Origin of the sequence: Flavobacterium litorale, assembly GCF_019613795.1 — a bacterium.
Taxonomy (GTDB): Bacteria; Bacteroidota; Bacteroidia; order Flavobacteriales; family Flavobacteriaceae; genus Flavobacterium; species Flavobacterium litorale.
This window is the reverse complement of the sequence record NZ_CP080429.1, coordinates 738,873-969,558: the sequence shown is the minus strand read 5'-3', so window position 1 is coordinate 969,558 and position 230,686 is coordinate 738,873. Positions and strand designations below refer to the sequence as shown.

At 39.3% G+C, this 230,686-nt stretch carries 222 protein-coding genes and 1 tRNA gene (1 of these 223 running past the window's edge); 94 read left to right on the top strand and 129 right to left on the bottom strand.

All coding sequences use genetic code 11. The features are described 5' to 3' along the window. Window positions 1-138, bottom strand: the beginning of a protein-coding gene (locus K1I41_RS04345; protein WP_220641461.1) for a sensor histidine kinase. 1,143 nt of this gene lie to the left of the window's left edge; the window shows 138 of its 1,281 coding nt (coding positions 1-138); the start codon lies at window positions 136-138; its stop codon lies beyond the left edge, outside the window. Between the two features lie 184 nt (window positions 139-322). On the opposite strand from K1I41_RS04345, the gene K1I41_RS04340 reads away from it, so the two are divergent. The 7 genes from K1I41_RS04340 to K1I41_RS04310 all read left to right on the top strand — a co-directional run bounded on the left by K1I41_RS04340 (window position 323) and on the right by K1I41_RS04310 (window position 6,421). Continuing rightward, entirely contained in the window at window positions 323-787 is a 465-nt protein-coding gene (locus tag K1I41_RS04340) for a DUF1573 domain-containing protein (RefSeq protein WP_220641460.1), read from the top strand. Between the two features lie 131 nt (window positions 788-918). Continuing rightward, window positions 919-1,398, top strand: coding sequence for a hypothetical protein (locus K1I41_RS04335; RefSeq protein WP_220641459.1), 480 nt, complete (start codon window positions 919-921; stop codon window positions 1,396-1,398). Further along, window positions 1,388-1,588, top strand: coding sequence for a helix-turn-helix transcriptional regulator (locus K1I41_RS04330; RefSeq protein WP_220641458.1), 201 nt, complete (start codon window positions 1,388-1,390; stop codon window positions 1,586-1,588). Before K1I41_RS04335 ends, K1I41_RS04330 begins: the two co-directional genes overlap by 11 nt. 65 nt (window positions 1,589-1,653) lie before the next feature. Next, window positions 1,654-2,127 carry a methylated-DNA--[protein]-cysteine S-methyltransferase gene (locus K1I41_RS04325; RefSeq protein ID WP_220641457.1) on the top strand — a complete coding sequence of 158 codons (474 nt, stop codon included), beginning with the start codon at window positions 1,654-1,656 and terminating at the stop codon, window positions 2,125-2,127. Window positions 2,128-2,519: 392 nt separating this feature from the next. Then, complete coding sequence (locus K1I41_RS04320) at window positions 2,520-3,710, top strand: serine hydrolase domain-containing protein (RefSeq protein WP_220641456.1); 1,191 nt, start codon at window positions 2,520-2,522, stop codon at window positions 3,708-3,710. Window positions 3,711-3,737: 27 nt separating this feature from the next. Further along, on the top strand, window positions 3,738-4,451 hold the full coding sequence (locus K1I41_RS04315; protein WP_220641455.1) for a 3'-5' exonuclease: 714 nt from the start codon (window positions 3,738-3,740) through the stop codon (window positions 4,449-4,451). Between the two features lie 287 nt (window positions 4,452-4,738). Next, the gene (locus tag K1I41_RS04310) at window positions 4,739-6,421 is read left to right on the top strand and encodes an ABC transporter ATP-binding protein (protein WP_220641454.1); all 1,683 of its coding nucleotides are present in this window, start codon (window positions 4,739-4,741) and stop codon (window positions 6,419-6,421) included. 149 nt (window positions 6,422-6,570) lie between these two features. Here the strand turns inward: K1I41_RS04310 and K1I41_RS04305 are convergent, their stop codons facing one another. The 11 genes from K1I41_RS04305 to K1I41_RS04255 all read right to left on the bottom strand — a co-directional run bounded on the left by K1I41_RS04305 (window position 6,571) and on the right by K1I41_RS04255 (window position 16,679). After that, window positions 6,571-7,227, bottom strand: a complete 657-nt coding sequence (locus tag K1I41_RS04305) for a 3-oxoacid CoA-transferase subunit B (RefSeq protein ID WP_220641453.1) — start codon at window positions 7,225-7,227, stop codon at window positions 6,571-6,573. 48 nt (window positions 7,228-7,275) lie between these two features. Beyond that, window positions 7,276-7,623: a four helix bundle protein gene (locus tag K1I41_RS04300; protein ID WP_220641452.1), complete on the bottom strand. Its 348-nt coding sequence runs from the start codon at window positions 7,621-7,623 to the stop codon at window positions 7,276-7,278. A gap of 37 nt (window positions 7,624-7,660) precedes the next feature. Next, window positions 7,661-8,359, bottom strand: coding sequence for a CoA transferase subunit A (locus tag K1I41_RS04295; protein WP_220641451.1), 699 nt, complete (start codon window positions 8,357-8,359; stop codon window positions 7,661-7,663). 66 nt (window positions 8,360-8,425) lie between these two features. After that, the gene (locus K1I41_RS04290) at window positions 8,426-10,741 is read right to left on the bottom strand and encodes a penicillin-binding protein 1A (protein ID WP_220641450.1); all 2,316 of its coding nucleotides are present in this window, start codon (window positions 10,739-10,741) and stop codon (window positions 8,426-8,428) included. Window positions 10,742-10,746: 5 nt separating this feature from the next. Next, complete coding sequence (locus K1I41_RS04285; protein WP_220641449.1) at window positions 10,747-11,238, bottom strand: gliding motility lipoprotein GldH; 492 nt, start codon at window positions 11,236-11,238, stop codon at window positions 10,747-10,749. Further along, on the bottom strand, window positions 11,222-12,571 hold the full coding sequence (locus K1I41_RS04280) for a PSP1 domain-containing protein (RefSeq protein ID WP_220641448.1): 1,350 nt from the start codon (window positions 12,569-12,571) through the stop codon (window positions 11,222-11,224). Before K1I41_RS04280 ends, K1I41_RS04285 begins: the two co-directional genes overlap by 17 nt. Window positions 12,572-12,813: 242 nt before the next feature. Beyond that, complete coding sequence (trhO, locus tag K1I41_RS04275; RefSeq protein WP_220641447.1) at window positions 12,814-14,169, bottom strand: oxygen-dependent tRNA uridine(34) hydroxylase TrhO; 1,356 nt, start codon at window positions 14,167-14,169, stop codon at window positions 12,814-12,816. Between the two features lie 108 nt (window positions 14,170-14,277). Next, window positions 14,278-14,634, bottom strand: coding sequence for a helix-turn-helix domain-containing protein (locus K1I41_RS04270; RefSeq protein WP_220641446.1), 357 nt, complete (start codon window positions 14,632-14,634; stop codon window positions 14,278-14,280). 6 nt (window positions 14,635-14,640) lie between these two features. After that, entirely contained in the window at window positions 14,641-14,934 is a 294-nt protein-coding gene (locus K1I41_RS04265; protein ID WP_220641445.1) for a type II toxin-antitoxin system HigB family toxin, read from the bottom strand. Between the two features lie 140 nt (window positions 14,935-15,074). Then, window positions 15,075-16,154 (bottom strand): hypothetical protein, encoded by a 1,080-nt coding sequence (locus K1I41_RS04260; protein ID WP_220641444.1) that lies wholly within the window; start codon window positions 16,152-16,154, stop codon window positions 15,075-15,077. 3 nt (window positions 16,155-16,157) lie between these two features. Beyond that, window positions 16,158-16,679 (bottom strand): DUF4365 domain-containing protein, encoded by a 522-nt coding sequence (locus K1I41_RS04255; RefSeq protein WP_220641443.1) that lies wholly within the window; start codon window positions 16,677-16,679, stop codon window positions 16,158-16,160. Window positions 16,680-16,840: 161 nt separating this feature from the next. On the opposite strand from K1I41_RS04255, the gene recA reads away from it, so the two are divergent. From recA to K1I41_RS04235, 4 genes are all read left to right on the top strand, one after another. Next, window positions 16,841-17,845: a recombinase RecA gene (gene recA, locus K1I41_RS04250; RefSeq protein ID WP_220641442.1), complete on the top strand. Its 1,005-nt coding sequence runs from the start codon at window positions 16,841-16,843 to the stop codon at window positions 17,843-17,845. A gap of 109 nt (window positions 17,846-17,954) precedes the next feature. Continuing rightward, on the top strand, window positions 17,955-18,386 hold the full coding sequence (locus tag K1I41_RS04245; protein WP_220641441.1) for a hypothetical protein: 432 nt from the start codon (window positions 17,955-17,957) through the stop codon (window positions 18,384-18,386). Between the two features lie 20 nt (window positions 18,387-18,406). Continuing rightward, entirely contained in the window at window positions 18,407-18,952 is a 546-nt protein-coding gene (locus K1I41_RS04240; RefSeq protein WP_220641810.1) for an RNA polymerase sigma factor, read from the top strand. After that, entirely contained in the window at window positions 18,949-20,658 is a 1,710-nt protein-coding gene (locus tag K1I41_RS04235) for a hypothetical protein (RefSeq protein WP_220641440.1), read from the top strand. Before K1I41_RS04240 ends, K1I41_RS04235 begins: the two co-directional genes overlap by 4 nt. An 84-nt stretch (window positions 20,659-20,742) precedes the next feature. On the opposite strand, the gene K1I41_RS04230 is transcribed toward K1I41_RS04235, so the two are convergent. Next, window positions 20,743-21,489: a lysophospholipid acyltransferase family protein gene (locus K1I41_RS04230; protein WP_220641439.1), complete on the bottom strand. Its 747-nt coding sequence runs from the start codon at window positions 21,487-21,489 to the stop codon at window positions 20,743-20,745. 73 nt (window positions 21,490-21,562) lie between these two features. Here K1I41_RS04230 and trpS point away from each other — a divergent pair, with 73 nt between their 5' ends. After that, the gene (trpS, locus tag K1I41_RS04225) at window positions 21,563-22,534 is read left to right on the top strand and encodes a tryptophan--tRNA ligase (protein ID WP_220641438.1); all 972 of its coding nucleotides are present in this window, start codon (window positions 21,563-21,565) and stop codon (window positions 22,532-22,534) included. Between the two features lie 52 nt (window positions 22,535-22,586). Here trpS and dprA read toward each other — a convergent pair whose 3' ends face one another. Further along, a complete protein-coding gene (dprA, locus tag K1I41_RS04220; RefSeq protein WP_220641437.1) occupies window positions 22,587-23,690 on the bottom strand; it encodes a DNA-processing protein DprA in 1,104 nt (367 codons plus the stop codon). Between the two features lie 99 nt (window positions 23,691-23,789). Between dprA and K1I41_RS04215 the strand changes: the two genes are divergently transcribed. Both K1I41_RS04215 and K1I41_RS04210 read left to right on the top strand, forming a co-directional pair. Next, window positions 23,790-24,731, top strand: coding sequence for an HU domain-containing protein (locus K1I41_RS04215; RefSeq protein ID WP_220641436.1), 942 nt, complete (start codon window positions 23,790-23,792; stop codon window positions 24,729-24,731). 62 nt (window positions 24,732-24,793) lie between these two features. Further along, window positions 24,794-25,306, top strand: a complete 513-nt coding sequence (locus tag K1I41_RS04210) for an acyl-CoA thioesterase (protein ID WP_220641435.1) — start codon at window positions 24,794-24,796, stop codon at window positions 25,304-25,306. A 57-nt stretch (window positions 25,307-25,363) separates the two neighbouring features. Here the strand turns inward: K1I41_RS04210 and K1I41_RS04205 are convergent, their stop codons facing one another. The 22 genes from K1I41_RS04205 to K1I41_RS04100 form a co-directional block, all read right to left on the bottom strand. Beyond that, the gene (locus K1I41_RS04205; RefSeq protein WP_220641434.1) at window positions 25,364-26,092 is read right to left on the bottom strand and encodes a hypothetical protein; all 729 of its coding nucleotides are present in this window, start codon (window positions 26,090-26,092) and stop codon (window positions 25,364-25,366) included. 119 nt (window positions 26,093-26,211) lie between these two features. Continuing rightward, window positions 26,212-27,456 (bottom strand): murein hydrolase activator EnvC family protein, encoded by a 1,245-nt coding sequence (locus tag K1I41_RS04200; protein WP_220641433.1) that lies wholly within the window; start codon window positions 27,454-27,456, stop codon window positions 26,212-26,214. Between the two features lie 14 nt (window positions 27,457-27,470). Continuing rightward, the gene (lolB1, locus tag K1I41_RS04195) at window positions 27,471-28,250 is read right to left on the bottom strand and encodes a lipoprotein insertase outer membrane protein LolB1 (RefSeq protein WP_220641432.1); all 780 of its coding nucleotides are present in this window, start codon (window positions 28,248-28,250) and stop codon (window positions 27,471-27,473) included. Continuing rightward, complete coding sequence (locus K1I41_RS04190; protein ID WP_220641431.1) at window positions 28,247-29,611, bottom strand: tetratricopeptide repeat protein; 1,365 nt, start codon at window positions 29,609-29,611, stop codon at window positions 28,247-28,249. The genes lolB1 and K1I41_RS04190 overlap by 4 nt, the downstream gene beginning before the upstream one ends. 5 nt (window positions 29,612-29,616) lie before the next feature. Then, a complete protein-coding gene (locus K1I41_RS04185; protein WP_220641430.1) occupies window positions 29,617-30,627 on the bottom strand; it encodes a sugar phosphate nucleotidyltransferase in 1,011 nt (336 codons plus the stop codon). Window positions 30,628-30,669: 42 nt separating this feature from the next. Continuing rightward, window positions 30,670-31,104 (bottom strand): dUTP diphosphatase, encoded by a 435-nt coding sequence (gene dut, locus K1I41_RS04180; RefSeq protein ID WP_220641429.1) that lies wholly within the window; start codon window positions 31,102-31,104, stop codon window positions 30,670-30,672. A 70-nt stretch (window positions 31,105-31,174) separates the two neighbouring features. After that, window positions 31,175-32,632 (bottom strand): lipopolysaccharide biosynthesis protein, encoded by a 1,458-nt coding sequence (locus tag K1I41_RS04175; protein WP_220641428.1) that lies wholly within the window; start codon window positions 32,630-32,632, stop codon window positions 31,175-31,177. A 72-nt stretch (window positions 32,633-32,704) separates the two neighbouring features. Continuing rightward, on the bottom strand, window positions 32,705-33,202 hold the full coding sequence (locus tag K1I41_RS04170; RefSeq protein ID WP_220641427.1) for a hypothetical protein: 498 nt from the start codon (window positions 33,200-33,202) through the stop codon (window positions 32,705-32,707). A gap of 181 nt (window positions 33,203-33,383) precedes the next feature. Next, window positions 33,384-34,247, bottom strand: a complete 864-nt coding sequence (gene atpG, locus K1I41_RS04165) for an ATP synthase F1 subunit gamma (protein WP_220641426.1) — start codon at window positions 34,245-34,247, stop codon at window positions 33,384-33,386. Window positions 34,248-34,329: 82 nt separating this feature from the next. Continuing rightward, window positions 34,330-35,904: a F0F1 ATP synthase subunit alpha gene (gene atpA / locus K1I41_RS04160; protein ID WP_220641425.1), complete on the bottom strand. Its 1,575-nt coding sequence runs from the start codon at window positions 35,902-35,904 to the stop codon at window positions 34,330-34,332. A gap of 40 nt (window positions 35,905-35,944) precedes the next feature. Continuing rightward, window positions 35,945-36,478 carry an ATP synthase F1 subunit delta gene (gene atpH / locus K1I41_RS04155; protein WP_220641424.1) on the bottom strand — a complete coding sequence of 178 codons (534 nt, stop codon included), beginning with the start codon at window positions 36,476-36,478 and terminating at the stop codon, window positions 35,945-35,947. 7 nt (window positions 36,479-36,485) lie between these two features. Next, complete coding sequence (locus tag K1I41_RS04150; protein WP_220641423.1) at window positions 36,486-36,986, bottom strand: F0F1 ATP synthase subunit B; 501 nt, start codon at window positions 36,984-36,986, stop codon at window positions 36,486-36,488. A gap of 87 nt (window positions 36,987-37,073) precedes the next feature. Next, complete coding sequence (gene atpE, locus K1I41_RS04145; protein WP_099085034.1) at window positions 37,074-37,271, bottom strand: ATP synthase F0 subunit C; 198 nt, start codon at window positions 37,269-37,271, stop codon at window positions 37,074-37,076. Between the two features lie 31 nt (window positions 37,272-37,302). After that, window positions 37,303-38,433 (bottom strand): F0F1 ATP synthase subunit A, encoded by a 1,131-nt coding sequence (atpB, locus tag K1I41_RS04140; RefSeq protein ID WP_220641422.1) that lies wholly within the window; start codon window positions 38,431-38,433, stop codon window positions 37,303-37,305. Window positions 38,434-38,552: 119 nt separating this feature from the next. Further along, window positions 38,553-38,942, bottom strand: a complete 390-nt coding sequence (locus K1I41_RS04135; RefSeq protein ID WP_220641421.1) for a DUF6168 family protein — start codon at window positions 38,940-38,942, stop codon at window positions 38,553-38,555. Window positions 38,943-38,944: 2 nt separating this feature from the next. Next, window positions 38,945-39,166, bottom strand: a complete 222-nt coding sequence (locus tag K1I41_RS04130) for an AtpZ/AtpI family protein (protein ID WP_220641420.1) — start codon at window positions 39,164-39,166, stop codon at window positions 38,945-38,947. Continuing rightward, window positions 39,147-39,545, bottom strand: a complete 399-nt coding sequence (locus K1I41_RS04125; protein WP_220641419.1) for a bactofilin family protein — start codon at window positions 39,543-39,545, stop codon at window positions 39,147-39,149. The genes K1I41_RS04130 and K1I41_RS04125 overlap by 20 nt, the downstream gene beginning before the upstream one ends. 16 nt (window positions 39,546-39,561) lie before the next feature. Beyond that, entirely contained in the window at window positions 39,562-42,231 is a 2,670-nt protein-coding gene (porW, locus tag K1I41_RS04120; protein ID WP_220641418.1) for a type IX secretion system periplasmic lipoprotein PorW/SprE, read from the bottom strand. Window positions 42,232-42,378: 147 nt separating this feature from the next. After that, window positions 42,379-43,077, bottom strand: a complete 699-nt coding sequence (locus K1I41_RS04115) for an ABC transporter ATP-binding protein (protein WP_220641417.1) — start codon at window positions 43,075-43,077, stop codon at window positions 42,379-42,381. Window positions 43,078-43,089: 12 nt separating this feature from the next. Next, window positions 43,090-44,565 carry a DUF5687 family protein gene (locus K1I41_RS04110; RefSeq protein WP_220641416.1) on the bottom strand — a complete coding sequence of 492 codons (1,476 nt, stop codon included), beginning with the start codon at window positions 44,563-44,565 and terminating at the stop codon, window positions 43,090-43,092. Window positions 44,566-44,737: 172 nt separating this feature from the next. Then, window positions 44,738-45,352 (bottom strand): hypothetical protein, encoded by a 615-nt coding sequence (locus tag K1I41_RS04105; RefSeq protein ID WP_220641415.1) that lies wholly within the window; start codon window positions 45,350-45,352, stop codon window positions 44,738-44,740. Window positions 45,353-45,355: 3 nt separating this feature from the next. After that, entirely contained in the window at window positions 45,356-45,703 is a 348-nt protein-coding gene (locus tag K1I41_RS04100) for a PadR family transcriptional regulator (RefSeq protein WP_220641414.1), read from the bottom strand. Window positions 45,704-45,847: 144 nt separating this feature from the next. On the opposite strand from K1I41_RS04100, the gene K1I41_RS04095 reads away from it, so the two are divergent. Next, the gene (locus tag K1I41_RS04095) at window positions 45,848-46,900 is read left to right on the top strand and encodes a ferredoxin--NADP reductase (RefSeq protein ID WP_220641413.1); all 1,053 of its coding nucleotides are present in this window, start codon (window positions 45,848-45,850) and stop codon (window positions 46,898-46,900) included. 74 nt (window positions 46,901-46,974) lie between these two features. Here K1I41_RS04095 and K1I41_RS04090 read toward each other — a convergent pair whose 3' ends face one another. Both K1I41_RS04090 and K1I41_RS04085 read right to left on the bottom strand, forming a co-directional pair. After that, the gene (locus K1I41_RS04090; protein WP_255566965.1) at window positions 46,975-48,015 is read right to left on the bottom strand and encodes a glycosyltransferase family 9 protein; all 1,041 of its coding nucleotides are present in this window, start codon (window positions 48,013-48,015) and stop codon (window positions 46,975-46,977) included. A gap of 4 nt (window positions 48,016-48,019) precedes the next feature. After that, complete coding sequence (locus tag K1I41_RS04085) at window positions 48,020-48,625, bottom strand: DUF4254 domain-containing protein (RefSeq protein WP_220641412.1); 606 nt, start codon at window positions 48,623-48,625, stop codon at window positions 48,020-48,022. A 66-nt stretch (window positions 48,626-48,691) separates the two neighbouring features. Between K1I41_RS04085 and upp the strand changes: the two genes are divergently transcribed. After that, on the top strand, window positions 48,692-49,345 hold the full coding sequence (upp, locus tag K1I41_RS04080) for a uracil phosphoribosyltransferase (protein ID WP_220641411.1): 654 nt from the start codon (window positions 48,692-48,694) through the stop codon (window positions 49,343-49,345). Here the strand turns inward: upp and K1I41_RS04075 are convergent. Next, complete coding sequence (locus K1I41_RS04075; RefSeq protein ID WP_220641410.1) at window positions 49,340-50,278, bottom strand: DUF6427 family protein; 939 nt, start codon at window positions 50,276-50,278, stop codon at window positions 49,340-49,342. The two genes, upp and K1I41_RS04075, sit on opposite strands and share 6 nt — an antisense overlap. 50 nt (window positions 50,279-50,328) lie before the next feature. Between K1I41_RS04075 and K1I41_RS04070 the strand changes: the two genes are divergently transcribed. Next, on the top strand, window positions 50,329-50,559 hold the full coding sequence (locus tag K1I41_RS04070) for a DUF6341 family protein (RefSeq protein WP_220641409.1): 231 nt from the start codon (window positions 50,329-50,331) through the stop codon (window positions 50,557-50,559). On the opposite strand, the gene purD is transcribed toward K1I41_RS04070, so the two are convergent. The 6 genes from purD to K1I41_RS04040 form a co-directional block, all read right to left on the bottom strand. Next, entirely contained in the window at window positions 50,554-51,828 is a 1,275-nt protein-coding gene (purD, locus tag K1I41_RS04065) for a phosphoribosylamine--glycine ligase (protein WP_220641408.1), read from the bottom strand. The genes K1I41_RS04070 and purD overlap by 6 nt on opposite strands. 29 nt (window positions 51,829-51,857) lie before the next feature. Then, window positions 51,858-53,225 (bottom strand): undecaprenyl-phosphate glucose phosphotransferase, encoded by a 1,368-nt coding sequence (locus K1I41_RS04060; protein WP_220641407.1) that lies wholly within the window; start codon window positions 53,223-53,225, stop codon window positions 51,858-51,860. 1 nt (window position 53,226) lies between these two features. After that, entirely contained in the window at window positions 53,227-54,210 is a 984-nt protein-coding gene (locus tag K1I41_RS04055) for a UDP-glucuronic acid decarboxylase family protein (RefSeq protein ID WP_220641406.1), read from the bottom strand. A 2-nt stretch (window positions 54,211-54,212) separates the two neighbouring features. Next, window positions 54,213-55,454, bottom strand: coding sequence for an O-antigen ligase family protein (locus K1I41_RS04050; protein ID WP_220641405.1), 1,242 nt, complete (start codon window positions 55,452-55,454; stop codon window positions 54,213-54,215). A gap of 4 nt (window positions 55,455-55,458) precedes the next feature. Beyond that, on the bottom strand, window positions 55,459-56,571 hold the full coding sequence (locus tag K1I41_RS04045; protein WP_220641404.1) for a DUF1972 domain-containing protein: 1,113 nt from the start codon (window positions 56,569-56,571) through the stop codon (window positions 55,459-55,461). A 140-nt stretch (window positions 56,572-56,711) separates the two neighbouring features. After that, window positions 56,712-57,818, bottom strand: coding sequence for a glycosyltransferase family 4 protein (locus K1I41_RS04040; protein WP_220641403.1), 1,107 nt, complete (start codon window positions 57,816-57,818; stop codon window positions 56,712-56,714). Between the two features lie 82 nt (window positions 57,819-57,900). Here K1I41_RS04040 and wecB point away from each other — a divergent pair, with 82 nt between their 5' ends. Next, a complete protein-coding gene (gene wecB / locus K1I41_RS04035; RefSeq protein WP_220641402.1) occupies window positions 57,901-59,016 on the top strand; it encodes a non-hydrolyzing UDP-N-acetylglucosamine 2-epimerase in 1,116 nt (371 codons plus the stop codon). On the opposite strand, the gene K1I41_RS04030 is transcribed toward wecB, so the two are convergent. The 18 genes from K1I41_RS04030 to K1I41_RS03945 all read right to left on the bottom strand — a co-directional run bounded on the left by K1I41_RS04030 (window position 58,991) and on the right by K1I41_RS03945 (window position 76,955). After that, window positions 58,991-60,250, bottom strand: coding sequence for an O-antigen ligase family protein (locus K1I41_RS04030; protein WP_220641401.1), 1,260 nt, complete (start codon window positions 60,248-60,250; stop codon window positions 58,991-58,993). The genes wecB and K1I41_RS04030 overlap by 26 nt on opposite strands. A 37-nt stretch (window positions 60,251-60,287) precedes the next feature. Further along, window positions 60,288-61,100: a glycosyltransferase family 2 protein gene (locus K1I41_RS04025; protein ID WP_220641400.1), complete on the bottom strand. Its 813-nt coding sequence runs from the start codon at window positions 61,098-61,100 to the stop codon at window positions 60,288-60,290. Between the two features lie 13 nt (window positions 61,101-61,113). Next, on the bottom strand, window positions 61,114-61,929 hold the full coding sequence (locus K1I41_RS04020) for an FkbM family methyltransferase (RefSeq protein ID WP_220641399.1): 816 nt from the start codon (window positions 61,927-61,929) through the stop codon (window positions 61,114-61,116). A gap of 160 nt (window positions 61,930-62,089) precedes the next feature. Next, window positions 62,090-62,647 (bottom strand): hypothetical protein, encoded by a 558-nt coding sequence (locus tag K1I41_RS04015; protein WP_220641398.1) that lies wholly within the window; start codon window positions 62,645-62,647, stop codon window positions 62,090-62,092. 12 nt (window positions 62,648-62,659) lie between these two features. Beyond that, window positions 62,660-63,394 carry a glycosyltransferase family 2 protein gene (locus K1I41_RS04010; RefSeq protein WP_220641397.1) on the bottom strand — a complete coding sequence of 245 codons (735 nt, stop codon included), beginning with the start codon at window positions 63,392-63,394 and terminating at the stop codon, window positions 62,660-62,662. Next, the gene (locus K1I41_RS04005; RefSeq protein ID WP_220641396.1) at window positions 63,394-64,128 is read right to left on the bottom strand and encodes an FkbM family methyltransferase; all 735 of its coding nucleotides are present in this window, start codon (window positions 64,126-64,128) and stop codon (window positions 63,394-63,396) included. Before K1I41_RS04005 ends, K1I41_RS04010 begins: the two co-directional genes overlap by 1 nt. A 10-nt stretch (window positions 64,129-64,138) precedes the next feature. Next, a complete protein-coding gene (locus tag K1I41_RS04000) occupies window positions 64,139-65,197 on the bottom strand; it encodes an NAD-dependent epimerase/dehydratase family protein (protein ID WP_220641395.1) in 1,059 nt (352 codons plus the stop codon). A gap of 1 nt (window position 65,198) precedes the next feature. Then, window positions 65,199-67,136 (bottom strand): hypothetical protein, encoded by a 1,938-nt coding sequence (locus tag K1I41_RS03995; RefSeq protein ID WP_220641394.1) that lies wholly within the window; start codon window positions 67,134-67,136, stop codon window positions 65,199-65,201. Continuing rightward, a complete protein-coding gene (locus K1I41_RS03990) occupies window positions 67,136-68,197 on the bottom strand; it encodes an NAD-dependent epimerase/dehydratase family protein (RefSeq protein ID WP_220641393.1) in 1,062 nt (353 codons plus the stop codon). The genes K1I41_RS03995 and K1I41_RS03990 overlap by 1 nt, the downstream gene beginning before the upstream one ends. Then, window positions 68,197-69,045: a dTDP-4-dehydrorhamnose reductase gene (gene rfbD / locus K1I41_RS03985; protein ID WP_220641392.1), complete on the bottom strand. Its 849-nt coding sequence runs from the start codon at window positions 69,043-69,045 to the stop codon at window positions 68,197-68,199. Before rfbD ends, K1I41_RS03990 begins: the two co-directional genes overlap by 1 nt. Then, the gene (gene rfbC / locus K1I41_RS03980; RefSeq protein ID WP_220641391.1) at window positions 69,039-69,590 is read right to left on the bottom strand and encodes a dTDP-4-dehydrorhamnose 3,5-epimerase; all 552 of its coding nucleotides are present in this window, start codon (window positions 69,588-69,590) and stop codon (window positions 69,039-69,041) included. Before rfbC ends, rfbD begins: the two co-directional genes overlap by 7 nt. A gap of 2 nt (window positions 69,591-69,592) precedes the next feature. Continuing rightward, on the bottom strand, window positions 69,593-70,453 hold the full coding sequence (rfbA, locus tag K1I41_RS03975) for a glucose-1-phosphate thymidylyltransferase RfbA (RefSeq protein ID WP_220641390.1): 861 nt from the start codon (window positions 70,451-70,453) through the stop codon (window positions 69,593-69,595). 1 nt (window position 70,454) lies between these two features. Further along, window positions 70,455-71,471 (bottom strand): dTDP-glucose 4,6-dehydratase, encoded by a 1,017-nt coding sequence (gene rfbB / locus K1I41_RS03970; RefSeq protein WP_220641389.1) that lies wholly within the window; start codon window positions 71,469-71,471, stop codon window positions 70,455-70,457. Then, window positions 71,464-72,456: a patatin-like phospholipase domain-containing protein gene (locus K1I41_RS03965; RefSeq protein WP_220641388.1), complete on the bottom strand. Its 993-nt coding sequence runs from the start codon at window positions 72,454-72,456 to the stop codon at window positions 71,464-71,466. The genes rfbB and K1I41_RS03965 overlap by 8 nt, the downstream gene beginning before the upstream one ends. A gap of 5 nt (window positions 72,457-72,461) precedes the next feature. Continuing rightward, complete coding sequence (locus K1I41_RS03960; RefSeq protein WP_220641387.1) at window positions 72,462-74,147, bottom strand: DUF6909 family protein; 1,686 nt, start codon at window positions 74,145-74,147, stop codon at window positions 72,462-72,464. Window positions 74,148-74,240: 93 nt separating this feature from the next. Next, on the bottom strand, window positions 74,241-75,722 hold the full coding sequence (locus K1I41_RS03955) for a GH3 family acyl-acid amido synthetase (RefSeq protein ID WP_220641386.1): 1,482 nt from the start codon (window positions 75,720-75,722) through the stop codon (window positions 74,241-74,243). A gap of 12 nt (window positions 75,723-75,734) precedes the next feature. Then, complete coding sequence (locus K1I41_RS03950) at window positions 75,735-76,085, bottom strand: SdpI family protein (RefSeq protein WP_220641385.1); 351 nt, start codon at window positions 76,083-76,085, stop codon at window positions 75,735-75,737. Continuing rightward, window positions 76,086-76,955 (bottom strand): M23 family metallopeptidase, encoded by an 870-nt coding sequence (locus tag K1I41_RS03945; RefSeq protein WP_220641384.1) that lies wholly within the window; start codon window positions 76,953-76,955, stop codon window positions 76,086-76,088. It abuts the gene before it with no gap. Between the two features lie 187 nt (window positions 76,956-77,142). Here K1I41_RS03945 and K1I41_RS03940 point away from each other — a divergent pair, with 187 nt between their 5' ends. Further along, entirely contained in the window at window positions 77,143-77,355 is a 213-nt protein-coding gene (locus K1I41_RS03940) for a twin-arginine translocase TatA/TatE family subunit (RefSeq protein WP_309508899.1), read from the top strand. A gap of 261 nt (window positions 77,356-77,616) precedes the next feature. Here K1I41_RS03940 and K1I41_RS03935 read toward each other — a convergent pair whose 3' ends face one another. Further along, a complete protein-coding gene (locus K1I41_RS03935) occupies window positions 77,617-79,740 on the bottom strand; it encodes a Tex family protein (RefSeq protein ID WP_220641383.1) in 2,124 nt (707 codons plus the stop codon). A 111-nt stretch (window positions 79,741-79,851) separates the two neighbouring features. Between K1I41_RS03935 and K1I41_RS03930 the strand changes: the two genes are divergently transcribed. From K1I41_RS03930 to K1I41_RS03920, 3 genes are all read left to right on the top strand, one after another. After that, the gene (locus K1I41_RS03930; protein WP_220641382.1) at window positions 79,852-80,592 is read left to right on the top strand and encodes a hypothetical protein; all 741 of its coding nucleotides are present in this window, start codon (window positions 79,852-79,854) and stop codon (window positions 80,590-80,592) included. Window positions 80,593-80,766: 174 nt separating this feature from the next. Then, the gene (locus K1I41_RS03925; protein ID WP_220641381.1) at window positions 80,767-81,000 is read left to right on the top strand and encodes a hypothetical protein; all 234 of its coding nucleotides are present in this window, start codon (window positions 80,767-80,769) and stop codon (window positions 80,998-81,000) included. Continuing rightward, window positions 81,000-81,317 (top strand): type II toxin-antitoxin system RelE/ParE family toxin, encoded by a 318-nt coding sequence (locus K1I41_RS03920; RefSeq protein ID WP_220641380.1) that lies wholly within the window; start codon window positions 81,000-81,002, stop codon window positions 81,315-81,317. Before K1I41_RS03925 ends, K1I41_RS03920 begins: the two co-directional genes overlap by 1 nt. Before the next feature lie 50 nt (window positions 81,318-81,367). Here K1I41_RS03920 and rpiB read toward each other — a convergent pair whose 3' ends face one another. Continuing rightward, complete coding sequence (gene rpiB, locus K1I41_RS03915; RefSeq protein ID WP_220641379.1) at window positions 81,368-81,799, bottom strand: ribose 5-phosphate isomerase B; 432 nt, start codon at window positions 81,797-81,799, stop codon at window positions 81,368-81,370. Window positions 81,800-82,425: 626 nt separating this feature from the next. Then, window positions 82,426-82,665 carry a putative signal transducing protein gene (locus K1I41_RS03910; protein WP_220641378.1) on the bottom strand — a complete coding sequence of 80 codons (240 nt, stop codon included), beginning with the start codon at window positions 82,663-82,665 and terminating at the stop codon, window positions 82,426-82,428. A gap of 140 nt (window positions 82,666-82,805) precedes the next feature. Between K1I41_RS03910 and rnr the strand changes: the two genes are divergently transcribed. The 4 genes from rnr to K1I41_RS03890 all read left to right on the top strand — a co-directional run bounded on the left by rnr (window position 82,806) and on the right by K1I41_RS03890 (window position 87,332). Further along, window positions 82,806-84,995: a ribonuclease R gene (gene rnr / locus K1I41_RS03905; RefSeq protein WP_220641377.1), complete on the top strand. Its 2,190-nt coding sequence runs from the start codon at window positions 82,806-82,808 to the stop codon at window positions 84,993-84,995. A gap of 120 nt (window positions 84,996-85,115) precedes the next feature. Beyond that, on the top strand, window positions 85,116-85,787 hold the full coding sequence (locus K1I41_RS03900) for a head GIN domain-containing protein (protein ID WP_220641376.1): 672 nt from the start codon (window positions 85,116-85,118) through the stop codon (window positions 85,785-85,787). A gap of 131 nt (window positions 85,788-85,918) precedes the next feature. Continuing rightward, on the top strand, window positions 85,919-86,593 hold the full coding sequence (locus tag K1I41_RS03895) for a head GIN domain-containing protein (protein ID WP_220641375.1): 675 nt from the start codon (window positions 85,919-85,921) through the stop codon (window positions 86,591-86,593). Window positions 86,594-86,651: 58 nt separating this feature from the next. After that, window positions 86,652-87,332: a LysE family translocator gene (locus K1I41_RS03890; RefSeq protein WP_220641374.1), complete on the top strand. Its 681-nt coding sequence runs from the start codon at window positions 86,652-86,654 to the stop codon at window positions 87,330-87,332. A 62-nt stretch (window positions 87,333-87,394) separates the two neighbouring features. Here the strand turns inward: K1I41_RS03890 and K1I41_RS03885 are convergent. Next, a tRNA-Cys gene (locus tag K1I41_RS03885) sits at window positions 87,395-87,465 on the bottom strand. A gap of 74 nt (window positions 87,466-87,539) precedes the next feature. Then, complete coding sequence (gene folB / locus K1I41_RS03880) at window positions 87,540-87,899, bottom strand: dihydroneopterin aldolase (protein ID WP_220641807.1); 360 nt, start codon at window positions 87,897-87,899, stop codon at window positions 87,540-87,542. Between the two features lie 134 nt (window positions 87,900-88,033). Here folB and K1I41_RS03875 point away from each other — a divergent pair, with 134 nt between their 5' ends. The 4 genes from K1I41_RS03875 (at window position 88,034) to K1I41_RS03860 (ending at window position 91,009) form a co-directional block, all read left to right on the top strand. Next, entirely contained in the window at window positions 88,034-89,716 is a 1,683-nt protein-coding gene (locus K1I41_RS03875) for a glutamine--tRNA ligase/YqeY domain fusion protein (protein ID WP_220641373.1), read from the top strand. Between the two features lie 314 nt (window positions 89,717-90,030). Then, window positions 90,031-90,396 (top strand): YtxH domain-containing protein, encoded by a 366-nt coding sequence (locus tag K1I41_RS03870; RefSeq protein WP_220641372.1) that lies wholly within the window; start codon window positions 90,031-90,033, stop codon window positions 90,394-90,396. Window positions 90,397-90,404: 8 nt separating this feature from the next. Further along, on the top strand, window positions 90,405-90,761 hold the full coding sequence (locus K1I41_RS03865) for a competence protein (RefSeq protein WP_220641371.1): 357 nt from the start codon (window positions 90,405-90,407) through the stop codon (window positions 90,759-90,761). 5 nt (window positions 90,762-90,766) lie between these two features. After that, window positions 90,767-91,009, top strand: a complete 243-nt coding sequence (locus tag K1I41_RS03860; protein WP_220641370.1) for a DUF6327 family protein — start codon at window positions 90,767-90,769, stop codon at window positions 91,007-91,009. Window positions 91,010-91,040: 31 nt separating this feature from the next. Here K1I41_RS03860 and K1I41_RS03855 read toward each other — a convergent pair whose 3' ends face one another. Together K1I41_RS03855 and gltX are read right to left on the bottom strand one after the other, a co-directional pair. Then, on the bottom strand, window positions 91,041-92,060 hold the full coding sequence (locus tag K1I41_RS03855; protein WP_220641369.1) for an SPFH domain-containing protein: 1,020 nt from the start codon (window positions 92,058-92,060) through the stop codon (window positions 91,041-91,043). A gap of 146 nt (window positions 92,061-92,206) precedes the next feature. Beyond that, window positions 92,207-93,718, bottom strand: a complete 1,512-nt coding sequence (gltX, locus tag K1I41_RS03850) for a glutamate--tRNA ligase (protein WP_220641368.1) — start codon at window positions 93,716-93,718, stop codon at window positions 92,207-92,209. Window positions 93,719-93,919: 201 nt separating this feature from the next. Here gltX and K1I41_RS03845 point away from each other — a divergent pair, with 201 nt between their 5' ends. The 6 genes from K1I41_RS03845 (at window position 93,920) to K1I41_RS03820 (ending at window position 101,835) form a co-directional block, all read left to right on the top strand. Next, on the top strand, window positions 93,920-97,231 hold the full coding sequence (locus K1I41_RS03845) for a coiled-coil domain-containing protein (RefSeq protein WP_220641367.1): 3,312 nt from the start codon (window positions 93,920-93,922) through the stop codon (window positions 97,229-97,231). Continuing rightward, window positions 97,224-97,643, top strand: coding sequence for an rRNA maturation RNase YbeY (gene ybeY, locus K1I41_RS03840; RefSeq protein WP_220641366.1), 420 nt, complete (start codon window positions 97,224-97,226; stop codon window positions 97,641-97,643). The genes K1I41_RS03845 and ybeY overlap by 8 nt, the downstream gene beginning before the upstream one ends. 110 nt (window positions 97,644-97,753) lie before the next feature. Then, the gene (gene mnmG, locus K1I41_RS03835) at window positions 97,754-99,625 is read left to right on the top strand and encodes a tRNA uridine-5-carboxymethylaminomethyl(34) synthesis enzyme MnmG (RefSeq protein WP_220641365.1); all 1,872 of its coding nucleotides are present in this window, start codon (window positions 97,754-97,756) and stop codon (window positions 99,623-99,625) included. Then, complete coding sequence (locus K1I41_RS03830; RefSeq protein WP_220641364.1) at window positions 99,622-100,143, top strand: hypothetical protein; 522 nt, start codon at window positions 99,622-99,624, stop codon at window positions 100,141-100,143. The genes mnmG and K1I41_RS03830 overlap by 4 nt, the downstream gene beginning before the upstream one ends. Then, complete coding sequence (locus tag K1I41_RS03825) at window positions 100,144-101,004, top strand: class I SAM-dependent methyltransferase (RefSeq protein ID WP_220641363.1); 861 nt, start codon at window positions 100,144-100,146, stop codon at window positions 101,002-101,004. A gap of 240 nt (window positions 101,005-101,244) precedes the next feature. Further along, the gene (locus tag K1I41_RS03820) at window positions 101,245-101,835 is read left to right on the top strand and encodes an OmpH/Skp family outer membrane protein (RefSeq protein ID WP_220641362.1); all 591 of its coding nucleotides are present in this window, start codon (window positions 101,245-101,247) and stop codon (window positions 101,833-101,835) included. A 54-nt stretch (window positions 101,836-101,889) separates the two neighbouring features. Here K1I41_RS03820 and K1I41_RS03815 read toward each other — a convergent pair whose 3' ends face one another. Then, entirely contained in the window at window positions 101,890-102,819 is a 930-nt protein-coding gene (locus K1I41_RS03815; protein ID WP_220641361.1) for a LysR family transcriptional regulator, read from the bottom strand. Between the two features lie 96 nt (window positions 102,820-102,915). Here K1I41_RS03815 and K1I41_RS03810 point away from each other — a divergent pair, with 96 nt between their 5' ends. Beyond that, entirely contained in the window at window positions 102,916-103,536 is a 621-nt protein-coding gene (locus K1I41_RS03810) for an NAD(P)H-dependent oxidoreductase (RefSeq protein WP_220641360.1), read from the top strand. 83 nt (window positions 103,537-103,619) lie between these two features. Further along, window positions 103,620-105,905 carry a helix-turn-helix domain-containing protein gene (locus K1I41_RS03805; protein ID WP_220641359.1) on the top strand — a complete coding sequence of 762 codons (2,286 nt, stop codon included), beginning with the start codon at window positions 103,620-103,622 and terminating at the stop codon, window positions 105,903-105,905. 32 nt (window positions 105,906-105,937) lie between these two features. Here the strand turns inward: K1I41_RS03805 and K1I41_RS03800 are convergent, their stop codons facing one another. Further along, window positions 105,938-106,318, bottom strand: a complete 381-nt coding sequence (locus tag K1I41_RS03800) for a DoxX family protein (protein WP_220641358.1) — start codon at window positions 106,316-106,318, stop codon at window positions 105,938-105,940. Between the two features lie 5 nt (window positions 106,319-106,323). Beyond that, the gene (locus K1I41_RS03795) at window positions 106,324-107,472 is read right to left on the bottom strand and encodes a DNA polymerase III subunit (RefSeq protein ID WP_220641357.1); all 1,149 of its coding nucleotides are present in this window, start codon (window positions 107,470-107,472) and stop codon (window positions 106,324-106,326) included. 307 nt (window positions 107,473-107,779) lie between these two features. Between K1I41_RS03795 and K1I41_RS03790 the strand changes: the two genes are divergently transcribed. From K1I41_RS03790 to K1I41_RS03770, 5 genes are all read left to right on the top strand, one after another. Continuing rightward, window positions 107,780-108,079 carry a GIY-YIG nuclease family protein gene (locus K1I41_RS03790; RefSeq protein WP_220641356.1) on the top strand — a complete coding sequence of 100 codons (300 nt, stop codon included), beginning with the start codon at window positions 107,780-107,782 and terminating at the stop codon, window positions 108,077-108,079. Between the two features lie 421 nt (window positions 108,080-108,500). Further along, window positions 108,501-109,688: a phosphoglycerate kinase gene (locus K1I41_RS03785; RefSeq protein ID WP_220641355.1), complete on the top strand. Its 1,188-nt coding sequence runs from the start codon at window positions 108,501-108,503 to the stop codon at window positions 109,686-109,688. Window positions 109,689-109,782: 94 nt separating this feature from the next. After that, window positions 109,783-111,591 (top strand): LysM peptidoglycan-binding domain-containing protein, encoded by a 1,809-nt coding sequence (locus K1I41_RS03780; RefSeq protein WP_220641354.1) that lies wholly within the window; start codon window positions 109,783-109,785, stop codon window positions 111,589-111,591. 25 nt (window positions 111,592-111,616) lie between these two features. Then, window positions 111,617-112,594: a DUF4837 family protein gene (locus K1I41_RS03775; protein ID WP_220641353.1), complete on the top strand. Its 978-nt coding sequence runs from the start codon at window positions 111,617-111,619 to the stop codon at window positions 112,592-112,594. Next, entirely contained in the window at window positions 112,594-113,040 is a 447-nt protein-coding gene (locus tag K1I41_RS03770; RefSeq protein WP_220641352.1) for a GNAT family N-acetyltransferase, read from the top strand. Before K1I41_RS03775 ends, K1I41_RS03770 begins: the two co-directional genes overlap by 1 nt. Before the next feature lie 55 nt (window positions 113,041-113,095). Here the strand turns inward: K1I41_RS03770 and K1I41_RS03765 are convergent, their stop codons facing one another. The 4 genes from K1I41_RS03765 to rnpA form a co-directional block, all read right to left on the bottom strand. Continuing rightward, on the bottom strand, window positions 113,096-113,911 hold the full coding sequence (locus K1I41_RS03765; RefSeq protein WP_220641351.1) for an OmpA family protein: 816 nt from the start codon (window positions 113,909-113,911) through the stop codon (window positions 113,096-113,098). A gap of 24 nt (window positions 113,912-113,935) precedes the next feature. Continuing rightward, window positions 113,936-115,903, bottom strand: coding sequence for a KUP/HAK/KT family potassium transporter (locus tag K1I41_RS03760; RefSeq protein ID WP_220641350.1), 1,968 nt, complete (start codon window positions 115,901-115,903; stop codon window positions 113,936-113,938). Between the two features lie 128 nt (window positions 115,904-116,031). Next, window positions 116,032-117,669 (bottom strand): S41 family peptidase, encoded by a 1,638-nt coding sequence (locus K1I41_RS03755; protein WP_220641349.1) that lies wholly within the window; start codon window positions 117,667-117,669, stop codon window positions 116,032-116,034. Between the two features lie 127 nt (window positions 117,670-117,796). Next, a complete protein-coding gene (gene rnpA, locus K1I41_RS03750; RefSeq protein ID WP_220641348.1) occupies window positions 117,797-118,183 on the bottom strand; it encodes a ribonuclease P protein component in 387 nt (128 codons plus the stop codon). A 94-nt stretch (window positions 118,184-118,277) separates the two neighbouring features. Between rnpA and K1I41_RS03745 the strand changes: the two genes are divergently transcribed. Beyond that, complete coding sequence (locus tag K1I41_RS03745; RefSeq protein ID WP_220641347.1) at window positions 118,278-118,973, top strand: S24 family peptidase; 696 nt, start codon at window positions 118,278-118,280, stop codon at window positions 118,971-118,973. A 166-nt stretch (window positions 118,974-119,139) separates the two neighbouring features. On the opposite strand, the gene K1I41_RS03740 is transcribed toward K1I41_RS03745, so the two are convergent. The 3 genes from K1I41_RS03740 to K1I41_RS03730 all read right to left on the bottom strand — a co-directional run bounded on the left by K1I41_RS03740 (window position 119,140) and on the right by K1I41_RS03730 (window position 124,210). Continuing rightward, entirely contained in the window at window positions 119,140-121,038 is a 1,899-nt protein-coding gene (locus K1I41_RS03740; RefSeq protein WP_220641346.1) for a M1 family metallopeptidase, read from the bottom strand. Window positions 121,039-121,667: 629 nt separating this feature from the next. After that, window positions 121,668-123,275, bottom strand: a complete 1,608-nt coding sequence (locus tag K1I41_RS03735) for a S8 family peptidase (RefSeq protein ID WP_220641345.1) — start codon at window positions 123,273-123,275, stop codon at window positions 121,668-121,670. Between the two features lie 68 nt (window positions 123,276-123,343). Continuing rightward, on the bottom strand, window positions 123,344-124,210 hold the full coding sequence (locus tag K1I41_RS03730; RefSeq protein ID WP_220641344.1) for an MBL fold metallo-hydrolase: 867 nt from the start codon (window positions 124,208-124,210) through the stop codon (window positions 123,344-123,346). 177 nt (window positions 124,211-124,387) lie between these two features. Between K1I41_RS03730 and K1I41_RS03725 the strand changes: the two genes are divergently transcribed. The 8 genes from K1I41_RS03725 (at window position 124,388) to K1I41_RS03690 (ending at window position 132,706) form a co-directional block, all read left to right on the top strand. Beyond that, complete coding sequence (locus K1I41_RS03725) at window positions 124,388-124,717, top strand: HesB/IscA family protein (RefSeq protein WP_220641343.1); 330 nt, start codon at window positions 124,388-124,390, stop codon at window positions 124,715-124,717. Window positions 124,718-124,767: 50 nt separating this feature from the next. Beyond that, window positions 124,768-125,139, top strand: a complete 372-nt coding sequence (locus K1I41_RS03720; protein WP_220641342.1) for a four helix bundle protein — start codon at window positions 124,768-124,770, stop codon at window positions 125,137-125,139. 29 nt (window positions 125,140-125,168) lie between these two features. Continuing rightward, window positions 125,169-126,617 (top strand): Fe-S cluster assembly protein SufB, encoded by a 1,449-nt coding sequence (gene sufB / locus K1I41_RS03715; RefSeq protein ID WP_220641341.1) that lies wholly within the window; start codon window positions 125,169-125,171, stop codon window positions 126,615-126,617. Between the two features lie 68 nt (window positions 126,618-126,685). Beyond that, complete coding sequence (locus K1I41_RS03710) at window positions 126,686-127,075, top strand: four helix bundle protein (protein WP_220641340.1); 390 nt, start codon at window positions 126,686-126,688, stop codon at window positions 127,073-127,075. A gap of 34 nt (window positions 127,076-127,109) precedes the next feature. Further along, a complete protein-coding gene (sufC, locus tag K1I41_RS03705; RefSeq protein WP_220641339.1) occupies window positions 127,110-127,859 on the top strand; it encodes a Fe-S cluster assembly ATPase SufC in 750 nt (249 codons plus the stop codon). Between the two features lie 93 nt (window positions 127,860-127,952). Further along, entirely contained in the window at window positions 127,953-129,269 is a 1,317-nt protein-coding gene (sufD, locus tag K1I41_RS03700) for a Fe-S cluster assembly protein SufD (RefSeq protein ID WP_220641338.1), read from the top strand. Between the two features lie 204 nt (window positions 129,270-129,473). Continuing rightward, window positions 129,474-131,627, top strand: coding sequence for a TonB-dependent receptor plug domain-containing protein (locus tag K1I41_RS03695; protein ID WP_220641337.1), 2,154 nt, complete (start codon window positions 129,474-129,476; stop codon window positions 131,625-131,627). Window positions 131,628-131,632: 5 nt separating this feature from the next. Then, the gene (locus K1I41_RS03690; protein ID WP_220641336.1) at window positions 131,633-132,706 is read left to right on the top strand and encodes an HmuY family protein; all 1,074 of its coding nucleotides are present in this window, start codon (window positions 131,633-131,635) and stop codon (window positions 132,704-132,706) included. A gap of 805 nt (window positions 132,707-133,511) precedes the next feature. On the opposite strand, the gene K1I41_RS03685 is transcribed toward K1I41_RS03690, so the two are convergent. From K1I41_RS03685 to K1I41_RS03670, 4 genes are read right to left on the bottom strand one after another with little or no spacing between them, the layout of a single operon-like run. Beyond that, the gene (locus K1I41_RS03685; protein ID WP_220641335.1) at window positions 133,512-134,549 is read right to left on the bottom strand and encodes a hemin-degrading factor; all 1,038 of its coding nucleotides are present in this window, start codon (window positions 134,547-134,549) and stop codon (window positions 133,512-133,514) included. A gap of 17 nt (window positions 134,550-134,566) precedes the next feature. Beyond that, window positions 134,567-135,343 carry a heme ABC transporter ATP-binding protein gene (locus K1I41_RS03680; RefSeq protein WP_220641334.1) on the bottom strand — a complete coding sequence of 259 codons (777 nt, stop codon included), beginning with the start codon at window positions 135,341-135,343 and terminating at the stop codon, window positions 134,567-134,569. Between the two features lie 5 nt (window positions 135,344-135,348). Continuing rightward, window positions 135,349-136,383 (bottom strand): FecCD family ABC transporter permease, encoded by a 1,035-nt coding sequence (locus K1I41_RS03675; RefSeq protein ID WP_220641333.1) that lies wholly within the window; start codon window positions 136,381-136,383, stop codon window positions 135,349-135,351. Then, window positions 136,373-137,272 (bottom strand): heme/hemin ABC transporter substrate-binding protein, encoded by a 900-nt coding sequence (locus K1I41_RS03670; protein WP_220641332.1) that lies wholly within the window; start codon window positions 137,270-137,272, stop codon window positions 136,373-136,375. The genes K1I41_RS03675 and K1I41_RS03670 overlap by 11 nt, the downstream gene beginning before the upstream one ends. Window positions 137,273-137,494: 222 nt before the next feature. Between K1I41_RS03670 and K1I41_RS03665 the strand changes: the two genes are divergently transcribed. The 6 genes from K1I41_RS03665 to K1I41_RS03640 all read left to right on the top strand — a co-directional run bounded on the left by K1I41_RS03665 (window position 137,495) and on the right by K1I41_RS03640 (window position 141,448). Beyond that, the gene (locus tag K1I41_RS03665; RefSeq protein WP_220641331.1) at window positions 137,495-138,709 is read left to right on the top strand and encodes an aminotransferase class V-fold PLP-dependent enzyme; all 1,215 of its coding nucleotides are present in this window, start codon (window positions 137,495-137,497) and stop codon (window positions 138,707-138,709) included. A gap of 18 nt (window positions 138,710-138,727) precedes the next feature. After that, complete coding sequence (locus tag K1I41_RS03660; RefSeq protein WP_220641330.1) at window positions 138,728-139,174, top strand: hypothetical protein; 447 nt, start codon at window positions 138,728-138,730, stop codon at window positions 139,172-139,174. A gap of 6 nt (window positions 139,175-139,180) precedes the next feature. Next, window positions 139,181-139,600: a SufE family protein gene (locus K1I41_RS03655; protein WP_220641329.1), complete on the top strand. Its 420-nt coding sequence runs from the start codon at window positions 139,181-139,183 to the stop codon at window positions 139,598-139,600. Between the two features lie 5 nt (window positions 139,601-139,605). Beyond that, the gene (locus K1I41_RS03650; protein ID WP_220641328.1) at window positions 139,606-139,929 is read left to right on the top strand and encodes an SUF system Fe-S cluster assembly protein; all 324 of its coding nucleotides are present in this window, start codon (window positions 139,606-139,608) and stop codon (window positions 139,927-139,929) included. Window positions 139,930-139,980: 51 nt separating this feature from the next. Beyond that, complete coding sequence (locus tag K1I41_RS03645; RefSeq protein WP_220641327.1) at window positions 139,981-140,490, top strand: DUF2480 family protein; 510 nt, start codon at window positions 139,981-139,983, stop codon at window positions 140,488-140,490. Between the two features lie 70 nt (window positions 140,491-140,560). Beyond that, window positions 140,561-141,448, top strand: coding sequence for a DUF3078 domain-containing protein (locus K1I41_RS03640; protein WP_220641326.1), 888 nt, complete (start codon window positions 140,561-140,563; stop codon window positions 141,446-141,448). 71 nt (window positions 141,449-141,519) lie between these two features. On the opposite strand, the gene K1I41_RS03635 is transcribed toward K1I41_RS03640, so the two are convergent. The 3 genes from K1I41_RS03635 to K1I41_RS03625 form a co-directional block, all read right to left on the bottom strand. After that, on the bottom strand, window positions 141,520-143,400 hold the full coding sequence (locus K1I41_RS03635; RefSeq protein ID WP_220641084.1) for an OmpA family protein: 1,881 nt from the start codon (window positions 143,398-143,400) through the stop codon (window positions 141,520-141,522). Window positions 143,401-143,420: 20 nt separating this feature from the next. After that, window positions 143,421-144,356: a PorP/SprF family type IX secretion system membrane protein gene (locus K1I41_RS03630; protein ID WP_220641085.1), complete on the bottom strand. Its 936-nt coding sequence runs from the start codon at window positions 144,354-144,356 to the stop codon at window positions 143,421-143,423. A gap of 326 nt (window positions 144,357-144,682) precedes the next feature. Further along, window positions 144,683-152,140: a choice-of-anchor J domain-containing protein gene (locus K1I41_RS03625; RefSeq protein WP_220641325.1), complete on the bottom strand. Its 7,458-nt coding sequence runs from the start codon at window positions 152,138-152,140 to the stop codon at window positions 144,683-144,685. A 162-nt stretch (window positions 152,141-152,302) separates the two neighbouring features. Between K1I41_RS03625 and hflX the strand changes: the two genes are divergently transcribed. Further along, window positions 152,303-153,526, top strand: a complete 1,224-nt coding sequence (hflX, locus tag K1I41_RS03620; RefSeq protein WP_220641324.1) for a GTPase HflX — start codon at window positions 152,303-152,305, stop codon at window positions 153,524-153,526. Between the two features lie 108 nt (window positions 153,527-153,634). On the opposite strand, the gene K1I41_RS03615 is transcribed toward hflX, so the two are convergent. Next, window positions 153,635-155,044, bottom strand: a complete 1,410-nt coding sequence (locus K1I41_RS03615; RefSeq protein ID WP_220641323.1) for a DUF5689 domain-containing protein — start codon at window positions 155,042-155,044, stop codon at window positions 153,635-153,637. Between the two features lie 16 nt (window positions 155,045-155,060). Further along, window positions 155,061-157,880 (bottom strand): carboxypeptidase regulatory-like domain-containing protein, encoded by a 2,820-nt coding sequence (locus tag K1I41_RS03610; RefSeq protein WP_220641322.1) that lies wholly within the window; start codon window positions 157,878-157,880, stop codon window positions 155,061-155,063. A 139-nt stretch (window positions 157,881-158,019) separates the two neighbouring features. Between K1I41_RS03610 and K1I41_RS03605 the strand changes: the two genes are divergently transcribed. The 4 genes from K1I41_RS03605 (at window position 158,020) to amaB (ending at window position 162,156) form a co-directional block, all read left to right on the top strand. After that, entirely contained in the window at window positions 158,020-159,111 is a 1,092-nt protein-coding gene (locus tag K1I41_RS03605) for an endonuclease/exonuclease/phosphatase family protein (protein WP_220641321.1), read from the top strand. A gap of 97 nt (window positions 159,112-159,208) precedes the next feature. Beyond that, window positions 159,209-159,742 carry a 3-hydroxyanthranilate 3,4-dioxygenase gene (locus K1I41_RS03600; RefSeq protein WP_220641320.1) on the top strand — a complete coding sequence of 178 codons (534 nt, stop codon included), beginning with the start codon at window positions 159,209-159,211 and terminating at the stop codon, window positions 159,740-159,742. A gap of 11 nt (window positions 159,743-159,753) precedes the next feature. Further along, window positions 159,754-160,440, top strand: a complete 687-nt coding sequence (locus tag K1I41_RS03595) for a hypothetical protein (RefSeq protein WP_220641319.1) — start codon at window positions 159,754-159,756, stop codon at window positions 160,438-160,440. Between the two features lie 168 nt (window positions 160,441-160,608). After that, a complete protein-coding gene (gene amaB / locus K1I41_RS03590; protein WP_220641318.1) occupies window positions 160,609-162,156 on the top strand; it encodes an L-piperidine-6-carboxylate dehydrogenase in 1,548 nt (515 codons plus the stop codon). 84 nt (window positions 162,157-162,240) lie between these two features. Here the strand turns inward: amaB and K1I41_RS03585 are convergent, their stop codons facing one another. From K1I41_RS03585 to egtB, 3 genes are all read right to left on the bottom strand, one after another. Next, window positions 162,241-162,957 carry a CPBP family intramembrane glutamic endopeptidase gene (locus K1I41_RS03585; protein ID WP_220641317.1) on the bottom strand — a complete coding sequence of 239 codons (717 nt, stop codon included), beginning with the start codon at window positions 162,955-162,957 and terminating at the stop codon, window positions 162,241-162,243. 93 nt (window positions 162,958-163,050) lie between these two features. Next, window positions 163,051-164,010 carry an L-histidine N(alpha)-methyltransferase gene (locus tag K1I41_RS03580; protein WP_220641316.1) on the bottom strand — a complete coding sequence of 320 codons (960 nt, stop codon included), beginning with the start codon at window positions 164,008-164,010 and terminating at the stop codon, window positions 163,051-163,053. Next, entirely contained in the window at window positions 164,011-165,159 is a 1,149-nt protein-coding gene (gene egtB / locus K1I41_RS03575; RefSeq protein ID WP_220641315.1) for an ergothioneine biosynthesis protein EgtB, read from the bottom strand. It lies immediately after the preceding gene. Between the two features lie 734 nt (window positions 165,160-165,893). On the opposite strand from egtB, the gene K1I41_RS03570 reads away from it, so the two are divergent. Together K1I41_RS03570 and K1I41_RS03565 are read left to right on the top strand one after the other, a co-directional pair. Beyond that, window positions 165,894-167,222, top strand: a complete 1,329-nt coding sequence (locus tag K1I41_RS03570) for a PcfJ domain-containing protein (protein WP_220641314.1) — start codon at window positions 165,894-165,896, stop codon at window positions 167,220-167,222. A 92-nt stretch (window positions 167,223-167,314) separates the two neighbouring features. Then, complete coding sequence (locus tag K1I41_RS03565; protein ID WP_220641313.1) at window positions 167,315-167,857, top strand: hypothetical protein; 543 nt, start codon at window positions 167,315-167,317, stop codon at window positions 167,855-167,857. A gap of 31 nt (window positions 167,858-167,888) precedes the next feature. On the opposite strand, the gene K1I41_RS03560 is transcribed toward K1I41_RS03565, so the two are convergent. Then, window positions 167,889-168,332 carry a hypothetical protein gene (locus tag K1I41_RS03560; RefSeq protein ID WP_220641312.1) on the bottom strand — a complete coding sequence of 148 codons (444 nt, stop codon included), beginning with the start codon at window positions 168,330-168,332 and terminating at the stop codon, window positions 167,889-167,891. Window positions 168,333-168,351: 19 nt separating this feature from the next. Continuing rightward, on the bottom strand, window positions 168,352-169,080 hold the full coding sequence (locus tag K1I41_RS03555; protein ID WP_220641311.1) for a metallophosphoesterase family protein: 729 nt from the start codon (window positions 169,078-169,080) through the stop codon (window positions 168,352-168,354). A gap of 243 nt (window positions 169,081-169,323) precedes the next feature. Between K1I41_RS03555 and K1I41_RS03550 the strand changes: the two genes are divergently transcribed. Continuing rightward, on the top strand, window positions 169,324-170,103 hold the full coding sequence (locus K1I41_RS03550) for a hypothetical protein (RefSeq protein WP_220641310.1): 780 nt from the start codon (window positions 169,324-169,326) through the stop codon (window positions 170,101-170,103). 81 nt (window positions 170,104-170,184) lie between these two features. On the opposite strand, the gene K1I41_RS03545 is transcribed toward K1I41_RS03550, so the two are convergent. The 3 genes from K1I41_RS03545 to K1I41_RS03535 all read right to left on the bottom strand — a co-directional run bounded on the left by K1I41_RS03545 (window position 170,185) and on the right by K1I41_RS03535 (window position 173,667). Continuing rightward, entirely contained in the window at window positions 170,185-171,324 is a 1,140-nt protein-coding gene (locus K1I41_RS03545) for an ATP-binding protein (protein WP_220641309.1), read from the bottom strand. 614 nt (window positions 171,325-171,938) lie between these two features. Further along, on the bottom strand, window positions 171,939-172,691 hold the full coding sequence (locus K1I41_RS03540; RefSeq protein ID WP_220641308.1) for an SDR family NAD(P)-dependent oxidoreductase: 753 nt from the start codon (window positions 172,689-172,691) through the stop codon (window positions 171,939-171,941). A gap of 106 nt (window positions 172,692-172,797) precedes the next feature. Beyond that, entirely contained in the window at window positions 172,798-173,667 is an 870-nt protein-coding gene (locus K1I41_RS03535) for an aldo/keto reductase (protein ID WP_220641307.1), read from the bottom strand. Between the two features lie 255 nt (window positions 173,668-173,922). On the opposite strand from K1I41_RS03535, the gene K1I41_RS03530 reads away from it, so the two are divergent. From K1I41_RS03530 to K1I41_RS03495, 8 genes are all read left to right on the top strand, one after another. Then, window positions 173,923-174,927, top strand: coding sequence for an AAA family ATPase (locus K1I41_RS03530; RefSeq protein ID WP_220641306.1), 1,005 nt, complete (start codon window positions 173,923-173,925; stop codon window positions 174,925-174,927). A gap of 95 nt (window positions 174,928-175,022) precedes the next feature. After that, the gene (locus K1I41_RS03525; protein ID WP_220641305.1) at window positions 175,023-175,886 is read left to right on the top strand and encodes a DUF58 domain-containing protein; all 864 of its coding nucleotides are present in this window, start codon (window positions 175,023-175,025) and stop codon (window positions 175,884-175,886) included. A gap of 18 nt (window positions 175,887-175,904) precedes the next feature. Then, a complete protein-coding gene (locus K1I41_RS03520) occupies window positions 175,905-177,542 on the top strand; it encodes a BatD family protein (protein WP_220641304.1) in 1,638 nt (545 codons plus the stop codon). A 3-nt stretch (window positions 177,543-177,545) separates the two neighbouring features. After that, window positions 177,546-178,550, top strand: coding sequence for a vWA domain-containing protein (locus K1I41_RS03515; protein ID WP_220641303.1), 1,005 nt, complete (start codon window positions 177,546-177,548; stop codon window positions 178,548-178,550). A 2-nt stretch (window positions 178,551-178,552) separates the two neighbouring features. After that, a complete protein-coding gene (locus tag K1I41_RS03510) occupies window positions 178,553-179,587 on the top strand; it encodes a VWA domain-containing protein (RefSeq protein ID WP_220641302.1) in 1,035 nt (344 codons plus the stop codon). Window position 179,588: 1 nt separating this feature from the next. Then, window positions 179,589-180,416 carry a tetratricopeptide repeat protein gene (locus K1I41_RS03505; protein WP_220641301.1) on the top strand — a complete coding sequence of 276 codons (828 nt, stop codon included), beginning with the start codon at window positions 179,589-179,591 and terminating at the stop codon, window positions 180,414-180,416. 66 nt (window positions 180,417-180,482) lie between these two features. After that, entirely contained in the window at window positions 180,483-182,237 is a 1,755-nt protein-coding gene (locus K1I41_RS03500; protein ID WP_220641300.1) for a BatD family protein, read from the top strand. A 103-nt stretch (window positions 182,238-182,340) separates the two neighbouring features. Further along, the gene (locus K1I41_RS03495; protein WP_220641299.1) at window positions 182,341-183,087 is read left to right on the top strand and encodes a tetratricopeptide repeat protein; all 747 of its coding nucleotides are present in this window, start codon (window positions 182,341-182,343) and stop codon (window positions 183,085-183,087) included. Window positions 183,088-183,453: 366 nt separating this feature from the next. On the opposite strand, the gene K1I41_RS03490 is transcribed toward K1I41_RS03495, so the two are convergent. Beyond that, a complete protein-coding gene (locus K1I41_RS03490; RefSeq protein WP_220641298.1) occupies window positions 183,454-184,077 on the bottom strand; it encodes a CvpA family protein in 624 nt (207 codons plus the stop codon). Between the two features lie 69 nt (window positions 184,078-184,146). On the opposite strand from K1I41_RS03490, the gene K1I41_RS03485 reads away from it, so the two are divergent. The 3 genes from K1I41_RS03485 to K1I41_RS03475 all read left to right on the top strand — a co-directional run bounded on the left by K1I41_RS03485 (window position 184,147) and on the right by K1I41_RS03475 (window position 186,041). Further along, entirely contained in the window at window positions 184,147-184,503 is a 357-nt protein-coding gene (locus tag K1I41_RS03485; RefSeq protein WP_220641297.1) for a hypothetical protein, read from the top strand. Between the two features lie 86 nt (window positions 184,504-184,589). Then, a complete protein-coding gene (locus K1I41_RS03480; RefSeq protein ID WP_220641806.1) occupies window positions 184,590-185,609 on the top strand; it encodes a phenylalanine--tRNA ligase subunit alpha in 1,020 nt (339 codons plus the stop codon). Window positions 185,610-185,633: 24 nt separating this feature from the next. Next, entirely contained in the window at window positions 185,634-186,041 is a 408-nt protein-coding gene (locus tag K1I41_RS03475; RefSeq protein ID WP_220641296.1) for a hypothetical protein, read from the top strand. 201 nt (window positions 186,042-186,242) lie between these two features. On the opposite strand, the gene K1I41_RS03470 is transcribed toward K1I41_RS03475, so the two are convergent. Then, entirely contained in the window at window positions 186,243-186,698 is a 456-nt protein-coding gene (locus K1I41_RS03470; protein WP_220641295.1) for a DinB family protein, read from the bottom strand. 111 nt (window positions 186,699-186,809) lie between these two features. Between K1I41_RS03470 and K1I41_RS03465 the strand changes: the two genes are divergently transcribed. The 9 genes from K1I41_RS03465 to K1I41_RS03425 all read left to right on the top strand — a co-directional run bounded on the left by K1I41_RS03465 (window position 186,810) and on the right by K1I41_RS03425 (window position 194,794). Beyond that, on the top strand, window positions 186,810-187,166 hold the full coding sequence (locus K1I41_RS03465; RefSeq protein WP_220641294.1) for an arsenate reductase family protein: 357 nt from the start codon (window positions 186,810-186,812) through the stop codon (window positions 187,164-187,166). Beyond that, the gene (locus tag K1I41_RS03460; RefSeq protein ID WP_220641293.1) at window positions 187,159-188,052 is read left to right on the top strand and encodes a DMT family transporter; all 894 of its coding nucleotides are present in this window, start codon (window positions 187,159-187,161) and stop codon (window positions 188,050-188,052) included. The genes K1I41_RS03465 and K1I41_RS03460 overlap by 8 nt, the downstream gene beginning before the upstream one ends. Before the next feature lie 97 nt (window positions 188,053-188,149). Beyond that, window positions 188,150-189,007, top strand: a complete 858-nt coding sequence (locus K1I41_RS03455; RefSeq protein ID WP_255566964.1) for a YicC/YloC family endoribonuclease — start codon at window positions 188,150-188,152, stop codon at window positions 189,005-189,007. Window positions 189,008-189,085: 78 nt separating this feature from the next. Further along, window positions 189,086-189,655: a guanylate kinase gene (gene gmk, locus K1I41_RS03450; protein ID WP_220641292.1), complete on the top strand. Its 570-nt coding sequence runs from the start codon at window positions 189,086-189,088 to the stop codon at window positions 189,653-189,655. A gap of 138 nt (window positions 189,656-189,793) precedes the next feature. Continuing rightward, a complete protein-coding gene (locus K1I41_RS03445) occupies window positions 189,794-190,345 on the top strand; it encodes a transposase (protein ID WP_220641291.1) in 552 nt (183 codons plus the stop codon). Window positions 190,346-190,459: 114 nt separating this feature from the next. Then, window positions 190,460-191,041, top strand: coding sequence for a nicotinate (nicotinamide) nucleotide adenylyltransferase (gene nadD, locus K1I41_RS03440; protein ID WP_220641290.1), 582 nt, complete (start codon window positions 190,460-190,462; stop codon window positions 191,039-191,041). Window positions 191,042-191,348: 307 nt separating this feature from the next. Continuing rightward, entirely contained in the window at window positions 191,349-192,509 is a 1,161-nt protein-coding gene (locus K1I41_RS03435) for an iron-containing alcohol dehydrogenase (protein WP_220641289.1), read from the top strand. A gap of 278 nt (window positions 192,510-192,787) precedes the next feature. Continuing rightward, on the top strand, window positions 192,788-193,783 hold the full coding sequence (locus tag K1I41_RS03430) for an NAD(P)H-dependent glycerol-3-phosphate dehydrogenase (RefSeq protein ID WP_220641288.1): 996 nt from the start codon (window positions 192,788-192,790) through the stop codon (window positions 193,781-193,783). Window positions 193,784-193,798: 15 nt separating this feature from the next. Beyond that, window positions 193,799-194,794 (top strand): TerC/Alx family metal homeostasis membrane protein, encoded by a 996-nt coding sequence (locus tag K1I41_RS03425; RefSeq protein WP_220641287.1) that lies wholly within the window; start codon window positions 193,799-193,801, stop codon window positions 194,792-194,794. A gap of 247 nt (window positions 194,795-195,041) precedes the next feature. Here the strand turns inward: K1I41_RS03425 and K1I41_RS03420 are convergent, their stop codons facing one another. Then, window positions 195,042-195,836 carry a DUF3298 and DUF4163 domain-containing protein gene (locus K1I41_RS03420; protein ID WP_220641286.1) on the bottom strand — a complete coding sequence of 265 codons (795 nt, stop codon included), beginning with the start codon at window positions 195,834-195,836 and terminating at the stop codon, window positions 195,042-195,044. Between the two features lie 86 nt (window positions 195,837-195,922). Here K1I41_RS03420 and K1I41_RS03415 point away from each other — a divergent pair, with 86 nt between their 5' ends. The 4 genes from K1I41_RS03415 to recO all read left to right on the top strand — a co-directional run bounded on the left by K1I41_RS03415 (window position 195,923) and on the right by recO (window position 201,722). Then, complete coding sequence (locus K1I41_RS03415; RefSeq protein ID WP_255566973.1) at window positions 195,923-197,086, top strand: cystathionine gamma-synthase; 1,164 nt, start codon at window positions 195,923-195,925, stop codon at window positions 197,084-197,086. Between the two features lie 168 nt (window positions 197,087-197,254). Further along, window positions 197,255-198,598 carry an NADP-specific glutamate dehydrogenase gene (gdhA, locus tag K1I41_RS03410; protein WP_220641284.1) on the top strand — a complete coding sequence of 448 codons (1,344 nt, stop codon included), beginning with the start codon at window positions 197,255-197,257 and terminating at the stop codon, window positions 198,596-198,598. A gap of 124 nt (window positions 198,599-198,722) precedes the next feature. Then, the gene (porZ, locus tag K1I41_RS03405) at window positions 198,723-200,990 is read left to right on the top strand and encodes a type IX secretion system anionic LPS delivery protein PorZ (RefSeq protein WP_220641283.1); all 2,268 of its coding nucleotides are present in this window, start codon (window positions 198,723-198,725) and stop codon (window positions 200,988-200,990) included. An 18-nt stretch (window positions 200,991-201,008) separates the two neighbouring features. After that, window positions 201,009-201,722: a DNA repair protein RecO gene (gene recO / locus K1I41_RS03400; protein WP_220641282.1), complete on the top strand. Its 714-nt coding sequence runs from the start codon at window positions 201,009-201,011 to the stop codon at window positions 201,720-201,722. On the opposite strand, the gene K1I41_RS03395 is transcribed toward recO, so the two are convergent. From K1I41_RS03395 to K1I41_RS03345, 11 genes are all read right to left on the bottom strand, one after another. Continuing rightward, entirely contained in the window at window positions 201,715-202,353 is a 639-nt protein-coding gene (locus tag K1I41_RS03395) for a DUF6549 family protein (RefSeq protein WP_220641281.1), read from the bottom strand. The genes recO and K1I41_RS03395 overlap by 8 nt on opposite strands. Further along, window positions 202,350-202,886, bottom strand: a complete 537-nt coding sequence (locus K1I41_RS03390) for a M15 family metallopeptidase (protein WP_220641280.1) — start codon at window positions 202,884-202,886, stop codon at window positions 202,350-202,352. Before K1I41_RS03390 ends, K1I41_RS03395 begins: the two co-directional genes overlap by 4 nt. Window positions 202,887-202,888: 2 nt before the next feature. Further along, the gene (locus K1I41_RS03385; protein ID WP_220641279.1) at window positions 202,889-203,686 is read right to left on the bottom strand and encodes a hypothetical protein; all 798 of its coding nucleotides are present in this window, start codon (window positions 203,684-203,686) and stop codon (window positions 202,889-202,891) included. After that, on the bottom strand, window positions 203,652-204,023 hold the full coding sequence (locus K1I41_RS03380; RefSeq protein WP_220641278.1) for a hypothetical protein: 372 nt from the start codon (window positions 204,021-204,023) through the stop codon (window positions 203,652-203,654). The genes K1I41_RS03385 and K1I41_RS03380 overlap by 35 nt, the downstream gene beginning before the upstream one ends. Window positions 204,024-204,094: 71 nt before the next feature. Next, window positions 204,095-206,878 carry a beta strand repeat-containing protein gene (locus tag K1I41_RS03375; RefSeq protein WP_220641277.1) on the bottom strand — a complete coding sequence of 928 codons (2,784 nt, stop codon included), beginning with the start codon at window positions 206,876-206,878 and terminating at the stop codon, window positions 204,095-204,097. A gap of 1 nt (window position 206,879) precedes the next feature. After that, window positions 206,880-207,386, bottom strand: a complete 507-nt coding sequence (locus tag K1I41_RS03370; protein WP_220641276.1) for a DUF6712 family protein — start codon at window positions 207,384-207,386, stop codon at window positions 206,880-206,882. Then, on the bottom strand, window positions 207,358-208,515 hold the full coding sequence (locus K1I41_RS03365; protein ID WP_220641275.1) for a hypothetical protein: 1,158 nt from the start codon (window positions 208,513-208,515) through the stop codon (window positions 207,358-207,360). The genes K1I41_RS03370 and K1I41_RS03365 overlap by 29 nt, the downstream gene beginning before the upstream one ends. Further along, complete coding sequence (locus K1I41_RS03360; protein WP_220641274.1) at window positions 208,512-208,991, bottom strand: hypothetical protein; 480 nt, start codon at window positions 208,989-208,991, stop codon at window positions 208,512-208,514. The genes K1I41_RS03365 and K1I41_RS03360 overlap by 4 nt, the downstream gene beginning before the upstream one ends. A gap of 3 nt (window positions 208,992-208,994) precedes the next feature. Beyond that, the gene (locus K1I41_RS03355) at window positions 208,995-209,591 is read right to left on the bottom strand and encodes a hypothetical protein (RefSeq protein WP_220641273.1); all 597 of its coding nucleotides are present in this window, start codon (window positions 209,589-209,591) and stop codon (window positions 208,995-208,997) included. A gap of 221 nt (window positions 209,592-209,812) precedes the next feature. Continuing rightward, complete coding sequence (locus tag K1I41_RS03350) at window positions 209,813-210,871, bottom strand: TolC family protein (RefSeq protein ID WP_220641272.1); 1,059 nt, start codon at window positions 210,869-210,871, stop codon at window positions 209,813-209,815. Beyond that, window positions 210,871-211,902 (bottom strand): Clp protease ClpP, encoded by a 1,032-nt coding sequence (locus K1I41_RS03345; RefSeq protein WP_220641271.1) that lies wholly within the window; start codon window positions 211,900-211,902, stop codon window positions 210,871-210,873. Before K1I41_RS03345 ends, K1I41_RS03350 begins: the two co-directional genes overlap by 1 nt. Window positions 211,903-212,199: 297 nt before the next feature. Between K1I41_RS03345 and K1I41_RS03340 the strand changes: the two genes are divergently transcribed. Both K1I41_RS03340 and K1I41_RS03335 read left to right on the top strand, forming a co-directional pair. After that, window positions 212,200-212,544, top strand: coding sequence for a helix-turn-helix domain-containing protein (locus K1I41_RS03340; protein WP_220641270.1), 345 nt, complete (start codon window positions 212,200-212,202; stop codon window positions 212,542-212,544). Further along, the gene (locus K1I41_RS03335) at window positions 212,544-213,824 is read left to right on the top strand and encodes a type II toxin-antitoxin system HipA family toxin (RefSeq protein WP_220641269.1); all 1,281 of its coding nucleotides are present in this window, start codon (window positions 212,544-212,546) and stop codon (window positions 213,822-213,824) included. Before K1I41_RS03340 ends, K1I41_RS03335 begins: the two co-directional genes overlap by 1 nt. Before the next feature lie 71 nt (window positions 213,825-213,895). On the opposite strand, the gene K1I41_RS03330 is transcribed toward K1I41_RS03335, so the two are convergent. Beyond that, a complete protein-coding gene (locus tag K1I41_RS03330) occupies window positions 213,896-214,141 on the bottom strand; it encodes a hypothetical protein (RefSeq protein WP_220641268.1) in 246 nt (81 codons plus the stop codon). Next, a complete protein-coding gene (locus K1I41_RS03325; RefSeq protein WP_220641267.1) occupies window positions 214,142-214,384 on the bottom strand; it encodes a hypothetical protein in 243 nt (80 codons plus the stop codon). It abuts the gene before it with no gap. Between the two features lie 81 nt (window positions 214,385-214,465). Between K1I41_RS03325 and K1I41_RS03320 the strand changes: the two genes are divergently transcribed. Continuing rightward, a complete protein-coding gene (locus tag K1I41_RS03320; protein ID WP_220641266.1) occupies window positions 214,466-215,272 on the top strand; it encodes a hypothetical protein in 807 nt (268 codons plus the stop codon). Here K1I41_RS03320 and K1I41_RS03315 read toward each other — a convergent pair. From K1I41_RS03315 to K1I41_RS03290, 6 genes are all read right to left on the bottom strand, one after another. Further along, the gene (locus K1I41_RS03315; protein WP_220641265.1) at window positions 215,269-218,172 is read right to left on the bottom strand and encodes a hypothetical protein; all 2,904 of its coding nucleotides are present in this window, start codon (window positions 218,170-218,172) and stop codon (window positions 215,269-215,271) included. The genes K1I41_RS03320 and K1I41_RS03315 overlap by 4 nt on opposite strands. 2 nt (window positions 218,173-218,174) lie before the next feature. Beyond that, window positions 218,175-218,480 carry a hypothetical protein gene (locus K1I41_RS03310; protein WP_220641264.1) on the bottom strand — a complete coding sequence of 102 codons (306 nt, stop codon included), beginning with the start codon at window positions 218,478-218,480 and terminating at the stop codon, window positions 218,175-218,177. Continuing rightward, on the bottom strand, window positions 218,477-221,200 hold the full coding sequence (locus K1I41_RS03305; protein ID WP_220641263.1) for a hypothetical protein: 2,724 nt from the start codon (window positions 221,198-221,200) through the stop codon (window positions 218,477-218,479). Before K1I41_RS03305 ends, K1I41_RS03310 begins: the two co-directional genes overlap by 4 nt. A gap of 120 nt (window positions 221,201-221,320) precedes the next feature. After that, window positions 221,321-222,484, bottom strand: a complete 1,164-nt coding sequence (locus K1I41_RS03300; RefSeq protein WP_220641262.1) for a hypothetical protein — start codon at window positions 222,482-222,484, stop codon at window positions 221,321-221,323. Next, window positions 222,481-222,990, bottom strand: a complete 510-nt coding sequence (locus K1I41_RS03295) for a hypothetical protein (protein WP_220641261.1) — start codon at window positions 222,988-222,990, stop codon at window positions 222,481-222,483. The genes K1I41_RS03300 and K1I41_RS03295 overlap by 4 nt, the downstream gene beginning before the upstream one ends. Beyond that, window positions 222,929-223,378, bottom strand: coding sequence for a hypothetical protein (locus tag K1I41_RS03290; RefSeq protein WP_220641260.1), 450 nt, complete (start codon window positions 223,376-223,378; stop codon window positions 222,929-222,931). The genes K1I41_RS03295 and K1I41_RS03290 overlap by 62 nt, the downstream gene beginning before the upstream one ends. A gap of 170 nt (window positions 223,379-223,548) precedes the next feature. Between K1I41_RS03290 and K1I41_RS03285 the strand changes: the two genes are divergently transcribed. Then, on the top strand, window positions 223,549-224,397 hold the full coding sequence (locus K1I41_RS03285; RefSeq protein WP_220641259.1) for an AbiJ-NTD4 domain-containing protein: 849 nt from the start codon (window positions 223,549-223,551) through the stop codon (window positions 224,395-224,397). Between the two features lie 242 nt (window positions 224,398-224,639). Here K1I41_RS03285 and K1I41_RS03280 read toward each other — a convergent pair whose 3' ends face one another. From K1I41_RS03280 to K1I41_RS03240, 10 genes are all read right to left on the bottom strand, one after another. Further along, entirely contained in the window at window positions 224,640-225,179 is a 540-nt protein-coding gene (locus tag K1I41_RS03280) for a hypothetical protein (protein WP_220641258.1), read from the bottom strand. Between the two features lie 113 nt (window positions 225,180-225,292). Next, the gene (locus K1I41_RS03275) at window positions 225,293-226,618 is read right to left on the bottom strand and encodes a phage terminase large subunit (RefSeq protein WP_220641257.1); all 1,326 of its coding nucleotides are present in this window, start codon (window positions 226,616-226,618) and stop codon (window positions 225,293-225,295) included. Continuing rightward, entirely contained in the window at window positions 226,602-227,120 is a 519-nt protein-coding gene (locus tag K1I41_RS03270) for a hypothetical protein (RefSeq protein WP_220641256.1), read from the bottom strand. Before K1I41_RS03270 ends, K1I41_RS03275 begins: the two co-directional genes overlap by 17 nt. Before the next feature lie 22 nt (window positions 227,121-227,142). Then, window positions 227,143-227,589: a hypothetical protein gene (locus K1I41_RS03265; protein ID WP_220641255.1), complete on the bottom strand. Its 447-nt coding sequence runs from the start codon at window positions 227,587-227,589 to the stop codon at window positions 227,143-227,145. Window positions 227,590-227,592: 3 nt separating this feature from the next. Continuing rightward, window positions 227,593-227,721 carry a hypothetical protein gene (locus K1I41_RS12435; RefSeq protein ID WP_255566963.1) on the bottom strand — a complete coding sequence of 43 codons (129 nt, stop codon included), beginning with the start codon at window positions 227,719-227,721 and terminating at the stop codon, window positions 227,593-227,595. A gap of 403 nt (window positions 227,722-228,124) precedes the next feature. Beyond that, on the bottom strand, window positions 228,125-228,505 hold the full coding sequence (locus K1I41_RS03260; RefSeq protein WP_220641254.1) for a hypothetical protein: 381 nt from the start codon (window positions 228,503-228,505) through the stop codon (window positions 228,125-228,127). A gap of 27 nt (window positions 228,506-228,532) precedes the next feature. After that, window positions 228,533-229,003 carry a Panacea domain-containing protein gene (locus K1I41_RS03255; RefSeq protein ID WP_220641253.1) on the bottom strand — a complete coding sequence of 157 codons (471 nt, stop codon included), beginning with the start codon at window positions 229,001-229,003 and terminating at the stop codon, window positions 228,533-228,535. Between the two features lie 177 nt (window positions 229,004-229,180). Next, the gene (locus K1I41_RS03250; RefSeq protein ID WP_220641252.1) at window positions 229,181-229,636 is read right to left on the bottom strand and encodes a hypothetical protein; all 456 of its coding nucleotides are present in this window, start codon (window positions 229,634-229,636) and stop codon (window positions 229,181-229,183) included. Between the two features lie 4 nt (window positions 229,637-229,640). Beyond that, window positions 229,641-230,366 carry a phage replication initiator YdaU family protein gene (locus tag K1I41_RS03245; RefSeq protein WP_220641251.1) on the bottom strand — a complete coding sequence of 242 codons (726 nt, stop codon included), beginning with the start codon at window positions 230,364-230,366 and terminating at the stop codon, window positions 229,641-229,643. Then, window positions 230,366-230,614: a hypothetical protein gene (locus K1I41_RS03240; RefSeq protein WP_220641250.1), complete on the bottom strand. Its 249-nt coding sequence runs from the start codon at window positions 230,612-230,614 to the stop codon at window positions 230,366-230,368. Before K1I41_RS03240 ends, K1I41_RS03245 begins: the two co-directional genes overlap by 1 nt. Window positions 230,615-230,686: the final 72 nt, after the last annotated feature.

The following is a 230,686-nucleotide window of genomic DNA, read 5'->3' as shown; positions in this document are numbered from 1 at the left end:
GGCAAAATGTATCTTATCGGCAACTTCGTTACGCTCAAACATAAAGGCTTGTTTTAGCATTACCAACTGCATGGTAATTACGCCTATTATGGCAAGCAAGCCAACAAATACAATTATATTAAGTTTATTAAACTTCAATTTTTATGGGGTTGTTTTTAATTCGTTAACCGATATTACTATAAAAAAGCGTAGGGTACAAGTCGTTAACAAGTCATTAACAAGCGTTTGAAAGCGGTTAACAACTATATTAAAATTAGTAGTTTATATTTGTAATGCTTAATTATTAAAACATACTATTAACCTATATTAATTACTTCTAATTATGAAATCATTAAAATTATCTTTATTCGCATTTGCTGGAGCACTTTTATTCGCATTCAACGCAAACGCGCAAGCACCTGCTAAAGTGGCTGCTAACAGTGCTACTGAAAAAAACATGACACCGTCTAAAATTACTTGGACTAAGGACACGCACAACTTTGGTGAAATTGAAAAAGGTACACCCGTATCGCACGAGTTTACCTTTAAAAACACTACAGACCAAACGATACTTATTACTAAAGTAAAAGCATCTTGTGGTTGTACGGCTACCAAATATACTAAAACGCCTATTAAGCCAGGCGAAATGGGATCGGTAACAGCAACGTACAATGCACGTAAAGACGGTAGCTTTAACAAAAGTGTTACGGTAACCACTAACGATACTGATGCAAGAAAAATACTTAAAATTAAAGGTAGGGTTATTGCTCCAGAGGTTGAAAAACCAGCAGCTGGATCAAAACAATAATAGCACAAACCTTATTTAGTATAGTAAGCCACTCCTAACAGAGTGGCTTATTTATTTTACAAAATGTAAAGTTTATTTTACTTATTGGAAAATTATTTTTACATTTGATACATCATTTAAAATCAATCAGTATGAAAACGAACTTTTTATTTCCGTACCGACTTAAATTAATAAGCGGCATACTCTTTACAATTTCTTTTATCCTGTTAACGCTACTCTACGCGTCTGATGATTCGTCCAGATTTGAAATAAATGCAAAAGTATTTGCCGTACTAGGAGACTCTGGTTTGGGTAGCAAAAACACTTTATTTAATTGGATAGAAACTTCTGTTACCGATGAGTTATTAATGCTTTTTGTTATTCCTTTTGGGATTATATACGCTTTCTCAAAAGAAAAAAATGAGGACGAAATGGTGGCTTCACTCCGTATGAATAGTTTAGCATGGGCAACCATTGTAAACTATATTATAGTGCTACTTGGTTACCTGTTTATATACGGTCTTGTGTTTTTTAATGTGCTTATGGTAGCTATGGTGTCGCAATTACTAATTTTTATACTTTTGTTCCGCTACAAAATGTATCGCTTTAATACTGCTAGCCATGAAGAATAATATAAAAGTACAACGTGCCATATTTAACCTAACACAACAGGAATTGGCAGAAAAAATAGGCGTGAGCAGGCAAACCATTAATGCACTAGAAGCAGGAAAGTATGTACCCTCAACCGTATTGGCTTTAAAACTATCTGACCTGTTCCAAAAAACGGTAAACGAAATATTTACGTTAGAAAACGAGGACTAGTAAAGTACTTACTATAAAAGGCATGCGTTGTATTTAAAATTGTAGCTTTGTAAAAAGCACATTCCATGCAAGAAGCATACATTACAACACCTTTAGGTACTACTATAGTAAAAGGCAATACTGAAGGTATTACCAAAATATCGGTATTGGATGATAAAATGCCTGCAAGCACTACTATACCTACCGAGCTACAACAAGCCGTAACCGAACTGCAAGAATACTTTGCAGGAACACGCAACAACTTTACTTTTAAACTGAACCCACAAGGAACCGATTTCCAGAAAAAAGTATGGCAAGCGCTACTTACCATACCCTATGGAACCGCAACATCGTACCAAAAATTAGCAATACAATTAGGCGATGTAAAAGCCATACGCGCCGTAGCAGCTGCCAACGGTAAAAATCCGCTTTGGATAGTAGTACCCTGCCACCGCGTAATAGGGTCAGACGGTTCGCTTACAGGCTATGCAGGGGGTATTTGGCGCAAAAAGTGGCTCTTGGAACACGAGAATCCGCCTACACAGCAAAGCCTATTTTAAAAAGTTTAGCCTCCCAATTAAAAATTCGTTCAATTCGGTAATTCGTGGCTATGCTAAAAGCGTAAAATAGAATTTCGAGAAAATTAGTGTAATTCGTAGCTAGAATAAACGTAAAGCATCATCAATAACACATAATTGTAAATACAACCCAAACCTGTAATTAACAAAGAGTGTAAAACTATACTTTCGTGAAAATTAGTGTAATCCGTGGCTATAATAAACGTAGGGTATCATTAATAACACATAATTGTAAATACAATCCAAACCTGTAATTAGAGAGAGTTTAAAATAGTTTTCGTGAAAATTAGTGTAATCCGTGGCTAGAATACAAAGCTAGAATAGCTTTAAAGTAAATTTTATTTAAATTCGTACAGTATCCATAACTACTAATTATGACATTTCTTAAAAAATTTCTGCTCTGGTTTGTTTTACTACTCTCCAGTATTATTATTCTAATGTATATTTTTGATGTAGATTACCTACTACGTGCCGTACGCACCATATACTTTAGAGGCGAAACCACCGCTTTTTTAGATGATTATAAAGAATTTCCCAACCGTACCATACCCAAAGGTACCGCACAACCATGGGCAGAACATACCGACTATAATAAAGTACAACCAACAGCCCGATTACAGGAAACCCACAAAGAACTTAAAACTGTAGCTTACCTTATTATTAAAAACGATAGTATATGGCACGAAAGCTATTATGATGGGTATGGTACCAATAGCAAATCCAACTCCTTTTCTATGGCAAAAAGCATTGTTTCGGCAGCTTTATTTAAAGCTATTGAAGAAGGTAAAATAAAAAGCCTCGACCAAAAAGTAAGCGATTTTTATCCGAAATTTAAAGATGGGTTGGGTGCTAAAATGACGGTAGGCGATTTATCGTCTATGGCATCAGGGTTAAGCTGGGACGAAAAGTATTATAGTCCGTTCTCCATTGTTACCCGTGCGTATTTTGATGACAAACTCGATGAAGTTATTTTGGGGCTTGACGTGGTAGAAGAACCTGGCACAGCATTTAAATACCTTAGTGGCGCCACACAATTGCTTGCTATGGTAATAACCAAAGCCACAGGGCAAACACTATCCAGTTACGTATCAGATAAATTCTGGAAGCCTATGGGTGCAGCTAACGAAGCCCTTTGGCAACTGGACGACCCCGATGGCATCGAAAAAGCCTACTGCTGTATTGGTAGCAATGCCCGCGATTTTTCGCGCTTTGGCAAACTGTTTTTGCGTAACGGTAACTGGAATGGTAAGAAATTGCTGGACAGTACATCGGTAGCTAAAATGGTAACACCACGCTTTAACCAGTCGCCACAATACGGCTATGGCTGGTGGCTACACAATTACCTCGGTAAAAAAATGTACTATATGCGCGGGCATTTAGGGCAGTTTGTAATTGTAATTCCTGAGGATGCTATTATTATTACCCGACTAGGGCATTTAAAAGGATTACAAACCAGTACCGATGCACATAGCAACGACTTTTATGTATATGTAGATGAAGCCTATAAAATGATGGGCATGATGCAACCCAATGAGGGACAAGGCAACAAAAAAGCATTAAAATAATACAGTTCTTTTTTTAATAGTAGTAGTATGTTAGAAAAAATAAGGTTAGATAATATCCTCTTCTTAGATATAGAAACCGTGCCCGAACACCCTAACTTTAATGCGCTTGATGACGAAACAAAACAACTGTACGACCTAAAAACGCAATACCAGCGTAGGGATGGCGAAACACCCGAAGAGTTTTACGAGCGCGCAGGCATTTGGGCAGAATTTGGTAAAATAGTATGCCTATCGGTGGGGTATTTTACCTTTAAAGGCGATATCCGCCATTTTAGGGTAACCTCTTTTTTTGGCGATGAACCTAAAATATTAAAAGACTTTAACAACCTCATCACCAATCATTTTAACCAACCCCAGCACATTTTATGCGGTCACAATGCCAAAGAGTTTGATTTCCCGTATATGGCACGCCGCATGATAATTAATGGCATACCGCTACCCAACAAACTCAATTTGTTTGGTAAAAAACCATGGGAAGTACCCCACCTTGATACGATGGAATTATGGAAGTTTGGCGATTATAAAAGTTTTACCTCATTAAAATTACTCACTAAAATACTGGGCATACCCTCGCCCAAAGGCGATATAGACGGTAGCCAAGTAGGGCATGTATATTATGTAGAAAAAGACATTGACCGTATTGTAACCTATTGCGAAAAAGATGTAGTTGCTGTAGCACAAGTACTATTGCGCTTCCGCAGAGAAGATTTACTAATTGAGGACGAAATTATACACGTATAACTCTTGCCATTTTGAATAAAGGGTAAATCTTTAGATAAATACATTAGATTCTTCGTGCCTCAGAATGACAAAGAAAATATGATAACAAATAATTCAATGTCATTCTGAATGGAGCATAGCGGAGTGAAGAATCTTACATAATTAAATCAGATTCTTCCTGCGTCAGAATAACAAAAACTATAATTAAAAATCATTACTGTCATTCTGAATGGAGCGTAGCGGAGTGAAGAATCTATCAAATAACATACGCTAAATTAGAATTACTAAAATCCATAACTTTACCGTACATGAATAATTCCCTACTCCATATCGACCACGTTACCATTTCGGCTAAAAAAGAAGGGCAATGGATACCTATTGTAAAAGATGCTAATTTTGTACTCAACCAAAACGAAATACTGGGCATTGTAGGCGAATCGGGTTCAGGTAAGTCCGTTACCTCATTAGCCGTTATGGGATTATTACCCAAGGGTATTTTAGCCATCACCAAAGGTAAGATTGATTTTGAGGGTAATGATATGGCTACACTTTCGGGAAAAGAAGTCCGCAAAGTACGGGGTAATGCCATTAGTATGATATTCCAAGAACCGATGAGTTCCTTAAACCCATCGTTACAATGTGGGTATCAGGTAGCCGAAATTCTAAAAGAACACACCGATTTATCATCAAAACAGATAAAAACTACCGTTTTATCGTTATTCGAAAAAGTAAAACTACCCAACCCCGAAAATATTTATAACCGTTATCCGCACGAAATATCAGGAGGGCAAAAACAACGGGTAATGATTGCTATGGCTATTGCCTGCAAACCCAAAGTACTTATTGCCGACGAACCTACCACCGCATTGGATGTTACGGTACAAAAAGAAATTATTTTACTGCTAAAAGCGCTACAGCAAGAAACGGGTATGAGTATAATTTTTATTTCGCACGATTTATCGTTAGTTTCCGAAATTGCCAATAGGGTATTGGTAATGTATAAAGGCGAAATTGTAGAGCAGGGTACTGCCGAAGCGGTTTTTAACACTCCCAAGCACACTTACACTAAGGCACTCATAAGTTCGCGCCCGTCGTTGGATGTGCGTTTGAAACGACTCCCTACCATACAAGATTATCTTACTGGCACTGTTAATAACATAGCTGTAGAGCCTGCACAACGCAAAAAAGAACACGAACAATTATACAGCCAACCTCCTTTACTGGAAGTGATGAATGTGGAGAAAGAATACATTTCGTCGGCAGGATTGTTTGATAAAGACGTAAAATTTAAAGCTGTTGATGATGTGAGCTTTACAATATACGAAGGGGAAACCTTAGGGCTGGTAGGCGAGTCGGGTTGTGGTAAATCGACATTAGGCAATGCCATACTACAACTGGATAAGCCTACAGGAGGTAAAATAGTCTATCGAGGTACTGAGCTTACACAACTAGCACCAAAACAACTGCGGGAACTCCGTAAAGAAATACAAATTATTTTTCAAGACCCTTATTCGTCACTCAACCCGCGTTTAACGGTAGGCAGTGCCATAATGGAGCCAATGCAGGTACACAAACTGTATAAAAACGATAAAGAACGAAAAGAGAAAACCCTAGAAATACTAAACCGTGTAGGGCTTGGTAATGAGCACTTCCACCGCTATCCGCATGAGTTTTCGGGTGGGCAAAGGCAGCGCATTGGTATTGCACGTACTATCGCTTTACAACCAAAGTTAATTGTATGCGACGAGTCGGTATCGGCACTGGATATATCCGTACAGGCACAAGTGCTTAATTTACTGAATGAGTTGAAAGAGAATTTTGGGTTTACGTATATATTTATATCGCATGACCTTGCGGTTGTTAAATATATGAGCGACCAAGTACTGGTTATGAATAAAGGTAAAATTGAGGAAATGAACGAGGCGGATGCGCTTTACGAAAACCCCAAAAAGGAGTACACTAAAAAATTAATTGCTGCTATACCAAAATAACTAGTGAGCAGTTTCAGCCACAGTTTACGCGTATTATGTCATTCTTAAATTAGCTAAAAATCCTGAAGTGTGTTTTTTTTAAATCTACTTCATGAAAAAGACAAATACTTCTTGAAAGATAAACTGTGACCATAAACTGAACACTGTTACTAATCTAGTACCATTTCGGGTATATCTCCTGCTACAATAAGGTTACCCTCTGTAGCTTTTTGTATTTCGGCTACGGTTACTCCCGGAGCGCGCTCTAATAATTTAAATCCTTCTGGAACAATTTCTAAAACCGCTAACTCGGTTACTACTTTTTTAACGCAACCTACACCTGTTAAGGGTAACGAGCAACGCTTTAGTAGTTTAGATTGTCCTGCTCTGTTTACGTGCATCATGGCTACGATGATGTTTTCTGCCGATGCTACCAAATCCATAGCACCGCCCATACCTTTTACCATTTTACCTGGAATTTTCCAGTTGGCAATATCACCATTTTCGGCAACCTCCATGGCACCTAATATGGTTAAGTCTACATGTTGCCCACGTATCATGGCAAAACTTGTTGCCGAGTCAAAAAACGAAGCTCCTGGCAAGGTTGTTATGGTTTGTTTTCCTGCATTTATAATGTCAGCATCTTCTTCTCCTTCATACGGGAAAGGTCCCATGCCTAATACGCCATTTTCACTCTGAAATTCTACCGATATATCTTCACGTACAAAATTGGCAACCAATGTAGGTATACCAATACCTAAGTTTACGTAATAGCCGTCTTTAACTTCTTTTGCAATTCTCTTAGCGATTCCTGTTTTATCTAACATAAAATGTATCAATGTTTTAATGTAACAGTGTAGCAATTGTGCTTTGTGTTACTTATTATTTTTGCTGCTACTTACTATTTTATATATAATTAACCCAAGTTCTGTTATTTTAGATTTTAGCATATTATCAAAAGGATAACTAGGTGCTTTTTCACAAAGCGTTAACCAGTATTTTGTTTCTTCAACTTCCTTTGCGGCTATTTTAATTTTATGAATAAAATCAGCCCTACTCTCTGCATTTTGCGCCTCATGCACATTTGCACCAATACTTGTTCCTGATTTTAACAATTGCCTCGCTACAACAAACTTCTTGTTTTTTTCCAGAAGCTCGCAAAAAGCGATTATATCTATTGCAAACACAATTGATTTGGATACTACAATATTTTCTCGTTCCATACCAATTGGTACATTGGTTAATTATTTTAATTAAAAACTATCGTTGTCTAACGGTTCGTTGCTCAATTCTCTTTTCGTACTGCTCTCCTTTAAAAATACGGGTTACCAGTATGCCTGGTATGTGTATTTGGTTGGGGTCCAACTTACCTGCTGGCACTAGCTCTTCTACTTCGGCAATTGTAACGGTAGCCGCACCTGCCATACACGAGTTAAAGTTACGTGCTGTACCTTTAAAAATTAAGTTTCCCGCCTCATCGCCTTTCCATGCTTTTACAATAGCAAAGTCGGCTTTATAGGCTTCTTCTAATATATGCATTTTACCGTTGTACTCGCGCGATTCTTTGCCTTCGGCAACTTCGGTACCGTAACCTGCTGGCGTATAAAACGCGGGTATGCCTGCTTGTGCTGCACGGCATTTCTCGGCAAGTGTACCTTGTGGTGTAAGCTCTACTTCTAGCTCGCCACTAAGCATTTGGCGTTCAAATTCAGCATTTTCACCAACATACGACGATATCATTTTTTTAATCTGCTTTTTTTGTAACAACAGTCCCAAACCAAAATCATCTACACCTGCATTATTGGAGATACATGTTAGGTTGGTAATGTTTTTTTTAACCAATTCGTTGATGCAATTTTCAGGAATACCACACAAACCAAACCCGCCAAGCATAATGGTCATATCATCTTTTATATCGTGCAACGCCTCTGCAACGTTTTGCACCGTTTTATTAATCATACAATTTATTTTAGTTTCTGTGTATAAATATATAAAAAAACACCTTTTTGAAAGGTGTTTTTTTAGTTAAAAGGTAGTGAAGTACTCGTCTATCTTTTCATTTTGTAAATCAAGACTGTCCTTTTCTACTTTCCTGTTGCAGTCTACCCGTATGGATAATTCTTCGGGGCGTTCAAATTCTTCTTTAGAAACTTGCAGGGATTCATCGGCATAACATTTTTTCATGTACATACCCCATATGGGTAGTGCCATAGTAGCTCCCTGCCCGTAGGTAATACTCCTAAAGTGTGCCGAACGATCTTCGTTACCTACCCAAACACCTGTAGCAAGGTTGGGTACCATGCCCATAAACCAACCATCGGACTGGTTTTGGGTTGTTCCTGTTTTTCCTGCAATAGGATTAGTTAATTTGTAGGGATGCCCTGTAACGCGGTTGTAGCCCCTGCCTTTCCATGTTGATTTTAGGCGATAGCCCGAACCCGAATCGGTTACCCCTTGCAGTAGCTTAATAACAGCATAAGCAATTTCCTTATTTACAACCTCTTTGGTTTGCGGAATGCTATGGTACAACTCTATGCCATTTTTATCTTCTATACGGGTTATAACTATGGGTTTTATGTACATACCCTTGTTGGCAAAGGTGCTGTAGGCAGCTACCATTTCTTGCACCGTTAGTTCTACCGCGCCAAGTGCTATGGCGGGTTGTTCGTCTATATTAGCAGTAACGCCAAGCCTATGGGCTAGGTCTACCACTGCTTTTGGTCCTACACTATCAATTAATTTTGCCGAAACGGTATTTATAGAGTGTGCCAATGCATATTTCATGGTAACCATACCCTCAAACTTACCGTTGGAGTTTTTAGGTGTCCAAGGTCGCTCTAAATCGTGGCGCCCCTTTGCTATGGTATACGATGCATCGAGTATGGAATCGCAGGGCGAAAAACGCAATTGCTCTATAGCCGTTGCATACAAAAATGGCTTAAAGGTTGAACCTACCTGTCTTGCCCCTTGTTTAACGTGGTCGTACTTAAAGTGTTTATGATTTATACCACCTACCCATGCTTTTACGTGCCCTGATTGCGGATTCATGGACATTACGCCAGTTTGCAAAAAGTGTTTGTAGTAGCGGATAGAATCCATGGGCGTCATTATGGTATCTTTATCCCCTTGCCATGTAAAAACTTTCATTTCTGTTTTTACATCAAACGATTTAACGATTTCATCTTCTGATTTTCCTAGGTTTTTCATGATTCTCCATCGGTCGGAGTTTTTCATGGCTCGGTCCAATATACGTTCCGTTTCTTGCTTTGAAATATTTACAAATGGGGCATTTTTGTTTTTTTCTTGTTTGATAAAGAACTCTTCCTGTAGGTTGGATAAATGTTCTGTTACAGCTTGTTCGGCATATTCTTGCATGCGCGAGTCGATAGTAACGTATATTTTAAGTCCGTCGCGGTACAAATTATATTCTTTACCATCGCTTTTAGGGTTTTCCTTAGTCCACGTTTTCATGAACTCTCTTAGGTACTCTCTAAAATAAGTAGCTATCCCTTCGTTATGGTTTTCTGGGTTAAAATCGAGTTTTACAGGTTTTTTGACTAGCTCTTGTTTAAGTTCTGGCTTTAAAACACCATTTTTCACCATTTGCCCTAGCACGGTATTACGTCTGTTAAATACTATCTCTTCTCTCGATTTTCGGGCAGGATTATATAACGACGGATTTTTTAACATCCCCACAATTACAGCCGACTCTTCCACCGTAAGGTCTTTGGGTTCTTTATTAAAATAGGTTTTTGCTGCCGAACGTATCCCTACTGCCTGATTAACAAAATCTACAGTATTTAGGTACATGGCTATAATTTCCTGTTTGGTGTACTGCCTCTCTAATCGGGTAGCAATAACCCATTCTTTTGCTTTTTGCTTTATACGCCCCCAGAGGTTGCTGGGTCTTTTGTGAAATAGGTTTTTGGCTAACTGCTGGGTAATAGTGCTTGCACCACCATCGGTTCCAAAATTGGCAAAAGCTCTTAATGTACCACGTGCATCAATGCCCGAATGTTCAAAAAAGCGTTCATCTTCCGTAGCCACAAGTGCGTCTACAAGATTCTGAGGTAAATCAGAATATTTTACGGGTGTACGGTTCTCTAAATAAAATTTGCCTATAGTAACACCATCGGCAGATATGACTTGGGTAGCAACATTCGATTCTGGATTTTCCAATTCCTCAAACGTTGGCATTTTACCAAATGCACCCCAAGATGCCATTAAAAAAAATAGCACTACCGATACGAAACCTAGTAAAACAATGCCCCAAAATATTTTTATGTACTTCCAGAAGCCTGTAGTGCCTTTTGCCTTGTTCGTTTTTTTTGTTGCTGCCATTTGTACTATTTTTCTGTTGTCTCTACCCTAAAACCTACTTCGGTAATACCCTCTAGCTCCTGTACGCCAATTACTTTATCAGCTTCGCGTACGGCTTGTTGGATGCTTACTTTGTAGCTCCCCTGATTGGGAAATTTTACGTTTTCTCTGTACCAAAGTTTGCTCTCCTTAAAATCGGTAAACCCCTCGCCCATAAGCGTACCATCGGGGTATGCCATTTCGTACTCTAAGGTATCTATAGTAGTTTTATTATTGGGCTCTTGCATTGCTACAATAAGAAAGATGTTGCTATACGGGTAATCGTTATTATTTCTTAAATTAATAAACATATTGTATAGCGATGTGGTGTCTTGCTGCTCAAACTGAAATGAAACAATGGTATCTTTATGCCAAGCACCATCAAATGACTTATAATCGTCAAACACATAGTTATCGTCACAAGAGCATAACAGCACTAGTAACGCTCCAAAAACAAAAAGGCTACTTTTTATCTTCATTATTGGGGTTAGCGTTTCGGTTATTGTTTTTATTAGTATTCTTGTTTGTATTTCGGTTGTTTCTGTTCTTACTGTTGGTGTTTCTGCCCGAATTATTTCTGCCGCCTTGCTTTGTGTTGTTATCATTGGCATTATCGCTGCCCTTACCTTTTGCTTTTGCATTGGTGTTTGGCTTGTTACCATCGTTAGCAACAGCAGGTTTTTTTCTTCTGTTGTTTTGTCTTTTCTTGCGTTTAGGGGCATCAAAACGGGTAAGGCTATCCTGCCCTACAGCGTTTTCGAAGTTTTTCTCTACTACTGCATCGGCAGCCTCCTCAACCACATATTCTTCTAACGATGCTATACGCTCTTTTCGCTTATTAATCTCTAATATTTCCTTTACCTGTTCGGCATTAATCATGTGCCAGTGTGCATTATCTTTAGCGTAGGCAAACCACATATTTCCTTTGAAAATATCTACTTTTTGGCAATAGGCATCGCCTTTTTCGGTATATAATTTTGTGTCGAGGTCGGGCAACTCTTTAATTGCATCCAAATAGGTATCCAACTCATAGTTAAGGCAGCATTTTAGTTTACCACATTGCCCCGCTAGTTTTTGCGGATTTAATGATAGTTGCTGGTATCGTGCCGCTGATGTATTTACACTCCTAAAATCGGTTAACCATGTAGAGCAGCATAACTCACGACCACACGAGCCTACGCCACCAAGGCGGGCTGCTTCCTGACGGAAACCTACCTGTTTCATCTCGATACGGGTGCCGAATTCACGTGCAAAATCTTTGATTAGCTGACGGAAATCTACACGGTCGCTTGCCGTATAGTAAAACGTTGCTTTTGAAGCATCGCCTTGAAATTCAATATCCGATATTTTCATTTCCAGATTAAGGCGTATTGCCAATTCGCGCGCAGTAACCTTCATCGGTTCTTCGCGGTCGCGGGCTTGGCGCCAGATGTCAATATCGCGCTGCGATGCTTTTCGGTATATTTTAGCTACTTCGCTATCGTCCTTAGTACGCTTCTTCTTCATCTGAATTTTAACCAACTCGCCCGTAAGGCTTACAATACCAATATCGTGCCCGGGAGAAGCCTCAGTGGCTACAATATCGCCAATGCTAAGGGTTAACCCCTCCGTATTCCTATAAAATTCTTTACGTCCGTTTTTAAAACGCACCTCAACACAATCGAACGGTGCTTGTCCTCCAGGGAGGCTCATATTAGAGAGCCAGTCAAAAACAGTTAGTTTGTTACAACTATCCGTTCCGCAAGTCCCATTATTTTTACATCCTTTGGGCGAACCATCTTTGGAGCCCGTAGAACAGTTTGTACATGCCATAAATTTGAATATATAATGATCACGACTTTTTACAGCCGCTACGTTGTTATAATAACGATTTTGTGGGTAAAGATAGTATATTTTTATGTGAAAGGTAGCAAAAGTAGCGTAACAGGCACGCGGTGTAACACTTGGGTGTAATTACCTGTAGTAATAATGCATTAAAACCATAGTTAATAACAGATAGGCACAAAAAAACCTGCACGTTGGTGCAGGTTAACTATATATAAAAAACAATGTTTCTATTCTTGCAGTAATTTAAACAACTTGTCCGAAAGGCGAACCCTAAACGGTACATGTATGGTTACCCTGTCGCCTTGTTGGGCAACATCGGCAGGTTTTCCATTTACATGCATATTAGCAACTACAAGCTCTTCTCTACCTGTGGTAGGACCTGTAATAACTATTTTATCGCCTGTTTTTAACTCCCGACTCACCATAAACTGCCCTACGCTAGCTTTAGTAAAATAATGCTCGGCATTACCTACCAATAGTTTGCGTTCGCGCTTACGAACATCTTTAACCTTGGGTACGGCTGCTAAGTTAACGGCAGCAACAGCATTACCCGATTTTTTAAACTTTAAGGCGTCCGATTTTCCTTTTCTGAAAATCATATTGCCTTTTGTAATGCCTTTACGCCTTTCGCGTTGCTCGTTTTCTGGAAGTTGAATAACCTCCACACACTCAGCAGAACAGCAGCCTGCCATATTAGTAGCACACTCCTCGCACTGAATAAACAGCAGGTGGCACGCCTCGTTAAGGCAATTGGTATGGGTATCGCACGGTTTACCACATTGGTGGCATTGCGAAATTATATCGTTGGTAATACGCTCGCCCAAACGGTGGTCGAACACAAAGTTTTTACCAATAAACTTACTCTCTAAACCTTCCGATTTTACCTGTCGGGTATATTCAATAATACCGCCTTCTAACTGGTATACGTTTTTAAATCCTTTGTGTTTAAAAAATGCCGAAGCCTTTTCGCAACGAATACCTCCCGTACAGTACATTAACAAGTTTTTATCTTCTTTGTGTTTCGAAAGGTCGTCCTCTATAATTGGTAACGATTCTCTAAACGTTTCTACATCGGGTGTAATGGCATTTTTAAAGTGCCCAATCTCACTTTCGTAATGGTTACGCATATCCACCACCACCGTGTTAGGGTCTTCCAGCATTTCGTTAAACTCATTTGCTTTTAAGTGAACGCCCTTGTTGGTAACATCAAACGTTTCGTCGTTAAGCCCATCGGCAACAATTTTGTGGCGTACTTTAATGGTGAGTTTTAAAAACGAGTGGTCGTCCTGCTCTACCGCTACATTTAGGCGCATGCCCTTCATAAACGGGTAGGTTTCAATATGGTCTTTAAAGGTGTAAAAATTATCGGCAGGTAACGATAATTGCGCGTTAATACCCTCGGTAGCTACGTATATTCTGCCCAGTACCTCTAGTGGATTCCAAGCCAAAAATAAATCGTTGCGAAATTGTTGTGGGTCTTTAATGTGTGCGTAGGCATAGAAAGATAGCGTTAATCGTTGCTTACCCGATTGGTCGATAAGCTCCGCTCTTTCCTCTGCGCTTAACGTATTGAACAGTTGCATGCTATACAATTTTAAGTGAGAAATTATTACAATATGTACCAACCCCTATTGGCGGGATTGGGTGCAAAGGTAGGAATTTTTGGAAATGGAGCAAATTAGGGTTTCAGATTAGTACGCCTGTACTAATACCTCTGTAGGAATATTTAACTTATCGTGAATATTACGTATCATTTTTAATGACAGTTTTCTTCTTCTATTTAGTATTTCACTAGCACGGCTCTTTAAACCGATAATATCGGCAAGGTCGTTTTGGGAATAGCCCATTTGCTCCATACGGAATTTTATAGCCTCAACAGGATCAGGCATTGCTATAGGAAAATGTTCCTGTTCATATTTTTCAATCAATATTCCTAAAACTTCAAGTTCATCGCCTTCTGGAGTTTCTAGTTTGGCATCAAAAATAGCCTCAAGCCGCTCCATCGCCATATTGTAATCCTGCTCTGTTCTTATCGGTTTGATGTCCATTGTTATTTATATTTCGTTAGCATTAATCTTGTCATATTCGGCATGCGTACCAATAAACCGTATCCATACCATTTGGTAATCGTAGTTTATTTTTACAATAAGCCTGTAATTATTACCCTTAATATTAAAAACCACCCTGTTATCCTGCAATATACTGGCAGAAGGATATTCTTGTTTCAATTCGTTATGGTTTTTCCAAACAGCTTTACCTGCTTCTTTATACCATGCCTTTAATTGCTGTTCACAACCAGCATGTGTTTCCCAAAATTCCCGAAGTGTTTTTATGGCAATAACTCGCAATATACTTTTAGTTTTGACAAAGATAGTAAAAAATTCCCGTAATGGGAATTTTTTACTGGAAGTTTAAGTGAGTATTTTTCAATATGTACCAGCCCCTATTGGCGGGACTGGGTGAAGGTATGAATTTTTGGGAATAAGGCTTATTCTTGAATATCTATATTCGTTATTTCAATAAATCTTGCTCTAGATTTTGTTCTTTTAGCTAATCCCGTAATTGTAATCTGTTGTTTTAACTTATGCGCTTCAATAGCATGTTTATAATCCTCACTATCAAGGTTTGCAGTAGCTACCATTTGCATGTTATCGTGAATACCTGTAAAAGTTACACTATTTTTTAAACCATCAGGATTTCTAGATTTCAAAGCAACAATAGCACCCGTAAAACTAAAATCTCCAACCTCAAACGAATACGACTCAATATCTTCAACAAATTTCGTCAATTTACTTAACTTCAATTTGGTAATATTTCGGTTTATTACAAACCCACTGTTCTGTATATTATGAAATGAAAAATCTATATTTTTAAGATTGGCTTTAGTAAAAAATGCTTCAATATTTTTCAATAACTTAATGTTAAGCCTAGTTTCATTCTCGATTAAATATTCTTCAGTAACTTCTGTGCTACCTTCAAAAATATTTTCATTTACATACAATAATACCTCTTTGAGCTTTTGGTTGATTTCTTCCGAAAAGACCTCATTTCTATCAAATAATTCACTCTCTTTTATTAATTCTCTTGAAGGTAATTGAATTTTCGCGACAAAGCTTCCTTTTTCCGTTTGCATAAAATTACAGAGGTTCAAATATCTATTTACTTCTTCAGGCACTCTTGTAGAAGTAACGCTTCTGTCTATTACAAAACTAGCTGTATCAGATAAGATAAATCTAACTTTCTCAACCAATTCTTCAAACCTAGTGAGTGGAATCCTTCCTTCCTCTGTTTGACCATCATATACTCTTACTTTGAAAACAGTATTTTCTTTTTCAAGTATTACGTCTAAATCATCTATAGACAAATCATAAAAATCCGCTACAATACCTAAAATATTATTAATAAACCTGCTTGTATCAACTTTATCTACATCTATAGGAATATAAAGATTAAAGTTGTCCTCAAGATTAAATTCTTTCGGTGGTTTCAAGCTAATAAAACCATTTTCTTCCTGTAAAGGTTTCCAATCCCTATTTATAAGAAACGATATTATCTTTTGTGTAATCATATCTTATGGATAAAACTGTTGATGTAAATCACTAAAACAATCTATTCCAAGCATATTTACTTTAGGAATTTCAATTCTTACTCTATGTATGTTATTAGTTAGCACTGACCCCTTTGGAGGAACATACCAATAAGCATGCCTCCTAAGTTTTATTTCATCTTCGTCAACTTCAACCCAAATTTGAGGATTTGAAGGTAATACAAAAAGAATTAAAACTAAAGGGGCTATTCCATTAATCTGCCTTTCTACTAAATCATTATATGACTTAACCTCAAGGTCATATTTTATTAAGTTTGGTTCGTAAATAACTGAATTTTCTGTTGTTGCCTTTAATTGTAAATCTATATATCTACTATCTTGTATATAACGAGTCCCACCAGATGGAGGGGTATAAGTCGTAGTCTTTTTTAACTGATAATCAACACCATAATCAACACTAGGCTTGTCAATCATAAAGCCTTTATTAGCTGCTAATATACCAATAAAACCATTTGATAAATGTTCCTTTATTAGTTGCTCTGTCATAAGTATTTGGTTAGTTGGATATATTGATACCTGTTAAACAAATATCAGACAATAAAAGTAACGAAAAACTTTAACAGTTAAGTTTTACTTTATAAGATTATTTTCTTACATTGCGCTCTCAAAATAAATACAGTATTTTTACTAAAAAATAACACCATATAATGAGCGGAGATAAAGAAGCCAAATTAAAAGCATTACAGCTTACGTTAGATAAATTAGATAAATCGTACGGTAAAGGTACCGTAATGCGCTTGGGCGACAAAGCCGTAGAGGAAGTAGAAAGCATTCCTTCGGGGTCGTTGGGGATTGATTTAGCCTTGGGCGTAAACGGTTACCCTCGTGGTAGGATAATAGAGATTTACGGACCAGAATCGTCGGGTAAAACCACGTTAACGCTACATGCCATTGCCGAAGCGCAAAAAGCAGGCGGTGTGGCTGCCTTTATTGATGCCGAGCATGCTTTTGACCGTTATTATGCCGAAAAATTGGGCGTAGACATTGAAAATCTTATTATATCGCAACCCGATAATGGGGAACAGGCTTTGGAGATTGCCGAGAACCTTATCCGCTCTGGAGCGATAGATATTGTAGTTATTGATTCGGTTGCGGCACTTACACCAAAAAGTGAAATTGAAGGCGAAATGGGCGACAGTAAAATGGGGCTTCATGCCCGCCTTATGAGCCAAGCCCTAAGAAAATTAACTGCTACTATTAGTAAAACACATTGTACCGTATTTTTTATTAACCAGTTGCGCGAAAAAATTGGTGTTATGTTTGGTAACCCCGAAACCACAACGGGCGGTAACGCCCTTAAATTTTATGCTTCGGTACGTTTGGATATCCGTCGTTCCTCGCAAATTAAAGATGGCGATAATGTTATTGGTAACCGTACCAAAGTAAAAGTGGTTAAGAATAAAGTCGCACCCCCATTTAAAACCGCCGAGTTCGACATTATGTACGGCGAAGGGGTAAGTAAAACAGGCGAAATACTCGACCTTGCGGTAGAGTTCGAAATCGTAAAAAAATCGGGCTCGTGGTTTAGCTACGGCGATACCAAACTAGGGCAAGGGCGCGATGCCGTGAAATCGCTTATAAAAGACAATCCAGAACTCGCTGATGAGCTGGAACTTAAAATAAAAGACGCCATAAAAGAGTACATGTCATAAACACAACAAAAACCCGATTAATTTCGGGTTTTTTTATACCTTAAAGGCGCAACCTTTTGCACAAAATTGTATCTGTACATTACAGGATGTATTGATTGATGTTATATATATGAAAAAGATAGTAGTAGTATTACTGGTTATTATGGGCATAAGTGGTTGCTCTTTCGAAGAGAATACCGCAGAATTTCAGGTAGAATTTGTACCTATAGAAAGTATTGAGTTTCCTGAATACATGGCGAGTGGCACTACTTACGACCTGAAAATTTTTTACAGAAAGCCTACCAATTGCCATTATTTTGATGGTATTTATACCGAAACAACTCAAACCTCGTCGTTATTAGCGGTGCAAACCTTAGTTATTAAAAACGCCACTTGCAACTCGGAAGAGGAAGAGCCCTTGGAGGAAGAAATTTACACGTTTACATGCCCCCCCTACGATGTAAGTACATCGGGAACCTCGTATACGTTTGAAATTTACAAGGGAGATGATGCTAGTGGTGACATGGTATTTGAGAAAGTTGAAGTACCCATTGCGCAATAATAATTTAATACTTAATGCCATTGGGTGTAGAACAACTCATAAAAGATTGTCAGCAAAACAGCTTAAAGGCACAGGAGCAACTGTACAGGCTTTTTGCCCCTAAGTTGTTTGCTGTGTGCCTAAAGTATTCGCGCAATTATGAGGATGCACAAGATAATTTACAAGACGGTTTTTTATTGTTATTTAAAAAAATTGGACAATTCCAGTTTAAGGGTTCTTTTGAGGGTTGGGCAAAAAGGGTAATGGTTAACAATGTATTGCAAAAATACCGCTCGCAAGGGGTATTTGAGCTGGTTAGCGAAAATATGCCCGATGAGGCCGAGGTAGAAGTTGAAAGCGATAGTGTGAGTATGGATTTTCTGCTATCGTTAATACAAGAGCTACCCGATAGGTACAGAATGGTTTTTAACCTGTATGTAACCGATGGGTATTCGCATAAGGAAATAGCAGACATGCTAAACATTACAATAGGCACTTCTAAATCGAACCTGTCGAGAGCAAGAGCCATATTGAAAGAAAAAATTGAAGCGCAGGAAGGTAATTCTAAAAATACCTACAGCAAATGAGTGAGAAAAAAAACATAGACCGGCTGTTTCAGGAAAAATTTAAGGATTTTGAAGCCACTCCGCCAGAATTTGTCTGGGAAAACATTGAGGCGGAACTGAAAGAAAAGAAAAAACGCAGGGTTATACCCATCTGGTTTAAACTGGGCGGTGTTGCTGCCGTTTTACTATTGGGGCTTATGCTTATTAATCCGTTTAACACTGAAATAGAAACGGACAATAACCCTATTGTAAATAGCAATGGAACGAACTCCAACAATGCCAATACCCCCAATAAAACCACTAAGGGTACTATTACTGGTAAACCCAACATAAACCCAGAAAGTTTTGGTACTACAAATGCCGTTGTAACAAGTAATAAATCAGATAAAAACAATTCAGGTAAAAGCGGTAACGATGTAACATCCAATAACAATTCGGATGTAAATAACAGCTTTAATACAACAACCAATAATAGTGCTTTTAACAACAATGGTAATGCCGTAGTAAGTAGTACTACTATTTCGGATAACAAGCCTACCAACGGCAATAACCCAACAGCTACAGCAAACAAAGCAGTTAATAGTCATCAGAATAATACTATTGATTATACGGATGATAAAAACCAAGCTACAATAGCCTATAATGGCAAAACCGATACCAACAACACTAATAAAGAGAATGGCGGTATTGCGAATAAACCAAACAAGGCTAATAGTGAGAGTAATAGTAAAACGAATAGTATAGATGGCATTGCCGAAAACAAAAGCAACGAAACAGGTATTGCGCAAAACGGAAACGATACTACTACTGTAAGTAAAACCAATACTCAGGATGAGGAAGATGATACGAATAACAGTATTATAAATAAAGAAATCCCTGTAGAAGAAGCTGTTGCCGATGTTGTAGTTGATACGGCATCTGTAGTGTTACCCGAAAACGAATTGGAGCAATTACTACAAGAGAAGCTAAATGGCGAAAATGAGGAAAAAGAAGATGTTTTAGCCGAAGAAGATGCCAAAAAGAAGTGGAATGTTAAACCACAGGTAGCTCCTGTATTTTACAACTCGCTATCGGATGGTTCACCTATAAATTCAGACTTAGCCAATAATAGCAAAGATTACGATAGTAACATGAGTTTTGGCGTTGGTATTGACTACGCTGTTACAGACAGGATATCCATCCGCTCGGGTATTAATACCGTTAACTTGAGTTACTCCACGCAGGGGGTGGAATTTTTCCCGTCTATGACGGAGCAAACAAGTAATATTAGTGCCCGCAACACGGCATCGCGTACCGCTAATTTGGTGGTGCAAAACGAAGGTACAGCAGCTGAATTCGGCACAGCATTTTCACAAGAAACCTTTAGAGGTTCGATGCTACAAGAAATGGGGTATATAGAGGTACCTGTAGAGATGTCGTACGCCTTAGTCAATAAAAAATTTGGTATTGACGTTATTGGCGGATTTAGTACACTGTTTTTAAACGATAACAATGTGAGTGTAGTAACCGACCAAGGGTTGAGTGCTACACTTGGTGAGGCAAACAACCTAAACAGTATTAATTTTAGTACCAACATTGGTATTGGCTTTAAATACCGCTTTTTAAAATCGTTTCAGGCAAGTTTTGAGCCTACATTTAAATATCAGCTAAATACTTTTAGTGGTAACTCAGGCAATTTCAGACCTTACTTTATAGGCTTATACTCGGGTGTAAGTTTCAGTTTTTAATGATTATTTGGTTTTGTTAATTTTCAATTTGTAAGTAGTTCCCATCGGGAGCGGATAGAGCGTCCATGCACACATAGGGGCGCTTTATTTTTTTGTACTATAAGCTAATAGCTGCTTATAAATAACTTGCTTTACTGTATCCTTTACTACCTTTTTATCGTTAAGCGTTAAGCCTGCTGTAGGTATAAAACGGTGCACTTTGGCACGCATTAGCCCAGGGCTACCACTAAAAAAAGTATACGAAAAGCGTTTTTTATTATCAGGAAACGTCATGGGTACTATAGGTATTTGGTGTTCTATAGCCAACCTAAACGCTCCATCTTTAAACTCATCCAGTACAACGGTTTCATCCGTAGGTACGCCACCTTCAGGAAAAATACAAATGCTCAGCCCATCGTTAAGCCTTTGCTGTGCACGGGTAAAAACCTCTTGTCGGCTTTTGGGATTATTCCTATCTACCAGTATACTGGTACGCTTATAAAAAAAGCCGAATATGGGTATTTTGGCGAGTTCTTTTTTACCTACAAAAACAAATGGGTTTTTAGAGACTACGAGCATCAGCATAATATCCGTCATAGAGGTATGGTTGGCAACCAGCATATAACTCTTGCCGCGCTCAATTTTTTGCTCGCGCTCAATTTTATAATAAAAGCCCATGCCCAATAGTATAATTTTTGCCCATATACGTGCTATGAAGAAAAATTGCGGATACGTTTTTTCGGATAATATAGACAATATGAGTACAGGCGATAGTAGTATAATAGGGACTCCCATCAGGATGTAAAACCAGATGCGCCACAATAGCCACAAAAAATATTTTACTATTTTCATTATGCCAAATGTAAGAATTAGCGCAGTACTTTTTTAACAAAACCGTTACCTTTGTAAAAAATAAAAGTAAATAATGGCAAAAATACTTACAGGCATCCAAAGTACGGGTACACCACACTTAGGCAACCTATTGGGTGCAATATTACCCGCCATAGCAATGGCAAACAAACCCGAAAACGAATCGTTTCTTTTTATAGCCGATTTGCACTCTACCACGCAAATAAAAGATGGTAAAATGCTGCGCGAAAACACCTATAGTGTTGCTGCTACTTGGCTAGCCTGTGGTTTGGATATTAATAAGGTAGTATTTTACCGCCAAAGCGATGTACCGCAGGTAACCGAACTTTCGTGGTATTTAAGCTGTTTTTTTCCGTACCAGCGTTTAACGTTAGCACACTCTTTTAAAGATAAAGCCGATAGGCTAGACGATGTTAATGCTGGGCTGTTTACCTACCCCATGCTCATGGCTGCCGATATATTACTATACGATGCTGAGTTTGTACCTGTAGGGAAAGACCAAATACAGCACATAGAGATTACCCGCGATGTAGCTTCGCGCTTTAACCACCAAATGGGCGACACCTTTGTGTTGCCTGAGGCTATAACAAGCGATGTTACCAAAATTGTTCCGGGTACGGATGGCGAAAAGATGAGTAAATCGCGCAATAACTACATTAATATTTTCCAAGCCGATAAACCACTACGCAAGCAGGTAATGAGTATTGCTACCGATAGTACTCCGCTAGAAGAACCTAAAAATCCCGATACCTGTAATGTGTTTGCATTATATAAACTACTTGGTACTGATGCGCAAGTAGCACAAATGCGCGCCAGCTACTTAGGGGGTAATTACGGCTATGGGCACGCCAAGCAAGCTTTATACGAGCTAATTGTAGGAGAGTTTAAAACAGCACGCGAAAAATACAGTTACTATATGAACAACCCTGCCGAAATTGATGCTGCATTAAAAACAGGAGCAGAAAAAGCGGCGAAAATAGCCAACGGCGTACTTGCCAGAGTTAGAGAAAAGTTAGGGTATATGTAACGGTTTTCAGTAATCAGTCGATGAGAACTTCATACTGCGAATGAAAATTACTTTAAATAGCTTCGAACATTTTACCTGGTAAAGGGCGTATTACACCCTTTAACTCCATAGTGAGTAGTAACCCCGATAATTTAAAGATAGGCATGCCACATTGCAACGCAATAATATCCATTAACGTTTTACCATTTTTCTGTAAATAATCGTACACCTGTTGTTCATCCGCCTCAAGCGTAATAAACAATTGCTTTTGTACGGGCTGTTGTTTCTTATCTTCAAGCTCCCAATTTAGTATGTATTTTAAATCTTCGGCACTCGTAAGTAAATTAGCCTTTTGTGTTTTTATGAGTTTGTTGCAGCCTTGGCTGTATTTATCGGTAATGCGCCCCGGTACGGCAAAAACATCCCTGTTATAATCATTAGCAATAGTAGCCGTAATTAACGAGCCTCCTTTATCGGCACTCTCAATAATAATAGTCGCTTCGGTAAGCCCTGCCACAATACGGTTACGGCGTACAAAGTTTTCTTTATCGGGCTTAGTAGTACTCCAAAACTCTGTTATAAAACCACCGTTTTCTTTCATTTGTGCCACATACTTTTGGTGTGCTTTAGGGTATATTTGGTTTAACCCGTGTGCCAATACGCCTATAGTTTGCAAATTGTGCTCCATAGCCAACGTATGCGCATGTATATCTACCCCGTAAGCAAAACCACTTACAATAACAGGATTTAACGGCGCAAGATCTGCTAGTAGTTTTCGGGTAAAATCGGCACCGTACGATGTCATTTGGCGCGTACCCACTATGCTTATTGTTTTTTGGGCGTGCAAGTTTATAGCACCCGAGCTAAACAACAAAACAGGTCCGTCTATACAATGTTTCAACCTTTCGGGATAATCCGCATCACCATAATACTGAACATTGATATTATTGTCCTTTATAAACTTCATTTCGGCTTCCGCCCGACGAAAAACTGCCTTATCCTGAAGCTTTTTATACAGTACATCGCCTACGCCATCTATAGCCAATAATTGCGAACGCGATGCCAAAAAAATATTCTGGACACTACCGCAATGGTGTATTAATTTTTTAGCTACAATATCGCCTACGCCCTCTACACAGAGTAGCGCAAGCGTGTTAAGTAATTCAATATCAGTCATTAAAAAATAAAATAAACTGCTACCCGATTAGTTGGTAATTGTTAATAAAATTTGTGGATAAAATTTTGGTTTCCTATTTGAATCGTTAATTTTGTGTTTATGATGATAGAAAAACACATATCCGCACTACTATATCGATACCAGTGTGTTACCATTCCTGGCTTTGGTGCATTTCTTGCCGAAACCACATCGGCACAACTCGATAACGATACACATACTTTCTATCCGCCTAAAAAACGCATCTCTTTTAATGCGAATTTAAAGAATAATGATGGGCTTTTGGGCAATCATATCGCATTGCAAGAAAAAATATCGTACAATGAGGCTATTACAGCCATTGCCAACACTGTTAACCACTGGTATAGCGAGTTGCAAGATACACAAACACTAACGCTTAAAAACTTAGGTACTATTACTAGTAATGCCGAAGGAAACTTTGTGTTTGCGCCCGATACACCCATAAATTACCTTACGGATGCTTTTGGGTTAAGCTCGTTTACATCGCCCACCATAAAGCGCGAGGAATATATTGCCATAGCAGAAGCACTAGAAGAAAAAGCACCTATAGTACTTACCCCTACCCGAAAACGCAATTACAGCTACCTTAAATATGCGGCTGTATTTGCCGTAGCCCTAACCATAGGGGGGGCTGGGTTTAAATGGTACCATGACGATAAAATAGCTACCGAAACTTTATTAGTACAACAAGAGGCACAAGCCGAAGTACAACAAAAAATACAACAGGCTACTTTTTTTATAGATAACCCCTTTGCCGTAACACTGCCCGTTAAAGAGGAGGTTGTTGCCGTACTGCCCTACTTTGTAGTAGCAGGAGCCTACCGCAACCCCGAAAATGCCGATACTGCGGTAGCACAATTAAAAGCAAGAGGGTATGCAGAGGCAAGAACCATTGCCAAAAACAAATTTGGCTTGCACCCCGTTATTTACGGCAATTACGCATCCAGTAACGAGGCACTACAAGCATTATATACTATACGGGAAAATGACAACAGGGAGGCTTGGCTTCTCATAAAAGAATGATAAAACCATCCTCCACTACGGAGGATTTTTTATTTACTGTGTATCTTTGCCCAAAAAACAATATGCAGTCAAAATATCCGTCCGATTCGGCATGCACCATGACCGATTTGGTATTACCTGGAGAAACCAACCCGCTTAACAACCTTTTTGGTGGCGAACTGCTGGCACGTATGGACCGTGCAGCAAGTATTGCAGCCCGCAGGCACTCGCGCCGTATTGTGGTAACCGCATCGGTAAACCACGTAGCTTTTAACCGCGCTATACTATTGGGTAGTGTAGTAACGGTAGAAGCAAAGGTATCGCGCACCTTTCGTACCTCTATGGAAATTTTTATTGATGTTTGGACGGAAGACCGTGAATCGGGTACGAGAACCAAAGCTAACGAAGCTATTTATACCTTTGTGGCTGTAGATGAAACGGGCAGACCTGTAGAGATACCTACTATAGAACCACAAACTGAGCTAGAAAAACAACGTTACGAGGCAGCTTTACGCCGAAAACAACTAAGCCTTGTATTGGCTGGAAAGATGAACCCCAGCGAAGCAACCGAATTAAAAGCGTTATTTGTACAATAATCTCAAATAAAAAAGGGAGGCTGCTAGCTTCCCTTTTTTGTTTGAATATTTAGCCGTTTATTTGACATCTTTTATACAAGAACAATCTGCTGCTTTCATAGGTGTAGCCTCTGCACAGCAAGAATGATAGCCACTTTTACAAGTAATTGAACAACCGCCATATTGCGATGTAGATGAACATGAAGATGAACCTACACCTCCCGACTGGCAATTGTGCCCCGAAACAGCAAAACTGTTTAAAAAGCGTATAAGGCTCGGATACATTATTGGAGCACTCGCTATTGTTTTATCATCATAGATGGAACCAAGCCCCCAATTGTGTAATAATGAACCTGCACTTACATTACTGCTTTCAAACACATAACTCGTTTCTAAATCGGTTAATAATGCCCTCGATTTATTGCTATCTAGCCCAAAAAAATACGATTTTGTTGGTAATGTATGTGAAGTAATGGTAATACCGTTTTCGTAAACATCAATATCATAATTACCGTCTGGTAAAGTAGTTGTATTGCCTATATCGCTAAGAACAATGAAATTGAATAGGTCATTATCATCTTTAAAAAAAATTCCATACTCATTTTCTGATTTGTTATCCCAAAATTCAACATTTCCAGAATAGCGAAGGTTTGGAAGAGTTATACCGCTTTTTGGTTGCATTTTATCTCTTTCATTGGCTATAATTTCGGAAGTTTCACTCATCTTTTCGTCATTGGCTGATGAGCAGCTTACAAAAAATATAAGCAATGATGCTAAAAATAATAGCGTTTTAATGTGTTTTTCCATTGGATGCAAAATCTAAATGATTAGTACTACTTTGAAACGAAAATATATAATTTTCATGTTAAAGATATTACTATCATATTAATTTTTGGAAAACAAAGTATTTTTATTAAATACGTTTTTTATAATGGTGTTATCCAGTACTGCGGATCTAGTTTTGTGGTGTTTTTAAATATCGAGAATTTTACTATGGTTTTACCCGATATAGGGTTGGTATACACATTACCCAAGCTTTGTTTTATAACAACCTTATCGCCTGTACTAACATCGGTACTAATTAAACCACCATATACGGTTATGTAGTTACCGTGTTGTACAAATACCGATTTAAGCCCCGATATTATTTGTACATCTATTACCTCTCCTTGGAATATAGAACGGGCTTTGGCACCCTCCTCTGTAGTAATTTCTATCCACCCATGGTCTATCTCCACGTTAGGCGCAAGCGGGCTACGCTGCTTACCATAACGCATGGACATGTAGCCTTTCTCTACAGGCCAAGGTAGTTTTCCTTTGTTGGCATTAAAGTTATCGGCAACTATTTTACCCTCTTTAGTAAGTACTATTTTGTTGGGTTCTGCTGTAGATTTTGAACCTTTGCTTGCTTTTGTAGCACCCGATGCTGCTGTTTTTTTGTTGGCAGCCGCAATAGCATCGCGTACTATTTTGTCAATTTTGCGCTCTATAGCTTTTGCTTCTTTCTCTCTGTTTCTAATATCGGCAATGTATTTCTTCTTATCCTTTTGTATGGATTTTATGAGTTTTTCTTGCTCTTTCTTCTCCTCTTCCAGCTCTGCTTTTACTTTAAGGTTTTCGGCAAGTAGTGCTTCTTTCTCTACTTTTTGGGCATTTAGTTTTGCTGCTAGTACTTCCAGTTCAGCTTTTTTAGCTTTTATGGCTTCGCCTTGTATCTTCCTAAAATTCGCATACTGCTTCATGTACTGCATACGCTTGTATGCCTGTAAAAAGTTTTGCGACGATAGTATAAACATAATACGGCTTTGCTGCGAACGGCTTTTATACGCCTTTACAATCATGGCAGCATAATCCTCTTTTAATACTTTTAATTCTCTGTTGAGCTTGTTTATTTTAAGCTGATTCAGATAAATTTCGTCGGTAAGTATTTTAGTTTGTTTCTTGGTATTCTGGATAAGTTTTTCGTTAAGACGAATTTTAGCTTCGCTTTCCGAAATTTTGGTAAGTACCGATTTTTCCCTGCTGTTCTCCTTGCTTAAAAGGCTGCGAAACCCACTGATTTCTTTAAGGATTTGCGCTTTTTTTTGCTCCAGTTGCTTTTTCTGGTCAGTCTGCGCAACACCAAGTGTTGTAAAAGTTATAAAAAGAATGGTAAGGACTGCTCTTATCATGTTTATATATTCGGTTAATCAAGAAAAATCTGCTCGAAGCCTACAGGTACGCTGTACGGAAACGAAAAATCTTCATCAAAGGTAACAGTATTGTACTCAATATCTATAGTAACCTTATCATTTTGTTCTGCCATTACTTTTATGGCTGCGGGCAATACCGCATTAGGGTACTGGCTGTGCGAGGGGTATTGTATATCTAAACTACGGGCATCCATACCCCCTTGTGCTATAACTTCTTTTTTAAGGAGGAAATTACCTCCTTCAAACATAAATAGTTTAGTGATGCCTCCTGTAGTATCGCCCAGTACATACAAATCGTCTTTAATACCCGATTTATAATTACCCTCGTTAAGGTTGTATAGTGCTTTACCTAAAATAAGGTTTTGTACTTTATTATAATCCAAATCGGCACCTAGCCAACGGCTAAGCATAGCATAATTACCCTGAAAATAGGTATTGTTTAGTTTTTCGTAATAGCTAACACCCTCGGGGGTAATAAGCCCTTTTGCCATAGTAATGCCCAAAAACTTTAGGCTTACCAGTATTTTTTCGTCTTTTTTAATACGTATATCTGCCGATAGTTTTTGCGATGTGTTTTTATCGCTATAGCGTACGCCTGCACGTATGTACAGCGTTTTAAAATCCTTTTTATTAGTGTAATGCCCTTGTATTATTTGGGCGGTTGTTTTTGGCTTGGTAGCACGCTTTTCGGCAAGTATAGCCTGTTGTTTGGATTTACAGGACGCCAACAGCAATACAGTTACTGTTAGCAAAAAAGCGGTTATTTTTCTCATCTTGTTTTTTTCGATTTTAGCAATCTTTCCGCTTTACCAAAATACGATTCTTTTTGTTTTGTATCGCCAAGCCCTTCGTAGGCTCTGCCCAATTCGGTATTAAAACCTGCTTCGAGCTCGGTATCTTCAACCACAAAGTCAATACCCATTTCCAGCCAATCTTTTGCCTTTTTAAAGGTGCCTAAATTATTACAGGCTAAACCTGCAAGGTAATACAGCCTTGCATGGGTAGGGTATAAATCCAAATAGTTTTCGGCTTCTTTTAGGAGTACTTCATTTTGGTTGCTCCCATTGTAAGCGTATAATAATAGCTCTATCGCCTCAATATCGTCTGAATTGTTAGCAAGGCTCTTTTTAAAATAGGCTATAGCACGTGTATAATCGTTTTTGCTAAAAAAGAATTTTCCTACCTCTTTGGGTACATTTACAAACTCATCGTCCTCAAAATAATCGGCTGCCGTAGCCAAGTCATCATTAAATTGTGGATTGTTATTCACAAAAATTAAAAACTCGTTAAATGCACGATGTTTTATTTTACGATCTATTTTATTGCTTTCTAATACTCTGAATAACGATTTTGATGCTTTATCGCCTTCGTTATTATTAAGATGGAACTTGAAAAGGCTTACTTGTGCCCAATCGGAATCGGGAATTTCTTTTTCGAGTTTTTTAGCTACCTCTTCCGCTTTTTCTTCTTGGTTGCTCTCCGAATAAAGGTAGATAAGCTCTAAGTAATTAGATTCTTCTTTCGGATTTTTCTTTATGGCAGCTTCTAGTACTTCTTTTTTAGGTTTACTGTAGCGTTCGTTTTGCATAATTTGCGCTTTGTACATTTCGCGCTTGTGCGATTCGCCAACACTAGCATCCAATGCATCTATAAGCGCTATGGCTTTATCGTACTGGCTGGTGTACATGTATAACGATACTAAATCTTCCTCGTAAAACTCTTTGCGCCATTTGGTAAGTTTTTGTACTATGGTTATGGCTTTATTCCAGTCCTGCACGGCGTAGTACACATCGTATAAGCCTTGCCAGTACCAGCGGTTTTCGGGATCGAGCTGAGTAGCTTTTAAAAATGCTTTTTCGGCTTCAGGAAAATTTTTAAGTGCTAGTTGGTTTATACCTACCTCGTTGTATATGGCAGGCTCATTGGGGTTTATTGCAATACAGGCTTGTAGGGCTTGTAGGGCTTTATCGTAATTCTCAATTCCTTTTTGCTTTATGGCTTCGTAAAAATTGTCTTCAAACTCGTTTTGTGCCAATACAATTTCGTCTGGCTCTTGTTGCTGTGCTTGTGTAATTACGGGGCACAGCAACAAACCAGAAAGCGTTAATCCGCTAAAAAGAATTCTTATGTTCATATATCTTATTCTAAAACCGAATAGTCGCCAATGCTAATTGCGGTAAAATTACCGTTAAAACGTGCATTGTTGCCTATCATAGCATTATCAAGCGTGGCATTTTTAATTGCCGAATTGGTTTGCACCAAACTGTTTTTAATAGTAGTATTTTCTACGGTAGTGTTGTCGCCTAACGATACGTTTGGACCTACGGTAGCATTTTTTAGCACTACGTTTTCGCCAATGTAACATGGCTGTATAATTTCGCTATTTTCTACTACTGCCGATTCGGCTAACATATTATGACCGTCGGCATGCAGGAAGTTAAGCATTCTGTTATTGGTATCTACAGTTACGTTTTTGTTACCGCAGTCCATCCACTCATCTACTTTACCCGGAACAAACTTCATGCCCTTTTGCTTCATGTTCTCTAAAGCATCGGTAAGCTGGTATTCGCCACCTTTTACAATGTTATTATCTAAAAGGTATTGTAACTCGCTACGTAGTGTTTCGCCACTTTTAAAGTAGTAAATGCCTATTATAGCAAGATCGGATACGAACTCTTTTGGCTTCTCTACAAAATCGACTATTTCTTTATTATCATTAAGCTGTACTACACCAAAAGCACTTGGGTCGTCAACCTGTTTTACCCAAATTACACTATCGGCTGTAGTATCTAACGTAAAATCAGCACGAAATAGTGTATCGGCATACGCAACTACTATAGGTCCGCTCATCGATTCTTTAGCACACATAATGGCATGCCCCGTTCCTAAGGGTTCGTCTTGGTAGCATATTGTGCCTCTGGCGCCTAATTTTTCGGCTATGGCTACAAGGTCTTTTTCTACCTGCGTACCAAAACTTCTGTGAATAATAAAGGCTATTTCATCTATCTCCTGATTAATTACACCTGCTATATCTTCTACCAAGCGGTGTACAATGGGCTTACCTGCAATAGGTATTAATGGTTTGGGTACTGTTAGGGTGTGTGGGCGTAAACGCGAACCACGACCTGCCATGGGGACAATAATTTTCATGTTTATTTTTGTTGTATTGGTGTTTGTTTTTGTTGCATTGCTTTATTTTACTCCCGTACTACCAAAACCGCCTTCGCCACGTGTGGTCTCAGTAAGTTCGTGTACTTCCTGCCACTCAGCGCGTTCGTGTTTGGCAATAACCAGTTGGGCTATGCGCTCGCCATTTTCTACGGTAAAGGCTTCGTTTGATAAATTTACTAAAATTACGCCTATTTCGCCCCTGTAGTCGGCATCAATTGTGCCTGGGCTGTTTAGTACGGTAATTCCTTTTTTGGCAGCGAGTCCGCTACGGGGGCGTACTTGGGCTTCGTAACCTATGGGTAACTCTATAAATAATCCTGTTTTTATAATGGCTCTGCCTAGCGGACTTAACACTACGGGCGCATCAAGGTTGGCGCGTAAGTCCATCCCTGCCGAGGCAATCGTTTCGTAACTAGGCAACTGGTGCGACGAACGATTTATAATTTTAACTGTCATTTTTATGTGTTTATCAATCAAATATCAAAATACTATTACTAATAACCAAACCTTTGGTTTGATTAATTTGTTACCCTCGTTTTATAATACGATGTAGCGTGTCTTTTTCGCTAAAGTAAACAAAGCCTATGTAAATAAATAGTATGGGTACGCCTACCGCATAATTAGCGCGGTAGTGGTAAAAGCAGAGTAGGGATAACCCAATGGATAGTGCCAAATAGGCTAGTATTCGTTTTAAATCGTACGGAATGGGATAGTATTTGCTGCCCAATAGGTACGACACAATCATCATGGTGCCATAGGCAGTTATGGTGGCTATTGCCGACCCCATATAACTGTATTGCGGTATGAGTACGAAGTTGAGCACTAATGTAATTATAGCACCTATTATAGAGATGTAGGCGCCCATTTTAGTACGGTCTGATAGTTTGTACCACACTGATAGGTTATGGTAGATGCCCAAAAAGAAATTTGCCATTATAATGAGCGGTACCACTTGCATGCCTTCCCAATAGCCTTCGTTTCGGATGATGAGCACCTTAAGTATATCCGAAAATATAATTACAGTTAACAGTATTATAGAGCCTAGTATTACAAAATACTTGGTAATTATGGCATAGGTTTGAGGGGCATTCTCGTTTTTTGCATGACTGAAAAAGAACGGCTCTATACCCAAACGGAATGCGGTAGCAAATAGCGTCATGAAAATAGCGAGCTTGTAGCAGGCGGAATAAATACCTACTTCGGCTTTAGCAACATCCTGTGGTAGTAGTTTTTCGAGTAGTATTCTGTCAAATGTTTCGTTTATGGCAAAGGCTACACCTGCTACTAATACAGGTATGGCGTAGCGCATCATTTTTTTCCACAATTTTTTATCGAAATGCCACGATATTCGGAAATAGTGCGGTGCTAACACTGCAAACGTAAGTAGGCTTGCTACGAGATTGGATATAAATATATACCCTATCTCAAAACCTTGTATGTATATACTGCCTAAAACACTATTGGGGTTTGCGGTTGCAAGTTGTGGCAAATACAACAAAAAGAACACATTTAGCCCCAAATTAACCGCTACATTACCAATTTTAACTACGGCATAAAACGTTGGTTTACCCGTAACACGTAGTTTGGAAAAAGGTATAATTACCAGCGCATCAAAAACTAATACCCAGATGGTATAGGTTATATAACGTACATCTATCGTAGCAGCTTCGGCAAGGTAATTACGACCTAACAGCGCAGCAGCCAAAAACAGTAATGACGTCCAGAATATGGATACGGTAGCCGTAGATTGTACTTTTTTAGCATCGTCTGCTGTATAAAACCTGAAAAAAGCAGTTTCCATACCGTACGCCAATACCACGTTAAAAAGTACCATCCATGCAAAAATAACCGATACTGCGCCATACTCCTCCTCGGGCAGCAACTCGGTATATAATGGCGTAAGCAAAAAGCTGAACATACGCGGTACTACCGTAGCGATGCCGTATATAGCTGTTTGTTTGAAAAGGTTTTTAAAGAGGGTCAAAGGTTATGGATTACTTTTTAGTAGTTACAAAAGTAGAGAATATTAGTGTAGATGCTAATTTTATATTTTGTTTTAGTCCAACTGATGTATATACTTTACCTCGCGGTCGTGTTCATCATAAAAAATGTAAGTACACATTAATGCATGATCTCCAAATATCTTATCCATTTCTAATTGACATACGAACTTAAATTCCTTACCGATAGAGTTTAACGGTGTTTGGTCATTTTGCCACCACTCAGGCTTATTGGGTGTAGTTATTGTATGAAGGATATCTTTATTCATCTTTTTTAGCTTGGAATATTCTATTTGAATCAATTCAAAATGATTCAGGTATTTATTATCAATATTCAAAGCATTTTTAGAAAATATTGGTTTATACAAGTTATTTTCTTCTATTTTAAATGTGTAATTGCCCATACTTTCTCCTAGAGGAAAATCGGGGTCAATAGGTCTGGACGAGTGGGCAAAGCAAACGAATATGATATGTATTTTATCTCTGATTCCCTTATAGGATAGGTCGAGTGTTACTAATGGAAGAAAGTTTTCGTATTTATCAAATTGATTCACTAAAACTTCTTTTCGAAGAGGGTAAAGTTTGAATTTGTGATATAATTTAAATATTGACATCAATCGAATCATATTCGTATAAATTTAGGGTTGCAACAATTCAAGCATCTCACAAAATATTCTCAAAAATAAAAAAAAGCTACCCTTTCGGATAGCTTTTATATATCTATTTTAAATAATTTTAGTTATTTAATGCTTCGGCACCACCAACAATCTCAAGGATTTCGTTGGTAATAGAAGCCTGACGTGCTTTGTTATACGTAAGTTTAAGCTGGTTACGTAAGTCGGTAGCATTATCGGTTGCTTTGTGCATTGCTGTCATACGGGCACCGTGCTCTGATGCAAACGAATCGCGTATAGCTTTGTACAACTGCGTTTTTAGCGATAGTGGTATTAACTGCTCAATTATCTCCTCTTTCGATGGCTCAAAAATGTAATCAACACTACTATTATCAACCGCTTCGGTAGCAGCAGGTACTAGTGGTAAAAACTGCTCGGTAAGTACTAACTGTGTAGCAGCATTTTTAAAGTGGTTGTATACCAACTCTATTTTATCGTACTCGCCTGCAGCAAACTCGTCCATAAGTTGTTGTGCTATAACGGCTACATTTTCAAACGTTAAATCGTCGTAAACAGCACTCTTATTATCGGTAATAGTACATGTTTTACCAAGTACATCGTTACCTTTTTTACCAATGCTAAGAATACTTACTTGCTTGCCCGCATAAGTTGCCTCTAGTGTTTTTACCTGCTTAATAATATTACTATTAAAAGCACCGCAAAGCCCTCTGTTTGATGTAATGGCTACAATGAGCACTTTGTTTACAGGGCGTTGCTCAGCAAATGCGCCACCCGTATCGCCATCCATAGTAGCGCTTAGGTTTTGCAGTAGCTCGGTAAGCTTTTGGCTATAAGGTCGCATTGCTGTTATAGCATCTTGTGCTTTTTTAAGCTTTGCTGCCGATACCATTTTCATCGCGCTGGTAATCTGCATTGTCGATGAAACGGAAGCAATCCTGTTACGTATTTCCTTTAAGTTTGCCATTTTTTATAGTATTAAGTTGTGAGAATTAAGATTTGAGAACGTGGTTCATCTCAATACTCACAACTAAAATCTAATATCTTAATTAATATTTAGCCGATATTTCAGCTGCTGCTTTTTCAAGCACATCAGTTTGTGCATCGGTATATTTACCCGATTTCAACTGGTCTAGTGTATCTCTGTGTTTTGCATTAAGATACTCTATATAATCTTTTTCAAACTCTTTAACTTTATCTACAGGTACTTTTTTAAGTAGGTTTTTAGAACCTGCGTAGATAATTGCAATCTGATCTTCTACAGTAAACGGATCGTTTACAGCTTGTTTCAGGATTTCTACGTTACGTCTACCTTTTTCAATTACGCTTAATGTAGCCGAGTCAAGATCCGAACCAAATTTTGCGAATGCTTCTAGCTCACGGAACTGTGCTTGGTCTAGCTTAAGTGTACCCGCTACTTTTTTCATCGGCTTAATTTGTGCGTTACCCCCTACACGCGATACTGAGATACCTACGTTAATTGCAGGACGTACCCCTGAGTTGAATAAATCGGACTCTAGGAATATCTGACCATCGGTAATCGAAATTACGTTGGTTGGAATATAAGCAGAAACGTCACCCGCTTGTGTTTCGATGATTGGAAGCGCTGTAAGCGAACCACCACCTTTTACAATTGGTTTTAACGAATCTGGTAAATCATTCATATCTTTTGCAATACCATCATCAGCAATTACCTTAGCAGCACGCTCTAATAATCTTGAGTGAAGGTAGAATACATCCCCTGGGTAAGCCTCACGACCTGGTGGTCTTCTTAAAAGAAGTGATACCTCACGATACGCTACCGCTTGTTTTGATAAATCGTCATAAATAATTAATGCTGGACGACCTGTATCTCGGAAGTACTCACCAATTGCAGCACCTGCAAATGGAGCGTATACCTGCATCGGTGCAGGGTCTGAAGCATTAGCAGCAACAATAACAGTGTATGCCATTGCTCCTTTTTCTTCTAACGTTTTTGCAATGTTTGCAACGGTAGATGCTTTTTGCCCTACGGCTACATATATACAGAATACAGGTTTACCTGCATCGTAAAATTCTTTTTGGTTTAGTATGGTATCAATACATACTGTTGTTTTACCCGTTTGGCGGTCGCCAATTACAAGCTCACGCTGCCCACGCCCAACAGGAATCATCGCATCAATTGCTTTAATACCAGTTTGTAATGGCTCGGTTACGGGTTGACGGAAGATTACCCCTGGTGCTTTACGCTCTAGTGGCATCTCGTAAAGGTCGCCTCCAATAGCTCCTTTACCGTCTATAGGGTTACCTAGGGTATCTACTACACGACCAACAATTTCTTCGCCTACTTTTAGTGAAGCAATACGTTGTGTTCTTTTTACTGTAGAACCTTCGCTAACTCCTGTTGATGGACCCAGCAATACTACACCCACATTGTCTTCTTCTAGGTTAAGTACAATACCTTCTAACCCACTATCGAATGCTACTAACTCACCGTATTGTGCGTTAGATAATCCGTAAACACGGGCAATACCGTCACCCACCTGAAGTACTGTTCCTACTTCTTCTAGGGTAGCACCCGATTCGAAATCGGACAATTGTTTCTTTAATATTGCTGAAATTTCAGCAGGTTTAATTTCTGCCATAATAGTTATTTATAATTTAAACACTTGCGTGTGGTAAATACTAATTACTTAATTCTCTTTTTAATGTTGATAGGTTGTTTGCTACAGAGGCGTTTAACTGCTTGTCGCCAACACGTAATATAAACCCGCCAATTATTGCTGGATCTACAATATTTTTTAGCACTAAATGTTTGTTAGATAGTGCTTTTGCTTTTTCTAGTACTTGCGCCTCTAGCACTGGAGTAATTGGGAAGGCTGTTGTAACAACGGCTTCTTCTCTGCCATTTAACTCATCAAACTGGATACCGTATTGTAACGCTATCTGCGTAAGTATTTCAAATCTTTTGTTTTCGTGCAGCAATCTAAAAAGCCCTAAGGTAATGTTTTGCGAACCTGCAAATACTTCTTTAAGGGTTTCTTCTTTAATTGTTGCTTTTATGGTAGGACTACTAATAAAATCGCGTAATTCTGCGTTTTCTTGCATCGTAGATGCTATGCGCGCCATATCCTCATTTACGGGTGCAGCGTTACCTGCGGCCTGTGCCGTTTCGAGTATTGCTTTTGCATAACGTATTGCAGCTCTTGAACCTGTCATAACCAACTTAGTTTAATTTTACGTCGTTCAGCATTGTTTCTACCATAACGGTTTGAGCAGCTACGTCAGACAGTTCGTTTTTAAGAATCTTTTCTGCGATTTCAACCGAAAGTACTGATACTTGGTTTTTAAGCTCTGTCATTGCAGCGTTTTTCTCGCTTTCTATAGATGCTTTTGCTTGCTCAATCATTTTTTCTCCCTGCACCTGCGCTTCAGCCTTAGCATCAGTAATCATTTTTTCTTTAATCTCTCTTGCCTCTTTTATCATGGCATCTCTTTCCGCTCTAGCCTCTTGCAAAATTCTTTCGTTATCTGCTTGTAGGTTCTGCATCTCTTTACGTGCAGCCTCAGCAGCAGCAAGTGCACCTGCAATACCTGCTTCTCTTTCGGTAATAGCAGTCATTATAGGTTTCCATGCAAACTTTACTAATAGTAGTATAAGTACAATTAAGATAATTGCTTGCCAAAAGAACAGACCGAATGAAAAATCGTTTACTAACTTATCCATTTTATATAAGTATATGTTTTAATTTAATTTTTTATCAAATACTACCTACAACCAACCGTTGCAGGTAGCATTGAACTTTTTTCTTTATTATTTTCCAAGGATAAGAGCAGCGAATGCTAAACCTTCTAATAAAGCGGCGATAATAATCATCGCAGTCTGGATTTTACCAGCAGCTTCTGGCTGACGTGCTATAGCGTCCATTGCTGAACCACCAATTTTACCTAGACCAACGCCTGCACCGATTACTACTAAACCAGCACCAATTAAGTTAAGAGTACCTTCCATAAGTATATATTAAAAAAAATTAAACTTCAAATTATATTATTATTGGCTCTTCTTCTGTATGCTCATCGTGGTCTTCTTCATGGTGGTGTTCTTGTACCGCCATACCAATAAATAGTGATGATAGCATTGTGAAGATGAATGCTTGTAGGAATGCAACAAGTAATTCGATTATAGAGATAAATAATGTTAATCCTATTGATATTGGCATGTCTGCTGCAAGGTTTTTACCTACAAACATCATGGCAATTAAACTCATTATTACTACGTGACCTGCTGTAATATTGGCAAATAAACGTATTAATAGTGCAAATGGTTTTGTTAGCGTACCTAATATTTCTATTGGCATTAAAACTATTTTCATTAGTACAGGTACATCGGGCATCCAAAAAATGTGTTTCCAATACTCTTTATTAGCACTAAATTGTGTTATAAAATATGTAAATAGTGCTAAACATACGGTTACCGAGATGTTACCTGTTACGTTTACGCCCAGCGGTGTCATACCCAATAGGTTTAATATCCAGATAAGGAAGAAAACCGTTAACAAAAAGCCCATAAACTTTCTGTATTTTTTTTCGCCAATGTTTGGTATAGCTACCTCATCACGAATAAAAATAATAAGTGGCTCTAAAATTCTGCCTGCTCCTGTTGGAATAGGACCTTTTTTGTATGATTTAGCCAAGCCTACAAATAATAAAAACATTATTAATGCTGTAACTAGCATTGTAAATACGTTTTTGGTGATTGAAAAATCGAATGGCTTTTCGTTTGTTGGATGATGATGCTCATCAAAAGTTAAAGTACCCTTAGCATCTGTTTTATATATTTTACCATGGTGTAGCGCGTAGTGGTTACCATCTACTTCGGCAACTTCTTCGCCATGGTGAAATTTTGATGATGAGAATATTTTAACACCGTCATCAAATAAAATTACAGGTAGCGGAAAACCGTAGTGCTCGCCTGTTTCCTCATCAGAAAAAAGAATGAAACTATGAGAGTCCTGAAGGTGATGCTGTATATAGGCATCAACTACTTCTTTCTTGTCCTTAGGCTCATCGTGTCCGTGCTGTGCTCCATCAGAAACATTAGCAATAGAAAGTAAAGGAATTACAGCAAAGAGGGCTGTTATTGTGTTCTTAAATAATTTTCCGGGAAACACCATCTTATTAAATATCTTAATTTTACAGTCCTAAAATTTTGTGCAAAGGTACATTTTTAATTAATATTCCAAATTGATTACGGGAAAATTTTTAAGATAATTTTAGTAGTATTGCGCATCTGTTATTTATTGTTCAATAAACGTGCTGTATAATAAGCCTCTATTGCTAAAAACAAAATAAACACTACAAGGAAGTTTATTTTTTCTGTAGGGTCATCAACAACTTTATTAAGTATAGGTCGGGCAAAAAGATAGCTAAGCCCCATTTTGGTTGCTGTTAGGAAAAGAAAGACGTATCCTATCTGTTCTTTGCTTTTTTTACCTGTAATAATAAGTGCTACTAATATTGCTACTGTAAACCCAAAAAAGAAGAGATACATGGTAGGCAATGCGTATATAAATGTTTGTTTTGTAGCTTGTAGCTCGGGCTGCTCGTAAATAAGGATGTTAGCTACTAATAATACTGCTGCTATTAGGGTTGTGGCAACAAAAATACCAATATGTTTTTTCATAATTATTTGTTGAGCTCGTTTACCTGCCTTACTACATTGTATAAGGCTATAAACACCCCCAAGAGTGTAAAGATTATGCGATTTGTGTTTTTTGTGTTAGCGTACTCCTCATCAATCCAACCACCAAACCACGAGAATAAAAAAATAATTATTCCCATTTGTATGGGTATGTTAATAAGGGCAATCCATTTATGGCGGTTGTTGTTATCCCGCTTGTTGTCCATTTACTTTGCTAATTTGCTTTACAGTACTTTTCATGGAACAGGTAGCAGTAAATTCTGCTCCAGGCTCTACAGATAGTTTGCCTGTAATAACCTCGCCCAGAATGCTTGCACTAGCTTTAAGGGTAAGTAATTCCTCTACTTCCATTTTGCCTTTAAACTTACCTTCTATATCGGCGTTTTTACATTTAATGTCACCAAATACTTTACCGCTCGTTCCTATAACGATTTTACCACTCGAAATAAAATTACCCTCCAGTTCGCCATCAAGTCGAAAATCTGCTTGCGAGGTAATATCTCCTTTAATTAAAGTTCCTTCTACAATTCGGTTGGTTTTCCCTATATCGGGACCTCCTGATTTTTGTGCTTTTTTGTCAAACATTTTTATACAATATGTGTTACTTTATAGCTGAAAATTCTGTAAAATTCTTTTTAATCTGAATTACTTTATAGTCTTCGCTCGATATGATAAAAGGCGTTTCGGCAATTTTATATTTTTTGTAATCTTTTAGTACCGATACGGCATCTTCGGCCGCTAATTTACTATTAAAGCCGTGTACTACCAAAAAGTCCGACTCCATTGTGTACACATCCTGCGATAGGGTTATGCTGTTGTTTAATCCCTCTTGAATATATTTTTTAATCTTAGCCGCTAATGGTTTTATTCTCGGGTCGTTCGGGTCGTCAAATTTAAAGATGATTTTATACGATATTGACGGATTGCCCAATGTAAGTGCTTCTAGCGGAGGAATATTGGTTTTTAGCATCGTTTCTGCTTTTTTGCCTTCCTCGCTATTGGGGTAGTTTAAGGCTACAAAGTTGAGCCCTTTTTTATACGCATCAATACCCGCAAGCCTAGCTGAAATGGTAGCTTTTAGTAACTCGAATTTAGGTACTATATCCTCGCCCGTGTAACGATTAATATACTCCTGTACCAATGCAGCCGATTCTCGTATTTCGCCATCGCCATATTTTTTAAATACGCTGGCATATACCGCTTCGGGGCTTTGGTTATCTTCATTGTATTGTGTTGGGTTTTTTATAATCTCGGCATACCTACTATCTGGATATTCGTTTAGTATTTGTTGCTTGTACAGCGCTGCCCTCTCGGGGTTTATAATCTGGTATATTTTGTACAAGTTGTATTTGGAGGGTAGTACCAAACGCTCTTCGGGGTTGTTTTTGAGCAACTGCTCCAATTTATCGGCAGCACGTTGGTATTCTTTAAACTTCTCCTTATAAATAGTCCCCAATTGGTAGTAGGCAAAGTTACGCTCTTTGGCAAGGCTATCCAGCACCATTTGCGATGTTGGTAATTGCTCAATATAAAACTCGGGGGTATAACGTGGGTTAGCACTATCTGCGTCTGCTCCTGCTACAGCAAGGCTGTCAGCACCATCGTTTCCGCCTCGTGCTGTGGCAATATTTTGCAGTGCCGACGCTAAACGCCAATTATCTGCCAATGGGCGATTGCCCCATCGTTTTTGGAATTCAATTTTACCATAAGATACTGTAGCAGTATTGTAAAAGTAAAAAGTACCTCCTGCTGCTTGCCCTATAGCTGAGCCGTTGGGGTTGCTAAAGCCTGGTGCGCTTCTTTTACTTCCGTCTTTAGGGACTACCCCTCCCATAGGGAATTTACTGTTAGCTGTATTGTTACCCATTTGTGCTTGCGAAACTTGCCCACCGCTAGCTGCACTAGCCATATTTTCTTGACGGATTGCTTCTTTTTCTAGTCGTTCTCGTTCTCTTTCGTCTGCCTCCTTGAGTTTTTCAATATAAGCTTCAAAGTGGGCTATTCGTGCCTCTTCGGGGAGCGATACTAAGCGCAATATACTATCGTTAACCTGTGCTATGCCTTCGTACTTAATTACATCTTCAAGATTATCACGTTTTTTCTTGATGGCTTTAAACTCGCGCGAACGGTTGTTTAAGTACACCATAGTACTATCGTAGTACAGCCCTGCAATAGGGTAACGTGCTTTTTCGAAGTGTATCTCGGCAATATTGCGGTGGTTTGATGCTTTTAAGTAACGATCTTTAGAGGGTAATTTTGTGTGCAACGATGCTTTGTAATATTCTATAGCTTTATCGTCTAAATCCTGTTTATCGTAAAACAAAGCTATTTGATGGTTAATAACATCAAGGTACGGGCGGTTTTCCCTGTCTTCGAGTAAATCGCGGTATTTTTCCATAAATGCCAGTGTATCACCATTCGCAAAATCAAACTGACTTGCTTGCATAGCGTGTGCTTGTATTACATACCTTCTGGGCGATTTACGCTTCATGTCTATTACCTCTTGGAAGGCTGCATAGGCACTATCGGGGTAATTTAGTTGTTTGTACAGTTGCCCTTTTATAAAGTAGTAACGGGCTCTTTCTTCTTTTAGTTTGGTGTATTCGGCAGCCCTTTTAAGCACTACCAAAGCACTATCGGGTGCTTCTATTTTAATGTATGCTTGTGCTAGTATTGCATTGGCATCGGCGTACACTTGGTCGTCTAATTTTTTGTTGCTTTCTAATAATCCCTTTAGGTTTTTAATGGCTACCTCATCATTATCCAAACGCATGTTGGTTTTGGCACGCCACACTTTAGCATTGCCAATTTTATCGCTATCGGGGTATTTGTACAGTATGTAATTAAATGCCTCTAATGCGGGTATGTAACGGTTATCGTAGTAGCGCGATTGCCCTAGTAGTAGGTGGGCTTCGTCTATTTGTGGGTTTTTTTCGGTACCCCCCATGTACATGGAGTGTTTTTGTATGGCTTTGGTTGCTTTTTCTTCGGCACGCTCAAAATTGGGGTTACGCTTTTCGTTAGGCGTCATCTCCTCTTTGGTAGCCTGCATACGTTCTACGGGTAGCAATTCCCAAAAATTATCTTGGTAGGTTGTTTTTAGTTCGTTAACGCCCGCATCTAACGCTAAGTTACCGTTATACAAAACATTAAACTCGGTAGTAACCGCGTGGTAATTACGGTTAACGAAACTATTTTTTTTGGTAGAACAGGCTATGAAAAATATAACCATACCAAAAAGAAGAAAATATTTATACGTACTGGTTTTCAATTGTATAGATTTTTATTCCTTTAACTATTAAATTCACTTTTTAGTATAAAGAGGGGGTAAAAATACACTTCTTTTCGTTACTAGAGAATACTTTTACGCCAAAAAATGGAATACAAAAGAATCCTCCTGCTTTGGCAGGAGGTGTACTTATTGGACTGCAAAAAAGGCTTCGAGCTCTTTTAGTGTTTCTTCGGATGTTTTTATATCCTTTACCACTTCGCCTTTTTGGAGTACTACTATTCGGTTACTTACCTCTATTGTATGGGCTAAATCGTGGCTGGACACGAGTATGGTTACCTCGGGGTCTTCTGCCAAATTTTTAATTATTTTTTTAAGCCTAAACTGGGTTGTAGGGTCTAGGTTGGCAAAAGGCTCATCCAGTATTATTACTTCGGGTTTGCCTATTAGCGCGGCTATAATACCTACTTTTTTCTGGTTTCCTTTGGATAAATCGCGCAGGTACTTCTTTTTCCTTAAAATCTCATCGTTAAAAAAATCTTCGTGTTTTAGTAGTAACGCATCTACATCGGCTTTGTTTAGCCCTCGCAATTCGCCAATAAAATAAAAATACTCTTCGGCAGTAAGGTAGCCTATCAAAAAGGTTTCATCTATAAATGCCGATGTAAAGGGTTTCCAAGCCTCGCTTTCACTCACTTTTATGGTATTGCTTGTAATATAACCGCTAGAGGGTTGTATTAAATCCAGCAACAGGCTAAAAAATGTGGTTTTCCCTGCGCCGTTGTTACCTACTAACCCAAAGCTCTCGCCTTTTGGTATTTCTAGGTTTCCTATATTTAGTACGGTTACACCGCTATATGCTTTTTTTAAGTTATGTGCTTGTATCATTGTGTATTGCTTTTAGTTTTTTTGTTTGTACGATTGTAGTGTTGCGTACTTTTCTGTTTTATATATCTTTTCTACCATGGCAAATACTTTATTGCGGAGGGCAAAACCTGCAATGCCTGCAATAACAACAAGCATTACGCCCCAGTTATGGCTAATAAATGCTGTACCCAAACCGTATAGTGCCATAGGCAGTATCATTTTGGGTAACGATAGTAGCATGGTTTTCATGTTAAAGGCTTTTTTATCGCCAAAGGCTTGTTTGCTCGAACCTAAATCGATAGGTGTTTTTATATAGGCTCCGCCCAATAGTATTAAATGGGAATTTACACCTATGTTAAATACGCCTGCTGCAAGTATCATGAGGTAAATATCTATACCATAATATAAATAGGGTAATGCTAGCAATGTACTAATAAAAGTACCTATAACTACTAACCACCATTTAGAGGATATGTACTCGCGGTATTTTATGTTCTGGCTCATCATAAGGGGGTAATAGGCGCTATCCCAACTGGGTACAAATTGCCCAAAGGTGAACAAGAAACCACCTGTAACAAATATGGCTGCAAACATTTGCATAAACGAATTGTCTTTATACACATCTATTGCATCAGTAAAAAAAAGTACGCCGTAAAATAAAAACAGTACGCTTAATAGTACTGTAGTTTTAGAGCGTTTGTTACGACGGATGAGTTTAATGTCGTTTTTAAGAAATGTTCCTAATGTACCGTAACGGTTAAGCCAAGCATAATCTTGAGTAGTGGCTTGCGATTGTTTTTTAGAAAGCCCCGTGTCCTGATACAAATGTTTTTTAAAGTACGTAAAACTGTACATCAATAGCCCTATAAGTGCTAGTAATGGTAGTACAAACATGTAGTTGGTTGTATACATTCCGTAGAAAAATACTGACGTATAATTGGTAATATCAAATACATCGTAATAGTGTAATACTGCCATTAGTATTATGAATCCGATAAAGATGGCGAAAAGATTATCTTTATCATTCAAAATCATATTCAGGTAATTGTTGCAATATACCAATGCCATAATACCCAAATGCCAAAACACAACATTAAGCGGGTTATAGTCTTTAGCTATTAGTATTATACAAAATGGAATAAACAAAAAGGCGTGCAGGTAGTTAAAAAACGATAATGCTGTTTTACCCAATACAAACTTTACTATGGTGTCCCGTTTTACGGGTAACGTAAGCAATGGTTTTACGTTTACAACAGGAATTTTTTGCAACAGTAGGCGCACTAAAATATCTGCCACAAAGTAGTATATTAGGTATTTGTTTATTACCTCTAGCGGATCTTGTTTAAAGTTATCTTCTATAATAAAATAACTCCCAATACCCAACATTAAAAAACTAATAATAAACCACAGTGCCCCAAGCACCATGAGTATTTTCATGATGAGGTTGCCCGTTAGTGCAGGAGACCTAAAAAAGGATTTCCATTCGAGCGCAATAAATTTACTGAACATATTTTGGTTGTTTTGGTTATTCAGTTAGTAGCAAAACATAATAAAATGTTACAGTTTCTTATTATTGCTCTACAATGCTGTATTCTGGGTACAGCTCTATCAGCGGAATAGCCTATCCATTTGCGCTGCGGTTATTTTTTTATCTTTACTAGCCCATTTCATAACGCATTCACTATTTTTCGTACTGCAATCGGTATTTTTTATATTGCTTTTGGGTTGTAACAAACATAGCTGCCGATGCTACAATGGTTACCGTATAAAATAACAGTACAGGCAAGCTACTATTTAGGCTATGTTGCCAACCCAGCATGTAAATGCCCGAATACAGCAATACCAACGTTGTAACACCATACCCTAATGTACCCGAGTAGTTGTACTTACCCGAAAACGTACGTACTAACGATAAAATACTGGTAACAGCACCTATAACGCAAAAAATAAAAAACATTGCTCCTGTTAGTACTTTTAAATTTATAATGATACTTAGCAGGTAAGCAAGTGAAAACACCACTACAAAAGCTACCAAAAAAATGGGCTGTACAATTGTTTTTACTATTTGCACATGAGAGGTTTTAAACGAGGTAAAAAACATTTTACGGTTCATGCGTTTTAATTGCTTTTTGTTTTGTACCATATACGCCTCAAACGCTTCGTTAAAGTTACCCTCTTGCGCCTCTAGGGCTGTGGCAACATGGTCGGTAAGTTCGGCTCTTATATCTGCGTAAGCAACACCTATTTTAATAAGCCTTGCATCAATCTGTTCAATGTTTTGTGCTGTTATTATCATAATTTAAAATTGTAAATCAGGGTTTGTATTAGGGCTAACAAGGGTTTGCATATTGCGGATGAATTCTTCTAGCTCGTGCATGCGGTTTACGGTTTCGCGTTTTCCATCTTCGGTAAGTTTGTAGTACTTGCGCAGCCTGTTATCTACTTTTTCTACCTCAGCCTCCAACAACCCGCCACCCTCCAGCTTGTGTAATGCAGGGTACAACGCACCTTCGGTAATGTGTAGCTCTCCTTTGGTAATTTGCTTTACTTTCTGGGTTATTTCGTAACCATACATGCGCCCATTTTCTTCTAAAAGCTTCATAATTATGGTAGTAAGGCTGCCTTTATATAACGAGGATTTTTTCATATTGGGTTTGTATTCAAAATCATTTATAATACAAATATATACATAATTTCATTATGCATAAGATTTTTATGTATAATTTATGCATTCCTTAATTTTATTTACCTGTGAGGAATGCTTAATTTTGCAACTAAATAGAAATAAAATATGTCAACATTCCATCCCTTAACCATAAAAGACATTAAGAGAGAAACGAAAGGAGCGGTATCTATCGCTTTTGATGTTCCTGATGCACTAAAAAACGATTATAAATTTATAGCAGGGCAGTACATTAACTTAAAAACCAACTTAAACGGTAAAGAGGTACGTAAAGCCTACTCTATTTGCTCTCCGCCTAACGGTAACGAGTTACGTGTAGCCATAAAGGCGGTAAATCACGGCGGATTTTCGGAGTTTGCCAATACAAAACTTGCAGTGGGCGATACTATAGAAGTAGGTACCCCCGAAGGTAAATTTACTTTTGAACCTAAATCCGACAGGCAACGTAATTATGCTGCCTTTGCAGCAGGTAGTGGTATTACACCCATACTCGCTATAATACAGGCGGTATTACAGGGCGAGCCTAAAAGTACCTTTGTACTGGCATATGGTAATAAAACACCCGAAGACACCATATTCCATGAGTTGTTGCACGACATGCAGCAGCAATATGTAGGACGCTTTTTTGTGCATTTTGTGTACAGTAAGGCCCGTACGGAAGATTCGGTTTTTGGACGTATTGAGCGTTCTACCGTGAATTTTGTGCTAAAAAATAAGCATAAGGAAAAGGAGTTTTCTAAGTTTTATTTGTGCGGACCTGAGGCTATGATTAAAACGGTAAGCGAGGTACTTAAAGAAAGTAATGTACCCGAAAAGTGCATTAAGTTTGAGTTGTTCTCTACCCCTATTGCAGAAAATGAAATTGATGTGAGCCTAGAGGGGCACTCTAAAATTACGGTAATGGTAGACGATGAGGAAACCACGTTTGATATGTCGCAAAAAATGACCATTTTGGATGCTGCACTAAAACAAGGCATAGATGCGCCTTACTCCTGCCAAGGGGGTATATGCAGTAGCTGTATGGGGCGTGTAACGAGCGGTAGTGCCGAAATGAAAAAGAATGCCATACTTACTGACGGCGAAATTGCAGAAGGGCTTATACTTACGTGCCAGGCGCACCCAACATCTAAAGAGCTTTATGTTGATTACGATGATGTATAAACCCGTTGGTTTACCAGTAATAAAAAAATCGGGCAGTGTAAACACTGCCCGATTTTTTATTTTGTATAGTGTACTTACTTTAGGTACTTATTTACAGTATTTACCACCTTTTGGGGCTTTATGGTAAGCATAGCATCCTCATAACCCGCTACTTTTTTATCGCCGTAAACAGAGGTAGGCAACTTAGGATATTTTTCCCTATCAGCAACTAACTGATTCTCTTGAGGCTGATTAAACGGTGCAAAGCCTGCATACGGGTGGGTAGCCCCCCAAAGGGTTACTACATTAACACCGTACATGGCTGCAATGTGCGCATTACCACTATCCATACTAAGCATTACATCGAGGTTGCTTATAAGCTGTAGTTCTTGCTTTAAATTCATTTTACCTGCAATAACAATTACATTATCGTTATTTCCAGAAAAACGTCGTAGCTTTTGTATTTCGCTACGTCCTGCGCCAAATAAAAACAGTTTGTTATTTGGGTTGGTGGCAAGTGTTGTAATAACTTGCTGCATTAGTGCTGTAGGATATATTTTACTCCTGTGTTTTGCAAAAGGGGCTATACCTATCCAGTTATTGCTTTCTTTATCGCCTGTATTGGCTAGTATATCGGGCGATAATTCTTCTTTCTCTGGAAAGCTAATTGCAGTAAGGTCTATAGGTAGGTTTAATGCTGCAAATACATCGGCGTATCGTTGTATTACAGGCGTTAGGGGTTCAAAAACCTTATTTTCGGGGCGTACTAATGCCGCACGTTGCTCTCTGGCTTTATTTACGGTTGCAACCCGCTTGCCTTTTAGCTCAAACAGTTTTGTTATTACCTTGCTTCGGATTACATTGTGCAAATCGGCAACGCCCGTAAAATGTAATACCTTAAGTTCTTTATACAATTTTAGTAAGCCTAAAAAGCCTTTGTGCCTGCCTTTAGGTTCGGCAGCAAAAAAGTTTACACGAGGAATATCGTTAAAAAAGGGCTTAAAAAAAATTCTGGATACAACAGTAACACGCACATGCTTATGCTGTGCTGTTAACGCTCGTAATACAGGTACTACCATTGCAACATCGCCCATTGCAGACAGCCTTATTACAAGGATATGTCGTTTACGCGCCAAAAGTTTACTTTTTGTTTTGGTACAAAACGGGGTTTAGTTCCTCGTCGTTATACATTTTCATCTGCTTGTAGACTTTCATATACTTATCGCCATTTTCAATGTCGGCAATTAAATCATCTATAGCAGTAAATAAGTCTTTCTTCTGCTCCAGCAATACATTTAATTTATCGGTACATTTTTGGCGATGCGCTTCTGATGCATCATTACGTGTAGCCTCTTCGTGCATGTGGTATATTTTTAGTGCCAATATCGATAATCGGTCTAATGCCCATGCGGGGCTTTCAGAGTTTATTTTTGCTTCGGGTTTAACCTGTACGGTAGCATATTTTTGTAAAAAGTAACTATCAATATACTCCACCATATCAGTACGCTCTTGGTTAGAGGCATCAATACGGCGTTTTAATGCTAAAGCAGCTACAGGATCTATCTCGGGGTTCCTAATAATGTCTTCCAAGTGCCATTGCACCGTATCTATCCAGTTTTTTGCATAAAGCAAGTGCTCTATTGTATTTTTACTGTAAGGATTGTTAATTGGTTGATCTACATTATCAAATGCATGATAATCGCGGATACTTTGTTCAAAAACGGGGAATGCTATTTCGGAAAACATATTCAAAATTTTATTTACAAATATAGTTTTAATACTTTTATCCTGCTAATACTAATTTTTTTTCGCATGAACATCCATTATATTTCTGATACTAACAGCATACTCAACCATTTTTTAACGCAGTTGCGGGACGTATCGGTACAGAAAGATAGCATGCGATTTCGGAAAAACATAGAGCGTATTGGCGAAATTATGGCGTACGAACTTAGTAAAGCATTAACCTATAAGGATGTTGAGGTTACTACGCCACTGGGGGTTAAAAAAACCACAGCACTTAACGATGGTGTGGTATTATGCTCCATACTGCGTGCTGGGTTGGCATTGCATACGGGTTTTATGAATTTTTTTGATGATGCCGAAAATGGTTTTGTTTCTGCCTACAGGCACCACCCCAATAACGATGATGCTTTTGAAATATTGGTAGAGTACCGTGCTGCGCCTTCGTTTAACGGTAAAACGCTTATTTTGGTAGACCCAATGTTGGCAACGGGGCAATCGTTAGTAGCCGTGTTTAACCAGCTTATGGAAAAGGAAACACCAAAAGAAATTCATATTGCTGTAGTTGTTGCAGCTCCCGAAGGCGTAGCATACTTAAAAGAACAGCTCCCCGACCATTGCCACCTGTGGATTGCTACATTGGATGAGGGTTTAAATGATAAAAAATATATTGTGCCTGGTTTGGGCGATGCGGGCGACCTTGCCTATGGTAGCAAATTATAGCATTTGCAATATAAATAGCAATAAAGCTACAAGTACTATTGTTATAAGTACTACCTCTTTAATCCAGTATTTTTCCTGATTTTCCAGATAATTTGCTCCCATTATAGCTAATGGTGCAAAAGTAAATACTAGTATGCTGTTGTTTTTATCGGCAGATAGTACATAGATGCCTACCCCTATTAAAAACGAGAGTAGTATTTGCCTGTGCCCTATTTTTAAATTAATGGGCATGCCATTTATAAAAACCAAATAGGCAAATAAAAATAGTACTGTTACTGAGGCAAAAAAGGCTAGTGCTATGTTTTGATGGATATTTTCGAAGTACGTAAAATCAAAACTAACGCGCATTTCACTTACAACGTGGGTAAAAAAATCTTGGTTTATAATAAGGGTTGCCATGGCAAACAATATGCCTACTGCAAAAAAAGCAATAAACGGAATAACCCAATTTCTATAATCCACAGCTACGTGAATAATAATGGCAATAAATACCATTATAATATACGCAATGCTCCAAAAATGAAATAAGGTGGCAACAAATATCCAAAAAGAGGCATCAAATATTTTTTCTTTAGGTGTTAATAACGATTGTAATGATATAAGCCGCCGCAATGCCAACAGTAAAAAGAAGTTGGCTATAATACTATTGGTGTTTACAAATACTGTAGGAAAAAGCAATAAAAAAACCATAAACAACAGCATGGCATAGGTAGTATCTTTACTTAGCCTGTTTTTATGGGCAATAAAATTTAGCAGAAATAGCCCACTTACAAGCAATAACAACAGCCCAAATTTTTGGAATATGAGCGAAACATGTCCCGTTTCTATCCCCGAATATGCCTTTAAAAGGTAGGCTATGTAAAATAAAACAAGTGTAACGGCTATTATTACATAATTTATAGGCCGCGATTTATTAAAAACACTTGCTAACATTTGGAAATTTTATATACTTTTGTGGATGTAAATATAATACTTGTTTAAAGATGAGAGCGTTTTTTGAAGCTATAGGTTACCTTTTTACTGATATATTATTCCTACCAATGGATATGTTCCGTGCTTTGGAACTGGAAAACTGGTGGATTGCTAATATTATTACTTGGATTTTTATTATTATTTGTTGTGCTGCTACCGTATACTGGATTAAGCAATTACAGATATTTAAAGAAAACCGCGACGACGAACAAGATACTACGGCACACTCGTTCTTATCATAAGTCGAAACCGATATCTTTTCTACAATACATCTTATCAAAATGTAGCTTTTCTATGTTTTGATAAGATTTTTTTATGGCTTCGTCCCAACTATTACCATACGATGTTACGGCTAGTACACGACCGCCATTGGTTACTACAGCACCATCGTTATTTTGCTTTGTTCCTGCATGAAACACTATAGAGTCGGTAATGGTATCTAGCCCCGTAATTACTTTTCCTTTCTCATAACCTTCAGGGTATCCGCCTGATACTAGCATTATAGTAGCCGCAGTTCTATTATCTATTTCCAGCGTAGTTTTGCTTAGTGTTTGGTTGGCTAAGGCTTCAAACAAGGTTACAATATCACTTTTAAGTCTTGGTAATACTACTTCCGTTTCGGGGTCGCCCATACGCACATTGTATTCTATTACAAACGGGTCATCGCCTACTTTTATAAGCCCTATAAACACAAAACCTTTGTATGCTATACCATCGTTTTGTAAACCTTGTATAGTAGGTTTTACAATACGCTCTTCTATTTTTTGCATAAAGGCATCATCGGCAAACGGAACGGGCGATACTGCCCCCATACCACCCGTATTAAGCCCTGTGTCGCCTTCGCCTATACGCTTATAATCTTTAGCTGTGGGGAGTATTTTGTAGCTTTTACCATCGGTAAGTACAAAACAGCTCAACTCAATGCCATCTAAAAATTCCTCTATAACCACTTTAGCACTTGCATCGCCAAATTTGGCATCTACAAGCATATTGCGCAACTCTTGTTGGGCTTCTTGTAAATCTTGTATTATTAATACGCCCTTCCCTGCTGCCAATCCGTCGGCTTTAAGTACGTAAGGCGGTTGTAGGGTTGCTAAAAACTTACATCCTTCCGCTACGGTATCTTTAGTAAAGCTGTCGTACGCTGCGGTGGGTATATTGTTTTTTACCAGAAATTTTTTGGCAAATTCTTTACTTCCTTCAAGCTGCGCCCCATGTTCTGATGGTCCTATTACAGGGATGTTGGCAAGCTGTGCATCATTCTTAAAAAAGTCGTAAATACCATTTACCAAAGGGTCTTCGGGTCCTACCACTACCATACCTATATTTTGGGCAAGTACAAAATCTTTTACCGCATTAAAATCGTTTGGGTTTACGGCTGCATTGGTTGCTATACTTGCTGTACCTGCATTGCCTGGTGCTACAAATAACGATGTGCATTTTGGGCTTTGTACCATTTTCCATGCTAGTGCATGCTCTCTTCCTCCCGATCCTAATAGTAAAATTTTCATATCTGTGTGTGTTGCTGTTTGTGTTGTAGTTAGTAAGCCTTCTCGTCGCCCATTATTATGTTGGTAACGGTTTGTAGGATAATTTTTAAGTCGAGTAATAACGACCAATTCTCAATATAAAATATATCGTATTTTATACGGTTAATCATATCTTCATCGGTACTAATCTCCCCGCGGTAACCTTTTACTTGTGCAAGCCCTGTTATACCTGGTTTTACATAGTGGCGCATACCATATTTTTTTATGGTAGCACTGTACTGCTTGTTTTGTAACCATAGGTTGGGGCGTGGTCCTACTACCGACATTTGCCCTTTTAATGCGTTGATGAATTGCGGAAGCTCATCTAAACTGGTTTTTCGTATAAATTTACCCACTCGGGTTACCCTTGGGTCATTTTTTACTACCGATTGCTCTGTGGTTTTGTTAACGCGCATGGAGCGGAATTTATAGCAGAAAAATTCGGTTTCGTTAATCCCAGGGCGGCTCTGCATAAAAAATACAGGTCCTTTGGATTCTAGTTTTATAATGAGTGCCATTAAGGGTGTAAACCACGATAGCACGAATATAATTACGAGCAATGAGAAAACAATATCGAAAGCTCTTTTAATTATTTTGGCAATAGGCTCATGTAGTGGTGTTTTACGTAACGATAGTACTGGGAATGACTCATAATAGTCTATACGCAGGTTTTTAGATAGTATTTGCTTCGTATCGGGTATAAACTTTATGGTTTTGTTATTGTTTTCGGCAAACGCTACAAGGTCGCGCACTTGCTGGTTGTTCAGCTCGTTTAATGAGCAATAAATATCATCTATTTTATTGGCGAGTGTAAATTGTTTTATCTCGCTGAGTTTACCAACTATTTGCGGGTTTGTTTTTTTATCTGAAAAATAGCCGTGAAAATTATAGCCATAATCAACTCTCGTATCAAATAACTCCTTAAGGTTTATGGCTTGCTGGGTAAAACCAACTATTACTACATTCCTGTAATTGCTACCTGTGGCTATGCGGTATTTTTTTAGGTAGTAAAACAGTAACAGCTTAAAAACAGTTATAGTAACAAATAAGGTTACCATGTATTTGGCTATTGCCTGCCCGCTAAACAAGGTTTCTTTAGCAAATGGGAAAAACGCAATAATTACTAGTAAAAACAGTACTCCTTGCTTAAACAGTTTGGAGAGTATTTGCACTACGGTAGTATAACGGTATACCTCGTAAAAGCCTGAAAAGTAGGATATAATTAACCAGCATGCCAGCTGATACGCCGTGAAATGGACATTGTTTACGTTTAGGGCACTAAAAAAGAAGCGATACATTGTACTAATAACAAGTATATCGAATAGGATGCTAATGGGTCGTAAATATTTCGAGTACCTGCCTTTGCCTAATGAAATCATGTTAATGTATAAATCCTGAAAAATCTTTATGGTCTTCTTTTAGCAGCTCTTCTTTAGATAACGATTTAAAATAATCGTAGGTTATTTTCATTCCTTCTTCGCGCCCTACTTTTGGCTCCCATCCTAATATTTCTCTAGCCTTATCAATATTGGGTTGGCGTTGTAAAGGGTCGTCTTTAGGTAATGGTTTGTATACTATTTTTTGGTCGGTTCCTGTAAGTTTAATAATCTCTTCGGCAAAATCTTTAATGGTTATTTCGTCGGGATTACCAATATTTACAGGGTACACGTAATCGGAATGTAACAATCGGTATATACCCTCTACTTGGTCGTCTACGTAACAAAACGAGCGTGTTTGCATACCATCGCCAAACACCGTAAGGTCTTCGCCACGCAAGGCTTGCCCAATAAAGGCAGGTATTACCCTACCGTCGTTAAGGCGCATTCTGGGTCCGTAAGTATTAAATATGCGCACAATGCGTACATCTACGTTATGAAAGGTATGGTATGCCATGGTAATGGACTCTTGGAAACGCTTGGCTTCGTCGTACACACCACGCGGTCCTATAGTGTTTACATTACCGTAATAATCTTCGGTTTGTGGGTGTACTAGCGGGTCGCCATACACTTCTGATGTTGATGCAATGAGTATTTTTGCGCCTTTTACACGTGCCAAACCAAGTAAATTGTGTGTTCCTAACGAGCCTACTTTTAAGGTTTGTATGGGTATTTTTAAATAATCTATAGGGCTTGCTGGCGATGCAAAATGCAGTATATAATCTAATTTATCTGGAATACTTACAAATTTGGTTACATCGTGGTGGTAAAACTCAAAATTTTCGAGCTTAAAAAGGTGCTGTATATTCTTAAGGTCGCCCGTAATAAGGTTATCCATACCCATAACGTAATATCCTTCCTTAATAAACCTGTCGCAAAGGTGTGAGCCTAAAAAGCCCGCCGCTCCCGTTATAAGTATTCTTTTCATATCTATTTTTTGTCTGTAATGCCTGTTAGCAAAGCGGTATTAAAAATGCAGTAAAACATGGTAAAGAAAACTACCCCTCTTTGCCTCCACAGGAATGATTCCGTCAAAAATAAACTTATCATAACAATTCCAAAAGCAATATGCACAAAATCTTTCTTTTTAAAACCATTTTTAAGATTAACCAACAGCATAATTACCACGAGTAAAAACCCAAAAACACCCAAATCGGCAAATGCTTGTACATACTGGTTATGGAAGTTGAGTTTGTTGTAAACTATACCATCTTCAGAGCCGTGTACTAAATTATGCTCCATACCCTGTTCCTCTACTTTATAACACGATGCATTAAGCCCATAGCCTGTAAACAATACAGGATCCTCATCCAACATCTCGGTAAATACCCTTACTTGGTATACCCTAAATGCTGTACCATTTAAATAATCGTTAGCGTTAAAATCGGTTCGTGTCCAAGCCTCTTTTAAGGTAACCTTGTGTACCCCCTCCTCCATTGGGTTGGCTTCGCTGTAGGTAAACTCGGCAGCAATGCGCTCTTTTATTTTACCATAGTACCCAATTGCCACAGTAATACCCATTAGCATTACTAGTGCGGCAATACGCCCCCTAACCGTTAAACCCGAATAAAAAATATAGTATAGGGCTATGAGCAGTACGTTGGTAATAATAATGACTTTTGAAGATAGCAGAAACAGAAAAACCAGTAGGAAAACGAGTAAAAAGTACCCAAAAACGGTTTTTCGTTTTTTGCATAAAACATACATTAATGCTGTAGATACAAGTACCGACAGGTATATGGCATTAATATCGTTAGTGGCTAATTCGTGATAAAAAAAGACATCGGCACTTGCGCCATCGTTATAGCGGAATAAAGCCCTGCCTAACAGGAATAATGCAAATACCGTAATCCCTAAACTATAGTTTTCCAGTACTTTTAATAGCGCTTTGCGCGATAGTGGCTGGTTAAAACAAAACGCCAGCGGAATAAATAATAAAGGGGCTTCCCTGCCCAATGCTTTTAGGGTACTCTTAGGATCTACCGACCATGTGAGCGATACTGCCATAAGTAAAAAAAGTAGCATTACAGGCAGTAGCGGCAACCGTAACTTTATGTTTTTATTACTAAATGATAAAAAGGTATACAGTACAAACAGAATAAGCGTAATACTGTTGTACACATACGCCAGCGGTATGGTTAACAACGCTGCCGAAATGAAAAAAACAAGCATTTTTTTACCCGGCGTGAGTCCTATTCTTTTTAGCAAAGCATGCCTCGAAAAATTGTAAATATTTGCCATTTATTTTTTCCCAGTTAAAGTCGTTTTGTATTGCTTGTGTATTGTTTTGTATAATTTCTTTGTGTGCTGTTTTATCCAAATGCTCCAATAGGTACATTACCTCATCTGGATTTGCAAAATAAAACGCATTATCCTGTAAAACGCCTTTGTTAAACGCATTATTGTGAGCTGCTATTAACGCCCCCGATGCCATTGCCTCCAATAACGATGGGTTTGTACCTCCCACAGAGTGCCCATGGAAATATATTTTAGAGAAGAAGCGCAAATTATCCAGATGCTCTAGGTTATACAACGCACCCATAAATTTAATTTTTTTGTAGGCACTGTACTTTTCGGTAAGGTAGTTACCATGTTTTGTTTTGTGGTTGCCTATAACCAATATTGGAGTATTGTCGTTAGCTTTTGCTACCCCCTCCAGTACCATATCTATATTGTTTTCGGGTTCAAAGCGTGCCATAATCATGTTATAGCCATGCTTTTTTAAACCGTACTCTTCCAGTATTGCTTCGTTAGGGTTTGTAAACACCGTAGCACCATAGGCAATGTATTCGGAGTCCTTTTTATACTGTTTTTTTAAAAACGCTTGTATCCCTAAAGAGTCTGCCACCAAATAATCACTACTAACCGCTGCAAGCCTTTCGGCGAATTTTAAAAATTGCTGTACAGGTCTGGAATATTTAGAGCGTTTCCACTCCAAACCGTCCATGTTGGTAATAATTACAGGCTTTTTAGGTAAAAGAAAACACCAAACAGAGTTACTGGTATAGCCCAATTGCAGTATAACATCAAAATTGCGCTTTCTGCTGTCCATTATACAATTATAGTCGTAAATAAACTGCCCCGCCGTACCCATTTTGTACTCGGGGTCGTAACAATGTATAATATTGGCGCCGTGAAATGTTTTTTCCTGATACGGATGGTTATGCGAATTGTATACATACACCTCATGCCCTTTTTTAACAAGGTACACCGAAAAAAATTCGGCAAACTGTTCAAAACCTCCGTAATAATTAGGTATCCCCCTTGTTCCTAAAATGGCAATTTTCATCAATCTATTCTCTCTATTTCAGTTGCCAAAAATACATATATTCTATACCTATAGAAAATTTAGCGTGATTATTATTTACGTTTAGTACATTTTTATACGATTCTTTTAAAAAAGTCCCTTTTTAAAAACATGCCTAAAACTTATTGCTCGTGCCCTAGTGCCATTTTATAGCTTTTTAGGGTAGCATCGGCTGTTTTTTCCCAAGTGTACTTCTCCAATATCATTTCGCGTAATTTAGGGTCTACAGGAGCATTGTATGCCTTTTCTATTGCTTGTTTTATAGAATCAGAATCGGCAGGGTCGCAGTAATAAGCATAATCGCCAAGATAATCGTAAGCATCGCCTTTTTTGGTTGCAACAATATTACAACCCATAGCAGCAGCCTCTAACGACGATAGTCCAGGTGTTTCCATCCAACTGGTAAGGGCATGTACACGTGCCTGTGCGTACAAATCTCTTAAATCTTCGTGTGGTACAGGTCCTAAAAACACTACGTTATCGCCCGCTTCTGCATGCACTTGTGCTACGAATTCTTTTTGGTTAACCGATTCTTTTCCTACAAGTACCAATGTGTATGGCAAATCTTTCATGGCTCGTACTAATTTTAACGAGCCCTTTCTGCCCTCTATTCGTGCTGCACACAAAATACAATCCTTATATTCCGAGTATTTCAAAGGTTTATCATCTAACTTAAAAACCTCTTTATCAATAGCATTGGGTATGCTTACATAACGAGGATTTTTAATTTTAAACTCCTTTGCTACGCGCTTCATTTCGGAGTGAGAATTTGGCAAAAATACAGCAGTATTAGCTGTAACTTCTTTCATCATGGCATAATAGCCTTTAAACAGCATTTTGTAAACGCCTTTATGCACGTTACGGGCTGCCATTGCTTTTACTAGGGCTTTAATATACCCTATTTGATAGGGCGAAATTACATTTGCAATTTTCTGGAAAAGTCCGCCACGCTCCTTGCGTTCAAACTCAGTATACAATCCGTAAATGGTAGAAAGTACTATTTTTTTATTCTGCCTTTTAGCATTAAGCATTTGTATATAAATATCCTGCGGCTCCATTAAGTTAAAAAGATGAACCAAATCGTAATCGGTTAAATCTGGCTCTGCCTCTAAAGATATCGCTACTGTAACACCTAATTTTTCAAGATATTTTTTCGTTTTTTCCATTTGCACCAAATCACCCCCTGGTGCTTCGTATAGGTTTACTCTGGACTGAAAAAGTACTTTCATCGATTGTTGTTTATACCTTGCAAATATAGTTTTAATTAGTAGCTTTACACGCGTTAATCATAATATCGCTGTTAGAACGTTAATGAAGAAGATTTTATTTCTTTTCGGAACTAGACCTGAAGCCATAAAAATGGCACCTTTAATTAGGCTTTTTTCGCAAACAAGTCAATTTACCGTACGAGTAGGCATTACTGCACAACATAGAGAAATGCTGGACCAAGTACTGGACTTTTTTGAGATTACTACCGATTATGATTTAAACGTGATGGTGCCCAACCAAACACTGCACGGACTTACTGCAACACTTATAGCACGAATTACAGAAGATATTCTTTTAAAAGAGAAGTTTGATTTGGTTTTTGTGCAAGGCGATACTACTACAGTATTAGCTGCATCATTAGCCGCATTTTATCAGAAAATACAAATTGCTCATATCGAGGCAGGGCTTCGTAGCCACGATATGCACTCGCCTTTTCCTGAAGAAATGAATAGGGCATTAACAACCAAACTCGCATCCTTTCATTTTTGCCCTACTGAGCATGCCAAACAGAATTTACTGCAAGAGGGTGTAACCAAAAACATTTACGTTACAGGTAATACGGTTATAGATGCGTTACTTTTGGGCATTAAAAAAGTTGATACTACTGCATTATTAAAAGATTTTAGCACTATTGATTTTAGTAAAAAAATTATTTTAGTTACCTGCCACCGTAGGGAAAACTTTGGTGCTCCTTTTGCAGCTATATGTAAGGCTTTGGTTGCCATTGCCGATAAGTATAAGGATAGTGTAGAGATACTATACCCCGTACACCCTAACCCTAATGTAAAAGCTGCCGCACACGAGCTTTTGGTACGAGATAACATAAAACTATTAAAACCACTAGGGTATAACGAGCTTATATGGATGATGGATAAAAGTAGTTTTATATTAACTGACTCTGGTGGCATACAAGAAGAAGCTCCGAGCCTTGGTAAACCAATATTAGTAATGCGCGAAGTTACGGAGCGTACAGAAGGTGTAGCCGCTGGTACTGCCATACTGGTAGGTGCTGATACTGAAAAAATTATAAATGAAGCGTCTGCTTTATTAGATGATGCCAACCACTACAATAGTATTGCTGCCGCTACTAACCCTTATGGAGATGGAAAAGCAAGTGAAAAGGTTGTTAAGGTTATAAAGCAACATCTATTGCCTTAGGTGTGTTATTAGCCTTAGCAGAATAATACAGTAACCCTCCTAAAATAAATATTATTACGTCGCGACCATTAAACAGCCCTGTAATAGTAATTGAGGAGAAAATATATACTGCCCCAATGCCCGATACAAATACATTTGCAAACGTTTTGCGTTTATAAATATAACTGTACCAACGGAGCAATATAAACAGGTATAGTAGTATGCCTATTGCACCTATCTTGTAAAAAACATACATATAGCCATTGTGCAATTCCGAGATGTATCGTAACCCCTCGGGGGTACCCGATAGGGGTGCATAAAATTTCAAATTAACTAACGATCCGTGCCCTGTACCTACTATAAAGCTAGAGGGGTTTCGTTTCATTAAGGCATAGGCTCGCATAGCCTCATAACCGCGCCAGTGGTCCCATAAATCGCGGTGGTCGTCTCGGTTTATGTTGGTAACAAATATCTCTTCGGGTGCCATTTTTACTTTGTACAAAAAGCCTTCTAACCCTGGTTTTCCCCTACGTATGTTAGCATTATTTAAATACACAAACAATAAAGCTATACCCGCAATACCAACCCCTGCTACAGCTAGTGTTTTTTTGGTAATTTTTGTGTATCCGTACACGGTAATGAGTAGTATTATAGCCATAACTATCATTGTTCGGGATAAGTACAGCATACTGGAAAATAATAATAGTACAAATGCAAAAGCCCTAAAAATAATATTGCTAAAAAGTTGTTTGCCCTCGTATTTCCTGTAAAACACTAAAAAGAAAATAGAGAACAGCTCTAAAAAATTATCGCGTGTAAAGTGGCGTATTCTTGCTACAGAGCCACTCATAAGGTTTACTTTAAAAAATAATATGTAAAAATGTATGAGTGCCGATATAACGCCCGCAATTACAATAATTCGTACAAATACCCTAAAGTTATCTATTCTTCTAAAAAACAAATAGCCTATAAGGATGCCTACTACTGGTTTTATAAAGTGAAATACATCTTTAATTACATTATACCCGTTGTACTTGTGGAGTAGCGTACCAATAAAGCCCAGTAATAGTATGGCTAGTAAGATGCCTACCTGACCAATCATTTTTTTAGATAGCGTAGCATTTTCCATAAAACAAAACACCATTAAAACCACTATTTGTATTGCTAAGTTTACCTTAAACGATGGTAAGTAAAGCTGTACTAGTAATAGTAGTATAAATAGCGGTGCGTATATTGTTTCTGGCTTCAGTTTCATTTTATTATTGTGGGTGCGTTAAGCACGCTATAAAAAGTTAATCCAAATTAAAGATATTTTTAAATCGTTTAACTGTGGCATTTATTGTTAACGCTAATTTTAATTTTATAGCTGCTAATCCTGAATAATGTTTGTTAATATATGTTTTGAGTCCTTGCAACAGTAACGGGTTTTTGCTTTTATTAAAACCTACAAAGTGCACGTAGCTGTAATTGGGCAAAAATACACGCCTATAGCCTTTATTACATATTTCACGACACAAATCTACATCCTCTACATACATAAAGTACTTTTCATCAAAACCACCTACTTCATCGTATACTTTTTTAGGCATCAGTAAAAACGATCCGCTTATCCAATCTACATCATAACTATTTTTAGTAAAGTTGGCTGCTACTAAATCTGTACCTACTTTACTCATGTTTTTTATTTTTAGTACGCCTAAAAAATCGGGGAATTTCCCTACAGATAGTAAATACTCTTTAGTACCCGATACCATTTTTATACCCACTGCTCCAATAGTCGCATCTGCTTTTATGTGCTTTAAAACAGGTAGCAAGTTATCTTGTAATATGGTATCGTTATTAAGTAAGAGTATATATTCGCCTTTGGCATGTTTTACCGCCTCGTTGTTGCCCTTACCAAAACCATGATTTTCTTTACTCTCTATTAATACAACCTCAGGATAGTGTTGTTTAATGTAAGCACAACTATTATCCTTAGAGTTGTTATCTATAACAACAATTTCATGGTTTATACCCTGTAGCTTATCGTGTAAAGAATCGAAACAGCCTTTAAGGTATTGTAAACCATTGTAGTTAACTATTATTACCGAGAGCTCTGGTTTCATAAAATACAGTGGCTTATATCCAGAAATGAATTAGTACTGGTTTTGGTGTTTTTTCGTAAATGCCTTTAACGTAATAGTTGTATTCGGGTACAAAACCTTTTATAATATTAATAATGTCTTTAGGGTCGTTCTGCTCATGATACGTTGTTATTGCTATTTTTGGCTTGTTGCGTTTAATGGTTTGCTCGGCACCGCGTAGCATTTCTTCTTCAAAACCTTCTATATCGGCTTTTAAATAAGTGATTTTTTCGTTGTTGGATAGTAGCGTATCTATTTTTCGGAGTGTTATTTTCTGAGCATTTGCTTCGTTACCTTCGGCAACCCTACCATCAAGCGAATCTTCGCTAAACAGTATTTCACTATCCTCATCACCCACAGCGGTATTAAAAATAGAAACTTTATCCTTGTAAGGGGCAAATGTTTTTTGGATTATTTTATAAAAACCTACTCCAGGTTCTATCATGTAAATATGCTTGCATTTATCAACTTCTAAAAGCGATAATAAACCTTCGGCGGTACCAATATCCAGCAGTATTTCGCCCTGCTCAATAGGTGTATGTTCTTTTTGGTAGTAATGCCAATCCGAAGTATCAAACGTTTCGCATATTACTTGGTCGAGCCTATTTAATGGAAATGTTTTTGGCCAATAAAGTATTTTATCTGTTCCTTTAAAGGAAACTTCATAGTCTTCTTTTTCTACAATAGTATCAAGATATTTTTTGGCAAGAGTACCAATTTTTGGCTTTACTAAAAACTGGATTAACTCGGTAAAGCTAACATTGTTTTTGTTGATGAACATCCAATAAAAAAGAATTTTTAATCTTCTCATGTAGAAAAATTTATTGCAGTACAATCATGTCTTGCAAAATAGTGGAACAAAAGTAACAAACATACTAGTTATTTAAAGTATTGGCGCAAAATACTGTTTTTTGCTTATTATGGCTATTAAGTCGTGGCTAATATTGGCGTAATAGCTCTATCTTCTGTCGCTATAATTCATCTACCTGTTCTTGTTTTAATAATTTTTTAAGCTCTGCTGTTAATTTTGGATCGGGATATAGCATAGGGTCGTAAACCGTATCATCTTTTACAATAGTGGTTATTGATGAGTTTTCCATACTTACTTTCATATCTGGTCCAAGAGTAAAGTAGCTGAAGAAAGAGTTTCCTTTTACTTCAAATTGTTTATCAAAATTGTTTACCCAAAATCGTTTTATGATTATTTCGCCTTGCGCTTTGTTTTCTCCAGTATCAATTCTAATATTGGTCAGTTTTATGCGCTCAGGTAGCTCAAATACAATATCCTGTGGTTCTTTACTCCCTTTTACATTTACGCGTAATGTTTTTTCTCCAGAGAAATTTAATGAACCATCTTCTGTGTAAAAAATCTGAAAGATATCGTCTTTACGAACTATCGCATTCATTCCCACCGCTATTTTACTAACCTGAATTTCATATTTTACCAAAGGCAAATCATCTATAGGAGTTTCTCCCTTACATCCAGCCAATACTAGCATAAGAAATAGAATGAGGTTTATTTTTTTCATTACTTACGTTGTTTATTTTCGTTTAAAGTCACCTCTAGAAAAAAATTTTTCTACAAAGCAATATACCAATATAAAAAAGTAACGGCTTCCCATTTCTTTAATTTTGAGTTTAGAAACACCATATTTACGGTTCGTCCACGAATTAGGCACTACAGTATATGTATATCCTCTTATTATGGCTTTTAGCGGAAGCTCTATAGTGAGGTTAAAATGTGGGGCTAGTATTGGTTTAACACCTTCTATTACTTCTCGTTTGTAAAGTTTAAAGGCATTGGTAGTATCATTGTACCGTATGCCCATAGTAATTTTTATAATAAAGTTAGCAACTCTGTTAATTATCTTTTTTATAAAAGGGTAGTCTATCACTTTACCTCCTTTAATAAAACGGCTACCAAATACACAATCGTAATTACCCTCTAGCATTGTGGTGTAGTACCGTATTAGGTCGTAAGGAGAGTCAGAAAGGTCTGCCATCATTACTGCTACACAATCGCCCGAAAAACGTTCCAAACCATAGCGTACCGCATAGCCAAAACCGTTGGGTCCTTCATTTGTTTCGTATTTTAACGATGGGTATTTTAGTGCTAACTGTTCTAGCACTTGCAATGTTCCGTCTTTAGAGCTATCGTTTACTACAAATATTTCGTGCTCAATATTTACCTTAGCAAAGGCCTTTTCTATACCATCAATAGTTTCTGTTATAGATTCTTCTTCGTTATAGGCAGGTATTACAATGCTAAGCTTCATTACAAACGGGTGTTTTTATAAATAATTTCGCTAAAATCGCCAAAGCCATGCTTAATCTCTTTTACAAGTTTAAAACCATTTTTGGTTAGTAAATTATCTATTGTTGTTTTGTTATCCTGCGTGTTTAGGTACATGGTATCGTTATGGCTTTCTAATTGTATAAACTTTATAGGATACTGGATTTTAGCATCACTTTTGTTAAACAATCCCTGTAAAGCACTTAACTCGTGCCCTTCAATATCTATTTTAAGTACATCAAAAAACGTATTTTGCTCTTGCAAGAAGTTGTAAAGCGTTTCAACGGCAACATCATAACTGCCAACAATTATATCTTCTGGCTTAACACCCAAAACCTTAGCTTTTTTTTGCAAATAGTCTGAACTATAATTTAATTGCTCAAACGTAGAGGTTTCGTCCATTACATTTTCATGAAAGGTAAGCATTCCCTTTTGTGCGCTTATTCCTTTATTAATAAGTTGTATGTTGGGTTTTGAGGCGTATTTGCGCAATAATTTTTTATACAGGTTTTTATTTGGCTCAAACCCGAAAACAGTTATGCTACTGCCAATTTTTGAAAAGAAATCAATACTCTGCCCCCTATTAACCCCTACATCAATTAGTGTTATTGGTTTGTTTTTGAAATGCAGACTATAGAATTTCTTTAACTTAGGGTAAAAGAAAATATTTTCGTTTACTCCAATTACAAATTGTATGAATTTTCGCCTTATGTTCATTAATTGAATTTTATCTTTTACTCATATTTTCGTAAATCTGAGAGAGTATATCGTTAATATTATACTTCCAGCTCCACTCAGGATAGTGTGTTTTAAATTTGCGTACGTCGCTAATCCACCAAATGTGGTCGCCTATTCTATTGGTTTCAGAATATTCGTAGTTCATGGGTTTGCCTGTAATTTCGCTACACATTGCTATGGCCTCAGCCATAGAGCAGTTAGAGAAACGGCCTCCGCCTGCATTGTATACTTCGCCTTCTTTCGGGTTTTGGTAATAATGCCAAAACATATTTACTAAATCCCAACTGTGTATGTTATCGCGTACTTGTTTTCCTTGGTAACCAAATACAGTATATTTATCGCCTGTTATGGCACACTTCATTAAATAGGAAAGAAAACCGTGTAGTTGTGTACCCGAATGGTTGGGTCCTGTGAGGCAACCTCCTCTAAAAACACCTGTTTTCATACCGAAGTACTTGCCATATTCCTGCACCAAAACGTCTGCTGCTACTTTAGAGGCTCCAAACAACGAATGTTTTGTCTGGTCAATACTCATCAGCTCATCAATACCCTCTTCATAATACGGATGGCTTTCATCTATCTCCCAACGTTTTTCTAATTCTACGAGGGGCAAATAATTTGGTGTATCACCATATACTTTGTTGGTAGAGGTAAATATAAATGTAGCTCCTGTACAGTGCTTTCTTGTCATCTCTAACAAGTTTAGCGTGCCGTTTGCGTTAACGGTAAAATCCATAAATGGGTCTTGTGCTGCCCAGTCATGGCTAGGTTGTGCAGCGGTATGCACTATAAGGTCAATATCAGTAGTGTATCGTGAAAAGAGCTTATCTAATTCCTCAACGTTACGTATATCAATTGCATGGTGTTCAAAGTTAGGAATGGTATCTATCAGGCGTTGCGTGTTCCATTCTGTAGAGGCATTAGCACCAAAAAACACTTCGCGCATATTGTTATCAATACCAATAATTTTATCGAATTTATCAGCAAAAAAAGCTACCGATTCACTTCCAATAAGTCCCGACGAACCTGTAATTAAACATATTTTCATTTTACTGTACTATTTTATATTCTTTTACCCGTATTTTTTCTTTGAACATTCCAGAATGTTTAGGGTTAATTTTATAATATTTTACTTTTTTGTTAGCCTCTATACTATCATTCTTCAACAAGTTGGCAAAATCTTGTGTGTTTTCTACAACAACGTCCGAAAAAATACCCGTTTTAAGTAAAGGTATTGATGTTTTGTATTGCTTTTGCGTGTTATCTATACTCCTAACTTCAAGTATAAGTTCTGGTGCATATTTTAAAAAACCTCTTATTTTACCTTTAATAGTGTTATATGGAGATATTTCATAATACATACCTTCCTGAGGTACTATGCCAGTATTAATGAACATAGCATATTCTCTATAAAACTCCAGTTTAACTGGCGCCGCATTTTCTTTCTTTTCCAAAAGTAGCATATGCCTATCATAACTTTCGAATGAGGCTACCAGTTTGTAGCGCTTAAGGAGTAGTAAATTCATTTTACTTTCGTCAAACAACGGATAGCGATAATCTATAGACTCATAATCGTACAATACAAACTGTGGTGCTTTGTTTGAGTTATAATACTCGTAGTTAAGGTTTTCTAAGTAAGGAGTATAAGCTGCATATGACTGCATTACTGGTCGTGGTACATAATTGAGCGCATTTTCAAACAGCATGTGTGTATTCCACGGATAGGTATCTACCGTTTTGTTACCAACTATTTTTTTAATCTCTGGTGGAAGCTGGTTATTGTTTGGAAACAGCTTCATGTCCGACTGTGGTGTAAAATTAGCCAATCCAGTAAAGTATGCGCCTTTATGTATTTTTTTATTGAAGCTACTACTGCCTGGTAGCGGGTTTTTAAAAATAATATATATTGGTAATGCAACCAGTATAAGAACTATGGCTGTTACAGGACTTTTAAACTTATAGGAAGCAAACATACCTGAACACAACATGAGGAAAACTGAATAGGTAAAAAATTCCATGATATGCCATATATCCGCTCTTACAAAAGCCTGTTTATAAAGAACAAACAATGCCATTATAAAAACAAAACCTAATATGAGGTTTTTGAACAGAAGGTCGTAACGGCTAAATATACCTTTTATCCACAATAATTTGATACCTACAAAAAACAACATCATGCTTATAATAGTGTAGGTAGGAATTAATAATGGTGTGGAAACCTCATCGCCAAGATGCATGATTTCGTTATACCCGGAAACAAAATTGTATCCAGAAACTATGTAACCCCAAGGTTCTACATTTAATACTGGAAGCAGAACAGCAATAGCTAGTAATGGTAGTACTGCAAACAGAGAAACTCTCCATAAATAATCCTTCCTGAATACAAACAGATAGCTTAAAGAAATATAATATAATACAATTGAAATAAGACTTGTATTAAACTTAATATAGAAAAGACCCGTAATTATTATTGACTGGATTATATAATACAGTAAGCGAGGGTTATTTAGGTTCTGGATTATCCAAAAAACTAGAATAAGCATCCAAACCAAGGCATTGGAACCTCCTAAATAAGTACTTATAAGCAATACATTTGCAGCTATCATTACTACTGCCAAAAATGGATTTTTTGCTTTCCTGAAACTTATAAAAAACAACATTGCCAAATTGAAAAAGTAAAAAAGGTCGTAAAAAATAAACGAGATACTACTACACCCCCACCCTTTTCGCATAGACAGGTAGGATAATGGCCCATAAGTAAAAGCGAAGTCGCTACCCCATACCAAATTTTCGTTATTGGCATAATTAAGGGTAAGAAGCCAAGAAGGGTCTAGTGAATTATATAAATAGCCTTCATGCTGAAGTGGTCCAGTAGGCATTGTAAATACAGCAGGAAAAAGCATATAAGCAGACACAAGGGCAAGTATAATACCTACAAGGTTGGCTGGTTGTTTTATAAATGTCTTTAGCTGTGGTATAATAGCCATTACTTTAAAATTCCTTCTAGTTGGTTTTCATTTTCTTTAATCCAGTTGTAAATATCTGTAAATACAGTTTTTACCGATTTTTTAGGTTTCCAGCCTGTTACATTTTCAATGTAACTATTATCCGTTACATAAATTCTCAAGTCTGCAGGTCTCGTAATAGGCTCACTACCAATAGTAATTGTATTGTTTGATATTTCCTCACAAATTTTAGTCATTTCCAATAAAGAGGCACTGTTTTCTACCCCTCCCCCAGCATTAAATACGTGTCCTTCAAATTTTTCAATATTGTGTATCTGCATAGCTATCAGGTTTACAGCATCATCAATATGTAAAATATCGCGTACTTGTTTTCCTGTACCGCCATAACCAATGTATTGTAACGACTGTTTCCAATAGTGTTTTGCCATCCACAAGGTTACAACTCCTTGGTCGGTTTTTCCCATTTGGCGTGGTCCTGCTATAACACCAAAACGGGTAATTGCAGCTTTAAGCCCATAAAACGCTGCATATTCCTGAATAAAAAGTTCTGAAGATAATTTTGTTGTACCGTAAAAGGAACGTGAGCCTGAAAGGCTGAGGTATTCTGAAATTCCCTTGTCTGAAATTCCTTGCTGTTCCTGTTCGGAAGAAAATGAAAACCGCGTTGCTTCTTCTTTAAACGTAGCATTTTCGATGGCATCGATAGGATATACCCTACTAGTTGAAAGGAATATTAGTTTGGCGTTATGTTTTACACAAGCGTTAAAACAATTGATAGAGCCATATAGGTTGTTGTTAATAACATAGGTAGGATCAGAATCCAGTCCTGCCGTTACCGATGGTTCTGCCGAAGCTTCAACCAATACATCAAAGCTGCCTAAGGCTGCTATATCTTCCGCATTGCGTATATCGCCATGAATAAAAATTATACCCTGCTCTTTAAAATCTGTCAAGTTTAGTTCAGAACCGCGCCTTTTTAAATTATCAAAAGCAACAATGGTGTAATTTGGATATTTTTGTTTTAGACTGAGACAAAGTGACGACCCTACAAAGCCAGCACCTCCTGTTACTACTATTTTCATTAGCTATTTTTAGTTAAATTGGTAAGGCTTGCTTCCCATTGCGGAATATCAACGCCAACGACCTGCTTTATTTTACTTTTATCCATTACACTGTAAACAGGTCGTTTGGCAGGGGTTGGATACTGTGCAGTACTAATAGGCTGCAAATTTATAGTAATGTTGTTAACTTCAAATATCTTCTTAGCAAAATCGTACCATGTAGCAACGCCCTCGTTGCTGTAATGGTATATTCCGTAAGCCTTTTTATCGCTTGTTATAATCTGCAGTATGGCATCGGCAAGGTCGTTAGCATTGGTAGGTGTACCTGTTTGGTCGTTTACTACACTTAGTACATCGCGCTCGTTACCAAGGCGTATCATGGTTTTCATAAAGTTATTGCCGTATTCGGAATACAACCACGATGTCCTGACAATGTAATGCGCTTCCAATATCGCTTCTATTGCCTCCTCTCCTGCTCTTTTAGTAGCACCGTATACCCCTTGCGGATGGGTTGCATCTTCTTCATCGTACGGCGTATTTTTGTTACCATCAAAAACAAAATCGGTAGAAATATGGACTAGTGTTGTACCATATTCTTTACAGATTTCTGCTAGGTTTTTAGCGCCCGTTACATTGATTAAATGTGCTTTTTCGGGTTCGCTTTCGGCTTTATCTACAGCGGTATAGGCGGCTGCGTTAATACAAAAATCGGGTTTAACCCGATTGAATGTAGTTTTCAAACTTGATGTATTTGTAATATCGGCTTCTGCCGAAGTGGTAAAATGAAACTGTACTTGTTTGTATTTGGGTGCAATTGCCTGTATTGCCTGCCCTAACTGCCCCGATGCTCCTGTTACTAATACTACCATATGGGGCGTGAATTTTGAAGGTTTGGTAATACGGTATCTTTTTGCGATATGATTAAATTGGATGCTTCCATACCCCAATCTATACCAATGCGCTCGTCGTTATAAATAATACCACCTTCGGATTCTTTATTATAAAAGTTATCGCATTTGTAAAAAAAGGTTGCAGTTTCGCTCACTACTAAAAAGCCATGTGCAAAGCCACGGGGTACAAATAGTTGCTTGTTATTTTGGGCAGTTAGCATAACGGCTACGTGCTCTCCAAATGTAGGCGAATCTGGTCTAATATCTACCGCAACATCCAGCACTTCGCCTTGTAATACGCGTACCAATTTTGCTTGTGCGTGCTCGCCTGTTTGGTAGTGCAATCCGCGTAATACACCCTTGGTAGAGAATGACTGATTGTCTTGCACAAAATGCACTTTTGTTCCTGTTTCGGCTTCAAAACGTTTTTCGTTATAGCTTTCCATAAAGTAGCCCCTTTCGTCGGGTATTACGTTGGGTTCTATAATAAAGCATCCTTCCAGTTTTGTTGGTATTGCTGCCATTGTTATGCTATTAAGCTCATTAAATGCGTACCATAACCACTTTTTAAAAGCGGTTGTGCTAACGCTGCAAGTTCGTCTTTAGTTATATATCCCATTCTGTAGGCTGCTTCTTCTATAGCGCCTATTTTTAGTCCTTGGCGTTCTTCTATTACTTGTACAAACTGGCTGGCTTGCATTAGTGAGTTAAATGTACCTGTATCGAGCCAAGCTGTACCTCTATCGAGTATGCTTACTTTTAGGTTGCCTTGTTTTAGGTATTCTTTATTCACATCGGTAATTTCGAGTTCGCCTCTGTGGCTGGGTTGTATGTTAGCTGCTATATCCAGCACATTGTTATCGTAAAAATATATACCTGGTACGGCAAAGTTCGATTTTGGTTTTTCGGGCTTTTCTTCTATAGATAATACATTTCCGTTGGCATCAAAATCTACTACGCCGTAACGCTCTGGGTCGTGTACGTGGTAGGCATATATAATACCGCCATCTGGGTTGTTGTTGGATTGTAATAAATCGGCAAGCCCTGTACCGTAAAAAATATTATCGCCTAGTATTAGGGCTACCTTATCGTTACCTACAAATTCTTTACCTATAATAAAGGCTTCAGCCAAACCGTTGGGTTCTTCTTGTACGGCATACTCAAAACGGCAGCCTAATGTGCTACCGTCGCCTAGTAGGTGACGAAACAGTGGTAAATCGTGCGGGGTGGATATAATTAATATTTCCTTAATACCTGCCCACATTAGGGTAGATAACGGATAGTAAATCATGGGCTTATCGTAAATGGGCATAAGTTGCTTACTTACGGCAAGCGTAAGGGGGTGCAGCCTTGTACCCGAACCTCCTGCTAGTATTATTCCTTTCATACTATTTGGTTAGTTTGTGCAAATACCATTGTATGGTTTTTACAATTCCTGTTTCAAAATTTTCATCGGCTTTCCAGCCCAATTCACTTTCTATTTTGTTGGCATCAATGGCGTAACGCAAATCGTGCCCCGGTCTGTCAGTCACAAAAGTAATTTGGTCTTTGTAGCTACCATCTTTTTTAGGGTACATACCGTCTAGCAATTCGCATATTGTGTTGGCAATATATAAATTGTTTCGCTCATTACGTCCGCCTATATTATAGGTTTCGCCTGCCTTACCGTTTTTATAGGCTAATTCAATTCCTGTACAATGGTCGGTTACGTACAGCCAATCGCGCACATTTTGCCCATCGCCATAAATGGGAATATTCTCTCCCGCTACGGCTTTGCGTATAATGGTAGGTATGAGTTTTTCATTATGTTGTTTTGGTCCGTAGTTGTTGGAGCAGTTGGTGGTTACTACATTCATCCCATAGGTATGGAAATAGCTACGCACTACCATATCCGACGCTGCTTTTGAGGCACTGTATGGGCTATTGGGTGCATAGGGTGTTTCTTCAGTAAAAAGTCCTTCTGCGCCAAGCGTACCGTATACCTCATCGGTAGAGATGTGGTGGAAACGACACAGCTCGTACCCTGTTTTGTAGGTATTGGGTGCACTCATCCAGTGTTGCCTTGCCGTTTCCAGCAGGGTAAAGGTACCCATTACGTTGGTTTGCATAAAGGCTTCGGGTCCTGAGATGGAATTATCTACGTGCGACTCGGCAGCAAAGTGTATAACGCCTTTAAAATTGTGCGTTGCAAATAATTTTGCTACTAATGCTTTATCGCAAATATCGCCTTGTACAAATTTGTAGTTGGGGTTGCCCTCTACTTCAGTCAGGTTATCTAGTGTACCAGCATAAGTAAGCAAATCGAGGTTTACTACAAAATAATCGGGGTTGTTTGCTAAAAAATGTACTACAAAGTTTGCGCCTATAAAACCTGCACCTCCTGTAATTAATAATGCCTTATTCATTAGTAATAATTATTTTTCGTTTGTTTACTTGCCTTTTATAGTAACTTACAAACATTGCAATAGGCACAAAAAGAAAGAAGAAGAAAACGAGTGGTACTACAAACTTCATTCTGCCCGAAATAAATGATTTCCTTTTTGTGTTGAGTATTACGCTGCTCTCTTTAACAATTTTATCGTAATTTAAAAGGTTTACTTTATTTTTTGCTTGCTTTTTTAAGAGGCTGTTTTTGAGCTTGATAACCTCATTCATGGGGGTATTATCGTTGTAATAAATTAAATTATCAGCACCTTTACGTGTAGTACCCGAAAAATCGTTTAGCATATTGTTTATTTGTGCAATAGTAGTATCGTTAGCTGCAATTTCGGCTTGGAGGCTTTTGGTATACTCCACTTTCATCTCCAAAAAATACGAATCAGAGTTTAGGTAGTCCATTATAGGATCTACGGTTGTTTTACGCTCCGCGTTACCCGAGGTGTAAATGGTAATAAGGTGTTTTGGGTAGTTTCGTGCTGTGGGCATGTCCTCCAAAACATCCTCTATATTATCACCTTCTGCTAGTAATTTAAATACTTGCATTCTGCGCTGTTGCTCATCATCACGATCATCAATAAAATCATAAATTTCTATAACAGGCTCTATTTTTATATCACCAATGCGTGCACCACCCAAACCAATTTTGTTTAAAAAATCGCTGTCACTTTCTTTTATTTTTTGACTGATGAGGTTTACGTTATCGTACAAATAATCAACACTATCAAAGTTAGGAATTACCACTACGCGTTGCTCATAAACTTTTTTACCTTGGTCCATATAGTAGCCTAATGCAATACCTGCTATAATAACTAGGGCTACCCACAAAATATTGCGTTTTAAATACAGTATTCCATCAAAAAAGGAATCGTTAGCACGGGTAAAATAGCCTCTTATTTTTCCAGATACCATTGCCAAATCTACGTCTTGGTTGTTGTTTGTTTGGTTTGCCATTGGTTTTATTTACAGTTAAAAAGTTGTTCTAAAATTTTTATCGTAATTAAATATGTTGGTTTTACACCTGTTGTGCCCAATCCGCCCGATGCGAGTGTACTACCCGTTTCTAACGGATTATCCGATGCATAGTAGGCATAGCGCACTTTTACATCGGGGTTGATGCTTTTTCTGATTTTAGATGCCGATTGAATGGCTTTTTGGTAATAGGCACCTTCCATTTCCAGCCCTATAACACCCCATGTTGATTTATGGAAAAACTTGAGTAGGTCTTTATTTTGGAGTGATGTACCCAATACCGTTACCATAGAGCCTGTATATACGGGTATCCCCTCGCCCTCAAACATTTTGGCAGTAAGCTCGTTATTAAACGGGTAATTATCGCCTGTACCCTCGTTAACGTGTGCGGATGGTATCATGATATCGCCCTTATTGCCTTCCAAGATTCCTGCTTTACCCATTATGGAAACAGAATCTACATTAAGGAAGGTTTTGGTACTGTTTTCTTTATACGGTTTTAATAACTCATCAATCGTTTCATAGGCTTGCTCACCAAAAGCATAATCCATTACGATAATAACGGGTTTATCCTCCCCTACGTTTGCCGATGGAAATGCCGATTTTGAGAAATCGATTTTAGCGGAATCGAATATTTGTACGTCAATATTAGTCCCTGAGGTATCGGGCATGGCAATCATGCCATTTTTAAGGGCAAATGCCTCTACCTTGTCCCTGTCCTTATTACCCGATTTGCTTAGCTCCTCGTAAATAAAAAAGTCGGGTTTATCTTTATATTTGGTTTTAAGTACGTGCGGTGCGTATATGGAGTTCATTACACTGTGCATGTTGGCACTAATAATATGTATGGGGCGTTGCAGTAATCCGTTTTGCTTTAGTACTGCCTTAATATTATCGGCCCATATTTCGCCATGTATGTGGTGCCCTAGCCTTTCACGCAATATAGGGCTAAACGTTATGGCGCGTTTTGGTCCGCCCAAAGCCTCATCTATAGCCAATTTGCCCAGCCAATACACTACGTGTAAAAACCTGTCGGGGGTGGTGGCGTTACCAAACGCATCGTAAATATCGGTAACCTCAGCAAAGGTACGCCCTAATATGTTGGATACATGTGAAATGGCTGTTTCGCGGCCTTCGAGGTTTAATTTTTTGTTTTGCAAAATTACCTGCTCCAGTTTTTGCCAGTCGCGGGTCATTTCGCCCGATTCATCTATCAATACGCGGTTTCGTATTTTGTGCGACTCTATAAATATAAAGGTAAGGTGCGTAAGAATATCGTAAATGTCCGACCTGCCTCGTGTAATATCTACATTCATCTGCTCCTCATCAATACGGTAGCAGTTACGGCGGCGTTTGGGTGGTACTATGGCTTGGAAATGCGATTTCGAGTAGCCTTCGTCCGAAGTGAGGTTTATAAAACGGCATTCCTCTATACCTATAGGCAAACGCTCTATAACATACAATAGTCCGTTAAGCTCGGCTTTTTCGTCGGCTATAGAGCCATATATTTCGGGGCGCAACTCCAAAAGTGCTTCCCTAAGTGTTTCGCCCGATACACCCATGGGTTTGTAAAAACCTCGGTTAAATAGATGACGCATTGTAATATACAGTCGTTCTATGGCTGCCGAAGATTCTTGTGCGCGTGTACGCGATATATTTCTGGTGCTTCGCATTCTAATTGTTGTTTTATCCGCAAATGTAGGATTTATTTTTTTAGTTGTTTAAAGTAGCAACGCTACGGCACTACTTGTTATTGCTATTTTACATTAGCTTAATGCATCGGCTATTTTCCTATCGTTACTCAATCGGGGTAGCTTGTTTTGCCCTCCTAATTTACCAATAGATTTCATGTACTCCTGAAAACCGTTTTTACCTACCTTGGTTATTACTACGGTACGGAGTATACTCCCTCGTATCAAATCGTCGTAATAGGTGTTCTGCTTGCGCATGGCTTCGTCTATTGCTATGGCAAAAGCCTCCATATCATCAGGTTCGTTTTCAAACTCAATAAACCATTCGTGGTACGGCAAACCGTTAACAGGGTTTATTTGTGGTGCAACGGTAAATTCGTTTACACGTACTTGTGTTCCCTCCATAGCTTCGTTAAGGGCACTTTCCACCTCTTTGCCTATAACGTGCTCGCCAAATGCCGAAATAAAATGTTTTATCCTGCCTGTTACAATTACCCTGTAGGGTTGCAATGATGTAAACGCAACAGTATCGCCTGTATTGTATGCCCATAGCCCTGCGTTGGTAGAAATTATGAGTACGTAGTTAACACCCAGTGCTACCTCGCCTATGGTATAGCGTTTTGGATTATCGGTAAAAAACTCATCCGATTTTATAAATTCGTAAAAAACACCTGCATTTAAGAGCAACAACATCCCTTTTTCGCCCTGTTTGTCTTGGTAGGCAAAAAAACCTTCGGAAGCTGGGAATAACTCAATACTATCTACTTTACGTCCTATTAAATTTTCGAATTTTGCACGGTAGGGTTCGTAATTAACCCCACCGTAAATAAACAGGCTGAAATTCTTAAAAATATCGCCTACTTTTTTGTTTCCTTTTTTCTGCAAACGCTCAAAGTACATTTGTACCCACGAGGGTATGCCCGATATTACCCGCATATCTTCGGGGTAGGTTTCTTCTACAATGGCATCTACTTTGGTTTCCCAATCGTCAATAATATTGGTTTCCCAACTGGGCATGCGGTTGCGTTGTAGGTAACTGGGTACGTAGTGCGCCACGATACCGCTGAGCCGCCCAAATTTGAGTCCGTTTTTCTCCTCCAACACGGGGCTACCCTGTAAAAATATCATTTTGCCATCTACAAAATCGGCATTACCTGTTTCATGCACATACAGCAATATGGCGTTACGGGCTGCTTCTATGTGGTAGGGCATGGACTCTTTGGTAAGCGGAATATACTTCGCACCCGATGTTGTACCCGATGTTTTTGCAAAATAAAGGGGTTTGCCTACCCATAATACATCAGCTTCGCCTGCTACAACACGTTCTACATACGGTTTTAAAGCCTCGTAATCGCGTACGGGTACATGGGTTGCAAAATCGGTATAGTTTTGTATGGTGCTAAAGTTATGGTCGGTACCAAAAGCCGTATGCGCTGCTTTTTTTAGCAATTGCTTAAATACCTTTTGCTGGGTAGCTACAGGGTTTTGTGCCCATTTTTGGGTAGTGTTGTATACGTTACGAGCGAATAGCTTTGCAGCGAACGATTTTAATGACATGTTTTGCGTTTATTAATCGGTAGAACGGTTTTTTAGTTCGTTCTCGGTGGTATAAAAAAGGTAAGCCATACCTACTAGTAGCATTAGTATTCCAAAAATGGCTTCTGTTTGTTGCTCTAAATCAAGCATGGCATTAACCCCTCCTGAAATCAGCATAAATATAGCTACTTTTAGCATTTGTTTGGTGGAAAATTTTTGAGCAAAATCCCAATTTTCCTGCGATTGCTTGGAGCGTTTGGAACGATAACCATATAAATCGTTAATTTTTTTTGGTGGAAAAAAATGCATTAGTATAGCCGTTACAAGTAGTACAAAGCCACTTAAGAAAAAAATACTTGTTATTGCATTTAGTATATCTTGCATCTATTCAAAATTAATATATTGGGTGGGGTTTATAGGGTAACCGTCTTTCCATAGCTCAAAATGTAAATGTACTCCTGTAGATTGTTCGCCCGTAGAGCCTGCAAGAGCTATTGCCTCGCCCGAGTGCACTATATCGCCTTGTTCTTTGGTTAATGTAGCAGCATGTTTGTACACCGATATAATACCATCGTTATGGCGTACTATAATTACGTTACCGTTGGTAGGCGTCCAATCGGCAAACAATACGGTACCTGCGGCTACCGATTTTATAGGTGTATCTTTAGCCAAAGCAACATCTACAGCAAAATGTTTATTTTTAGAGTTGTACGGCTCGGTAATGTGCCCTTTTGCAGGAGAAAATAGTACGAGGTTTACACGTGGCTTGGATTCTTCAAATAAATTATACTTATCCTCTAGTGCTACCTCTTCCATTAACTTCAGCTCAGCTTCAGATGGCGATACGTCTATATGAGGTGTTTCTTTTTGTTCGGGTACGTAAATCGAATCTCTATTTAATTTCGTCAGCTCCAAATCGCCTGTAAGCACTTTTTTTATAGAGGCTAGGTAGGCTTTATTCGCCTCCAGTTCTTGTGTTAACGAGTCTGTTTTTATAGCATTTTCCGTAGCTTCTCGTTTTAGTTTGGTAGAGTTGTACCCTGGTATGTACTCCCGTAAGGGTGTAAAGGCAATAATGTAGGTGGTAAGTGCTATCATTACAATACTTACCGTAGTAAGTACCACAAAAACATTCATGAGGTTAAGCTTGAGCGAAAATTTTTCCTCAAAGTTATCCTCATCCAGTATAACCAAACGGCTTTTGTTAAATAGCTTTTTTTTGATTACCTTTCTCTTGAGCCTTTTTTTTGCCATACATAACAGTTTAATATACAAATATACTAATCTCGTGAGCAGAATGAAATTGTACATACGCGAAAAGCATAGCACATAACGTTAAATAAACAACATTTAACGCAAACTATAACCAAATAATTAGCGTATGCAATTGTTGTAAATAATTTATGTTTAACTTTGTAGCGAAAATATATATTCTATTATTATGAATTCATTAGCATTTTTTCTGGGAATGATTGGCACACCACAAATCATATTGATTGTTGTGGTTTTACTTTTACTTTTTGGCGGAAGAAAAATTCCTGAACTAATGAAAGGACTTGGTTCTGGTATTAAAGAGTTTAAAAATGCTGCTAAAGAGGATGAGCAGCCCGCAACGTCTAAAAAGCAACAAACACAAGAAGACAATAAATTGTAATACATACTTGCAATTAACCCAAACCCTATAGCAGTGCTATAGGGTTTTTTGTTTATAAATAGATTACTTAGTGCCTCGTAATGTTTTTTCTAGTATATCATTACGAGCAAAGCGTAATGGAGCGTGGGCAACCTACAAACCATTTCATTTGACAAATTTATTTTGGACACCTGCAAGGTCTTTACGACCTTGTAGGTTTACTCTGCTGTTATGTAGTTTATACCTACAAGGTCGTAAAGACCTTGCAGGATGATAGGTAACTTATACTATCATACTTAACTGTACCCTTTTTCGGGCTTCGTCCACTTCCATCACTTTTACGGTAACGTGCTGGTGTAATTTTACAACTTCGTTTACATCGCTCACAAAACCTTCTTTTAATTGCGATATATGTACCAGTCCACTCTCCTTAATGCCTACATCAATAAAGCAACCAAAATTGGTAATGTTGTTTACTATACCAGGTAAAATCATACCTGTATTGAGGTCGGTAATCGATTTTACATTGGGGTCGAACTCAAACATTTTAACCGATTTACGCGGGTCTAGCCCAGGTTTTTCAAGCTCTTTTAAAATATCTTGTAAACCCAGTACACCAATATTTTCAGTAGCATAATCATCAATATTAATTTTTGCACTAGCCACTTTATTCGAAATTAGCTCCGCCGTTTTTAACTTTAAGTCCTTTGCCATTTTCTCAATAATCAGGTAGGCTTCTGGGTGCACAGCACTATTATCCAACGGGTTTTTAGCATTGGGTATGCGTACAAACGCTGCTGCCTGTTGGTAGGCTTTTTCTCCTAGTCGAGGTACTTTTTTAAGTTGTTTTCTGTCCTCAAAAGCACCATTTTCGGTACGATACGCCACGATGTTTTCGGCGAGCTTATCCCCTATGCCCGATACATAACTTAACAACGATTTACTAGCGGTGTTTATGTTTACACCCACCGCGTTTACACAACGCATTACTACCGTATCGAGTTCTTCTTTTAGTTTGGTTTGGTCTACATCGTGTTGGTACTGCCCTACGCCTATGGCTTTGGGGTCTATTTTTACCAGTTCGGCAAGTGGGTCGGACAGCCTACGCCCTATGGATACTGCACCACGCACGGTAACATCGTAATTTGGGAATTCTGAACGTGCAATTTTTGATGCCGAATATACCGATGCACCAGCCTCGTTTACTATAAATACTTGTGGTGGCGTGTCCCAGGCTATTTTTTTAATAAAATGTTCGGTTTCGCGGCTTGCTGTACCGTTACCAATGGCTATGGCTTCTACTTTGTAAGCATTTGCCATAGAACGTATTTTTTTCATGGCAATGGCGCTCTCTTTTTGTGGCGGATGCGGAAATATCGTTTCGTTATATAACAAATCGCCTTTTTCGTCGAGGCAGACTACTTTACAACCCGACCTGAATCCAGGGTCTATGGCAAGTATGCGTTTTCCTACCAATGGTGGTGCAAGTAATAATTGCTGTAAATTATCGGCAAATACATGTATGGCTGTAGCATCGGCTTTCGTCTTGGCTTCTTGCAATACCTCGTTGCCTATGGCAGGTGCTAGCAAACGTTTGTAACTATCGGCTATGGCTTTTTGCAGGTGTGGTGCCGTTTCTTTTTTGGGGTTTTTAATAACCGTTTGCTCCATAAAAGCCAAAACAGCATCTTTATCCACTTCTATTTTAAATTTTATAATCCCCTCTTCGGCTGCCCGTAGCATTGCCAACAGTCGATGCGATGGTGCTTTGGTTAGGTTCTCGCTCCAATCGAGGTATTGCGAAAATTTTTGTGCTTTTTCGGGGTCGGCAGTTTTAACGGCTTTGGTTGTTATTGTTGCATTACGGTTAAAAATACGACGCAGGTTTTTCCTTATGTACATATTCTCGTTAATCCACTCGGCTATAATGTCGCGTGCACCTTGTAGGGCATCATCTTCGTTAACTACTTTGTTATTAAGGTATTTACCCGCTACATAATCAATATCATCAGCGTTTTGTGCCATAATTATTTTTGCCAACGGCTCTAATCCATTTTCGCGCGCCGTATCAGCTTTGGTTTTTCGGCGTTTTTTGTAGGGCAGGTATAAGTCTTCTAACGCTATAAGGTCGAAACTACTATTAATTTTATCCTGTAATTCGGGTGTAAGTGCGTTTTGTTCTTCAATGCTTTTAAGTATCGCTTCTTTTCGCTTTACAATTGCCTCATAGGCTTGGTTGAGCTTGGCTATTTGCTCTATTACTACCTCATCGAGGTTACCTGTAGCATCTTTACGATAACGGGCTATAAAGGGTATGGTACAGTCTTCGTTTAGTAATTGTAGTGTGGCGGTTATGCTTTTTACGGGTGCAGTTACCACCCCCGCTATATATTGAATGTTTGTCATGCTTTGTAATTCTAAGGTTTACAAAGATAACGGGATATTTTTGGAGTAATATTTAAATTATGATTTTAAGAAAGTTTTTGTAAGTTAGTAATCTAACTAAAAAATTTAATAATGGCAAAGAGTAATAAAACAAAGTGGATTCCTACGGATAAAAGATTTGTAGCCTTTTTTGATATTCTCGGATTTAAAGATATGGTTATGAGATCAACCCATAATGAGATTTACGACAAACTAAATGAGATTTCAAGAATTAAGAAATGGTTAGAAAAGCTTACTGCTGATGATGAAATACAAGAAAAAGTTGGAAATGCTGAAATTTATACTGTTAGTTTCTCAGATTCGATTGTACTATTTTCAAAGAATGGCGATAGTGAAAATTTTAGGTTTTTTTTAGTTGCAGTAAGATGGTTTTTGGCAAAAGCCATCGAAAATGATATTCCAATGAAAGGAGGAATGGCATACGGTCAAATAAGTTTAAATAAATCCGAACAAATATATTTCGGTCAACCTATTATAGATGCTTATTTAATAGAAGAAGATGTGTATTATTTTGGAGTTACAGCGCATAATAGTATAAATAACTATATTAATCAAAATCATGATTCTTTGGACATGAAATATATAAATGAAATTTTATTCGATTGTTTAACACCTCTAAAATGTGGTAAAGTTGAGCATACGAATGTAAACTGGTTTATCAAAATTGGTGGCGTAATGGAAATGACAGATAAAGATGAAAAAAAGAAAATTATTAATGAAACTATAAAAAAGTTTCGAATGACTGCTAGTGGCTCGCCTAGAAAATATGTTGATAATACGTTACATGTTCTCAAGAATATCATCATTGTCTAAATGAATAGGAGTTAATGATAAACCACTAATATTAAAAGCAAAAAATTAATTTAATCCTCTTGTAGTGAATTTTTGATACTTATAAATCTTTACTTCATTACAAAATTCCAAAAATATAAAACCAAAAATAATAGCAAAAAATAATTTAGTATTTTTGATATAAATTATACTGCTATGGATTTAAAAACCCGAAAAATAGAATTTGTACAGGAGTTTTTAAAACTTCAGAGTGAGGAAATTGTTACGCTCCTCGAAAATGTACTAAAAAAACAAACCATTACTACTAAAAGTGAAAGTTTTACTCCTACAACGGTAACAGAACTCAATGCGAGAATTGATAAATCGGAAGAGGATTTTAAAAACGGTAGGTACTCAACCAGCCAAGAATTACTTTCTAAATACGAATAATGGGTTTTAAAGTTGTTTGGTCTGACTTTGCGAAAAGCGAATTGGATAAAATATTTGAATATTATTGTGAAAATGCTAGTACAAATTTTGCCAAGAAAATAGTTCAAAAAATAATTTCTGAACCTGATAGACTAATAAATAATCCTGAAATTAGCCAGCGTGAGGAATTACTTTTAAATCGTGAAATTGACTATTTTAGTTTACTTTGCGATAACTATAAAATTATCTATTCGGTAGACAAAAAGCTACAATTAATTAAAATTGCTGATGTTTTCGATACTCGGCAAAATCCCATTAAGCTCAAACGTAATAAATAAAGAAATCCGCTCTTCCAAGCGGATTTTTTATATCTAAAAGCTACTAACTATTACTTACAAGCAATTTTAGCAACTCTGTTTTGGTGGCGTCCACCTTCAAAATCAGTGTTAATAAAAGCATCTACCATTGCTATAGCTTGTTGTACGGAGGTATAACGAGCTGGTATACTTAATATATTAGCATCGTTATGCTGGCGGGCCAGTTCGGTAATTTCTTTGGTCCAACATAGTGCAGCACGAATATTGGAGTACTTGTTAGCCGTCATAGATACGCCATTACCACTACCACACAATAGTATACCAAAATCGGCAGTACCATTGGTTACATCGTTGGCTACAGGGTATACAAAATCGGGGTAATCTACGCTATCAAAAGTATCAGTACCATGGTTAATAACGGTTATGCCTTTTTGCTCTAGGTGCTGTACAATTGCTTTTTTATAGTCGGGAGCAGCGTGGTCGTTTCCTATCGAAATTTTCATTATTCTTGTTGTGTTATGTTGTTTATTTCGGGCAAAGTTACCAAACAATTACTAATATACTAGTACTCAATACGGTAATCTTTTTTAGGGTGGGTGTCGCCATTAATATAGTAATATATATGTTAAAATACTGTAATGTTTATAAATTTTAAAACCTATTGTAAATAAAGTAGTTACAAAATGAATGATATTGTTGATAAGTTGATAACGAATTTTATAAAAATATTCAGGTTCTTAACAATTTTTTTACATACAGAAAGTAAAACTAAAAATGCAAGCAAAGTTTTTACTTTTTCATATTTTTTTATCAGCAGTTTACTAGCAGTTATTAACAGTAATTAATAAGGTAAATTATTAAATAAACACTAGCATTTTTTGTTGTTAACCATTGTTAATAACTACCCTAAGTGTTGTAAAAATGGTTACGATACAGTATTTTACATTAAGTTAACATTGTTGATTATTTTGTATAAATACCGTTAAGTAAGTAATGCAAAAAAATACAATAAAGTTTTACCTCTTATTAACACGCTATAATAACCATCATTTTATTTTAAAATTTAAAAAAGTTATTATAGTATTTTTAATAAATGTTAACAACTTTAAAATGGAATAGGAGGGAGTGGCTATACAATTTTGAGGTTACTGTTGGACGAAAAATTGTTTAGTATTGCTTTTACGTCCTCTAAGTCGTTGGGGTGTACTTTTAGTTTAATGCCACCCAATGCTGCCGAGTACATGGGTACTATGGATGTCATGGTTTCGTTCTCAAAAAAGTAGCTAATGCCTGCCTCGGTAAGTAAGTGCTTTAGTATGGTAATTTCGTGCGGATAGGTAAATACGGCTGCTGTAATAAAATCTTTCATATAGAAACAGTTATGCTACTAAAGGTACTCTTTTTTGTTGTTTCTTATAAATTAATTCTATCTCAAAAAAGTTATTATTTCATTAAATAGGCAGGTTAATAGTCTAGTAATTCGTAATTTTCAGCAATATTTAAAATTATATGAGTAAAAACAACGGAAGACCTTCGGCTAAGAAAGAAAAAGATTTTTCACGAAAAATTTATAAACTACTAGCTAAAGATCCCAACAAATCATTCAACTACAAACAAGTTGCAGCTGCATTTCACGTTACCGATACCAAAGGACGTAATGAAATTATTAAAGAACTCAAATATCTTGCTGCCAAACAAAAAATTGAAGAAACAGAACGCGGAAAATATACTGTAATTGCTAAAAACGATTACATAGAAGGCGTTATTGATATGACGAGCAGGAGGACTGCTTATTTTGTATCGACAGAATTGGAAGACGATATTTTTATCCCTACCAACAACCTGAATAAGGCTTTGGATGGCGATAGGGTTAAGGTTTATATTTATAACCGCCGTAGGGGCAAACGCCCTGAGGGTGAAGTAGTAGAGATACTAGAGCGCGCTAAAACCGACTTTGTGGGGGTAATAGATGTACAAAAGAATTTTTCGTTTGTATCTACCGCCAACCCAAAAATGTATACCGATATTTTTATCCCGAAAAACAAATTGGGTAATGCTCAGGATGGCGATGTAGTATTGGTAAGAATAGAAGATTGGCCTGCTAAAGCCGATAGCCCTTTTGGCGAGGTAACCCGTGTGTTAGGACGCCCTGGCGAACACGATACCGAAATACATGCTATACTGGCAGAGTACGGATTGCCGTATGATTTTCCTGTAGATGTAGAGGCGTATGCGCAAAAGATAGATACCGAAATACACGAAGATGAAATTGCCCGTAGGAGGGATATGCGTAAAACATTAACGCTTACTATAGACCCTAAGGATGCTAAGGATTTTGATGATGCATTATCATTCCAGAAACTAGACAATGGTAATTATGAGATAGGCATACACATTGCCGATGTATCGCATTACTTAAAAGAGGGCACTATATTGGATGATGAGGCATACAACCGTGCTACATCGGTATATTTAGTAGATAGGGTAGTACCCATGTTACCCGAAGTACTCTCTAACTTTGCCTGTTCGTTACGTCCACACGAGGAAAAATATACGTTTTCGGCAGTATTTGAGCTTAACGATAAAGCAGAGCTTGTAAACCAATGGTTTGGGCGTACGGTTATTTATTCCGATCAGCGTTTTGCCTATGAGGAAGCACAGCACATTATTGAAACCAAAGAGGCTACCATACCAGCTGATATTTCGTTAACTGGAGAAGCATATACTGTTAGTGATGATATACAGTTTACCATACTAAAAATGGATGCACTTGCTAAAATAATGCGTAAAAAACGCATGGCAAAAGGAGCCATATCGTTTGATAAAGTAGAAGTAAAATTTAACCTCGACGAAAATGCCGAACCTATAGGCGTGTACTTTAAAGAATCTAAAGATGCCAATCATCTTATCGAAGAATTTATGCTGTTGGCAAACCGAAAAGTAGCCGAGTATATTGGCAAACAAAAGAAAACCTTTGTATACCGTATTCACGATGAACCCGATACCGATAAATTAATGAATTTGCAAACGGTAATATCCAAGTTTGGGTATAGCGTTAACTTTAAAACAAAGCAAACCATATCGCAATCCTTAAACCAATTAATGGTAGATGCTCGTGGTAAAAAAGAACAAAACCTTGTAGATACCCTTGCTATTAGGAGTATGAGCAAAGCCAAATACTCCACAGATAATATTGGGCATTATGGTTTAGCATTCGATTATTACTCGCACTTTACATCGCCCATACGCCGTTACCCCGATGTTATGGCACACCGCTTATTGCAATATTATTTAGATGGAGGTGCATCAGTAGATGAAGAGGTGTACGAAGATAAATGCAACCACTGTTCAGGCATGGAATACCTTGCAGTAAACGCCGAGCGCGATAGCATTAAATACATGCAGGTTAAGTACATGCTGGACCATAAGGATGAGGAGTTTTTGGGTGTAATATCGGGCGTTACCGAGTGGGGTATTTACGTAGAAATAGTATCTAACAAATGCGAAGGTATGTGCCGTATACGCGAAATTAAAGACGATTATTATACGTTTGATGATAAGCAATACGCCTTAGTAGGCGAAGTTACAGGCAACTTATTACAATTGGGCGACGAAGTTTATGTAAAAGTAAAAAATGCCGACTTGGTTAAGAAACAGCTTGATTTTCAGTTGGTAGGAACAGTAAAAGATGATGATTAGCTGCTTAAAATAAGCTAAAAGCAAAATTTTTTACCAAAACCTGTAACCTTTGGCAGTTTAATCTCGTCTTTGTATATGTAATGAAACATATAAAATCATCAAATTAAATCCAATCACAAAATGAAAAAGTTAATTTTAGTAGCATTATTAACTATAAGTCAATGTATTAATGCGCAGGAGGTAACCAAAAAGCTAGGCGATTTTTCAGTCGTAAAAGTATTCGATATGATTAACGTAACGCTCGTTAAATCATCCGAAAATAAAATAGAAATTGTAGGCGACAGAGCTAACGAAGTAGTGGTAGTAAACAAAAACGGTAAACTCAAAATAAAAATGGAGTTTACAAAATTACTAGCTGGCGAAGACATTGAGGCTACTTTATACTACACGGGCACAATAAGAGAAATAGAAGCCAACGAAGGTTCGTACATAGGCTCTTCAGACGTTTTAAAAGTTACTTCGCTCGATTTAAATGCTAAAGAAGGTGCTACTATAAAAGTAGAGATGGACGTACAGCATTTAAATTCTAAAATTAGCTCAGGTGGTATTGCAGAGCTTTATGGTAAATGCATTAACCACGAGGTTAAAATAAACTCAGGGGGTATACTTGAGGCAAAACAACTAATTACCGAGCAAACCGAGATAAAAGTAAGTGCTGGTGGCGAAGTAGAAATATACGCTACCGATTACGTAAATGCTAAAGTAACAGCAGGTGGTGATATAGATGTGTATGGTAATCCATCGCAAGTAGATAAAAAAACAACTTTTGGAGGCAGAATCAGAATAAAGTAACACACTAAAAATCATATATTTATAACCCCAGTATATATAAAATAATATGCTGGGGTTATATTTTTTACAAAATACTGTAACATTTACTATTAAGCACTGTCTTTACTACAAAACAATAAAACATTCCAATTATGAAAACATTTTTATTACTAGCTGCCATAGCAACATTTCAGTTCGCAACAGCACAAAAAACCTACGAATTAGATAGCTTTAATAAAATAGCCATTAGTGGCGATGCCGATATGGAGTTACAACTTGTTAAATCATCTGAAAATAAACTTGTTATTTCGGGAGCAGATAACGAAGATTTATCGGATGATTTTAGAGTCTCTTCAGCAGGAGGATATTTGGCTATATCCAACGATTATGATGATTTAGAGATGATAGTATACTACACGGATGATATAAATGAAATGACAGTTTCGGGCGATGTAGAAATTACGTGTGAGGATACTATAAAATCCAGAAATTTTATGTTAAGTGCCAATAGCGATGTAGTAGTACAATTAAAAGTAGATACTAATAATTTTACGCTTGTAGCAGCATCCGATGCTGAGATAACACTATCGGGTAGTGCAAGGAATTTTAATGCAGCCGTAGCTTCTGATGCTGAACTGAACGGCAACGAACTTAAAACCAAAAACAATTGCAGTATTGCCATAGCATCCGATGGCGAAGCTAGTATATACTGCAAAGGAAATGTAGATGCTACAGTAGCCTCTGACGGTGAACTTACCATATACGGTAACCCAAGAAACGTTAATGAATCCAAGTCGTCCGATGCCGAAATTACTATAATGCGATAGTAATATTTCTGCTTTAAAAATATAAATGTTAACTTGCAGTTTCTTATTTTGATACTGAATGATTGACGATATTTTTGCGGCGCTACCATTAGGATTTATGCTTAGTTTTATGCCTGGGGCTGTATTTTTTGTACTTCTTGAAACCAGTGTTGTAAAAGGATTTAGAGCAGCCCTAACATTTGATATAGGGGTAGTAATTGCCGACTTGGTTTTTATTTGCATTGCCTATTTTAGCAGCTACAGGCTTATACAAAGCATTAAAGACGAACCTGCACTATTTGTATTTGGCGGGCTAATACTGCTTACCTACGGGCTAATATCCTTTATAAAGCAAAAGCGGGTAGGCAAAAACGAAATGATAAAAAAAAGCGAGTCCAAAGAAATCATGAAAAAAGATTACTTGGGGCTTTTTTTAAAGGGCTTTTTGCTCAATTTTATCAACGTAGGCGTACTCGGGTTTTGGTTGGCAATACTAATAACAGTAGGACCACAATTGGATATGGAAAAAAGCAGAATGGCTGTATTTTTTGCCTCCATACTAGCAGCCTATTTTATTACCGATATTTTTAAAATACTACTAGCCAAACAACTGCGTAGCAAGTTAACAGCAGGCAACATACTTAAAATTAAAAAAGTAATAAGCATTATACTCATGATTTTTGGTATAGCCCTGTTAGCACAAGCATGGTCGCCGTCCGAAAGAGTATTTGTAATGGATCAGTTAGAAGCAGACGAATAGAATATATCATATACACCCAAATAAAAAAAGCTGTTACTTTTTAGTAACAGCTTTTTTTGTAGAGGCATCGAGCGGATTCGAACCGCTGTACAAGGTTTTGCAGACCTCTGCCTAGCCACTCGGCCACGATGCCATTTTTATGGATGGCAAATTTACATATATTTTGGACTATCGCAACAAATTTACCCTAAAATTTAGTATTTCTTACTAGTTGCGGTATTCCTCAATTTGTACCGTAACCGCAGCTACATCGCCACCAATAGGCGGGTTTACCTTAGATACGGCTATTTTAATTCGAGATACCGCAGCAAGCTCCTCAAAAATACGCTTAATAATCCGTTCTGCCACATGCTCCAGCAATTGGGCACGTATAGCCATTTCCTCAACCACAATGCTGTTTAGGTGTACATAATCAACCGTATCATTCAAATCATCCGTATGCCTAGCCTTACGCAAATCCGTTTTTACCTCCAAATTCACCAAGTAGTCCGAGCCTATTTTAGCCTCCTCCACCAAACACCCATGGTAACTAAAGGTGCGTATGTCCTGTAATCGTATTATTCCCATCGTATCCTGTAAATTTCCTAATGTAAAAATAAACATTTCTAAGCGTTATACCGCAGTTTAAATCTTTTAAAGGCGTCAATTTATATCAGTTTTTTTTAAATAACTTTGCACTACTTTAAACAACCCTATTGTATATGTCAAACGAAGAGAAATCGCTTAACTTTATTGAGCTGATCATAGAAGAAGATTTAAAACGAGGATTTGAACAGGACAAACTCCGTTTTCGTTTCCCACCAGAGCCAAATGGTTACCTGCACATTGGGCATGCCAGCTCTATATGCCTAAACTTTGGTTTAGGGCTAAAATACAACGCACCCGTAAACCTACGTTTTGATGATACCAACCCAGCCAAAGAGGAGCAGGAATATGTAGATGCTATTAAGCGCGATGTAGAATGGCTTGGATTTGAATGGGCAGAAGAACGGTATGCATCTGATTATTTTCAGCAATTATACGATTGGGCTATAGATTTAATTAAACGCGACCTTGCCTATGTAGATAGCCAAAGCAGCGAGGAAATGGCAAAACAAAAAGGTACACCTACACAACATGGTACAGCCAGCCCCTTTAGAAACCGACCTGTAGCGGAAAACTTGGAACTTTTTGAGAAAATGAAAAATGGCGAGTTTGCCGAAGGCACCCATGTACTTAGGGCTAAAATAGACATGACGTCTAGCAATATGCTAATGCGCGACCCTATTATGTACCGTATTTTAAACAAATCGCACCACCGTACAGGCAGTAACTGGCACATATACCCCATGTACGACTGGGCGCATGGCGAGAGTGATTACATCGAAGGTGTATCGCATTCGTTTTGTACTATGGAATTTGCCATGCACAGAGAGCTTTACGATTGGTTTTTAGATACCGTTTACGATGCTACACAAACACGCCCAAAACAGCGTGAATTTGCCCGCAGAAACCTAAGCCATACCGTAGTAAGCAAACGTAAACTATTGCAATTGGTGCAAGAGGGGCATGTAACAGGGTGGGACGACCCACGTATGTCTACCATTTCAGGCTTACGCCGCCGAGGGTATACCCCAATGGCAATACGTAATTTTGCCGATACCATTGGTATTGCAAAACGCACCAATTTAGTAGATGTTTCGCTTTTAGAATTTTGCGTACGCGAAGATTTAAATAAAATAGCACCCCGTGTAATGGCGGTGCTAGACCCCGTAAAACTTATTATAGACAATTACCCAGAAGGGGAGGAGGAATGGCTTGATGCCGAAAATAACCCTGAGGACGAAAGCGCAGGATCTAGAAAAGTACCTTTTGCTAAAGAACTGTACATAGAGCGTGAAGATTTTAAAGAAGAAGCTTCCCGAAAATTCTTCCGTCTTACCTTAGGGAAAGAAGTGCGCCTTAAAAACGCCTATATAATTAAAGGCGAAAGCGTAGTAAAAGATGAAAAAGGTAACATTACCGAAATACATTGTACGTACGACCCTGATAGCCGTAGTGGTAGTGGTACCGAAGCCAGTATGCGCAAAGTAAAGGGTACCTTGCATTGGGTATCGGTACAACACGCTATACCTGCTGAGGTACGCGTATACGACAGGTTATTTACCCACGAAAACCCTGATGGCGATAAAGAGGTAGATTTTAAAGAATACATTAACCCCGACTCTTTAAAAGTAATTACAGGCTATATGGAGCCAAGCCTAAAAAAAGCCAAAGAGGGCGAGCAATACCAGTTTCAGCGACTGGGTTACTTTTGTGTAGACCGCGATACCACACCCGAAAAAATTGTTTTTAATAAAACAGTAGGGCTTAGGGATACTTGGGCAAAAGTAGAAAGCAAATAAAATACACAACCATACATTTTACTTATAAACAGCCTGCTATTGCAGGCTGTTTGTTTAGTATTAATTTTTGTAATACTACTAACAAGTACCAATAAGTGTTATTTATTAAAAATGGCTTTATATAAAGCTTTTACAGTGCGTTTTTTAAAGCAAATAATGCTATGTACTGCCTTAGTAAGCAAAATGCCACCAAATGCTAATAGTTTAGCTTTTACATACTTTATATTTCAATTAACTACATCTTAACATGCAACAAATGTTAAAGTACATACCTTTACAAAAATAAATAACGATAAATTAAATAAATATAAATTATGGCTGGTAAATCAGATGTTTTAGTTGCTGCACTTGCAGGAGCTGCGGTAGGAGCAGTAGTAGGAGTTTTATTTGCACCTGAAGAGGGTAGTAAAACAAGAAAAAAGCTTCGTGATGGTTACGATGCAAAACGCGACGAGCTAAAAGATAAAATTGATGAGCTTACGCACCAAGTAAAGGATAAGTTTGGTTCATCTAAAGAAAATCTTGAAGAAGGTTTTGATAGACTTGTAGCAAGCGTAGAGGAGAAGAAAGACGATATTATTACTACGTTAGAAAGAAAATTAGAAACATTAAAGTCGACCAATAAAGACTTGCACGCAAATAAAAATTTGCATACCAAAACACCATCAACTAACTTATAAGCAGCAATATGGCTTTTGAAGACGTAAAAGAAAATTTTGGAACACTTAAAGACCGTGGTGAAGATGTAGTAAGTGCCAACTTAAAATATTATAAGCTACTGTTATTTAAAACGTTCATTAAAACTAATACAGCAGTTGTTAAAGCTGTTATGATTGGGGTACTATTACTTTTAGTACTATTTTTCTTTTCGTTTGGTTTAGCATTTTTTATAGGCTCGGCGCTAGATAGCTACGGTTTAGGCTTCTTTATTGTTGGAGGTTTCTATCTAATAGTAACATTTATTGCTTACAAATTTAGAAATGAAATTGTTGAAAAACCACTAATTGTTAACTTCTCAAAGATACTTTTGAGTGATGAAGATTAATTTGTATGGAGTTGAGAAAAGAATATAAGTCATTCGCCGATATTAATAAAGATCTTGAGATATTTAAAATCGAGCGCGACATATCGCACTTAAAGTTTAAGAAAGAATTTGAGGCAACAAAAGATAGTTTGGAAGCTAAAAACCTAATAGGGTCTACGCCTGCTAAAATTATAGGCTATGCCGCTGCTTTAGCCAAACCTTTAAAAAACGTAGCACTTACACTACTTATTAAAAGGATATTCAAATAAAAAAAAGCCCGTTGTATAACGGGCTTTTTTATTATTGTTTATTCTCATTCTCATCGTCAATAGCATCATCGTAGTTATCCTCAGGTGCTATTTCAGGAGGTAACTGTTGCGTTTTTGCATTTTGTTGCTGTAATCGCTCTTCATTACCACGTTTCATTGCTTCCCCCACTTGGTTGGATGCCGTAAACGATGCTACCATGTTATTTAGCATTTCGCTACCTGCTTGTGGCGAGTTGGGTAATAATATCAGGTTGGAGTTGGTATCGGACCCTATAGATTGTAACGTATCATAGTGTTGTGTTACTACAATTAGGGCAGAGGCCTCTTGTGAGTTAATACCCACCTTATTTAGCACATCTACACTCTCCACCAATCCGCGTGCAATTTCTCTACGTTGGTCGGCAATACCCTGTCCCTGTAGTCTTTTGCTTTCTGCTTCTGCTCTTGCTTTAGCCACAATTCTAATACGCGATGCTTCTGCTTCGTATTCTGCTGCCGATTTCTCCCTATCTGCGGCATTAATACGGTTCATCGCATTTTTAACCTGAATATCAGGGTCAATATCTGTAATAAGCGTATTAATAATATCGTAGCCATACGTAGTCATTGCCTCGTTTAATTCCCGTTTTACGGCTATCGCAATATCATCCTTACGCTCAAAAACATCGTCCAGTTTTAACTTCGGCACTTCGGCACGTACTACATCAAATACGTACGATGTAATTTGATCGTGCGGATATTCTAGCTTGTAAAAAGCCTCGTATACTTTTTCTTGTAGTACTTTAAACTGTACCGAAACTTTCATTTTTACGAATACATTTTCTTTCGTTTTGGTTTCGATGATAACATCAAGCTGCTGTATTTTTAAGTTAATACGCCCCGAAATTTTATCGATAACAGGTATTTTTAAATGTAAACCTGCATTACGAATGGTATTAAATTTCCCGAAACGCTCTACTATAGCAGCCGTTTGTTGCTTTACCGTAAAAAACGATAGTAGTAAAATAATAACGGCGAGAAAGAGAAATAAATAAATGCCAATATTTTCCATGGTTGTAGTGTTTTTAATTTGATTGTTAAAAATAGCGTTTCTGTTACGTTATAGGTATGTAAATAATCATAAATGTTACATACTGTTGCTATATAACATGCAGGCTTATAAAAAAACCTCCCGATTAAGGAGGTTTTAAGTGCGCTTTATAGTGTGTTAATGGCTTTGTTAATTCGGTTAAGGGTTTCTTCTTTTCCTAGTAATGCCATAATATCAAATACGTGTATGCCTTTCATGGCACCTACTAGGCTTAAGCGGAGTGGTGGCATTACTTTGCCCATACCCAACTCTTTTTCCTGCATCCATGTTTTGGTAACACTCTCGGTGTTAGCCGACGAGAAATCAGTAGTATTTTGCAGTACGGTAACCAACTCCGTTAGTATTTCGCCTGTATCAGCTTTCCATTGTTTTTGGGCTGCTTTTTCGTCGTAGCTTGTTGGCGTTACAAAAAGGTAATCGCTTAAATCCCACAGCTCATTAAGGAATACAGCACGCTCTTTTACCAAGCCTACAATTTCGGTAACCTTATCCATAGGCATGGTAATGCCTTTTTCCTCAAGCACTTTTGTAAAGTGTGCAGCCAGTATGCTGTTATCGGTTTGTTGTACGTAGTGTTTGTTAATGTGTTTTATCTTGTCAGGGTCAAACTTGGCACCGCCTTTTTGTACTTTATTAATGTCAAACTCCTGTATTAATTCTTCTAAAGTAAAAAATTCACGGTCGTTACCGGGATTCCAACCTAATAAAGCTAAGTAATTAATTACGGTTTCGGGCAGGTAGCCCTCTTCGCGGTACCCCATAGATGTACTTCCGTCGGGAGCATTCCATTCCAATGGGAACACAGGGAAACCAAATTTATCGCCATCGCGCTTGCTTAGTTTACCATTACCTACGGGTTTTAGTATTAGCGGTAGGTGGGCAAACTCGGGTGCTTCCCAACCCAATGCTTTGTATAAAAGTACGTGGAGTGGGAGTGAAGGCAACCATTCCTCACCACGAATTACATGGCTGGTTTCCATTAAGTAATCATCTACTATGTTGGCAAGGTGGTACGTAGGCATACCATCACTTTTAAACAATACCTTATCATCTAGCAGGCTCGTTTCAAACTTTACATCGCCACGTACCATATCGGTTAGCTGCAGGGTTTCGCCTACAGGCATTTTAAAACGGATAACATAAGCATCGCCATTGGCTATACGCTGCTGTGTTGCTTCCGCAGAAATGTTTAACGAGTTGTCCAGATTATCGCGTGTGGCATGGTTGTACATAAATGTTTCGCCTTTGCCTTCGGCTTCCTTTCGTGCAGCGTCTAATGTTTCGGCAGTATCAAAAGCATAGTACGCCCAACCGCTATCAATAAGTTGTTGTGCATATTTTTGGTACATACCTTTGCGTTCGCTTTGGCGGTAGGGTGCAAACTTGCCCTCTTTACCTATACCCTCGTCAAACGGAATACCACACCAGTTTAGGGCTTCTACAATATAATCTTCGGCACCTGCTACATAGCGGTTTTGGTCGGTATCTTCAATTCTTAGGTAAAAAATACCGTTGTGCTTTTTAGCAAATAAATAGTTGAAAAGGGCTGTGCGTACACCGCCTATATGTAACGGTCCTGTGGGGCTCGGTGCAAAACGCACACGTACTTGTCTTGACATTGTAATGTAGTTTTGGCGCAAAGATACAATTATGTAATTTTTTGCTGTAGCTATTTATGGCAGATATTTTGCTGCTGTTTCACTAATACCAGAGTTATTAACAATTTCGTGGCAGGGCTATCTGTCATATAAACCGATATTTAACGTTTATCTATCCAATATAAATTGTAATTTTATGGGTTATTAACAATCGTCAATACTTTGGAAGCAAAAAATAGTATATATCAAAAGCTGGAGGACTTTATAAAAAAGTATTACACCAACGAGCTTATTCGGGGGAGTATCTTTTTTGTGGGTCTTGGCTTGCTGTATTTTATAGTAACCCTACTAATAGAATACTTTTTGTGGTTGCCCCAAACAGGGCGTACCGCATTGTTTTGGGTGTTTATCGGGGTAGAAGCCTTTTTATTGTTTCGGTTTATACTTTTCCCATTGTTTAAATTGTTTAAACTACAAAAGGGTATCGACTATAAACAAGCATCGGCAATTATCGGGAATCATTTTACGGAGGTTTCCGATAAGCTAACTAACTTTTTGCAGCTTAGTGGCGAATCGTACCAATCGGAGCTACTTGCTGCTTCCATCGAGCAAAAGGCAAACAGCCTGCAACCTGTACCGTTTACCAATGCCGTTAGTTTTAAAAAGAATGTAAAATACGTACCCTATGCCGCCGTACCCTTATTGCTTATTTTATTTTTTATGATAAGCGGTAACAGCGGGGTTATTACCCAAAGTTTTGATAGGGTAGTGCACTACGATAAACATTATGCACCCCCCGCACCGTTTGAGTTTGTGCTGGTAAATAAAAACCTTACGGCACAACAGGACAAAGATTTTAAGCTCGAAGTACGTACGCAGGGTAATGTAATACCTGAAAATGCCATGATAACCATAGGTAAGGAGAACTATTACTTGCAAAATACAGGTTCGGGTGTATTTGAATATACGTTTGAGAAGCCATCAAAAGATATTTTATTTCAGCTTACGGCTAACAATGTAATATCGCAACCGTACCAACTAAATGTAATTGCTGTACCTACCATTGCCAATTTCGAGATGGTATTAGATTATCCTAACTACCTGCGCAAAACTGATGAGGTTGTGCGCGGTACAGGTAATGCCGTAGTACCCGAAGGCACTAAAGTTACATGGAAAGTTAAAGCATTAGCAACTACGGGTGTAGAGTGGGCTTCGGATAAGGGAATTGTTCCTTTTGAGAACACGGCGAACGATTTTGTACTGACTAAAAACATATACAATAATACTGAATATCAGATACTTACATCTAACAAAAAAGTAAAGCATCACGAAAAATTACAGTACCAAATAACCACTATAAAAGATCAATACCCAACCATAACAGTTAATACCGCACCCGATAGCTTAAAGCTAAAGCAAGAGGTATTGGTAGGGCAAGTATCCGACGATTATGGGCTTACCAAGTTACGATTGGTCTATTATCCGCAGGATACCCCCGATAGTGCTAAAAAATTTACTATACCCGTACAAAAAGACACCTACGACCGCTTTGTATATACATTCCCCGAAGGATTGGATATTAAAGCAGGTATTAATTACGAATATTACTTTGAAGTGTTTGATAACGATGCCGTACATAATTATAAAAGTACAAAATCGTCTGTGTTTTCGAATAGAGAGTTAACTGCAGACGAAAAGGAACAACAAGTATTGCAAGAGCAAAACAGCAATATAAATAGCCTCGAAAAGTCGATTAAAAATCAAGACAAGCAACTTACTGAGTTAGATAAACTCCGTAAAATGAACAAGGAGAAAACGGAGCTTGATTTTAAAGACCAAAAGAAAATTCAGGAATTCATCAACAGGCAAAAGCAGCAGGAAGATATGATGAAAGAGTTTTCTAAGAAATTAGAAGAAAACTTGGAACAGTTTAACCCCGAAAAGAAAGACGAGTTTAAAGAAGAACTTATGAAACGTCTTGATAAGAATGAAGAAGAGGCAGAGAAAAACAAAAAACTACTGGACGAACTTAAAGAGCTTGCCGATAAAATTAAGAAAGAAGAACTTGCTGAAAAGATTGATAAATTCAAACAAAAAGCGAAGAATCAAACTAAAAATTTAGAGCAACTGGTAGAGCTTACCAAGCGTTTTTATGTAGAGAAAAAAGCCGAACAACTTGCGGATAAATTGCAAAAGTTAGGCGAAAAGCAGGAGCAACTTGCCGACGATAAAGAGAATTCTGCTGAAAAGCAAGAGGACATTAATAAGGAGTTTGATAAGATGCAAGAAGAGATGCGCGAACTCGAAAAGCAGAATGAAGAGCTTAAAAAACCTATGGATTTACCTACCGACGAATTGGAGGAGGAAAACATAGAGGAAGATATGGAAAAGGCAAAGGAGGAGTTGCAAAAACAAAATAAAGGTGCAGCCAAACCCAAGCAAAAATCGGCAGGCGAAAAGATGAAACAAATGGGTGGCAAAATGATGCAAATGATGATGAGTGCCGATATGGAAATGATGCAGGAAGATGTAAAAATGCTCCGCCAGATATTAGATAACTTACTAGCATATTCTTTCTCGCAAGAAGACGTAATGGAGCAATTTAAAGTTAGCACCTCACGCTCGGCATCGTTTAGTAAATACCTAAAACGCCAACAAGATTTAAAACAACAATTCCGCCATGTAGACGATAGTATCTTTGCATTATCGCTTCGTAATCCAAAAATTACCGAAGAAGTTACTAAGGAGGTAGGCGAAGTACATTATTATATGGACAAAGCCTTAACCGACCTTGCCGATAACCAAGTACCACGTGGCGTATCGAGCCAGCAATATGCGGTAACATCGGCAAATAAACTAGCGGACATGCTTAGTGATATGCTTAACAGCATGCAAATGCAACTACAAGGGCAAGGTATGGGCAAACCCATGCCAGGGCAGGGGCAGGGTATGCAGCTACCCGATATTATCCAGAAGCAAGAAGGTCTATCCGAGAAGATGAAAAAGGGTATGAAAGACGGTAAAAAGGAAGGCGAGGAAGGACAAGAAGGCGAACAAGGCAAACCCAACGGCGAAGGACCTGGCGGTAAAGGCGAAGGGGGCGAAGGGCAAGATGGCTCGGAAGGCGATGCAGGAAAACTCCTTGAAATTTATAAAGAGCAACAACAACTTCGAGAAGCCTTACAAAAAGCCCTAGAGAAAGAAGGTTTGGGCAAAGCAGGGCAGAACGCCATGCGCCAAATGAAAGAAATAGAAAAGCAGTTGCTCAACAAAGGTTTCCGTAACGAAACCATGGAGCGCATGCAAAACCTAAAACACGAGCTTTTAAAACTCGATAAAGCCATACAACAGCAGGGCGAAGAGAAGAAAAGGCAGTCGCAAACCAACCGTAAGGAGTTTAACAGTCAGGTAAAACAGTTGCCCGAAGCCTTAAAAGAATATTTAAATAGTGTTGAAATATTAAACCGCCAAGCCTTACCTTTGCGCCCGAATTTTAACCAAAGGGTGCAAACCTATTTTAGGAAAGATGATTAGTTTTAATTACGAAACCGATTTTGAGCTGGATAACGAAGCCCAATTTGAAGATTGGATTGAGCGTGTAATAACATCGGAAGAGAAAACTACGGGCGAAATAAACTATGTTTTTTGCGATGACGATTACTTGCTCCAGAAAAATATAGAGTTCCTAAACCACGATACCTTAACAGACATTATAAGTTTTGATTATACGATGGGCAACCTCATTAGCGGCGATATTTTTATATCGGTAGAGCGGGTGCGTGATAATGCCTCAGAGTACGGTGTAGCTTTTACAGAAGAACTAAAACGCGTTATGGCACATGGAGTGTTACACTACTGTGGTTACAAAGATAAAGCAGAAGATGACGCTGCGCTAATGCGTAGTAAAGAGGAAGAGAAAATACAGATGTTCCACGTGGAACGTTAGGTTGTTTTGTTCCGGCATTTATGTGTTCCACGTGGAACACATAACTAATTTTTAGAGTGCGATATACAAAAAGTTCCACGTGGAACAACAAATAAAAAGAAGGAGAATAAATGTTTCAGGATGTATATGATGTTATAGTAGTAGGTGCAGGGCACGCTGGTTCGGAGGCTGCTGCTGCTGCTGCCAACATGGGTTCTAAAACCTTGTTGGTTACTATGAGCTTGCAAAACATTGCCCAAATGTCGTGCAATCCCGCTATGGGCGGTATTGCCAAAGGGCAAATAGTACGTGAAATAGATGCTTTGGGTGGTTACTCGGGTATAGTATCCGATAAAACAGCCATACAGTTCAGGATGCTCAACAAATCCAAAGGACCCGCTATGTGGAGTCCGCGCGTACAGAGCGACCGAATGCGCTTTGCCGAAGAGTGGCGATTGATGTTAGAGCAAACCAATAACCTCGATTTTTATCAAGAAATGGTTTCGGGTATTGTTATCGAAAAGGGTAAAGTAACAGGTATAAAAACATCGTTAGGCTTAACCATAAAAGCCAAAACCGTAGTGCTAACCAATGGTACATTCTTAAACGGATTAATCCATATTGGCGATAAAAACTTTGGTGGTGGTAGAGCAGGCGAAGGAGCATCGTTTGGTATTACCGAAGATTTAGTAAAGGCAGGTTTTGAAGCGGGCAGAATGAAAACAGGTACACCACCGCGTGTAGATGGACGCTCCTTAGATTACTCTAAAATGATAGAACAACCTGGCGACGAAAATCCCGATAAGTTCTCGTATCTCGATATAACAAAACCCTTAACACACCAACGCTCCTGCCACATGACGTACACGTCCGAAGCAGTACACGATGTATTGCGCGAAGGTTTCGACCGTTCGCCCATGTTCAACGGACGCATTAAAAGTTTAGGACCCCGTTATTGCCCATCTATCGAAGATAAAATTAATCGCTTTGCCGATAAAGACAGGCATCAACTTTTTGTAGAACCCGAAGGCTGGAATACCGTAGAAGTGTATGTAAATGGTTTCTCTACTTCCTTACCCGAAGATGTGCAGTACAAAGCATTAAAATCAGTAGCAGGCTTTGAGAGCGTGAAGTTTTTCCGACCAGGCTATGCCATAGAGTACGATTACTTTCCGCCTACACAATTGAAGCATACCCTCGAAACAAAGTTAGTAGAGGGCTTATATTTTGCAGGGCAAATAAATGGTACAACAGGATACGAAGAGGCAGCATCGCAAGGTTTAATGGCAGGTATCAATGCCCACTTAAAAGTACACGATAAAGACCCCTTTATACTAAAACGTAACGAAGCTTATATTGGCGTACTGATAGACGACCTGATTACAAAAGGCACAGAAGAGCCGTATAGGATGTTTACGTCGCGTGCGGAGTACCGTACGTTGTTACGACAAGATAATGCCGACTTTAGGCTTACGCCATTATCCTACGAGATAGGTTTGGCTAATGAAGAACGCTTGCGCAGAATGGAACGCAAACGCGACCAAAGTGATGCTTTTGTACACTTTTTTAAAGAAACCAGTATTAGCCCTGCAGAAGCTAACCCAATATTGGAGGCTAAAAACTCGTCGTTAATGACGCAGTCCGATAAAATGTTCAAGCTATTTTCACGACCACAAATTGAACTCAACGATATTGTTGCTTTTGATAAGGTAAAGGAATACATTGCTGAACACAATTTGGATAACGAAGTAATAGAGCAAGCCGAAATACAAGTAAAATATTCAGGCTACATCGAAAAAGAAAAAAACAATGCCGATAAGCTCAATAGGCTAGAGGACGTAAAAATTCCAGAAAACTTCAATTTTGATGGAATCAAGTCCATCTCGATGGAAGCACGCGAAAAATTAAAGAACATACGTCCCGTTACCATATCGCAAGCATCCCGCATTAGCGGTGTATCGCCAAGTGATGTTTCGGTACTATTAATACACATGGGACGATGATGTTCCACGTGAAACATACTACAAAAACCCTTTTTAAAAGAGGGTTTTTGCTGTTTTTTATGCTCGCGTTTGCTACATCGTGCATTACACAACGGCGTACCGTAGAGATTACCGATTATATATTGCTCAACAACGGAAAAGAAATATTAGGCAAGGAGCAGGGCTTAACCGCCTTTATGTTTGAGAACAACCCCAGAAACATTCCGTTTCAGCAGTTTTTAGCCGATAAGTACAATGTAGGCAGTTATCGGGATGTGAGCTATTGGGTAACCGTAGAGGGCAGCCGATACAAAGTTTTTTTATACGAAAATGCAGAGGTAGAAAAGTATTTTGATACTTCGGAGTATATTGTTACCAATGCCGAAACAGATGCCAATATTAGAGGATCTATGGCTAAATTTATATGCCTATCGATGATTAATGAATCGAATGACGATTGCCTAGCGGATGATTCGTTGTTTCAAAACATTGCCGTAAACTACCTAAAGCGATTAAAGGACGAATACCTGAATAATTAAATGGACTTTACCAACGCCAACATTTATTGTACTGTAAAAGATCACTCGGTTTCGGGCGAAACATTCGATTTATTATGTAACGAAGAACTACAACTTTTAAAAACACATCCGCAACCCAGCGCATCAGATTTAGGGCGTTATTATGAGAGCGACGATTACATTTCGCATACCGATGGTAAGCGTTCCCTTTTTGAGAAACTGTACCACACTGTAAAGCAAAAAGCACTTCGTGATAAAATAAAACTCGTACAACAATTTAAACCCCAAAAAGGAAAGCTACTGGATATTGGCGCAGGTACAGGCGATTTTTTACTAGCAGCCAAACAAAGCGGTTGGGATATAACGGGTATAGAACCGAGTCAAAAAGCCAAAAACATAGCACAAAATAAAGGTGTGGTATTTACTGATGATTTGGCTAGTATTCCAGATGCTTCGTTGGATGCCTTAACCCTATGGCACGTTTTAGAGCATGTACCCGATGTAGCAAAACAAATAACCGAACTAAAGCGTATTATAAAACCCGATGGCGTTATTGTTGTAGCAGTACCCAACTTTAAATCGTACGATGCAAAATACTATGGTACGTATTGGGCAGCCTACGATGTGCCGAGACACTTATGGCATTTTAGTAAAACAGCCATCAAAAAACTTTTTGGTATGCAGGGCATGCAGGTGGTAAAAATACGCCCCATGCTGTTTGATAGTTTTTATGTGAGTTTACTATCGGAAAAATACAAAACAGGAAAAATGAATTTTGTAAAAGGATTTTGGGTCGGATTAAAGTCCAACATCAAAGGAAAACAAAATTCGGAGTACTCATCGCACATTTACATCATAAAAAACAACCAAAACGCAAAATAAGACTATTTAAGCGCGTTTTGTACTTGCCAATAACAATTACCATTAGCTTTAAAGCAAAAATAAAGCAGCGCGCAAAATAAAAAGCCTATTTTAATTTACTACAGCTATTTTAATTTAAAAAACAATAAGTAAAACTTATAGTACTGAAATAACAATAAAAAGCAATAAAAAGGGTTGTGTTGTAGTTTAGGAAGTAATTATTACTTTTGTCGAAATTTTTAAAACAACTAAATTCAGAAAATGAAAAAATCACTTATACTTTTGGCTGCTGCCTTTGCCATGATTTCTTGTAAAGAAGAAACTACATCAACTTCAGGTTTAAAAACGGCTTATATCGATACGATAGAGTTAATGAATGAATACGAGGAGTTGAAAGATTGGGAGTCTAAAGGAAATATAAAAAAGGCGGAGATGGAGCGTGAACTTACAGAAGAAGGGCGCCAGTTAGAGCTTGACGCTGCGAGCTTCCAGAACGAAGCAAAATCGAAAGGAATGCAGTGGGCAGAGTTGAAATACCAAGAGCTACAAAAAAGACAGCGTGATTTAGGTATTAAGCAAGAAAGTATGTACGTGCAGTTGCAAAAAGAATTTGGTGTACAACGTGATACCATTATTATACAGATGAAAGATTACATTAAGGAGTACGCCAAAAAGGAAGGCTACGACTATGTGTATGGTACAGGCGATGCTGCTAGTATATTATACGGAAAAGAGGAGTACGATATTACCGATGTTATCCTTAAAGAATTAAACGACAGGTACAAAAACGGAGCTACAAAAACAGAAGGAACTCTTGAGGCTAAAGAAGAAGATCCAGTTGCAGCGGAATAAAAATAATTTTTATATAAACAGATTAAAGCGGGATATATTTATATCTCGCTTTTTTTATTTAATGGTTTCGGGATTACCCTTTATTTCGTTTCCAAATTCGCCGAATAATATAGCTTCAATACACTTTATTTCGTCCATAAGTAAAGACTGCTTGCGTTTGCCAAAATATAGTATATTTGTAAGGGGTTTATAGCCTTCCCATATCTTAAATACCTCTTGGTTATCTATTGCCTCTTTACACAAAAAATCGGGTAAAATGGCAATACCTTTTCCTTTTGATAAACATCTGATTATAGAAAACTTATTGGGAACAATGTAGTTAGGTAAAAAATTAGGGCGTTCGTTAAAGTTGTTTTCCCAAAACAGGTTTAAAACATGCATATCAGCAGCAGTACTGTACCATAATTGCGATTTCAGCCAGCCCATCACCTCATTTTTGTTGCTTTTATCCAAACGCTCAAATGCTGAAACATCAGTACTGTTTCCTGCCACCACTATAAACCGTTCTGTGGCAAAAGGATTATAAATTAAACTATTGGCAAGTGTGGTAGAGGTAGTTAATATCAGGTCGGCAGAACCGTGTTCCAATGCCTGAATCAACGCGTCATTATTGCCAAACTGCATAATTAAATTAAACCCAAAGTCAGGAATATGTTTTTCCAGTGCTTGCTGAAAAGTTTCTACACACATCCCCACATTTACAGTAGCCCTGTCGTTACCAGATTTGCGCTGAAAACGGCTTTCAATATCTTCCATACATAGCAATGAGTTTATCATCTGCTGATAAAGAAGCTTACCCTTTTCTGTAGGAATCATTTTTCGGGCAGTACGCTCAAATAAAGGAAACCCTGTATAAGCTTCCAGTGCATTTAAGTGCAGCCCTATACCCGGTTGCGAAACATATAATTGCTTGGCGGCACCGCTCATTGTTCCCGTTTCGTATATCGCCCTAAAAGTTCTGAACCACTCAAGATTAGCTTTCACTATAATAATTATTATACTTTATGCAAATTTACATTATTTTTATTAGTGATTGATGCACTCTAATTTTGTCCCTGTAATTAGTAAAGCAAAAGAAACATGGCAAAAATATTTGTAATTAACGGAGGACAGCACTTTGGGCACTCGGGCGGTAAGTTCAATAAAACACTTACAGCGCTGGATATAGCCTTTTTTACACAGGAAAACGGTTTTGAGTTGAAGGTAACCGACATTAATGAAGCGTATAACCCCGATGAAGAGGTACAGAAATACGTTTGGGCAGATGTTATTATGTATCATTTCCCCGTTTGGTGGTTTTCTATGCCCTATAAGCTGAAAGAGTATATAGATGTGGTATTTACGGCAGGACACAAAAAAGGAATTTACTACAGCGACGGGCGTAAAAATTATAACCCTGATGTTAACTATGGTACAGGAGGAAGCCTGCAAGGCAGAAAATACATGGTAACAACCACGTGGAACGCTCCTAAAACATCATTTACACTTCCTGGTGAGTTTTTTGATATGAAAAGCGTAGATGACGGCGTACTGTTCGGTTTCCATAAAATGAATCAGTTTGCATCATTAGAAAAGATAAACGGCATCCATTTCCATGACTTAGAAAAAAATGTAACCCAGCAAATGGTAGATGAGTATAAGCAGGCATATAAAGAACACCTTATAAATACATTTAAAACAGCAATAGCTACCAAAGTTTAAGGGCAAAGGCAGTTGGGTATTATTTGGTTTTTTTGTGTACTAAAGCCTAAAAAATCCTTATTTTTCGGCTTTAGTACACACCTATGCAATCCTTATCCACAACTGCCCAATATGCGCTACGTTTTATTAACCAAACCAATAGGTCAATATTCCTAACAGGTAAGGCAGGTACAGGGAAAACCACATTGTTAAAGGAAATTATAAAAACCACCCATAAAAATGTGGTGGTAGTGGCACCAACGGGCATAGCAGCCCTAAATGCAGGTGGGGTAACCATACACTCCATGTTTCAGTTGCCCTTTGCGGGGTTTATACCCGATGCAAACCACCCACCCCAATTTTCCGATAGGGTAAAGTTCGAAACCAAAAACACCCTACGCAGGCATTTTAAAATGCGAGGAGACAAAAAAACCATACTGCAAAACCTGCAATTATTGGTGATAGACGAGGTTAGTATGCTCCGTGCCGACTTACTGGATGCCATTGATTTTATGTTACGAAGCGTACGCCGAAACGAACAACCCTTTGGCGGTGTACAAGTACTCTATATAGGCGATTTATTACAGTTGCCCCCCGTTGTACGTAACGAGGAGTGGGAGGTACTAAAGCAGTTTTACAGCGGTAAATTCTTTTTTCACTCGCATGTAGTGCAGCAAAGCCCACCCTTATACATAGAGCTTAGCAAAATATACCGCCAAACCGACGAGCAGTTTATAGGCGTACTCAACAACCTAAGGAATAACGTTATAACCAAAGACGATTTACAAATACTTAACCAGTTTGTAAACCCCAATTTTGATGTTAACCAGCATACGGGCTACATTACCCTTACCACGCACAATGCTAAGGCAGATGCTATGAATGCCAACGCGCTTAACGACCTAAAGGGTAAAGTACATACCTATTTCCCCGAAATTGTAGATGATTTCCCCGAAAAGATATACCCCGTAGAGGAAGAGTTACAACTAAAAGTAGGTGCGCAGGTAATGTTTGTAAAAAACGATACCTCGCCCGATAAAAACTACTATAACGGTAAAATTGGAATCATTGAGTCGTTATCCGAAGGAGAAATATTAGTACATTTTCCTGAGGAGAACCGCACCATAGAAGCCGAAAAATACGAGTGGCAAAACATACGCTACTACGTGGACCCGCAAACCAAAGAAATAAAAGAAGATATAATGGGTACGTTTGTACAATACCCGTTAAAGCTCGCTTGGGCAATAACCGTACACAAAAGCCAAGGCTTAACGTTTGATAAAGCGGTGCTGGATGTATCGCGTGTTTTTATGCCAGGGCAGGCGTATGTAGCCTTATCCCGATTGCGTTCGTTACAGGGGCTTGTATTGCTCTCCCCAATGCAAATGAATGGCATACTAAACGATGCCGATGTAATGAATTATGCTACGGCAAAAGCCAAAGAGGACGATTTGGAGGCATCGTTACAACAAGAAACAAAGCGTTATATATTCGATTTCCTAAAAAGTGGTTTTAGTTGGCAAGAACTCGCCGAAGCATGGCAAAAACACAAAATGAGTTATTTGCATGAGGGGAGTAAAGCACTAAAAAGCAGCCATAGGCAATGGGCACAACAGCAAGACGATAAAATACATAAATTACTAAGCCCCGCAGCTAAATTTGTTAACCAGCTTAGTAGTTTGTTTCGGAATCCAGCTACTGATATGGAATTTGTAAAAGAAAGGGTAATGGCAGCGTACAATTATTTTTTCCCTACGTTAGATGGTTTAGCAACCGAGATAGTAAGCAAGATGGAAGCAATAAAACGCCAACGCAAAGCCAAAGGTTTTTATGAAGAACTTGCCGAACTCGAGGATATACAAACCACTACCGTACTCCAGTTAATGCGAGCAAAATTACTAATGCAAGCCGTAGCAGCAGGGGTGGAGATAAACCGACAGCAACTAACATCGCCCGAAATACAATCGTATAAAAAAGATAAGGTGGCAGCCATTCGTAAAACAATGCCTGCCGCACCCACCATTTTGGATGATGCTTTTGAGGACGATTATACAGAACGCTATACTGCTAAAAAGAAAAAGCCTAAAGTACCTAAAAAATCGACTCTTGAAGAAACTTTTGAACTCTGGCAACAAAAGCTATCCATACCCGAAATTGCTGCTAAACGTAAACTTACCGAAACCACCATACAAAGCCATTTTGCAGGCTTAATACAGCAGGGCAAGGTAAAAGTAACCGATGCTTTACCCAACGATAAAATAGAAGCCTTAAAGGCTGCTTTTGCCGATTTTAAAGAAGGGCAAACCCTAACAGATATAAAACAAAAGAGTGGCGACCAATTTACTTGGGGCGAACTTAGGTTATACCGAGCTAGTTTAGCTAACGATTAGTCTGAAAATCTAATAAATCCAATAATCTTAAATTATAACCAAGCTAGTAATAACACTGTTGGGATAAAGTAAATTACAATGGTACGTGCGCCATCGTAATCTTTAGCAACACGTTGCCCTAAAAGTAACATTAGGAGTGTAGCACACGAGAAACACGCTGCTAGGAATGCAAAATAAGGATCGTCAAACATCAATAGTTTTATAATTGCCATTAACGAGAAAAACCCTGTAATTACTTCCATTATAAGGATAATAAGTAGTGCCAAAGGCACTTGGTCCTTTAAAAATGTATCGGCAAAGTGTCCTTTAAGCCAATTAATATTCCCTTTCCAATCTGTAGCTTTATCGTAGCCCGATTGTATAAATGTTATTGCCAAAAATAGTAGTACGGCAATTATAGCTGCATAAGTCATGGTTGTTATTTTTTATGGATTAGTCGTGTTAATTTAATAGATAAATCAGTTAAAATAATTTTAGCATTTCCGTTGCGCTCTATATGATAAATAGCATCCGAAAGTTCTGTAAAGATACCACTGATGTTGTTACCGTTTACAAACGGAGCAAAATTTTCCAGTTTAAATTTCTCCACAGTAGGCTCAACATAAACCAATTCCTTAGCCTGATAGTTGAGCATGAGTGCTTGCCTAAACATGGTAATACAAAAATCGAGGAATTGCTTTTGCGCTTCGCGCCCAATACCAGCAATTTGTTCGCTCCAAACAATTAAATCCTGTATGGCAGCAGCATTACCCTTAGCCCTAAAGGCAGCGCGTACCCATTGCACAAACCACTCCTCAAAAGGGTATTCATCACCTTTTTTATGGATTAAATGGTAAGCCTTATTGTAATTGCCCTGTGCTTGGTGGGCTAATTTCTTGGCATTAGCAGGCAACATATTTTCACGAGTAACTAAGGCATCTGTTATAGCCTGCTCGCTTAACCCGCCAAAATGCAGTACTTGGCAGCGCGATGCTATTGTTTGTAGTATATTATCTTCATCTTCGGTAACCAGTAAAAAAATCGTTTTTTCGGGTGGTTCTTCTAGTAACTTTAATAGCTTGTTGGCAGTAGGGATATTCATACGGTCTGCCATCCAAATAATCATCACTTTATAGCCGCCCTCATAGGCTTTCAGCGAAAGCGATTTTACAATTTCCTGCGCTTCATCAACACCAATTTGCCCTTGCTTTTTGGCAATATCAATTTTGTTGTACCAGTCAAAAAGGCTACCGTAGGGCGTTTGGGTTACAAACTCGCGCCAAGCCTTTAAAAAATTGGCACTTACGGGGTGGCTTTTTACCTCGCTATTAGGTGCTACAGGGAACACAAAATGCAAATCGGGGTGCGATAGGTTGCTAAACTTTAGGTTACAGGCATCGTTACCGCCATTGTTTTCTCCGTTGGCATTGCTGCACAAAATATATTGTGCGTAGGCAATTGCCATAGGCAATGTACCCGAACCCTCAGGCCCCACAAACAGTTGTGCATGCGGTATTCTGCCAGCATCGGCACTTGCCGTTAAGTGGCTTTTAATATGTTCCTGTCCTAAAATTTCTGAGAAAAGCATAGCACAAATATAGGGCAATTTCACGTATGTACTATGATTTCGTTTGTCATTACGAGGTACGAAGCAATCTTTAAAAAGAGGGTAGTAGATTGCTCCGCTCCGCTGCACTACACTCGTAATGACCAATGCGTCATTACGAGGAGGTACGACGAAGTAATCTACTCACTACACGATGCTCTTGTTAACTACAAAACAGATTGCTTCGTGCCTCGCAATGACAGTTCGTGTTATTGCAGGCGTAGTATAATAGAGTGTGGCAATCTTTTTATTACTTTAGTTTATCATTGTACCAAAATATATAAGTTGAATGAAACCTGGTTACATTTACATTATTACCAATTATACCAATACCACATTGTACATAGGTGTAACTTCTGATTTACACGAACGTATAAAAGAACACAAGCACAAGCGTTACGCAAATTCATTTTCTGCACGGTATAATCTTAATAAACTGGTTTATTTTGAAGCCTTTCAGATGATAGAAGATGCCATTGCACGAGAAAAACAACTAAAAGCAGGCTCGAGAGCGAATAAGATTGCATTAATCCAAAAGCTAAACCCAGAATGGAAGGATTTGTATTTTGAGATTGAGCAATATTTGTAAGCTGCTGCGTACTGTCATTGCGAGGCACGAAGCAATCTTTTGATTGTTACAGGTAGATTGCCGCGCTCCGTTGCACTGCACTCGCAATGACCAATGCGTCATTAGGAGGAAGTATAACGAAATAATCTGTTGAGGTACGTTATATTGATTGTTCTTGGAGCAACGAACAAACTAAATTGCTGCGCTCCGTTACACTACGCTCGCAATGACCAATGCGTCGTTACGAGGAGGCACAACAAAGTAATCTAAAATACAGGATAGTATTACTAGGCATTAACAGGTTGCTTCATGCCCCGAATGGCGGTTATTAAAAGGCAGACCAAACAATCCCAATCTATTTTATACCTGCAATCAATACACCATAAAACATAAAAAGTTATATTTGTTTTCTTCAAACAAAAACCTAAATAAACGTATAGAGATGAGAACGCTTTCTGATATTAATTTTGCAGGTAAAAAGGCATTAATACGAGTAGATTTTAATGTACCACTCGACGAGCATTTTAACGTTACCGATGCCAACCGCATTGAGGCAGCAAAACCAACAATTGATACAATTTTAAACGATGGAGGTAGTGTTATTTTAATGAGCCACTTGGGCAGACCTAAAGGGAAAGAAGACCAATACTCTCTAAAACATATAGTAGATAAAACAAGTGAAGTTTTAGGAAAACAAGTACATTTTGTAAACGATTGTATTGGTACTGATGCCGAAACAGCCGCAGCGAACCTAAAAGCGGGCGAAATTTTGCTGTTGGAAAACCTCCGATTTTATAAAGAAGAAACAGCAGGCGATGAGGCTTTTGCCGAAAAATTAGCCAAACTAGGCGATGTTTATGTAAACGATGCATTTGGTACAGCACACCGCGCCCATGCCTCTACAACAATAGTGGCAAAGTTTTTCCCAAAAAATAAGGTGTTTGGTGCGCTTCTTGCTAAAGAAATTGAAAGTTTAGACAAGGTATTAAAAAATAGCGAAAAACCTGTTACAGCAGTTTTGGGCGGAAGCAAAGTATCGTCTAAAATTACCGTTATCGAGAATATACTGGATAAGGTAGACCACCTAATTATTGGTGGTGGTATGACCTTTACATTTATAAAGGCATTAGGCGGAAAAATAGGAAACTCTATTTGTGAGGACGATAAGCAGGAACTGGCGTTAGAAATATTAGAAAAAGCCAAAGCCAAAAACGTACAAGTACACTTACCTGTAGATGTTGTGGCTGCCGATGCTTTTAAAAACGATGCTAACACTATGGTGGTTAACACTAACGAAATTCCAGACGGATGGCAAGGGCTTGATGCAGGACCAAAATCGTTAGAGAACCTTAGGCAGGTAATACTAGATTCTAAAACAATATTATGGAACGGACCGTTAGGCGTTTTTGAAATGGAAACCTTTGCTAAAGGTACAATAACACTAGGCGAATTTATTGCTGAAGCTACCAAAAACGGAGCATTCTCGCTTGTTGGGGGTGGCGACTCGGTAGCAGCCGTAAAACAATTCGGTTTAGAGCCAAAAATGAGCTATGTGTCCACAGGAGGTGGTGCCATGCTCGAAATGTTAGAGGGTAAAACCCTACCTGGTATTGCTGCAATACAGGCATAAAACGTTGTTAAAATTTATACGAAATACGCACTATGTAAAGTTATAGGTTTGCATACACTTTTTGTGCAAACCTATAACCCTTAAAAAGTAATTTATGAAGATGAAAAGAATGCTGTTGTTTGTTGCTGGGATACTTTCTTGCACTGCGTTTGCACAAGAGAGTGCTCAGGCACCTATAAGTGTGCCAAAGGCAGAGGTAAAACTATCGTATATCGACTCTTTAAAAGCAACATTTACCCATAATGAGGCACTTGCACGTATAGATAGCCTTTGGGTAAAAGAGCTTACTAACGATGCTCTTTTTGCAACCATGCAAGAAGAAATACACAACGTAAATCCCGATTCGGTAGTAGTGTACCCCGAACTTTCTAGCGAAGTGTTGAAACAAAGGTTAGCAGCTATGGATGCACTTTCGCCTTTCCATATCGAGTACAATGCATCGTTAGAAAACGTTATAAAATCGTACTTAAAAAACAGAAAAAAAACCATAGAGCGCATCATGGTATTATCAGAATACTATTTCCCGATGTTCGAGGAACATTTGGCAAAGTACGATATACCCATGGAGTTAAAATACCTTGCCATTGTAGAGTCGGCACTTAACCCACGCGCAAAATCAAGAGTTGGCGCATCAGGGCTTTGGCAGTTTATGTACCCTACTGGCAAACAGTTTAAGCTCGAAGTAAACTCGTATATTGATGAGCGTTACGACCCGTTAAAGGCTACCGAGGCAGCCTGCCAATACCTATCCAGCCTTTACAGAATGTTTGGCGATTGGGATTTGGTACTTGCATCCTACAATGCAGGGCCAGGTAACGTAACCAAAGCCATGCGACGCTCGGGCGGGAAAAAGAATTACTGGAACATTAGGCGCAAACTACCCAGAGAAACGCGTGGTTATGTACCCGCTTTTTTAGCTACCATGTATATGTTTGACTATGCCGATGCACATGGTATTAAACCCGCAGGCAAAGCACCTATTGCGTATGCCGAAACAGATACTGTACAAGTGCAACGCCAAATGTCGTTTGCGCAAGTGTCCAACCTGCTCGATATCCCTGTAGCCGAGTTACAACTACTCAACCCCGTTTACAAGCTCGATGTTGTTCCGTACAGCTCTACCAAACCCTTTTATTTAAGGTTGCCCAAAAATAAAATAGGGCTGTTTACAGCAAATGAGGAAGGTATATATGCCTATATAGATTACGAGGCTAGCCAGCGCGAACAACCCATATACGATGGTAACGATGCCGTAGTATTACTCCAAAACGGTAAAAAGAAAATAACCACCACCAAAACCTACCGCGTACGTAGTGGCGACAACTTGGGTGCAATAGCTCAAAAGCACGGTGTATCGGTAGCCAAGCTAAAACGGTGGAATGGTATTAGAGGCACTATGATTAGAGTGGGGCAACGCCTAAAAATATACAAAACTAAAATAGTAGCTATTCCTAAAAAGGAAAAAGAAGCCATAGCTGCCGCCAAAAAGAAGGAACAAAAACAGCAAGAAGTAAAACCTGTAACTGTTGAGGTTGCAACACCAAAACCAGAGGAGGCTATTGCCGAGAATACAAAAGCACCCATAGCGGAGCAAACCGAAACAGTAGCCACAACAGACGAACAAAATAGCGAGGATACTCCTGCTGTCGTTGAGACACCAACCGAACCCGAAATAGCACCTACTACCGAGGTAGCTGTTGCCGAAACACCAAAGCAAAAAAGAGCCGAAGCCGCTAATTACGAAGAAGAACGTATGTACATTGTTAAAAAAGGCGACTCGTTGTTTAGCATTGCTAAAAAACTGCCTGGTGTAACCGTAGAAAACCTAAAAAACTGGAATAAGAATACCATAGAGGGCGACAACCTACAACCAGGTATGGAGCTGAGGGTAATTCTGAACTAAGGATGAAAAAGAGGGTAAATATATCATGATAAGAATAAAACAAATACTATTTTTTGTTTTTGTTCTTTGTGCCGTAGGCTGCAACAACACTAACGATGCTGAAGCTACAGCATCCAAAAGCAACATTAACGAGATATACATCATTATAAACGATGCGCTCTGGAATGGCGATGTTGGCGATAGCTTACGCAGAAAACTAGCTGCCCCTGTAGATGGGCTTACGCAAGAAGAACCTCTTTTTACCCTTAACCAATACCACGACACCACCTTTGATGCCGTACTTAAAAAAGGTAGAAACATTATTATTGTAAACGAAGGCAGCGATAAAAATTTTACCTCGAAAAAAGATACGTTTTGTTCCCCTCAAAACGTGTTTACTTTTAGTGGCGAAACCGTAGAAGAGCTTTTAGAACTCATTGATATGTACTCGTACGATATTATCATGAAGATAAAAGAAACCGAAATTGCCGAGAACCAAAAACGTAACGAAGAAGAGGGGCTGCTAGATATAACCCACATTCGGCAGCAATTTAATGTAGGCTTAATGGTACCCACAACCTACACCTACGCCATACAAAACGATAACTTTGTTTGGCTTAAAAAAGATATTCCTAGTGGTAATACCAATATTTTGTTGTACAGTGTGCCTTACCACCGTATAGAGCACGAAAAAACAATACTCGGTAATATTATTAGCATGCGCGACTCTATAGGCAGCTTGTACATACACGGGCAAGAAAAAGGTACGCACATGAAAACGGAAGAAGCCTATTCGCCCTACCTTTTTATGACGAGTTTTAAAGACAAGCGTGCTTTTGAAACACGGGGTAATTGGGATATGGAAAACGATTTTATGAATGGTCCTTTTCTTAACTATGCCATTCGCGATAACAAACACCAGTGCTATTTGGTAATAGAGGGTTTTATATACAGCCCGTCGTCGCCCAAACGCGACCTCATCATCGAATTAGAATCGATTATAAAATCATTAGAATTCCAGTAATGAGCATCCAATTCAAAATAAAGCCATTTAACGCCTTTTTGTTACAAGAACTATATAATGTACTACAATTGCGTAGCGAAGTGTTTGTGGTGGAGCAGGATTGCGTATACCAAGATATTGACGGTAAGGATGAAAAGGCATTACACCTTGTAGGCACTTATAACGGTAGTGTAGTTGCCTATGCCCGTATTTTTGCAGCAGGCGATTATTTTGACGAACCCGCTATAGGCAGAGTAGTTATTAGCGAAAAATACCGCGACCGCAAATGGGGGCATAACCTAATGGAGGCTGCTATAGCAGGCATTAAGGAGCATTACAATACTACCGCGATTACCATATCGGCGCAATTATACTTAAAAAAGTTTTACGAAACACATGGTTTTGTGCAGGTAGGCGAGGACTACTTAGAGGATGGCATACCCCACATTAGAATGAAACGGACATAATTATTGCTCATTATGCTTAAGAACTGTGGCTGTTTACTGTAACTGGAAACGGTAATTAAATTTTAGTAATTACCAATTCCACACGGCGGTCGTACTCCGAGCCTTTACCTAGTGGTACAGTATTACCATAGCCTTTGTAGCTCATTCGGCTTTCAGGAATTCGTTTTTTTAGTAAAAATTTATATACGGTACGCGCTCGGTTTATAGAGAGTTCGCGCTTTCGGGTATCTTTATCTATAGCTTCTTTTTGGAATGTAGGTGTACAGCACACATGCCCCTGAATTTCAAAATGTAAGTTTCGGTACTTGTGCAACAAACGGGCAATCCGTTCCAGCTCGGTTACCGATTTTCGGGTAAGTTTGCTACTACCACGTTGAAATAGGATGTTTTGTAGGTACACACGGTCGCCTACTATCATATCGTCTTTTACGGTATTGTACACACCAGGCTCTAACTTGGGTGGCGGAGCGATTTCAAAATTAACCAATACATCTACACGGCGGTTTTTAGAGCGCGCTTCCGATACATCGTCAATATCATCGTCCAGTAAAATACGCCCCTTACCCTCTATGGTTACAATAATTTTGTTTTTAATACCACTTTCAATCATCTTGTTTTTAATGGTATTGGCACGGTTTTCAGACAGCTTGTAGTTGTATTCGTCTTTACCTCTATCGTCGGTATAGCCAAATATCTGTATGCTTTCAATACGAGTAGTATCTATGGCTTTTATAAAAGCCACAACGTTATTACCCTGTTTATCGTCCAGATTGTATTTATCGAATTCAAAGTAAATAGAATAAACGGTTTCCTCTTGGGCAAATCCAACAGTAGTAAATAGTAGTAGCAGTATGTTAAAAATCATCTTCATCCTTCTGCTAATTTAATTATTTTTTTACTCATCTACTCGGTTTAAGGCTATATCTTCGGGCGGATGTATTACTATAGGGAACTTTTCTACTTTTACAGCACTACTGTCCAAACCAAAGGCACGCCCCTCCGAAAGACTGATTTTTTTAAGCACATAGTAAATGTCCAAAATAATTCTTTCGTACCAAGGCAAGTCATTATCGTACGACATGAATTTTTCTATAACTATAAACTTAAAATCGCCAATAACATTGTTTCGGTTTAACGATTTATACCTACTCGTTATATCTACCTCGCCGCGCGCTACCATATCTTTAACCACCTCTTTAAACATAAGGTTAATTCTGGGTGCTACACGGAAGCCCAAATAGAAATCGACACGGATAACGTCGCCCTCTATAATATGCCTTACACGATAATCCATACGGTACGGCTCGTCTACTACGTTAACGTGTACAAACCAATACAAATCGGCACGTTTTGGGCGTTTTTGGAGTATAGAATACAGTACTTTCGATTCTATCTCATCGCTAAACTGCGCGTTGGTTAAATACACCAAGTGCGTTGCATATTTAGGTATAGAGCGGTCGTTACTAAGCTCTGATATTACGGTTTTATAATTGTCTACTTTCGTAAATTCCGTATAATCGCTACGGATGCGTTTGGCGGTGTACCATACCGTCATTATAATACCAAGTACCCCTGTTATAATTACCGATACGTAACCTCCGCTACTAAATTTATCTATGTTGGCTATAAAAAAGGCACCTTCTATAGTTACATAAACGGATATTATTAAAAATATAACCCACGGGTTGTACCGCCTTGTTGCCATAAACATACCAAGTAAAGACGTCGTCATGAGCATACAGATAATAATGGCTAACCCATAGGCTGCTTCCATTTTACTGGATTCCTCAAAATACAGTACTATAAAACAACACCCAAAAAACAGTAACCAGTTAATAGAGGGGATGTATAATTGTCCCTTTAACTCTGTGGGGAACTTAACCGATACTTTTGGCCAAAAATTCAGGCGCATTGCTTCACTAATCATGGTAAACGAACCGCTAATAAGTGCCTGCGAGGCTATAATGGCTGCAGATGTTGCAATAACAATACCTACAGGCAAAAACCAATCGGGCATTAGCATATAAAACGGGTTACCAGGGTTGCCCGAGCTACCCAAATCTACAAGGGTTTGCCCCGAATATTTCATTAAAAAGGCACCTTGCCCAAAGTAATTTAGTACCAGCATGGTTTTTACAAAAACCCAGCTTGCCCTAATGTTTTTCCTGCCACAATGCCCCATATCGCTATACAGTGCTTCTGCTCCTGTGGTACATAAAAACACAAAGCCCAGTACGTAAAAACCTTCGTGGTGGATGCTAAGCAAATGAATAGCATAGTACGGGTTAAGGGCTTTAAATACGGAGAAGTTATCGAAAATTTGTATAAAGCCGAGTATACCTAGCATGCTAAACCAAACTAGCATCATAGGACCAAAAAACCGCCCTAAAAACTTAGTACCAAAGCGTTGTATAAAAAATAGTGCAAAAAGAATACCAATTACAATGGCAATGGTGTTTATGGTAGGGTTAAATACCCGCAAACCCTCTACGGCAGAGGCTACCGATATGGGGGGCGTAATAAACCCATCTGCCAAAAGGCAGCTACCCCCAATAATGGCGGGTACTATCATCCATTTTTTCTTAAAGCGTTTTAATAGTGTGTATAACGAGAATATACCCCCTTCGCCATTGTTATCGGCTTGTAGTGTTAGTAGTACGTACTTTAGGGTGGTTTGCAGCGTGAGTGTCCAGAAAATACACGATAATGCACCAAGTACTACTTCTTCGGCTATAGGTACTTCGCCCATTATGGCTTTCATTACATATAGTGGAGAAGTACCTATATCTCCGTAAATTATTCCCAACGTAACAATAATTCCTCCTGTTGTTACCTTGTTTAGGTTGTTGTGATTACTACTCACGGTTTATAAAAATTAAAGCGCAAAGGTATAGGTTTTTAACAATTAGGCATTTATTAACGCCTTATATTTAAAGTTTAGCGTAAAAAATATCCCCTTGCTATAATAAAAAGGGGATATTTTTGGGTTGCTTATTTTAAGAGTATTTTATTGTACTCACTTGTATTGTTAAGTAGTGCTGTGGCTTTTATAATTTCGGGGTTACTGGTAGTGTAGTATTTGTAAAGCCCTTCTTGGTACTGGTAGCGTTTAATGGCTTCGTCCAACATTAGTTTTTTAATTTCGGTTTTATGCTCGTCCAGTTCCTTTTCCTCGCTTTTTTCCAAAGCCATTACCAGTTCTTTGTACTCTTTTGCAATAGTATCGTCAATTTTTTCTTTTACCGATGCCTCATACATTGCTTTTAATGCTTTTTCGGTTTCGGTATCAAACTCAAAATCTTCTTTTTTAAGGAAATGCTTAAAATCTTGGAAATCCTTATCGCTTATCTGCGGTATTTTAGTACCTAAGTTGGGGTTGCGGTAGTAATAATCGGTAATAAAGTTAAAAATAGCATCGTTGCGCTGTAGGGCATCGGCTATAGTACTTTGTTTCGATTCTTCCAGTACCACATCAGGTAATATTCCTCCGCCATCATACACGGTACGTCCTTTTCGGGTTTTAAAGGCATTGTAATCTTTCTTGTCAATACGAATGGCTTTACCGTCGGCATCTTTATGTGTATAATCCAACGCCTGTATGCCTCTGCCCGAAGGCGTATAATAGCGCGAAATGGTTACTTTTACCTGTGTACCATAGGTAAGCTCCAGTGGGCGTTGTACTAAACCTTTACCAAAACTACGGCTACCTACAACTACGGCACGATCTAAATCTTGCAATGCGCCCGATACGATTTCGGATGCCGATGCACTTTTACCATCTACCAAAACAACCAACGGAATATCGGTATCTACAGGTGCCTTTTGCGTTATGTACGTATTGTTATACTTGGCATTTTTGGATTTTGTGGTTACGATGGTTTCTCCTGCAGGAATAAAAATGTTACACACATTTACTGCCTCGTTAAGCAAACCACCGGGGTTGCCCCTAAGATCCAGTATTATTTTTTTTGCGCCCTCTTTTTTCAATGCCAATAATGCTGCTTTGGTTTCGGAAGATGCTTTTGCGTTAAAACGCGATAGCACAATGTAGCCCGTTTCGGTATCTGCCATAGCGTAATACGGCACAGCACGCAAATCTACCTCATCCAATACCAATTCGGTACTGTATACTTTGCCTTGCCTTTTGTACTTAATATTAATTTTAGTGTTGCGTGTTCCTTTAAGCAATTCTCGGGCATCCTCTTTAAAATCGGTAAGGTTTATATCGCCAATTTGTATTATCTCGTCGCCTGCTTTCAGCCCTGCTTTATCGGCAGTATACCCTTTGTACGGCTCTTTAATAATTAGTTTACCCTCTTTACGGGTAATTAAGGCACCCACGCCTGTGTACTCGCCCGTGTTGTTAATTTTAAACTTGGCAACATCGGCCTCGTTAAAATAATTGGTGTAAGGGTCTAGGTCTGCCAGCATGCTTTTTATGGCAGTATCCATAAGCTCGCCAGGGTTCGTATCATCTACGTAATTGGTGTTTACTGTTTTGTAGAGGGTGGTAAATATTTCTATTTGCTTTGCGATTTCAAAAAAGTCGCTCTTAAAGCTGGTACCAACAAACAGAAAAACAACTGCCAACGTGGTAACAATGTATCTTTTCTTTAGTTTAGGAAGCATAATTTTATAGTGATTTATGTTTTTTGCGATTTAATTTTTTGCGAATTACAACTAGTGCAACTACGAAAATAGGCATTATACCATTAAATACCTTTTTAAAAACGTAAAAAACCAAGAACTTAGTACATTACAGCCCTTCTTGTGCTATAAACTTTTCAAAGAGTTGTATGGTTTTGGTATTTATTTGCTCGTACGTTAAGCGGTCTTTAGTTTGGTAAAAAAACATAAAGGCAGTAGGTTCGGTAATTTTATCGGTAAGAATGTGCTTATTAAGCCTGTAGGTTTCGCGCAGTACACGCTTAAAATAATTGCGGTCTACCGCTTTTTTAAAGTGTTTTTTAGAAACCGACACCCCCATTTGCAATGTACCACCGCCCTTAATATGGGTAATGGGTACATACACCAACCGCAACGGATATTTAGCCACCGTTTTACCTTCGGTAAACAAGCGGTCTATAGTGGTTTTGCTTTTTAGCTTTTCGTGTTTCGGGTACGTGTAATCGGGTTGTTTCATACGCCGCAAAGGTACATTATTTTAAAATCTGGAAAAGAGTATCGAGTAAATGTCAGATTATTTTCTTATTATTGTGCTAAAATAATATAACACTATGGTATCAGAACGTGTGGGTAAATACATAGAGGCAAAAGGAATAAGCTATTATGCTTTTGAGAATAGCCTTGGTGCGAGTAGGGGGAGCATCTCTAAAGCAGTAAAGGATGGCAAGAGCATAGGCTCTAATATGCTAGAAAAAATTCATGCTACTTACCCCGACCTTAACCCTACGTGGTTGCTTACGGGCGAGGGCGATATGCTGCTTACCGATACTGTTTGGCAAAACAGTAGTATTAATACTTACCGCCTTAAAACGGATACTGCTGTAGAAAGCCAACAAATACCGTTATACGATTTGGAGGCTGTAGCGGGATTAGTACCCTTATTTGGCGATAACAATGCTTTTAAACCTGTAGACCATATTATGATACCCCATTTACCCAAATGTGATGGTGCGGTGTACGTAACAGGCGATAGTATGTACCCGTTATTAAAAAGCGGCGATATTGTAATGTATAAAGCCATAAACGATATTGCTAACGGTATTTTTTGGGGCGAAATGTACTTGTTGAGTATTGATATGGGTGGTGAGGAATACATTACCGTGAAGTACGTGCATAAGGCAGACGACAAGCAATACATAAAACTGGTAAGCGAAAACAAACACCACCAAGATAAAGAGGTGCAATTGGCGCAAGTAAAAGCATTGGCATTAGTAAAAGCAAGCATCCGCATTAACGCCATGACGTAATATGGCAAAAGTACAAACACAAAAAAACCGCCGGGCACTACTTCGGCGGTTTTTTATATAATTACATCCAACTAATTTTTATTACACTACAAAGGTAGGCATGCATATCAAAATTATATGATAATGCAGTGCTAAACTTCTGTTAAACCTACTCGTTAGCAGTATATTAGTTATTTTGTGGTGTGTACAGGTTATTTTCTTTATTTACATCTGCCATTGTTTCGGTAGGGTCTATAGCCATAACTTTAATAGCGCTTTTAGGGCGATTAATGGTAAACTCGTACGTTGGGTGCGCCCAACTCCAGTCTGCCTTTACTGTGCGCTTTAGCTTTGGGTAGGGGTTATCTTTTTCGTAACGCATCATTTGTAATGGAATGTAAAAACTCTCTTGCGAGCCATCTTCGTATGCTACAATAATATCCAATGGCATTGGCATACGCCCAATACGCTCTAACGTAATTGTGGTTGTATTCCCGTTAGCCTTAACTTCTTTAATACCATAATCTATGGTATTGGTAGTTTGCGTCCAATCCGTTAAATACCAATCCAAGTGCGCCCCACTAACACGTTCGGCAGTACGCTTAATATCGTTAGGGGTTGGGTGGCTAAACTTATAATCGGTGTAAAAACGTTTTATGGTTTCCTTTAGTTTATCTTCTCCGATGAGGTAACCCAATTGCGCCAAGAAAATTTCTCCTTTGCTGTAGGCAGATATACCATACAATACGTTTTGGTCGTAACGGTCGGCATGTGTGCTAAGCGGTTGCTCCTTGCCCGACGCTGCCATATAAAAGTAGTTAGAGTAAGCACCTGCAAGGGGGTTGGCGTTTTCTTCTTTAGAAGGCATAACGGCCTCCATAGCCAAATCCGAAATATACGAGGTAAAGCCCTCATCCATCCATTCGTGTTTTGCCTCGTTGGTTGCCAACACGTGTTGGAACCATGAGTGTGCAAATTCGTGTGCTGTAACGCCCACCAAGCTACCGTAGCTGCGATTACCTGTAATAAGGGTACACATGGCGTATTCCATTCCGCCATCGCCACCTTGCACTACCGAGTATTGTTTGTACGGATATACCCCGATGTTAGTATTAAAGTAATTGAGCAACTCTACCGTTTTAGGCTGCATTTTTTTCCAGTTCTCGTTGTACTCCTTATTGTCCTTATAAAAAAAGTGGAGTTCTGTGCCATTATCGGCAACTACTTTATCGTGTATATAATCGTCATCAGCACCCCAAGCAAAATCGTGCACCATTGGCGCAACAAAGTGCCATGTAAGCGTTTTTACTTTACGTGGGTGTTTTACTTTTATACCTTCGTCTTGGTAGCCTTTACCAATTTCGTTTTTGTTTTGCAGGTAGCCCGTGCCGCCAATAGTGTACTCTTTATCAATAGTAATTTTTACATCAAAATTACTCCATACACCATGAAATTCGCGCCCAATGTAAGGGTCGGCGTGCCAGCCTTCAAAATCATATTCTGCCATTTTAGGGTACCATTGCGTCATGGATAAGGCTACATCCTCCGAGCTGTTTCTGCCCGAACGGCGTACCTGTAACGGTACCTGTCCCTCAAAATCCAAGGTAAAAGTGGTAGATGCTCCTGGTAGTATGGGTTTGGGTAGTATTACCTCCAGTACTGTACCTGCAACAGTGTTTCGGGCTGCGGTACCATCTTGCTTTAAGTTGTTTATTTTTAAATAGCCTATTTCGTTTGGTTTTAGGGTGCTAATACGGCTTTCGGTTATGGTTTCGGTACCGCGTTTAAAGCTTTTAACCATACGCTTGTCGGGGTCGGCTATGCTAGTAAGGCGTGCATCCATTTCGCTACCGGGTTGGAAAGCGTTGTTGTACAAATGGTAATATACATGGCGCAAGGTATCGGGCGAGTTGTTGGTATATACCACCTCTTGCGTACCTGTGTATTGGTATGTTTTTACATCCATAGCAACTTCCATTGTATAATCGGCGTGTTGCTGCCAGTACCCTGGGTTGGGGTTATTGTGTTGGTGTTGTGCCCATAGGCTGCCTGTAATTAGTAGGGTAAGTAACGTTATTTTCTTCATGGGTTAAAAATATAAAAAGTTTTAAAGAAAAGGTAATACTAATACTAATTGGCACAAATAGAAATTTTTATTTTTAACAAAGTGCCAGTACTCGTTATTGCGAGTGTAGTGCAACAGGACGCGGCAATTTTTTAATTACGTATTTATTTAATTGTTATGAAGTACCTACAAGGTTTTAAAAACCTTGCGTGAAATACAGTTTTTCTAACCTATACTATTGCAATCATACTATCTATTAGCGATAATTTGCCTAATCTGTGTTGTTTGTGTTCTAAATTTTATATTTTTCATTCCGCTATGTTACTCTCAGGCTTGGGTCATTGCGAGTGTAGTGCAACGGAGCGTGGCAATCTTTTAGTCACGTATTTATTTAATTGTTATGAAGTACCTACAAGGTTTTAAAAACCTTGCAGGAAATATAGTTTCTCCAACCTATACTATTACAATCATACTGTCTATTAGCGATAATTTGCCTAATCTGTGTTGTTCGCGTTCTAGTTTTACTGTTTTTTTAAACTCTTCAATCAGCTCAGATATGAGAGCGAAGTACAAACAGGGTGTAAAAATAAAAACCCCACGAAGTAATGTGGTTCGTGGGGTTTTTAAGGGATATATATTAACAATTAGTTTTACATTCTCGACATTTTATCGGCAAGAATAATAGCGTTGTAAGCGTTTACAATACGCCCTGTCATAGATACATCGCTAAATGCGCGCATGTCTTCGGGGTTACCTCCAGCGGCAACTTCTATATCAATAGGAAGTCCTGACTGCATCATAATGCGTTTTACCTGTGCTGCTGTTAGCTTAGGGTAGTAGGCACGTATAAGTGCTGCTACACCTGCTGCGTTTGGCGATGCCATTGAAGTACCTTGTAAAAACTCGTAACTATTATCTGGCGTTGTAGCGTAAATTTCAACTCCTGGGCTAAATACATCTACATCTTTTTTACCGTAGTTAGAAAAACTTGCAATAAGGTTAGCATCTAACGGGTAGTTTAATGCACCTACCGACAGGAAGTTGTCTGAAATTTCAGGACCGCCATTTCGGTTATCGTTAGGGTAACGCTCTACACCACCTGGTTTGTTAAGGTCTGTACCCTCGTTACCTGCTGCACATACAATTAGTACATCTTTTTCGGCTGCATATTTAATTGCATCGTATACCCAATCGCTGTGTGTAGCGTAGTATTTACCAAAGCTTCCGTTAATTACTTTTGCTCCGTTATCTACGGCATAGCGTATTGCTAGTGCTACGTCTTTATCGTACTCATCGCCATCGGGTACGGCACGTACTGCCATAATTTCTACCACGTTGCTAGCAACACCGTCGCCACCAATACCGTTATTACGTACTTGTGCTATAATACCTGCTACGTGTGTACCGTGTTTTGCGCCATCTTTATCTGGACCAATAACGTTGCCGTTACCATACTCTCTGTCGTTAAAATCGTCAGGGTTGTCGCCTAGCATTTTACGGGCATCGTACTCCATATTTAAATGGTACTCCATTTGTCCGCCAAAGTATTCCATACCGCCTTCTACCTGCTCCATTAGCTCTTTTCGAGTAATGTTGCTTAGTATTTGTACAAACATGGGTTTAAATTGGTTTACCGTTGCATCTTCCGATTCGATGTTTCTAACATCTTCGGCAGTATAGTTTTCTTTACCTGTTGCCTCTTGCATCACTTTATCGGCATTGGCAATAGCTTCCATACGTTGCTTTCCTGCCATTGCTTCGCCATACTTTCTGTCGTATTCTGCTTTTGCTTTTTTGTACGTTTCAGAGCCATCGTCGCCTTTTTTCAGGATACGTACAAACTCCATATTTTCGTGGTTAATGTCACCCAAAAAGTTCCATCCATGTACATCGTCTACATAACCATTTTTATCATCATCTTTACCGTTACCAGCAACCTCTTTATCATTCGTCCAGATAACTGGTTGCAAGTCGGGATGCTCAATATCTACACCCGAGTCAATAACGCCTACAACAACTTTTTTAAACTTTCTGCCTTCAAGTAGTTTGTATGCTTTATCTACACTCATTCCAGGTATAGTGTCTGTCATTAAGTCAAGATGACTCCAACGCTCTAATTCTGTTTCTGTTAATTCAGCCTGTTTAGGGGTTAGCGGTGTAGTAACGCTAATAGGCTCTGCCGTAATTTTTTTGCCAGCACTACATCCCACAAGAAATAACGCGAGGGCTGCCGACAGGTAAATTGATTTAAATTTCATATCCGATTAAGTTTACTTTTATTGAGATTAGTATAATTTGTTATTGGTTTGTTACACTTTAGGGTAAATTAATATCCTGTTAGTACATCGCTCCACGTTAAAACGTCTTTTAAGCGTACGCCTTTTTCGGTGTGCTGTACTGTAATTATTTCGTTGTGCGCATCGTGCCCTAATATCAAGTGGTAGTTATTATCGGCAGCGGCATTTAAAAATTTTGCTTTTTCGTCTATCGTTAACAATGGGCGGGTATCATAACCCATTACGTAGGGTAGGGGTATATGCCCTGCGGTAGGCAATAAATCTGCCATGTACACAAATGTTTTACCCATAAATTTTAGGTGGGGTAGCATTTGTTTTTCGGTATGCCCATCGGCAAATAATATTCCAAAACCTAGTTCGCTATTTTCTTTAAAATCGCCTTGTGGGCGTTCAATAAATTTTAGTTGCCCACTCTCTTGCATAGGCATTATGTTTTCGGTTAAAAACGATGCTTTTTCGCGGGCGTTGGGTTGTGTAGCCCACTCCCAATGGTTGTCGTTCGTCCAGAAATGTGCATTTTTAAAAGCCGTTTCGTATCCCGTGCGGTCTTTATTCCATTGTATGGCACCGCCCACGTGGTCAAAATGCAAGTGGGTTAAAAACACATCAGTAATATCATCACGATTAAAACCGTATTTCGCCAGTGATTTATCTATAGAGTGGTCGCCCCACATAGCGTAATAGCCAAAAAACTTATCGCTTTGTTTGTTGCCCATACCCGTATCAATAAGTATTAGTTTTTTGCCATCTTCAATAAGCAGGCAACGTGCCGCCATATCTATTTGGTTATTGGCATCGGCAGGGTTGGTACGGTTCCAAATGGTTTTGGGTACTACGCCAAACATAGCACCGCCATCGAGCTTAAAGTTACCGCTCTCTATTGGGTATAATTTCATGGTGTTGTATTGGATTTTAAAGCTAGCAAGTTACGGATTTAACACGAATTATTGCACTCAACGTTGTACTATAAATATTCTTTATAGTTAACATAGTTATAAAAGTGGTAACTGCTATTGTAATGTCTAACTTTGTGCGGTATCTTTGCCGTATTGCGAATTAAAATTTGTAGTATTATGATAAAAGTTTCTGAAACAGCGAAGAGTAAGATTGTTACGCTAATGGCGGACGATGGTTTTGATGCCTTTACGGATTACGTAAGGGTAGGCGTAAAGAGTGGAGGATGTTCGGGCTTATCGTATGACCTAAAGTTTGACAAAGCCATGGGCGAAAACGATAAACTATTTGAAGACAATAACATTAAAATAGCCGTAGATAAAAAAAGCTTTTTGTACCTAGCGGGTACAATACTAGAATATAGCGGAGGGCTTAACGGTAAGGGCTTTGTATTTAACAACCCTAATGCACAGCGTACCTGCGGTTGTGGCGAAAGTTTTTCGTTATAAGTAAAATGTTGTTGTAAAGTTCGAAAGTTGTAATGTTGTAATGTTTTTGTATGGCGAAGTTAAATTCATTTGAAGAAATAATTGCCTGGCAAAAATCGAGAGAACTGAATGCAGAAATATATAAGGTTACAAATGAGAATGTATTGTTTGCTAAGGATTACGGATTGAGGGATCAGATTAGGAAGGCTAGTATTTCTATAACCTCAAATATTGCGGAAGGTTTCGAAAGGGAAACAACTAAAGAGTTTATAAGGTTTTTGTATATAGCAAAGGCTTCGGCAGGAGAATTCAGATCGCAGCTTTATCTGGCATCAGATTTAAATTATATATCTAATGATGAGTTTAAAAAACTCAATGTTAAGATTAATGATATATCAAAACTATTGAGTGGTTTTATAAAGTACCTATCGGGAACGTTATAACATTCAAACGTTAAAACATTCAAACTAAGATGAGTAAATATACAGAAGAAGAATTAAAAGTTGAGCTCGAGAATAAAGAGTACGAATACGGCTTTTATACAGATATAGAATCGGATACGTTTCCTAATGGGCTTAACGAAGATGTTGTTCGTGCGCTTTCTAAAAAGAAAGAAGAGCCGGAATGGATGACGGAATGGCGATTGGAGGCTTTTCGGGTTTGGCAGCAAATGGAAGAGCCCGAGTGGGCAAATGTACATTATGAGAAACCTGATTTTCAGGCAATATCCTATTACTCCGCACCTAAAAAAGCAGACCCTAACAAAACATTGGACGATGTAGACCCAGAGCTTTTAGCCATGTACAAAAAGCTGGGCATCTCTGTAGATGAGCAGAAGAAGATGAATAATGTAGCGGTAGACATTGTTGTAGACTCTGTTTCGGTAGCGACTACCTTCCAAAAAACATTAGCGGAAAAAGGCATTATATTCTGCCCCATATCCGAAGCCATAAAAGAGCATCCAGAGCTAGTGCGCAAACACTTGGGTACAGTAGTACCACAAAAAGATAATTTTTATGCTGCCCTAAACTCGGCAGTATTTACAGATGGTTCTTTTTGCTACATCCCAAAAGGCGTACGTTGCCCTATGGAACTTTCTACCTACTTCCGAATTAACCAAGCAGGTACAGGGCAGTTTGAAAGAACGCTTGTAGTAGCAGACGAAGGTAGCTATGTAAGTTATTTAGAAGGTTGTACCGCACCAAGCCGTGACGAAAACCAATTGCACGCCGCCGTAGTAGAGCTTATTGCTATGGACGATGCCGAAATTAAATACAGCACCGTACAAAACTGGTTCCCTGGTAATAAAGAGGGTAAAGGTGGTGTATATAACTTTGTAACCAAGCGTGGGCTTTGCGAAAACAACGCCAAAATATCGTGGACGCAGGTAGAAACAGGTTCGGCAGTAACATGGAAATACCCAAGCTGTGTATTAAAAGGGAATAACTCCGTAGGTGAGTTTTACTCCATAGCGGTAACCAATAACTACCAGCAAGCCGATACGGGTACCAAAATGATACACTTGGGAAAAAACACCAAGAGTACCATTATATCCAAAGGTATTTCGGCAGGGAAATCGCAAAACAGCTACCGCGGATTGGTACAAATAAATGGTCGTGCCGAAAATGCCCGTAACTTCTCGCAATGCGACTCGTTACTTATGGGCAACGAATGTGGTGCGCATACCTTTCCGTATATCGAATCGAAAAATACAACTGCTAAAATTGAGCACGAGGCAACCACCAGTAAAATTGGTGAAGACCAAGTGTTTTATTGCAACCAGCGTGGTATCCCTACAGAGAAAGCCATTGCACTTATTGTAAACGGCTTTAGTAAAGAGGTACTAAACAAATTACCAATGGAATTTGCGGTAGAAGCACAAAAACTACTCGAAATTAGCCTTGAGGGTAGTGTTGGGTAAGAAAAAGTTTAAAGTTTAGGGTTCAAAGTCGATAAGACGTTCCTTAAACTTAAGCAAAAAATATATTGATGGCCACAATCAAACGTTTTGAAGATTTAGAGATTTGGAAGGAAGCAAGAAGGCTTACTACCCAAATACATAAAATTTCGAATGAAACGGGATTAAAGTCAGATTTTAGGTTGCGTAACCAAATAAAAGCTTCTTCAGGCTCTGTTATGGATAACATTGCTGAAGGCTTTGAAAGAAATGGAAATCTTGAATTCAGACAGTTTTTGTCTATTGCAAAGGGTTCAGCAGGCGAGGCAAGATCGCAGTTATACAGGCTATTTGATTATGGCTACATCAAAGAAGAAGAATTTAACTCGCTTAAAACTGATTTTGAAAATTTGAGTGGGAAAATAAATAATTTTATAATCTATTTAAACAATAAAGATTTTAAAGGCACAAAGTTTCGATAAGCAACTTTAAACCTTAAACTTCAAACCAATAAAAATGTTATCAATAAAAAACCTACACGCAAGTGTTGAAGATAAAGAGATTCTAAAAGGAATTAATCTTGAAGTAAAAGCTGGAGAGGTACACGCTATAATGGGACCCAATGGTTCGGGTAAAAGTACGCTTTCGGCAGTAATTGCTGGTAAAGAAGAGTACGAAGTTACCGATGGTGGAATTCATTTAGAAGGGGAAGATATTGGCGAGCTAGCTCCCGAAGAGAGAGCGCACAAAGGCGTTTTCCTTTCGTTTCAGTACCCTGTAGAAATACCAGGCGTATCGGTAACCAATTTTATGAAAACCGCCATTAACGAAAGCCGTAAAGCACAAGGCAAAGAAGAGATGCCTGCTAACGAGATGCTAAAACTCATCCGTGAAAAAAGCGAGTTGTTGGAGATTGACCGTAAGTTCCTTTCGCGCTCGTTAAACGAAGGTTTCTCGGGTGGTGAAAAAAAGCGTAACGAAATTTTCCAGATGGCAATGCTAGAGCCAAAACTGGCAATATTGGATGAAACCGATTCAGGTTTGGATATTGATGCGCTCCGTATAGTTGCAAATGGCGTTAACAAGCTCCGTAATAAAGATAATGCTGTAGTAGTAATTACCCACTACCAACGCTTACTAGACCATATTGTACCCGACTTTGTACACGTACTTTACAACGGTAAAATCGTAAAATCGGGCGGTAAGGAACTAGCCTACGAGCTAGAGGAAAAAGGTTACGACTGGATTAAGTCGGAAAACCTATAGTTGTTAAAAAGTTAAAAGTTATAATGTTAGAAAGTTGTAGCAGCGATACCCAAACTTTTCAACGTTCAACATTCAAACTTTAAAAACCACACAATGGATTTAAAAGAAAAACTATTATCGTCTTTTATGGCGTTTGAGGAGCGTTTGGATATCGAATCGGATTTACACGATATTCGCACCAATGCCATAAAAAACTTCGAATATAACGGCTTTCCTACCAAAAAGGACGAGGCTTGGAAATATACATCGCTTAATAACATCCTTAAAAACGATTTTAGCGTATTCCCAAAACAAGAAAACGCAATAAGCTACCCTGAGGTAAAAAAGTACTTTATTCATGATGTAGATACTTATAAGTTAGTGTTTATAGATGGTATATTTAGCTCCTTTTTATCATCAACTACGCACGAGGGTATTGATGTTTGCCTAATGTCATCAGCATTAAACAAACCCAAGTACAAGGATGTTGTAGATACCTACTACAATAAAGTAGCCGATACTAAAGATAGTATTACATCGCTTAACACAGCATTTGCTGTAGAGGGTGCCTATATTAATGTACCCAAAAACAAGGTAGCCGACAAACCAATCGAAATCATGTACCTCTCTACAGGGAATGAGGCAGCGTTAATGACAAACCCTCGAAACCTTGTTATAGTAGGCGAAAACGCACAGGTACAAATTATAGAGCGTCACCAAAGCCTTAACAACAACCCAGTACTAACCAATAGTGTTACAGAGATGTTTGTGGCAGAAAATGCTATTGCCGACTATTACAAAGTACAAAACGATGTACAAACGGCAAACCTTATTGATAATACCTACATAAGCCAAAAGCGCAACAGTAACGCATCGGTACACACCTTTTCGTTTGGTGGTAATGTTACCCGTAACAACCTTAACTTTTACCACAAAGGCGAGCATATAGAGAGTACCATGAAAGGTATTACCATTATTGGCGATAGACAACACGTGGACCATTATACGCTAGTACACCACGCAACCCCAAATTGCGAAAGCCACCAAAACTACAAAGGTATTTATGGCGATAAGTCGACGGGGGTATTTAATGGTAAAATATACGTAGAGAAAGAAGCACAAAAAACAGATGCTTTCCAGCAGAATAACAACGTATTATTGAGCGAAAAAGCATCGATAAACGCAAAACCACAATTAGAGATATTTGCCGATGATGTAAAATGCTCACACGGATGTACCATTGGTCAGCTCGACGAGAGTGCTATGTTTTACATGCAGTCGCGTGGTATTCCTAAAAAAGAAGCCAAAGCATTACTAATGTACGCATTTAGCAACGAAGTAATTGAGAGTATTAGGCTACCCGAACTCAAAAGCAGGATTACAAAACTTATTGCCAAAAAACTAGGAGTTAATATGGGTTTTGATCTTTAACACTTAGTGAATATATATAGTTGAAAAACGACCTTACTCAAGGTCGTTTTTTGTTTTTAGCCCTATTATTTTTTACGTGCTGTACGTTCAACAAAAGTTAATCTTCGGCAAGCTACAATTCTTTTATTTAGAATTAATAAAAATAATTTGGATATGTAATACCCTACACTTAGATTTGCAATTTAGAATCAATCTAACTTAGTAATGCAAATTAATACAAGGGTTTTATTACCTGTGCTTTTAGTTGCTGCCTATACCGCAAAAGCGCAGGAAACCGTAAACGATACCATAGTTTCTACCGAACTAAACGAGGTAGTAGTTACGGGGCAAATAGAACCCCAATCGATAAAAAAATCGGTATTTAACGTACGGATTATTTCTGCCGAAGATATTAAAAGGCAGGCAGGGAATAACCTTGCCGATGTAATGAACCAGTACCTCAACATAAACGTACAACCCCAAAGTGGCGAGGGGCGCTCAACCCTATCCATGTTTGGGCTAGATGGGCAATACCTTAAAGTACTAGTGGATAATATTCCGCTAGTAAGCGATACAGGGCTAGGTAATAATATAGACCTTACCCAAATAAACCTTGACGATATTGAGCAAATAGAAATTATAGAGGGCGCAATGGGCGTTACCCACGGGGCAAATGCTGTAAGTGGTATTATTAACATCATCACTAAAAAAAGTACCAAAAACAAATGGGAAATTACGGCTACCGCACAAGAGGAAACGGTAGGCAATGAGTACAACCCCTTTTATGAGGATGGCAGGCACATACAAGCCCTCCGTATAGCCCACAGCATTAACAATAATTGGTTTGTGGCACTAGGGGCTAACCGAAACGATTTTGGCGGTTACAAAGGCGGTTTAGGCGGTAAAGAGTTTACCAATAACCCTAATAACCCCAGCCAGCAAAGGGGCTATACATGGCTACCCAAAGAGCAGCTATTTACAAACGCACTGGTACGCTACCAAAAAAACAATACCCGCATATTTTACAGGTTTGAATATTTTGATGAGAACATAGATTTTTACAGCCCCGTTGTAGCAAGCGAGCTGGTAGAGGGCGTAGGCATACTCCGTTATGCAGACGATAGGCGTTATTTTACCCAGAAGTTTTACCACCACCTTAACGCGGTAGGTAAAGTGTTTGGTTTGGATTATAACGTATCGGCATCGCACCAAAAACAACAACGCGACATAGAGCAGTTTCGGTACTACATACAAACCGATACCGAAACAGGCAACGATACTGAAACCTACCAAGAAACCGAAATACTTTATTCTACTGGAACGCTAAGTAACTTTTTTAAAGCAGACGGTTTCGATTTTCAGTTGGGGTACGAGCTGGTTAACAGCTACGGTTATACCTCTGCGCTAAGCGGCAATTTTAACGACCCCGAACAGGGCGATGTTAACCTAAACAAACGTTTAGAGAATTATGATATTTTTACAGCTGCTGAGGTAAAAGTTACCGATAAATTTTCGGTACGTCCAGGTTTTCGGTATTCCTTCCAGTCCAAATTCGATAACCAATGGGCAGCCTCAATGGGGCTACGCCAATTATTGGGCAACGGTTTTCAAGCAAGGCTAAGCTACGGGAGGTCGTACCGTACGCCCAATTACGAAGAATTATATACCTTTTTTGTCGATTCCAACCACAACCTGCAAGGTAACCCCGATTTGTTACCCGAAAGTGGGCACTCGGTTGAGGCAAGCCTTAAAAAGCAAACTTTTTTCGATTCTGGGTTACAACTCAAAAATGACATTACTATAGGTTTCATCAGCGTAAGCGACCGTATTGAGCTCGCTATAACCGCTACATTCCCTTCATTTCAATACCGTTTTATAAACATAGATACCTACAGTATGTGGAATCTTGCTACTACGCACCAATTCGCCTACAAAAATTGGCAGGCAAACGTAGGTGTGTCGGTAACAGGTATATCCAGAGCCATAAATACGGGTTTGGTAGCTTCGGACGATCGTTATTTAACCACCTACCAGTTTAATACCAACATTGCGTACACCATACCCAAGTGGAACACCTTACTATCGTTATACTACAAGCACAACGGTAAACAGCAACAGTACATACAGGACAGCTCGTTAAGCGACCCGCAATTCATCCTATCAGAAATTGAATCGTTTGGGCTTATGGATGCGTCCATACGGCAGTCGTTCTTTAAAAATAAATTCGATGTAACGCTTGGTGCACGTAACCTGCTGGATGTTGTTAACATACAAAGCAGCGTAGCTGGTGGCGATGCACACAGTGCAGGTACAACCAACATCCTTATGGGGTACGGGCGTTCTTACTTCTTAAAATTAACCTACAATCTTAATTTTTAATTACTATGAAAAAAATAATCATCCCTTTGTTTGCCATACTATCGTTAATAGGTTGCTCTAGCGACGATATTAATGGTAATATTGCACCGATAGAACCTGTTTCTGAAGGCGGTATTTTTGGCACCGACGAGAACCCATTAAACGTGGGCGGACCCAACCAACAAAACCAAGTATTTGTAAACCTTAGCGAAGAAGCGGCATTTGTTGTAGCCCGCGATAGTTGGGATTTGGGCTTTTATGGCGGAAACGATTTCCGTGTTATTATAAATGGCTCGTTGCTTATGGCAGCAAAAGAGCTTGAAACTACTGATATTACCGAGCGCCATAACGAAGACCCTACGGTAGCTGTAGGTACGTTTCGGGCAGAGAATTTAAACTACGTAGATAGCCCCGATGGTGCACTTGCAGGTACTGCCTTTGGTACCATTGCAACTAGCGAAGAAACCGCTAAAGTATTTTTAGTAAACCTAGGTAACGAGGTGCCTACTACCGCACCAGCAACAGGCTCGGTAAATACAGCAGGCGATGCACGCGGTTGGAAAAAGGTAAAAATTTGGCAAGATGGTACAAGCTATACCATGCAGTATGGCGATATTGCCGTAGGTGCCTACCAAGAGGTAACTATACCTAAAAGCCCAGCTTATAACTACACTTTTTTCAGTTTTACTTCGGAGAGTATTGTAAACGTTGAGCCACAAAAAGACCAGTGGGATATGAAATTAACTACGTTTACTAATGAAGTTTTCGATAACTCGGGAGCATCAGCAGGAGCGTATTTTTATTCCGATTTTATTGTTACCAATACCGTAGCAGGGGTAACCGCTTTAATGGTAGAGGGTGATACGGCAGCTTATGAAACCTTTACCAGAGCAACCCTAGAGGCAGGCGATTATACTTTTAGCAACGACCAACGTGCTATAGGTGTTAACTGGCGTAGTGTATTGCCCGTACAAGTATATAACGATGTTTTTTTTGTGCTACGCGATGGCACAGGCAACATCTATAAAATAAAATTTATATCGATGCTTAATACGGATGGCGAGCGTGGTTTCCCGCTATTTCAGTACAAGTTATTATAAGATAGTAGTAGAAGTTTTAATGTTAAGTATTTTCTGAACTTCCAATGTTTGTTTGAGTAAGCCCGATGGTGTGTAAGTGCACTATCGGGTTTTTATTTTATGATTTATGTATTTTCTGGAGTTGTGGCACGTGTCATTGCGAGGAGGCACGACGAAGCAATCTAATTCGGATTGCCACGCTTCGCTCGCAATGACACCGTATTTATTAACTGATACCTACAAGGTTTTTAAAACCTTGCAGGTGTTGCCATATATAGTTACAATAAAAAGACAGCTTATTATAAAGTAATATAAGCTTTAATGTTAAGTATTTTCTGAACTTCCAATGTTTGTTTGAGTAAGCCCGATAGTGTGTAAGTGCACTATCGGGTTTTTGTTTTATAATGTATGCATTTTCTGGAGTTGTGGCACATGTCATTGCGAGGAGGCACGACGAAGCAATCTAATTCGGATTGCCGCGCTCCGCTCGCAATGACACTGTATTTATGAACTGACACCTACAAGGTTTTTAAAGCCTTGTAGGTATTGTAGGATAGATTTTTGAACGAACTTTCTTTTGTTTCTTATTACAGATTAAGCGTCATTGCGAGGAGGTACGACGAAGCAATCTCAACAGATTGCCACGCTCCGTTCCACTACGCTCGTAACGACGTTGAGGCTCTGATTCTAAAACAAACACACCTACAAGGTTTTTAAAACCTTGTAGGTGTCGCTATGTATAGTTGCAATAAACACGCATAGTTACAATAAAAAACCGCTCCTAAAGAAAGAAGCGGTTTCAAACTAAACGTATAAAATAGGGGGCTTACAACGAGGCAACTAAATCCCTCCAGCCTTGTAACTCAGGAATACCAGGTTTTCTTTTACCAAAAAACTGTACAATAATTTCGCCCAGCTCGTTAAACACCTCAATGGCAGTAACCATACCATCTTCGGTAGGTTTGCGCACTATCCATACCTGAGCAATTTTGCTCATATCCAAATGCATATTAAAATCAGGATCCATAACGTTATACCAGTCGTTGTGCCACATGGTTTTGCGTATGGGTCCTGTATGTATTTGTATATTACCTCTGTTGCCTGTAAATACCATTATAGGTAGTTTTTGCTCGGCAGCACCCTCTAGCATGGTTACAATAGCCAATTTATCTATTTGCTCGGCATAGTTGCCTTCGGGGGCAAGGCGTAGGGCTTGGGTACGGGTTACGCCGTATTTTTTAAGCATTCCAAAAAAGTCGTGGGTATCTTTAAGGTTTATCCACTCTTCTCTAAAGGCAACAACATCAATACTGCTATCAGCTTTTTCTTCAATACTCAATGGTATTTCTACAGCCGTTTCATTAGTACTTTGGTTGTCCGATTTGTATTTTGCTACCAAAGTATCAAAAGCTTTCTCGTTACTATCGGGTGTTAAGTATATTTTGTGCATAGCAAGTCCATCTTTACCAAAAAACTGAAGGCTTTTACGGCTACCATGCTGGCTATGTTCGTTTACGGCAAATGCCTTTTCCCAATGCATATGGAAAATTCGTAAATCGATATCCTCGCCTACAAATAAGCCTGCATACGGGCTGCTAAAGTCGGGGTTAAGGTAAGTACCCTTACGCTCATGTACACATTCCTCATTACGGGTTAGTGCCATTACTTTGCCTAATGTTTCAACATCGGTAAGTATCGCTGCAAACTCAGGTTTAAGGCGGGTAACGGTGTCGCCTACTTGTGTGGCTAGTAATTCGGCTTCGCTAACGCCTAATTCTTTGGCAGCGTTACGAATGCGTATGTGTGGGTTTTCTGCTTTAAGCGCCTCCCACTGCGATTTTAATGTATTGGTTATAGTGTCCATAATTGTTCTATTTTATGTTAGGTTCCAAATATGATTAACGGATTTTTATTTACGGGGTTGGGGCATATGGTACACGGAAAGTTGTACACGCTGCTAATAATTTCGCGGGTAAATACCTTATCGGGGATATCGTGGCGTACTATTTTTCCGTTTTTAAGCAGCATTACGCTATCGGCAAATTGTGCTGCAAGGTTAAGGTCGTGCAGTACCATTACGGCGGTGTTGCCCCGTTCGGTAAAGTTTTTTACGGTGTGTAGTATGCGGTGTTGGTGCAGTACATCGAGGTTGTTTAGTGGCTCATCTAAAAAAACGAGTTTATTGGTTACCTCATTATCCAACTGTGCCAGTACACGTGCTAGGTGTACGCGTTGTTTTTCGCCTCCCGATAGTTGGTTATAATCGCGTAGTGCCAGTGCAGCTACATCGGTTTCTGCCATAGCTTTGGCTGCGGCTTCGCTATCTTGTTTTTGAGGTGTAGTGTTAAAGTAAGGGTAACGCCCCATCATTACTACATCTTTTACTGATAGGGGTATATCGTGGCTATTGCTTTGCGAGAATTTGGCTTTGTGGTGGGGGAGTTCTTTTTTGTCCCACGCCTCAAAGGTTTTTTCTTTAAAGAAGATGCTATCGTTACTATCGTCCATCTCATTGGCTAAAAGGTTCAGGAGTGTCGATTTTCCTGCCCCGTTTGGTCCTACTATTACCAATAGTTCGCCAGTATTTACCAAAACATCAATGTCTTCCAATATGGTAAACTTGCGGTGTGCGTACGATATTTTTTCTGCTTGTAACATGGCAACTACATTGATTTTCTATTTCGGATGAGTATTACTATAAATATGGGTGCTCCCATAAAGGCGGTTAGTATTCCAATAGGCACCTCGGAGGGTGCTGCTATGGTACGGCTAATGGTATCGGCGGTTAGTAATAATACACTACCCAATACTGCCGACATGGGTAGTATAATGTGGTAGTTGGATTTGAATATGAGCCGTAAAATGTACGGTACTATTAACCCAACAAAACCTATAGTACCTGCAAATGCTACCGATGTACCTACCATTAATGCGGTTAGCAATACTATTTGTTTTTTAATGCGCTCTACGGGTATGCCCAAATGCTGCGCATCACGCTCGCCAAGCATCATGGCGTTAAGGGCTTTTCCTTTATTAATTAAAAACAGGTACGATATAGCTATTATAACCAGCAGGATTGCATTTTTTGTCCATGTGACACCTGCTAGGCTCCCTAAGTTCCAAAAGGTAAGGTCGCGCAATTGTTCTTCTTTAGAAATATAAATTAAAAACCCCGTAATGGCAAAACCTAATGCTGTTATGGCCACGCCCGAAAGGAGCATTACAATTACGTTTGTTTTACCGTTGGAGGTAGAGATACGATACACCAAAATCATGGTAAGTAACGCCCCTACAAATGCCATTATACTGAGTAGCGAAAACTGTACTACTTCGGGCAGGTAGGGCTTTATAGCACTACCCAACACTATAGTAATGGCTGCAAATAACGATGCTCCCGATGTTATCCCGATTAAATCGGGGGTGGCAAGCGGGTTTTTAAACATCCCCTGCAAGCACGTACCCGATACTGCGAGTGCGCTGCCTATTAATATTGCCATACTAATGCGGGGCAGGCGTAAATCCATCATAACAAAACGGTCACTGTCCGATATGTTATTGTCATTACTAATAACCCCTTTTAGTAAGGCGGTAAACGATTCTTTCTCAAAAGTATATACCCCCATGTATAACGATACTGCTGCCAATACAATAAGGAGCAGTATGCTAAGTAGCAGGTATAAGGGTAACTTATTTTGCATTGGTGCTTTGTGCCAACTTGCTGTTTAGCTGGGCTGCTGCTTCGCCCAAACGCGGACCAAACCCAGAGAGTAGCCCACCATCCATGGCAATAATTTTTTTGTTCTTTCCTGCGTTGGTTTTATCAATACCCTGTATTTGTGCCATAGCACCTTCTACACCGCCAAGGCTTTGAATACCCGAGTTGAACATTAATATTACATCGGGGTTGGCTTTTACCACCGCTTCGGGTGTAAGGGGTTTGTAATCGTCAAAACCATCTATGGCATTAACACCGCCTGCTAGTGTTATTATTTTATCTACAGGTGTATTTTTACCACTTACCATTAGCGCGCCTGCGCTACGCGCATAAATAAACAGCACTTTAGGTTGTTGCTTTAATACGTTAACCTTTTCAAGTCCGTTATCAATTTGCTTTTTAAGTTGTTCGGCGCCATCGTCTTCCAATATGTTTGCAACTTCCTCTATTGTTTTTTTAGCACCATACGGTGTGTATTCTCGTTCAAATATTTGTGTGGTGACCCCCGCCAATTCAATTTTTTGTGCCAGTTCTGGGCTAATATCTCTGTTAGTAGCTAGCACAAGTGTTGGCTTTAGTGCCATTATTGCTTCTACCGATATGCTTCGTACGTGCCCTAAATCTTGTGCCGTTTCTTTAATGGCTTCGGGGTAACTGCTGGTAACATCTACACCTACAATTTCGTCACGATGCCCCAATCCTGCTACAATTTCGGTAAGTGCACCGTTTAACGATATAATACGTTGCGTTTTTACTACAGCAATACTATCGGTTGTAGTGGTCGTCTCGTCGGTTTTTTCTTTCTCGTTTTTACACGATATTGTGGTTAACACTATAAGTGCCAATGCTAGTGTTTTAGTTATATGCTTCATGGGTAGGGAATTACTATTTTTAATAAATCTAAATTACTGCAAATCTAACAGATTTATTTAGAATGAGAAAAAATAAGGCGTTAAAAGTTGAAAATTTCTACCGTCTTAAATCCATGCTAAAAATCTGTTTTTAAAAAAACAAGCTGTAACTTTGCATAACGTATTATTATGTAGGATAAGCACCTACAGATAAGCACATTTTATATAACTGAAACGATTATAATGCTGGATATAAATAAAGTTAGGGCAGATTTCCCGATACTTAACGAAAAAGTAAACGGAAAGCCCCTTGTATATTTTGATAATGCTGCCACATCGCAAAAACCACAAGTGGTTATAGATGCGGTTGCAAACTACTATGCTACCATAAACTCCAACATACACCGTGGGGTACATACCCTAAGCCAGTTGGCTACGGATGCCTACGAAATTTCGAGGCAAAAAATACAGCAGCATATTAACGCCAAGCACAGCCACGAGGTGCTGTTTACCAACGGTACTACACATGGTATTAACCTTGTTGCCAATGGCTTTGCACCGTTTGTAAAACAAGGCGATGCCATACTAATATCGGCAATGGAGCACCACAGCAATATAGTACCATGGCAAATGTTATGCGAAAGGGTAGGAGCCGATTTATTGGTAATCCCGATGAATGATAAGGGCGAGCTACTAATGGATGCGTTTGAGAAACTTCTTACCGAAAAAGTAAAACTCGTAGCCGTAAACCATATTTCCAACTCGTTGGGTACTATAAACCCCATTGAGCATATTATAACCAAAGCCCATGCCGTAGGAGCAGCGGTACTGATAGACGGTGCGCAATCGGCACCACACCTGCGCCCTGATGTGCAAGCGTTAGATTGTGATTTTTACACTTTTTCAGGTCACAAAGTATGCGGACCAACAGGCAGCGGAATACTATACGGTAAAGAAGAATGGCTTAACAAAATGCCACCTTACCAAGGTGGGGGCGAAATGATAAAAGAGGTAACGTTTGAAAAAACCACCTATGCCGATTTACCCCATAAATTTGAAGCAGGAACACCCAATATAGCTGGCGGCATTGTACTCGGTACCGCTATAGAGTATCTTAACTCGGTAGGGTTGGATAATATTATGGCATACGAGCAAGAATTGCTAGAATACGGCACCAAAAAATTATTAGAAATCGAAGGACTTAAAATATACGGTACTGCCCAAAATAAAACATCCGTAATATCATTTAACGTTGGTAACATTCACCCGTACGATATTGGCGCGATAGTCGATAAAATGGGGATTGCCGTACGTACAGGACACCATTGTACACAACCTGTAATGGACTTTTTTAAGATACCTGGTACTGTACGTGCGTCGTTCTCGTTTTACAATACTAAACAAGAAATAGATGCCCTAGTAGCATCGGTACTAAAAGCACAGCGTATGCTGAGTTAATACAACATATTTATGATTATGAAAAAACTACTGCCATTATTATTTGTAACGCTGTTTTTTGCCGTTGGATGTTCGTCATCTAAACTAAAAAAAGACAGCGAACGTATTGCTTTTGAGTACGAAGCCGTAACTATGATGGGCTACAACAAGGTAATTGTAAAACAAGATACTGTTATTACATTTACCTCCAGAGCTGTAAAAGATGCCGTAACAACAGGATTAAAAAATGGGGAGTGGAATAAAATGCTTACCGCCCTTGAAAAAGTGGAGTTGGATAAGGTAAGTAAACTAAAAGCACCCAGTGCAGGGTATGCCAGCGATGCTGCACCCGCAGCTAACCTTACCATTATAAAAAACAATACAACCTACAGGAGTGCCGTTTTTGACCACGGCAACCCGCCTGCCGAAATAAAAGAACTGGTTACTAAAATTGTAAACGCTTCGGCACTTAAAAATAAGAGATAATACACCATGAGCATAAAAGCAATACAAGAGGAGATAATAGACGAATTTTCGATGTTTGATGATTGGGATGAGCGTTACCAATACGTTATAGACCTTGGTAAAACATTACCACTTGTAGCCGAACAGTATAAAACCGACGAAAACATTATTAAAGGCTGCCAGAGCAAGGTTTGGCTGCACGGTGAGCAACAGGACAATAAAATTGTTTTTACTGCCGACAGCGACGCTATTTTAACCAAAGGCATTATAGCCATACTCATCAGAGTATTCTCTAACCAAGAACCTGCTGCCATACTAGAAGCTGATACCGCTTTTATTGATGAGATAGGCTTAAAAGAGCACCTTTCGCCAACACGTGCCAATGGGCTCGTATCAATGATTAAACAGATAAAAATGTATGCCTTAGCATTTCAGGCAAAAAACTAATTACTATGGATACACAAATAGATACCGCACAATTAGGAGAAGAGATTGTAAAAACACTTAAAAGCATTTACGATCCCGAAATTCCTGTAGATATATACGAACTTGGTTTAATTTACGATGTAATGGTAAATACCGATAATGAGGTAAAAATACTCATGACGCTTACATCGCCCAACTGCCCTGTTGCCGAAAGTTTACCCAAGGAGGTAGAAGATAAAGTAGTAGCCATTGAGGGCATAAAATCGGCTGAGGTAGAAATTACGTTTGATCCACCTTGGACACGCGATTTAATGAGCGAAGAGGCGAAGTTAGAGCTAGGAATGTTGTAAAAAGTTTACGGTGCTCAGTATCAGTAAACAGTTTCAAAACCTAAAAGAACTATGGAAGAGAAAGAAATAGTAAACCGTGTTGCCAATAGCGTACTCCAAGTATTCGACCTAGAAGAATACTATCCCGAAGGTGCACGCAACACAATAGATATTGCCCAATGGCTTTTGGAAGGCTTTGTATTGCGCGAAAAAGAGTTTAGAGCGGCGTTAAAAGAGCACAATTGGGAGCAATACAACGGGCAGTACGTAGCCCTGCATTGCAGTACCGATGCCATTGTACCCGCTTGGGCATACATATTAATAACTGTACACCTGCAACCGTATGCTAAAAAAATAGTACAGGGCAGTACAGCTCAGTTAAACACCCTATTGTACCAAGATATACTTTCGGGTATCGACTATACACCCTACACAGGCAAACCCGTAATAATAAAAGGCTGCGCGCACAAACCCGTACCCGAAGAAGCCTACGTACTAGCAGCACAAAAACTGCTACCTTTTGCCAAAAGTATTATGTTTGGTGAAGCCTGCTCGGCAGTACCTTTATACAAGAAAAAGTAGCTTTTTAGTAGTACTGCATAGCATAAATGCGTATTTGGCTATATTTGTACAAAATCGTATAACTATAGTCATGAAAAAAAACTTTATTTTATTGTGTAGTGCTTTATGCATGATGGGCGTTAACGCTCAAGACCAAGATTCGGCAAATACCGCCAACGACACCATTAGTGCTTGGAAAGCAAAAGGAAATGCATCGTTTTTATTCAACCAATCTACCTTCGATAATTGGTTAGCAGGTGGTGAAAACAACATTTCGGGTAATGCGGGGCTTAATTACGATATTAATTATAAGAAAGGCGAATGGAGTTGGGATAACAAGCTTATAGCCTCCTACGGTATAGTTAAAACCCGAACAAGTGCATTTGCTAAAAAAACAGACGACCGTATAGAGTTTAACTCTACCTTAGGTAAAAGCATTACCGAACGTTGGAACTATTCGGCATTCCTTAACTTCCGTACCCAATTTGCCAAAGGCTACAACTATTCTCAAGACGAAAATGGGGCAGAGGTACGTGAGGAATATACTAACTTCCTATCGCCAGCCTATTTACTAGTAGGTCCCGGTTTTTTGTATAAAAAAGACGATAATTTTAAATTTAACCTATCGCCGGCAACATCAAAGTTCACTTTCGTAGATAAAGCTTTTACGTTACCCGATGAAGCCTACTTTGGTGTAGAAGAAGGGAAAACAATGCGTTACGAGCTTGGTTTTAATGCCTCGGCATATTACAAATTGGGGGTTATTGCTAATGTAACCTTCGAGAATATTGTTAACCTATACTCCAACTACCTCGAAGATCCTCAAAACGTAGATATTGATTATCAGTTAAACATTGTAATGAAAATTAACCGTTACCTAACCACAAATCTATCGTTCCAAACCATATACGACGATAATGCCTTTAAAGGCTTCCAAATACGCCAAGTATTTGGTGTAGCAGCAAACTACGGTTTTTAAGCCATTATGTATTATATGCCAATAAAAAAGCCCCACATATAGTGGGGCTTTTTAATATTAGATAGGTGTATTTATTTCTTTACGATAATAAATTCACTTCTTCTGTTCTCGGCGTGTTGCTCTTCAGAGCAGTCAGTACCACAATCCACTTTCGGTTGGCTCTCACCAAAACCTTCGCCCGATATACGGCTCTTAGCAATCCCTTTCGAGATAATATACTGTACCGATGATTTGGCTCTACGATTCGATAAACGCATGTTGTACTTATCACTACCACGGTTATCCGTATGTGCTTTTACCATCACTACCATATCCTCGTTCTCCTGCATTAGCTGCACCACTTTATCCAGCTCAAAAGCCGCCTGTTGGGTAATGTTGCTCTTATCAAACTCAAAGAAGATCGGATTCAGTACAATAACTGGTGGTACCACAATCTCCTCAATCGGTTTCAGTTCGGCGTTTATAGTTACTTTACCACCATCGGTTTCGGCTACAGGGAAGCTGTTGCCCTCATACCCTTTGGTAATGGCTTGTACGGTATAAGCCCTGTCACAATCAATATTGTAGGTTACCTTACCATCAGCACCCGTCATTTTACCCTCAATTACATTGTTCTCCTCATCCAGTATGGCCACTTTAGCCGAAGCTAGGGGTTTGCCTGTATTGGCATCTTTTACCATTACAATAGCCTCTACACCACATATGGGCGTAGCACTGTATAACTTATCCACTCCGCTTCTATTCGAAGCAAAGTAGCCCATTTTCTTACCTACGTTGTAGCTAAACGAGAAGTCGTCCTGTGGTGAGTTTATTGGAGCACCTACATTCATAGGAGCACCACCCTCATCAAGGTCTACCATATAAATATCATGCCCACCAAATCCAGGACGTGCATTCGAAGAAAAATACAAGTGGTTGTCTTCCGTAATAAACGGGAACGTTTCTTTTCCTTCGGTATTAATATTGCTTCCTAAGTTTACAGGCTCACCATAACTGTTGCCGCCTTTTACTTCTACCATCCAGATATCGGTATCGCCTACAGATCCTTCTCTATCGGATGTAAAGTAGAGTGTTTTACCATCTTTACTGATACTTGGGTTACCTGTACTCCAACGCTTATCGTTAAACGGTAAAGGTTGTACATTGCCCCAGCTATCGCCTTGTTTGGTGGCCTTGTATAGGTATACTTGCCCGATTTTAGCATTGGCGTCTTTATCGCGCTCAAATTGCTTACTCTCTTTAAAACTCTCACTCGAAAAGTACATTACCTTCCCATCAGCGGTAACAGCAGCAGGACCATCGTGCCACTTGCTGTTTATACCGTCTACAGGTACTGGCTCACTAAAGGTGCCATTAGCATTGTATGTAGCCATGTACAGGTCCAGGTACGGTTGGTCGTTCCATTCGTACGTTTTACGTGCTGTGTTACGGGCACTGGTAAAGTACAGGGTATTGTCATCTGTTAATACAGGACCAAACGATCCGTATTCTTCTGAGTTAATCTCCAATAGCTTCTCATCAAAGAGTTTGTTTTGTTTTCTGAGTTTCGGAAGGTAGTTGGGATCTTCCATAAACAGCATCGCACGTTTGTCCGATGGTACCAGCTGTGCAAACTTGCGCATTTGGGTATTGGACTCCTCATAACGTCCTGCAGCTTTTAGCATTTGTGCATAACGGTAGTGGGTTTCACTATCGGCAACACCAGCGGCTACCGCTTTGTCGTAATATTTTACAGCCTCTTTGTAATTAAATACATTGTAGTAACTATCGGCTAGGCGCTGGTATACGTAACCATCGGCTTTGCCATCGTTTACCAGTTCTAGGTATTCTTCGGCAGCTTCTACGTATTCAAAACGGTCAAAATGCTTGTCTGCGGTCTTGGTATCTTTGTTTTGTGCTATTACTGCCGTAGTGGCGAGCATAAAACTAAGGGTAATATATAAGTTCTTCATTTTCTTATGTCGCTTTTAGGTTAGAAATAACGCGGTGAACGGGATACTTTTTTAGGGAAGTTTACATCAAATAGCAGCATAATCTCATGCGAAGATGGCGTAGTAACATCCAAATCCGATATAATATGATCATAAGCATATCCAATACGTAAATTCGGAGTAATAGCATAATTCACCATCCCCCCAAAACTATCATCCAGTCGGTAAGTAGCCCCAATCTCAAACTTCTCAAAGAACAAGAAGTTCAACGAACCATCAATCGAAGGCGCCACATCAAAAGACGACTTCAACATAAACGAAGGCTTCATCTTGGTATTAGGAGAAAGCTGGAATACATACCCCCCCGTTAAGAAGTAGTGCTGGGTTTCCGAACCAAACTCATAGGCCGTACCATTATCCGTTACATCAAGGTGTTTGGCCTCAAGCATGTTCGGAACCGATAAAGCTACATAGTAATTATCCGTGTAGTAAAAGAACCCTGCCCCAACATTAAAATACGTTTCGTTTACGTTCTCGCTAAAAGCAGGATCATCCGGTGCAGGTACAAAACCATTACCAATTTCACTAAAGAGCCCCACATCGTGGAAGGTAGCCCCTGCCTTTACCCCAAAAGCCAAGCGGTGTTCACCCCCTAGTTTTAGCGTATACGAAAAGTCAGCATAAACATTAGTTTCCTGAACCGGACCAATCTCATCAACAATAGCCGATAGACCCAGTCCTACATTTTTACCCACAGGTGTGTGGCCCGAGAAAGTACCCGTATTAGGAGCACCATCTACATCCACCCACTGGGCACGATATAAAAGTCCGAAGGCAAGATTTTCTTTAGAACCCGCATAGGCTGGGTTAATCACGTTCATGTTGTACATGTACTGTGTGTAGTGCGGGTCTTGCTGCGCCGTGGCTTCGCCTATGCCCCAAAGGGCTACTAAGGCGGCTAAGTATAGTTTCTTCATGTGTGTGTGTTAACTAAATATTCAATTATTTTTCCCAAAGTTGAAGATACTTAATAAATACAACATACAAGGGTTGTGGGCATTAAATTAACATAAAAATGTTCTGTTGTTGCTTTTTTCCTTTTTATGTGTTGTATATGGGCTAAGTACTGTTTCTACTCTGGAAAAACAATATAAAACAAGGGGTGTGTAGTTTGTGGTACACGGGTGCATATTTGTTTTGCTGTTTCTTGTTTTGTGTTATTGTTGTTTACTATTGAAATAATAAAAGGAAAACCCCCGCCTGTTGCGGCGGGACTTTTTCCTTTTTATAATTGTTATAATTTTTATTCTTCTCGGTTAATGTAAACCCATCCAGTTTTGCTCTCTCCATTGCTACGTTCTATCGAGTAGAAGTACGTACCTGTTGGTAGTTCATCACCGTCGTTGGTTTGTCCGTGCCACTGGTCGGTGTAAGCGCCGTAGCTGAATACTTCTTTTCCGTAACGGTTGAAGATACTGATTTGGCGTACATCGAGTGAGGTTAGGTCAAACTTGTCGTTTCTGTCGTCGTTATTGGGCGAGATACCTCTTGGTATCGAGCAGCTTGTATCGAGTACATTAACGGTGGTTCCGCCTATACATCCGTCTTGTGTGGTTACGGTTACGGTATAGTTTCCTGCGCCGGGTACGGTTACGGTTTGTGTAGTGGCTGTAAAGCCTCCCTCGCCACTCCATACGTAGGTTGCGTTGTCTGGGTTGAATGATCCGTCTACGTCCATTATGGTTATCATGTAGTCGCCTCCTTCACAGCCTTCTTCAAACATTACGGCTATGGCGTTGGTGTCTTGTGTTACGGCTATACTTTGTACGCTGGTACAAATGCCTACGGTTACGGTTACTTCGTAGGTACCGAAGTTTGTTGGTACAACGCTTGCGCCGGTGTCGGCTAAGGGTGTTCCGTTAAGGGTCCATGCATAGGTGGCTTCAGCGGTGTTGAAGTTGGCTGGCTCTACGTTGATGGTTACATTGTTTGCAACGCAGGTGTTGTAGGGTCCGCCTAGACTGAAGGCTGGGCTGTCTATGATGTTGACTACAAAGGTGCTTTCGTCGGTACAGTTGGGTGTGGTACCGGTTTGTGCGTAGATGTAGAGGGTTTGGGTGCTGGTGATTACATCGCCTGCGCTTAGGGCTGTGCCTGTACCGCCTGGTGCGGTGAAGTAATTGTTATCGGCGTCTAGGGCTTCTAGTACGTAGCTGTCACATGAGGTGACGTCGGCTAGTACTTGGGCTTCTGGGCTGTCGATTATGGTTACTTCAAAGCTTTCTTCGCCTGTACAGTTTGGCGTGGTGCCTGTTTCTGCGTATATGTACAGGGTTTGGGTGCTTGTTATGGCGTCGCCTGGGTTTAGCATGGTGCCTGCTCCTCCGGTCTGGGTGTAGTAGTTTCCTAGGGTTAACGCGGGTAGGGTGTAGCTGTCGCATGCGGTTTGATTGCCTGGTGTGCTTACTTCTGGGCTGTCATTCACGGTTATGGTAAATGAGCTTTCGTTGGTACAGTCGGCATTGTCGGCTGATACGGCATAGATGTAGATTTCCTGCGTGCTGGTTATCATATCACCGGCACTTAGGGCTGCTCCTTGACCGCCTGTTTGGGTAAAGTAGTTTCCTATGGTTAATACGGGTAACTCATAACTGTCGCATACGGTTGCGTCTGCTAGTACATCAGCTACTGGTACTGGTACTACTGTTACTACTATTTCTTCGCTTCCAACACAACCTGCGTTGTTAACTGTTACTTCGTACGTACCACCTGCTGTTACTGTTATGGCTTGTGTTGTTAAGCCAGTATCGTTACCATCAAGCGTCCATGTATAGGATACATCTGGAGAGTTAGGGTCAAAGTTACCTGCAAATACCTCTAATGTTGTATCCGTACCTTCACAAATACTTATATCATCACTAGCTGTAAATTCTGGTGGAATGTTGCTTAATGTCAGTTCAAATGAAGCTGTTATGTAACAATCAAATCCATCTTCCATTACTCTAATCCAAATTGTTTCATTGGTATCGGTAGTGTATAAATCGGGTAAATTATCATCTAATCCTAAATCAGCAGCCTCTTCTGTTGCATAGAATGTAAATGTAAACCCTGTCGTGTCGTCCATTATACCTTCTAAACTATCTGTAAGGTCAAATTCAACAGCTTCACCTGTAGAACATGCACTTAAGTCTTGTGGGTCGTTAATGATTATAATTGGAGTTGCAACGTTTATAGTAAAGTTGTTTTCTCTAATGAGTTCCTCACCAGAACATGTAGTGTATGTTACACGTGCTTTTAAGTTTGTTGATTCTGTAGGACAAACTTGTAAGTCGGTATCGTTTGTTACAAATACATCATCTTGTAACCACTCAAATACTACATTTAAATCTTCACCATCTGGTGTAAATCGCCATGCTTCTTCAGTAGCTGTCCAATCACCTGTGTTACGGTCTGGAGGCGTAATACCCTCTGTACCATCGGCATTTTGGATACCGATTACACCAGCACCGTTTTGCCATCCTGTACAAGGTGTTCTGCTTTCCACATATACATCTATAATGTTAGATATCTCATAGATTACTATTTGTGTAGTTTGTGTTCCTACGTTTAGTCCACATGAGAATTGTGGTACATCAAAGTAGTTTACTACCAATGCTCTACATGGGTAGCTACCTAGTACTTGGTAGTTTATGTTTACTTCACTTCCTGCTACGTTAGGGTTAACGTCTTGGTAAACGCCGTATATAGCGTTTAGTATTGGGAAGTTCGCATCTGGTACTGATTCGTCGAACGACCATGGACAGAATCCTCCGTCAGTCATGTTTTCTCCAAATTGTACTACTCCGTTAGATCCTACTTTTGCTTCGTTATAGGTTTCGCCATAGAAACAGAATTCGAATGGTAGGTCTACTACTGGAGACCAAATATCATCTGTGTTTACGTTTAACTCTGTTCCGCCAAGGAATGGGTATGGTGGAGCATAATCGATAGATTCTACTGCGTAGCTATCTGTACCTTTTAATTGGTAGTAGTTAGCGCTAAGCTCATAACATGCTTCGTCTTCAGGACAAAGGCTAACTTCTGAGTTAGGTACAATTATCTCTAGCGTTAATTCGTCAAGTACTTCTACTGCAGCACATCCTGGTGGTGCAAAAATACTAAACTCAAATGGTCCTGTCCAGAAACTTGCATCATCTGGTCCACAAATTGCTCTTACGTAGTACTCATAGAAATCGTCTGGAACTAAATCGCCAGCAATATACTCTGGGTCACCCGTAACAGTTACAATTGTTGTAGGGTCTGGGTCATTTCCAGGGTAGGTACCTCCTGCATCTTGTACAATTACTTCCCACTCTGTTTCTGTACCACCTGGAGTCCATCCTAGTAGTATAGAGTCGATGTAATTATATCCTTCTGCAACTAAATCAGTTGGTTGCGGACATGTAATTTCTGAACAGAAAGGTATGCCTGTGTATAGTAGCGTATTATCACTTCCTTCACCTGCTGGCTTGTCAAATACAGTTTCGCTATCAAATGGGTTAATAATTGATATGGCTACTTGCTGATCAGAGAATCCGGCATCATTCCAGTATAACTCAAATGGTATACCTGCACATAGTGGTACAATTTGCGTTATAGGGTCAGTACCATCTGCATTAGTTGGTCCTGTTAGGGTAGCTATGTCTATACCACCTTGCGATACGGTCATTGTATTACCGTTCCAAGTGTTACCACCTGTATCAGACATTACAAATTCGTAGTTACATTGGTCCTCTAACGGACATAATGCTGTATTGAATGTGAATGGTCCAGACCAGAAACTTTCGTCGTCAGGTCCACAAACAGCTTTCACATAAAAATCATAAACAATTCCTGCTTCAAGGTCAATATCGTAAACAAATGGGTTACTGTCCGCAGCAACTACACCTTCTGTTGTAGTATCTATTGGTGCATCACCACCTGTTGGTATTACGTATACTTCCCAAGCTGTTGCTGGTCCTACTTCTGTCCACTCTAGTGTTACTGTAGTATCTCCAACTGATGATACAGCAAGGTCTGTAGGTTGCGGACACGAAGGTATATCTTCGATAATTACGTTATCAATGTACAAACGCCATCCGTCTAATCCGCCATCTGGTATGTGCCAAGCAATGTTAACCTCACCTGTAATAGATGTACCACCAGCATCTTCGAGGAATACTTCGTACTCAATGTACTCTGTATTATCATACTCTGCAAGCGGGATTAATGTTACTGCTGTTGGTGCTGTAAAGTCAGCAATATCAGCTCCTTCTACTGACAATAGTACTTGGAAATCATTTGGTTCGAATGATGATTGTACTCTTTGATGGAATTTTAATCTTTTATTTCCACTATCAAGGTCAATAGTTGGTGAAATCAACCAATCGTCGTTGTTACCATTATTAAAATCGGTAGTTATAGCTGCGGATTGATCGCCTTCAAATGGGTTAGGGTTATAATCCATATTCCAAGCATCAAAGTCTCCGTTATCATTTAATACCGTCCAACACAATTGTGTTGTTGAGTCCGTATTAAACCCTTCGAAGAAAGGAACGCCGAACGAACCACATTGTGTTTGGAAGTTAGCAGGTCCCGTCCAGTTACTAGAGTCTGTAGGGTCGCAAATTGCTCTTACATATACATCATACTCTGTACTATCATCTAGTCCTGTTGCCACATAGGGGTTATCTGTAGTTGTAATACCTACAGTAGCATCTGTAGGTGCAGGGTCGCCTGCTGATACAATGTACACTTCCCACTCGGCTGCTGTACCTTGGTTAGTCCAAGCTATTGTAGCTCCTGTTTCGCCAATATCTGAAACAGCAAGGTCTAGTGGTTGAGGGCATGTAATTATCGATACGTTTACGTTATCAATACCTGCTGGTGCTTGTCCAACACTACCATCATTTCTCCACTCAAATACCAATCGCATTACTCCGTCTGCGTAGGCAGCCACATTAATTACAGTATTTTCTGTTTGCCAATCAGCAGTGTTATTAAAGTTTCCTCCTACCTGGAAAGCATCGTCTCCAGCAGCACCTCCGTTAATTAATGCGCCTGGTGTAGGTATAAATGTTATTGGCACTACCCATACTCTTACGTAATCACAGCAGTTTTCTCCATCAACATTGTAATCAAAACTCAAATCGGCATCTGCCGCCCCTGTAGGTATAGCAATATCTCTGTAAGCATGTACTACAGATGAACTGTTATTAGTATATGCACTACTTACACCGTTATCGTTAGAGATGTAAAGTGAGTGTGTTGGTGAGCTACTAATAGCTTCGTCTATTACCCACTGGTTGGTTTGTGTACCATTACTTAAAGTCCATTCTATTGTACCTTCAAAATCTTCTTCATAATCAATTGTTGCGGGTATTTGTGGCGTAGTAAAGGTTAATGGACCAACCCAGAAACTGGTATCGCCAACCCCACAGTTACTTCTTACCCAGAATGAATACTGAGTAGAGGGTGTGAGTAAACCTATGTTTACGGTACTTACAGCCACATTTCCTGTTGGTGGCGTTGCATCATCAGGAGCAGTAGTATCGGTAGCAAAATAGTAATCGAATGTAGGTGTTACAGATGTAGGAGCAGTCCATGTAAAAGTAACTTCCTCTTCTTGTAGGTCTGCTATTGCTAAATCTGATGGTGATGGACAAGTAATAAGTGAAACATCTATATTATCGATAGCTGCGGGTGCCTGACCAACACTACCATCGTTTCTCCACTCAAATACTAATCGCATTACCTGATTTGCATAGGCAGATAAATCAACAACATTGTTTTGAGTTTCCCACCCATTAGAGTCGTTAAAGTTACCTCCTATTTGTATAGCGTTAGCACCTGCGGCACCTGCGTTTATTAATGTTCCTGTTGTAGGTGTAAAAGATGCAGGTACTACCCAAACTCTTACATAATCACAACAGTTTTCACCGTCAACATTCCAGTCAAAAGAAACCAATGCTTGGTCTACTACTGCTGGCATTTGAATGTCTCTGTATGCGTGCACTACTGACGTAGAGTTATTAGTATACTCGTTACTTACACCATTATCGTTAGAGATGTATAATGATTGTGTACCACCATTTGCAATGGCACTACCTATAGCCCATTGGTTTGTTGCAGTACCGTTACTCAGAGAGAAGCCTGAGTTGACACCCTCAAAATCTTGCGAGTAATCCATTGTTGCAGCTACTTGTGTGGTAGAGAAAGGATAAGGACCTGCCCACGCACTAAAGTTACCATCGTTACAATCAGCTCTTACATAATATTCGTAGTTTGTTGCTTCGGTTAATGAGTCAACATTATATTCTGTATTGGTAGCTACCGTAGTACCTGCACCAGCAGGAATACCGTCGCCAGGGTTTTGTACTACAATTTCCCATGAAGTTGCTCCACTTGGATTTGTCCAAGAAAGGTCAACAGAGTCTTCGTCTGCATTGGTTGCAGGAAGTCCTACTGGAGGATCACAAAATACTTGTTGTATCGTTAGCGTATACGGTGTAGTTTGTGGCGCAGCAAATGTAGATATTACAATGTAATATGTTTGTCCTGCAGTAACTGCAAGTGCTGGAACAGATACATCGTTACCTGCACCTCCGCCAGGACCACCGCCAATACACTCAGTACCAATATCGGCACAATCGTCGTATATAAACATACCCGACCATGCGCCGTTATCTGTCATATCAATACTAATTGTACCATCAGTAGTAGCTGTATACTCGTATACCACATCATCACCGTTAAGGTAACCCGATGTAGTACCACAACCTGCAGCACCTGGGCTACCACTATAATCATCGTCATAATCTCCAGTATTATCTGTTGTTGTATACGGTAAAGCTGTAATTTCAATAGCAGCTTCACAAGTAGCTCCTAAGGCTACAGTGCTAAACAGGAATGGACCAACCCATTCACTAGTTCCGCCATCGTCACACAATGCACGTACATAATACTTATAATCTGTATTTTCTGTAAGTGCTGTAACACCATCATCTGTTGTTGTTGCTTCGTATGGTAAAGTACCATTGTATGTAATACCAACACCATTTGGTATTGCAGCAGCAGCTAACACTTCAATCTCCCACTCTGTAGCACCACTTGGGTTATCCCAGCTAAGGTCAGCATTATCAATGCCAGGGGCAGCACTTAAGTTTTCAGGGTCAAGACATTGTGATACAACGCTTGCGCTATCAACCAACCAACGGTCTCCGTTGTCGCCAATCATAACAAAAGCAAGGCGTACGTCTTGCCCTACATAAATTGCAGGGATATCAACTACTTGCTCAGTATAAACTGTTTGTGCAGGGTTAATTTGTAGCTCTGTCCACTCTTGAATCTGATCGTAGTTAAGAGGGTCAAAAGCAACGCCAGGGTCGTCCGTTATGTATATACGGTAAAGCGTTCCATCGTCACCACCAATAGTCAATCTCGACCAAAATCGGAGTTGCGGATTGGTAGGTACGTTAAACTGTTCAGTTACCAGCCAGTCTTCTGGCAGTCCTACTGCTACATTTTCTCTGTTAATGTATGCAGCGTGCAGCCCTTCGTAGGCTGGCTGAGGACCAGCTCCTAAAGCCTGTCCCCAAGACCATAAAGGTCCTATGCCATTATCGTGTACTTCCCAGTCTGTTGGTGGGAATACACCAGTGTCGTCAAACCCTTGTAGGGGCATCTGTGCAAATCCGCACAAAGACACCAATGACATGAAAAATAAGAAAGTAATTCTCTTCATAGGTTAATGATTTAGCTAATTTTAATTCTCAAATTTAGAAAAATATAACTTATTTATAACATTTTAGTGAAATTTAACATAAAAAAACTGTAAAGTTTCTTTATAAAACATATATAAAATATAAAACTCGTTATTTTGTATTTTTGTACGATAAACAAAACTATGCTAGAGAAAGAAACTATAAATTTTGAAAAAACCGTATTGGCGGGTATTATTACACAAGACCAAGACGAAGATAAATTATCGGAATATTTGGACGAATTGGAGTTTTTAACCTATACGGCAGGGGGTGAAGTTATAAAGCGTTTCTCACAAAAAATGGATCGCCCCAACCCTAAAACGTTTTTAGGTGCGGGTAAAATAGACCAAATACACGAATACATTAAGGAACACGATGTAAAGACGATTATTTTTGATGATGAACTTAGCCCTGCGCAACAAAAAAACCTGAATAAGATACTGGATTGTAAGGTGCTGGACAGAACTAACCTTATACTGGATATTTTTGCCCAACGTGCCGAAACATCGTATGCGCGTACACAGGTTGAGTTGGCACAGTACCAGTACATGCTACCAAGGCTTACGGGGTTATGGACGCACCTTGAACGACAGCGTGGTGGTATTGGTATGCGAGGACCTGGTGAAACGGAAATTGAAACGGACAGACGTATTGTACGCGACAGGATTGCCTTGTTAAAGGATAAGATACGTAATATAGACAGGCAGATGGCTGTGCAGCGTAGCAACCGAGGTGCGCTGGTACGTGTAGCTTTGGTTGGGTATACCAACGTAGGAAAATCTACCTTAATGAATGTAATTAGCAAAAGTGAGGTGTTTGTAGAAAATAAACTTTTTGCAACGCTAGATACTACAGTGCGCAAGGTGGTAATTAAAAATTTACCTTTTTTACTTTCGGATACTGTTGGATTTATACGAAAGCTACCCACGCAGTTGGTAGAATCGTTTAAAAGTACGTTAGACGAGGTGCGTGAGGCTGATTTACTTTTACATGTGGTAGATATATCGCACCCTGATTTTGAAGACCATATTGCATCCGTAAACAGTATACTACAGGATATTGATAGTATGGATAAGCCTACAATTATGGTGTTTAATAAAATTGATGCCTACCAACCCCTAACTATTGATGAGGATGATTTGGTAACCGATAAAACACCAATGCATAATACCATAGCCGAATGGAAGGCTACTTGGATGGGTAATGTTGGCGAGGATAACGCCCTTTTTATATCGGCAACCAACAAAGAGAATTTTGAGGAATTCAGGAAAAAGGTGTACCAGGCCGTTAGGCAAATACACATTACCCGTTTTCCGTACAATAACTTTTTATACCCTGATTATAACGAAAACGATGCTGCCGAATAATACTATGGCTTTACCTAATGCTTAGTTAAGCAAACAGGGGCTACTTATAAAAACAAAAAGGCGGAGCTAATAGCTCCGCCTTTTTTATGGTTGTTGTGTGTGTAACTATTAGTTACCGCTAAGCACAAGATTATCTACTTGGAAAGCACCGTCATTAGCAGTATCAGTACCTGAACCTGTAAATTTAAACCCGATGTGTACCTGCCCTGTATAACCAGAAAGGTTTATAACACCAGAGTTAATAAACTCATACCAAGATGTACTAGATGTTGGTAGTGTTACTTGGCTAGTAACGTTGTTTTGCGTAGCACTCGCAAGGTCTACCCCATCAAAGCCAGTTAATACAAATATTTCAAGCTTGTTACCATCAGTATCGCCATCAAGGTGGTGCTGTGCCGTTTCAAACTGCATAGTAACATTAGTACTAGCATCCATATCAATAGCTGGTGTAATTAACCAAGCCTCGTTAACAGCGTTACCCGAGTTAAACGAGCTAAACTCAGCGTAACCATTAGTATCTCCATCTGGTGGGAAAACTTGCTCGCTCCATTTTCTTGAACCTGTTTCGATGATGTTAAACCATCCTGGGAAATCAAAATCAGTATTATCTACAGCATCCTCAAAATCTTCTGTAAAAAATGGTGTACCTGGGTCTACTGGCTCGCCACCAATACGCTCTTCAGTAAGGTTAATATCCTCGGTAAAACGAGCTACAAACTGGTAGGTAGTACTAAATTTAGTAAGTATACCTGTTATTGTACCGCTGTTTGGCGATACCTCTGTACCTGCATAGTCAGCAAACGAACTTGTTCTGAAAGGAATGCTTACTTCTTCTGCCTCAGAGTTTACTATGTACGTAAGTGTTTGTCCGCCACCATCTACATTACCAGCATTATAATACGTTTGGTTAAGTGAAGCATCGCTAAATTGTACGCCTTCAAATCGAACAAGTCTGCCCAGTAAAGCATCATTAACTGCCGTAAGGTCAGTAACAACATTAACAAGGTTTTCTTCTGGTATAATAGTACACGCTCTAAGAATGTGGTCTTCGTACTCAAATGCTGGTATACGACCTACATTACCATCGTTAAGCGCACCTATTTGTAAGGTATTGCTTCGTATTTGTGTGTAAAGCCCGTCTAGCTTAATATATATTTTTCTACCTAAACCGTAATCAGTAAATAGGTCAGACTCATCTATTTGTAATGAGAAACCTATTTCGCCAGCACGAAGCTCGCCGTCATTACCAGTAACAATATTGTTAGCGTACATAGATTTAAAGAAGTTACCTCCTCTGTCGCTCGATACTACTACGGCTTCAATAACAGCATCACCTTCGTAAAGGGTTGCCGTTTCGGTTGCCATATCAAATATTTCTTGTACGGTAGTATTCGCAGTAATATTAGGCTCATTACATTCTATATTAGGAATAGAGTAATCATCGTCATTAACGCAGCTTGTAAGAGATCCAGCTGCCAACGCCATCATTAAAATCGATTTTACAAAATTTGTTTTCATATTAATTTTTATTTATTTAGAAGTTGTAGTATAAGTTTACGAAGAAGTTTCTGCCGTAACCATAAAAATATTTAGGACCGAATGAACGCGTAGGTCCTGCAAAATCCTGATTTACTTGTCTGTAATTCGCGTTTCTTGCTTGTTCAAATCCACCTGTTTTGTATGAGAAATCGAACACGTTATTAATAGTTGCAAAAATACCTATTGTTTTACCGTAGCTAATTCTCCAAGATTTACCACCTGTTAGGTTAATAAGTGTAGCAGGGTCCAAACGTTCTTGTTTTAAAAATTCTCTTGCGCCTTCCTCTGTTGCTTCTGGGAATGGGAAACCATCAGGATCTCTATCATTAATAAAGAAGTTATCTGTTCGTAATAACGGAGATATATCCAGGTAGCTATCGGCAAGGTAACTAACACTTGCGCTTACCCACCAGTAATGCGGGTCTCTGTACTCTAACTCAAACGAGTACGCTTGTTGTGGCATACCAGGTTGTTTGTAATCTTTCATAGTAGCACGTCCAAAGTCAACAGTAGAACGGATATTATCTACATTTAGTTTAACGTTAGGGTTACTATCGTACGTGTATTGCCCGTAAGCTGCTACTGCAATGGCTTTTATGGTAGAGGTAAGTTGGTACTCTAAACCAAGCTCAACACCCATATTTACTCTATCTAAACCTGTAACCGTTTCGGATACGAATGCGTTACCGTTAGACGATATTTGTCTGCCGTCAGCAGTAAGTACACCTAAACCTTCGGCAAAATAAAAACCAATATCGGTAGCATCGGTAATTTTAGAGTAGTACCCTGTAAAACGTGCTTTTAATTTTGGAGCTCTAATAATGTAGCTGGCATCTGCACCCATAATGGTCTCGCTTTCAAGTCCTTCTACAAAGTTATTATTTAATCTTGCATTAGGCAAAGAATTTCGTAACGTTGGTGCTTTACCCATATAAAGTGCGTTAAAGCCTAATATGTGGCGTCCTGTAATTTTGTAGGTAGCCCCTCCTTTAAAACCAAAGTTAGTAAAGTCTACCTTCTCGCTTTTTCCAAACGAGTTATCGGCGTAGTTACCGTTACGGTAAATTCCCTCTCGTTGGTACTGCGACCATGTTACGTTTTGTGCTACATAAAAATCTAATTTACCGTAGTTAAACCTAAACTGCGTAAAGGCATCAACTACATTGGCAAATAACTTATAGTTGTATCCAAAATCGTCGCCTTCGCCTACAATTCTGTTAGGGTTGTTAAGGTCGCTCTGCCTAGCATCTCCAATAAGAAAAGGGTCTATATCAAGGTAACCGCTACCCCCCAAAAGGTCAATAAGGTTTTGGTAGTTGTGCGACTCTAGGTTTCTGTAGGTAATACCTGCATTAAGTACAATATGGTCTGTAAGTTGCGAGTTAAGTATGGAGTTTGCTGTAAATAGGTTATCGTCTGTTCTGTCCTCGTACAATACGGCTAAACTTTCGCCATTTTCAATGTTATCTTCGTAAAGGTTATCCCAGTCTATTTGTCTATCTTCTAAAAAGTCCTCTCGTACTGCAGCTGCCCCATCTAAATTTCGTTGGCTATCGCCTACGTAAACGGGTGCTCCATCATCACCAATTACATTAAAGTCGTGCTGTGTAGTGTAAAAACTTGGTAAGTTTCTGTAGTACGTAGGGTCGGGGTTACGTGTAAAGTTAAAATCTAACCTACTGTTTGCAATTTTACCAAATTGGTAAGCAATATTAGTGTTTAACGATGAGTTTTCGTTTAATTGCCAGTAGTGGCTAAGCATTAATATAGGCTCCTCAACATCTTTATCACGCGAGTTTCTTTTTTTGCCATCTTGCCATCCCCAGTACGAGTTGTAACGCTCGCCAGCAAGGTCGGTAATCTCCTGTGTATTTGGCGATGTTTTACCACGACTGTTTTGTGCATATATACCTGTAAAATCTATACTATGCTTGTCGTTTATTTTCTTTTCAACACTTATAAATAACGAGTTAGCACTGTAGTCGCTACCTTCAAAGTAACCTTCTTCTGCCCATCTTCTGGAGCCCGATACTACATAAGCCCAGCCGCTAGTACTCATACCCGATGCATGGGTAGCCATAGCTCTCCAGCTGTAGTTGGTGTTTGTTCCAGAGAAAGAAACTCTACTCCCTGGGCGGTAGGTAGAAGCTCTTGTATTAATTTCTTGCGTACCTAATATACTACCAAAAGTATAATCGGATGCATCCGAACCTATTGTAAATTCTTGGTTTCTGGTAGCATCGTTAAGTCCGCCCCAGTTGCTCCATTGTGGTCTACCATCGTAAATCTTATCCATTGGTACACCATTTATCATTGTTTTACCGTACTCATTGTCCAAACCACGTACTCTAAAACGTGCTTGTCCAAAATCAAAAGCCGCAGCTTGCATAAATACATCGCGCGATGCTTGTAGTAATCCTGCTGTACTTTCCGAGTTACCATTATCATCTCCCAAATCATTCTCAGTAAGGGTAATAAGGCTCAATTGCTGCTCTGTAGTAATATCCTCTACAAGGGCAATTACACCTACATCAACCGTTTCACCTTCGGCAACTTCAAGGGCAAAGGTTTGTGTAACAAACCCTGTACTGCCTATAGTTAGGGTTAGGTTGCCATTGGCAATGTTTTCAAAAACAAACACACCTTCTGCATCTGTTACCACCGTACGGTTGGTGCCCTCCATCGTAGCTACAACGTTCTTTAGGGGCTGTTGCGATTTAGAATCGACTACTTTACCTTTTACAGAAGTTACCTGCTGTGACCATGCGACCATAACCTGCATAACTACTAAAAGGCTGAATACTAGTTTTTTCATAGATAAAATTAAATTATTTTCTTATCCGTTAAGTTAAATATTTCTTAACGGGCGCAAATGTACAGTATTTAAAAATAATAACTACTTTTGGCACCTGTTTTGTTATAAAATTTGATGTTAAATTAATATTTGTTATATAATGTTTAAAAAATCGATTACTTTACTTGTTCTTCTCTTCACACTCTCAGTCGCTACAGCGCAGCAAAAGAAGTACAAAGTGCATACTGTTGCCTTTTACAATTTTGAAAATTTGTTTGATACTACGGACGACACTAAGATTAATGATGAGGAGTGGCTGCCTACGGGAGGACAGAGCTGGACTCCTGAGAAATACCAGAAGAAATTACAGAACCTTGCTAAGGTAATAGCAGAAATAGGTACAGCCAACAACCCCAACTCGCCTACCATTTTGGGCGTATGCGAAGTGGAAAACAGAGGCGTATTAGAGGATTTAATAGCGCAACCCCAACTACAGGGCAAAGGCTACGGCATTGTACATTTTGACTCGCCAGATAAACGAGGGATAGATGTTGCCTTACTGTACCAAAAAGACCACTTTATACCTACAAGCTATAAAAATGTACCGCTTATTATATATAAGGATAGTGCTAAAGGAAAAGCGAAAAAGGACGAAGAGAAAAGTGATGATAAGCTGGAAGCAGATGATTCGGGCAGAATATATACGCGTGACCAACTGGTAGTAACAGGTTTATTGGATGGCGAAGAAATAAATATTATTGTAAACCACTGGCCATCGCGCTCGGGAGGGCAAAAAAGGAGTAGCCCTTTTAGAGAAGCTGCTGCTGCACTTAATAAAAAAATTATCGACTCGTTGTACAGCATAAACGCCGATGCTAAAATTATTACTATGGGCGACCTTAACGACGGACCTTATAACAAGAGTGTAAAAAAGGTACTTGGTGCAAAAGCCAAAAAAGAGAGTGTTAAGGAAAAAGGATTGTACAACCCTATGGAAGAAATGTCGGACAGAGGGATTGGTACATTAGCTTACCGCGATGCTTGGGATTTGTTTGACCAAATGATAGTATCGGAGCCACTTATCCGAAAAGATTTTACAACATTCTCATTCTGGAAAGCAGGCGTATTCAACAAACCCTACCTTATGCAAACATCAGGACGTTTTAAAGGCTACCCAAAACGAAACTGGAATGGTGTACCAGGGTACAGCGACCACTTCCCGGTATACCTATACCTAATAAAAGAGATGTAAAAACAACCCTGTTTTTACCACAAAGTTTATACAAAGGTTAGCTTCGGCTAACCTTTTTTATTTAGTACCTTTAGTACCAAATTTAAAGCACACCAACATGGCGCTAACACCACCCTTTAACCTTAATAAATGGATAGAAGATAACCGCCATTTATTAAAGCCACCCGTAGGCAATAAAAACATTTACCCACTATCCGACGATTACATTGTAATGGTAGTAGCAGGACCCAACGCCCGCAAGGATTATCACTACAATGAAACCGAAGAGTTGTTTTACCAATTAGAGGGTACCATAACCGTAGTAGTACAACACGAAGGCAAACGTAAAGAAATGACATTAAATGCAGGCGATATGTACCTGCACCCCGCCAAAACGCCCCATTCGCCCTCCAGAGCCGAAGGCTCTATAGGTTTGGTAGTAGAGCGTGTACGTGCTGGCAAAGGGTTTACAGATGGTTTGCTGTGGCATTGCGATAACTGCAACCACAAGCTACACGAAGTATATTTTGAATTACACGATATAGAAAAGGATTTTTTACCCCATTTTCAGCATTTTTATGGCTCGGAGGCATTACGAACGTGCAATAATTGTGGTACCGTTATGGAAGCTGATAAGCGGTTTGTAAAGTAAAATCATATTAAATGAACGAGGGATTAAATAAACATTACGAGAATTTATCTAGACTCTATTTAAGACTTAAGGGATATTTTGTTACAAACCTAATTATACACTCTGAGAAAATAGGTAATAATGAGTCAGAGCTTGATATTTTGGGAATTAGAATGCCTCATCACTCACAAGATGATAGAAAGGTTAATGTTGTCGATTATCTAAAAAGTTCTAATGAAAGAATTGAAATTATTGTAGCAGATGTAAAAAACACTAGTAATCCAAATAAAGTAAAATTTAATAAAGGTTTGAAAAATAATGATTCTAGTATAGAAAAACTTGTAAAGTGGGTTGGTGTTTCCGATAATAATGATGAAATAATAAAAAAATTTAAAGAGTATTTGAATTATCATTCGAATAAAGACCTAACTGATTTTGCAACATTTTGTAAAGATGATTTATCAATTGGTAAATTCACATTCAAGTTTACTTTTTTTTGTCCTTCATTAAATAAATGGGAAGTAGGAGGATATAAATATATTCACGGTGAAGAAATATTTTATTTCATTTATGAATGTTTGAATACAGACAAAGAGGTTGATACTTGTTCGAGGCTATATAGTTATGATCTTTGGAATGAGTATAAACCATACATTAGCTTCTTTAAAGAAGCAAAGGAAAAGGTGACAAAAACAATGTTTGAGGAACGTTTCGTATAATAAAACACTACGCCACTAACAGCCCATTTATTGCAAATTACTGGGTTTGTTTTGCTTATCGTTGCAAAATAACCATTTGGTAATAGGATAAACGGCTCAAAATTATCAAAAAAGCAAAAAAGAAGTATATTTGTAAAATATAACATTAAATAGCATAAAAGTTAAAATATGGCAACAACCACCGAACAATTTGGTATCCAAGAAGCCTTGTCAAAACTAGGTATAAAGGAAGTAAACAAAGGAACCTCTACAGGGAGCAACTCTTTTGCAAATGGCGAAATAATAGAATCGTACTCACCCGTAGATGGTACGCTTATTGCCAAAGTACAAGCTTCTACCGAGGCAGACTACGAAGCAGCAATGGAAAAAGCAGGCAAAGCCTTTAAAGAATGGCGTTTAATGCCAGCACCAAAAAGAGGCGAAATTGTACGCCAAATGGGCGATGAGCTCCGTAAATATAAAGAGCCACTAGGGCAACTTGTTTCGTACGAAATGGGTAAAAGCCTACAAGAAGGTTTAGGCGAAGTGCAGGAAATGATTGACATTTGCGACTTTGCTGTAGGTTTATCGCGTCAGCTTTACGGACTTACCATGCACAGCGAGCGCCCAATGCACCGCATGTACGAGCAGTACCACCCAGTAGGTATTGTAGGTATTATATCGGCATTTAACTTCCCAGTAGCCGTATGGAGTTGGAACTCGATGCTGGCATGGGTATGTGGCGATGTTTGCATTTGGAAACCAAGCGAAAAAGCACCAATATGTGGTATAGCATGCCAAAACATTATACAAACCGTACTAGAAAGAAACAACGTACCCGAAGGTGTTAGTTGTTTAATTAACGGTAGAGATAATGGCGACCGTATGAATAACGACAAGCGTTTACCATTGGTATCGTTTACAGGCTCTACAAAAGTAGGACGCCACGTATCTAAAACAGTAGCCGAGCGTTTTGGTAACACCATCCTAGAGCTAGGCGGTAACAATGCTATTATTGTTTCTGACCAAGCCGATATTAACATGGTATTAGTAGGGGCTGTATTTGGTGCAGTAGGTACGGCAGGACAACGTTGTACTACAACAAGACGACTTATTATACACGATAGTATTTATGATAAAGTGGTAGAAGTACTTAAAAAGGCGTACGCACAGCTTAAAATTGGTAACCCATTAGATAGCAACAACCACGTAGGACCACTTATTGATAAAGATGCTGTAAACAACTACCTTAACGCCATAGCGAAAGCGAAAGAAGAAGGCGGTAACGTAATTGTAGAAGGTGGTGTTATGGAAGGCGAAGGTTACGAGAGCGGATGCTACGTTAAGCCTTGTATTATTGAAGCAGAAAACCACTTTGAAATTGTACAAAACGAAACATTTGCACCCGTACTTTACATTATGAAGTACAGCAACTTAGAGGATGCTATTGCAATGCAAAACGATGTACCACAAGGACTTTCTTCTGCATTATTTACAAACAGTATGCGAGAAATGGAATTATTCCTATCGCAAGTAGGTTCAGACTGTGGTATTGCCAATGTAAACATTGGTACATCGGGTGCTGAAATTGGTGGTGCTTTTGGTGGCGAGAAAGAAACAGGTGGCGGTCGTGAAAGTGGCTCGGATGCTTGGAAAGCCTATATGAGAAGACAAACCAATACCATTAACTACGGTACAGAGTTACCACTAGCACAAGGTATTAGTTTCGACCTATAATCGTAACTAATTCAATCTTACTTTTATAAAGTGTTTATAAAAAAACCGCTTCAGGAAACTGAAGCGGTTTTTTGTTTTTATATATTACTGTACCCTGTCTATCATAGACATTGTGTTTAGTATACAATGTGCAATAATTAACGCCCATAAATTTCGCCCAAATTTTACATAGGCTATTCCCATAACTAAACCAATAATTCCTACTGTAATAGATCTTTCTGATAAATCATATGAATGTCTGAATCCAAAAATTGCAGCTTGTAAAACCACAGCAAGAATTGTAGCTATAGAGATTTGCGAAAAGAACTTTTCAAACCAATTTATTAAAAATCCTCGGTCTAATAATTCTTCTAGCATCGATTCAAGTGAAACTGCTGGCATAATTGCGAAGAAAAGCAACCAATTCCCTTTTAACTCCCCAAACTTAGAAGTTGAATTTTCAGAATAATTATTTGATTCGAAAGAAAAAGGTAAGTAGTCCTTTACAATCTGAAAAAATAATATTGATAAAATAGTGGCTGCTAAAATTCCGGCAGAAGTTAATAGCGTTTTTTTTATGCTTTCAGGTTTTCGAAGTCCTAAATCTTTCCACGATACATTGCGAGCTTTCATTCTCCAAGTAGCAATAATTAAAGTTGAAAGCGACCAAAAGAGCCCATTTATAATAAAACCAACCTCTGGAAAATAGAGTTCCCTTATCAGAAACATTGTTGATATGTAGATAGTTAGGTCGAATAAAACTCCTAGACGATTAGCTGGTTTTATCAAACCATTAGCATCTCCTTTTTGTTCAATAGGCATATAATTGTTTTTAACTGCCTATATGACGATGTTTATAATAAAAGGTTACAGGGTAATATTTTAATTACCCTATAAGGTGATTCTATATAAGTACTATTTCACCCACAAACTATCGGTAAAGTAGTATTTGCAATCCATAAAGTTTTTGGTAACGGTAAAGCCTGCCTCGTTAGCAAGAATATCAATATCCTCAAAACTATATTTCTGCGAAAGCTCCGTCCAAATTAACTCATCTTTCTCAAAATGGAATGTAGTGTCTAGCACCATACTATGAAAGTGTTGTTGCTTTAAACTTACCAAGTAGCTGTTTACCTCGCCTGTTTTTGGGCTGTAATTGCTATAAAAATCAAACTGGTCCAGTTTAATATCAGCATCCAACTCGTTATTTATACGGCTCAGTAAGTTCATATTAAAGGCTTTGGTTATACCCTGTGCATCGTCGTAGGCTTTTTGTATAATATGCGGATTCTTTTTTAAATCCATACCCATAAGCAGCATATCACCTTTTTTCATGCCCGCATTAAACTTTCGTAACAAGCCTAAGGCATCTTGGCGCAGGTAGTTGCCTATATTACCGCCTAAAAACAGGAATAGGTTAGGGGTGGTATCTTTACTCAGGGTTTCCAGCACTTTAAAATAATCGCCCGTTTTAGGCTTCATTTTTATGTTGGGTAGTACGCTGGTAATATTCTTTTCGAGGGCATCTATAGCCTCTTGCGATATATCGATAGGTACATACGTAAAATCAGCCCCTTTCTCCATAAAAGTGCTTAGCAGTTGTTTGGTTTTTACGCCATCGCCACTACCAAATTCCACAATATTAAAACGCTCGTTAAAAGGCAACTCGTTTAATATGTTACCCGATTGCTGCGATAGTATTTCGAACTCACATCCTGTAGGGTAATATTCGGGCATTTTCATGATTTCCATAAAAATACGGCTGCCGTTATCATCGTAAAAGTATTTGGATGATAGGTGTTTTTTCTCGTCAGTAAGTCCCTTAAGCACATCGGCTGCAAAGGAGTTTACGGGTATCTCTGTTGCTTTGTCCATTTATTTTTTTACAAGGCGAATGCCATTAAATTGCCAACGTTCGTTGGGGTGAAAAAAGTTGCGGTAGGTGTTACGGCTGTGCTCGGGGCTTGTAGCACACGATGCCCCACGGAGTACCATTTGGTTAATCATAAACTTACCATTATACTCACCCACAGCACCATCGGGTTTGTTGTAATTGGGGTAGGGCAGGTAGGCACTATTTGTCCATTCCCAACGTTGCCCCCAGTCCAACTTGTTAGATGCTGTTTCCCACTCCTGTTCGGTAGGCAATCGCATCCCTTTCCATTCGGCATAGGCAGCAGCTTCGTAAAAACTAATGTGGGTTACTATGGCATTGGGGTTTACATCGTGTAAGCCTACCATAGTAAATTGTTGCCATTTGCCGTTTATGTTGTGCCAGTACAGCGGGGCGTTAATGTTGTTTTGGTTTACCCATGCCCAACCCTCGTCCAGCCAATAGTTAAAATTGGTATAACCGCCTGCCTCCATAAATTCCATGTACTCGGCATTGGTTACTAGGTTAATGGCTATATCAAACTCGTGCAGGTAGGTTTTGTGCCTGCCATGCTCGTTATCGTAACTAAAACCATTGGTATTACAACCAATTTCGTACACCCCTTCGGGTATGGTTATAAATCCTAAATGGCTATTGGTTTGCTGCTCCCAATTAATATCCTCGTTATAAATAGGGAATGTTGGGTTGCAACTAAGTATGTATTTTATATCGGTAAGTAAAAGTTCTTGGTGTTGTTGCTCGTGGTTAATCCCGAGTGTTGCTAAGCTGTGTACGGCTTCGTTTTTTAGTTGTAGTACCAACTCCATGTGTATGTCTACATACTTGCGGTAGGCATATATTTCTTCTACACCAGGGCGAGTTATGGCACCCCTGTCGGCTCTAAAAGTGCGGTCGCCCACATTATTGTAGTAGCTGTTAAACAGGAAACAAAAATCGGGGTTGTATACCTTATAGTTGGGTAAGTGCTGTGTGAGTATAAACTGCTCAAAAAACCAAGTGGTATGGGCTAAGTGCCATTTGGGTGGGCTAACAAAAGCTGCAGGTTGTGGTACATAATCTTCTGTTTGCAGTAATCTGCATATCGCTTCAGTATGCTGCCTTACGGTGGTATATGTGTCTAAAAGAGTCATTTTTGTAAGAGGTAATAGATTTTAAAATTACAAATTATGCCTAGCAGAATACTTCGGACTGTCTTTTTTAACCAAAAAATAACAATTGTTGCGATAAACAATGTAAAACTAATACAAAAGCCCGTTTACACCCGAATTGACTACAATTTATAAAATTTATGGCAACCTGCCCGTTGTAAGCCAGTAATAAATTAGATTTAGTACAAATAGCTCCGTACGTTTGGATTTTTAAACATTTACTTTAGCTTTGCACTGCAAACAAACAGAAAAGTAAAAAAGATAGAAATCATGTTATTTATAAATTCGACATATAAGCAAGAGTGTGCAGCGGACGGTGTTCGTGCATTCAGGTCGGGTTTAATAGATAATTTTAGTTTTAGATAACAATCTATTTTTAAAAATATACAAACCCAGACTTGAAAAAGCTCTGGGTTTTTTTATGCACAACATAGTATGATAATAGCATATAAAAAAATACACATTCAGCCATGCAACAACCCACTATTTGGGCTTGTACTACCATGCGGTAAACCGGATATTCCCTGTTGAAAGGAGGAATAATGCCTTTGCATTGTGCAAAGCCCGGTTCTGAAACAGAATCGGGCTTTTTTTATGCTGGGCGGTGGAATGAAAAACAACAGAGCATACAACAGAACAATAAATAATTAGATGATAAAAAGAACAACAGGCTTCACGTAAACCAACAAGCAAGTGTAGCCAAAACACGTAACGCTATGGAAAAGCAAATAACAGTAATGAGTAAAACCGCTTTTGCCAAAATGGTAGAACGCGCCTACACCACCCCACCCCTATTGCAAGGTAACAAGGGTACACTAGCAAGTGTAATAACCAGCCACTTTGCACAAATGAGTCTGCAAAACAACGTATGGAAGCGCGATACGTTTCGTGCGTTGCTATTGCAATTGCATGCAGAGGGCTGCTTTACACTACTTAAAAACCCAGGCTTTATAGCAGTTTTGGCAAACATTAGTGCCTTTGGTAACAAAACAGTACGCGACATACAAGGTTGGAAAAAAGAAACCGCTGTGCCCGAAGCACAACTAGCAAGCCTAATAAGGTACAGCTTTGCAAAATACCCCGTACCCGAATTTTTGGAGCATGTATTTAATACCGATAAAAAAGTACACATGTACTGGTACATACAGCTAGGTAGGGGCGATAGTGTTTTGGCACTAAGCGGTTTTCCTGTAAGCTACACCAGTAGTATGGCACACTGGTTTAGGCTTACACCGCCAACCTATACTGTACCCCAAGCCATACGCCGCGCACAAGCACTAGGGTACGGCGCAACGACCGAAAGAGCTGAGGTTATAGCATGGTCGGTACTGGCAAATGGTTTTGAAAATGAAGTGTTTTGGGCAAAAGTGGTACAATTTGTAGCCAAAGTAAAAGAAGAGGTATCGCTTGATAAGTTGCAAGTAGTACTGGAACATTTGGAAGCGCTTAGAGTACAACAGCCCGACATAAACATGAAAGGCAGAACATGGGATGCATTGTTACGACAAGCTGAAATGTGGAAAGCCGAAATGGTAAAACGTAACGATGCAGCAGGTTATATGCAATGGAAGCCTGCCGAGATAACAGATTTTTATAAAGCAGAAGGTAATGTAGTGTACCGAACCGTACAACTTACATCATCAGAAGCATTGTATGAAGAAGGATACGAAATGAACCACTGTATTGCTGAATTTACCGACGATTGCGCATTGGGAGAAGCAGCGATATTCTCGTTACGAGCATACAATAGTAACGCTACCGATACCGATTTTAGGAGAATACTAACCATAGAGGTATGCCTTAAAACAAACGATATACTAGAAGCTAAAGGTAAGTATAACGAAATGCCTACCCAAGAGGAAGATAAACTTGTAAAAGAGTGGGCAGCAAAAGAAAAGCTAACTTTTAGTTGCGAGTATTACGATGGCTTTTATGAGCCCCCAACAGAAGAGGTTCGGGAAGAGCAATACACTGTAACTATTAATGGTTGGTGTATAGCATTAGGGGCTATAATTGTATTATTAATTAGAGGTTGTGTAGCCTAATACCCAGCTAAAATTAAAAGCAGGGCAGCTTACCTGCCCTGCTACTTAAAAACAAAAAATTAATCGCCTGTAAAGGCAAACAAAAAATAACAATGGGAATTAACACCTACGAAGTAATGTACATACAAGCAAAGGATAATTACCCTTACGATGTACATGAATGTATAGAAAAATTGCAATATGTAATTGCTGCTGATGATGAGCATGCAGGAGCACATTGCCTAATGGGACAAATATACGACGAGCAGTTGCAAGACTATAAACAAGCCGAATATTACTACAGGATGACGTTGTACTTAGATAAACACTATACCCCTGTATACTACAAATACGTAGCCTTGCTTATAGAATTGAACAGGTTTGAGGAAGCCCTCAAAATTATTGAAATTGGACTAAAAGTATCAGGAATAGATGAGGCAATTTTAGTGTCGTACAAAGGAGTATTATACGAAAAATTCCAAATGTATGGTACGGCTATAGGTTACTTTAACGAGGCAAAAATGCTATGCCTTTGTAATACCTTTATGGATGCCATGGACGATAATATTAAACGAGTAAAAAAGAAAAAAGCACTCGCTAAAAAAAGGGTTAAAAAATCGTCTGGTAAAAACAAGAAAGCCAAAAAAACATCCTGATACTAAAAACCGCCCCAACTGGGGCGGCTTTTTATTTAAATTGTCTTAGAGTATTGCTGTAGGTCACTACGTATTTATTACCATCATATCTTTTTCTTTGGATATAAATATATTTATAATTTACGTTGTGTTTCTTTTTTAGGTTAAAAGAATAATTTAAACTTAAATCAGTAACTTTTACATCAAAAGTATTATTTATACGTACAATTTTAGCTAGCCCTAGTGAACGATCACTTTTTATAGTATCATTAAATAAAATTTTGTTACGAGTTTCTACCCTTATTAAATCTTTTTTGAAAACACTTGTGAAAATAATAATGGAAAAGATAGAGTCTTTAGCTTTGAAGTCATCTAAAAACTTATTTCTACTATCATCACTTAATGTCCATTCATACTCAGCAAATTTTATTCGGGGTGACGAACATCCATGTAAAATAATTGATGTAAGAGCTAAGCATAAAATAAATGTTCTCATAAAATTGATATAATATTATTTAATTTCTCCCATCTTCATCAGGATATAAGGTATACACAGGTTCGCTTTGCCAATACCGCTTCGTTTCAGCATCTATAATAGTAAGTGGCCCTTTGTGGGCAGCCCCCGTATCAATATTCCAAACATTGGCCTTATTTATAGGTGTAGTTTTGCCAATACGTGTTACAGCGGTATGCCCTATAAAAATTTCGTTGTATACCTTTAAGCGTTTAGGATACACTGGGTCGTCTCTATCCAAACGATCATCAAGTGCCAGCGCAGTTTCCCAAAGAGTTCTGTCCCAGTAAAACATATGCGGGGCAAATTCGTTTGCTACACCGTGCAAGTTGGTAAAACCAGCGTGTAAAAACAATTTATTATTATCGTTGAGGTAGTAATCCTCTAATTCCTCCAAAAACGCTTGGTGTATGGCTTTTTTTTCTTCTGCCACCTTAGCATACACTTCTGCCGTAATTTTACCACCATGTTTAAACCACAATTCGTTATGCTTTCCAGTTTTCATCCAGTTTAGCAATAACTCATCATGATTACCCCGCATAAATATGCAATTGTGCGTTAGCCTAAGCTCCAATAAAAAATCAATTACCTGTATTGATTGACTCCAGCCGTCAACATAATCGCCCAAAAAAACAAGGGTATCATCCGTAGTTACATTAGCCCGCTCCAAAATTTGTTGCAACGCTATATAGGCACCGTGTATATCGCCAATTACTAAAGTTCTGCTCATTGTTATTATAAAAATCGTTTTGAGTAAAGTAACGAAAAGATTTGTGTACTTCAAAAAACACATTCTTTAATTATAATTTAAATTTTGCTGCAAATATTTAAATATAATATAGTCGCATGCTATTTTTTAACATTAAAAATAACAATTTGATAAATTTGAATAAAGAAAATTAATTATATTCGAGATATTAATTTCAATTAAAACATTACTATTATGAAAAAAGTTATCGGCACAGCCTTGTGCTTGGTTTTCCTATTCTCATGTTCGGAAAACAACGATGTAGAAACGTCAAACCAGAGTTTGGAAATTGAAAAGGCACTTAGTGATTACAATGATGCCTTCTTCAATTCATCAACACCTCGACCAAAATTAAGTGTTAAGAAACTGCAACAAATTATTTCGGCTGATTTTGAAGCAGCATCATTTGAATCTATTTATTATTCTGAATACCCACCTAATGGTTCTACTGCTGCTTGGGCTTCGTATGCTGTTGGTCGTCCCAATGAAAATGGAGATATAGATATTCCACCTCCTATGCACGGTGATTTTAATGTTATTTACGAAGTTCCAGAAGAATTTGTAGAAACATCAGATATAGGACAACAGCACAATGATTTTTTATCAAACGTTTTTTTTGGTGATACCGCAATGGAAGATTATTTGGTAGATACCTATGGTGAAGAATTTTTAGTACATTATAATTCTGATGCTTATCAAAATAACAAAAATATAGCAATTGAGGTTACAAATGCTTACATAGAAGGAGATTACGGACCATCTTACTTATCAACTGCATACAGAGAGCATGGTTTAATTTCTGAGAATGTAAGAGTTGTATTATCACTATTTTCAGAAGCTTTCTTCGAAACATCATCTGATTCTGAAATTACCGCTATTTTAGAGTATTATTCGCAAACGGTGTACGAATCTAATGAGTTAACACATTCGGATAAAGTAGCTTTATTCTCTGCTTTTTCAGTAGCAAGAAGTTCATCTAACTATTGGAATAATTTTGAAAATTAAGTTATTGTAATACAATTATAAACACCCAAAGTAGTTTATACAAACTAAGCCAAAGCATTTAATTGTTTTGGCTTATTGCTTTTAGGCGTATTTCATTTTACGTAGTACACGCATGGCTTCTTTAAACGAAATATACACGTTTTTATCAGGGTGCGCTTTTAGTAGTGGTTTTGCCTCTATTAGTTTTTGTTTGGCATCATCAAAACCGTTGAGGTAACAAATCATAAGCGTATGGGGTAGATTATTCATATCTCTATCCTCGCGTTCGGATAGGGGTAACCCCTTTTGCAGTTTTGCAATAAGTGCCAAGTTAGCGTTATAAATGTGGTGCATCATTTTACGGTTGTACTGCGGAGGGTCAAAAAGTAGGGTAGAGTTTATTTTATAGTAGCCATTATCGTGAAAGTTAATAGTTACTTTCTCTAACGGGTAATAACTCGTACGGTCGTTAAGCCCTAACGAAACATATTCGGTAATCGAAAAATTACTTTCATCGTACTCAATTTGCACCTCATCAAGTGTAGAGTAAAACAGCTTCACTTGTTCGTTTATCAACTCAATATCCACGCGCGAATAGTAGGTTTTACCACGAACCATCTTTTTGTTTCCTGCCCAGCATACAATAAACAACTCTTTAAAGACTTTATACTCTGCCACCATGTTTTTTTTGTGGTTGTTCAGGAAATCAATAACGCCCTCTAGGGTGTGGGCTATGCTGTTGTGCGAACTGTTCTCAATATCAATAACCGTAGCCGTATTTTGGTAATTCATTTCCTCATTACGGTCTACAGGAATAGAGTTGCTCCCACGCCGCATAAAAACAGCCCCATACGGAATGTTATGTATAAATTTTTTAAAGGACGATATTTTATTGTTGGGGCGTATGGTTACCAAACCTACTACTTTGTGCTTGGGCAAGTTAGGGAAAGGTACGTTTTCGTATTGTATTCTGGGCGGATTATCCAAGTAGGCGTTTACTAGGTTTTGTATACGGCTATCGTCGTAAAAATCGGCGCCCCGAATTTCGTTGTCTTTATCCTCAACACCTACTACAATATACGAGTTATTGGAAGGGTTGGAGTTGGAGAGCGCACAGATGTGTTTTACGAATTTACCTTTGCCCTCTTTAGTATGTAAATTTAACTGTCGCTTTTTATCATAAAAACTACTCTCATCATTGTGAGCCAGTAAGTTTTTTATGAGTAAGCGTTTGTTTATCATTATTTAAGCTCTCTATCCTGTAAGGTCTGTAGTACCTTGTAGGTATTCATTATTATATCAATTATAAATACAGCTTTTTATTCATACCTACAAGGTACTACAGACCTTACAGGATTTGTTTAGCTAGCTATATACAAATGGCTTTTTACGGGTAAGTATTTCACTTATTACCAATTGAAGCTCTTTATCCTGCGAGGTTTACAAAACCTCGTAGGTATTTATTACTTACAGCCGACTTACAATTTAGACCTACAAGGTGCTACAGACCTTGCAGGACTTGTTTAGTTAGCTATATCCAAATGGCTTTTTACGGGTAAGCATTTCATTTATTACCAGTTTAAGCCCTTTATCCTACAAGGTTTACAAAACCTTGTAGGTATTTATTATTATATCAATTATATATGTAGCTTTTTGTTCAGACCTACAAGGTGCTACAGACCTTGCAGGACTTGTTTAATTAGCTATATTCAAATAGTTCTCTCACGGGTAAGTATTTCACTTATTACCAGTTGAAGCTCTTTATCCTACGAGGTTTACAAAACCTCGTAGGTATTTATTCTTACAGCCGACTTACAATTCAGACCTACAAGGTCTCAAAGACCTTGCAGGATGTTTTAATTATCTTTATTTAAAATAGTTGCTCCTGCCTGTGCTGTAGGCAGTACCATAAGGTCGGCAATATTAACATGATACGGTCGTGTTACCACGAAGGTAATAATATCGGCAATATCATCGGCTTGTAAAGGTTCGTACCCTTTATATACATCGGTGGCTCTTTCAACATCGCCTTTAAAGCGCACTTCGCTAAACTCGGTGGCTACCAAACCAGGGTTAATTGCTCCTACACGGATGCCGTATTGGTTCAAATCCATGCGCATACCTTGGTTAATAGCATCTACGGCGTGCTTGCTGGCGCAATATACGTTACCGTTGGTATATACCTCTTTACCAGCTATTGAGCCTATATTAATAATATGTCCCTGTTTACGCACTATCATGCTCGGGATGATAGCTTTAGACACATAGAGTAGCCCTTTAACGTTAATATCAATCATAGCATCCCAATCGTTAGTATCGCCATTTTGTATCGGGTCTAACCCATGTGCGTTGCCTGCGTTGTTTACCAATATATCAATAGTAGTAAACTCGGCAGGAATGCTAGCTATAGCGCTATCCACCGCTTGCTTATCCCTAACATCAAAGTTTAGTGTGTATACTTGCGTTTGTGTGCTTAGCTCATTTTGTAGGGCTTTTAGCCTATCGTTACGCCTGCCGCATAGTATTAATTTAAAATTGTGTTTGGCAAAGTGGTGGGCTGTTGCCCTACCTATACCACTGGTTGCACCTGTTATTAATGCTGTTTTCATCTTTTTTTAGTATCTTTTATTATTCGTTTAAATGTCGTAATGTTGAAAGTTTAAAAAGTTACTCGGAGCAACTTTAAACATTGAACTTTCAAACTTTACAACTCAATTAAGGCACTTTATGCCCCATACTCTCCGTCCAAATAGCAAACCAGTCCTCTAGCTCTAAAGTTAAATTAGCTGCTTTCATCTGGTTTTTCAATCTGTCGGGATTGGTCGATCCCGTTGCAGGTACAATACCTGCGGGGTGTTGCATTATCCACGCCAGTAGTATAACATCGGCAGTAACCTCATATTTTATAACCAATGTCATTAACAACTCTTTTAGGCGTTGTGTTTGCTTAGTATCGGTTTTAAAAATACTCCCTAAGGGGCTCCATGCCAATGGTTTTATATTATTTACCTGCATATAATCTAAAGAGCCATCTAGCATTGCGCTGTGTTGCGTAGCCGAAAACTCTATTTGGTTGCAAAACACCTCGGTACGGCTCCTAATTAAATCGGTTTGCGTATTGGTAAAGTTCGATACCCCGAAGGCTTTAATCTTACCGTCTTTTTGTAGCTGTGCTACCGCTTCGGCAATTTCGTCGGGTTGCATTAATGGGCTAGGGCGGTGCAGTAAAAGTACATCCAAATAATCGGTTTGTAAGTTCTGCAACGACCCTTCTGCCGATTGTATAATGTACTCCTTACTGTAGTTGTAATGCTTTATTGTATTATTACGATTACCATCGGTATGTTGTATACCACACTTTGATATTAATTGTATATCCTCCCTAGTAATACTATTGGTTGCCAAGGCAGTACCAAATTCAGCTTCGGTAGTATAACCACCATAAATATCGGCGTGGTCAAACGTAGTAATACCATATTCAAGGCAAGCATGCATAAGCTCCGTCATTTGGCTTGTGTTCATTTTTTTGCCCCAAATGCCCCAACTCATAACTCCTGCAACAATAGGCGATAGTGTAATGTTCATGTAATGTGTTTGTATTTTAGTATTGTGTGCTTTTTGCAAAGAGCTTAAAATGGTAAACCTAACACGTGTTAGATGTTACTACCGTTTTGCCATTGCGATGCTAAAAGTAGCAAAAAATTGCCGATGTAAGGCAGGGCATCCCCATACCAATCCGCTACATTTAACATGTCGTTAACAACAAAACATATATTAAATTTCAATTTGCATCGTTACATTAGCATTGTTAACTTCACACCACCAAAAATAAACATACGTATGGAAGAAAATACCGCTGCTTTAGACATCAGGGCGATTAATGAAAAGATAGAGCGTGAAAGTGCTTTTATAGACCTGCTTGTTATGGAAATGAACAAGGTAATTGTGGGGCAAAAGTACATGATAGAACGCTTGCTTATAGGTTTACTAGGGCAAGGGCATATATTGCTTGAGGGTGTGCCAGGGCTAGCAAAAACGCTAGCTATTAACACACTATCCCAAGCTGTGCAAGGTAGCTTTAGCCGTATACAGTTTACGCCCGATTTGTTACCTGCCGATGTAGTAGGTACTATGATATACAACATGAAGCAAAATGAGTTTACCATAAAAAAGGGACCCATTTTTGCCAACTTTGTACTTGCCGATGAGATAAACCGTGCACCCGCCAAAGTGCAAAGTGCACTGCTAGAAGCCATGCAAGAGAAACAAGTAACCATTGGCGAGGAAACTTTTACCTTAGAAAAACCTTTTTTAGTAATGGCAACCATGAACCCTGTAGAGCAAGAAGGTACGTACCCACTACCCGAAGCACAGGTAGATCGTTTTATGCTAAAAGCGGTTATCGATTATCCTAAAATTGAAGATGAGCGTTTGGTAATGCGTAACAACCTAAAAGGCAGTTTTGAGAAAGTAAACCCAGTAGTATCGGTAGACCAAATTTTGCGTGCGCAACAAGCCGTACGCGAGGTATATATGGACGAGAAGATAGAAAAATACATTCTCGACCTCATCTTTGCAACCCGTTATCCCGAAAAATACAATTTAGAGAATCTAAAACCACTCATTAGTTTTGGGTCGTCGCCAAGGGGTAGTATTAACTTAGCCAACGCGGCAAAATGTTATGCATTTATAAAACGCAGGGGCTATGTAGTACCCGAAGATGTAAGGGCTGTAGTACACGATGTGCTCCGCCACCGTATTGGTATAACCTACGAGGCAGAAGCCGAAAATGTAACCTCTATCGACATCATTAATAAAATAGTTAATGAGGTTGAAGTGCCATAACCTCCCCCAGCCCCTCCAAAGGAGGGGAGCGGGTGGGTGAAACCAAGTAATAATCGTCAAATTTCCCCTCCTTTGGAGGGGTTAGGGGAGGACAAATGGATACAAAAGAGATACTAAAAAAAGTACGTAAAATAGAAATTAAAACCCGAAGGTTGAGCGATCATATCTTTTCGGGCGAATACCATACATCCTTTAAAGGGCGGGGAATGACGTTTAGCGAGGTGCGTCAATACCAGTTTGGCGACGATGTGCGTGCTATAGATTGGAACGTTACCGCACGTTATAACGAACCCCACATAAAAGTATTTGAAGAAGAGCGCGAACTTACCATGATGCTAATGGTAGATGTAAGCGGCTCGCAAAGCTTTGGTACACAAAACGCCTTTAAAAAAGATATAGTTACAGAAATTGCTGCTACCATGGCATTTTCGGCAACCCAGAACAACGATAAAATTGGGCTGATTTTATTTTCAGATACTATAGAGCTTTTTATACCGCCCAAAAAAGGAAAATCGCACGTATTGCGCATTATTCGGGAGCTTATTGAGTTTCATCCCAAAAGTAAAAAAACCGATGTAGCACAGGCATTAAAATTCCTGTCGGGCGTACAAAAAAAGAAAGCCATTGTATTTTTAATATCCGATTTTATGGCAGGCGATTATGAGCATACCCTAAAAATAACTGCCAAACGCCACGATATTACAGGCGTACGCGTGTACGACCATAGCGAGGAGCACATTCCTAATTTGGGTATTGTAAACATGACGGATGCCGAAACAGGCGAAACACAATTGGTAAATACAGGCTCCAAAGATATTAGGCTGCAATACCAAAAATACTACCGCGATAAAGTGCAGTATTTTAAAGAAACCTTTAGCCGTTGCGGGGCAGGTACCGTAACTACCCGTACAGACGAATCGTATGTAACCAAGTTGCTTGGCTATTTTAAGGCAAGATAAATATATAGCTGAATAACGATGAAACACACCAAAATAAAACACTATACACTACTCTTGCTACTGGTTGCTGCCACCGCCTTTGCACAGCAACCCAAAGTAGCTACGAGTATTGATTCTACGCAAATAAAAATAGGGTCGCAGTTTAACCTAACCCTAAAAACAACCGTAGATACCACCGCCCAAGTCAACTTCCCCGAAGGGAAAAACTTCGGGCTACTAGAGGTACTGGAATCGTATCCTGTAGATACCGTTCGGAACGAGGAAAACAACGCCCAATACGAGCTTGTAAAAAAATACGGACTTACCCAGTTCGATTCAGGGCGATATATCATTCCGCGCCTATCCGTATTCATCAACAATAAAAACATCCGTACCGATTCGTTAGCTATTGAGGTTACCCCAGTGGTAGTCGATACCCTCAAGCAAAAAATGTACGATATTAAAGATGTAGCTACTGCCGAAAGTAATAGTTTGTTATGGCTCTGGATTGTGTTAGGCATACTGCTCGCGGCAGGTATTGGTTTTGGCGTATGGTGGTACCTAAAAAAACGTAAACAACCAGCACCCGAACCTGAAGAAGAATTCCACGCATCGCCTATAGAAAAAGCAACCACGCAACTACAAGTACTCGAAAATAAAGCCCTATTAGATAAAGGCGAAGTTAAAAACTACTATAGCGAGTTAACCGATATTGCCCGTACTTATATTGAGGAGGCAATACACATACCCGCTATGGAAAGCACCACGAGCGAGCTAATTAATGCCATGCGTACGGCAGTGCGCCGAAAAAACATGAAGCTCAGCCAAGAAACGTTTGAGCAACTAGAACGGGTTTTGCGCAATGCCGATTTGGTAAAGTTTGCCAAAATGCGCCCCGTAGCACACGAAATTGCTGACGACCGTAGTCGTATCGAAAAAACAATAGTGGTTATCGACCAAAGCATACCCGAAGAAAAAGAGGAGGACGAAGAGCATACCTTAGCATGGCTAAATGCCCAACGCAAAAAAGAAAAGCGCGAACGCCGTAAACGCAACCTAATTATTAGTATTGCTACCGTTGTAGTAGTGGCGGGCGCATTATTCTACTTTTTGGGTAGAAACATAATGCGCGAGTACGTAACAGGCATCCCCACCAAAGAGCTATTGGATGGCGAGTGGGTAAAAAGCAACTACGGTAGCCCACCCATAACGATAGAAACGCCAGAAGTACTCAAGAGGCAAGACCCCGAAAAGATACTACCCAAAGAGGCAATGGCGGTATTAAAAGATATGCAACTGTTTAGCTACGGTGCTATGGCAGACGATTTTTATGTAGTACTAAGCACCATGCACTACAAAGAGAAAAAAGACATACCGTTAGAGCAAGTAGCCGATGCTACCCTTAAAACAATGGAGGCACAAGGCGCAACCAATGTGTTGGTAAAAACCGAATCGTTTAGTACCCCAAATGGTATAAACGGCTTGCGTGCCTATGGTAACTTATCCATGCTCAATCTTGTTACTAAAAAGTCGGTGCGTATGTACTACGAGTTACTGCTGTTTAAACAAGATAACGGCTTGCAACAAGTAAACATAATGTACCGCGAGGGCGATGAGTATGCCCCGCAACTGTTGGACAGAGTTAAGAATTCGATAGAATTGACTAAGATAAATTAAAACATGGGAGACGTTACTTTTTTACATCCTGCTTTCTTTTGGCTGTTCCTGCTGTTGCCATTGGCAATAGGCTGGTACATTTGGAAACGAAAGCAACAAACAGCAACCCTTACCATAAGCACCCTAAATGGGTTTAAAGTAAAACCATCGGTAGTAGCCAAGCTAAAGCCTGTGCTTTTTGCCTTGCGCCTACTTGCCCTTAGCGCCATAATAGTGGCCTTAGCGCGCCCACGTAGCGTAGATGTAAGCAGCCGAACCAAAACCACACGCGGTATTGATATTGTTATGGCAATGGATGTATCAGGTAGTATGCTGGCAAAAGATTTAAAACCCAATAGGCTGGAAGCGCTTAAAGAGGTAGCAGGTACCTTTGTAGATAACCGCCTTAACGATAGGATAGGTTTAGTAGTATATGCAGGCGAAAGCTACACCAAAACACCCGTTACCAGCGACAAACAGTTGGTAAAAGAAGCAATAAAATCCGTAGCATACGACGATACCGTACTACAAGACGGTACAGGTATAGGCGTAGGGCTTGCCACCGCCATTAACAGGCTGAAAGAAAGCAAAGCCAAAAGCCGTATTATTATATTGCTTACCGATGGGGTAAACAACGCAGGGTTTATAGACCCCCGTATGGCTGCCGACATTGCTAAAGAGTATGGCATAAAAGTATATACCATAGGTTTAGGTACAAACGGCAACGCCCCATTCCCGTATGCTAAAGCTCCCAACGGACGCCTTTTATACCGCAACATGAAGGTAGAAATTGATGAAAATCTGATGAAAGAAATTGCCGAAAAAACCGATGGGCAATATTTTAGAGCTACCAGTAACAGCAAATTAAAGTCTATTTATGATGAGATAAACAAACTCGAAACCACCGAGATAAACGAAATGAAATTTTATAATTACGACGAGAAGTATCGCCCATGGGTATTAATAGCCCTTGGTTTACTCCTTGTTGAGGTACTGTTGCGCAAAACCATTTACAGAAGCTTTATTTAATTATGTACGAATTAGACGAATCAAAATACCTGTATCTCTTTGCCGTGCTCCCCGTAGTACTGTTGCTCTTTTTAGGCAACCTGTACTGGCAGCGCAAAAAGCAGCGTGCGTTGGGTAACCCCGAACTGGTAAAAAAACTAACGCCCGAGCGTTCGGTATTTAAACCCGTTGCCAAACTCATATTGTTATTATTGGGGCTGTCGGGCATAATTATTGCACTGGTAAACCCGAAAATAGGTACAAAAACCGAAACGGTAAAGCGTGAGGGTATCGATATTGTTTTTGCCATAGACGTATCTAAAAGTATGTTGGCAGAAGACGTAAAACCCAGCCGACTGGAAAAAGCAAAACAAATAGTTTCGCAAACTATAAACCAGTTGGGTAACGACAGGATTGGTATTGTAGGCTATGCAGGGAGTGCCTACCCCGTACTGCCCATAACGTCTGATTATAGTGTGGCAAAAATGTTTCTGCAAAGCATGAATACCGATATGGTATCGTCGCAGGGAACGGCTATTAGCGATGCGTTGGAACTTGCCACCACCTTTTTTGATGACCCGCAAACCAGTAAACTCGTTATTTTAATTTCCGATGGCGAAGACCACGGCGAGGGCAGTGCCGAAGCGGCACAAGCAGCCGAAGAAGCAGGCATTAAAATTATTACCGTAGGAGTAGGAACAAAAAAAGGAGGTACTATTCCGCTAAAGCGAAATGGTATAACCCAGACTTTTAAACGTGATAACGCAGGCGAGGTGGTAGTAACCAAAATGTATCCCGACCAGTTAAAAACCATAGCTGAAATTACAAAAGGAGGTTATGTGTACGGCAACAGTACCCGCAAAGTGTCCGACTACGTGAAGAATGCTTTGGAGAACATCGAAAAAACAGAATTCGAATCGAAAGAAGTATCCTTATACGAGTCGCAATACCAATGGTTTTTAGGCGCAGCATTTTTGCTGTTGTTCATCGAAATGTTCCTGTTGGAACGCCGTACGGCATGGATTAGAAAATTAAACCTGTTTAACGAAAAAGAATAAAATGAAAGTACAACTTACCTACATCCTGTTGTTTTTTACGGTATTCGCTTTCTCGCAGGAAGAAGAAAAAAGCGACGATACTTTTCTGCCGAAAGGCAATAAAGCATTTTCCGAAAAGCAGTACGCTGCTGCGGAGGCTGATTACCGTATAGCGCAATCTAAAACCCCAGCCAAGGCAGATGCAGCCTACAATTTAGGCAACGCTATTTACAGGCAAGACCAACCCAGAGAGTCGATGTACGCCTACCTAAAAGCGATAGAAAATGCCGAAACCAAAGCGCAAAAACACAAGGCATACCACAACATAGGCAATGCCTTAATGAAAGAAAAAAATTACCAGCAAGCCGTAGAGGCGTACAAAAATGCCTTACGTAACAACCCGTATGATGAGGAAACGCGCTATAACTTTGCTTTAGCCAAAGAAATGCTGGAGAAAAATCCACCGCCACCGCCACCAAAAGACGATAAAAACGACGACAAGGATAAAGATAAGAATAAGGAGGACAAAAGCCAGAAGCCCAAAGACGAAGGCGATAACAAGGACAAAGGCGACCAAGGTGACCAGAAAGATAAGGGGGATAAAGATGATAAGGGCGACCAAAAAGACAAAGGGGGTGGCGATGGCGACAAACAGGACAAAAAGCAGGGTGACGACCAAAAGGATAAAGGAGGCAAAGGCGATGGCAAAGAGGAAGAAGGACCCACACCGGGCAAACAGCAAATGCAACGTGTGCTGGATGCCATGAATAAAGAAGAAAAGAAAGTTCAGGATAAAATAAATGCCAAAAAAGTAAAGGTACAACCCAAACAACAGGAGAAAGACTGGTAACAGTTGTACCATTATGGCGACTAATTTGAAAACCAAACCGTATTCAAGTTAAGGAAGTAAAAAAAGATGAAGAAGTATTTAGTACTACTACTATTATGTTGTTTGCAGGGGCTTTACGCTCAGGTAGAATTTACCGCTACGCCCAGTAAAACCAAATTAGGGCTTAATGAACGGTTGCGTGTAGAGTTTACCATGACGGCAGATGGCGATAATTTCAACCCACCCCCATTTGATGGGTTTAATGCTGCAGGACCAAGCCAAATGATAAGCAACTCGTGGGTAAACAACAAACGCAGTTTTAGTAAAACCTATACCTATGTGTTAACCCCTACCGCACGTGGTACGTTTACCGTAGGGCAGGCAAGCATAGAGGTTGACGGAAAAACCTACAAAACCATTCCGTTTAAAGTTACCGTTACTGCAGCCGTAGATAAACCTAACGATCCTTTGGCAGCCGCAACAGAAAATGCAGGTAAAGGCATCCATGTAGTAGCAGAGGTTAGCAATTATAATCCCTATGTAAATGAGCCTATTACTGTGGTGTATAAGCTGTATGTAAGCCAAGATTCCAGCGTACGCGGTACCCGCCAAATGGATATCCCCCAGTTTAACGACTTTTGGAGTCAGGATATAAATGCATCGGGTAATACCATAAAACAAGGTACGTATAACGGCGAGAGCTACCGTTACATCGAACTTAAAAAAGTGGTATTGTACCCTCAAAAAAGTGGCAAACTGGAAATAGAGCCATTAAGCATGGAGCTTACTATTGATGTACCTACGGGTAGGCGCGACTTTTTTAACCGCCCGCTAATGACGCAAACACAAAAAGTAATGTCGTCGGGCTCCAAATACATTACTGTAAAACCGTTGCCAGAGCAAGGCAAACCTGCCGATTTTAGTGGTGCGGTAGGCGACTTTACTTTTAAAGTAACACCAAGTAAAACCACGTTAAGTGATGGTGAATCGTTACAACTTACTGTCGAAGTTTCGGGTAAAGGGAATTTAAAACTGTTCAGCCTACCCAAACCTGTTGTACCTGCTGCGTTAGAGATGTACGACCCCGAGCATAACGAGGATATTTCCATTCCGCTATCGGGTATGCAAGGTAGTATTTCGGATGTGTATGCGATAATCCCACAAAACAAAGGAAAGTACCCCATCAAAGAAATGGCATTTTCGTATTTCGATTTATCCGAAAAACGATATAAAACCATTACTTCGGAGGAGTTAATAATCGATGTACTCAGTGTGTCCAACACCACTGCCGATGCTACTGTTACGCCACAGGGCGCACAAAAGCAAGCGGTACAAACTACAGCGCAATTCCGTTTTGTAGCACTTAACACTACACTGCAACCCAAAAACAAGCAACACTTTTTTAGGTCGGTACTATTTTACATACTGTTATTGATGCCCTTTGTGCTGATACCGATTATTATGCTGCTGAAAAAGAAAAAACAAGCCCGAGATAACGATGTTACAGGCAATAAAATCAGGAAGAATAATAGGTTGGCTAAAAAATACTTATCCGAAGCCAAAAAGCATTTGGGTAACAAAGAGCCGTTTTATGTTTCGCTAGAGAAAGCCTTGCACAACTTCCTGAAAGCAAAATTGAGTATTGAAACATCCGAAATGACAAAACCAAACATTCAGGAGTTGTTATTGTCGCGTGGCGCGCAACAAGAAACCGTAACCGATTTTATTACGATAATGAACAATTGCGAGTTTGCACGCTATGCACCATCATCGGGTGCAGCCATGCAACAGGATTACGACCATGCAGTTGGCGTAATTACAAAACTGGAAAAAGAGATATAACTCCTGCAAGGAATCTAAGTCCTTGTAGGTATGAATAATATACAATAGCAAAACCTACAAGGTATTTAAAACCTTGCAGGAGTATAAAGTTAGCACGTACACAATGAAAAGAATACTATACATACTAACAGCTTTATTTTTTGTACAAGGCTTTGCACAATCAACTTTTGATGAGGGCAATGCGTTGTATAAAGAGGGCAAGTATAACGAAGCAGCCAAAGCCTACCAAAGTATTTTAGATGATGGTAAGCAATCGGCAGAGGTGTATTTTAACCTTGCCAATGCCTATTATAAAATGGATGCGGTAGCCCCTGCTATTTACAATTACGAAAAAGCATTGCTACTAAAACCCAACTACGAGGATGCTAAAATTAACTTAGGCTATGCCCAAAAAATGACGATAGACGACATACAGGCAGTACCCGAAGTAGGCTTCAGCAAAATAGTACACAACTTTACAGGTGCTTACCATTACGATGTCTGGGCATGGGGTGCCGTAATAGGTTCGGTATTATTCTTATTATGTTTTATAGGGTATTATTTTGCAGGTACTACCACGCTAAAACGTGTCTTTTTTATGGGTATGGTACTTATGTTTTTGGGTATTGTAGTAACCATACTTTCGGCAGTATTTGTAGAGGCAGAAAGTGCCAAACAACGCCCCGCTATTGTGTTTAACGAAGTAGTATCGGTAAAAAGCGAACCTACTGATGGCGCACCTGATGCTTTTATACTGCACGAAGGCACAAAAGTGTACGTTTTGGAAACACTAGGCAACTACAAAAAAATTGAACTTGCTGACGATACCGAAGGCTGGATTAAAAAAGATGCTATAAAAGAACTAAAGTAGGCGACTAATTTACAAATTGGAAAGTTTGTAATGTCTCAAAGTCTAAAAAAATCATATTATCATTACGAGGAGGTGCGCTAAACCAACTATCCTACAAGGTTTCTAAAACCTTGTAGGTTTAAAAGTGAGCGTTAACTAAGTTTGAGAACTCCAGAATACCTACAAGGTCTTAAAAAGACCTCGCAGGAGATGAAATGACCTTTTAGATTAAAACCTTGTAGGTATAATGTACTGAAAAGTTTGGTGGCTTAAATATTATATACCTGCAAGGTTTCCAAAACCTTGTAGGTCTAAAAATTAAGTTTGGAATTCCAAAACACCTACAAGGTCTCAAAGACCTTGCAGGATAGTGAATACCTTCTTCAGTTAAATACTTTTATAAAGCTCATCAATCCAAGAGTCGTTATCTTCCTCTTCTTCGTTTGGCGGAGGCGTTTGTTGCTCTTGTTCCTCCGTTTCCGATTGCTCCCAAAAACTATCCGACCATTCCGAGAACATTGGTGCTATAACACCATATACATCCAGTATAGGGTTGTAACACCACGATTCGTCGAGTGTTTTCTTATCAGCAAAATTATTATTCGTATTTAGTTTGGTAAACAGGTGTACCAGCACACTCAAAATCAGTAACCATTTCAGGAAACCAAAAATACCACCCAGTAGTTTATTAAGCCATCCCATAAGGGTAAACGTAGCTATTTTGGTAAGCAGCTTGCCTAACAAGATAACACCAACAACAGCAAGCGCAAACGTAATTACAAAAGCCGTAATTTTAATGTACTTTTCCTCCCAACTAACATATTCACTAATAAACGCGCCTGCATAGTCCGAAAACATTACCGAAACGTACAGCCCCACAAATAACGATACAAAGGCTGCCAGCTCAATAAAAAAGCCCCGCCATATACCTTTAATAAAGCCATACAGTAGCAAACCCAATATAATAATATCCATAACAGCCATAGCAGCAAAGGTAAACGTCCTGCTCAATAATTCAAAAATAAAAGGCTGCCCTGAATAACTTTCAACTCACTATCTTTGCGCAATAAATACAACCCAATGTCTAGAGACGAACAATTAAAAGAACGCTGGGAACAGCTCGTAACACTATTATCCGACCGTTTTGCCGATGGCGATACGCTGGACCTCGATGCCATAATTTACCTAATAGGCGTACAGGAACTGGGTAAATTCAACCGTAAATTCAAGAAAGACGATAAACTCAACCTAATGCACATAGCCATTTGCCGATTGTTAGAACCCTACGGCTATTATGAGTTTGATTATTTTGATGACGATGGTTGGCCACACTACACGGTAAAAGAGCAATTGCCAACCCTAAAAGCAGGCGAACAAAGCATATTAATGAAAGGGGCAATAGTAGATTATTTTATAGAGAATGGGCTAATTGCCTAAACCCAAGCATCACAATTATACAACACAAATAGGTAGCACAGCATTATTAAAATACCTAAATTTGCACACTCTTAGTTTAAGTAATGATGATAGACAAGATTAAAGGTCATATAGCCGAAGCCGAAGCGTTTACCACGCAAGCCAAAGAAGAACTGGAAGCATTCCGAATTAAATACTTAGGTAAAAAAGGAATACTTAACGACTTTTTTGCGGAGTTTAAAAATGTACCTAAGGAGCAGAAGAAAGAGTTTGGACAAATAGTAAACAACCTTAAAAAAACCGCCGAAGAAAAAGTAGCTGCCTTACAGGAAGCTATGGAAAACAAGGAGGAGGCTAAAGGTATTTACGGCGATTTAACACGCCCTGGTGAGCCATTTACTACAGGTTCGCGCCACCCTATATCCATCATAAAAAACCAGATTATAGATATTTTTGCCAATATTGGCTTCAACGTGTCCGAAGGACCCGAAATTGAAGACGATTGGCACAACTTTACGGCATTAAACCTGCCCGAATACCACCCTGCGCGCGATATGCAGGATACCTTTTTTATACAAACCAACCCCGATGTATTGTTGCGTACGCACACCTCATCGGTACAGGTACGTTACATGGAGGAGAATAAACCACCCATCCGTACCATATCGCCTGGTAGAGTATTCCGTAACGAAGCCATATCGGCACGTTCGCACTGTATATTCCACCAAATAGAAGGCTTGTATATTGATACCGATGTATCGTTTGCTGACTTAAAACAAACGCTTTTGTATTTTACCAAAGAAATGTTTGGTAAGAGCAAAATACGTTTGCGTCCGTCGTACTTTCCGTTTACTGAGCCTAGTGCCGAAATTGATATTTACTGGGGGCTTAAAACCGAAACCGATTACCGTATTACCAAAGGTACAGGTTGGTTGGAAATTGGCGGTTGCGGTATGGTAGACCCTAACGTGCTAAAAAATTGCGGTATAGATGCCGATAAATACAACGGTTTTGCCTTTGGTATGGGCGTAGAGCGTATTGCCATGCTACAGTACCAAATAGGCGATATTAGAATGTTTTACGAGAACGATGTACGTTTCTTAGAGCAATTCAAATCGAGTATATAATCGTACCATACAATTTTTTATAGTATGAGAAAAGATATTACAATACCTGCGGTAAAAAACGTATATGTAGTAGCACTACGCGAGTGGAACGACGATTTTATGGAAAATACGTGGTACGCCTACCTTGTTAATGGTACCAACCAAAAACTAGAGTCGGCAATAGTGGTATCCAACGCATCAGGAATGCTTAATGGCGAAGAGCGTAAAACATCCATGCTACGCCATGTTTTTGCCGAAGTTTTGCCCAATACCGCCGTACGCATAGAGTTGGTAGAAAACAATGTACTACCGCTAAACAACAGTTTTATGGTAACGTATTTTAAAGATGACGTTTTGTACGATAAAAACTTTGTGTTTAAAGCCAATAGCATTGACGAGGCAAATTACCAAGAAATCCCCGTTATTTTTAAAGATGGCGTAATGGCAAAATAACCCTTTACTACGCAATATAAAAAAAGCAGCAACTTGTAATCGGGTTGCTGCTTTTTTGATTGTTACTCGCCATCAGGAGAAGGAAAGCCCATCTGTCATTGCGAGGAGGTACGACGAAGCAATCTAACATAATTATTGCTAAAGTTTACGGGACAGATTGCTTCGCCGTACCTTCTCGCAAGAGGGGCTGTTGTACCGTAGTTAAACCAACTTACGCAACGCCAGTATAGCCCCTAGGTGTATCCCCTCGTGGTAGTTGTTAAACTCCATACCATCTTTAGCATTGCGCAACGTATACCCTACCGATGTAGGATACTCCTTGTAATGCACAAAAATGTTATTCTTAAAATCTTCCTCCGTTTTGTCAATAGTACTAATTAGTAGCGTTTTTAGTTCGGCAACCTCATCTGCAGTAGCATCGTACTCTGGTTTTGTGCCTATTTTATAGCGGTCTGCCATTGCCTCGTTAATTTGCATGGGCAAACCCGATAACGAGTACACAATGCGTTGCTGTGTAACCACAATATGCGCAATATTCCAAAAAATATTGTTATTAAACCCTTTGGGTATTTTGTTAAGTTGGTTTACCGAGTGGCTTTCTAAAAACGCCAACAATAGCTTTCGGCTATTACGAGTAATTGTAAATGTATTTTCCATTATACTGTATTTTCAGATAAAAGTACACCTTTTATGGGAAATCGAAAATGTAAAAATTAGTGTAATTACCGCCTAATAAATACCTTTGCAGCACCATTACAAACCAACACCATGAAAACTATATTTTACCTAAAAACCTGCGATACTTGTAAACGTATACTAAAAGCGTTGCCCAACACCGACGATTTTGTTTTACAAGACATTAAAAAAGACCCTATAACGGTAGCACAACTGGACGAGATGAAACGCCTAGCAGGCAGCTACGAAGCCCTTTTTAGCCGTAGGGCTACCCTATACAAACAGCGCGGACTTAAAGAAATGCAGCTTGAAGAAGCCGCCTATAAAGAATACATTTTAGAGCATTATACTTTTTTAAGCCGCCCCGTAATTGTAGATGGCGAAAACATATTTATAGGCAACAGCAAAAAAATGACAGAAGCTGCTATAGCACACCTGCAAAATGAGTAAACGCACCCTAGCCCTTGCTGCTGCAACACTAGTATCCATAATATACGGTGTAACCTTTACCATAGCTAAAGATGTAATGCCTGCCTACATAAAACCCTTTGGTTTTATTGCTTTGCGCGTGGGCATATCGGCGGTATTGTTTTGGATAGTAGCCCCTTTGTTTTCCCAACAAAAAATAGATCGTGCCGATTTTCCGCGTATTATTGCCAGCGCATTTTTTGGTGTAGCCTTTAACATGCTCACCTTTTTTGAGGGGTTAAGCCAAACATCGCCCATAATGGCATCGGTACTTATGGTAACCACACCCATAATTGTACTCGTACTATCGGCTATTATCATGAAGGAGAAAATAATTGGCAAAAAAGCCTTTGGTATTGTTTTAGGGCTTATAGGTACGGTACTCCTCATTCTTTACGGTAAATCGGTAAAAGGTGCTGATAATGCCCTTTGGGGTAATTTTTTGGTATTTGTAAATGCCGTTTCCTATGGTTTGTACCTCATTTTGGTTAAAAAACTAATGGATAAATACAATGCCTTTGCCTTTGTAAAGTGGATTTACCTTTTTGGTTTTATTATGGTATTACCCTTTGGTTGGCAACAGCTCGAGGTGGTACAATGGGCACTACTCCCCACCAACATTTACCTAAAAGTAGGGTTTGTAGTACTACTATCTACCTTTTTAACCTACTTACTTAACCTGCTATCCATGCGCGAGCTAAAACCTACCACCGTAGCCGTATTTATTTACCTGCAACCGTTTTTTGCTACCCTATTTGCTATAGGTTTGGGTAAAGATAATCTCGATTGGGTAAAAGTAGGCTCGGCAGCACTAATATTTGTAGGCGTGTATTTAGTAACCCGACCTGTAAAAAAGCCTATTGCGTAAGCAAAAGTAAAGTAGTTGGTATAGTACCTGTTTCTGATACGGTTGTACGTACCTACGCGCTATTTTTTTCTTAACTTTGTGCCTCTAAATTTTTTACATGATACAATCCATGACGGGGTTTGGCAAATCGTCGTTGCAACTACCCAACAAAAAAGTTACAGTCGAAATAAAATCACTCAACAGCAAAGGGCTCGACCTTAATTTCAGGATGCCCTCCGTATTCCGCGAAATGGAACTCGGGTTGCGCAACCAAGTAGCACAAAAGCTAGAGCGTGGTAAAGTAGAATTTTCGCTTTTTGTAGAAGTTACGGGCGAGGAAACCACAGCCAAAGTTAATGCACCCGTAGTACAATCGTACATCAACCAACTTCGCGAAGTAGTAGATGGCGATGCTACCGAACTGCTAAAAATGGCAGTACGCATGCCCGATGCTTTAAAAACCGAACGCGAGGAGATAGATGAAAACGATTGGAAAGCCATACAAGGCGTGGTAGACGAAGCGTTGGTAAACATAAAAAGTTTCCGCGCAAGCGAAGGGGCAGCATTGCAAAAAGATTTTGTTACCCGCATAGCCAATATTAAAGCCTTAATGGAGGCAACTGTTGCCCACGATGGCGAACGTATTGAAAGTGTAAAAACCCGACTGCAAAATGCCATAGCCGAGCTAAAGGTAAATGTAGACGAAAACCGTTTTGAGCAGGAGTTAATTTACTACCTCGAAAAAATGGATATTACGGAAGAGAAAGTCCGTTTGGAAAATCACCTTAATTATTTTGTAGAAACCCTAGAGGGCAACCAAGCCAATGGGCGTAAGTTAGGTTTTATTACCCAAGAGATGGGGCGCGAAATAAATACTATGGGCTCTAAAGCCAACCACGCACAAATGCAAAAGCTAGTAGTACAGATGAAAGACGAGCTGGAAAAAATAAAAGAGCAGGTGCTTAACGTATTGTAAGCAATTGTATAAAAAACTACAAAAATACCTAACGCGCCATCCCTAAACGGCGTGTTGGGTACAACAACATAACACACAATGAATAAAGGTAAACTCATCGTATTCTCGGCACCATCGGGTTCGGGTAAAACCACCATAGTAAGGCACCTGTTGGAGCAAGCAGACCTTAACCTAGAATTTTCTATCTCTGCGGCTACCCGTAGCCCTCGTGGCGAAGAGCAGCATGGTAAAGATTATTACTTTATGAGTACAGAGGAGTTTAAAAAACACATAAAAGCCGAAGATTTTGTAGAGTGGGAAGAGGTATACCGCGATAATTTTTACGGCACATTAAAAAGCGAAGTAGAACGTATTTGGGCAAAAGGGAAAAACGTAATTTTTGATATTGATGTTGCAGGCGGACTGCGCATTAAAAAGAAATTCCCCGAAGAAACATTGGCGGTATTTGTAAAGCCACCAAGCGTAGATGAGCTTAAAATTCGCCTTAAAAAGCGCAGTACCGAGAGTGACGATAAAATAAACATGCGTATTGCAAAAGCATCGGTAGAGTTAGCCACCGCACCGCAGTTTGATACTATTATTAAAAACTACGACCTAGATACTGCCAAGCAGGAAGCCCACGATTTGGTAGAGGATTTTATACGTTAACAATACCCTCCTGCAAGGTTTCCAAAACCTTGTAGGTCTAACGATTATATTGAGAATTATAAAATTAAAATCCTACAAGGTTTTTAGAACCTTGCAGGATATATACGAAAAAATGTACAATAGTTAAAAGTACTTTTTGTGAAATTAGAGGTATTACAACGGGGTTACACTTATCATATTTACAATAGAGGGATAAATAGTACCCCTATTTTTGTTTCTGATGAAAACAAAAACTACTTCTTACAATTACTCTCAAAATATGTAGCACCACATTGTAGTGTTTTCGCCTATTGTTTAATGGATAATCATTTTCATTTGCTTATTCGTGTAGATGACCCTGCCGAAAAAGTCACACAAAGTTTTTCCAACTTTTTTAACGCGTATGCTAAAGCTTTTAATAAAGCTACAAATCGTACGGGGAGTTTATTCGAAAAGCATTTTAAGCGGATTGCCATACATAACGAAGAGTATTTGAAACAACTTATAGTATATATACACCTTAACCCAAAACATCATTATAATATTGATTTTGAGCGGTATAAATACACATCATATAAAGCGTGTTTGAGCAGTAAACCAACTATTTTAAAAAGAGATGAGGTATTAAACTATTTTGGCGACCGAGATAATTTTATCTTTGTACACCAACAGAGAAATTTAGATTTACACGAGAAATTTTTATTAGAATAATCTCCTGCAAGGTTTCCAAAACCTTGTAGGTGTTAACTGTAACTACTAACCCAATAAACCTACAAGGTCGTAAAGACCTTGCAGGTGCAACCGTAAGTAAAAAATACAATTAAAATGAAAATAGGGCTTTACTTTGGTACATTTAACCCCATACACGCAGGGCATTTAATTATTGCGAACCACATGGCAGAGCATTCTGACCTCGACCAAATATGGATGGTGGTAACCCCCCATAACCCACACAAAAAGAAAAGCACTTTATTGGACGATCGCCATAGGTTACAAATGGTACACCTTGCTACTGAAGATTACGATACCATCCGCCCCAGCGATATTGAGTTTAGCCTACCACAACCCAACTATACCGTAAATACGCTAGTGCACTTACTAGAAAAATACCCCATGCACCAATTTTCGTTAATAATGGGCGAAGATAATCTCAACTCATTACACAAATGGAAAAATTATGAGGTACTACTAGCCAATCACGATATTTATGTGTATCCACGTATTAATAGTGCCGTTGCCGATGCAACGTTACTGGCAAACCCAAAAATACACCGTATAGAGGCACCTGTTATAGAGATATCGTCAACCTTTATCCGAAACAACATAAAACAAGGTAAAAACGTACAACCCTTACTACCCCAAAAAGTATGGGCGTACATAGACCATAACTTGTTTTATAAAAAATAATACCTTCTTCCTGCAAGGTTTCCAAAACCTTGTAGGTATACATAAGAGGCGTAATTTGGTAGCTACTTAGACCTACAAGCACTCAAAACCTTGTAGGTATACATAAGGCTCAATTTAGTAGCCATTAAAACCAAACAAGCACTCCAAAACCTTGTAGGTTTGGATAGCTATTATAATCTAACAATACCTACAAGGTCTTTAAGACCTTGCAGGATTAAAAGTAGTATGGCATCACTCCCCAGTCTTAACATTCCTTTATTACAGGTCGGTTTTCATAATTTGTAGCTTTGTGTAAAAATTAAAAATTATGCAAAATTTCGAATATTATAACCCCGTAAACCTTGTATTTGGCGAAGGGCAAATTGCCAAATTATCTAAACTAATCCCTACCGATGCTAACGTACTAATGGTATATGGTGGCGGGAGTATTTTTAAAAATGGCATACACGAGCAAGTAGCCGATGCACTAAAAAAACATACTGTTACCGAGTTTGGTGGGGTAGAACCTAACCCGCGCTTTGAAACGTTAATGAAAGCGGTAAAGGAGGTTAAAGAAAAAGACATCGACTTTATTTTAGCAGTAGGAGGAGGCTCTGTAATAGATGGTGTAAAATTCATTTCGGCAGCAGCCAATTACGAGGGTGATGCAGCCGAAATATTACGCAAACGCATGCGTATTGAGGATAACGCCTTGCCATTTGGTACCGTACTTACCCTACCCGCAACAGGGAGCGAAATGAACTCAGGCTCTGTAGTAACTATTGAAGAAACACACGAAAAACTACCCTTTGGAGGTCCAGCACTATTCCCGCAATTCTCTATATGCGATCCTAAAGTAATGGCATCGTTACCTACGCGCCAAGTGCAAAACGGTGTTATAGATGCTTATACCCATGTGCTGGAGCAGTACCTAACCTATCCGCACGATGCGTTATTGCAAGACAGAATTGCCGAAGGCATACTGCAAACACTTATAACAGTAGGACCTGAGGTTGCCAAAGACCCTAGCGATTACAAACTAGCAGCCAACCTAATGTGGAGCTGTACTATGGCACTAAACGGATTAATACAAAAAGGGGTACCTACCGATTGGGCTACCCACATGATAGGGCACGAGCTTACAGCCCTGTATGATATAGACCACGCCCGTACGCTTGCCATAATAGCACCCAACCTGTACCGTGTAATGTTTGATAGTAAGAAAGAAAAACTAGCACAATACGGAAAACGTGTTTGGAATATTGATGCTGATACTGTAGATGATGCAGCAACCCAAGCTATAGAGAAAACAGTAGCATTCTTCCATACTATGGGGATGGATACCAAACTATCCAATTACACCGACGATTACGAGAAAACAGCCAGCTTTATAGTAAACCGCTTTGAAGAGCGTGGCTGGAAAGCCCTTGGCGAACGCCAAAACATTACCCCCGATAAAGTGAAAGAAATAGTAGAGCTTAGTTACTAAATAGTATAAAAAAAGGCACTCGTTACTAATGTAGCGAATGCCTTTTAAACACCAAAAACAAAAATTTTAACTAACCTTGTAATTCTGTTTATTCAAACAAAATTCTATATACTAACGGCACCACGTTTTGTAAATTGCGTAAGGCATCATAATAAAATGTTAATCTTTATGTAGTGCTGCAAACTACCAACGCTAACCCCGTATGCTTTAAGAAATTGCTTGTAATTGGCATAGGGCATAAATTTTAAGTACTTTTGCTTTACAAACACTAAACCAACATGAACGAGAATCCAAAGTTCGCCGTTATAGGTGGCGGAAGCTGGGCAACTGCTATTGCAAAAATGCTTTGTGTAAACGTACCAGAAATAGCTTGGTACATGCGCAACGTTTATGCTATAGAGCATATAAAACTCCAAAAGCACAACCCCAACTACCTTAGTTCTGTAGAATTTGATACCAAAAAGCTACGGCTTACTAACGATATTAACGAGGCAGTAGCCTATGCCGACTATGTTATTTTTGCCATACCGTCGGCTTTTTTAGGTGGTGAGCTCAAAAAACTTACTGCAAGTTTAAAGGGTAAAATTATCTTCTCTGCCATAAAGGGTATAGTACCCGAAACCAGCCTTATTGTAGGCGAACACTTCCACCAAGAATATGGTATTCCATTCGATAATATTGGTGTACTAACAGGACCTTGCCATGCCGAAGAGGTGGCGTTAGAACGATTATCGTACCTAACCGTTGCGTGTGGCGACCAAAAGAAAGCCAAAGTAGTAAGCAAAAACCTTAGTAGCCACTACATTAATGCAAAAATATCCGATGATATTATTGGTACAGAATATGCTGCTATGCTTAAAAACATATACGCTATTGCTGCAGGTATAGCACATGGTTTGGGGTACGGCGATAACTTTCAGGCACTATTAATGAGCAATGCCATCCGCGAGATGAAAAAATTCATCCGTAAAGTGCATCGCATGAAGCGTAATATTAATAACTCCGCCTACTTAGGCGATTTATTGGTAACAGGCTACTCCGTATTTTCGCGTAACCGTATGTTTGGTAACATGATAGGGAAGGGATACACCGTAAAATCGGCAATGATGGAAATGAGTATGGTTGCCGAAGGCTACTATGCTACCAAAAGTGCTTATACCCTTAACCAAGAGTACAATGCCAAAACACCTATTATAGATGCCGTATATAGCATACTATACGAGGGCAAGGATGCCAAAAATGTATTTAAAAAATTAACCGAAAAACTAGATTAATACTCACGGAATATAATGGATAGTCTTATAAATCATCCTTGGCTCATAGCAGGGTTTGCTATAGCAATAGTTGTTATGTTACTTTTAGATCTTGGGGTTTTTAATAAAAACAGTCACGAAGTTTCCAGTAAAGAGGCACTAACATGGTCAGTAGTCTGGATATCGCTATCCATGCTATTTAGCGGTATTATTTATTGGGTAATGGGCTGGGAGTCGTTTACACAGTTCCAAAGTGCGTATTGGATAGAAAAAGCCCTTTCGGTAGACAACCTATTTGTATTTATACTCGTTTTTGGCTTTTTTAAAGTACCCAAGTACCTGCACCACAAAGTATTATTTTGGGGTATTATAGGCGCGTTGTTATTTAGGGCTATATTTATTTTTGCGGGGGTTGAGCTTATTAATGCCACTTACCTACCCGAAATGGAAGTATTTGGTATGAATGTACGCATTAACGCCGTACTAACCATATTTGGGTTATTCCTACTATATGCGGGTATAAAATCGTGGTCATCCAATGAGGAGGAAGATGAAGAAGAGAAAGATTTCTCTAATAGTATAGGCGCAAAAGTTATTCATAAGCTGTTTAAAGTAACCAAAAACTTTGAGGGCGACCGTTTTTTTATTTATGAGCAAGGCAAGCGCGTGGCAACACCATTATTGGTAGTAGTTGCTGTTATTGAGTTTACCGACCTTATTTTCGCTGTAGATTCTATCCCTGCCATATTTGCCATAGCACCCAACGACCCGTTTATACTTTATACCTCCAACATATTTGCCATACTTGGTTTACGTGCTTTGTACTTTTTGCTTGCCAACTTTATGCACATGTTTAGCAAGCTGCACTATGGCTTGGCAATAATACTATCGTTTATTGGGGTAAAAATGCTCATCAGTCCGTTTTACCATATCTCATCGCCCGTATCGTTAGCAGTAGTGGGTGGTATATTGGTAATTTCGGTAATAGTGTCGTTTATGTTTCCTGCTAAAGCAGATGCAAAAAAAGCGTAATTAGCAATTATTTACTTTTTGGTAAGGGGCTAAATTGTATTGCTTTTTTCCTGCAAGGTTTTAAAAACCTTGTAGGTATCTTGTAGGTATACTATAAATAACAAAATTTTTTGATGAGGTTGCTATAATAATAGCCCACAAGATTTTGGGAACCTTGTAGGTTTTACCCTGACTAATTTACTAAAATGTATTTTGTTTTTATACCTACAAGGTCGTACAGACCTTGCAGGAATGCGTGGGATTTCTTTTACTTAAACTTTAAGTATTCCGTAAGCTCGCTATACGGTAACAACAACTCTTTTGGTCCTTCGGCGTACGACGATATTTCGTAGGTATTGTAATACAGCAGCAAACCATCTTCCATAAAAAATATAGTATTGGGTAGCTTAAAGGTATCATCTTCAAACATAAATCCAGTACTGTTTATGGGTTGCCCATCGGGTATGTTGTGTTTACCTCTAAAACGTTTTTCGGCATAATCGGTAAAACCATTTAAGTCGTTAAAAATATCGCGGTAAGCAAAGGCATGTCCTGTTGCAGGGTCAAACAACAACGAGCGTAAGCCCTCGTAACCATGCGCACCCCCTGTGTAGGTATAATGCTTTAGCTCAATGTTAATTAAGCTATCGGTTTTGCGTATTACATTGGCAGTTACTTTACCCTCCCATTCCAACGCCTCTTTCGGGAATTCCTTTTTCAATTCCTCGTACGAGCCTATAAACGATGCCATTAAATCATCATAATTGGTGGCCTCATACGGTCTTTCACCATAATACATAATCTCCCTAACGGTATTAAACACCTTTTTATTAATACTGTCGGCAGTAGGCTGTGGTCCTGTAGCTACGGGTACAGCTATTTCTACCTTAGGGCATTTATCCTTACACGGTAACGATGTTGTGGCTTTGTACTGCTTTGTTTCCAACGCTAGCGCTACAGGCGGTTCGGCATCCATATCTTCAATGTCATTAGTGCCTTTCTTATCCTTTCCGCACCCCGTAATTAAAAGGGCTATAAAAGCTATTGTAATATAGTGTTTCATAATAAATGTTATAGATTTGTAAAAGGAGCTGTAAACAGTATACAACAGTAAACAAATTACAGTAAATTTGTCTGAATATAAAAACAATCACGAAATTAAATTATATGAAATTTAATACAAAAACCATACACGGGGGGCAACACCCCGATCCTGCTACAGGGGCGGTAATGCCACCCGTATACCAAACCTCAACATTTGCACAATCTAGCCCAGGCGTTCACCAAGGGTACGAGTACAGCCGTGCTGCCAACCCTACACGTACAGCGTTAGAGGATGCTTTGGCAAGTATAGAAAACGGTGCGCGCGGACTTGCTTTTTCGAGCGGATTGGCAGCTACCGATTGCGTACTGAAATTACTAAAACCGAATGATGAGGTTATTGCCATGGACGATTTATATGGTGGTACCTACCGTATGTTTAGCAAAGTGTATAGCAATATGGGTATTAAATTTCATTTTGTAGATATGACGGACTTGGATAAACTCCAGTCGTTATTCAACGAAAACACAAAACTGGTTTGGGTAGAAACCCCCACCAACCCACTAATGAAGCTTGCCGATATTGCAGCCATTGCTAAAATAACAAAAGAGAAAAATGTACTTTTTGCTGTAGATAATACTTTTGCAACACCGTACCTACAAAATCCACTGGATTTAGGGGCAGATATTGTAATGCACTCGGCAACCAAATACCTAGGCGGGCACTCGGATGTTATTGCGGGCGCACTAGTAGCCAAAACCGAAGAGCTAGGCGAGCAATTGCACTTTGCACAATTTGCAACAGGCGCAACGTTAGGACCAAGTGATTCGTACTTGGTACTACGTGGTATAAAAACGTTACACCTGCGCATACAACGCCATAGCGAAAATGGGCAAAAAGTAGCCGAGTACCTTAACAACCATCCAAAAGTAAAACGGGTGTACTACCCAGGGTTAGCGAATCATCCTAACCACGAAATTGCCAAAAAGCAAATGCAAAATGGTTTTGGCGGTATGGTATCGTTTACATTTGAATCGGGTAAAAAAGAAGACTCGATTACATTCCTCGAAAAAGTAAAAGTATTTACCCTTGCCGAATCGTTAGGTGGTGTAGAATCGTTAGCCAACCATCCTGCTTTAATGACGCATGCATCGGTACCCGAAGATAAGCGACAGGAGCTAGGTATTACGGATGATATGGTGCGCCTTAGTGTAGGAATAGAGGATAGTGAAGATTTACTAAACGACCTAGAGCAAGCCCTTAACCTATAAACAAATACAAGTACTCCCTCGTGGTAGCCGTAACAGGCTGTGCGCGAGGTAACACAAAAATAAAAACCAATACATAAAGTAGTAGCAATAATATATAACTGTATGTAAGAAAACTGTATATTTGCCACTATTACGAAAACGTTTTCTTAAACACAAAATTTATACAATATGAGTGGAAGTGTACAGTCTTTTATGGACGCAGTTTCTAAAAGAAATCCAAACGAGCCAGAGTTTTTACAAGCCGTGCATGAGGTTGCCGAAACGGTAATTCCGTTTATAGAAAATAACCCAAGGTACCAAAACAAAATGCTTTTGGAGCGTATGGCAGAGCCAGAAAGAGTTATCATGTTTCGCGTTAATTGGCTGGACGATAACGGAGAGGTTCAGGTAAACAGAGGCTACAGAATACAAATGAATTCGGCCATAGGTCCTTACAAAGGCGGGCTTCGTTTTCACCCATCCGTAAACCTTAGTATTTTAAAATTCCTTGCTTTCGAGCAAACCTTTAAAAACAGCCTTACAACCCTAGCTATGGGTGGCGGTAAAGGTGGTGCTGACTTTGACCCGAAAGGAAAATCAGACAACGAAATAATGAAATTCTGCCAAAGCTTCATGACGGAGCTTAGCAAACACATAGGTGCCAATACCGATGTACCTGCGGGCGATATTGGTGTAGGCGGTAGAGAAATAGGCTTTATGTACGGGCAGTACAAAAGGCTACGTAACGAGTTTACAGGTGTACTTACAGGTAAAGGCATGAGCTACGGAGGATCGTTAATACGCCCCGAAGCTACAGGTTACGGCTGTGTGTACTTTGCACAAAGCATGCTAAGCACAAAAGACACCTCGTTTAAAGGTAAAACTGTAGTAATATCAGGTTCAGGTAACGTAGCACAATACGCAACCGAAAAAGTAATCCAATTAGGCGGTAAAGTAGTTACACTATCCGATTCATCGGGATACATTTATGACGAAGCTGGTATTGATGCTGATAAACTAGCCTACGTAATGGAAATTAAAAACGAGCGTAGAGGTAGAATTAAAGAATACCTAGACAAATACCCAGATGCGAAGTACGTAGATGGCGGACAGCCATGGGAAGTAAAATGTGATGTTGCCCTACCATGTGCTACACAAAACGAAATAAATGGCGACGAAGCTAAAATGCTTATTAATAACGGTTGTATGGCTGTTGCCGAAGGTGCAAATATGCCCTGTACACCCGAAGCAGTAACAGCTTTCCATAATGCAAAATTACTTTTTGCACCTGGTAAAGCATCCAATGCAGGAGGTGTAGCAACATCAGGACTAGAAATGTCGCAAAACTCACTACGCCTTAACTGGACAAGAGAGGAAGTAGATGGGAAATTAAAAGAGATAATGAACGATATTCACGAAGCTTGTATTAAGCACGGTAAAGAAGCCGACGGACATATCGATTACGTAAAAGGAGCAAACATTGCAGGCTTTGTAAAAGTAGCCGAAGCCATGTTAGCACAAGGTGTAGTATAAAACCTACCCCTTTTACCATAACGTAAAAAAGCTGCCTACACACTAGGCAGCTTTTTTTATACCCGTTATACAAAAACCATAATAAATTCGTTTTAGCTTATATTTGCCATTAAATACTATATTAATGAAACGCTTAGCACCACTATATTTTTTACTATTTACCTGCGCCATTTTTGCACAAAATGCGCAACAATGGGTAGGGCATTTTTCCTATACCAGTGTGCAGGACATGACGCAGTCTAGCGGCAGAATGTATGCCGCTGCCGAGAGTGCCATGTTCTCCAAAAGCGTTATTACCAACGAGCTCCGTACCATAACATCCGTAGATGGCTTAAAGCCCGAAACCATAACCGCCATACACTATAGTGCCGAGTTTAACCGTACCCTAGTTGGTAGCGATAACGGCTTGCTAATAATTGTAAATGCCGATAACTCCATTGTAAATAAAATAGATATAGTAGAAGAAGCCATAGTACAACCCAGCAAAAAACGCATTAACCACATTTACGAACACGAAGGCAAAGCCTACATATCGTGCGATTTTGGTATTGCCGTTTTTGATATTGCCAGCCTAGAATTTGGGGACACCTATTTTTTGGGTTCCAACGGAGCCGAAATAGCCGTAATACAAGCCTCCGTACTAAACGGTTACCTGTATGCTGCCACAGCATCCAACGGTATTCGTAAAGGACTGCTTGCCAACCCCAACCTAAACGATTTTAGCCAATGGACACAGGAGTTTGGCGGAGCATGGTCGGGCATAGCTACCTTTGGCAACACCCTTTTTGGGGCAGATACTGCGGGTAACGTATTTAGGCTAATAGGCGGTAGCCCCTTTCCGTTTACCTTTACAGGAGCAACCGCAGTAGATTTTAGGGCAGCCAACGGTTACCTAGTAGTAACAACCGCCAGCCGTATTACCGTTTTCGATGAAGATTTTACACAAGTACTCCAGCTAAACAACCTACCTGGCGAAGATGTTGTATTTACCTGTGCCACCGTAGTATCGGGCAGAATATTTATTGGCACGCAAGAAAACGGTGTAATAGAAAGTTTCATCGAAAACATTTCCATACGCGAAAACATTACGCCCAACGGTCCGTTGCGTAGCAGCATTTTTTCTATCGAAAAAACACGTAATGCCCTATGGGCAGTATTTGGTGGGTACGATTTTCAGTTTATCCCCGATTTCTCACAAAAAGGTATTAGTAAATTTACCAACGAGGGTTGGTTTAACATACCCTTTGAGGATGTATTGGGAGCCTTATCGCTTACCGATGTAGCCGTAAACCCTAACGACGAGAGTAAAGTATTTGTAGCATCGTACGATAAAGGATTGTTAGAACTACAGGATGATGTACCCATAGAATTATACGACGAAAGCAATAGCCCGCTACAAAACCAGCAAGCCGTAGCAGGTTTTGATAACCTGCGTGTAAATAGTTTAGCCTACGATGCTAATGGTGGACTGTGGATGACAAATGATTTAACAGAATCGCCCTTACGTGTGTTTCGTAATGGCAACTGGACATCGTATAGTTTTGTAGATGAAGTGGACGACCCCATATCCAACAAATACCAAAAAATGATAATTGACAGGAATGGCACAAAATGGATACCCTCTATAAACTCGGGGCTTATTGCCTTTAACGAAACCCAAGGCAATAAATTTATTGTAATTGGCGATGACGATTTTGGAAATTTACCAAACATTTACGTAAAGGCGGTAGCTATAGATAATAGCAATAGGCTTTGGATAGGAACATCGGCAGGGTTGCGCGTACTGTCGGGTATCGACCGTTTTTTAACCGAAGATGTATTAACTACAAATGCCATTATTATAGAGGAAGATGGCTTGGCACAAGAGCTACTGTTTGAACAAGATATAACCGATATTGAAATAGATGGCTCTAACAACAAATGGATAGCTACTGGTAGTGCAGGGGCATTTTTAGTATCGCCCGATGGGCAAAATACCATTTTCCACTTTACCAAGCAAAATTCACCGCTACCCAGCAACACCATAAACGATATGGCTATTGACCCTGAAACGGGCGATGTGTTTTTTGCTACCGATAGGGGTATGGTTGCCTACAAAGGTACAGCTACAGCTGCAGAGGACGATTTGAGTAACGTTTTTGTATACCCTAACCCTGTACGCCCTGGTTTTGAAGGCGAGGTAAAAATAAGCGGGCTTATTGATAACGCCAATATTAAAATTACCGATATTGAGGGCAACCTTGTACACGAAACTACATCCGAAGGGGGTACCGTACTTTGGGATACCACCGCTTTTGGTAAATACAAAGTAGCCTCGGGCGTGTATATGATTTTTATTGCCTCGGAAGATGCTACCGAAACTAAGGTTAAAAAAGTAATGATTGTACGATAACCCTATACTTTACCACGAGTGCTTGTAAAAACAAAAGCTATTGTTATTAGTTCGTTACGCTATCAGGAAAAAAGCCTGATTGTAAAATGCTTTACGGCATCCGACGGATTAAAATCGTACTACGTGCGCGATGCCTTTTCATCGCGTAAAAGCACCCAAAAAACGGTTTACTTTCGCCCGTTAAACATCCTCGAAATAGAGGCAACGCATAAAAACAATGGTCGGCTAGAGTATTTTAAAGAGGTACGCTTGGCACACCCTTATTTTTCTATCAATACCAATATTGTAAAAACAGCTATAGCCCTATTTATGGCAGAGATGTTGCACCATTGTATTAAAGAGGAGGAGCAAAACCAAAACTTATACGAGTATTTAGAAACGGCTTTGCTTTGGCTGGACACGCACAACGAGGTAACCAATTTCCACTTAATAGTATTACTAGAAATTACAAAGTTTTTAGGGTTTTATCCCGAGAGTAACAATAGTGGTGGTGCTTTTTTCGAAATGTCCGAAGGGGTTTTTGTAGCCTACCCAACCATAAGCTGCCTTTCCGAAAAGGAAACAAGTTTACTCCGTACCTTAATGCCCTTAAAGCTAGACGATACGGCAAAAATGTTTCATGTTTCGGAACGACAGTTGTTATTAAAAATACTTATGGATTATTACGCCTTGCACCTAGATGGCTTTGTGCGCCCAAAATCGTTAGATGTATTGCGCGAGGTGTTTAGTTAGCTATAACCGTACTTGTTACAAAACCTGCGGCAAGCCATACATACCATTTTTTATACCACGGTTGGGGTATTTGTACTTCGGCCGCTTTTAAGTTGGTTACCGTAACGTAGGGGTTGCTGTTGGTAACATCGGTGGTAATGTATTGTTTGCCTAAAAACCATTTGCGTTTTACGCCTGTAATTATGGTTACTTTATTAGGTATGGTTAAATCCTCTAAAGTAAAACCAACATTATCTGCACTATAACTAAAGGAGTAATGCTTATGGTTTACTTTGCCTGCGCGTACAAAATCGTATTCCCGAATTGGTTGCTCAAAAAATACTTTTATCGTATCAAATTGTGTTACGGTTTTGTACTTTACAACGGTTTTTATGTTGGCAAATTCCTGTTTTAGTTTCTCAATTTCCCTGTCCTTACCAAGCAATGCACTTAATTGTTTTTTATGGGTTGCTTGTAGGGTTTTTATACTGGCTGTTGTGGTGCCTAATTTGTTTTGGTAGTGCTTTAGGCTATCGGTTAAGGCGGCTTGGTTTTGATTGGCTATGGTGGTGTTGTGGTTGTATTTTTGGCATTGGTGTAGCAGTAGTATAGCCAATGCTATACTTACGGCATACGGTAGGTAGTGTTTCATACATTTGCCCACTTGTAAATCTTGCTCTTAATGGTCTCGGTAAAAAAGTCTTGGTTATCTATTTTTGCTTTTAATGTTCTCCAGTTGTTGCCAAATGTTTTTTCGATGTGGGGGTAATCTTTAAAACGTTTCCAGTCGCCACCCCATTCCCAACCAATGGCTTTAAAGTGGTTAATAACTTCCATCCAATCGGGGGTTAAATCACGGTCGTAATCTGCTTTAGTATCCCAAGAGGCACTCTCAAACGTTCCGTTACCATCTTTATCTAACAACAAAACAATATCTATAGCTAACCCGTAGTTGTGTATGCTTTGTCCCCCTTTGGCATTGGTTACTTTTGGTCCTTTTGTGGTGCGTCCTTGTGCATACAGGGCATCTTGCTCGGCTATTGTTCGTAGTGTATGGGCAAATCGTAAACGTACGCCTTTGCCTAGTAGTTTGTTGTTAACGTATAGGTAGGCATCGTGTACTTCTTTCCGTATACTGGGGTGTAATACTTTAATTCTTTCTAGTGTTATTTTGTCGGCAACCATAGTTATTGTTTTTGTTGGAGTTCGGTAATTTCTTTCTGTAACTGTATTAATTCTTTAGTATTGGTTTGCATTTTAATGCGGTCGCGTTGTAAACGTAGTGTTTCGTTTTGGTAGTGCTTCCGTAGCTCATTTATGTGCATTTCTATTATATGCCTATCGGTAGGATCGTCAAAATAAACGTTATCTACTAATGTAGATAGTGAGCAGTAAATTACGCCTGTTGGAGTAGAGGCTAAAAAGTGTATTTCGCTGTATTTTATTCCTTCGGTCATGTAAATACGTTTTAGCATACAAGCGGGCATTTCATCTACTTTGTATTGTAACGGTTTATTTTTATTGGTTATTATAGCTACGAGCATTTCGGTATAACTGTAGTCTACTTTTAACGCATCATAAAAGTGTAGCTTGTCGGGGCGGTGTGTTTCGCCTTGTAATACAGATACTTTGTATGGTTTTATGTGGCTGGGTTCGCCCGCGCCATTGTGTGTAGTAAATATAAGAAAGCGATCGATATGGCTGTGCTGTTTTGCTGTATTAAGAATAATATCTACTTCTAAATATTGTTTGGAAACTTGTATGTTGTTGCTCTCGTTTCGTTGTTGTTCTTCCTTTTCCTTATTTGTTTGTAGTTCTAATAATTGTTTTAGCTTTTCGGCTATTTTTTTGGGCTTTCGGTTGTCTTTCTTTTTGTAATAGCGTTCAAATCGTATGGTAATATAAGCTAAAATAACCCCTGCTATTACACCAATACCGCTATCGATAATGTTATCTATCATCGGGTTTAAACCTTTCTCGTCCACGGCGTTGTATTTGCCCTAGCCAATAAATGGCTTGGTCTAAACATCCGCCCAGTAGAAATCCTGTAAAATAGGTAGCCTCTCCCTTGTATAGTTCGGGCGCAAAACGTACGGATAGGAAAACGGTTAAAACGGATGCGATTACGCGGTGCTTGTTGTCTTTCCAAAGGAATTTACTGCTAAACTTATATGGGGTATTTACGCTGTTTTTATTCCGAAATAATACGGCTACCGATAGGCTTAAAAATACCCCTATAACTACAAACAGGAAATAAACAATGTAAAAATCGAATGTGTGTGCCCCTAGTAAGTTGGTTATTATTTTCTCGATTAGATTCATGCTACATTATTATTTTCAGAAATCGTGGTAGTAATTTTACTGCTTTTACGCTTTTTTAGTTGTGTGGTTTATTATGTTATAGCTTTTTCAAAAGTTATTTTTAATGATTTTTGCGTTAAGCTATCTGAAGTGTCTTGCAATACTCCTGAAAATATAATATAAATATCGTTGGTAGTGTCTATACTTGTACTTAATGGTTCAGAGGTACTCTCTGTTTCACCGTTAGTATTGGAGTTAGTAGCTGAATGACCGAATAGAATTCCTCCTGACTTTATTATAAAATCTCTTCTGAAATCAGTAAATCGTCTGGCATTAGTTACTGAGTTTAAGCTTGCAATTCTAGTAGCGCCTGTTAAGCTGTTGGTTGTGTTTATGTATACCCTGTGGTAGGCATCGCCTGTAATTCCTGCTTTTTCGAACATTGTAGCGAAAGAAAACACCCCTGTATTAATTGTACCTCCCGCTATTAAAAATGATTTTAATACTGTTTCATCAGTAGTGCCCGTTAGTGTGGTGCTATCTGTAACATCGTTTAAAAGGAGCTGTGTGGTTGTTGCTGTTAATAGGGTGTCTACGTATATTTTATTTGTTAATTCTTCATCCAAGGTAGGAAAACCTGTAATTGTTGTAGGGATATTTGAAAAATTTGTTTGCCCTGTCACATCTATACTAGAATTAAATTGTACTGTGTTGGTAGTAATGATCATATCTTCTTGTGCAACAAACGAAAATGCTCCAGCAGAATTCATATTCCAGCTACTTCCTGGTCCGTTACTAAAACTGAAAAAATCACCTGCACCATTGCTAGGCTGCATATTATCTATTTGCAAAACTCCTGTAGATGTTAAAATACCATTTACAGTAAGACCATTACCATTTACTGTGACACCATCGTTATTTCCTGCTAGTAAAATTCCTCCTGTCCCAGCATTTATATTTACACCACTTCCTGCATTAGCAGTAATACTACCGTTATCTCCACCATTTATAGACCACCCATTAGGTGAGTCTATATTTACTCCACCACCACCACCATCAATTTCAACTCCATTAGTAGATCCATTTAATACAATTCCTCCTGCATTACCGTTTATCGAAACACCAGTAGAAGAATTGAAGTTTAAGGTTCCTCCTGCTCCTGCACCTATTGACCCGCTATCATTTCCTAAAAATATAGACCCTCCAGTCCCTGCTATAGAGATTTCCCCTGACCCCGACCAGCTGAAACTTTCTCCAATGTTTAATCCAGATCCTCCGTTTTCGGTATTTACATCGATTAGGAATTCATTGTTTGTTATTGTTAGTGTAGTGCTATCAGTTGTAGAATTAGCACTGGTTACGTAGAAATCACTATTGATAGTAGCAGAGTTTCCGCTTTCCAATACGGCTTGCAAATCTAAATTTGTTATTTGGTTTTGTAACTGAAATATACTTGATGAAAAACCTGTACTATTGGTAACGGTATCTGTAGCTCCAGCTGTGTTATCTGTACCTAATGGCAAAAACCGTACGAACCCAGAACCTGAAACTTGTGCACCATTACCAAAAACTAAATTGCCCGCATCGCCTCCAGACAACGTAAAGCCATCGGCAGGAATAGTTACATTACCTGTAAAAGTAGGATTAACAACAGAAGCCGTATTTAATAAACTATCGTCAACGTATTTTTTTTGTACGTAGTCTAGGGCGGTTATATTAGAAGTATAATCATGCTCTCCTGACAACCCTGCAGAGTTAGCATTTGCACTGATATTTATATTTCCGTCATACTTGCCTATTTGTGAATCTCCATACAAGTTTATTCCGTTATAATTAATTATAGTATAAGTACCACTTCCACTATCGAACAGTGCTCCGCCTGATGTTAAGTTAGACAGCACACCAGTACCATCATCATTTATGAAACTAATCAGTCCATCGTCTGTGTTTTTAATTGATAAATTCGCATTACTTGAACTATTGTTTAGAGAAAAGAATGTCTCAAATTCACCATTTTTTGATATACTATTCCCATTATCAGTAATCGTTTGTAAATCAATATCAGTAGTTACATTACTATTCGTGCTTGATATTAAATCGGTTGCCGTGAACGTACCGTTGTAAACACCTGCTGCCCCTACAAACTGCACGAAGTACAACACGTCGTCAGTACTGTAGCTAAAGTAGTAGCTGATGATATTACCATCGTTATTAACCGTTCCAGCATCACTAAAATCGTATTGTGTACTGTTGGCAGCAGTAAGGTAATCGCCATTAGCAAGTGCATCTAGGCTTATAATATTTGCAGCGGGGTTAGTTTCTACATCTTGCGTAGTATAGTTTTTTACATTTATTAAATGCAAGTCTAAAAAGCTAAAGGGTGTACCACCATTGCCCCAAGTACCCTTACCACCGCCAAAGGCATAAATATATTCTGCGGCAACGGCACCAGGTACTACTAGAGATGCCCTAATGAAAACAGGACTTTCCATAGCGGTTATGGTTACCGTTACCTCGTTTAGTTTTTGGGCTACGGCTACCGACATATCAAAACTTGGGTCTCCTTCGGGTTGCAATATGTTTCCTGCATACAGGGTACGCGATACGTTGTTTTGGCTGTATAATGAGCCCTCGTCCAACGTAGTGCGGGTATAACATACGCTTATAATAGCTGCTTGTAGCTCTTCTATTGTGGTGTAAATGGTACCGTTTATATTAAATTGGTCAAAGTGCGTTAAAGGCACCAATACATCTTTGTTGTTGTAGGTATTGTAAATGGTAAGGCTATCGCCGGCTACTTTGGTAACGTAATTTTTAAAGTACTGAATACCATTTAAGGTAAATCGGCTTTCGTTTAAACTGTTTATTGCAATCATGTTATACTATTTTTGTAAATCGCATACCTTGGTTGGTGTTGCCCATACCGCAGCTTTTTTTGTAATCTTCGTTGTTGGTTCGTGTTAGCCAGTTGTGTACGCTTTCCCATATTTTATGAGCAGCATCGCGGTTGACTTGATACATACTTTTTTTGGTTGCAGCCTCTGCTGGGCGACTTTCGGGGTTTAGTTTTTCTACTACCGAGTAGGGCGTATCGGTTACCGATGCAAATAGCGTATAACGGGCATAGGTAAAGTACGATAGTACCATTTTTACCCCGTAGTTAGTATAGCTAATACCCTCATGCTCATACACGCCACCGTTTAATAATATTGTATAATTTTCGGGTGCAGCCATAACGGCAGTAAACAGTTTTTCGCCCAACAGAGGTTGCAAGTCCAGTAGCTGTGCATCCAATATCATTTCGTTGAGCTTGGCATCGTTTGGGGTTTTAGATATTTGCCGGTATTGCGCAATATCAGTCCGTGTTATTAAGGGTTGCATCATCTATAAGTTTTAAAGGTTGTACGGTAAGGCTGGCGTAATCTTGCGATTTTTGGAGTAGCTGATTAATAATAGCAGCAAGCAGGTTTCGCTCTTTAGTAGTGTTTTCCCAGTAAGTACGTTTCATTTCACGAATTGCCTCGCCCGAGTTACCAAACAACGATGCTTCGTTGGTTTTTACAAGCCCTGCGGGTAGGTTGTTAAAGGCAACCAAAATGTTTTCGCGTACGCTACTCTCGGTATAATTAAACAGCTTATCGTCTATTTTGCTTTCAATCTGTTTTATTAAAATAGCATCGTCCAGCTTTTCGCCTGCAAAATCCATTTCTAAGCACAATACACCGCCTGTGTTTTGTGCGCCCAAACTGTCTTTAATCGCTTCTTGGAACTTTTCGCGCTCGCTTTCGGCATCCAATAAGGCATGGCTACCAGGCTCTAAACCTTCGCCTACTAAAGGGCGTGTTACTACGAGTGTGTTACCGAAAAAGCCTTTGCGGAGTAGCCTGTTTTTATACACGGCTGCTTGTGCTTCGCTATCGCAATCGTCGGCAACGCTATCAATGCGAGATAGGGGATAGATGAGCTTGGTATCCATATTAATGTAGAGTACTTGCCCTTTGTAATGCTCCCATCCGCCTGCTTTTTCTACCTGCGCATCTATTACTTTTTTGCGTGGGTTATACGTATCAATAAGCTGAATATCTGCTTTTTTGGGGCGAAGCCACTCTTTGCAAACGGCAATTTTGCCATTGTAATCGTTACTATCGGTTTTACCGATGCGGCACCACTCGTACGGAATTACACTAAAATCGGCAATTTGGTACAGTGCATTCCAATTAACGTGTATAAACACGCCACGTTGTTTTACCAAATCGTCTGCTACATCATCGGCAAAATCAATAAGTTTTAAATTTTGCTCTTTATTGATGATAAGATTATCCGCATCCGTTCCGAAGCCTTTACCGATCAGGTACTGTACCATTATGGCTGCTGCCGATTTTGCGGTAACGCTATTATTAATAAGTCTATCCATCCTTTCGGGGTAGGCATTATCTACATCGTTAGCATACACATCGATACTTTTGCTCCATGGGGTAAGCCTTTTCCAAACGTCTATAAGGAGCGTTTTCATTCTGCTTCGTTATTAGGCAAAGTGTCGGTATCATCTGTTTCAAGGCTTGCTTGCTTTTTTATAGTGTGTTGCAAAGGTTGTTGTTTTGCAGCGCGTTTTTTTCGTGGTTTGGGTTTTGCAGCTTCTAGTTGGGCTTGGGTAGGAATGTGTGCAAAAAGGCTTTTGCCATTGGGGCGTGCTAATAATTGTGTAGCATACTCTGTGGTAATATTGGTGTTATTAACCAGTATAGGTGAGCCGAATGCTAGCGGAATATTTTCGTATTTGGCGTGTAGCCTATATTTTGATGTATCTGCCATGGCTTTAAAGTGGTTTTTATACTTTGCTAAGTATTGGGTTAAACATTTAGGGCAACTGGGGTTAACTTTCTCGTTAAACAGTGCCGTATATTGTTGTAAGAATAGTTGCAGATACCGAACACCGTCGCCCCTTGTTCCTTGGGCGACGGTACGGATATCCATAGTGGTAAAGTCCATGACTTACGATGCAGCTTGTGCAAACTTATTGTCGAAAGCGGTTTTGGTAGTAGCATAGTCCGTTTCCAATAATGTTTTCGGCATAGTGGTTTCTTCAAAACCATCGGCAGACGATAATTCGAAAACAATCATATTATCGTTTTCTTTCGAGTTATTGGTCATAGTAAGTAACTCTAGCCCCGATTTTAATCCGAGTACCTCAAAGGCATCCACACTATCCTCGCCTTTCCAAACTTGCTCCACTACAGCAATGTATTTTGCTCCTTTCGATAATTCGTCGGCTTGTTGCTTGTTGGCTGCGCTTGGGTTAAATACCACTCCGCTAAAGGTGTGTTTAAACTTGTCGGGTGCGTTTTCTTTCTTTACCAATTCCCACGCTTTTCCGTTCGATTGTTTTACGCCTTCTAGTATATATCCTGTAGTACCGGGCTTTAACTGTAGGTTGGTTACTAAAATACGGTTAGTACCATCAATAGTAGTAGTCGATACATCAATATCGTCTTTATTAATTAGTACAATGTTTTGTTCTATTCCGCCTATTGGCGCATTGGCGCAGTCAAATAAAATATCTGCGGTTAAGTTTCCTGTACAATCTGGCATTGTTGTTTTGTTTTTTTGAGATTGAAGTATTGTTGTTATTGGTTATTAGGCATTAGCCGAAAGGCATTAGTTTTGGCAATGTAACTGTCATTGCGAGGAGGAACGACGAAGCAATCTCTTTATGACTTTATTGAATTTCGTTTGATAACGATTGGATTGCTGCGCTCCGTTGCACTACGCTTGAAGTGACTTTTGGCTATTGCCTGCTTACTTTTGCCTTATTAGTATGCAGCTACCGTCATGTATGCCTCTAAGTGTTTAGAGTCGATAGTATAAGCAGCATCCATAATATTGGTTTTTTGTACTTTATCGTAAAAAGCATCTAGCTTGGTTAAATCTTCCTCGCTAAGTGTACCTACGGGTATGTTCGATTTTGTGGTAAACACGGCACGGTGGGGTAAGTTCCATTTCGTATCGTCGTTTTGGTACTCTTTAATGTACCTGTCCCAATCGTAGCGCACTTTTACCTCAATACCATCAAAGTATAGTTTTGGGCGTCCTTCTTCTACTACCTCTAAAAAGCCCGAACCTAGGTTTTTGTTTCTTAATGTTGCACGGTAGTTATCGGCAAGGGTACGGGTAGCAAGTATAAAGCTATCTTCAGTAGCTACCAATCGTTCGTCGGCAGCTGTAACCATTTGCTCGAATATGGCAATAGCATCGTCCTCGGCGAGTGCCTGGTTGGCGTAGGAGTTACCTGTGTTTTTGGTAATGGCTACGTAGTTGGCATCGGATGCCGATACTTCGGACATGATTTGTTTAAACAACCCGTCAAACGAGTTAAAGTAACCCAAATCGGTACCGTTTTTAAATACCCCAGCACTATCTATAGTGGCAGCAGCGGTATCGTTAAACCATATTTTACGGTGCATGTTCTCTAACATTGCCGACTCTACTGCGGATATGATTACGCCAAATTCTTCTGAGCCTACGGCATCAAAAAAATCGGGGTTAATGCGCTGCGATTTCCTGAATAGTTTTAGTAGTGCAGGCATATCGTTTTGGCAGTGTTTTAGCCTAAAGTCCTCCAGCACGGGTGTCCAGAATTTTTCGGTAAGGGCAAAACCACCTGCTTCGTTAGGTGTACAGCCTTCGCTTTTTTTACCCAGTAGCCCCAGTCTTTCGGCAAAGGCAATTTGTGTTTTTACATCAATACCCGTTTCTATTTCGTGGTACTCGGCAAGGTCGCTATCGTTAAAAACCCTTTCAAAAATTACCTCGCTTACCGTTTCGGCCTCGCGGGCGTTTAGTGTTAAGTTATCTGCGTTAATTAGCCCCATTACTTTCTGTTTTTATTTTGCAAATATTGCTTCATGCCGGCTAGTTTGTCGTTTTGGCTCGGTTTGCGTGCAGCTACTTTTTTGCCATCAAGGCTGTAGCGGCTGCCTACCTGTCTTTTTAATGCTAGTACCTCGCCTTTAATGGTGTTTAACTGGCGTTTTAGTGCTTTGTTTTCGGCACGCAGGGCTGCGGTTTCTATCATATCGTCGCCTTCTTCAGCTTCAATAATTTCTACAAGCTCGCCCGCCTCAAATACGTAGGTTGCACCATCGGGCATCATGTATTCGCCTTCGGCAGGCATACCTGCTACGGTAGCTGTTGCGCCCAGCTCAATAATACCATCGTCGGGTAATTCAATAAAATCGAGTTCTGCCCCTGTGGCATCTTGCACGATTTTGTTGTAAGCGTTGGTGTGCTTAAATTTTGCCAGCACACGGCTGAACAGACCTTCCATCCAGTGCCTGTCCCTTTCGGTAAGTGTTCCTCTCATAATAGTTTTTGGATTAATGAATGCTTTTGCAGCTATTTTAGTATGCTGCGAAGTAGTAAAGCCTAAGGCTGTGAGTTGTGTGCCCGATAGCCATGTTTCGTTTTTAAGCAGTGGTAATATGGCTTGCTCCTGCACGTGGAGTGCTTTTTTGTAAAAGCCTACCATTTTTGTTTCTATGGCGCGGAGTTGGTCGGCAAACTGTTCAATTTCATCTGCAGTACCCATAGAGCCACCCCATGGGAGGTGTATCATAAACGGGGTGTTTTCGCGTACTACGCGTTTGCTACCTGCCATAAATACTACAGTGGCTATGCTGGCTACTATACCGCTACCTATGGTGGTAATGGGTTTGCCTAACGAGCGTAGGTAATGGTAAATGTCGAAACCCACATCTACCAAGCCACCTTCGGAGTTAATGTGCACGTTAAAGGCGGTTGCCTGGGGTTGTTTTTTTACCTGACCTATTACATCAATAAGTTCGGTACCCGTAACGCCATCAAACGTGCCTATTTGACCGGAGATATAAATGTTTCCTGTCATTCAGTAAGGAATGAGTGAAATATTTGCGGAAGTATTAAGGAAGTATTTTTGGTTACTAGGGAAAAGGCAGTAGCCAACAGTTTTTACAAATACTATTTTGTGCCTTTTGCCTGTTTACTATTAACCATACAAACAGTACTGTTTTTTTGATATTACAAAGTTACAACGCTTAGTAAGGGTTTTGCTGAAGTGGGGTTTTCAGTTTTTTAAACAGTTCGATAATTGTCACTTCGTATTAATGTATTTTTGCTTAATTTTGATTTCTAAAACAATCATTATTAATCTAAAATTGATTTTATGATGAATAAAACTAACATTCAGTTATTGGCTAAAGCAAATAATGCATTTTTAACTGATATTGGAATTTTTGTAAAGTATTATAGGTTAGAACAAAATAAAACTCAAGAACAACTTGCTGAAGAAGCTGGCATTAATAGAGTTACTCTTGGAGAATTAGAAAGAGGAGGACGATCTAAGATACTTACACTTATACAAGTACTAAGAGCTTTAGATAAGTTGGAGGTATTAAATGTTTTTATAGTAGAGCAAAAAATAAGTCCGCTGAAACTTGCTAAAATAGAACGTGAAAGTAGACAGCGTGCGAGCGGTAAAAGAAGTTCTGAATCAAAATCCGATTGGTAATGATATCTACTGCATTTATAAAACTTTGGGGTATAGTAGTTGGTGCTGTGGCTTGGGATTCTTCTAAAGAAATAGCTTCTTTTGAATATACTCCCGAATTTATTAATTCAGGGCTTGATATTTCACCAATTAAAATGCCACTATTGCCTACGATTTATTCTTTTTCGGAGCTACGTCGTTCGAATACATTTAAAGGGTTACCAGGATTACTAGCCGATATTCTTCCAGATAAGTATGGTAATACTTTGATTAATGTATGGCTTAGTAAACAAGGACGCCCTTCTGATAGTCTTAACCCTGTAGAATTGCTTTGTTTTATAGGGGAGCGTGGTATGGGCGGTCTTGAAATTGAACCAGCTACAATTAAATCCAAAGAAGAAGCTCAAAATATAGAGTTGGACGGTTTAATTGATATAGCAAAAAAAATTTTATCAGGGCGTGAAGATTTTAATACTAATTTAAAATCTGACGAGGAAAAAGCACTTTTGGATATTTTAAAAATTGGTACGTCTGCTGGGGGAGCAAGAGCTAAGGCTGTTATTGCATATAATGAGAGTACAGGTGAAATAAGAAGTGGACAGACTAAAGCTCCTGAGGGCTTTTCACATTGGCTTATTAAATTTGATGGGGTTTTTGATAATCAATTTGGTGTCTCAGGAGGTTATGGACGTGTAGAAATAGCTTATTATTATATGGCTCTTGATGTGGGGATTGAAATGATGCCTAGTCGCTTGTTAGAAGAAAATGGTAGAGCACACTTTATGACTCAAAGATTTGATCGTTTAGGTAATGATGAAAAATTACATGTACAAACTTTTTGTGCCTTACGTCATTTTGATTATAACGAGGTAAACCTTTATAGCTATGAACAGCTTTTTGAAACTATGCGGATACTTAGGTTACCATATACAGATGCCGAACAATTATTTTGTAGAATGGTATTTAATGTAGTTGCTCGTAATTGTGATGATCATACTAAAAACTTTTCCTTTATTATGGATAAACAGGGTAAATGGAGGTTATCACCTGCATATGATGTATGCCATGCCTATCGTCCTAATAGTACCTGGGTAAGTCAACATGCTTTGAGTATAAACGGAAAGCGTAAAGATATAGATAGGGAAGATTTTATAGAAGTAGCGAATAAAATGAATATAAAACAACCTCATAGGATTATAGATAGGATAATTGAAGTGGTTAATAACTGGGAGAACTATGCTTTAAAAGTATCTGTTCCTGAAGATATCATAAAATCTATAAAACAAACTTTTGATTTTTAAAAGATAGTTAAACCAATCATTGTAGCTAAAAATAGCTATTAATGATTGATTTAGTTGTCTTTTTGATATGATTATATCCCCTCCATAAAAGCAATAATGTTAAACATGGTACGCTCGGTAATTTTGTATTGTTCGGCTACGCAGCCCGCTGCGTGGGTTTTACGGGGTTTTTTAAAGTTTTTTTGCTGGTATTCCATTTCTTTTAGGTAGGCTTCGTAGTACACTTTCCAGTCCAATATATGCACGGGTATTAGGCTTTTGCCCAGTAGTTTCATAAAATTATCGCCAAGGCTCGTTATGGTTTGGTAGCGGTTCATTTACCATTTGTTTATGGGGCAAATATCGTTACTGCGTATTTTGGCACTTAGGGGGCAACCGCATTGGTTACAATACGCTCCCTCAACTTCTTTTAAAGTATCTTTTACAAAGGCAAGCAATTTGCCTTGCTTGGCGTGAGGGCAAGCTGCACATAGTGCAGCCCGCTCTGTTGCTATGGCTTCGGTTACCTCGCTTTTGCTGAGGTAGTTTTTCCAGCCTGATAGTATCTTACTTACATTCATAACTATTTATTAAAATCTGAAGTAATTAATAAGTATATATTTGACAAATTTTAAATAATAATCAACTAAATATTACTTATTATGAAAACAATTAGCTGTATTTTCATGCTTTTTGCAACACTTTTTGCATTTGCTCAATTTCCTAAAAAAGACCCCTCACTATTGCGGGGTTATAAAGTTAAGGTTGAACCTTTACCCGAATGGCAGTTAGAATATTCATCTGGCTACGAGCACTTTTATGCAGATAAAGATGACCATAGCAAAGCTTATAAAGACAATGGCGACCGCCGAACTCCGCCAGGAACATTTAACGGGCGTACGTTTGCTGTAACGGAAGTGTATAAAGAAGTATCGAGCTACGGTGTAGTTACCCACACGCTACAACTTGAGGGTGATGGCGAAACGATATATTACACTTACAGAGATGGCAATGCGGTATATATAACCCCTATTGATTTTACTTTGCCAAGTGACTATTATTGTGACTATGTAAACGAAGTAGCTAAGGAAAATAAGACAAAAACGTATATGGGTGGAGCTGATTATTTATTTAATTTGATAAAAAGCGACCATAACGGAGAGGATCTTTACGGATTACAATTGTTTGCCAAGAGTAAAGCTAACGAAACGGGTAAAGGGGTAACAATATATTTAGAGAACGGTAAAAAAATTGTAAAGCCCGATCAGGATGTAAAGGCTGAACCAGGGAGGTTTGAAACGGAATATTCTGCAGCAATTGTTTTAAATAAAGAGGATATAGCACTACTAACGCAATATAAAGTTTTAAAATACGAACTTTATAAATATGAACAAGAAGTATATGAAATGACTGCTCCTGTTCTTCAGGGTATAATTAAATGCTTAAAGCAAAAATCTGTAAGAAACTAAAAATCGGCACTTTCTCGTACTTGTACATAGCTCTCGCCTTCGGTAATAATATCCTCTACAGATACTACTGGGGCGGGCATGGTACTGTTGGCTTCGGCTATTTTAGCAGCCAGTTCGTCGGTATTTAACCCTGGTGTTGCAATGGAACGCGATACAATACCGCCATTCTCAAAATAATTGCTTGCCGATGGGCTACTGCCTCCTGCAGGAAAAGCGTTATTGAATGCCATAAAGTGTTGGGCTGCATTACGGTTCATTACCCCAATAAGTTCGCCTTGTTCGGCTTCAAACTGGGTACCATCGGCGCCTGTAAATAGGGTGCCGCCTGTGCTGTGCCTGTTGCCGCCTATATTAAATAAGGCTCCTTTTTCGGCTTTTGGAGGCTTAGTACTTGCAATTTTTTTTACATTTTTAATACCAGTTACTACGGCTGCTCCCGCTGCGACTGCTCCTAGTGCAGGACCTACTACGGGTATTCCTGCCATAGCTTTATAGGCAGCCGTTGCCGATTGGTATGTATCTATAGTGGCTTGTGCAATAGCCATAGCTTTACCCGCTTTACTTTCTTTACCTAGTATGGTTGCTAGGTTGCTGTAAAGACCTTTAGCAAGCTCAAGTTTATTATCGGATTCTGCTTTATCAATTTTTTGCTTATTAGCAGCATGATTTTTTTCTTCCTCTAATAGTAAGGCTTTGTATTGGTCGTCAGAAAGTTTTTCGTTAGCTCTTCTTTCTTCTAATTGTGCAAGCGTTTGTGCATAGCGTTCTTCTTCTATAATTCTTTGCTGCTCGTATTCGGTAGCAGCATTCTCAATTTTTTCTTGTAGCTCTGCTTCTTGTTTTGCTACTTTCTTTGCTTTCTCCTCCTCTTCAAGGGCTTCGTTATTTGTTCTTTGCTGCTCTTGGTACTCGTTCTCTAAAGCCTTTTTCTGTTCCAAATATTCTAAATCAGCATCAGTTAACGCTTGGTTTTTTGCTTTTTTGGCAGCAATTATATCTTCGTTTGTTTTTAGCGCAATGGCAAGTGCTTCAAGGCTTTTGTTTTTTATATTCTCTAGCCGTTCGTTTTCCTGTTTTACGAGTTCTTTGGTTAGCTCCGTATCCTCGTTAATAAGCGTTTGGTTTTTTTGCTTGTAGGCTTCCAGTTCTCTGTTGGCATTGGCTACGGCAGCATCGGCTTGGCTTTTGGCAGTTTCGGCTTTAATTTCGCCCAATCTTATTTCGAGTGCAAGCTCATCGTTTTTCGTTTTTTCTGAGGCTGCAAATTCTGCCTGGGCAATGGCTATTTGTTTTGCTTCTACTTCTTTTAGGTATGCCAATTCTTCTTCAATACTCATCTCTTTTTGGCTTTGCTTTTGCATAAACAATTGCAGCTCTAAATCGAGTTGTTTTGCATAGTCCGATAGCCGTTCTTTCTCCTTTTCTATGCGTTCTTGCCTCGCTTCGTGCTCCGCATCCAAATTTTGCTGCCTAATGGTGTTTGCTTGTTCGGCAGTATTTTTTGTAAGGGCAATTTCTTCGCTACTTAGGCGCATACGCTCCAACTGAGCATCTTTAAGCGCATCTATCTCCTCTTGGGTAAAGCCTTTTACTGCCATTAGTTTTTGGGCGTAGGCTACCCCACTTTCCTGCAATTGTCTTTTTTCTTCATCGGAAAGATACTTCCCTTTGGCTGCATTGGCCACGGCATTGTTGTAGGCAGCATCGGCTAGTTTTTTACGCTCGTTTAGGTTTTGCTTTTCTACTTTGCTTAACTCCTGTAGGGTTTTTAGGCGTTCTTCCTCGCTCAGAGTTTGGTCGTTTACCTTATCGGTAAGTTCGCTAATTTTTTGCTTGGCTTTTTCGTTAGCAATTTCTTGTGCGGTGGTTTGTTTTGTTAGTTCCTCTTGGGCATCTTTAAGGCGTTGGGTTTCGGCAGCGTTTTCTTTTACTTCTTCGGTAAACGTTTTTACGCCCTCGGCAGCATCGTTAAACCCTAAAAAGCGCAACCCGTCCGAAATAAACCCCATGGCAGCTTCGGCAGCTTTACCTGCTAGCTCAAACCCTGCGGCAATACCATCTATTAAAAATTCGCCTAATGGCTCTAGCAACTTCATTAAGCCATCGGTAATAGCCGTAAAAGTGTCGAATATTTTAGTAATTTTTTTGGCAGATGCCGAGCCGCTGTCCATAGCGTTTTTAACTAGTGCAATTACTATGGCTATGGCTGCAATTACGGCACCAATGGGGGTGGCTATAAAGCTGAGGGAGGCTTTGGTCATGCCTACAATACCGCTGGTCATGCCCTGTAGTGCGCTGGATAGTAACGGACCCGTACCGCCAGCTTCTTGCGCACGCGATATGAATCCGCCCAAACCGCCGTTGAGCAGGTTAATTTTATCGAACGATTCGGACACTTGACTTTTATAATCGGTAAAGGTTTTGCCTAGTTTTTTGGATGCCGAGCCACTCCCTGCCGATTTGGTTTCGTTTTCGTCTAGGCTATCGTTAAGGTCATCCAACGCGTCTTTTGCATCTGCTGCTTCGTCCTTTAAATCGTCCATAGCATCGGCAGCATCTTCCAGTTCATCATTAAGGTCGTCTACGCTTTTAGCGGTTTTTGTAATGGCTTTGCCAAGCACTGTGTTGGTTTTGGCTGCTTTTTTTGCCGACTTAGTGGCTGCTTCTTGTTTTTTATTGAGCTTGGTAAGTGCCTCTTGCTGTACTTTGTATATGGCGTTAAGTGTGGCGAGTTGCTCCTCCATACGTTTAAAATCTGCCGATGCGCTAGCTCCCGAAGCTCTTAATTGGTCGAGTGCTTTTTTAAGGCTTGTTATTGCTTGTTCCGATTGTTTTGCGGCATTAACTAGCCCCTCGGTATCGAGGTTGAGCGATGCGAGTGTTATTTTTTGGTTTGCCATGGTTATACTACGGTTAAGGTTAAAATATTGCTTGTTAATGCTTGTGCTGTTGTTTTGCCCGTTGTTTTTTCGGTTAATTGTGCATACAGGGTATATACTCCAGGTGTACCATAGGTTATTTGGTACTGAAAGTTAGATATTGGGTTTACGGCGGTAGCCCCCGTTGCCTGTACCGCGTAATTAAATTTTACCTCGTTGTACTGGCGCGATAGCCATACGGTTACGGGGCTACCCACAGCAATGCTTGCGCTGGTTTTGCCAAAACTAAAATTGATGCGGGGCGGGGTGTTTTTTATTTCTGAAATCATAATAAAAAAGCGTTTGAAGAAATTGCGTACGTATTATCTGTAATCCGAATGTGTGTTGCCGTTGTAAAATCGGTAAGGTTTACGGTTATGCTTCCGTTATAACTGCCCGTATAATCGTCTATATCCACCCAAGTGTACCCATTGTTAGTTACCTCTATTCTAAAAAATACGCCTGTTGCGGGGGTATAGTTGGCATTGTAGGTTAAGGTGTACAGGTTAGCGCCTGCATTTTGAACGTTGGCAATGGTAATTTTCCTGAAGTTGTAAGCATTAGAGGTAACTCCAGAGCTTACATCTACCAACCTAATGTAACCGCCTGTGTAGGTGTTTAAATTTTCTAACAGTATTGGGTTGGTGCCAATGTAGTTTTGCGATATACCAAAATCGGTACTGTTCCAACTGGTGCCGTTTTCGGAGATTTCGAAGTTGAATACATCGGTATAATCGGGGGTATAGCTTAGGGTATAAAATACATTGTAGTCGTTCCCCGACGGTATGGCGTTGCCTATAGTAATTTGCTTTAGCTGATAGGCGTTTGAGGTTACCGATGCTACGTTATCGCGAATGCGTAAATAGCCCGATGCGTAATCTGCCAAGTTGATTGTAGCGGTAGCTTCGCCTATGTTGCCGCTAATACCATTATCAATATCAATCCAGTTGGTACCGTTGGACGATGATTCGAACCTAAACGCTGTGCCACTTTGGGGGATGTAACTCGCCTCATATTCCACATAATAAAAGTCGTTTTCTAACGCAGTAACATTGTTAATGCGTATTTCTTGATAATTGGATAGTAAAGCGGGTGCGTTGCCGTAAATAACCCGTATTAGCTCTACTTTAGTAGGCTTGTTGGGGATGTAGTTGTTTATTTTATTTACGATGAAGTAACCGCCCAACTGCTCAATATAATACAACTGAATGAAATTGAAATTGGCAACATCCGTTTCGGTAAGCCACATTTGGGCATTTACAATTACCGACTGGTTTAAAATACGACTTATGGGGCTGTAAAAATCTTGCAGAATTTCGCCAAAGCTCAATCGCCAAAAACTTTCTCGGTATACCGTTGTTGCCGTGGCGGTTTCGGGTAGCCTGTTGGACATGATGTTGAATGGTGCTGCAAAAGCAAGGTCGGTATGGCTAACGGTGTCCGATCGTAAAAAATAAAAACGCTTGTCTAACGCTTTGTACGTTACCGCACCCTCATCATCAACCTCCTTGTCCCATAACTTGTATTGGTTAAATGCCTCGTTAAGGTAGGTTACCGCACGTTGCTCGGGGCTGTATATTTTAGATTTTATAACGTCACGTTGCGGTTTAATGTTCGCATTATTAATACCAATATAACTGTCGTTATAATCGCTCTCGGTATCGTTGTACTGGTACCTAAAATAGTTTTGTTGGGCGTAGCTTCCGTACACGTATTTCTCGTTATCGGTACTCAGGTATTTTTCACTCCAGTTAGCCGTTGGTGCTATTTGCAACTGCTCATCAAACGTATAAAAATGGTAGTGGTTATTGTTGGTGCTCTTTACCATGGTTAGCCCAAAGCGGTGTACAATTTCTTTTAAAAAATCTTTAATACCAAAGGCGCTAAGGCTATCGGTAAAGCTAATGGTGGTAGCATCCAGTTTGGTTATGGTTACGCTAATTGCTGAACTGCCATTGTTAATAAAAATAGGGTACTGTGCTGTGCTGTCTACCAGCAACGCCAAAGTGTCGTTCGCGTTAAGGTTTACCAACATCGGTTGTAACGCAAAGCTGGTATTGCTTTGCAGGTTACTGCCTAACACGTTGTAGGTATAGGCGGTTACGTTGGCTGCTGCAACGCCCTGCACATTGCGCCCGTAAAATACTCGTAGTGGAACGCTGCCATACAACGAGCCTGCTACAATGTTTCCGCTAACATCTATGCGGTAGGTGCCTGTTTCGGGTATGCGCAGGTGGTATTGCTCATCATCAGCAAATTCGTACTCGTTAATATCGGCGGTATTGCATTTAATGTAGTAGTTGCTGTTGTGCTCGGCAAAATCGTTATCGGTACATTGGTATACAATAGGAGCTTGGTCTTCGGTGCTTATCCCTTTCGGGAAGGTCATCCAAAGGTTTTGGAAATATTCGGTTTGGAATATGGTGCCGTTAAACGTAAGCCCAAATGCAGCTTGTATTTGCTCCCACAGGTAGGCCGCCTTTACGGAGGGTACTAAAAAATCGATGTTTATTTCGCCAATGCCCGTATTGCCTGTATTGCCCCCGTAATCGGCTACAATATAGCGGTAGGGGCTGCTGGTGTTTTGCCAATTTTGGGTAATGGTGGCAATATTCTTTTCGTGGTTTAGTGCGCTAATATCAACATCGGCAAAGGTTTTGTTTTCTATTACCTTTTCTAAATCAATAATACCATCGTACAGTACTACATTAAAGTACTTGCCACCATCGGTAACGGTAGCGTAGCCGTTGTATACAAAACACTCGCCCGATTTGCTATACAAACTGCATTGGTTTTGTTGGTACGGGGCGGTGCTGTTGTTGCCCGTTACAGCTAAAAATTGCAGTAGTTGCAGGTTTTTAGCGGTTTTTGGTAATTTAAAACGGTTGGTGTAGTTGGATTGCCTGTTGCTAAGGCTGTTAAGGTTGTTTATTTGCTTGGTTTGGGCAATGTGTTGATTGGGATCTAAATCTACCAGTTGCCCGTTTACGTATAAAAGTAGTTCTGACAAGGTGCCGTAGTATAATCAAATATTAAGTAGTCCTAAAATTAGAAAGTCATAAGGTCATAAGGTCGAATGTCTTAAAGTCCGTTTGACTTTACAACTTTAAGACCTTAAAGACTTTCCGACTTACAATGTTTGCGTGTACCTTTGGGGTAACTCCAAATCGAAGGTAAGGTTGGTAAGCGGTTGTCTTGGGTTTTTAAGCCTTGCGCTGCTTGTTTTTAGGCTTACCTCTATCCAGTTTTGGTAACTGTTTTGCGAAAAGGGTGTGCCTGTAAACAGGTATACCTTAGGGCTGTCCATAAGGTTCTCTACAATGGCGCGCTCGTCCTCGTTAAGCAGTTCGGCAATAATTCGTATGGTATCTTGGCTCTCCTTGCCTAGGGTAACGCTGCGCCCAAAACTATCTTCCAGGTTGTTGTTATCGCGGGCAATTTCGCCTATGTGTTTTGTACGGCGGTCTAGGCTGTAGGTATTCTCAAACAGCCAATAACTATAGCCTCCTAAGGCGTTATACCATTTTAAATATACGCCACAGGTGTAGGGTATCTTCTCTAATGTAATGTGTTTTTCCTGTGCCGACCCTGCTCGCCCTCCGCCAGAGCGTACCGAAAAAGTAAGTTCGTTAAAGCCTTCGGCAAGGGGCAGTACATCTTCTAACGATACATCCGTGCGCCCATCCGATACAAAAAGCCTATCGCCATAGCCTGCAATATCAAAATCGGTATGCAGCAGGTTGGTGGTGTTGGTTAACCGTACCTCGTTGCCTGTGGTAAAAAACGGAATATCGAATGGGTAACCCTGCCAGTATTTTAGGTAATAGCTGTTGGTTGTATCTTTTTTAAAGGGGGCTTGTACTACTAAATCGTTGAGGGTAAAATTATGATTGTTGCCTGTTTGTTGTACGCCTGCTAACCACGATAGTATGTAGCTTGTAGCCTCTGTAGTATCGTCGTCAAAAGTAATGGTAATGGTAACGTTGCGTTGTGTAAAAATACTGTGGTTGGCGTAGGTGTTGTACACAAAGCTGGTGGGCTGGTTGCCTTGTATGTTTGTTTCCTGCGTGTCGTTAAAATTATCTCGGTTAACCAATGCCGAAATATGGGGTTTAAAATTAAAGTAAAATTGCCCTTGTGGGTTGGGGTACAGGGTAACGTTAATTGCATTAAAAACATCGGTTATGGTACACGATACGGCACTTTGGGCGTTATCGCTGTAAAACCGAATAATGTCGTTGTTGTACGCCATGCGCAGTTTTTGCGTGTTTAGTGGCTGCAAAAAATGTATCATGCCTTGTTTTGTTTTAAATGGTTAATAATGCTGTTGCTAAGCTTGGTTATAAAGGCTTCGCCCACCGTGTTTATAATGCTTTGCATGCGTTGGGGCGTGGCTACTTGGGCTATAATGTTGCTACCGCTTTGCTTGGGTGTCCAGCCTTCGCGCGCAATTTTTCGGGCAATTAAAAAGGCAAGGCTGCTCAGGCTAATGTTGTTTTCGGTTTGTGTGGCTATGCCTTTTGTTTTTATCCATTGCAGTATTGCCTCACTTGGCGGTTGTTTCCCCGCAGGGCGACCATCGGCATAGGCTGCACCCAGTAGGGTAGCACCATTGTTAGTGGCTTTAACCTCTAAGGTTGTACCCCAGTTGCCCGATGCTTTTAGCTCCGATGCCTCGTATGCTGCAATAATATCGGCTTTTAGTGCCTCAAACTCGGTAGCCAATAATGCTGCTACACTACTCATAATTCTGCGGAATTCGGATGGTGTAGCTGCACAACAGCCCATCCATATTGGCATCTAGCGCATCGGTAACATCAATATTATCCCATTGGGTAACTACAGTGCCTAAACAGGCAAGCTGGTTGCCTAAACTGGTAAACACCTCTAGTAATGGGGCTATGTTGGTTACGTATTTAGAGGTAGCTTGTTCGCCTACTTCGGCAAAATAATGCTGATCGAAATCAGATTGTTTTACCAAAAAGAACTTCCCTTCGTATTGGGCAGCCTCAATGGCGGTACCGCTGTTGTTGTATTGGCTTTTGCGGTTGGTAAATTCGTGTAACAGGTAGGTTGTGCCTGCAGTTACTGCCCCATCTAACAGGTTGAGGGCTGCTTTTTTACCGTAGTGGTACTGTAGCCCCTCGGTAGTAGCGAGGTCTTCTAGTATGCGTACAATGTCTTTCATTAAAAGTGTTTGAAGAAAGCTTGGGGTGGTGTGTTTTTGGGTTTAGTGTTATGGGTTACGAGTTTCGTCATTGCGAGGAGGAACGACGAAGCAATCTGTAATAATTGATTATCGAAAACTAGAGTATCTTTATTTTTGATATATTTACGATATAACTAAACAATTACAATATGAGATTTTCGCAGCGTATTGGTAAAACGCCTTTTGAAACTGCTCTACAATTTGAATCAATCAATAATAAATTAAAGAATAGATTGTGGAACATAATTTTAGATTATTTTGAGTTGTTTGATGATGTATCCCTTAGTTTTGGCTTGAAAAGTGATAGGGATAAAATACTCCTTTTTATTTGGAAAGACTTTTTTGCTCATCCCTCCGATACAATATATAAAAATCCTTTTGGAAATATAGATACGGTTAAAATCATTGCTCATATAAGAAGATGGTTTTTTGACGAAGCTCATTGGTATGAAATTTATGATTTTGTAGAGTTTATTATATCAAGTGAACTCACCGTATTAAATAAAGCTGTCTTTACAAGTAATTTTAACGATGCATTAAAAAAGGAGGCATCTGCATATAAAATTATAAATAATGTAGTAACGCCAATAGCATCAGATATAGAAGTTGATTCAATTCAGGAAATACTAAGTGAAACTAACGGATGGCAGTCTATAAATGAACATTTAAAAACGGCTCTCAAGTTTTTATCCGATAGGGAATCCCCTGATTATCGAAATTCAATTAAAGAGTCGATATCGGCTGTAGAAGCAACTTGTATCAAAATTACAAGCGATTCTAAAGCTACTCTAGGAAAAGCTCTAACTGAAATAGAAAAAAAACACTCAATCGATGGAGGGCTTAAAAGCGCACTTAAATCTATTTATGGTTATACTAGTAATACAGGTGGAATAAGGCACGCTTTAATTGATGATGATGTTTCGCCTTCTTTTGAAGATGCCAAGTTTATGTTGGTATCGTGTTCAGCCTTTGTTAATTATTTAAAGGCTAAAGTATAACAGCTTTATTCGTTCTATCATTGCGAGTGGAGCGCGGCAATCTAAAATAGATTACTTCGTCGTGCCTCCTCGCAATGACCACGATTTTTTCCTGCAAGGTTTACATAACCTTGTAGGTCTTTTGCTATATACCTACAAGGTCTTTAAGACCTCGCAGGAAGCGTTACGGTAGTGAGCCACGATAGGAATAGCATTTTAATTGCCAACCGTACTTACAACTGAAAACTGTAATAATAAACAAACTACGGTCTGCTCAATTTCTGATAATCGGCTTCCACCTCATTTTGGAGTTTGGTTTGTGCCAGTAGGCTAAAAATTTCGCCATAGGGTTTTCGTCCTAAATCAAACGGATATTGCCCCAATAGTTTACCTAGTTGGACCAGCGGTAAAGTATCGTTATAGGGAGCCAATTTTTCGGCACCTGCCATTTTCCAGAGGTGGTTATCGGTACTTTGTGAGCTTAACGCTCGATTTTCGTTTTGTACTACTTGCGCTAGGCTATTGAGTATGAATTTCCGCGCACTAAAATAGTCGGTAATACGAGCCTTCCAGAATTGTTTTTCGGTTACCTCGTAGCAAATTTCAAACAGTTGGTACACGCCGTCCCAGTTGTTTATTTTAGGCAGTAGCCTAATGGCATATTTTACATTGGCGTACGGCATACTGTTTACATTCATTTGTTTGCCTGCAAAGCTGTTGTTTGGATTAAGGTGCTCCAATACGGCATCGTACAATGCGGTGTTACCCAGTTGTGTATAGCGTTTTACTGTGATGTTTTTCATTTTACTAGTTGTTTTTATTAGTTGAGGGTTTTGGGTTATGTCATTGCGAGGAGGTACGACGTGGCAATCTTTTCTGCTAATTAAAATAGATTGTCGCGCTTCGCTCGCAATGACTACCCAACACGAACACGTGCATTATAACTTTTGCGGAGGGCAAACCAGTAGCGCATCATAATACTGTCCCATTCGTCGGGGCTACGCCCGATTAAGGCTTTAACGCGGTCTTTAGGGATAATGCCCTGTTTACCGTCTTTATCAATATCTTTGAGTTTAACCTGCTCCATTTCCTCCGTAGTAGCTTGCTGTACGGCATCGTTATCGCAGTATTCGCCTGCCATACGTGCCATTATACGCTCCGCCATTTTAATGCTGCATTGGCTTTTTAGGTTATCGTAATTCGGGTTTATATACACGCCATTTTCTTTAATTTCTAGCGGCGATGCATTATTAATAAACCCCTTGCATTTTAGGAAATCGACTACGCCACCACCCACACCATCCTCATCGGCAATGGTGTTGCTTAGCGCGATACCGTATTGCGCTTGTAACTTTCGGGCGCGTGCTACCACCTCGTCCAATCCTGATTTGACTATCACTTCCCTGCGGATGCATACCCAACCGTGCCAAACCCTAAAAATGGTATTATCGCGCCCTTTTCGGGCTACATCAATAGTGAGGTATTTAAGCCCTTCGGGTTGCAGATGGTTGGGGTTAAAATAATCGGCAATAGCATCGTGGTCTATCAACGTAGCGGGGTCGTCGTCGTACTCCCAATTGCCATAATACAAGCGCTCTCGGCTGTTTTTATCCAACCGTAATAACGATTGTAAATAACTTGGGTGCAGGTACGGGTTATCGGTAGGCAGGCTTTGTATGAATTTACGATATTGGGGCAAAGCATCTTCCCTGTGGGGTTTAAAAAACTCCTTATACGCCCAGTTTTTAGACGGGTTGCAACTGCCTAATAGTTTCGGAATTAGTTTGTTTTCGGATAACTTATAACGAATTCGACTCTTTACAATTTGCCATGCATGATATACTACTTGGTTGCACTCATCAATAAATGCACCTGTAACCTCCAGCGAGCCCAAACTATCAAAATTCGGGTCGGACGGGTAATGGAATAAATCTTTTAGGAGAATTTCGCTACCGTTATTCCAGCGAATAACATTTTCTTGCGCGCGGTATTGGAATTGTTTGCTTAACTGTAATAGTGTAGCAAGTTCAAAAAAAGTGTTTAGCGTAGTTTCCTTTAAGTTTTTGAGTTTACTGCGCCCCATAAGCCAGCGCGTTTTGGGGTATTTCTGGCACATTTCCATAAGCCAAAGGCAGCCCAAGGCACTCTTGCCACCACCTGCTGCGCCCCCGTAAAGTACCTCTTCGGTTTGGTTGTCTTTCAAGTAGTAAATGGCATGTTCTTGTTTAACCAAGAGTTTCATCGGGGTGGGGGTTTACGCCTGAGCCCAAATTAAGCAGTACTTCTGGTTGCGATTCGTTGGCTTCGTCGTGTTTATCGCTCCACTGCTGGGGATTGCGATTTTTGAGCCAAAATTGCTGACTTCTAAAGTCGGCAGGGACGTGTTTTTCTACTTCCACCACTTCAATGCGCTCTTTTTCTACCCGCTTGCCATTATCGTCGTAATACACCTCTTTGCATTTTATGGGTTGCTTTATGGTAATAATCCTATCTACCGAGGCATTGTATAACGAGAGTGCCACTTCCATATCGGCTGCTTTTTTGCCTTTGGTTATTTGCCTAGCAAATTCCTCGTGGGTGTTTTTCCAACGGGTTAAGGTTTTAGGAGTTGCACCAAAAAAGATTTCGAGTTCTTTATCGGTAGCGCCGAGTAGGCAAAGTTTGTAAGCTTGCTCGCAGAGGGCTGCTTTGTAACGGGGTTTGCGTATTTTGGTTGAAGTAGCGGCAGGTTGCGCTTCTTTCATTTAGTTGAGATTTGGAAATATTTTATTTTTCTCTTTTTGGAGGGGGTGGCAATGTTGAACTTCTTTTTTTATAGAACAAAGTAGCTGCATATATTATCGTAAACCCACTAAATATGCTTCCTGTGATAATGTGTTCCCAATAAATTAATAAACCAGAAAAACACATACCTAGTACAATTATAAGAAAAGCATATGTCATACCTAGATAATTCAATCTCATCTCTCCTTCGACATCGTACTTCAATATTTTTGTCCTATCTGAAAAAATCTTGTGACGGAAATCTTGTTCTTTTTCTGCTCTTAATTTTAACCAATTTAAGATTTCAGGATCGATCTCTGATAACGCTTTGATTTCGCTTGCATCTGGTAATAGGTTATCATCGAAAACTTCTGTGTTTTCTTGATGTAATCCTTTCCCATTGTTGTTATGGACTTGGATATTTTTTTGAGATCTAGTTTGCCTAGCCATTAGTTATGAGAACTTTCTGTTATCTTCGAATGCTTTTCTGTAGTCTTTAGCTACTTTAGAGCTATCGCTTTTAAGATTAAGTCGGTCTTGATTTATGGTTGGAACTTTTTCTGTTTGTAGTTCCTTTTTCATTTCTTTTACTTCTTTGTTCTCACCAGTATAATTACCAGAAAAGATATCCGTGACATTATCAAAAATGCCAAAGAAGTTTTCTATGTCGCATATTAAAGTGCTCATGGTAATATTTTTTGTATGTGAATTCTCAGCAAATATATTAAATTTCAGCTTAAAATAGTTTTTAGTGATGTTATTTAACCCATTGTTAAGATAAAGAGCGCTTTTATCCTAGAGTATTGTATATTCTTAATGTAAGAATTAATTATGATTAACTTTTGTGTAATAGGTTTTGCGATACGTATATATAAAGTTTACATTAAAATAATGATTTCTTCATGTTCTAAAATATGTTTTCAATATCTTAAACGCGTTTAAGTGTATATTATTGCAATTACTAAATTATAACACATTAAAAATTTTACCGCATTTTACCCCTAAAAAGGTCTTTGAGTACTATTGCCATTAAGCCAAGTACGTTTAAGGTGGTGGTACCGAGTAGGGCAGCCATAACGGTATCGGACAATGTGAGTATGGAAAAGCCTACCATAAGTAGTATTATAATAACAGCACCGAGCCAAATACTAACTAATGTGGTTGCCCAGCCTATCAGTTTTTTACGGTGGATGGAGTCGGCTTCGTAGCGTTCCAGTTCGGCTTGGCGTTCGCGTTCTTCAAAACTAATTTCTTGCTCTTCGGCTTTAATTTCGTCTTCGGGGGTTACCGCTATTTTGGTATCCCGAAACGATAGTTGCCGTAGCCTTTTTAGTTCTTTAAAATTAAAGCTTTTTTTGTCGCCCATGGTGTTGCTAGTACGTTACTAATTGCCTTATGATGCACGCTCTAGGAGTTCGTGCAGTTTGGTTTCGTAGTATTTTTGGACTAGCTTTTTGGGTAGTGTTAGGTTGTAGCCTTTGGGGTATATTTCAGACCATGGTGTGCCTTCGGTATGTGTAATGGCACTTAACTCTTTACCGGAGTAATGCCCGTACTTATCCCAAACAAAATCGAGGAATTCGGCATCTTTATCGGTAATAACATCTTTAACCGCATCTTTTAAGTAAATGGGTTCTTTAACTTTATTACCGCCGTATTTTTTTAGGCTGTGATATAGGGTAGGTAGTACAGGACCCAAATCCCACGCTTGGGGCTCTTCATCTACTAATTTTTCGCCATCGCTTAATGCTAAGTACCACCCATAGGCAATGTAGGTTAATTTAATTAACTTCATTGGTGTTAGTTTTTCATCGTCGGCATACTTTTTTACAAAGTAGTTTACAACAGTAACTGGGTTATACATAGGGCTTTACTTTTAGTAGTTGGTACTGCAAAGGTAATTGTTTTTAGGTACGGTTACAATGCATAAAAATACAATAATTATACCATATATACAACCCAGCGTGGTGTTGTGCTAATGTTATTTTTTATACAAGATATCAAAGAGCGTAGTTGGATGCATCCCCCTTTTTGGGTGGTATTAGCTTTTTTGGCTTTTGCCGTGCCAAATGCGCCGTAGGTTTTGCGAGTAGTTAAACTCCTCGTTACTACTAAAATCGGCATGGGTGCGGTAGCTTTCGGTTTCGGCTACTTGGCAGCGTTCTTCAAAATAATCTCTAAAAAACGAGAGTACTTTTGCTATGGTAAGGCTCTCGTAAAACTCGCCGTATTGCCCCGATATTATTTTCTTGAACAGATAGGTTAAATCGCTCATTTTAAGGTTAAAGTAATTGTTATTAACCTCTTGTGCGCAAAGCTCTATCTGTTCCTCCGTCATGGGTTTGTTGAGGTTAAGGATATCATTTAGATACACCAACCAACCCATTACGAGCGCATGGGCAAATGCTGCATTTTTTTCGCGCTGAATGCTTGCTAACGTTGGGGCGGGGGCACACATGGCATCGGTTACGGTTATGAGCTTGCCTGCGTGGCGCATGCAGTTAACGGGACTGTAAACCTTCAGCAATTTTTCGTTTGAAATCGTCGCTATACTGTGTTTTGCCTTTTCGGGCAGGTGTTCGGGTTTGCTCATTGGTTTTTAATTCAAAAAATCCTTTCCAGCCTTTGCTCATACTTTGGTGCATTATGGCTATGGCGGTGGCTTGGGTATCGGCAAGGGTGCTTAACTCGACTAAGGCGGCCTGCTCGCTTTGGGGGCTACGGTAGTAAAAATTATGCTCGGTAGCGCGGTAGTTTTTCCAGAGCTGCCATTGCTGGGCAAATGCCTCGGTGGGGTAGGGGTGTATTACGCTTGTTTTTTCTCCCGTACCCTCTTTTTCATTCTCATAGCTACTATCATTTTCTTTTTCATCTTCACTTTCATTTTCTAAAGGCTTTTGTTGGGTAGGGGTTGGGTTTTTTTTAGGTCGTCCTCCTTTTTTACCGTTTTCGGATTGTTTTTGTTTAAACCGCGCTCTCTTTTCGCGTTCGTCCTCCAAACGTTGGTTGTAATAGATGCCGTTACGCTCTGTAAACTTATCGCGGATGGATAGCCAAATGTTTTCCCAACCTGTGCCAATAATAATGCCTATACGTTGTTTAGGTATGCCCAAATTAACCCATTGGTAAGCCAGGAGCTTTATGTACGCTCCTGTTTGCTCACACGTCATGTGCATGGTGCCTACCAAAAAATCTTGTGCATAGAATGGGAATGCAGGGTCTTTCATTATACGCGTATAATGTTATCGATTATTACGTTGTTGTACGTGCCTTTTGAGCCTGATATGTGGAACTCCAGCTCGGCTACATCGCCAGGTAAGATATCATCTAATAACTCAATTTTGGTACCCAGTGCCGAGGGGTATATTACCCTGCCTGTTTCTTGTTCAAAATGTAATTGTTGTACGGCTGTACCTAATTTGGTGGTTTTTACTTCGCCTACAGCGGTTATAATTCCTTTGGTTTTAAATTGCATAGTGTAATTATTTAATAATTGAAAAATTGGAAGTTGTAATTGTTTGTGGTTAATAGCCAATAGCCAATAGCC

What these genes read in the sequence shown, in the direction of transcription:
- folB (WP_220641807.1), bottom strand. Translation starts at nt 87,899, where the DNA reads ATGGGAATAATACGATTACAGGACATACGCACCTTTAGTTACCATGGG.
- K1I41_RS03335 (WP_220641269.1), top strand. Translation starts at nt 212,544, where the DNA reads ATGATATCTACTGCATTTATAAAACTTTGGGGTATAGTAGTTGGTGCT.
- K1I41_RS04205 (WP_220641434.1), bottom strand. Translation starts at nt 26,092, where the DNA reads ATGGAAAAACACATTAAAACGCTATTATTTTTAGCATCATTGCTTATA.
- K1I41_RS03725 (WP_220641343.1), top strand. Translation starts at nt 124,388, where the DNA reads ATGATAAAAGTTTCTGAAACAGCGAAGAGTAAGATTGTTACGCTAATG.
- recA (WP_220641442.1), top strand. Translation starts at nt 16,841, where the DNA reads ATGAGCGGAGATAAAGAAGCCAAATTAAAAGCATTACAGCTTACGTTA.
- K1I41_RS04020 (WP_220641399.1), bottom strand. Translation starts at nt 61,929, where the DNA reads ATGAGAAGATTAAAAATTCTTTTTTATTGGATGTTCATCAACAAAAAC.
- K1I41_RS04335 (WP_220641459.1), top strand. Translation starts at nt 919, where the DNA reads ATGAAAACGAACTTTTTATTTCCGTACCGACTTAAATTAATAAGCGGC.
- atpH (WP_220641424.1), bottom strand. Translation starts at nt 36,478, where the DNA reads ATGACAGGTTCAAGAGCTGCAATACGTTATGCAAAAGCAATACTCGAA.
- K1I41_RS03665 (WP_220641331.1), top strand. Translation starts at nt 137,495, where the DNA reads ATGCTGGATATAAATAAAGTTAGGGCAGATTTCCCGATACTTAACGAA.
- K1I41_RS03530 (WP_220641306.1), top strand. Translation starts at nt 173,923, where the DNA reads ATGGAAGAAAATACCGCTGCTTTAGACATCAGGGCGATTAATGAAAAG.
- K1I41_RS03675 (WP_220641333.1), bottom strand. Translation starts at nt 136,383, where the DNA reads ATGCAAAATAAGTTACCCTTATACCTGCTACTTAGCATACTGCTCCTT.
- K1I41_RS03435 (WP_220641289.1), top strand. Translation starts at nt 191,349, where the DNA reads ATGCAAAATTTCGAATATTATAACCCCGTAAACCTTGTATTTGGCGAA.
- K1I41_RS04260 (WP_220641444.1), bottom strand. Translation starts at nt 16,154, where the DNA reads ATGATTACACAAAAGATAATATCGTTTCTTATAAATAGGGATTGGAAA.
- rpiB (WP_220641379.1), bottom strand. Translation starts at nt 81,799, where the DNA reads ATGAAAATTTCGATAGGAAACGACCACGCTGCTCCCGACTATAAAAAA.
- K1I41_RS03350 (WP_220641272.1), bottom strand. Translation starts at nt 210,871, where the DNA reads ATGGGGCTAATTAACGCAGATAACTTAACACTAAACGCCCGCGAGGCC.
- K1I41_RS03650 (WP_220641328.1), top strand. Translation starts at nt 139,606, where the DNA reads ATGGATACACAAATAGATACCGCACAATTAGGAGAAGAGATTGTAAAA.
- K1I41_RS03635 (WP_220641084.1), bottom strand. Translation starts at nt 143,400, where the DNA reads ATGAAGAACTTATATATTACCCTTAGTTTTATGCTCGCCACTACGGCA.
- upp (WP_220641411.1), top strand. Translation starts at nt 48,692, where the DNA reads ATGAACATCCATTATATTTCTGATACTAACAGCATACTCAACCATTTT.
- K1I41_RS04125 (WP_220641419.1), bottom strand. Translation starts at nt 39,545, where the DNA reads ATGTTTGACAAAAAAGCACAAAAATCAGGAGGTCCCGATATAGGGAAA.
- K1I41_RS03365 (WP_220641275.1), bottom strand. Translation starts at nt 208,515, where the DNA reads ATGAAAACGCTCCTTATAGACGTTTGGAAAAGGCTTACCCCATGGAGC.
- K1I41_RS03965 (WP_220641388.1), bottom strand. Translation starts at nt 72,456, where the DNA reads ATGGCAAACCAAACAAACAACAACCAAGACGTAGATTTGGCAATGGTA.
- K1I41_RS04330 (WP_220641458.1), top strand. Translation starts at nt 1,388, where the DNA reads ATGAAGAATAATATAAAAGTACAACGTGCCATATTTAACCTAACACAA.
- K1I41_RS04280 (WP_220641448.1), bottom strand. Translation starts at nt 12,571, where the DNA reads ATGGCATGTACAAACTGTTCTACGGGCTCCAAAGATGGTTCGCCCAAA.
- K1I41_RS03375 (WP_220641277.1), bottom strand. Translation starts at nt 206,878, where the DNA reads ATGATTGCAATAAACAGTTTAAACGAAAGCCGATTTACCTTAAATGGT.
- purD (WP_220641408.1), bottom strand. Translation starts at nt 51,828, where the DNA reads ATGAAAATTTTACTATTAGGATCGGGAGGAAGAGAGCATGCACTAGCA.
- K1I41_RS03690 (WP_220641336.1), top strand. Translation starts at nt 131,633, where the DNA reads ATGAAAAAAATAATCATCCCTTTGTTTGCCATACTATCGTTAATAGGT.
- K1I41_RS03460 (WP_220641293.1), top strand. Translation starts at nt 187,159, where the DNA reads ATGAGTAAACGCACCCTAGCCCTTGCTGCTGCAACACTAGTATCCATA.
- K1I41_RS03640 (WP_220641326.1), top strand. Translation starts at nt 140,561, where the DNA reads ATGAAAAAAAACTTTATTTTATTGTGTAGTGCTTTATGCATGATGGGC.
- sufD (WP_220641338.1), top strand. Translation starts at nt 127,953, where the DNA reads ATGGATTTAAAAGAAAAACTATTATCGTCTTTTATGGCGTTTGAGGAG.
- K1I41_RS04185 (WP_220641430.1), bottom strand. Translation starts at nt 30,627, where the DNA reads ATGAAAATTATTGTCCCCATGGCAGGTCGTGGTTCGCGTTTACGCCCA.
- K1I41_RS03520 (WP_220641304.1), top strand. Translation starts at nt 175,905, where the DNA reads ATGAAACACACCAAAATAAAACACTATACACTACTCTTGCTACTGGTT.
- K1I41_RS03390 (WP_220641280.1), bottom strand. Translation starts at nt 202,886, where the DNA reads ATGGTTGCCGACAAAATAACACTAGAAAGAATTAAAGTATTACACCCC.
- K1I41_RS03830 (WP_220641364.1), top strand. Translation starts at nt 99,622, where the DNA reads ATGATGTTCCACGTGAAACATACTACAAAAACCCTTTTTAAAAGAGGG.
- K1I41_RS03800 (WP_220641358.1), bottom strand. Translation starts at nt 106,318, where the DNA reads ATGACTTATGCAGCTATAATTGCCGTACTACTATTTTTGGCAATAACA.
- K1I41_RS04095 (WP_220641413.1), top strand. Translation starts at nt 45,848, where the DNA reads ATGTCAACATTCCATCCCTTAACCATAAAAGACATTAAGAGAGAAACG.
- K1I41_RS03730 (WP_220641344.1), bottom strand. Translation starts at nt 124,210, where the DNA reads ATGAAATTATACCCAATAGAGAGCGGTAACTTTAAGCTCGATGGCGGT.
- K1I41_RS04030 (WP_220641401.1), bottom strand. Translation starts at nt 60,250, where the DNA reads ATGAAACTGAAGCCAGAAACAATATACGCACCGCTATTTATACTACTA.
- K1I41_RS03380 (WP_220641278.1), bottom strand. Translation starts at nt 204,023, where the DNA reads ATGAATCTAATCGAGAAAATAATAACCAACTTACTAGGGGCACACACA.
- K1I41_RS04255 (WP_220641443.1), bottom strand. Translation starts at nt 16,679, where the DNA reads ATGACAGAGCAACTAATAAAGGAACATTTATCAAATGGTTTTATTGGT.
- K1I41_RS04010 (WP_220641397.1), bottom strand. Translation starts at nt 63,394, where the DNA reads ATGAAGCTTAGCATTGTAATACCTGCCTATAACGAAGAAGAATCTATA.
- K1I41_RS03920 (WP_220641380.1), top strand. Translation starts at nt 81,000, where the DNA reads ATGGGTTTTAAAGTTGTTTGGTCTGACTTTGCGAAAAGCGAATTGGAT.
- K1I41_RS03860 (WP_220641370.1), top strand. Translation starts at nt 90,767, where the DNA reads ATGGAGTTGAGAAAAGAATATAAGTCATTCGCCGATATTAATAAAGAT.
- atpG (WP_220641426.1), bottom strand. Translation starts at nt 34,247, where the DNA reads ATGGCAAACTTAAAGGAAATACGTAACAGGATTGCTTCCGTTTCATCG.
- K1I41_RS03330 (WP_220641268.1), bottom strand. Translation starts at nt 214,141, where the DNA reads ATGAACCGCTACCAAACCATAACGAGCCTTGGCGATAATTTTATGAAA.
- K1I41_RS03535 (WP_220641307.1), bottom strand. Translation starts at nt 173,667, where the DNA reads ATGAACATTACACTATCGCCTATTGTTGCAGGAGTTATGAGTTGGGGC.
- K1I41_RS03660 (WP_220641330.1), top strand. Translation starts at nt 138,728, where the DNA reads ATGAAAAAACTACTGCCATTATTATTTGTAACGCTGTTTTTTGCCGTT.
- K1I41_RS03935 (WP_220641383.1), bottom strand. Translation starts at nt 79,740, where the DNA reads ATGACAAACATTCAATATATAGCGGGGGTGGTAACTGCACCCGTAAAA.
- K1I41_RS04025 (WP_220641400.1), bottom strand. Translation starts at nt 61,100, where the DNA reads ATGAAACCAGAGCTCTCGGTAATAATAGTTAACTACAATGGTTTACAA.
- gltX (WP_220641368.1), bottom strand. Translation starts at nt 93,718, where the DNA reads ATGTCAAGACAAGTACGTGTGCGTTTTGCACCGAGCCCCACAGGACCG.
- K1I41_RS03595 (WP_220641319.1), top strand. Translation starts at nt 159,754, where the DNA reads ATGAACGAGGGATTAAATAAACATTACGAGAATTTATCTAGACTCTAT.
- nadD (WP_220641290.1), top strand. Translation starts at nt 190,460, where the DNA reads ATGAAAATAGGGCTTTACTTTGGTACATTTAACCCCATACACGCAGGG.
- K1I41_RS04200 (WP_220641433.1), bottom strand. Translation starts at nt 27,456, where the DNA reads ATGATAAGAGCAGTCCTTACCATTCTTTTTATAACTTTTACAACACTT.
- K1I41_RS03245 (WP_220641251.1), bottom strand. Translation starts at nt 230,366, where the DNA reads ATGAAAGACCCTGCATTCCCATTCTATGCACAAGATTTTTTGGTAGGC.
- amaB (WP_220641318.1), top strand. Translation starts at nt 160,609, where the DNA reads ATGGCAACAACCACCGAACAATTTGGTATCCAAGAAGCCTTGTCAAAA.
- K1I41_RS04040 (WP_220641403.1), bottom strand. Translation starts at nt 57,818, where the DNA reads ATGAAAGTACTTTTTCAGTCCAGAGTAAACCTATACGAAGCACCAGGG.
- K1I41_RS03630 (WP_220641085.1), bottom strand. Translation starts at nt 144,356, where the DNA reads ATGAAGAAACTATACTTAGCCGCCTTAGTAGCCCTTTGGGGCATAGGC.
- K1I41_RS03310 (WP_220641264.1), bottom strand. Translation starts at nt 218,480, where the DNA reads ATGATTTCAGAAATAAAAAACACCCCGCCCCGCATCAATTTTAGTTTT.
- K1I41_RS03470 (WP_220641295.1), bottom strand. Translation starts at nt 186,698, where the DNA reads ATGGAAAATACATTTACAATTACTCGTAATAGCCGAAAGCTATTGTTG.
- K1I41_RS03260 (WP_220641254.1), bottom strand. Translation starts at nt 228,505, where the DNA reads ATGGGCGACAAAAAAAGCTTTAATTTTAAAGAACTAAAAAGGCTACGG.
- K1I41_RS03805 (WP_220641359.1), top strand. Translation starts at nt 103,620, where the DNA reads ATGCAATCCTTATCCACAACTGCCCAATATGCGCTACGTTTTATTAAC.
- K1I41_RS04105 (WP_220641415.1), bottom strand. Translation starts at nt 45,352, where the DNA reads ATGATAATAACAGCACAAAACATTGAACAGATTGATGCAAGGCTTATT.
- rfbA (WP_220641390.1), bottom strand. Translation starts at nt 70,453, where the DNA reads ATGAAAGGAATAATACTAGCAGGAGGTTCGGGTACAAGGCTGCACCCC.
- K1I41_RS04135 (WP_220641421.1), bottom strand. Translation starts at nt 38,942, where the DNA reads ATGAAAAAACATATTGGTATTTTTGTTGCCACAACCCTAATAGCAGCA.
- trhO (WP_220641447.1), bottom strand. Translation starts at nt 14,169, where the DNA reads ATGCAACTGTTCAATACGTTAAGCGCAGAGGAAAGAGCGGAGCTTATC.
- K1I41_RS04075 (WP_220641410.1), bottom strand. Translation starts at nt 50,278, where the DNA reads ATGTTAGCAAGTGTTTTTAATAAATCGCGGCCTATAAATTATGTAATA.
- K1I41_RS04115 (WP_220641417.1), bottom strand. Translation starts at nt 43,077, where the DNA reads ATGATACAAGCACATAACTTAAAAAAAGCATATAGCGGTGTAACCGTA.
- K1I41_RS04015 (WP_220641398.1), bottom strand. Translation starts at nt 62,647, where the DNA reads ATGAAAAAAATAAACCTCATTCTATTTCTTATGCTAGTATTGGCTGGA.
- sufC (WP_220641339.1), top strand. Translation starts at nt 127,110, where the DNA reads ATGTTATCAATAAAAAACCTACACGCAAGTGTTGAAGATAAAGAGATT.
- wecB (WP_220641402.1), top strand. Translation starts at nt 57,901, where the DNA reads ATGAAGAAGATTTTATTTCTTTTCGGAACTAGACCTGAAGCCATAAAA.
- K1I41_RS04215 (WP_220641436.1), top strand. Translation starts at nt 23,790, where the DNA reads ATGATGATAGAAAAACACATATCCGCACTACTATATCGATACCAGTGT.
- K1I41_RS03455 (WP_255566964.1), top strand. Translation starts at nt 188,150, where the DNA reads ATGATACAATCCATGACGGGGTTTGGCAAATCGTCGTTGCAACTACCC.
- K1I41_RS03685 (WP_220641335.1), bottom strand. Translation starts at nt 134,549, where the DNA reads ATGGACACTATAACCAATACATTAAAATCGCAGTGGGAGGCGCTTAAA.
- K1I41_RS03525 (WP_220641305.1), top strand. Translation starts at nt 175,023, where the DNA reads ATGGATACAAAAGAGATACTAAAAAAAGTACGTAAAATAGAAATTAAA.
- K1I41_RS03320 (WP_220641266.1), top strand. Translation starts at nt 214,466, where the DNA reads ATGAAAACAATTAGCTGTATTTTCATGCTTTTTGCAACACTTTTTGCA.
- K1I41_RS03940 (WP_309508899.1), top strand. Translation starts at nt 77,143, where the DNA reads ATGAATTCATTAGCATTTTTTCTGGGAATGATTGGCACACCACAAATC.
- K1I41_RS04295 (WP_220641451.1), bottom strand. Translation starts at nt 8,359, where the DNA reads ATGATTAATAAAACGGTGCAAAACGTTGCAGAGGCGTTGCACGATATA.
- lolB1 (WP_220641432.1), bottom strand. Translation starts at nt 28,250, where the DNA reads ATGAGAAAAATAACCGCTTTTTTGCTAACAGTAACTGTATTGCTGTTG.
- K1I41_RS03355 (WP_220641273.1), bottom strand. Translation starts at nt 209,591, where the DNA reads ATGCCAGATTGTACAGGAAACTTAACCGCAGATATTTTATTTGACTGC.
- K1I41_RS03910 (WP_220641378.1), bottom strand. Translation starts at nt 82,665, where the DNA reads ATGAAAGATTTTATTACAGCAGCCGTATTTACCTATCCGCACGAAATT.
- K1I41_RS03600 (WP_220641320.1), top strand. Translation starts at nt 159,209, where the DNA reads ATGGCGCTAACACCACCCTTTAACCTTAATAAATGGATAGAAGATAAC.
- K1I41_RS04050 (WP_220641405.1), bottom strand. Translation starts at nt 55,454, where the DNA reads ATGCTTGTTTTTTTCATTTCGGCAGCGTTGTTAACCATACCGCTGGCG.
- K1I41_RS03785 (WP_220641355.1), top strand. Translation starts at nt 108,501, where the DNA reads ATGAGAACGCTTTCTGATATTAATTTTGCAGGTAAAAAGGCATTAATA.
- K1I41_RS04100 (WP_220641414.1), bottom strand. Translation starts at nt 45,703, where the DNA reads ATGAAAAAATCCTCGTTATATAAAGGCAGCCTTACTACCATAATTATG.
- K1I41_RS03605 (WP_220641321.1), top strand. Translation starts at nt 158,020, where the DNA reads ATGTTTAAAAAATCGATTACTTTACTTGTTCTTCTCTTCACACTCTCA.
- K1I41_RS03345 (WP_220641271.1), bottom strand. Translation starts at nt 211,902, where the DNA reads ATGACAGGAAACATTTATATCTCCGGTCAAATAGGCACGTTTGATGGC.
- K1I41_RS03990 (WP_220641393.1), bottom strand. Translation starts at nt 68,197, where the DNA reads ATGAAAATAGTAGTAACAGGAGGTGCTGGCTTTGTAGGGTCGTCACTT.
- K1I41_RS04270 (WP_220641446.1), bottom strand. Translation starts at nt 14,634, where the DNA reads ATGGACATCAAACCGATAAGAACAGAGCAGGATTACAATATGGCGATG.
- K1I41_RS03780 (WP_220641354.1), top strand. Translation starts at nt 109,783, where the DNA reads ATGAAGATGAAAAGAATGCTGTTGTTTGTTGCTGGGATACTTTCTTGC.
- atpE (WP_099085034.1), bottom strand. Translation starts at nt 37,271, where the DNA reads ATGGAAGGTACTCTTAACTTAATTGGTGCTGGTTTAGTAGTAATCGGT.
- gmk (WP_220641292.1), top strand. Translation starts at nt 189,086, where the DNA reads ATGAATAAAGGTAAACTCATCGTATTCTCGGCACCATCGGGTTCGGGT.
- K1I41_RS12435 (WP_255566963.1), bottom strand. Translation starts at nt 227,721, where the DNA reads ATGAAAAAGGAACTACAAACAGAAAAAGTTCCAACCATAAATCAAGAC.
- K1I41_RS03585 (WP_220641317.1), bottom strand. Translation starts at nt 162,957, where the DNA reads ATGCCTATTGAACAAAAAGGAGATGCTAATGGTTTGATAAAACCAGCT.
- K1I41_RS03570 (WP_220641314.1), top strand. Translation starts at nt 165,894, where the DNA reads ATGGAAAAGCAAATAACAGTAATGAGTAAAACCGCTTTTGCCAAAATG.
- K1I41_RS03645 (WP_220641327.1), top strand. Translation starts at nt 139,981, where the DNA reads ATGGAAGAGAAAGAAATAGTAAACCGTGTTGCCAATAGCGTACTCCAA.
- K1I41_RS03720 (WP_220641342.1), top strand. Translation starts at nt 124,768, where the DNA reads ATGGCGAAGTTAAATTCATTTGAAGAAATAATTGCCTGGCAAAAATCG.
- K1I41_RS03555 (WP_220641311.1), bottom strand. Translation starts at nt 169,080, where the DNA reads ATGAGCAGAACTTTAGTAATTGGCGATATACACGGTGCCTATATAGCG.
- K1I41_RS03430 (WP_220641288.1), top strand. Translation starts at nt 192,788, where the DNA reads ATGAACGAGAATCCAAAGTTCGCCGTTATAGGTGGCGGAAGCTGGGCA.
- K1I41_RS03340 (WP_220641270.1), top strand. Translation starts at nt 212,200, where the DNA reads ATGATGAATAAAACTAACATTCAGTTATTGGCTAAAGCAAATAATGCA.
- K1I41_RS04285 (WP_220641449.1), bottom strand. Translation starts at nt 11,238, where the DNA reads ATGAAGATAAAAAGTAGCCTTTTTGTTTTTGGAGCGTTACTAGTGCTG.
- K1I41_RS04235 (WP_220641440.1), top strand. Translation starts at nt 18,949, where the DNA reads ATGAGTGAGAAAAAAAACATAGACCGGCTGTTTCAGGAAAAATTTAAG.
- egtB (WP_220641315.1), bottom strand. Translation starts at nt 165,159, where the DNA reads ATGACTCTTTTAGACACATATACCACCGTAAGGCAGCATACTGAAGCG.
- K1I41_RS03255 (WP_220641253.1), bottom strand. Translation starts at nt 229,003, where the DNA reads ATGTATAACCCAGTTACTGTTGTAAACTACTTTGTAAAAAAGTATGCC.
- ybeY (WP_220641366.1), top strand. Translation starts at nt 97,224, where the DNA reads ATGATTAGTTTTAATTACGAAACCGATTTTGAGCTGGATAACGAAGCC.
- rnr (WP_220641377.1), top strand. Translation starts at nt 82,806, where the DNA reads ATGAGTAAAAACAACGGAAGACCTTCGGCTAAGAAAGAAAAAGATTTT.
- K1I41_RS04190 (WP_220641431.1), bottom strand. Translation starts at nt 29,611, where the DNA reads ATGAACATAAGAATTCTTTTTAGCGGATTAACGCTTTCTGGTTTGTTG.
- K1I41_RS03625 (WP_220641325.1), bottom strand. Translation starts at nt 152,140, where the DNA reads ATGAAGAGAATTACTTTCTTATTTTTCATGTCATTGGTGTCTTTGTGC.
- K1I41_RS03515 (WP_220641303.1), top strand. Translation starts at nt 177,546, where the DNA reads ATGGGAGACGTTACTTTTTTACATCCTGCTTTCTTTTGGCTGTTCCTG.
- K1I41_RS03565 (WP_220641313.1), top strand. Translation starts at nt 167,315, where the DNA reads ATGGGAATTAACACCTACGAAGTAATGTACATACAAGCAAAGGATAAT.
- K1I41_RS03610 (WP_220641322.1), bottom strand. Translation starts at nt 157,880, where the DNA reads ATGAAAAAACTAGTATTCAGCCTTTTAGTAGTTATGCAGGTTATGGTC.
- K1I41_RS03420 (WP_220641286.1), bottom strand. Translation starts at nt 195,836, where the DNA reads ATGAAACACTATATTACAATAGCTTTTATAGCCCTTTTAATTACGGGG.
- K1I41_RS04150 (WP_220641423.1), bottom strand. Translation starts at nt 36,986, where the DNA reads ATGGATAAGTTAGTAAACGATTTTTCATTCGGTCTGTTCTTTTGGCAA.
- K1I41_RS03615 (WP_220641323.1), bottom strand. Translation starts at nt 155,044, where the DNA reads ATGAAAACAAATTTTGTAAAATCGATTTTAATGATGGCGTTGGCAGCT.
- K1I41_RS03315 (WP_220641265.1), bottom strand. Translation starts at nt 218,172, where the DNA reads ATGGCAAACCAAAAAATAACACTCGCATCGCTCAACCTCGATACCGAG.
- K1I41_RS03735 (WP_220641345.1), bottom strand. Translation starts at nt 123,275, where the DNA reads ATGAAATTTAAATCAATTTACCTGTCGGCAGCCCTCGCGTTATTTCTT.
- K1I41_RS03475 (WP_220641296.1), top strand. Translation starts at nt 185,634, where the DNA reads ATGAGAAAAGATATTACAATACCTGCGGTAAAAAACGTATATGTAGTA.
- mnmG (WP_220641365.1), top strand. Translation starts at nt 97,754, where the DNA reads ATGTTTCAGGATGTATATGATGTTATAGTAGTAGGTGCAGGGCACGCT.
- K1I41_RS04300 (WP_220641452.1), bottom strand. Translation starts at nt 7,623, where the DNA reads ATGGAACGAGAAAATATTGTAGTATCCAAATCAATTGTGTTTGCAATA.
- K1I41_RS03270 (WP_220641256.1), bottom strand. Translation starts at nt 227,120, where the DNA reads ATGAAAGAAGCGCAACCTGCCGCTACTTCAACCAAAATACGCAAACCC.
- atpA (WP_220641425.1), bottom strand. Translation starts at nt 35,904, where the DNA reads ATGGCAGAAATTAAACCTGCTGAAATTTCAGCAATATTAAAGAAACAA.
- K1I41_RS03680 (WP_220641334.1), bottom strand. Translation starts at nt 135,343, where the DNA reads ATGTTACAAGCAGAAAAAATATCGTACGCACACCGCAAGTTTACCATA.
- K1I41_RS03820 (WP_220641362.1), top strand. Translation starts at nt 101,245, where the DNA reads ATGAAAAAATCACTTATACTTTTGGCTGCTGCCTTTGCCATGATTTCT.
- K1I41_RS03425 (WP_220641287.1), top strand. Translation starts at nt 193,799, where the DNA reads ATGGATAGTCTTATAAATCATCCTTGGCTCATAGCAGGGTTTGCTATA.
- K1I41_RS03655 (WP_220641329.1), top strand. Translation starts at nt 139,181, where the DNA reads ATGAGCATAAAAGCAATACAAGAGGAGATAATAGACGAATTTTCGATG.
- K1I41_RS03290 (WP_220641260.1), bottom strand. Translation starts at nt 223,378, where the DNA reads ATGAAAGACATTGTACGCATACTAGAAGACCTCGCTACTACCGAGGGG.
- K1I41_RS03745 (WP_220641347.1), top strand. Translation starts at nt 118,278, where the DNA reads ATGGTATCAGAACGTGTGGGTAAATACATAGAGGCAAAAGGAATAAGC.
- K1I41_RS03495 (WP_220641299.1), top strand. Translation starts at nt 182,341, where the DNA reads ATGAAAAGAATACTATACATACTAACAGCTTTATTTTTTGTACAAGGC.
- K1I41_RS04315 (WP_220641455.1), top strand. Translation starts at nt 3,738, where the DNA reads ATGTTAGAAAAAATAAGGTTAGATAATATCCTCTTCTTAGATATAGAA.
- K1I41_RS03950 (WP_220641385.1), bottom strand. Translation starts at nt 76,085, where the DNA reads ATGCAAGATATACTAAATGCAATAACAAGTATTTTTTTCTTAAGTGGC.
- K1I41_RS03560 (WP_220641312.1), bottom strand. Translation starts at nt 168,332, where the DNA reads ATGAGAACATTTATTTTATGCTTAGCTCTTACATCAATTATTTTACAT.
- K1I41_RS03695 (WP_220641337.1), top strand. Translation starts at nt 129,474, where the DNA reads ATGCAAATTAATACAAGGGTTTTATTACCTGTGCTTTTAGTTGCTGCC.
- K1I41_RS03500 (WP_220641300.1), top strand. Translation starts at nt 180,483, where the DNA reads ATGAAGAAGTATTTAGTACTACTACTATTATGTTGTTTGCAGGGGCTT.
- K1I41_RS03540 (WP_220641308.1), bottom strand. Translation starts at nt 172,691, where the DNA reads ATGAAAACAGCATTAATAACAGGTGCAACCAGTGGTATAGGTAGGGCA.
- K1I41_RS03995 (WP_220641394.1), bottom strand. Translation starts at nt 67,136, where the DNA reads ATGGCTATTATACCACAGCTAAAGACATTTATAAAACAACCAGCCAAC.
- K1I41_RS04325 (WP_220641457.1), top strand. Translation starts at nt 1,654, where the DNA reads ATGCAAGAAGCATACATTACAACACCTTTAGGTACTACTATAGTAAAA.
- K1I41_RS03855 (WP_220641369.1), bottom strand. Translation starts at nt 92,060, where the DNA reads ATGGAAAATATTGGCATTTATTTATTTCTCTTTCTCGCCGTTATTATT.
- dut (WP_220641429.1), bottom strand. Translation starts at nt 31,104, where the DNA reads ATGACAGTTAAAATTATAAATCGTTCGTCGCACCAGTTGCCTAGTTAC.
- trpS (WP_220641438.1), top strand. Translation starts at nt 21,563, where the DNA reads ATGGCAAAAATACTTACAGGCATCCAAAGTACGGGTACACCACACTTA.
- K1I41_RS03480 (WP_220641806.1), top strand. Translation starts at nt 184,590, where the DNA reads ATGATAGACAAGATTAAAGGTCATATAGCCGAAGCCGAAGCGTTTACC.
- K1I41_RS03710 (WP_220641340.1), top strand. Translation starts at nt 126,686, where the DNA reads ATGGCCACAATCAAACGTTTTGAAGATTTAGAGATTTGGAAGGAAGCA.
- hflX (WP_220641324.1), top strand. Translation starts at nt 152,303, where the DNA reads ATGCTAGAGAAAGAAACTATAAATTTTGAAAAAACCGTATTGGCGGGT.
- K1I41_RS03265 (WP_220641255.1), bottom strand. Translation starts at nt 227,589, where the DNA reads ATGGCTAGGCAAACTAGATCTCAAAAAAATATCCAAGTCCATAACAAC.
- K1I41_RS03810 (WP_220641360.1), top strand. Translation starts at nt 102,916, where the DNA reads ATGGCAAAAATATTTGTAATTAACGGAGGACAGCACTTTGGGCACTCG.
- K1I41_RS03505 (WP_220641301.1), top strand. Translation starts at nt 179,589, where the DNA reads ATGAAAGTACAACTTACCTACATCCTGTTGTTTTTTACGGTATTCGCT.
- K1I41_RS04130 (WP_220641420.1), bottom strand. Translation starts at nt 39,166, where the DNA reads ATGGACAACAAGCGGGATAACAACAACCGCCATAAATGGATTGCCCTT.
- K1I41_RS03960 (WP_220641387.1), bottom strand. Translation starts at nt 74,147, where the DNA reads ATGCGAAGCACCAGAAATATATCGCGTACACGCGCACAAGAATCTTCG.
- K1I41_RS04210 (WP_220641435.1), top strand. Translation starts at nt 24,794, where the DNA reads ATGCAGTCAAAATATCCGTCCGATTCGGCATGCACCATGACCGATTTG.
- gdhA (WP_220641284.1), top strand. Translation starts at nt 197,255, where the DNA reads ATGAGTGGAAGTGTACAGTCTTTTATGGACGCAGTTTCTAAAAGAAAT.
- K1I41_RS04085 (WP_220641412.1), bottom strand. Translation starts at nt 48,625, where the DNA reads ATGTTTTCCGAAATAGCATTCCCCGTTTTTGAACAAAGTATCCGCGAT.
- K1I41_RS03875 (WP_220641373.1), top strand. Translation starts at nt 88,034, where the DNA reads ATGTCAAACGAAGAGAAATCGCTTAACTTTATTGAGCTGATCATAGAA.
- K1I41_RS03325 (WP_220641267.1), bottom strand. Translation starts at nt 214,384, where the DNA reads ATGAATGTAAGTAAGATACTATCAGGCTGGAAAAACTACCTCAGCAAA.
- K1I41_RS03770 (WP_220641352.1), top strand. Translation starts at nt 112,594, where the DNA reads ATGAGCATCCAATTCAAAATAAAGCCATTTAACGCCTTTTTGTTACAA.
- K1I41_RS04310 (WP_220641454.1), top strand. Translation starts at nt 4,739, where the DNA reads ATGAATAATTCCCTACTCCATATCGACCACGTTACCATTTCGGCTAAA.
- K1I41_RS03740 (WP_220641346.1), bottom strand. Translation starts at nt 121,038, where the DNA reads ATGAAGAAAATAACGTTACTTACCCTACTAATTACAGGCAGCCTATGG.
- K1I41_RS04305 (WP_220641453.1), bottom strand. Translation starts at nt 7,227, where the DNA reads ATGTTAGATAAAACAGGAATCGCTAAGAGAATTGCAAAAGAAGTTAAA.
- K1I41_RS03900 (WP_220641376.1), top strand. Translation starts at nt 85,116, where the DNA reads ATGAAAAAGTTAATTTTAGTAGCATTATTAACTATAAGTCAATGTATT.
- K1I41_RS03790 (WP_220641356.1), top strand. Translation starts at nt 107,780, where the DNA reads ATGAAACCTGGTTACATTTACATTATTACCAATTATACCAATACCACA.
- dprA (WP_220641437.1), bottom strand. Translation starts at nt 23,690, where the DNA reads ATGACTGATATTGAATTACTTAACACGCTTGCGCTACTCTGTGTAGAG.
- K1I41_RS03945 (WP_220641384.1), bottom strand. Translation starts at nt 76,955, where the DNA reads ATGGCAAAAAAAAGGCTCAAGAGAAAGGTAATCAAAAAAAAGCTATTT.
- K1I41_RS03795 (WP_220641357.1), bottom strand. Translation starts at nt 107,472, where the DNA reads ATGCTTTTCTCAGAAATTTTAGGACAGGAACATATTAAAAGCCACTTA.
- sufB (WP_220641341.1), top strand. Translation starts at nt 125,169, where the DNA reads ATGAGTAAATATACAGAAGAAGAATTAAAAGTTGAGCTCGAGAATAAA.
- K1I41_RS03890 (WP_220641374.1), top strand. Translation starts at nt 86,652, where the DNA reads ATGATTGACGATATTTTTGCGGCGCTACCATTAGGATTTATGCTTAGT.
- K1I41_RS03895 (WP_220641375.1), top strand. Translation starts at nt 85,919, where the DNA reads ATGAAAACATTTTTATTACTAGCTGCCATAGCAACATTTCAGTTCGCA.
- K1I41_RS03865 (WP_220641371.1), top strand. Translation starts at nt 90,405, where the DNA reads ATGGCTTTTGAAGACGTAAAAGAAAATTTTGGAACACTTAAAGACCGT.
- K1I41_RS04070 (WP_220641409.1), top strand. Translation starts at nt 50,329, where the DNA reads ATGAGAGCGTTTTTTGAAGCTATAGGTTACCTTTTTACTGATATATTA.
- K1I41_RS03250 (WP_220641252.1), bottom strand. Translation starts at nt 229,636, where the DNA reads ATGCGCCACGCAGGCAAGCTCATAACCGTAACCGATGCCATGTGTGCC.
- K1I41_RS04290 (WP_220641450.1), bottom strand. Translation starts at nt 10,741, where the DNA reads ATGGCAGCAACAAAAAAAACGAACAAGGCAAAAGGCACTACAGGCTTC.
- K1I41_RS03955 (WP_220641386.1), bottom strand. Translation starts at nt 75,722, where the DNA reads ATGTCATTAAAATCGTTCGCTGCAAAGCTATTCGCTCGTAACGTATAC.
- K1I41_RS03545 (WP_220641309.1), bottom strand. Translation starts at nt 171,324, where the DNA reads ATGATAAACAAACGCTTACTCATAAAAAACTTACTGGCTCACAATGAT.
- K1I41_RS04000 (WP_220641395.1), bottom strand. Translation starts at nt 65,197, where the DNA reads ATGAAAATATGTTTAATTACAGGTTCGTCGGGACTTATTGGAAGTGAA.
- K1I41_RS03825 (WP_220641363.1), top strand. Translation starts at nt 100,144, where the DNA reads ATGGACTTTACCAACGCCAACATTTATTGTACTGTAAAAGATCACTCG.
- K1I41_RS04320 (WP_220641456.1), top strand. Translation starts at nt 2,520, where the DNA reads ATGACATTTCTTAAAAAATTTCTGCTCTGGTTTGTTTTACTACTCTCC.
- K1I41_RS03670 (WP_220641332.1), bottom strand. Translation starts at nt 137,272, where the DNA reads ATGAAGCATATAACTAAAACACTAGCATTGGCACTTATAGTGTTAACC.
- rfbC (WP_220641391.1), bottom strand. Translation starts at nt 69,590, where the DNA reads ATGGCAGCAATACCAACAAAACTGGAAGGATGCTTTATTATAGAACCC.
- rfbB (WP_220641389.1), bottom strand. Translation starts at nt 71,471, where the DNA reads ATGAATAAGGCATTATTAATTACAGGAGGTGCAGGTTTTATAGGCGCA.
- K1I41_RS03275 (WP_220641257.1), bottom strand. Translation starts at nt 226,618, where the DNA reads ATGAAACTCTTGGTTAAACAAGAACATGCCATTTACTACTTGAAAGAC.
- K1I41_RS03765 (WP_220641351.1), bottom strand. Translation starts at nt 113,911, where the DNA reads ATGAAGATGATTTTTAACATACTGCTACTACTATTTACTACTGTTGGA.
- K1I41_RS03930 (WP_220641382.1), top strand. Translation starts at nt 79,852, where the DNA reads ATGGCAAAGAGTAATAAAACAAAGTGGATTCCTACGGATAAAAGATTT.
- K1I41_RS03870 (WP_220641372.1), top strand. Translation starts at nt 90,031, where the DNA reads ATGGCTGGTAAATCAGATGTTTTAGTTGCTGCACTTGCAGGAGCTGCG.
- K1I41_RS04110 (WP_220641416.1), bottom strand. Translation starts at nt 44,565, where the DNA reads ATGTTCAGTAAATTTATTGCGCTCGAATGGAAATCCTTTTTTAGGTCT.
- K1I41_RS03295 (WP_220641261.1), bottom strand. Translation starts at nt 222,990, where the DNA reads ATGCCAATATGGATGGGCTGTTGTGCAGCTACACCATCCGAATTCCGC.
- K1I41_RS03775 (WP_220641353.1), top strand. Translation starts at nt 111,617, where the DNA reads ATGATAAGAATAAAACAAATACTATTTTTTGTTTTTGTTCTTTGTGCC.
- K1I41_RS04060 (WP_220641407.1), bottom strand. Translation starts at nt 53,225, where the DNA reads ATGATTTCATTAGGCAAAGGCAGGTACTCGAAATATTTACGACCCATT.
- K1I41_RS03240 (WP_220641250.1), bottom strand. Translation starts at nt 230,614, where the DNA reads ATGCAATTTAAAACCAAAGGAATTATAACCGCTGTAGGCGAAGTAAAA.
- K1I41_RS04340 (WP_220641460.1), top strand. Translation starts at nt 323, where the DNA reads ATGAAATCATTAAAATTATCTTTATTCGCATTTGCTGGAGCACTTTTA.
- K1I41_RS03925 (WP_220641381.1), top strand. Translation starts at nt 80,767, where the DNA reads ATGGATTTAAAAACCCGAAAAATAGAATTTGTACAGGAGTTTTTAAAA.
- K1I41_RS03370 (WP_220641276.1), bottom strand. Translation starts at nt 207,386, where the DNA reads ATGATGCAACCCTTAATAACACGGACTGATATTGCGCAATACCGGCAA.
- K1I41_RS03510 (WP_220641302.1), top strand. Translation starts at nt 178,553, where the DNA reads ATGTACGAATTAGACGAATCAAAATACCTGTATCTCTTTGCCGTGCTC.
- rnpA (WP_220641348.1), bottom strand. Translation starts at nt 118,183, where the DNA reads ATGAAACAACCCGATTACACGTACCCGAAACACGAAAAGCTAAAAAGC.
- K1I41_RS03285 (WP_220641259.1), top strand. Translation starts at nt 223,549, where the DNA reads ATGAGATTTTCGCAGCGTATTGGTAAAACGCCTTTTGAAACTGCTCTA.
- K1I41_RS04230 (WP_220641439.1), bottom strand. Translation starts at nt 21,489, where the DNA reads ATGAAAATAGTAAAATATTTTTTGTGGCTATTGTGGCGCATCTGGTTT.
- K1I41_RS03580 (WP_220641316.1), bottom strand. Translation starts at nt 164,010, where the DNA reads ATGGACAAAGCAACAGAGATACCCGTAAACTCCTTTGCAGCCGATGTG.
- K1I41_RS04245 (WP_220641441.1), top strand. Translation starts at nt 17,955, where the DNA reads ATGAAAAAGATAGTAGTAGTATTACTGGTTATTATGGGCATAAGTGGT.
- K1I41_RS03395 (WP_220641281.1), bottom strand. Translation starts at nt 202,353, where the DNA reads ATGAAACACTACCTACCGTATGCCGTAAGTATAGCATTGGCTATACTA.
- K1I41_RS03485 (WP_220641297.1), top strand. Translation starts at nt 184,147, where the DNA reads ATGTCTAGAGACGAACAATTAAAAGAACGCTGGGAACAGCTCGTAACA.
- K1I41_RS04045 (WP_220641404.1), bottom strand. Translation starts at nt 56,571, where the DNA reads ATGAAAATTGCCATTTTAGGAACAAGGGGGATACCTAATTATTACGGA.
- K1I41_RS03300 (WP_220641262.1), bottom strand. Translation starts at nt 222,484, where the DNA reads ATGATACATTTTTTGCAGCCACTAAACACGCAAAAACTGCGCATGGCG.
- atpB (WP_220641422.1), bottom strand. Translation starts at nt 38,433, where the DNA reads ATGGTGTTTCCCGGAAAATTATTTAAGAACACAATAACAGCCCTCTTT.
- K1I41_RS03280 (WP_220641258.1), bottom strand. Translation starts at nt 225,179, where the DNA reads ATGAAAAACATCACAGTAAAACGCTATACACAACTGGGTAACACCGCA.
- porZ (WP_220641283.1), top strand. Translation starts at nt 198,723, where the DNA reads ATGAAACGCTTAGCACCACTATATTTTTTACTATTTACCTGCGCCATT.
- K1I41_RS04005 (WP_220641396.1), bottom strand. Translation starts at nt 64,128, where the DNA reads ATGAACATAAGGCGAAAATTCATACAATTTGTAATTGGAGTAAACGAA.
- K1I41_RS03360 (WP_220641274.1), bottom strand. Translation starts at nt 208,991, where the DNA reads ATGGACTTTACCACTATGGATATCCGTACCGTCGCCCAAGGAACAAGG.
- K1I41_RS03755 (WP_220641349.1), bottom strand. Translation starts at nt 117,669, where the DNA reads ATGCTTCCTAAACTAAAGAAAAGATACATTGTTACCACGTTGGCAGTT.
- rfbD (WP_220641392.1), bottom strand. Translation starts at nt 69,045, where the DNA reads ATGGTAGTATTAGTAACAGGAGCATCGGGGCAGTTAGGGCAGGCAATA.
- K1I41_RS04055 (WP_220641406.1), bottom strand. Translation starts at nt 54,210, where the DNA reads ATGAAAAGAATACTTATAACGGGAGCGGCGGGCTTTTTAGGCTCACAC.
- K1I41_RS03465 (WP_220641294.1), top strand. Translation starts at nt 186,810, where the DNA reads ATGAAAACTATATTTTACCTAAAAACCTGCGATACTTGTAAACGTATA.